At 58.3% G+C, this 230,686-nt stretch carries 170 protein-coding genes, 4 tRNA genes, 2 rRNA genes, 1 other RNA gene and 6 pseudogenes (2 of these 183 running past the window's edge); 111 read left to right on the forward strand and 72 right to left on the reverse strand.

Annotation, left to right across the window (positions count from 1 at the left end; all coding sequences use genetic code 11):
- The 9 genes from J3P79_RS03620 to J3P79_RS03660 form a co-directional block, all read left to right on the forward strand.
- Positions 1-62: transfer RNA gene (locus J3P79_RS03620), tRNA-Ala, on the forward strand; it begins 14 nt to the left of the window's first position.
- A 251-nt stretch (positions 63-313) separates the two neighbouring features.
- Positions 314-3,205 (forward strand): 23S ribosomal RNA (locus tag J3P79_RS03625).
- 156 nt (positions 3,206-3,361) lie between these two features.
- A 5S ribosomal RNA gene (gene rrf, locus J3P79_RS03630) occupies positions 3,362-3,477 on the forward strand.
- Positions 3,478-3,632: 155 nt separating this feature from the next.
- A complete protein-coding gene (gene recC / locus J3P79_RS03635; RefSeq protein ID WP_434608236.1) occupies positions 3,633-7,085 on the forward strand; it encodes an exodeoxyribonuclease V subunit gamma in 3,453 nt (1,150 codons plus the stop codon).
- On the forward strand, positions 7,082-10,771 hold the full coding sequence (gene recB, locus J3P79_RS03640) for an exodeoxyribonuclease V subunit beta (RefSeq protein ID WP_434608239.1): 3,690 nt from the start codon (positions 7,082-7,084) through the stop codon (positions 10,769-10,771). The genes recC and recB overlap by 4 nt, the downstream gene beginning before the upstream one ends.
- On the forward strand, positions 10,768-12,855 hold the full coding sequence (gene recD / locus J3P79_RS03645; RefSeq protein ID WP_434608241.1) for an exodeoxyribonuclease V subunit alpha: 2,088 nt from the start codon (positions 10,768-10,770) through the stop codon (positions 12,853-12,855). The genes recB and recD overlap by 4 nt, the downstream gene beginning before the upstream one ends.
- A gap of 147 nt (positions 12,856-13,002) precedes the next feature.
- Positions 13,003-13,578: a YfiR family protein gene (locus J3P79_RS03650; protein ID WP_434608242.1), complete on the forward strand. Its 576-nt coding sequence runs from the start codon at positions 13,003-13,005 to the stop codon at positions 13,576-13,578.
- Positions 13,575-14,843 (forward strand): diguanylate cyclase domain-containing protein, encoded by a 1,269-nt coding sequence (locus tag J3P79_RS03655; protein ID WP_434608245.1) that lies wholly within the window; start codon positions 13,575-13,577, stop codon positions 14,841-14,843. Before J3P79_RS03650 ends, J3P79_RS03655 begins: the two co-directional genes overlap by 4 nt.
- A 4-nt stretch (positions 14,844-14,847) precedes the next feature.
- Positions 14,848-15,351: an OmpA family protein gene (locus J3P79_RS03660; RefSeq protein WP_434608247.1), complete on the forward strand. Its 504-nt coding sequence runs from the start codon at positions 14,848-14,850 to the stop codon at positions 15,349-15,351.
- Here the strand turns inward: J3P79_RS03660 and J3P79_RS03665 are convergent.
- A complete protein-coding gene (locus J3P79_RS03665; RefSeq protein WP_045155065.1) occupies positions 15,348-16,295 on the reverse strand; it encodes a LysR family transcriptional regulator in 948 nt (315 codons plus the stop codon). The genes J3P79_RS03660 and J3P79_RS03665 overlap by 4 nt on opposite strands.
- A gap of 140 nt (positions 16,296-16,435) precedes the next feature.
- On the opposite strand from J3P79_RS03665, the gene J3P79_RS03670 reads away from it, so the two are divergent.
- Both J3P79_RS03670 and mmsB read left to right on the forward strand, forming a co-directional pair.
- On the forward strand, positions 16,436-17,962 hold the full coding sequence (locus tag J3P79_RS03670) for a CoA-acylating methylmalonate-semialdehyde dehydrogenase (protein ID WP_434608249.1): 1,527 nt from the start codon (positions 16,436-16,438) through the stop codon (positions 17,960-17,962).
- Between the two features lie 10 nt (positions 17,963-17,972).
- Positions 17,973-18,857: a 3-hydroxyisobutyrate dehydrogenase gene (gene mmsB / locus J3P79_RS03675; protein WP_434608250.1), complete on the forward strand. Its 885-nt coding sequence runs from the start codon at positions 17,973-17,975 to the stop codon at positions 18,855-18,857.
- Positions 18,858-18,993: 136 nt separating this feature from the next.
- Here mmsB and J3P79_RS03680 read toward each other — a convergent pair whose 3' ends face one another.
- Together J3P79_RS03680 and J3P79_RS03685 are read right to left on the reverse strand one after the other, a co-directional pair.
- Positions 18,994-19,338: a cupin domain-containing protein gene (locus tag J3P79_RS03680; protein WP_039592382.1), complete on the reverse strand. Its 345-nt coding sequence runs from the start codon at positions 19,336-19,338 to the stop codon at positions 18,994-18,996.
- 97 nt (positions 19,339-19,435) lie between these two features.
- Complete coding sequence (locus tag J3P79_RS03685) at positions 19,436-20,317, reverse strand: LysR family transcriptional regulator (protein ID WP_434608253.1); 882 nt, start codon at positions 20,315-20,317, stop codon at positions 19,436-19,438.
- Between the two features lie 208 nt (positions 20,318-20,525).
- On the opposite strand from J3P79_RS03685, the gene J3P79_RS03690 reads away from it, so the two are divergent.
- On the forward strand, positions 20,526-21,290 hold the full coding sequence (locus J3P79_RS03690; protein ID WP_434608254.1) for a sulfite exporter TauE/SafE family protein: 765 nt from the start codon (positions 20,526-20,528) through the stop codon (positions 21,288-21,290).
- Here J3P79_RS03690 and J3P79_RS03695 read toward each other — a convergent pair.
- Positions 21,280-21,594 carry a putative quinol monooxygenase gene (locus J3P79_RS03695; RefSeq protein ID WP_434608256.1) on the reverse strand — a complete coding sequence of 105 codons (315 nt, stop codon included), beginning with the start codon at positions 21,592-21,594 and terminating at the stop codon, positions 21,280-21,282. The two genes, J3P79_RS03690 and J3P79_RS03695, sit on opposite strands and share 11 nt — an antisense overlap.
- 198 nt (positions 21,595-21,792) lie before the next feature.
- Between J3P79_RS03695 and J3P79_RS03700 the strand changes: the two genes are divergently transcribed.
- On the forward strand, positions 21,793-22,383 hold the full coding sequence (locus tag J3P79_RS03700; RefSeq protein WP_039592378.1) for an NAD(P)H-dependent oxidoreductase: 591 nt from the start codon (positions 21,793-21,795) through the stop codon (positions 22,381-22,383).
- 42 nt (positions 22,384-22,425) lie between these two features.
- A complete protein-coding gene (locus tag J3P79_RS03705; RefSeq protein ID WP_434608258.1) occupies positions 22,426-23,343 on the forward strand; it encodes a LysR substrate-binding domain-containing protein in 918 nt (305 codons plus the stop codon).
- 89 nt (positions 23,344-23,432) lie between these two features.
- Here J3P79_RS03705 and J3P79_RS03710 read toward each other — a convergent pair whose 3' ends face one another.
- Entirely contained in the window at positions 23,433-24,878 is a 1,446-nt protein-coding gene (locus J3P79_RS03710; RefSeq protein WP_434608260.1) for a SulP family inorganic anion transporter, read from the reverse strand.
- Between the two features lie 351 nt (positions 24,879-25,229).
- Between J3P79_RS03710 and J3P79_RS03715 the strand changes: the two genes are divergently transcribed.
- From J3P79_RS03715 to J3P79_RS03740, 6 genes are all read left to right on the forward strand, one after another.
- The gene (locus tag J3P79_RS03715) at positions 25,230-26,579 is read left to right on the forward strand and encodes a gluconate:H+ symporter (RefSeq protein WP_045155072.1); all 1,350 of its coding nucleotides are present in this window, start codon (positions 25,230-25,232) and stop codon (positions 26,577-26,579) included.
- 21 nt (positions 26,580-26,600) lie between these two features.
- On the forward strand, positions 26,601-27,461 hold the full coding sequence (locus J3P79_RS03720) for a MurR/RpiR family transcriptional regulator (protein ID WP_434608263.1): 861 nt from the start codon (positions 26,601-26,603) through the stop codon (positions 27,459-27,461).
- Between the two features lies 1 nt (position 27,462).
- Positions 27,463-28,917, forward strand: a complete 1,455-nt coding sequence (locus J3P79_RS03725) for an N-acyl-D-amino-acid deacylase family protein (protein WP_434608265.1) — start codon at positions 27,463-27,465, stop codon at positions 28,915-28,917.
- 143 nt (positions 28,918-29,060) lie between these two features.
- Positions 29,061-29,429 carry a glyoxalase superfamily protein gene (locus J3P79_RS03730; RefSeq protein ID WP_434608267.1) on the forward strand — a complete coding sequence of 123 codons (369 nt, stop codon included), beginning with the start codon at positions 29,061-29,063 and terminating at the stop codon, positions 29,427-29,429.
- Positions 29,430-29,500: 71 nt separating this feature from the next.
- The gene (locus tag J3P79_RS03735; protein ID WP_039592371.1) at positions 29,501-29,746 is read left to right on the forward strand and encodes a FitA-like ribbon-helix-helix domain-containing protein; all 246 of its coding nucleotides are present in this window, start codon (positions 29,501-29,503) and stop codon (positions 29,744-29,746) included.
- Complete coding sequence (locus tag J3P79_RS03740; RefSeq protein WP_434608270.1) at positions 29,743-30,162, forward strand: type II toxin-antitoxin system VapC family toxin; 420 nt, start codon at positions 29,743-29,745, stop codon at positions 30,160-30,162. Before J3P79_RS03735 ends, J3P79_RS03740 begins: the two co-directional genes overlap by 4 nt.
- 53 nt (positions 30,163-30,215) lie before the next feature.
- Here J3P79_RS03740 and J3P79_RS03745 read toward each other — a convergent pair whose 3' ends face one another.
- Both J3P79_RS03745 and J3P79_RS03750 read right to left on the reverse strand, forming a co-directional pair.
- Positions 30,216-31,079 (reverse strand): methyl-accepting chemotaxis protein, encoded by an 864-nt coding sequence (locus J3P79_RS03745; protein WP_434611338.1) that lies wholly within the window; start codon positions 31,077-31,079, stop codon positions 30,216-30,218.
- A 42-nt stretch (positions 31,080-31,121) separates the two neighbouring features.
- Positions 31,122-32,135, reverse strand: a pseudogene (locus tag J3P79_RS03750) (methyl-accepting chemotaxis protein); the annotation flags it as partial.
- Between the two features lie 453 nt (positions 32,136-32,588).
- Between J3P79_RS03750 and J3P79_RS03755 the strand changes: the two are divergent.
- From J3P79_RS03755 to J3P79_RS03765, 3 genes are read left to right on the forward strand one after another with little or no spacing between them, the layout of a single operon-like run.
- Positions 32,589-34,295, forward strand: a complete 1,707-nt coding sequence (locus tag J3P79_RS03755) for a ShlB/FhaC/HecB family hemolysin secretion/activation protein (protein WP_434608271.1) — start codon at positions 32,589-32,591, stop codon at positions 34,293-34,295.
- Between the two features lie 24 nt (positions 34,296-34,319).
- Complete coding sequence (locus J3P79_RS03760) at positions 34,320-43,484, forward strand: hemagglutinin repeat-containing protein (RefSeq protein ID WP_434608274.1); 9,165 nt, start codon at positions 34,320-34,322, stop codon at positions 43,482-43,484.
- Positions 43,474-43,935, forward strand: coding sequence for an Imm6 family immunity protein (locus tag J3P79_RS03765; protein ID WP_434608277.1), 462 nt, complete (start codon positions 43,474-43,476; stop codon positions 43,933-43,935). The genes J3P79_RS03760 and J3P79_RS03765 overlap by 11 nt, the downstream gene beginning before the upstream one ends.
- A 632-nt stretch (positions 43,936-44,567) precedes the next feature.
- Here J3P79_RS03765 and J3P79_RS03770 read toward each other — a convergent pair.
- Both J3P79_RS03770 and J3P79_RS03775 read right to left on the reverse strand, forming a co-directional pair.
- A complete protein-coding gene (locus tag J3P79_RS03770; RefSeq protein ID WP_434608279.1) occupies positions 44,568-45,929 on the reverse strand; it encodes a Fic family protein in 1,362 nt (453 codons plus the stop codon).
- Positions 45,930-46,112: 183 nt separating this feature from the next.
- Positions 46,113-46,385 (reverse strand): hypothetical protein, encoded by a 273-nt coding sequence (locus J3P79_RS03775; RefSeq protein ID WP_064107062.1) that lies wholly within the window; start codon positions 46,383-46,385, stop codon positions 46,113-46,115.
- Between the two features lie 480 nt (positions 46,386-46,865).
- Here J3P79_RS03775 and J3P79_RS03780 point away from each other — a divergent pair, with 480 nt between their 5' ends.
- Together J3P79_RS03780 and J3P79_RS03785 are read left to right on the forward strand one after the other, a co-directional pair.
- The gene (locus J3P79_RS03780) at positions 46,866-47,699 is read left to right on the forward strand and encodes an oxidoreductase (protein ID WP_434608281.1); all 834 of its coding nucleotides are present in this window, start codon (positions 46,866-46,868) and stop codon (positions 47,697-47,699) included.
- 22 nt (positions 47,700-47,721) lie between these two features.
- Positions 47,722-48,651: an AraC family transcriptional regulator N-terminal domain-containing protein gene (locus J3P79_RS03785; RefSeq protein WP_434608284.1), complete on the forward strand. Its 930-nt coding sequence runs from the start codon at positions 47,722-47,724 to the stop codon at positions 48,649-48,651.
- A gap of 31 nt (positions 48,652-48,682) precedes the next feature.
- Here J3P79_RS03785 and J3P79_RS03790 read toward each other — a convergent pair whose 3' ends face one another.
- The gene (locus J3P79_RS03790; protein ID WP_434608287.1) at positions 48,683-49,429 is read right to left on the reverse strand and encodes an NADPH-dependent F420 reductase; all 747 of its coding nucleotides are present in this window, start codon (positions 49,427-49,429) and stop codon (positions 48,683-48,685) included.
- 102 nt (positions 49,430-49,531) lie between these two features.
- On the opposite strand from J3P79_RS03790, the gene J3P79_RS03795 reads away from it, so the two are divergent.
- Positions 49,532-49,885 (forward strand): winged helix-turn-helix transcriptional regulator, encoded by a 354-nt coding sequence (locus tag J3P79_RS03795; RefSeq protein ID WP_249876225.1) that lies wholly within the window; start codon positions 49,532-49,534, stop codon positions 49,883-49,885.
- Between the two features lie 43 nt (positions 49,886-49,928).
- Here the strand turns inward: J3P79_RS03795 and J3P79_RS03800 are convergent, their stop codons facing one another.
- Positions 49,929-50,807, reverse strand: a complete 879-nt coding sequence (locus J3P79_RS03800) for a LysR family transcriptional regulator (protein WP_434608290.1) — start codon at positions 50,805-50,807, stop codon at positions 49,929-49,931.
- 99 nt (positions 50,808-50,906) lie between these two features.
- Between J3P79_RS03800 and J3P79_RS03805 the strand changes: the two genes are divergently transcribed.
- A complete protein-coding gene (locus J3P79_RS03805; RefSeq protein WP_434608292.1) occupies positions 50,907-52,076 on the forward strand; it encodes a mandelate racemase/muconate lactonizing enzyme family protein in 1,170 nt (389 codons plus the stop codon).
- A 100-nt stretch (positions 52,077-52,176) separates the two neighbouring features.
- Positions 52,177-53,484 carry a C4-dicarboxylate transporter DctA gene (dctA, locus tag J3P79_RS03810; protein ID WP_434608294.1) on the forward strand — a complete coding sequence of 436 codons (1,308 nt, stop codon included), beginning with the start codon at positions 52,177-52,179 and terminating at the stop codon, positions 53,482-53,484.
- 1,176 nt (positions 53,485-54,660) lie between these two features.
- On the opposite strand, the gene J3P79_RS03815 is transcribed toward dctA, so the two are convergent.
- Positions 54,661-56,226 carry a DUF6119 family protein gene (locus J3P79_RS03815; RefSeq protein ID WP_434608296.1) on the reverse strand — a complete coding sequence of 522 codons (1,566 nt, stop codon included), beginning with the start codon at positions 56,224-56,226 and terminating at the stop codon, positions 54,661-54,663.
- 315 nt (positions 56,227-56,541) lie between these two features.
- Here J3P79_RS03815 and J3P79_RS03820 point away from each other — a divergent pair.
- Positions 56,542-57,938: pseudogene (locus J3P79_RS03820) on the forward strand (IS3 family transposase); the annotation flags it as partial.
- Between the two features lie 277 nt (positions 57,939-58,215).
- Here J3P79_RS03820 and J3P79_RS03825 read toward each other — a convergent pair.
- Positions 58,216-59,163, reverse strand: a complete 948-nt coding sequence (locus tag J3P79_RS03825) for an aromatic alcohol reductase (RefSeq protein ID WP_003173940.1) — start codon at positions 59,161-59,163, stop codon at positions 58,216-58,218.
- 96 nt (positions 59,164-59,259) lie between these two features.
- On the opposite strand from J3P79_RS03825, the gene J3P79_RS03830 reads away from it, so the two are divergent.
- Positions 59,260-59,718 (forward strand): winged helix-turn-helix transcriptional regulator, encoded by a 459-nt coding sequence (locus J3P79_RS03830; protein WP_003429427.1) that lies wholly within the window; start codon positions 59,260-59,262, stop codon positions 59,716-59,718.
- Positions 59,719-59,735: 17 nt separating this feature from the next.
- On the opposite strand, the gene tnpC is transcribed toward J3P79_RS03830, so the two are convergent.
- From tnpC to tnpA, 3 genes are all read right to left on the reverse strand, one after another.
- Positions 59,736-61,265, reverse strand: a complete 1,530-nt coding sequence (tnpC, locus tag J3P79_RS03835; protein ID WP_042944682.1) for an IS66 family transposase — start codon at positions 61,263-61,265, stop codon at positions 59,736-59,738.
- 81 nt (positions 61,266-61,346) lie between these two features.
- Positions 61,347-61,682 (reverse strand): IS66 family insertion sequence element accessory protein TnpB, encoded by a 336-nt coding sequence (gene tnpB / locus J3P79_RS03840; protein ID WP_003177794.1) that lies wholly within the window; start codon positions 61,680-61,682, stop codon positions 61,347-61,349.
- Positions 61,679-62,011 (reverse strand): IS66-like element accessory protein TnpA, encoded by a 333-nt coding sequence (gene tnpA, locus J3P79_RS03845; protein ID WP_003173944.1) that lies wholly within the window; start codon positions 62,009-62,011, stop codon positions 61,679-61,681. The genes tnpB and tnpA overlap by 4 nt, the downstream gene beginning before the upstream one ends.
- Positions 62,012-62,110: 99 nt before the next feature.
- On the opposite strand from tnpA, the pseudogene J3P79_RS03850 reads away from it, so the two are divergent.
- Together J3P79_RS03850 and J3P79_RS03855 are read left to right on the forward strand one after the other, a co-directional pair.
- A pseudogene (locus J3P79_RS03850) lies at positions 62,111-62,320 on the forward strand (IS3 family transposase); the annotation flags it as partial.
- 24 nt (positions 62,321-62,344) lie between these two features.
- Positions 62,345-62,743, forward strand: coding sequence for a hypothetical protein (locus J3P79_RS03855; protein ID WP_434608298.1), 399 nt, complete (start codon positions 62,345-62,347; stop codon positions 62,741-62,743).
- 130 nt (positions 62,744-62,873) lie between these two features.
- On the opposite strand, the gene J3P79_RS03860 is transcribed toward J3P79_RS03855, so the two are convergent.
- The 10 genes and pseudogenes from J3P79_RS03860 to J3P79_RS03905 form a co-directional block, all read right to left on the reverse strand.
- Entirely contained in the window at positions 62,874-64,349 is a 1,476-nt protein-coding gene (locus J3P79_RS03860; protein ID WP_434608300.1) for an N-6 DNA methylase, read from the reverse strand.
- Positions 64,350-64,530: 181 nt separating this feature from the next.
- Entirely contained in the window at positions 64,531-66,120 is a 1,590-nt protein-coding gene (locus J3P79_RS03865; protein ID WP_434608303.1) for a restriction endonuclease subunit S, read from the reverse strand.
- On the reverse strand, positions 66,120-68,960 hold the full coding sequence (locus tag J3P79_RS03870) for a DEAD/DEAH box helicase family protein (protein ID WP_434608306.1): 2,841 nt from the start codon (positions 68,958-68,960) through the stop codon (positions 66,120-66,122). Before J3P79_RS03870 ends, J3P79_RS03865 begins: the two co-directional genes overlap by 1 nt.
- Positions 68,961-69,490: 530 nt before the next feature.
- A pseudogene (locus J3P79_RS03875) lies at positions 69,491-70,723 on the reverse strand (integrase domain-containing protein).
- Between the two features lie 353 nt (positions 70,724-71,076).
- Positions 71,077-73,416, reverse strand: coding sequence for a restriction endonuclease subunit S (locus tag J3P79_RS03880; protein ID WP_434608309.1), 2,340 nt, complete (start codon positions 73,414-73,416; stop codon positions 71,077-71,079).
- On the reverse strand, positions 73,413-74,882 hold the full coding sequence (locus tag J3P79_RS03885; RefSeq protein ID WP_434608311.1) for an N-6 DNA methylase: 1,470 nt from the start codon (positions 74,880-74,882) through the stop codon (positions 73,413-73,415). The genes J3P79_RS03880 and J3P79_RS03885 overlap by 4 nt, the downstream gene beginning before the upstream one ends.
- 88 nt (positions 74,883-74,970) lie before the next feature.
- Positions 74,971-77,337: an EcoAI/FtnUII family type I restriction enzme subunit R gene (gene hsdR, locus J3P79_RS03890; protein ID WP_434608313.1), complete on the reverse strand. Its 2,367-nt coding sequence runs from the start codon at positions 77,335-77,337 to the stop codon at positions 74,971-74,973.
- A 489-nt stretch (positions 77,338-77,826) separates the two neighbouring features.
- The gene (locus J3P79_RS03895; RefSeq protein ID WP_434608315.1) at positions 77,827-78,705 is read right to left on the reverse strand and encodes a hypothetical protein; all 879 of its coding nucleotides are present in this window, start codon (positions 78,703-78,705) and stop codon (positions 77,827-77,829) included.
- A 380-nt stretch (positions 78,706-79,085) separates the two neighbouring features.
- Positions 79,086-79,919: an ATP F0F1 synthase synthase gene (locus J3P79_RS03900; RefSeq protein WP_434608316.1), complete on the reverse strand. Its 834-nt coding sequence runs from the start codon at positions 79,917-79,919 to the stop codon at positions 79,086-79,088.
- 4 nt (positions 79,920-79,923) lie between these two features.
- Positions 79,924-80,490, reverse strand: a complete 567-nt coding sequence (locus J3P79_RS03905; protein WP_434608318.1) for a hypothetical protein — start codon at positions 80,488-80,490, stop codon at positions 79,924-79,926.
- Positions 80,491-81,705: 1,215 nt separating this feature from the next.
- Between J3P79_RS03905 and J3P79_RS03910 the strand changes: the two genes are divergently transcribed.
- Genes J3P79_RS03910 through J3P79_RS03925 form a run of 4 tightly spaced genes read left to right on the forward strand, consistent with a single transcriptional unit; the run spans position 81,706 to position 84,682 of the window.
- Positions 81,706-83,112 carry a YfjI family protein gene (locus J3P79_RS03910; RefSeq protein ID WP_434608320.1) on the forward strand — a complete coding sequence of 469 codons (1,407 nt, stop codon included), beginning with the start codon at positions 81,706-81,708 and terminating at the stop codon, positions 83,110-83,112.
- Complete coding sequence (locus J3P79_RS03915; RefSeq protein ID WP_434608322.1) at positions 83,099-83,452, forward strand: hypothetical protein; 354 nt, start codon at positions 83,099-83,101, stop codon at positions 83,450-83,452. The genes J3P79_RS03910 and J3P79_RS03915 overlap by 14 nt, the downstream gene beginning before the upstream one ends.
- Entirely contained in the window at positions 83,436-84,416 is a 981-nt protein-coding gene (locus tag J3P79_RS03920; RefSeq protein WP_434608324.1) for an integrase domain-containing protein, read from the forward strand. The genes J3P79_RS03915 and J3P79_RS03920 overlap by 17 nt, the downstream gene beginning before the upstream one ends.
- Positions 84,413-84,682 (forward strand): hypothetical protein, encoded by a 270-nt coding sequence (locus J3P79_RS03925; protein WP_434608325.1) that lies wholly within the window; start codon positions 84,413-84,415, stop codon positions 84,680-84,682. Before J3P79_RS03920 ends, J3P79_RS03925 begins: the two co-directional genes overlap by 4 nt.
- 578 nt (positions 84,683-85,260) lie before the next feature.
- On the opposite strand, the gene J3P79_RS03930 is transcribed toward J3P79_RS03925, so the two are convergent.
- From J3P79_RS03930 to J3P79_RS03975, 10 genes and pseudogenes are all read right to left on the reverse strand, one after another.
- Positions 85,261-88,335 carry an SIR2 family NAD-dependent protein deacylase gene (locus tag J3P79_RS03930; protein ID WP_434608327.1) on the reverse strand — a complete coding sequence of 1,025 codons (3,075 nt, stop codon included), beginning with the start codon at positions 88,333-88,335 and terminating at the stop codon, positions 85,261-85,263.
- A gap of 29 nt (positions 88,336-88,364) precedes the next feature.
- A pseudogene (locus J3P79_RS03935) lies at positions 88,365-88,868 on the reverse strand (nuclease-related domain-containing protein); the annotation flags it as partial.
- A gap of 913 nt (positions 88,869-89,781) precedes the next feature.
- Positions 89,782-91,038: an integrase domain-containing protein gene (locus tag J3P79_RS03940; protein WP_434608329.1), complete on the reverse strand. Its 1,257-nt coding sequence runs from the start codon at positions 91,036-91,038 to the stop codon at positions 89,782-89,784.
- Between the two features lie 187 nt (positions 91,039-91,225).
- Positions 91,226-91,619, reverse strand: a transfer-messenger RNA (tmRNA) gene (ssrA, locus tag J3P79_RS03945).
- 96 nt (positions 91,620-91,715) lie between these two features.
- Complete coding sequence (locus J3P79_RS03950; protein ID WP_039592339.1) at positions 91,716-92,003, reverse strand: hypothetical protein; 288 nt, start codon at positions 92,001-92,003, stop codon at positions 91,716-91,718.
- Between the two features lie 130 nt (positions 92,004-92,133).
- Positions 92,134-94,968 carry an FAD-binding and (Fe-S)-binding domain-containing protein gene (locus tag J3P79_RS03955; protein WP_434608330.1) on the reverse strand — a complete coding sequence of 945 codons (2,835 nt, stop codon included), beginning with the start codon at positions 94,966-94,968 and terminating at the stop codon, positions 92,134-92,136.
- Entirely contained in the window at positions 94,965-95,636 is a 672-nt protein-coding gene (locus J3P79_RS03960) for a LutC/YkgG family protein (RefSeq protein ID WP_434608332.1), read from the reverse strand. The genes J3P79_RS03955 and J3P79_RS03960 overlap by 4 nt, the downstream gene beginning before the upstream one ends.
- On the reverse strand, positions 95,636-97,090 hold the full coding sequence (locus J3P79_RS03965; protein ID WP_434608334.1) for a LutB/LldF family L-lactate oxidation iron-sulfur protein: 1,455 nt from the start codon (positions 97,088-97,090) through the stop codon (positions 95,636-95,638). Before J3P79_RS03965 ends, J3P79_RS03960 begins: the two co-directional genes overlap by 1 nt.
- Complete coding sequence (locus J3P79_RS03970; RefSeq protein WP_434608336.1) at positions 97,087-97,911, reverse strand: (Fe-S)-binding protein; 825 nt, start codon at positions 97,909-97,911, stop codon at positions 97,087-97,089. The genes J3P79_RS03965 and J3P79_RS03970 overlap by 4 nt, the downstream gene beginning before the upstream one ends.
- 142 nt (positions 97,912-98,053) lie before the next feature.
- Positions 98,054-99,748: a lactate permease LctP family transporter gene (locus J3P79_RS03975; RefSeq protein ID WP_434608339.1), complete on the reverse strand. Its 1,695-nt coding sequence runs from the start codon at positions 99,746-99,748 to the stop codon at positions 98,054-98,056.
- Positions 99,749-100,011: 263 nt separating this feature from the next.
- Here J3P79_RS03975 and J3P79_RS03980 point away from each other — a divergent pair, with 263 nt between their 5' ends.
- Positions 100,012-100,779, forward strand: a complete 768-nt coding sequence (locus tag J3P79_RS03980) for an FCD domain-containing protein (protein WP_039592333.1) — start codon at positions 100,012-100,014, stop codon at positions 100,777-100,779.
- A 113-nt stretch (positions 100,780-100,892) separates the two neighbouring features.
- Here the strand turns inward: J3P79_RS03980 and smpB are convergent, their stop codons facing one another.
- The gene (gene smpB / locus J3P79_RS03985; protein ID WP_030139770.1) at positions 100,893-101,375 is read right to left on the reverse strand and encodes an SsrA-binding protein SmpB; all 483 of its coding nucleotides are present in this window, start codon (positions 101,373-101,375) and stop codon (positions 100,893-100,895) included.
- Positions 101,376-101,493: 118 nt separating this feature from the next.
- Here smpB and J3P79_RS03990 point away from each other — a divergent pair, with 118 nt between their 5' ends.
- The 3 genes from J3P79_RS03990 to J3P79_RS04000 are packed head-to-tail and all read left to right on the forward strand — an operon-like array spanning position 101,494 to position 103,644.
- The gene (locus J3P79_RS03990; protein WP_434611340.1) at positions 101,494-102,897 is read left to right on the forward strand and encodes a sodium-dependent transporter; all 1,404 of its coding nucleotides are present in this window, start codon (positions 101,494-101,496) and stop codon (positions 102,895-102,897) included.
- A 7-nt stretch (positions 102,898-102,904) separates the two neighbouring features.
- Positions 102,905-103,348, forward strand: coding sequence for a type II toxin-antitoxin system RatA family toxin (locus J3P79_RS03995; protein WP_434608341.1), 444 nt, complete (start codon positions 102,905-102,907; stop codon positions 103,346-103,348).
- Positions 103,345-103,644: an RnfH family protein gene (locus tag J3P79_RS04000; RefSeq protein WP_434608343.1), complete on the forward strand. Its 300-nt coding sequence runs from the start codon at positions 103,345-103,347 to the stop codon at positions 103,642-103,644. Before J3P79_RS03995 ends, J3P79_RS04000 begins: the two co-directional genes overlap by 4 nt.
- Positions 103,645-103,707: 63 nt before the next feature.
- On the opposite strand, the gene bamE is transcribed toward J3P79_RS04000, so the two are convergent.
- Positions 103,708-104,235 (reverse strand): outer membrane protein assembly factor BamE domain-containing protein, encoded by a 528-nt coding sequence (gene bamE / locus J3P79_RS04005; protein ID WP_434608345.1) that lies wholly within the window; start codon positions 104,233-104,235, stop codon positions 103,708-103,710.
- A gap of 97 nt (positions 104,236-104,332) precedes the next feature.
- Between bamE and fur the strand changes: the two genes are divergently transcribed.
- Entirely contained in the window at positions 104,333-104,737 is a 405-nt protein-coding gene (gene fur / locus J3P79_RS04010; RefSeq protein ID WP_024779961.1) for a ferric iron uptake transcriptional regulator, read from the forward strand.
- A 75-nt stretch (positions 104,738-104,812) separates the two neighbouring features.
- On the opposite strand, the gene recN is transcribed toward fur, so the two are convergent.
- Complete coding sequence (gene recN, locus J3P79_RS04015; protein ID WP_434608347.1) at positions 104,813-106,486, reverse strand: DNA repair protein RecN; 1,674 nt, start codon at positions 106,484-106,486, stop codon at positions 104,813-104,815.
- A gap of 241 nt (positions 106,487-106,727) precedes the next feature.
- On the opposite strand from recN, the gene grpE reads away from it, so the two are divergent.
- From grpE to J3P79_RS04055, 8 genes are all read left to right on the forward strand, one after another.
- Positions 106,728-107,294 carry a nucleotide exchange factor GrpE gene (gene grpE, locus J3P79_RS04020; RefSeq protein ID WP_039592327.1) on the forward strand — a complete coding sequence of 189 codons (567 nt, stop codon included), beginning with the start codon at positions 106,728-106,730 and terminating at the stop codon, positions 107,292-107,294.
- 102 nt (positions 107,295-107,396) lie between these two features.
- Entirely contained in the window at positions 107,397-109,313 is a 1,917-nt protein-coding gene (gene dnaK, locus J3P79_RS04025; RefSeq protein ID WP_434608350.1) for a molecular chaperone DnaK, read from the forward strand.
- Between the two features lie 289 nt (positions 109,314-109,602).
- Entirely contained in the window at positions 109,603-110,727 is a 1,125-nt protein-coding gene (gene dnaJ, locus J3P79_RS04030; protein WP_039592325.1) for a molecular chaperone DnaJ, read from the forward strand.
- Between the two features lie 9 nt (positions 110,728-110,736).
- Complete coding sequence (dapB, locus tag J3P79_RS04035) at positions 110,737-111,543, forward strand: 4-hydroxy-tetrahydrodipicolinate reductase (RefSeq protein ID WP_434608352.1); 807 nt, start codon at positions 110,737-110,739, stop codon at positions 111,541-111,543.
- Between the two features lie 255 nt (positions 111,544-111,798).
- Positions 111,799-112,935 carry a glutamine-hydrolyzing carbamoyl-phosphate synthase small subunit gene (carA, locus tag J3P79_RS04040; RefSeq protein ID WP_434608354.1) on the forward strand — a complete coding sequence of 379 codons (1,137 nt, stop codon included), beginning with the start codon at positions 111,799-111,801 and terminating at the stop codon, positions 112,933-112,935.
- Positions 112,936-113,040: 105 nt separating this feature from the next.
- Positions 113,041-116,262: a carbamoyl-phosphate synthase large subunit gene (gene carB / locus J3P79_RS04045; protein ID WP_434608356.1), complete on the forward strand. Its 3,222-nt coding sequence runs from the start codon at positions 113,041-113,043 to the stop codon at positions 116,260-116,262.
- A gap of 2 nt (positions 116,263-116,264) precedes the next feature.
- Positions 116,265-116,741 (forward strand): transcription elongation factor GreA, encoded by a 477-nt coding sequence (greA, locus tag J3P79_RS04050; protein WP_030139783.1) that lies wholly within the window; start codon positions 116,265-116,267, stop codon positions 116,739-116,741.
- A 28-nt stretch (positions 116,742-116,769) separates the two neighbouring features.
- The gene (locus tag J3P79_RS04055) at positions 116,770-117,174 is read left to right on the forward strand and encodes an MFS transporter (protein ID WP_434608358.1); all 405 of its coding nucleotides are present in this window, start codon (positions 116,770-116,772) and stop codon (positions 117,172-117,174) included.
- A 9-nt stretch (positions 117,175-117,183) separates the two neighbouring features.
- On the opposite strand, the gene J3P79_RS04060 is transcribed toward J3P79_RS04055, so the two are convergent.
- Positions 117,184-117,492: a YhbY family RNA-binding protein gene (locus J3P79_RS04060; RefSeq protein WP_434608360.1), complete on the reverse strand. Its 309-nt coding sequence runs from the start codon at positions 117,490-117,492 to the stop codon at positions 117,184-117,186.
- Between the two features lie 108 nt (positions 117,493-117,600).
- Here J3P79_RS04060 and rlmE point away from each other — a divergent pair, with 108 nt between their 5' ends.
- The 16 genes from rlmE (at position 117,601) to J3P79_RS04140 (ending at position 133,136) form a co-directional block, all read left to right on the forward strand.
- The gene (gene rlmE / locus J3P79_RS04065) at positions 117,601-118,251 is read left to right on the forward strand and encodes a 23S rRNA (uridine(2552)-2'-O)-methyltransferase RlmE (protein WP_039592319.1); all 651 of its coding nucleotides are present in this window, start codon (positions 117,601-117,603) and stop codon (positions 118,249-118,251) included.
- A gap of 192 nt (positions 118,252-118,443) precedes the next feature.
- Positions 118,444-120,354 (forward strand): ATP-dependent zinc metalloprotease FtsH, encoded by a 1,911-nt coding sequence (gene ftsH, locus J3P79_RS04070; protein WP_434608361.1) that lies wholly within the window; start codon positions 118,444-118,446, stop codon positions 120,352-120,354.
- 8 nt (positions 120,355-120,362) lie between these two features.
- The gene (folP, locus tag J3P79_RS04075; RefSeq protein WP_434608362.1) at positions 120,363-121,214 is read left to right on the forward strand and encodes a dihydropteroate synthase; all 852 of its coding nucleotides are present in this window, start codon (positions 120,363-120,365) and stop codon (positions 121,212-121,214) included.
- Positions 121,215-121,230: 16 nt separating this feature from the next.
- Positions 121,231-122,568 (forward strand): phosphoglucosamine mutase, encoded by a 1,338-nt coding sequence (gene glmM / locus J3P79_RS04080; protein WP_434608364.1) that lies wholly within the window; start codon positions 121,231-121,233, stop codon positions 122,566-122,568.
- Between the two features lie 66 nt (positions 122,569-122,634).
- A complete protein-coding gene (tpiA, locus tag J3P79_RS04085; protein ID WP_434608365.1) occupies positions 122,635-123,390 on the forward strand; it encodes a triose-phosphate isomerase in 756 nt (251 codons plus the stop codon).
- A 4-nt stretch (positions 123,391-123,394) separates the two neighbouring features.
- Positions 123,395-123,778 carry a preprotein translocase subunit SecG gene (secG, locus tag J3P79_RS04090; protein ID WP_030139789.1) on the forward strand — a complete coding sequence of 128 codons (384 nt, stop codon included), beginning with the start codon at positions 123,395-123,397 and terminating at the stop codon, positions 123,776-123,778.
- 22 nt (positions 123,779-123,800) lie between these two features.
- A tRNA-Leu gene (locus J3P79_RS04095) sits at positions 123,801-123,886 on the forward strand.
- Positions 123,887-123,983: 97 nt separating this feature from the next.
- Positions 123,984-124,060, forward strand: a tRNA-Met gene (locus J3P79_RS04100).
- Between the two features lie 136 nt (positions 124,061-124,196).
- Complete coding sequence (gene rimP / locus J3P79_RS04105) at positions 124,197-124,655, forward strand: ribosome maturation factor RimP (RefSeq protein WP_033864484.1); 459 nt, start codon at positions 124,197-124,199, stop codon at positions 124,653-124,655.
- 59 nt (positions 124,656-124,714) lie between these two features.
- Complete coding sequence (gene nusA, locus J3P79_RS04110; protein WP_003177868.1) at positions 124,715-126,196, forward strand: transcription termination factor NusA; 1,482 nt, start codon at positions 124,715-124,717, stop codon at positions 126,194-126,196.
- Positions 126,197-126,223: 27 nt separating this feature from the next.
- The gene (gene infB, locus J3P79_RS04115; RefSeq protein ID WP_434608367.1) at positions 126,224-128,743 is read left to right on the forward strand and encodes a translation initiation factor IF-2; all 2,520 of its coding nucleotides are present in this window, start codon (positions 126,224-126,226) and stop codon (positions 128,741-128,743) included.
- Positions 128,744-128,903: 160 nt separating this feature from the next.
- The gene (rbfA, locus tag J3P79_RS04120; RefSeq protein ID WP_039592313.1) at positions 128,904-129,305 is read left to right on the forward strand and encodes a 30S ribosome-binding factor RbfA; all 402 of its coding nucleotides are present in this window, start codon (positions 128,904-128,906) and stop codon (positions 129,303-129,305) included.
- Between the two features lie 3 nt (positions 129,306-129,308).
- A complete protein-coding gene (gene truB / locus J3P79_RS04125; protein WP_030139793.1) occupies positions 129,309-130,226 on the forward strand; it encodes a tRNA pseudouridine(55) synthase TruB in 918 nt (305 codons plus the stop codon).
- A 142-nt stretch (positions 130,227-130,368) separates the two neighbouring features.
- On the forward strand, positions 130,369-130,638 hold the full coding sequence (gene rpsO, locus J3P79_RS04130) for a 30S ribosomal protein S15 (RefSeq protein WP_003197723.1): 270 nt from the start codon (positions 130,369-130,371) through the stop codon (positions 130,636-130,638).
- A gap of 194 nt (positions 130,639-130,832) precedes the next feature.
- On the forward strand, positions 130,833-132,938 hold the full coding sequence (gene pnp / locus J3P79_RS04135; protein WP_207963326.1) for a polyribonucleotide nucleotidyltransferase: 2,106 nt from the start codon (positions 130,833-130,835) through the stop codon (positions 132,936-132,938).
- 125 nt (positions 132,939-133,063) lie between these two features.
- Positions 133,064-133,136: transfer RNA gene (locus J3P79_RS04140), tRNA-Thr, on the forward strand.
- Between the two features lie 22 nt (positions 133,137-133,158).
- Here J3P79_RS04140 and J3P79_RS04145 read toward each other — a convergent pair.
- The gene (locus J3P79_RS04145) at positions 133,159-133,500 is read right to left on the reverse strand and encodes a type II toxin-antitoxin system HicB family antitoxin (RefSeq protein WP_053118365.1); all 342 of its coding nucleotides are present in this window, start codon (positions 133,498-133,500) and stop codon (positions 133,159-133,161) included.
- Positions 133,497-133,748, reverse strand: a complete 252-nt coding sequence (locus J3P79_RS04150; RefSeq protein ID WP_434608371.1) for a type II toxin-antitoxin system HicA family toxin — start codon at positions 133,746-133,748, stop codon at positions 133,497-133,499. The genes J3P79_RS04145 and J3P79_RS04150 overlap by 4 nt, the downstream gene beginning before the upstream one ends.
- Before the next feature lie 360 nt (positions 133,749-134,108).
- On the opposite strand from J3P79_RS04150, the gene J3P79_RS04155 reads away from it, so the two are divergent.
- Complete coding sequence (locus J3P79_RS04155) at positions 134,109-134,414, forward strand: DUF6388 family protein (RefSeq protein WP_434608374.1); 306 nt, start codon at positions 134,109-134,111, stop codon at positions 134,412-134,414.
- Between the two features lie 38 nt (positions 134,415-134,452).
- On the opposite strand, the gene nadC is transcribed toward J3P79_RS04155, so the two are convergent.
- Positions 134,453-135,301 carry a carboxylating nicotinate-nucleotide diphosphorylase gene (gene nadC, locus J3P79_RS04160; RefSeq protein ID WP_434608376.1) on the reverse strand — a complete coding sequence of 283 codons (849 nt, stop codon included), beginning with the start codon at positions 135,299-135,301 and terminating at the stop codon, positions 134,453-134,455.
- A 233-nt stretch (positions 135,302-135,534) separates the two neighbouring features.
- On the opposite strand from nadC, the gene J3P79_RS04165 reads away from it, so the two are divergent.
- The 4 genes from J3P79_RS04165 (at position 135,535) to J3P79_RS04180 (ending at position 141,434) form a co-directional block, all read left to right on the forward strand.
- Entirely contained in the window at positions 135,535-137,745 is a 2,211-nt protein-coding gene (locus J3P79_RS04165; protein ID WP_434608378.1) for a DUF1631 domain-containing protein, read from the forward strand.
- 64 nt (positions 137,746-137,809) lie between these two features.
- Positions 137,810-138,370: a 1,6-anhydro-N-acetylmuramyl-L-alanine amidase AmpD gene (gene ampD / locus J3P79_RS04170; protein WP_434608380.1), complete on the forward strand. Its 561-nt coding sequence runs from the start codon at positions 137,810-137,812 to the stop codon at positions 138,368-138,370.
- Positions 138,367-139,203 carry a regulatory signaling modulator protein AmpE gene (gene ampE / locus J3P79_RS04175; protein WP_434608382.1) on the forward strand — a complete coding sequence of 279 codons (837 nt, stop codon included), beginning with the start codon at positions 138,367-138,369 and terminating at the stop codon, positions 139,201-139,203. The genes ampD and ampE overlap by 4 nt, the downstream gene beginning before the upstream one ends.
- A 1,526-nt stretch (positions 139,204-140,729) precedes the next feature.
- A complete protein-coding gene (locus J3P79_RS04180) occupies positions 140,730-141,434 on the forward strand; it encodes a methyl-accepting chemotaxis protein (protein ID WP_434611342.1) in 705 nt (234 codons plus the stop codon).
- Between the two features lie 24 nt (positions 141,435-141,458).
- On the opposite strand, the gene J3P79_RS04185 is transcribed toward J3P79_RS04180, so the two are convergent.
- Together J3P79_RS04185 and cra are read right to left on the reverse strand one after the other, a co-directional pair.
- Positions 141,459-142,235 (reverse strand): TatD family hydrolase, encoded by a 777-nt coding sequence (locus tag J3P79_RS04185; RefSeq protein WP_434608384.1) that lies wholly within the window; start codon positions 142,233-142,235, stop codon positions 141,459-141,461.
- A 15-nt stretch (positions 142,236-142,250) separates the two neighbouring features.
- A complete protein-coding gene (gene cra / locus J3P79_RS04190) occupies positions 142,251-143,246 on the reverse strand; it encodes a catabolite repressor/activator (RefSeq protein ID WP_434608386.1) in 996 nt (331 codons plus the stop codon).
- A 289-nt stretch (positions 143,247-143,535) separates the two neighbouring features.
- Between cra and ptsP the strand changes: the two genes are divergently transcribed.
- The 4 genes from ptsP to J3P79_RS04210 all read left to right on the forward strand — a co-directional run bounded on the left by ptsP (position 143,536) and on the right by J3P79_RS04210 (position 150,765).
- Positions 143,536-146,400, forward strand: a complete 2,865-nt coding sequence (ptsP, locus tag J3P79_RS04195) for a phosphoenolpyruvate--protein phosphotransferase (protein WP_434608388.1) — start codon at positions 143,536-143,538, stop codon at positions 146,398-146,400.
- Positions 146,400-147,341 carry a 1-phosphofructokinase gene (gene pfkB / locus J3P79_RS04200; protein ID WP_434608389.1) on the forward strand — a complete coding sequence of 314 codons (942 nt, stop codon included), beginning with the start codon at positions 146,400-146,402 and terminating at the stop codon, positions 147,339-147,341. Before ptsP ends, pfkB begins: the two co-directional genes overlap by 1 nt.
- Positions 147,342-147,354: 13 nt before the next feature.
- On the forward strand, positions 147,355-149,100 hold the full coding sequence (locus J3P79_RS04205; RefSeq protein WP_434608391.1) for a PTS fructose-like transporter subunit IIB: 1,746 nt from the start codon (positions 147,355-147,357) through the stop codon (positions 149,098-149,100).
- Between the two features lie 123 nt (positions 149,101-149,223).
- On the forward strand, positions 149,224-150,765 hold the full coding sequence (locus tag J3P79_RS04210; protein WP_434608393.1) for an alkaline phosphatase D family protein: 1,542 nt from the start codon (positions 149,224-149,226) through the stop codon (positions 150,763-150,765).
- Positions 150,766-150,910: 145 nt separating this feature from the next.
- On the opposite strand, the gene J3P79_RS04215 is transcribed toward J3P79_RS04210, so the two are convergent.
- From J3P79_RS04215 to J3P79_RS04245, 7 genes are all read right to left on the reverse strand, one after another.
- The gene (locus J3P79_RS04215; protein WP_434611344.1) at positions 150,911-153,436 is read right to left on the reverse strand and encodes a PepSY domain-containing protein; all 2,526 of its coding nucleotides are present in this window, start codon (positions 153,434-153,436) and stop codon (positions 150,911-150,913) included.
- 203 nt (positions 153,437-153,639) lie between these two features.
- Complete coding sequence (locus J3P79_RS04220) at positions 153,640-155,919, reverse strand: alpha-xenorhabdolysin family binary toxin subunit A (protein WP_434608394.1); 2,280 nt, start codon at positions 155,917-155,919, stop codon at positions 153,640-153,642.
- A gap of 227 nt (positions 155,920-156,146) precedes the next feature.
- Positions 156,147-157,310 carry a type III PLP-dependent enzyme gene (locus tag J3P79_RS04225; RefSeq protein ID WP_434608396.1) on the reverse strand — a complete coding sequence of 388 codons (1,164 nt, stop codon included), beginning with the start codon at positions 157,308-157,310 and terminating at the stop codon, positions 156,147-156,149.
- A 509-nt stretch (positions 157,311-157,819) separates the two neighbouring features.
- Positions 157,820-158,977, reverse strand: a complete 1,158-nt coding sequence (locus J3P79_RS04230; protein ID WP_434608398.1) for an osmoprotectant ABC transporter ATP-binding protein OsmV — start codon at positions 158,975-158,977, stop codon at positions 157,820-157,822.
- Entirely contained in the window at positions 158,974-159,627 is a 654-nt protein-coding gene (locus J3P79_RS04235) for an ABC transporter permease (protein ID WP_434608400.1), read from the reverse strand. Before J3P79_RS04235 ends, J3P79_RS04230 begins: the two co-directional genes overlap by 4 nt.
- A gap of 15 nt (positions 159,628-159,642) precedes the next feature.
- The gene (locus tag J3P79_RS04240; protein WP_434608401.1) at positions 159,643-160,545 is read right to left on the reverse strand and encodes a glycine betaine ABC transporter substrate-binding protein; all 903 of its coding nucleotides are present in this window, start codon (positions 160,543-160,545) and stop codon (positions 159,643-159,645) included.
- A 25-nt stretch (positions 160,546-160,570) separates the two neighbouring features.
- Entirely contained in the window at positions 160,571-161,260 is a 690-nt protein-coding gene (locus tag J3P79_RS04245) for an ABC transporter permease (RefSeq protein ID WP_434611347.1), read from the reverse strand.
- 439 nt (positions 161,261-161,699) lie between these two features.
- Here J3P79_RS04245 and J3P79_RS04250 point away from each other — a divergent pair, with 439 nt between their 5' ends.
- Together J3P79_RS04250 and J3P79_RS04255 are read left to right on the forward strand one after the other, a co-directional pair.
- Positions 161,700-162,623, forward strand: coding sequence for a hypothetical protein (locus J3P79_RS04250; protein ID WP_434608403.1), 924 nt, complete (start codon positions 161,700-161,702; stop codon positions 162,621-162,623).
- Positions 162,624-162,751: 128 nt separating this feature from the next.
- Positions 162,752-164,335, forward strand: a complete 1,584-nt coding sequence (locus J3P79_RS04255; RefSeq protein WP_434608404.1) for a peptide chain release factor 3 — start codon at positions 162,752-162,754, stop codon at positions 164,333-164,335.
- A gap of 247 nt (positions 164,336-164,582) precedes the next feature.
- On the opposite strand, the gene J3P79_RS04260 is transcribed toward J3P79_RS04255, so the two are convergent.
- Positions 164,583-164,942 carry a DUF6124 family protein gene (locus J3P79_RS04260; protein ID WP_434608406.1) on the reverse strand — a complete coding sequence of 120 codons (360 nt, stop codon included), beginning with the start codon at positions 164,940-164,942 and terminating at the stop codon, positions 164,583-164,585.
- Positions 164,943-165,621: 679 nt separating this feature from the next.
- On the opposite strand from J3P79_RS04260, the gene J3P79_RS04265 reads away from it, so the two are divergent.
- Positions 165,622-165,873, forward strand: a complete 252-nt coding sequence (locus J3P79_RS04265; protein WP_434608408.1) for a hypothetical protein — start codon at positions 165,622-165,624, stop codon at positions 165,871-165,873.
- Between the two features lie 179 nt (positions 165,874-166,052).
- Here the strand turns inward: J3P79_RS04265 and J3P79_RS04270 are convergent, their stop codons facing one another.
- The 9 genes from J3P79_RS04270 to J3P79_RS04310 form a co-directional block, all read right to left on the reverse strand.
- On the reverse strand, positions 166,053-167,033 hold the full coding sequence (locus tag J3P79_RS04270) for a peptide ABC transporter ATP-binding protein (protein ID WP_039592281.1): 981 nt from the start codon (positions 167,031-167,033) through the stop codon (positions 166,053-166,055).
- Complete coding sequence (locus J3P79_RS04275) at positions 167,033-168,001, reverse strand: ABC transporter ATP-binding protein (protein ID WP_434608410.1); 969 nt, start codon at positions 167,999-168,001, stop codon at positions 167,033-167,035. Before J3P79_RS04275 ends, J3P79_RS04270 begins: the two co-directional genes overlap by 1 nt.
- A 10-nt stretch (positions 168,002-168,011) precedes the next feature.
- Positions 168,012-168,923 (reverse strand): ABC transporter permease subunit, encoded by a 912-nt coding sequence (locus J3P79_RS04280; RefSeq protein ID WP_434608412.1) that lies wholly within the window; start codon positions 168,921-168,923, stop codon positions 168,012-168,014.
- A 10-nt stretch (positions 168,924-168,933) separates the two neighbouring features.
- Complete coding sequence (locus tag J3P79_RS04285; RefSeq protein ID WP_434608414.1) at positions 168,934-169,944, reverse strand: ABC transporter permease subunit; 1,011 nt, start codon at positions 169,942-169,944, stop codon at positions 168,934-168,936.
- Positions 169,945-170,020: 76 nt separating this feature from the next.
- Entirely contained in the window at positions 170,021-171,616 is a 1,596-nt protein-coding gene (locus tag J3P79_RS04290; RefSeq protein ID WP_434608415.1) for an ABC transporter substrate-binding protein, read from the reverse strand.
- Positions 171,617-171,691: 75 nt separating this feature from the next.
- Positions 171,692-173,113, reverse strand: a complete 1,422-nt coding sequence (locus J3P79_RS04295; protein ID WP_434608417.1) for an OprD family porin — start codon at positions 173,111-173,113, stop codon at positions 171,692-171,694.
- A 170-nt stretch (positions 173,114-173,283) separates the two neighbouring features.
- Complete coding sequence (locus J3P79_RS04300; protein ID WP_434608419.1) at positions 173,284-174,885, reverse strand: ABC transporter substrate-binding protein; 1,602 nt, start codon at positions 174,883-174,885, stop codon at positions 173,284-173,286.
- A 293-nt stretch (positions 174,886-175,178) separates the two neighbouring features.
- Positions 175,179-176,804, reverse strand: coding sequence for an ABC transporter substrate-binding protein (locus J3P79_RS04305; protein ID WP_434608421.1), 1,626 nt, complete (start codon positions 176,802-176,804; stop codon positions 175,179-175,181).
- Between the two features lie 255 nt (positions 176,805-177,059).
- Positions 177,060-178,661: an ABC transporter substrate-binding protein gene (locus J3P79_RS04310; protein WP_434608423.1), complete on the reverse strand. Its 1,602-nt coding sequence runs from the start codon at positions 178,659-178,661 to the stop codon at positions 177,060-177,062.
- 296 nt (positions 178,662-178,957) lie between these two features.
- On the opposite strand from J3P79_RS04310, the gene J3P79_RS04315 reads away from it, so the two are divergent.
- The 17 genes from J3P79_RS04315 to J3P79_RS04395 all read left to right on the forward strand — a co-directional run bounded on the left by J3P79_RS04315 (position 178,958) and on the right by J3P79_RS04395 (position 200,421).
- Entirely contained in the window at positions 178,958-191,614 is a 12,657-nt protein-coding gene (locus J3P79_RS04315) for a hemagglutinin repeat-containing protein (RefSeq protein ID WP_434608425.1), read from the forward strand.
- Positions 191,615-191,617: 3 nt separating this feature from the next.
- Positions 191,618-191,935: a hypothetical protein gene (locus J3P79_RS04320; RefSeq protein ID WP_434608427.1), complete on the forward strand. Its 318-nt coding sequence runs from the start codon at positions 191,618-191,620 to the stop codon at positions 191,933-191,935.
- Positions 191,936-192,184: 249 nt separating this feature from the next.
- Entirely contained in the window at positions 192,185-192,430 is a 246-nt protein-coding gene (locus J3P79_RS04325) for a hypothetical protein (protein ID WP_434608429.1), read from the forward strand.
- A gap of 329 nt (positions 192,431-192,759) precedes the next feature.
- Positions 192,760-192,960: an EndoU domain-containing protein gene (locus tag J3P79_RS04330; RefSeq protein WP_434608431.1), complete on the forward strand. Its 201-nt coding sequence runs from the start codon at positions 192,760-192,762 to the stop codon at positions 192,958-192,960.
- Entirely contained in the window at positions 192,950-193,363 is a 414-nt protein-coding gene (locus tag J3P79_RS04335; RefSeq protein ID WP_434608433.1) for a hypothetical protein, read from the forward strand. The genes J3P79_RS04330 and J3P79_RS04335 overlap by 11 nt, the downstream gene beginning before the upstream one ends.
- Positions 193,364-193,379: 16 nt before the next feature.
- A complete protein-coding gene (locus J3P79_RS04340; protein ID WP_434608435.1) occupies positions 193,380-193,796 on the forward strand; it encodes a hypothetical protein in 417 nt (138 codons plus the stop codon).
- Between the two features lie 252 nt (positions 193,797-194,048).
- Positions 194,049-194,507 (forward strand): hypothetical protein, encoded by a 459-nt coding sequence (locus tag J3P79_RS04345; protein WP_434608436.1) that lies wholly within the window; start codon positions 194,049-194,051, stop codon positions 194,505-194,507.
- Between the two features lie 190 nt (positions 194,508-194,697).
- Entirely contained in the window at positions 194,698-195,174 is a 477-nt protein-coding gene (locus J3P79_RS04350; protein ID WP_039592272.1) for a hypothetical protein, read from the forward strand.
- 85 nt (positions 195,175-195,259) lie between these two features.
- A complete protein-coding gene (locus tag J3P79_RS04355; protein ID WP_082112108.1) occupies positions 195,260-195,718 on the forward strand; it encodes a hypothetical protein in 459 nt (152 codons plus the stop codon).
- A gap of 239 nt (positions 195,719-195,957) precedes the next feature.
- A complete protein-coding gene (locus J3P79_RS04360) occupies positions 195,958-196,512 on the forward strand; it encodes a hypothetical protein (RefSeq protein ID WP_039592271.1) in 555 nt (184 codons plus the stop codon).
- Between the two features lie 245 nt (positions 196,513-196,757).
- Positions 196,758-197,327, forward strand: coding sequence for a DUF6990 domain-containing protein (locus tag J3P79_RS04365; protein WP_434608438.1), 570 nt, complete (start codon positions 196,758-196,760; stop codon positions 197,325-197,327).
- 176 nt (positions 197,328-197,503) lie between these two features.
- Positions 197,504-198,052, forward strand: a complete 549-nt coding sequence (locus J3P79_RS04370) for a hypothetical protein (RefSeq protein ID WP_434608440.1) — start codon at positions 197,504-197,506, stop codon at positions 198,050-198,052.
- A gap of 63 nt (positions 198,053-198,115) precedes the next feature.
- Positions 198,116-198,247 carry a hypothetical protein gene (locus J3P79_RS04375; protein WP_434611349.1) on the forward strand — a complete coding sequence of 44 codons (132 nt, stop codon included), beginning with the start codon at positions 198,116-198,118 and terminating at the stop codon, positions 198,245-198,247.
- 11 nt (positions 198,248-198,258) lie between these two features.
- Positions 198,259-198,639 carry a hypothetical protein gene (locus J3P79_RS04380; RefSeq protein WP_152668450.1) on the forward strand — a complete coding sequence of 127 codons (381 nt, stop codon included), beginning with the start codon at positions 198,259-198,261 and terminating at the stop codon, positions 198,637-198,639.
- A gap of 222 nt (positions 198,640-198,861) precedes the next feature.
- A complete protein-coding gene (locus J3P79_RS04385; RefSeq protein ID WP_434608442.1) occupies positions 198,862-199,416 on the forward strand; it encodes a hypothetical protein in 555 nt (184 codons plus the stop codon).
- 243 nt (positions 199,417-199,659) lie between these two features.
- The gene (locus tag J3P79_RS04390) at positions 199,660-200,043 is read left to right on the forward strand and encodes a DUF6124 family protein (protein WP_434608444.1); all 384 of its coding nucleotides are present in this window, start codon (positions 199,660-199,662) and stop codon (positions 200,041-200,043) included.
- Between the two features lie 132 nt (positions 200,044-200,175).
- Entirely contained in the window at positions 200,176-200,421 is a 246-nt protein-coding gene (locus tag J3P79_RS04395) for a hypothetical protein (protein ID WP_024618924.1), read from the forward strand.
- 91 nt (positions 200,422-200,512) lie between these two features.
- Here J3P79_RS04395 and J3P79_RS04400 read toward each other — a convergent pair whose 3' ends face one another.
- Entirely contained in the window at positions 200,513-201,229 is a 717-nt protein-coding gene (locus tag J3P79_RS04400) for an SIMPL domain-containing protein (protein WP_434608446.1), read from the reverse strand.
- Positions 201,230-201,471: 242 nt separating this feature from the next.
- Between J3P79_RS04400 and J3P79_RS04405 the strand changes: the two are divergent.
- From J3P79_RS04405 to J3P79_RS04420, 4 genes and pseudogenes are all read left to right on the forward strand, one after another.
- Positions 201,472-202,735 (forward strand): annotated as a pseudogene (locus J3P79_RS04405) (ATP-binding protein).
- Complete coding sequence (locus tag J3P79_RS04410) at positions 202,728-203,288, forward strand: response regulator transcription factor (RefSeq protein ID WP_003177957.1); 561 nt, start codon at positions 202,728-202,730, stop codon at positions 203,286-203,288. The pseudogene J3P79_RS04405 and the gene J3P79_RS04410 overlap by 8 nt, the downstream one beginning before the upstream one ends.
- Positions 203,289-203,386: 98 nt before the next feature.
- Positions 203,387-205,114: an ABC transporter ATP-binding protein/permease gene (locus J3P79_RS04415; protein ID WP_434608448.1), complete on the forward strand. Its 1,728-nt coding sequence runs from the start codon at positions 203,387-203,389 to the stop codon at positions 205,112-205,114.
- Positions 205,115-205,189: 75 nt separating this feature from the next.
- On the forward strand, positions 205,190-205,936 hold the full coding sequence (locus tag J3P79_RS04420) for a FadR/GntR family transcriptional regulator (RefSeq protein ID WP_030139831.1): 747 nt from the start codon (positions 205,190-205,192) through the stop codon (positions 205,934-205,936).
- A gap of 273 nt (positions 205,937-206,209) precedes the next feature.
- Here the strand turns inward: J3P79_RS04420 and J3P79_RS04425 are convergent, their stop codons facing one another.
- The 3 genes from J3P79_RS04425 to J3P79_RS04435 all read right to left on the reverse strand — a co-directional run bounded on the left by J3P79_RS04425 (position 206,210) and on the right by J3P79_RS04435 (position 207,732).
- The gene (locus J3P79_RS04425) at positions 206,210-206,488 is read right to left on the reverse strand and encodes a hypothetical protein (protein WP_434608450.1); all 279 of its coding nucleotides are present in this window, start codon (positions 206,486-206,488) and stop codon (positions 206,210-206,212) included.
- Between the two features lie 240 nt (positions 206,489-206,728).
- Positions 206,729-207,037, reverse strand: a complete 309-nt coding sequence (locus J3P79_RS04430) for a hypothetical protein (protein WP_434608452.1) — start codon at positions 207,035-207,037, stop codon at positions 206,729-206,731.
- Between the two features lie 338 nt (positions 207,038-207,375).
- Positions 207,376-207,732, reverse strand: a complete 357-nt coding sequence (locus tag J3P79_RS04435) for a hypothetical protein (protein WP_434608454.1) — start codon at positions 207,730-207,732, stop codon at positions 207,376-207,378.
- A 340-nt stretch (positions 207,733-208,072) separates the two neighbouring features.
- On the opposite strand from J3P79_RS04435, the gene kdgD reads away from it, so the two are divergent.
- From kdgD to J3P79_RS04460, 5 genes are all read left to right on the forward strand, one after another.
- Entirely contained in the window at positions 208,073-208,984 is a 912-nt protein-coding gene (gene kdgD, locus J3P79_RS04440) for a 5-dehydro-4-deoxyglucarate dehydratase (RefSeq protein WP_186710799.1), read from the forward strand.
- A gap of 128 nt (positions 208,985-209,112) precedes the next feature.
- Positions 209,113-210,558, forward strand: a complete 1,446-nt coding sequence (locus J3P79_RS04445) for an aldehyde dehydrogenase family protein (RefSeq protein WP_434608456.1) — start codon at positions 209,113-209,115, stop codon at positions 210,556-210,558.
- A gap of 85 nt (positions 210,559-210,643) precedes the next feature.
- Positions 210,644-212,008, forward strand: coding sequence for an MFS transporter (locus tag J3P79_RS04450; RefSeq protein WP_434608458.1), 1,365 nt, complete (start codon positions 210,644-210,646; stop codon positions 212,006-212,008).
- A gap of 12 nt (positions 212,009-212,020) precedes the next feature.
- The gene (gene garD, locus J3P79_RS04455) at positions 212,021-213,574 is read left to right on the forward strand and encodes a galactarate dehydratase (protein ID WP_434608460.1); all 1,554 of its coding nucleotides are present in this window, start codon (positions 212,021-212,023) and stop codon (positions 213,572-213,574) included.
- Between the two features lie 259 nt (positions 213,575-213,833).
- Entirely contained in the window at positions 213,834-214,775 is a 942-nt protein-coding gene (locus tag J3P79_RS04460; protein WP_434608462.1) for an AEC family transporter, read from the forward strand.
- 108 nt (positions 214,776-214,883) lie between these two features.
- Here J3P79_RS04460 and J3P79_RS04465 read toward each other — a convergent pair whose 3' ends face one another.
- The 6 genes from J3P79_RS04465 to gatC form a co-directional block, all read right to left on the reverse strand.
- Positions 214,884-215,264: a carboxymuconolactone decarboxylase family protein gene (locus J3P79_RS04465; protein WP_076383558.1), complete on the reverse strand. Its 381-nt coding sequence runs from the start codon at positions 215,262-215,264 to the stop codon at positions 214,884-214,886.
- Positions 215,261-216,322 (reverse strand): calcium/sodium antiporter, encoded by a 1,062-nt coding sequence (locus J3P79_RS04470; RefSeq protein WP_434611351.1) that lies wholly within the window; start codon positions 216,320-216,322, stop codon positions 215,261-215,263. The genes J3P79_RS04465 and J3P79_RS04470 overlap by 4 nt, the downstream gene beginning before the upstream one ends.
- Before the next feature lie 49 nt (positions 216,323-216,371).
- Positions 216,372-216,749: a septal ring lytic transglycosylase RlpA family protein gene (locus J3P79_RS04475; RefSeq protein WP_039592255.1), complete on the reverse strand. Its 378-nt coding sequence runs from the start codon at positions 216,747-216,749 to the stop codon at positions 216,372-216,374.
- A gap of 106 nt (positions 216,750-216,855) precedes the next feature.
- The gene (gene gatB / locus J3P79_RS04480) at positions 216,856-218,301 is read right to left on the reverse strand and encodes an Asp-tRNA(Asn)/Glu-tRNA(Gln) amidotransferase subunit GatB (protein WP_181287587.1); all 1,446 of its coding nucleotides are present in this window, start codon (positions 218,299-218,301) and stop codon (positions 216,856-216,858) included.
- 10 nt (positions 218,302-218,311) lie between these two features.
- The gene (gene gatA, locus J3P79_RS04485) at positions 218,312-219,763 is read right to left on the reverse strand and encodes an Asp-tRNA(Asn)/Glu-tRNA(Gln) amidotransferase subunit GatA (protein ID WP_434608466.1); all 1,452 of its coding nucleotides are present in this window, start codon (positions 219,761-219,763) and stop codon (positions 218,312-218,314) included.
- A gap of 16 nt (positions 219,764-219,779) precedes the next feature.
- The gene (gene gatC / locus J3P79_RS04490) at positions 219,780-220,067 is read right to left on the reverse strand and encodes an Asp-tRNA(Asn)/Glu-tRNA(Gln) amidotransferase subunit GatC (RefSeq protein WP_434608468.1); all 288 of its coding nucleotides are present in this window, start codon (positions 220,065-220,067) and stop codon (positions 219,780-219,782) included.
- A gap of 214 nt (positions 220,068-220,281) precedes the next feature.
- Here gatC and mreB point away from each other — a divergent pair, with 214 nt between their 5' ends.
- The 8 genes from mreB to tldD all read left to right on the forward strand — a co-directional run.
- Positions 220,282-221,319 carry a rod shape-determining protein MreB gene (gene mreB, locus J3P79_RS04495; RefSeq protein ID WP_002555108.1) on the forward strand — a complete coding sequence of 346 codons (1,038 nt, stop codon included), beginning with the start codon at positions 220,282-220,284 and terminating at the stop codon, positions 221,317-221,319.
- Between the two features lie 189 nt (positions 221,320-221,508).
- Positions 221,509-222,603, forward strand: a complete 1,095-nt coding sequence (gene mreC / locus J3P79_RS04500) for a rod shape-determining protein MreC (RefSeq protein ID WP_434611353.1) — start codon at positions 221,509-221,511, stop codon at positions 222,601-222,603.
- Positions 222,600-223,088, forward strand: coding sequence for a rod shape-determining protein MreD (gene mreD / locus J3P79_RS04505; protein ID WP_030139842.1), 489 nt, complete (start codon positions 222,600-222,602; stop codon positions 223,086-223,088). The genes mreC and mreD overlap by 4 nt, the downstream gene beginning before the upstream one ends.
- A gap of 43 nt (positions 223,089-223,131) precedes the next feature.
- The gene (locus J3P79_RS04510; protein ID WP_434608470.1) at positions 223,132-223,728 is read left to right on the forward strand and encodes a Maf family protein; all 597 of its coding nucleotides are present in this window, start codon (positions 223,132-223,134) and stop codon (positions 223,726-223,728) included.
- Between the two features lie 56 nt (positions 223,729-223,784).
- Positions 223,785-225,242: a ribonuclease G gene (gene rng, locus J3P79_RS04515; RefSeq protein WP_039592249.1), complete on the forward strand. Its 1,458-nt coding sequence runs from the start codon at positions 223,785-223,787 to the stop codon at positions 225,240-225,242.
- 60 nt (positions 225,243-225,302) lie between these two features.
- Positions 225,303-229,106 (forward strand): YhdP family protein, encoded by a 3,804-nt coding sequence (locus tag J3P79_RS04520; protein ID WP_434608472.1) that lies wholly within the window; start codon positions 225,303-225,305, stop codon positions 229,104-229,106.
- 137 nt (positions 229,107-229,243) lie between these two features.
- Positions 229,244-230,107 (forward strand): carbon-nitrogen hydrolase family protein, encoded by an 864-nt coding sequence (locus J3P79_RS04525; protein WP_434608474.1) that lies wholly within the window; start codon positions 229,244-229,246, stop codon positions 230,105-230,107.
- Positions 230,108-230,112: 5 nt separating this feature from the next.
- Positions 230,113-230,686: the 5' portion of a metalloprotease TldD gene (gene tldD / locus J3P79_RS04530; RefSeq protein WP_003197828.1), read on the forward strand. 869 nt of this gene lie beyond the right edge of the window; 574 of the gene's 1,443 nt are visible here — the first part of the coding sequence; the start codon lies at positions 230,113-230,115; its stop codon lies off the right edge, out of view.

A 230,686-nucleotide genomic window follows, 5' to 3' on the forward strand; every position in this document is an offset into this window, starting at 1 on the left:
GCTGGGAGAGCGCCTGCCTTGCACGCAGGAGGTCAGCGGTTCGATCCCGCTTGGCTCCACCATTACAGATTGGTTCCAACGTTTAAAGCTTAGAAATGAGCATTCCACCAACAGGGTGATGAATGTTGATTTCTAGTCTTTTGATTAGATCGTTCTTTAAAAATTTGGGTATGTGATAGAAAGATAGACTGAACGTTACTTTCACTGGTAACGGATCAGGCTAAGGTAAAATTTGTGATTGGCTCTTTGGAGTCAAATCGAATTTTCGGCGAATGTCGTCTTCACAGTATAACCAGATTGCTTGGGGTTATATGGTCAAGTGAAGAAGCGCATACGGTGGATGCCTTGGCAGTCAGAGGCGATGAAAGACGTGGTAGCCTGCGAAAAGCTTCGGGGAGTCGGCAAACAGACTTTGATCCGGAGATGTCTGAATGGGGGAACCCAGCCATCATAAGATGGTTATCTTGTACTGAATACATAGGTGCAAGAGGCGAACCAGGGGAACTGAAACATCTAAGTACCCTGAGGAAAAGAAATCAACCGAGATTCCCTTAGTAGTGGCGAGCGAACGGGGACTAGCCCTTAAGCTTCTTTGATTTTAGCGGAACGCTCTGGAAAGTGCGGCCATAGTGGGTGATAGCCCTGTACGCGAAAGGATCTTAGAAGTGAAATCGAGTAGGACGGAGCACGAGAAACTTTGTCTGAATATGGGGGGACCATCCTCCAAGGCTAAATACTACTGACTGACCGATAGTGAACTAGTACCGTGAGGGAAAGGCGAAAAGAACCCCGGAGAGGGGAGTGAAATAGATCCTGAAACCGTATGCGTACAAGCAGTGGGAGCCCACTTTGTTGGGTGACTGCGTACCTTTTGTATAATGGGTCAGCGACTTATTTTCAGTGGCGAGCTTAACCGAATAGGGGAGGCGTAGCGAAAGCGAGTCTTAATAGGGCGTCTAGTCGCTGGGAATAGACCCGAAACCGGGCGATCTATCCATGGGCAGGTTGAAGGTTAGGTAACACTGACTGGAGGACCGAACCGACTACCGTTGAAAAGTTAGCGGATGACCTGTGGATCGGAGTGAAAGGCTAATCAAGCTCGGAGATAGCTGGTTCTCCTCGAAAGCTATTTAGGTAGCGCCTCATGTATCACTGTAGGGGGTAGAGCACTGTTTCGGCTAGGGGGTCATCCCGACTTACCAAACCGATGCAAACTCCGAATACCTACAAGTGCCGAGCATGGGAGACACACGGCGGGTGCTAACGTCCGTCGTGAAAAGGGAAACAACCCAGACCGTCAGCTAAGGTCCCAAAGTTATGGTTAAGTGGGAAACGATGTGGGAAGGCTTAGACAGCTAGGAGGTTGGCTTAGAAGCAGCCACCCTTTAAAGAAAGCGTAATAGCTCACTAGTCGAGTCGGCCTGCGCGGAAGATGTAACGGGGCTCAAACCATACACCGAAGCTACGGGTATCACGTAAGTGATGCGGTAGAGGAGCGTTCTGTAAGCCTGTGAAGGTGAGTTGAGAAGCTTGCTGGAGGTATCAGAAGTGCGAATGCTGACATGAGTAACGACAATGGGTGTGAAAAACACCCACGCCGAAAGACCAAGGTTTCCTGCGCAACGTTAATCGACGCAGGGTTAGTCGGTCCCTAAGGCGAGGCTGAAAAGCGTAGTCGATGGAAAACAGGTTAATATTCCTGTACTTCTGGTTATTGCGATGGAGGGACGGAGAAGGCTAGGCCAGCTTGGCGTTGGTTGTCCAAGTTTAAGGTGGTAGGCTGGAATCTTAGGTAAATCCGGGATTTCAAGGCCGAGAGCTGATGACGAGTTACCCTTTGGGTGACGAAGTGGTTGATGCCATGCTTCCAAGAAAAGCTTCTAAGCTTCAGGTAACCAGGAACCGTACCCCAAACCGACACAGGTGGTTGGGTAGAGAATACCAAGGCGCTTGAGAGAACTCGGGTGAAGGAACTAGGCAAAATGGCACCGTAACTTCGGGAGAAGGTGCGCCGGTGAGGGTGAAGCACTTGCTGCGTAAGCCCACGCCGGTCGAAGATACCAGGCCGCTGCGACTGTTTATTAAAAACACAGCACTCTGCAAACACGAAAGTGGACGTATAGGGTGTGACGCCTGCCCGGTGCCGGAAGGTTAATTGATGGGGTTAGCTAACGCGAAGCTCTTGATCGAAGCCCCGGTAAACGGCGGCCGTAACTATAACGGTCCTAAGGTAGCGAAATTCCTTGTCGGGTAAGTTCCGACCTGCACGAATGGCGTAACGATGGCGGCGCTGTCTCCACCCGAGACTCAGTGAAATTGAAATCGCTGTGAAGATGCAGTGTATCCGCGGCTAGACGGAAAGACCCCGTGAACCTTTACTATAGCTTTGCACTGGACTTTGAATTTGCTTGTGTAGGATAGGTGGGAGGCTTTGAAGCGTGGACGCCAGTCTGCGTGGAGCCATCCTTGAAATACCACCCTGGCAACTTTGAGGTTCTAACTCAGGTCCGTTATCCGGATCGAGGACAGTGTATGGTGGGTAGTTTGACTGGGGCGGTCTCCTCCTAAAGAGTAACGGAGGAGTACGAAGGTGCGCTCAGACCGGTCGGAAATCGGTCGTAGAGTATAAAGGCAAAAGCGCGCTTGACTGCGAGACAGACACGTCGAGCAGGTACGAAAGTAGGTCTTAGTGATCCGGTGGTTCTGTATGGAAGGGCCATCGCTCAACGGATAAAAGGTACTCCGGGGATAACAGGCTGATACCGCCCAAGAGTTCATATCGACGGCGGTGTTTGGCACCTCGATGTCGGCTCATCACATCCTGGGGCTGAAGCCGGTCCCAAGGGTATGGCTGTTCGCCATTTAAAGTGGTACGCGAGCTGGGTTTAGAACGTCGTGAGACAGTTCGGTCCCTATCTGCCGTGGACGTTTGAGATTTGAGAGGGGCTGCTCCTAGTACGAGAGGACCGGAGTGGACGAACCTCTGGTGTTCCGGTTGTCACGCCAGTGGCATTGCCGGGTAGCTATGTTCGGAAAAGATAACCGCTGAAAGCATCTAAGCGGGAAACTTGCCTCAAGATGAGATCTCACTGGAGCCTTGAGCTCCCTGAAGGGCCGTCGAAGACTACGACGTTGATAGGCAGGGTGTGTAAGCGCTGTGAGGCGTTGAGCTAACCTGTACTAATTGCCCGTGAGGCTTGACCATATAACACCCAAGCAATCTGTAGACTCGAAAGAGGCCAGATTGCGGTGTGTGAAGACGAAATGAACCGAAAGTTCGAGGCTCACAAAACACCGAAAGCTGTCACATACCCAATTTGCTGAAGCGAGGCCGTCAGGCCACGACTCAGTACCCGAATTTCTTGACGACCATAGAGCATTGGAACCACCTGATCCCATCCCGAACTCAGCAGTGAAACGATGCATCGCCGATGGTAGTGTGGGGTTTCCCCATGTGAGAGTAGGTCATCGTCAAGATTAAATTCCGAAACCCCTATCTGCTGATGCAGGTAGGGGTTTTGTTTTGCCCGCAGGAAAGTTCTTACGACACGTGCGGGCAGCTCCTGGCTGTCACAGCCCCCCGACAGTGCTAAGGTTCCGCCCTAGCTTTTGCATTTTTCAAGGATGCCTTTATGCCGGACGCGACGTCCCTTAGCCCTGCGTTCATGGTGGTTCACGGGAATCGCCTTGATGAGCTGCGCAGCCTGGTTATCAGTCTGATGCGACGTTATCCGCTAAGCCCTCTTGAAAATGAGATCGCCCTCGTTCAAAGCAACGGAATCGCCCAGTGGCTGAAGCTGGCATTGGCTGAAGACCCAGAAGACGACGACAGTGGCGGCTGCGGTATCGCGGCGGCCATCGAGGTGCAGTTGCCGGGCAGTTTCATGTGGCAGCTCTATCGAATGGTACTCGGGCGTAATGAGATCCCGGCCAAGTCCTTGCTGGATAAGGCCCCCCTCACCTGGAGGCTGATGCGTCTGCTGCCTCAGCTGATTGAGCAACCTCATTTCGAACCCCTGCGACGTTTCCTCACTCACGACGCTGATCTACGCAAGCGATACCAATTGTCTGAGCGTCTGGCTGATCTTTTCGACCAGTACCAGGTGTACCGAGCTGATTGGCTTGAAGATTGGGCGCAGGGACGCCATCAGACAAGGAGCGTGCGTGGCGAAACAAAGCCGCTTGCGGCGGCAAATTGTTGGCAAGCGGAGCTGTGGCGAGCCCTGCTTCTGGATGTGGGGGAGGCAGGCATGGCTCAAAGCCGTGCAGGCGTCCATCAGCGCTACCTCGAGCGCATCAATAACCTTGAGGTCGCTCCAAAAGGCCTACCGGCACGCGTAATAGTCTTTGGTATTTCTTCATTGCCAGCCCAAGCCCTTGAGGCCCTGGCCGGGCTTTCACGGTTCAGCCAGGTTTTGCTGTGTGTCCATAATCCCTGTCGTTACCATTGGGCGGACATCGTCGCCGACAAGGACCTGCTTCGTCATCAGTACAAACGACAGGCACGCAAAAGCAGCATGCCAAACGTCCTTGATTCGCAAGCCTTGCACCAACATGCTCATCCGCTATTGGCCGCTTGGGGAAAGCAAGGGCGCGACTACATCAACCTTCTCGACAGCTACGATGATCCAACCACCTATCGCTCGGTATTTCGCGAGGGACGGATCGACCTCTTCAGCGAAGGCAATCCCACGACCCTTCTCAGCCAATTGCAGGACGACATCCTGGAGTTACGCCCCCTGGATGAAACCCGAAAACAGTGGCCAGCCGTCGATCCCGAACAAGATCAGTCGATCCGTTTTCATGTTGCCCACAGCGCCCAGCGTGAAGTTGAGATCCTGCATGACCAGCTGCTTGCCCACTTCAGCAAGGATTTCAACCTGCGTCCCCGGGATATCATCGTCATGGTCCCGGATATCGACAGCTATGCGCCGCATATTCGCGCCGTGTTCGGCCAGCTCGACAGGGCTGACCCACGTTTCATTCCATTCACGCTGACAGACCAGGGCCAGCGAGGTCGAGACCCTCTACTGATTGCCGTCGAGCATTTGCTCAAGCTCCCGGACAGTCGCTTTCCGGTCAGCGAGATCCTCGATCTGCTGGATGTGCCCGCATTGCGCGAGCGGTTTGGTATTGATGAGGCTGACTTGCCGACCCTGCACCGCTGGATCGAAGGCGCGGGCATTCGGTGGGGGATGAGTGCCGTACATCGCGCCGGCTTGGGGTTGCCCGCGGAGCTTGAACAGAACAGCTGGCGTTTCGGTCTGCGGCGCATGTTGCTGGGGTATGCGGTGGGCAATTCAGACGCCTACGAAGGTATCGAGCCCTATGACGAAATCGGCGGCCTCGATGCGGCTTTGATCGGTCCGCTGGTCGCTTTGCTGGACGCGCTGGAAGTTGCTCACCAAGAGCTCAGCCAGCCAGCGTCACCCAGGATTTGGGGCGCGCGTTTGCATGACTTGATGCAATTATTCTTCCTGGCGAGCAACGAGCACGACGATTATCTGCTGGCCCAACTCGAGGATCTGCGTGAAACATGGCTGGAAACCTGCGATTCGGTCCGGCTGGATGACGAACTGCCTTTGACGGTAGTCAGAGAAGCCTGGCTGGCCGGGTTGGACCAGGGCAAATTATCCCAACGCTTCCTCGCCGGAGCGGTCAATTTCTGTACGCTGATGCCGATGCGGGCGATCCCCTTCAAGCTGGTTTGTTTGCTGGGTATGAACGACGGCGATTACCCGCGAGCTCAACCACCGTTGGATTTCGATCTCATGGGTAGCGATTATCGGCCGGGCGATCGCTCCCGGCGCGAGGATGATCGCTATCTACTATTGGAAGCGCTGCTTTCTGCTCGGGAGAAGCTCTACATCAGTTGGGTGGGTCGCAGCATTCGTGACAACAGCGATCGGCCTGCATCGGTCTTGATCGGCCAATTGCGCGATCACCTCGCCAACGGTTGGCGGCTGGCAAACGGTGATGAGGATCTACTTGGGGCATTGACCCAAGAGCATCCGTTGCAACCATTTAGCGCTCGCTATTTTTATCAAGGTGATGGGCTGTTCAGCTATGCCAGTGAATGGCGAGCGCTTCACCAGCCCCCTGAGAACGGTGCAATGCCTGCAATGTTGGAGCCCTATATCCAGGAAGAGCCCTTGGGGATCGGTCAGTTGCAGGATTTTTTGCGCAACCCCGTACGTCATTTCTTCAGTCAGCGACTCCAGGTGTTCTTCGAAGCGTTCGAAGCCCCCCTGGCCGATGACGAACCTTTCGTTCTCGATGCGCTGCAGCGCTACAGCCTGAGCGACAGCCTGCTCGAAGCTGCCCTTGTTCGCCTTGACCAACCAGACCTGGCATTGGCGGCGCACGCCAAAAGGTTGCAAAACAGTGGCCTGTTACCTATGGCGGGGTTCGGTGAAAGCCTGCAACGCGAGCTGATCGAGCCATTGCCTGACCTGCTCCAGCGTTACCAGCAACTCCTGGCTTCATGGCCCACTCCACTGACCAGTGCCATACCCGTCAGTCTGCGGTTGCACGATGTCAGTGTAGAGGGATGGCTCAGCGGGCTGCACCAGCGAGCCGATGGCTCGTTTCTCGCAATCACCTCGATCCCAAACAGCATCGGTTCTACCAAGACCCGCAAATGGCATCGACTGATACGGCCCTGGGTCAATCATCTCGTAGCTTGTGCCAGCGGGCTTTCGATGACTACCGCACTGGTCGCCAGCGATGACAGCTTGTTGCTTGCCCCGTTCGAAGAGGCGGTGGCGCGACAGATGCTGGGCGATTTGCTGCAAGCCTGGCAAACCGGCATGCGCCAGCCTTTGCCTATTGCGGTGAAGACCGCGTTCGCCTGGCTCGCCCAAAGCGACCCGGAAAAAGCCCTGGCGGCGGCTCGCAAAGCCTATGAAGGCGATGGGCTGACATTTGAGGGCGAGCGCCGGGAAAGCCCCGCCCTGGCTCGGCAATACGCCGATTTCAATGCGCTGATGGCTGACGAAACGTTTCCCGACTGGTGTGATGCGCTTTACCGGCCGCTGCTCGACGCGCCTTGGCGCTCATTGGTCAGTGAGGACGCGCATCCATGAGTCGACAGATTCCCTTGGCCCTGGCATTCCCGCTTCGTGGCAGCCAATTGATCGAGGCCAGCGCCGGCACCGGGAAGACCTTTACCATTTCTGCGTTGTATTTGCGTCTGGTGTTAGGGCATGGCGATCCGCAGACCCGGTTTGACCGCGAGTTGCTCCCTCCGCAGATTCTGGTGGTGACCTTTACCGATGCCGCCACCAAGGAGCTTCGCGAGCGTATCCGCACGCGCCTTGCGGAAGCGGCGCGTTTTTTCCGTAACGAAATTCCCGCCCCGGACTCGTTGATCGCCTCGCTGCGTGATGAGTTTAGCCAGGAGCAGTGGGCTGCCTGCGCGAGCCGGCTCGATATAGCCGCGCAATGGATGGACGAAGCGGCCGTTTCGACTATCCATAGCTGGTGCCAGCGAATGCTTCGCGAGCATGCCTTCGACAGCGGCAGCCTGTTTACCCAGACCTTGGAAACCGACCACAGCGAATTGCTCGGGGAAGTGTTGCGGGATTACTGGCGCCTGTTCTGCTACTCGATGCAAGGCGAAGCATTGAACTGGGTGCGAACCCACTGGGGCGGCCCTGCCGCTCTGTTGCCCCGGGTAAGGGGTTTGTTTTCCAGCTCTCGAGGTGAGGCGCAGGGGATTGAGCCGGCCGAACTGATTGCCGCGTCCTTGCAGGAACGTAGCGCCGCATTGCTCGACCTCAAGGCCCCTTGGCGACAATGGGCCGTGGAGTTGCTGGAGATCTGCCAGCAAGGCGTTGCCAATAAAAGCGTTGACGGACGCAAGATGCAGGCTCGCTATTTCGAGCCCTGGTTTCAGAAAATCACTGCTTGGGTGGAAGACGAAAGTCTTGAGCTGCTGGACATTGGCACCGGCTTCACACGGCTGACGCCCGAGGGCATGGCCGAGGCATGGAAAGGCGAGGTGCCCAGCCATCCGGGGCTGGATGCAATGTCGGCGCTCAAGGCCAGCCTGGACGCCTTGCCCACCCCGGACGCCGCAGTATTGCAACATGCCGCGCAATGGGTCGGGACACGCTTCGAAGCGGAGAAGCGTCGCCGGGCGGAAATGGGCTTCGACGATATGCTGCTGCGCCTGGACGCGGCTTTGCAGGCCGAAGGCGGGGAGCGGCTGGCGAGCCTGATTCGCGAGCAATTTCCGGTGGCGTTGATCGATGAATTCCAGGACACCGATCCGGTCCAGTACCGGATCTTCGAAAGCATCTATCGTATTGAAGAAAACAACCCGGCTACCGGGCTATTCCTGATCGGTGATCCGAAGCAGGCCATTTATGCGTTTCGCGGTGCGGACATCTATACCTACCTGCGCGCCAGGGAAGCCACCGCTGGCCGATTGCATACGCTGGGGACAAACTTCCGTTCCAGCCATGCCATGGTCGGCGCGGTGAATCAGGTCTTCCAGCATGCCGAGGCGCGTCAGCAAGGGCGGGGAGCGTTCCTGTTCCGCGAGGCAACAGGTGACAACCCGGTGCCGTTCCTGCCTGTGGAGTCCCAAGGTCGCAAGGAGTCATTGCAGGTAGCGGGGCAGCCCTTGGCGGCCCTGAATATCTGGCACTTGGCTTCCGACCAACCCGTCTCCGGTGCGGTGTATCGGCAGCAGATGGCGGGAGCCTGCGCCAGTGAAATCACAGCGCTGCTTAACGGCGGCCAATCGGGGCGCGATGGTTTTTTCCAAGATGGAAAACTGCTTCGTGGAATTCTGCCTGCCGACATCGCCATCCTCGTACGCGATGGCAAGGAAGCGCAGGCCGTGCGAGGCGAATTGTCCGCACGAGGCGTGCGCAGCGTCTACCTTTCCGACAAGGACTCGGTGTTCGCTTCACAGGAAGCGCGTGACTTGCTGACTTGGCTCAAGGCGTGCGCCGAGCCGGATGTCGAGCGACTGCTGCGGACAGCCTTGGCAAGCATCACGTTGAATCTGCCGCTTACGGAACTCGAGCGCCTGAACCAGGATGAACTGGCTTGGGAAAGTCGCGTCATGCAGTTCCGTGGCTATCGGATGGTCTGGCGCACGCAAGGCGTGCTGCCAATGCTGAGGCGCTTGTTGCACGATTTCAAATTGCCCCAGGCCTTGATGACCCGTGATGATGGCGAGCGGGTACTGACCAACCTGCTGCACCTTTGTGAGTTGTTGCAGCAGGCCGCAGTCGAGCTGGATGGCGAGCAAGCCATGATTCGTTATCTGTCCGAGCATCTGGCCTTGACCGGGCAGGCGGGAGAAGAGCAGATCCTGCGCCTCGAAAGCGATGAGCAATTGGTCAAGGTGGTAACGATTCATAAATCCAAGGGATTGGAATACCCCTTGGTGTTCCTGCCATTCATATGCTCGACGAAACCGGTGGATGGCAGTCGATTGCCGCTGCATTACCACGATGAGCGCGGCCAGGCGCAGGTCAGTCTCTTGCCTACCCCGGAACTGGTTGCCAAGGCCGATGACGAGCGCCTGGCCGAGGATCTGCGTCTTTTGTATGTGGCGCTCACCCGGGCCCAGCACACCTGCTGGCTGGGAGTTGCCGACCTCAAGCGCGGCAGTAACAACCGCTCGATCCTGCATTTGTCTGCCCTGGGCTACCTGCTGGGTGGTGGTGCGGCGCTGAACGAGTCGGTGGAACTGAGGCGCTGGTTGGAAGACCTGCAGCAAGGCAGCCAGGCGGTGAACTGCCAGGATATGCCGCCGGCCAACGACGAGCGCTATCGACCCGCACGCAACGACGCGGTCCTTCTGCAACCCTTGCTTGCGCTGCGCAAAGCCAGCGAGAACTGGTGGATTGCGTCCTATAGCGCCTTGCGTTTTGGCGAAAGCCTCAACGCCGGCGGCGACACCTCGCCGGAAGACCCTCAGGCCCAGAAATTGTTCGATGATGAGCGACTCGATCCGGACGCTCCACGGGAAACCGTGGCTGCCGGCGGTGACATCCACCGCTTTCCCCGCGGCCCTCACCCTGGCACCTTCCTGCACGGCCTCCTGGAGTGGGCCGCCGGCGAAGGGTTTCCAACAGAGCCAGCCATCATCGAGGATGCCGTTGCCCGACGCTGCAACCGTCGGGGTTGGAACGGCTGGATCAATACGCTGGGCGACTGGTTGCTGCACCTGACCCAGACGCCTTTGCAGATTGGTGATGGCCAGCCGCCGGTGGTGCTGGGACACTTGACCCGGTTCCAAGTGGAAATGGAATTCTGGTTCGCCAGTCACAAGGTCGATGTGCTCAAGCTTGATGACCTGGTTTGCCGCTTCACCCATGACGGTGCGGATCGTGTCACTGCGGAACCCGTATTGCTCAATGGTATGTTCAAAGGGTTTATCGACCTGGCCTTCGAGCACGACGGCCGGTATTACGTGGCCGACTACAAATCCAATTGGCTGGGAATGGACGACGCTGCCTATACCAGGCCGGCCATGGAGCAATCGATCCTGGACAACCGCTATGACTTGCAATACGTGCTGTACCTGTTGGCCTTGCATCGCCAGCTCAAGGCGCGTTTGCCCGATTATGACTACGACCGGCATGTCGGCGGCGCGTTGTATATATTCCTTCGCGGCACGCGCGCAGCCAGCCAGGGTGTCTACTTCAGCAAGCCTGCACGCGCCTTGATAGAGCAACTGGATCGCCTGTTCCAAGGCGCGCCAGAACCCAAGGCAGAACCTGCTTGGGTGCAGGGGGAATTGTTATGAGTCGTTCTTTTGCCGATCTGCTTCCCAAGCCATCCGAAGACGAGAGCCTGAGGGGCCTGGCGCCCTTGAGCGAAGTGGATGACCTCTTGCTGCTGTTGACCCGCTGGGTGGAGCGCGGTTGGTTGCGGGCCCTGGACAAGGCGTTCGTCTTGTTCCTCCATGAGTTGTGCCCGGATGACGACCCGCTGGTATTGCTTGCCGCCGCACTCACAAGCCATCAGTTGGGCCATGGGCATGTCTGTCTGGATCTGTTCGAAACGCTCAAGGAACCGGATTTCGCATTGTCGTTGCCGCCGGAGGGCGACCTGCAGGCGGGCGTGATGTTGCTGCCATCGCAAATATTGCAGACGCTGGACGGTGCCGGCTGGTGCAAGGTACTGGCTTGCAGCCCGCTGGTGGCTCTGGCCGGTGACGATAGTGAGCAGGTGCGGCAACGACCGATGGTACTCGCTGGTAAACGTCTCTATCTGCGTCGTTACTGGGGTTACGAGCGGCGAATCGATGGCGCGCTGCGTCAACGACTGGCCGATCACGGCGCGGTCCCCGATGACCTTGGAGCGCGCTTGTCCGGTTTGTTCGGGCCGGCCCGCGGGACAGGTCCGATCGACTGGCAGAAACTGGCGTGCGCGCTGGCGACTCGGAGCGCGTTCAGTATCGTCACGGGCGGCCCGGGTACGGGCAAGACCACCACGGTCGTGCGTCTGCTCGCCTTGCTGCAGGCACCCGCGGTCGAAGCAGGGAAACCGCTGCGCATTCGCCTGGCCGCGCCCACCGGTAAGGCGGCGGCGCGCCTGACCGAGTCCATCAGCCAACAGGTTCGCACGCTGGATGTCACCGATGCCGTGCGTGAACGCATTCCCTGCGAAGTCACCACGGTCCATCGCCTGCTGGGCAGTCGTCCCGGCACTCGCCATTTTCGTCACCACGCAGGCAACCGACTGCCACTGGATGTGCTGGTCGTCGATGAAGCATCGATGATCGATCTGGAGATGATGGCCAATCTGCTGGATGCGCTGCCGCCTCACGCGCGTTTGGTATTGCTGGGGGACAAAGACCAGTTGGCTTCGGTAGAAGCCGGCGCGGTACTCGGCGATTTGTGCCGGGATGCCGAAGAGGCCTGGTATAGCCCGCAGACCCGGGCCTGGCTGGAATCCGTCAGCGGCGAGGACCTGATGGCTAGCGATCTGAAACAGGATCTGGACGGCACCCATCCCTTGGCCCAGCAAGTGGTCATGCTCAGGCATTCCCGGCGTTTCGGCGAGGGCAGCGGTATAGGCCAGTTGGCTCGCAGGGTCAACGGGCAACAGCCGGAGCAGGCCCGTGAGTTGTTGCGGGAGGGCAAATATTCCGATTTGTCCGCGTTGGCCTTGAAAGGTGAACACGATGCTGCGTTTGAACGTTTGCTGCTGGACGGCCAGGCGTCAGGGCCGCAGGGATACCGGCATTACCTGAGTGTCTTGCGGCAACGACGCCCGACGGCGTCCCGTCCGCTGGAGGACGACTGCTGGGCTGATTGGGCCCGTGAGGTCTTGTCGGCGTTCGACGAGTTCCAATTGCTCTGCACGGTACGCAAAGGCCCGTGGGGTGTCGAAGGATTGAACCAGCGGATCACTGCGGCGCTGCTCAAGGCGCGCCTGATCGACAATGACCAGCTCTGGTATGAAGGGCGTCCGGTATTGATGACGCGCAACGATTACGGACTGGGATTGATGAATGGCGATATCGGTATTGCCCTCAAGTTGCCTGAGCGTGACGGACCCGATGCGGGAAAACAGGTGCTGCGTGTCGCCTTCCCTCGTAACGACGGCCGAGGTGGCGTGCGTTTTGTGCTCCCCAGTCGATTGAATGATGTGGAAACCGTGTTCGCCATGACCGTGCACAAATCCCAAGGCTCGGAATTTACCCACACGGCATTGATTCTTCCGGACGCACTGAACCCGGTGCTGACCAAGGAGCTGGTGTACACCGCCATCACCCGGGCCAAGCAATGGTTCAGCCTGATCGAGCCTCGCGCTGGAATATTCGAAGAGGCAGTGCGACGCAAGGTCAAGCGCTTGAGCGGGCTGATGTTGGAGTGGGAATAAAGTGATGGAATGACTGGTTTTTTGCGCTTCAGTGTGTCGGTTGCGCTAATGCCTGTTTTTTGTCGGAGCTCTCTGTAGGACACTGTCTCGCTGGCTTTTTGACACTGTGCTATCGTTCCGGCTCTTATCTACAGCTAGAGATCATGCATGGCGCCGATGGTACGGGAGACGATGGGCCGCAAGGATTGCAGGCATTATGTGCTTGCCGTTCTTTTGTGGCTGCTGTCGCCGGGGGTCGTTGCCCAGGACCCGCCGACCGCTACCCGAGCCGACCAGCGAGCCGAGGCCGTTACGCAAGTCGTACTGGGCATTCTCAGCTACGCCCGTTGGCCGGTTGAGCCAACGCAATTGCAACTGTGCATCGTCGGCCCGACCCAATACACCGATAACCTGGTCAAAGGCACCACCCAGGCCACCGGTCGACCCGTGACCGTGCAGCGCGTGCTGGCTGATTATCCGAGCATCGCCACTGACTGCAACGCTGTCTATATCGGCAACCTGAGCAGTGATGAACGTTCCCGTCTATTCGCCTCGCTGATCGGCAAACCGGTGTTGAGCATCAGCGAGGGCGGTGACCAGTGCACCGTTGGCAGCCTGTTCTGCCTGCGGGTCGGTGACGAGCAAGTGTCGTTCGAGGTCAATCTCGATTCGGTGGCCCGCAGCGGCGTGCGTATTCATCCGAGTGTCCTTCAATTATCGCGCCGCAGGCCAACTGCCCCATGAGTTCGTCAAAACCACGAATTCGTCCCACGTTGGGGTCGGTCATTGGTCGCGGTCATCTGATCGTCGCGCTGGTGGCGATCACTATGGCCAGTGTCTCCCTGACTTTGCTGGGCGTGCTTGCCCTGCGTGTCTATGCCGATCACAACCTGCATCTTATCGCTCGCTCGATCAACTACACCGTGGAAGCCGCCGTGGTGTTCGATGATGCAGCCGCCGCCACTGAAGCGCTGGCCTTGATTGCCACGACCGAAGAAGTCGCCGATGCGCAGGTGTTCAACGCACATGGCCGCTTGTTGGCGCATTGGCGGCGGCCGGAAACCGGACTCCTGTCGGAGTTGGAGATGCACATCGCCAAGGCGTTCCTGGAAAAGCCCATCAGCCTCCCCATCGTCCATCAAGGGCGCGATATCGGCAGGATCCTTTTGGCCGGGCATGGCGGCAGTCTGTTGCGTTTTCTGCTCAGCGGCTTGGCCGGGATCATTGTGTGCACCGCAGTCAGCGCCTGGGTCGCGCTGTATCTGGCGCGACGTCAGCTACGGGCGATCACCGGACCGTTGCGCAGCTTGGCTGAAGTCGCCCACGCCGCGCGCTGCGAGCGAGCACTGGACCGACGGGTGCCGCCGGCCGACATCGCGGAGTTGGACAATCTGGGCAACGACTTCAATGGCTTGCTCGCTGAGCTGGAGTCCTGGCAGACCCACCTGCAAAGCGAAAACGAAACCTTGGCTCACCAGGCCAGCCACGACAGCCTGACCGGATTGCCTAACCGAGCATTTTTCGAAGGCCGATTGATCCGCGCCTTGCGCAACGCCAGCAAGCTCGACGAGCAAGTGGCCGTCCTGTATCTGGACAGTGATCGCTTCAAAGGCATCAATGACAACTTCGGCCACGCGGCCGGCGACGCGGTGCTGACGGCCGTTGCAACCCGGGTCAGGGCGCAGTTGCGAGAGGATGACCTTGTGGCACGCCTGGGCGGCGACGAATTCGCCGTGCTGCTGACGCCGTTGCACAAAACCGAGGATGCGCAGCGTATCGCTGAAAAGATCATCGCCAGCATGGAAATGCCGATCCAACTGCCGGGTAATGCCTCGGTCCTGACTTCCCTCAGTATCGGTATCGCCGTTTACCCCGAGCACGGCGCAACACCGGGTGCGCTGCTCAGTGCCGCCGATGCGGCGATGTACCAGGCCAAACGCCTCGCCCGAGGCGGCCAACACACGGCGGGGGCGGAGCACCCGGTCGCGGATCTTCAAACCAGGAGCTGAATGCATGTTTTCGAATGCTCGTTTTCCCGTGCTGCGGTTCGCAGCATTTTTACTGGTCGCCGTTTTTACCCTGGCAGCGTGCCAGACCACTCCCCAAAAAGGCCTGACCCCAGCGCAAATCGCCGTGCTCAAGGAGCAGGGCTTCAAATTGACGGACGATGGCTGGGCCTTTGGTCTTTCCGGCAAAGTGCTGTTTGGCAGCGATGTGGAAAGCCTCAATCCGGCCAGCACTGAAATTGTCGAGCGGATTGGCAAGGCCTTGCTGGGCGCCGGTATCGAACGAGTGCGCGTCGATGGTCACACCGACGCATCAGGCTCCCAAGCCTATAACGAACAGCTGTCGATACGTCGGGCCAACAGCGTCGGCAAAGTATTGATTGGCGTGGGCATGCGTGGAGAAAACGTCCAACTACGTGGTTTTGGCAGCAGCCAACCCGTCGCGTCCAACGACACCGCCAGCGGCCGCACCGAAAACCGCCGTGTCGCCATCGTAGTCATCGCCGACTAGTCGGCGAACACCATCTCCCGGCTGTTGCCCATCAGCAATGGCCGGTTCTGCTCAGTGACATCCCTGATGTAATCCCACAGCAACGTAATCCGCTTGAGCTTGCGCAGGTCCTCCCGGCAGTACATCCAGAATTGGCGAGTGACCGTGATTTCCGCTGGCAGCACCGGCAACAGGCGCGGGTCTTGGGCCGCCAGGAAGCACGGCAGGATAGCCAGTGACCGACCTTGCTGTGCCGCGACAAACTGCGCAATAACGCTGGTGCTGCGCAGAAGAGCATGCGCGCCGGGCAGGACGTTGGCGAGGTACAGCAGCTCGGAACTGAACGCCAAATCGTCTACATAGCTGATGAACGAATGCTTGGCCAAGTCCGCCGGGCGGTGGATGGGCGGGTGATTGTCCAGGTATTGCTGGGTTGCGTAGAGCTGCAGCCGATAGTCGCACAGCTTGCAGCATACGTATGGGCCATGTTCAGGGCGTTCGAGGGCGATAACGATGTCGGCTTCGCGCTTGGAGAGGCTGATGAAGTGCGGCAGCGGCAGGATGTCCACCGAAATGGCTGGGTAGGCATCGACGAAGTGGCTCAATTGCGGCGTGATGAAAAAGCTGCCGAAGCCTTCCGTGCATCCCATGCGCACATGGCCCGACAGCGCAACGCCGGAGCCTGAAACCTGTTCGCAAGCCATGTGCAGCGTGCTTTCGATCGATTCGGCGTAGCCCAGCAATCGCTGGCCTTCGGAAGTCAGGACAAACCCGTTGGTCCGGGATTTTTCGAACAGCAGCGTGCCCAGCGAAGCTTCCAGCGAGCTGATGCGTCGCGACACCGTCGTGTAGTCGACGGCCAGGCGCTTGGCGGCCGTGCTGGCCTTGCGGGTACGGGCCACTTCGAGAAAAAACTTGAGGTCGTCCCAATTCAGCGACCCTAGGGAGGTGATGTTTTTTTGCATGATGGACCGGATTTTATGTGCGTTCTTATTAGAAGTTTGCACATCTATACTCCAAAAACCGTCTTATCACCAAGCGTGTGCATACGCCTTGGTCTTTGCTGAACCAGCGCTCTCTTATAAGAACAATCCCGGAGGCCAGCATGAACGTTTCCCTTACGCCCAGCGACACCGCCCTGCAAACCGTCAGACTGTTGATCGATGGTGAGTGGGTTGAATCCCAATCCAGCGAATGGCACGACATCGTCAACCCGGCCACCCAAGAAGTGCTGGCGAAGGTCCCGTTTGCCACGGCTTCGGAAGTCGATGCCGCCATCTCCGCCGCCCAGCGGGCTTTCCAGACCTGGAAGCTGACGCCCATCGGTGCGCGCATGCGCATCATGCTCAAGCTCCAGGCCTTGATTCGCGAGCATTCCAAGCGCATTGCCGCGGTGCTCAGCGCCGAACAGGGCAAGACCATTGCGGACGCCGAGGGCGATATTTTCCGTGGCCTGGAAGTGGTCGAGCACGCCTGTTCCATCGGCACCCTGCAGATGGGTGAGTTCGCCGAAAACGTCGCCGGTGGCGTTGACACCTACACGCTGCGCCAACCGATCGGGGTGTGCGCGGGCATCACGCCGTTCAACTTCCCGGCGATGATTCCGCTGTGGATGTTCCCGATGGCCATCGCCTGCGGCAACACCTTTGTGCTCAAGCCATCGGAGCAGGATCCGTTGTCGACCATGCTCCTGGTGGAACTGGCCATCGAGGCCGGCGTCCCGGCAGGTGTGCTCAACGTGGTGCACGGCGGCAAGGACGTGGTGGATGCGCTCTGCACCCACAAGGACATCAAGGCCGTTTCCTTTGTCGGTTCGACCGCGGTCGGCACCCATGTCTATGACCTGGCGGGTCGCCATGGCAAGCGCGTGCAATCGATGATGGGCGCCAAGAACCACGCGGTGGTGTTGCCTGATGCCAATCGTGAGCAGACCCTCAACGCCCTGGTCGGTGCCGGTTTCGGCGCGGCGGGCCAGCGTTGCATGGCCACCTCAGTGGTGGTGATGGTGGGTGCGGCAAAACAGTGGTTGCCAGAGCTCAAGGCCTTGGCACAAAAACTCAAGGTCAATGCCGGCAGCGAGCCGGGCACCGACGTCGGTCCGGTGATTTCCAAGCGGGCCAAGGCGCGCATTCTCGAGTTGATCGAGAGCGGCGTGCAGCAAGGGGCGAAGCTGGAACTCGATGGCCGTGGCATCAGCGTGCCGGGCTTCGAGCAAGGCAACTTCGTCGGCCCGACCCTGTTTTCCGGCGTGACCACCGACATGCGCATCTATACCGAAGAAATCTTCGGCCCGGTGCTGGTGGTGCTGGAAGTGGACACGCTGGACCAGGCCATCGCGTTGGTCAATGCCAACCCGTTCGGCAACGGCACCGGCCTGTTCACCCAGAGCGGTGCGGCGGCGCGCAAATTCCAGAGCGAAATCGATGTCGGCCAGGTGGGCATCAATATCCCGATCCCGGTGCCGGTGCCGTTCTTCAGCTTTACCGGTTCCCGCGGTTCGAAACTCGGCGACCTCGGCCCCTACGGCAAACAAGTGGTGCAGTTCTACACTCAAACCAAGACCGTGACCGCACGCTGGTTCGATGACGACAGCGTCAATGACGGTGTGAACACCACCATCAATTTGCGTTGAGGATCCGGACATGAACATCGCATTTATCGGCCTGGGCAACATGGGCGCGCCGATGGCGCGCAACCTGCTCAAGGCTGGCCATTCGCTGAACCTGTTCGACCTGAACCAGACGGTGCTGGCCGAACTGGCGGCGCTGGGCGGTACCATCAGTGCCTCGCCGCGCGATGCGGCCCAGGGCGCTGCATTGGTGATCACCATGCTGCCGGCCGCTGCCCATGTGCGCAGTGTCTGGCTGGGTGAAGACGGCGTGCTGGCCGGCATCGCCGCCGGCACACCGGCGGTGGATTGCAGCACCATCGATCCCCAGACCGCCCGCGACGTGGCGGCTGCCGCGGCGAAACAAGGGGTGGCGATGGCCGATGCGCCGGTCTCGGGCGGCACCGGCGGTGCCGCGGCGGGCACGTTGACTTTCATGGTCGGCGCTACGCAGGAGTTGTTTTCCACGTTGCAACCGGTGCTGGCGCAGATGGGTCGCAACATTGTGCACTGTGGCGAAGTCGGCACCGGGCAGATCGCCAAGATCTGCAACAACCTGCTGCTGGGGATTTCCATGGTGGGTGTCAGCGAAGCCATGGCCCTGGGCGATGCCTTGGGAATCGACACCCAGGTGCTGGCCGGCATCATCAACAGTTCGACGGGCCGTTGCTGGAGCTCGGACACCTACAACCCATGGCCGGGCGTGATCGAAACGGCCCCGGCGTCTCGCGGTTATACCGGCGGTTTCGGCGCGGACCTGATGCTCAAGGACCTGGGCCTGGCCACTGAAGCCGCGCGCCAGGTCCGTCAGCCGGTGATATTGGGGGCGGTGGCGCAGCAGTTGTATCAGGCGATGAGCCAGCGAGGCGAGGGCGGCCAGGATTTCTCGGCGATTGTGAACAGCTATCGCAAGCCGTAGTAAACCCTGCGGTGTTCTGAAGCTTTTGTGGCGAGGGGATTTAGCGAAACGTCGCACCGCCCCTCGCCACAGGGTTATGCATTCCAGAAGTTGTTTTCCGAGAGACCACGTCGGGTGGTTTCTCGGCTTTTTTGCCTCAGGCAAAGACGAAATATTTGCGCACGGTCTCGACCACTTCCCAAGTACCTTTCATGCCCGGCTCGACGACGAAGATGTCACCGGCGCGCAGATGGATCGGCTCCATGCCGTCCGGCGTAATCACGCAGTAGCCTTCCTGGAAATGGCAGTACTCCCACTTCACATAATCCACACGCCATTTGCCCGGCGTGCAGATCCAGGTGCCCATGATCTTGCTGCCGTCTTCGCTGGTGTACGCGTTGAGGTTGACGGTGTGCGGGTCGCCTTCGAGTTTTTCCCATTTGCAGGCGTCGAGTACGGGCAGCGGGTGGGTGTCGCGCAGGACGGTGATGGGTGCGGTCATGTGAGCTCCGAAAGGGGCAGAAAAGAACAGGCACCCTAACGCGCGGCATGAGCGGGTAGATGTCTGTGGTCGACACCGGGCTATCCAGAAGCGCGCATCACTCGGCCAGATGCCGGGCCAGCGTCTTGGCGTAGGCAGGCAAGCCTTCGAAGTTGCGGGCGCAGAGCAGCAATGCCCGGTTGGCCCAGGCCTCTTGCAGCGGGACACAGTGATATGACGGCTCGAATGGGCGCCGGTCGATGGCAGCCCTGGGCACGATGGCAATGCCGGCACCGTGCGCGACCATGCGGATCACCCCGTCGAAACCGTCGGCGCGAATGCGGATTTGCATGCGCGAGCCGATGTGCAGCGCCTGTTCTTCCAGATGGATCGCCAAGGCGCTGGAGGCGTTCAGCCCGACATAGTCGTGGCTGAGGGTCTCGCTGAAACGCACGGCACGGCCGTCAGCCAGTGGGTGTCCGGTCGGTAGGAGCAATACCAGCGGGTCGTCGCGAAAAGACCAGGCCTGAAGGCCATCGGTGTCCACCGCGTCGGAAACGATCCCCAGGTCCGCGGTGCCCTGGCGCAGCGCATGGGTGATCCGTGAACTGGGCAATTCCTGCAGGTCAATGTCGAGGTTGGGATGGGCCTTGAGAAAATCGGCGAGCCGTTCGGGCAGGTACTCGGTCATGGCGCTGGTGTTGCACAGTAGCCGCACCCGGCCTTTGGTGCCTTGGGCGTATTCGGCCAGGTCCTGCTGGAGGCGTTCGGCATGTTGCAACAGGATCCGCGCATGTTCGGCCAGGGCTTTTCCGGCCGGTGTCGGGGTTACGCCGCGCCGTCCGCGTTCAAGCAGGTCGATGCCCAGGGAGGCTTCCATGGCCCGGATCCGTGCACTGGCCGCAGCCAGGGACAAGTGGCTGCGAGTGGCGCCGGCGGTGATGTTGCCGGTGTCGAGGATGTGCAGGTAGAGACGCAGGTCGGTGAGGTCGAAGTGCATGAGGCCGGTCTCAAATTCTGCGGTGTTGGGTGTGCCGTCTTCGCGAGCCTGCTCGCTCCCACAATTTGAAATGCAACTCCCTGTGGGAGCTAGCTTGCTCGCGAAGGCGTCAGTAGTGTCGATAAAATTTTCAGCCTCTTGCCAGAGAAGAGGCACCCTCAGTGTATGACACATTTCCAAACCAAGGCATGGGTCGCACGATAGTCCCATGAATACACTCCTCGCTTTCTATCAAAACCTCGGCCCGGCCCTTTCCCTGCTGGTTATTGGCACCTTCCTGCTGGCCGGCACGATCAAGGGTGTGATCGGCCTCGGCCTGCCGACAGTCGCCATGGGCTTGCTCGGGCTGGCTATGGCCCCGGCACAGGCAGCGGCGCTATTGATCATTCCGGCAACCCTGACGAACCTCTGGCAATTGGCGTCTGGTGGACATCTGACAAGGCTTATCCGGCGCCTCTGGCCGTTGCTGCTGGCGATTTTCATAGGCACCGGTCTCGGCACACTGTGGGTCGGCATGATCGGTGGGGCCTGGGCGATACGAGGGCTCGGCGCTGCGCTGGTGGTCTATGCGTCGAGCGGATTGTGGTTGCCAACGTTGAAGGTCAGTGCCAGGCATGAAGGCTGGCTCGCCCCGGCCTGTGGACTGCTCACCGGTTTGATCACCTCGGCCACTGGAGTGTTCGTGATTCCAGCGGTGCCGTACCTACAGGCCTTGGGCTTGAACAAGGATGAGCTGGTGCAAGCCTTGGGCCTGTCCTTCACCGTTTCCACATTGGCCTTGGCGGTCGGGCTGTCGTGGCGAGGCGCCTTGGGCGGCGGGGAGCTGAGCGCTTCGCTGCTGGCGTTGGTGCCGGCGCTGTTGGGGATGTGGCTGGGGCAATGGCTGCGCCAGCGGATCAGCGCCGTGTTGTTCAAGCGGGTATTTTTCATTGGCCTCGGCGTGCTCGGCGGCCATCTGCTGGTCAGCGGCTAGCCGAGGATGGGCTGAGCATGTCGACACGGCGAATATCGAAGTCGTGCTCCAGGTAATCCATGCGCTGTTCGAAGAATTGCTTCATGTGCGGCAGGTTCGAGTGCATGTCCAGATCAGCCTGGGACGCCCAGATCTCATAGAAGATAAACAACGTCGGGTCCTGCTGGTCCCGCAGCATGTGGTATTCGATGCAACCGGGCTCGGCGCGACTGGGTTCGACGTAAGCCCGGAACAACGCTTCGAAGGCTTCGGCTTTTTCCGGGCGGGTCTTGGCGTGCAGGATGAAACCGTGCAATTCGCTCATCAGGTTAGGCTCCTGGCTTAAACGGTTGGCGAATTCTACGGCAACAATAAGTGGCCTATTCGTGCGTTTTGGTCAAAACAGTTTTGTCGTTGCGGTGCTTATTCCTCGCGAAGCGCATCGGTACTCTGCCGCCATCATTTTTAATCTTCCATTTGGCGTCGGCCCAGCGGCCACGCCTTGGAACCGATGAGGCTCCCGATGAAAAAAGTCCTGCTACTCAATGGCGGCAAACAATTCGCCCATTCCGACGGTCGCTATAACGCCACCCTTCACGATACCGCGCTAAGCGTCCTGGACCGTGGCGGCCTGGATGTGAAAACCACCTTCATCGACGGTGGTTACGACATCAAGGAAGAGGTCGCCAAATTTCTCTGGGCCGACGTGATCATTTACCAGATGCCCGGCTGGTGGATGGGGGCCCCGTGGACCGTGAAGAAATACATCGACGAAGTGTTCACCGAAGGCCACGGCAGCCTCTATGCCAGCGATGGCCGCACGCGTTCCGATGCTTCGCAGAAGTACGGCAGCGGTGGCCTGGTGCAGGGCAAGCAGTACATGTTGTCGCTGACCTGGAACGCCCCGCAGCAAGCCTTCGACGACCCGAGCGACTTCTTCGAAGCCAAGGGTGTGGACGCCGTGTACTTCCCGTTCCACAAGGCCAATCAGTTTCTTGGCATGACTGGCCTGCCGACCTTCCTGTGCGTAGACGTGATGAAGCGCCCGAACATTGAGGAAGATGTGGCGCGGTATGAGCGGCATTTGATCGAGGTGTTCGGCCTTTCGCGGTAATCCGGCTACTATCGGGACTTGCCTGAAAGCGAGAGGACACTTGTGAAAGCCAGATCCGACGAGTTGCAGATTTTCGTCTGCGTGATCGAATGCGGATCCATCTCCGCCGCCGCCGAGCAAGTCGGGCAGACGCCCTCGGCGGTCAGTCGCACGTTGTCGCGGCTGGAGGCCAAGCTCGACACCACGTTGATCAATCGCACCACGCGGCGCATGGACTTGACCGAAGAGGGCAAATATTTCTTCGAACAGGCCAAGGGCATTCTCGACCAGATGGATGAACTGGAAGAGCGTCTGTCGTCTCGCCAGAAAAATCCCGCCGGGCGCCTGCGAATCAACGCCGCATCACCGTTCATGCTCCACGCAATCGTTCCCCACATCGACGAGTTCCGCACGCTCTATCCGGATATCCAGCTGGAGCTCAACAGCAATGACTTGATCATTGATTTGCTCGAGCAGAGCACGGATGTCGCCATCCGCATCGGCACCCTCACTGATTCGACACTGCATGCTCGCTCGCTGGGGTGCAGTCCGTTGCACATCCTGGCGAGCCCGGCTTACCTGAAGCAGCGTGGCATGCCCAAGAGCGTCGCCGAGCTGGCCGAGCATTCGTTGTTGGGCTTTGCCCAGAACGACGGGCTCAACCAGTGGCCACTGCGTCACATCCACGGTGATCGCTGGGTGATCCAGCCGGCCATCAGCGCGTCCAGTGGCGAAACGGTGCGTCACCTGGCCTTGCAAGGGCAGGGCATTGCCTGCCTGTCGGATTTCATGACCCGGGACGACATCCAAACCGGCCGGCTGAAGGTGCTGCTGGCCGATGCCAACAGCGGCTATCGCCAGCCAATCAACGCGGTGTACTACCGCAATTCGCAACTGGCCCTGCGGATCCAGTGTTTCCTGGACTTTATCCAGGGCAAGCTCGCCGAATACGCCTCGCGGGAGTTCAAGGCTGACTCGTGACTCCAAGGCAAGAGTGATTGAGGCGGCCCGTGAGTTGCTGGGTTGCCCTGCAACCTGGAATCCCCCACAGGTTTTGTGTCGGCGTCTTGTCAGTCGTGGTGCACGCCCGCGCGCTTGAGCATCCGCTTGCAGCGCTCCGACAGGTGGAACACGCGCAGATGCTTGCCGGCCTTGCTGTAGCGATCGCGCAGGGTCATCAACGCGGCGATGGCAGAGTAGTCGACGAAGCTCAAGTGGCGACAATCGACCGTCACCAGGGCCGGGTCGTTGGCCGGGTCGAACTGATTGAGGAACTGGGTCGTCGAGGCGAAGAACAACGTGCCGTGCAGGTGATAAAGCTTGCTGCCGTCCGCCTCCATGTGCGCGTCGGCGTACAGCTCCCGGGCTTGTTGCCAGGCAAAGTTGAGCGCCGCGATGATGATTCCGCAAAGCACGGCGACGGCCAGGTCGGTGAATACCGTGATGACGGTCACCGCGATGATCACCAGCACATCGTTCGCCGGAACTTTGTTGACCACCCGCAACGACGCCCAGGCGAAAGTCTGTTGCGACACCACGAACATCACGCCCACCAGCGCCGCCAGGGGAATGCGCTCGATCAGCGGCGACAGAAACAGCACGAACAGCAACACCATTACCCCGGCCACCACGCCCGATAACCGCCCGCGCCCGCCCGAGCTGAGGTTGATCATCGTCTGGCCGATCATCGCGCAACCGCCCATGCCGCCCAACAGGCCGGAGGCCATGTTGGCAGCACCCAGCGCCACGCACTCACGGTCCGGATAACCACGGCTTTCGGTGATTTCATCGGTCAGGTTCAGGGTCAGCAGGGTTTCCAGCAAACCGACCATCGCCATGATGACCGCATAGGGCGCGACGATTTGCAGGGTTTCGAGGTTCCAGGGAATGTCTGGCCAGGCAAAGGTCGGCAAGCCGCCCGCGATGTGGGCCATGTCGCCCAGCGTCCGGGTCGGCAGGCCGAGCAGATAGACCGCCAGGCCAACGCCGAGGATCGCCACAAGGGCCGGCGGCACGCTGCGGGTCAGGCGCGGCAGCAGGTAGACGACGGCCATGGTCAGCGCCACCAGCCCGGCCATCAAGTAGAGCGGGGTGCCGCTGAGCCAGACGCCGTCGTTCTTGAAATGCTCCAGTTGCGCCAGCGCAATCACAATGGCCAAGCCATTGACGAAGCCGAGCATCACCGGGTGCGGCACCATGCGCACCAGCTTGCCCAGCCGTAACAGCCCGAACGCCATCATGATCAGCCCGCCCAGCAGCACGGTCGCCAACAGATACTGCACACCGTGCTGCACCACCAGCGCGACGATCACCACGGCCATCGACCCCGCCGCGCCTGACACCATCCTGGGCCGACCGCCGAACAAAGCGGTCAGCGTGCAAATGATGAACGCACCGTACAACCCCATCAGTGGGTTGAGGTGTGCCACCAGGGCGAAGGCAATGCATTCGGGGAGCAAGGCGAAAGAGGTGGTGAGGCCGGCGAGGGCGTCGGCGCGAAGACGTGCTGGTTTCATGATTTACCTGACTGGGCGCCGGTGGGAGCGTCGGCTGCCGGGGAATGGTGCGAAAAACAGGTGCGGATGGTACGGAATTGAGTGCGGGGCGGCCAGCCATTGGTCGATTGCGTTGATGAAATGGCGCTGCTGCGCCCGAAGCGTCGGACCGCCGCAGCGCCAGCAAGCTTCCTCGCCACCGGAGCGATGAAAGTCTTGCGCCGAATTTTCATTAGCGCCCTGTCACGATGTCCGTCAGCGACAAGTTTTACCTGTGCGCGAAAATTACTTTCAGTGGGTTTGAAGATTTCTAGTCGAAATGATTTATGAGTTTCACAACACATCGACGTGACCCCATTCGAGGAGTAACGCATGGCACCTGCTTTCGGATATTGGCTATTGGTCTACGCGGCAATCGCCATCATTGCGCTGATCGTCCTGATCGCGCGCTACCGGCTCAATCCGTTCATCGTGATTACCCTGGTCTCCATTGGCCTGGCGCTGCTGGCCGGGATGCCGCCCTCGGGCGTGGTGGGGGCGTACGAGGCGGGTGTCGGCAAGACGTTGGGGCACATCGCGCTGGTGGTGGCCTTGGGCACGATGCTGGGCAAGATGATGGCCGAATCCGGCGGGGCCGAGCGCATGGCGCAGACGCTGATCGAACGCTTCGGCGAGCGCAACGCCCATTGGGCAATGGTCTGCATCGCATTCCTGGTCGGCTTGCCGCTGTTCTTCGAAGTCGGTTTTGTGCTGCTGGTGCCCATCGCGTTCACCATCGCCCGGCGTGTGGGCGTGTCGATCCTGATGGTGGGACTGCCGATGGTCGCCGGGCTTTCGGTGGTCCATGCGCTGGTGCCGCCGCACCCGGCGGCGATGCTCGCGGTGCAGGCGTTCCAGGCCTCGGTGGGGCAGACGTTGCTGTATGCGATCCTGATTGGCATTCCCACCGCGATTATTGCAGGCCCCTTGTACGCCAAGTTCATCGTGCCGCGCATTCAGCTGCCTGCTGAAAACCCGCTGGAGCGGCAATTTCTCGATCGCGAACCACGGGCAAACCTACCGGGTTTCGGCGTGACCCTGGGGACCATCCTGCTGCCGGTGATCTTGATGCTGATCGGCGGCTGGGCCAATCTGATCTCGACGCCGGGCAGCGGTTTTAATCAATTCTTGCTGTTCATCGGCAACTCGGTGATCGCCTTGTTGTTGGCAACCATCCTCAGTTTCTGGACCCTCGGCCTGGCCCAGGGCTTCAACCGGGAATCGATCCTCAAGTTCACCAACGAATGCCTGGCACCGACCGCCAGCATCACCTTGCTGGTGGGCGCTGGCGGCGGTTTGAACCGGATCCTGGTGGACGCCGGGGTCACGCAACAGATCGTCGGCCTGGCGCAGGAATTCCAGCTGTCGCCGCTGGTCATGGGCTGGTTGTTCGCCGCACTCATGCGCGTCGCCACGGGATCGGCCACGGTGGCGATGACCACGGCCTCGGGCATCGTCGCGCCTGTGGCGATCGGCCTGGGTTATCCCCATCCCGAGTTGCTGGTCCTGGCGACCGGGGCCGGGTCGGTTATCTTTTCCCACGTCAACGACGGCGGCTTCTGGCTGATCAAGGAATACTTCAATATGACCGTCACGCAAACGTTCAAGACCTGGACGGTGCTCGAGACGTTGATATCCCTGGTCGCGTTTGCCCTGACCCTCGGGCTTGCGCGCGTGCTTTGACCGCCACTGCAAGGAGCCGTCATGGACATCCTCTACCAGATCCGCTCCCGCCAGGATTCCTTCAGCGCCGGTGAAGGAAGAATCGCCCGGCTGATGCTCGACGACGTAGGCTTTGCCGCCTCTGCCAGCCTGGAAGAGTTGGCCCAGCGCGCGGAAGTCAGCAGCGCCACCCTGTCGCGCTTCGCCCGTACTGTCGGTTGCCGTGACCTGCGGGACCTGCGGCTGCAACTGGCCCAGGCAAGCGGTGTTGGCAGCCGTTTCCTCGACCCGACCGGCGCGCCGGAACAGTCGGCGTTCTACGGACAGATCGTCGGCGATATCGAGACGACGTTGCGCCAGCATCTGTCGGGCTTCGAAGAGTCGCGATTCGGCGATGCCGTGCGGATGATTGGCAAGGCGCGGATGATCCATGCGTTCGGCCTTGGTGGCTGGTCGGCGCTGTGCGGCGAGGAACTGCAGGTGCGGCTGGTGCGTTTTGGCTACCCGATTGCCGCCTGCCGCGACCCGGTGATGATGCGCATCACCGCCACCTCGCTGAGCGACCAGCACCTGGTTGTCGCCTGTTCCCTGACCGGGATCACGCTGGAGTTGTTGAGTGCAGTTGAGCTGGCCCGCAGCTACGGCGCGGCGATCCTGGCCATCACCCGCGCCGACTCGCCACTGGCCCGACTGGCCGACTGCGTGCTGCCCTTGCAAAGCGCCGAAACTTCTTTCATCTACAAACCCACGGCGGCGCGCTACGGCATGCTGCTGGCCATCGACGTGCTCGCCACCGAACTGGCGCTGGCCCATCCCGAAGACAATCAAGAGCGTCTGCGGCGGGTCAAACTCGCCCTCGACGATTACCGCGGCGGCGACGATCACTTGCCGCTGGGAGACTGACATGCTGTACGACACGCTTATCCGCAATGCGCTGGTCATCGATGGCCGCGACACACCCGGCTACCGCGCCGACATAGCGATCCACGGCGGTCGCATCGAACGCATCGGCGAGTTGCACGGTGCCGGGGCGGTCACAGAAATCGATGCCGCCGGCCGCGTGCTTGCTCCAGGGTTTATCGATGTGCACACCCACGACGACACGGTGGTCATTCGCCAACCGCAGATGCTGCCCAAGCTCAGCCAGGGCGTGACCACGGTCATCGTCGGCAACTGCGGCATCAGCGCTGCACCAGTGAGCTTACGGGGCGATCCGCCGGACCCGATGAATTTGCTTGGCCCATCCGAGGCGTTCGCCTACCCGCGTTTCGCCGATTATCGCCGGGCGGTAGAAACAGCGACGCCGGCGGTCAATGTGGCCGCGTTGGTCGGGCACACGGCGTTGCGCAGCAATCACATGGACGATTTGTTGCGCACGGCCTCGGTGGGAGAAATCGCCGCCATGCGTCGGCAACTGCGCGAAAGCCTGGAGGACGGTGCGCTGGGCCTGTCGACCGGCCTGGCCTACGCCAACGCTTTTTCTGCGTCCACCGACGAGGTCATGCAACTGACCGAAGAGTTGGTAGCGTTCGGCGCGGTCTACACCACCCATTTGCGCAGTGAATTCGAGCCGGTGCTCGAAGCGATGGACGAGGCATTCCAGATTGGTCGACATGCCCAAAGCCCGGTGATCATTTCCCACCTCAAATGTGCGGGTGCCGGTAACTGGGGGCGTAGCCCGCAGGTGCTGGCGGCGTTGGAAAACGCGGCCAAAACCCATCCGGTCGGCTGTGACTGCTATCCCTACGCGGCCAGCTCCTCGACCCTGGACCTCAAGCAAGTGACCGATGCCCATCGCATCACCATTACTTGGTCGACACCGCATCCGCACATGGGCGGTCGAGACCTGACGGACATCGCCGCTGAATGGGACGTGTCGCTTCAGGAAGCGGCCCGTCGCCTACAGCCGGCAGGCGCGGTGTACTACGGCATGGATGAAAGCGACGTAAGACGAATCCTCGCGCACCCACTGTCCATGATCGGCTCCGACGGCCTACCCGAGGACCCGTTTCCCCATCCGCGTTTGTGGGGCGCTTTCCCACGGGTGCTGGGACATTTCAGTCGAGACGTTGGGCTTTTTCCTGTGCACACCGCCGTGCACAAAATGACCGGTCTTTCCGCGGGGCGTTTTGGCCTGAAGGACCGGGGTGAAATCCGTGAAGGACACTGGGCGGACCTGGTCTTGTTCAATCCACAAACCGTTTGCGACGTGGCCGATTTCAACGAACCTCAACGGGCTGCAAGAGGAATTGACGGTGTGTGGGTCAACGGTGTCCTGAGCTATTGCGACGGTCAGGCGAACGGACATCGGGCAGGATGCTTCCTGGCGCGCGACGGCGATCTGCGTCGGGGGTTTTAGTCCATTCAATGACGTGTAAGCGATTGATAGTGTGTTAATTGGCGTCACAATAATGGCATTGCGACACTAAAGAAGCCGGATTTAAAGCCGAAGCAGTGAGTTCAACCCATCTAAACTGGGTCTTTTCAGCCAGGGAGCAACCCATGAGCTTCGGTAAAACCACCCCGATCCTGCGGATCTTCGATGAGACCAAGGCGTTGGCGTTCTATGTCGACTTCCTGGGCTTTACCGTCGACTGGCAACACCGCTTCGGTGATGACTTTCCGCTGTACCTGCAAGTCTCCCGTGGTGACTGCGTGCTGCACCTGTCCGAGCACCATGGCGATTGCACGCCGGGCTCGGCGCTGCGAATCGAGACAGATGAATTGGAAGCCTTCCAACAGCAATTGATCGCCAAGCAATACCGTTACGCCCATCCACAGATCCAGGCCATGCCGTGGGGAAGCCAGGACATGACCGTGATGGATCCGTTCGGGAATCGGTTGGTGTTTACCAATGCGATTAGTGTGTAACGGCGGCTGGACAATTCGACGACTCGTCGACTAATCTTGCGATCAATGATTTCATTGATTGCGGTGGCGCTATGGCTAGTATCACGATTCGAAATCTAGATGATCAAATAAAAGAGCAACTGCGTATCGCTGCGGCTCACAATGGCCATTCAATGGAGGAAGAGGCTCGTCTTATCCTGGGGCGCGCACTGGCCACGGTTAATTCTGCGGGAGGATTGGGAAGTCGTATTCGAAACAGGTTCCGGGCCCTGGGGGGCGTTGAGCTTGACCTACCGTCCCGTGACGAAAAAGCAAAGGCGGTGGATTTCTCTGAATGATAATCCTCGATACCAATGTGATTTCCGAATTCATGCGCGTTGAGCCGGATACAAAAGTTCTGACTTGGGTCGATGCGCAGCCTGCGATGGATCTGGTCATCTGCGCTATCTCGGTAGCGGAAATTCTTCATGGTATCGCCAGGCTGCCCTTCGGCAAGCGAAAGCAGAAGCTCGAATCCCATGCGATGGCAATTTTTGAAGAGGATTTTGCCGGCAGGATTTTATCTTTTGATGCCCATGCGGCTGTTGAGTACGCAACGCTTGTTGCGTCGTGTGAGGCCAAGGGTAAGGCGGCGGGTATGGCCGATGCGCAAATAGCGGCTATTTGCCGGACTCACGGCGCTCCGATTGCCACGCGCAATACAAGAGACTTCGAGTTTCCTGGAATTGAAGTGATCAATCCCTGGAACGCTTGAGCTGCATCGCTATGCAAAACGCCCGTTTCCATTGGAAGCGGGCGTTTCCGTAATCAAACCCTGAAATGGCTGACCATCTGCTGCAGCTGACCACCCAAGCGCGCCAGTTCAACACTGGACGCAGCGGTCTCTTCGCTGGCGGCGGCGGTCTGTTCGGACACATCGCGCACATTGATGATGCTGCGGCTGATCTCTTCCGCCACGGCGCTCTGTTGCTCGGCGGCGGCAGCAATCTGCTGGTTCATCGACTGGATGTTCGACACCGTGCGGGTGATGTTCTCCAATGAAACGCCGGCCTTGCGGGTCAGGGCCACGCTGCTGTCGGTGAGATTGCGGCTGTTGTTCATCACTGCAGCCACTTGCTGGGTGCCGTTCTGCAACCCGGCCACCAGGCCTTCGATTTCTTCGGTGGATTTCTGCGTACGCTGGGCCAGGCCACGGACTTCGTCGGCGACGACCGCAAAGCCGCGTCCGGCTTCACCGGCGCGGGCCGCTTCGATGGCGGCGTTGAGCGCCAGCAGGTTGGTCTGTTCGGCCACGGCCTTGATCACGTCCATCACCGCGCCGATCTTGTCGCTTTCCTGTTGCAACACAGTCATCGCATCGGTGGAGCGCACCACTTCGCTGGCCAGGCGCTCGATCTGGGCGATGGCTTCGCTGACCACCTGATCGCCATCACGGGCTTCGCCGTCGGCGGCGGCCGCGGCTTGGGAGGCCTCTTCGGCGTTGCGGGCAACTTCCTGGACCGTGGCGGTCATCTCATGCATGGCGGTCGCGACCTGGTCGGTCTCGACTTTCTGGCTGTTGACCCCGGCACTGGTCTGCTCGGTCACGGCGGACAATTCTTCGGCGGCGCTGGCGATCTGGGTCACGCCATCGCGGATCCCGCTGATCAGGTCGCGCAAGGTCACGCCCATGCGAGCGATGCCCTGCTGCAGGACACCGAGCTCATCGCGACGGGTGACGATGACGTTCTGCGAAAGGTCGCCACCGGCGATGCGTTCGACCACCGCCAGGGTTTCACGCAATGGGCGAGTGATCTGGCGAGTGATGACCACGGCGGCAATGATGCCCACCAACAAAGCCAGCAATGTGCTGACCAATTGCAGCGTGCGGGCCTGGGCGCTTTCAGCGTCGCGACGGTCGAGTTGGATCTGGTACAGCTGCTCGCTCAGGGAAACGATGGTCGCGCCTTGGTCGGTCATTTCCTTGCGGGCCTGTACGACGTCAGCCGTGGCCAATTTGAAGGCCTGCACGGCGCTGCGGTATTGGACCAGGGTCGACTCCAGCTGGCGCAGCTCACCTTGACGGGTGCTGGCGAAATGTTCATCGAGCGGCTTCAGCGAGGCGATGGCGGCATCCAGTTGAGCGAAGGCCTTGCGTTCGGTATCGGCGTTGGGGATGGCGGTATAGCCGCGCACTTCATAGCGGGCCAGCATGAACGCCTGCTTGGCCTGGGTGATGGCCTGGAACTGGGCGAAGCGCTCGTCACTGATTGCCAATTGCTTTACATCGGAATCGATGGCTTCGATCAGCTTGTAGGCTGCCTCGGCGTTCGTGCCCATGACGTCACGCGCGGCGTTGCCAGTGCGGTAGGCGCTGCGCATTTTGTTCAGCGACACCTGGTAGGCACCGATGACCGCGCTCTGCTCCTTGAGCAGCTTGACGTTTGCCGGGCTCTTGAAGCTGCTGAGCAGGGCATTTTGTTGTGCGATGAAACCATCGAGGGTGGTCTGCACATTTTGTGCGACGGTCTCGTCACCGTTGGCCAGCATGTATTGCAGGCGAACGACGCGCAGCTTGGTCAGGCCGGCGTTGAGCTGAGTGATGTCGCTCATCCAATTACTGCGGTCGATCAAACCGCCCAGGCTGGTCCAACTGGTGAGGGCCAGGAGACAAGTCAGTACCAGCACCAGGCCGAAGCCCAGGCCCAGTTTCATATTGACGCTAATGTTGCCAAACCAGCTATTCATCAAATTCCTCCAGGAACGTTGCACTGCTTATCGTCGGTTGGCTGGAAGATTGTTGTTGTTAAGAGCCAGCAAAAACGTTTAACGGAGCTGTATCGGCGGCGGGCCCTGAATCTGAAAATTTTTTTATCGGGACGAAAAATGACAGGCAAAAAAAAGCCCGCGGGAGAGCGGGCTAAAACCTTAGTTTCTTGAATGAGCGAGGGGACTGTATCGGATTGCATGAAGGCGTGGGGTGAAGAAAAGTTCATGCGGTTCAGCTTGTTGCTCTTCTCGAAAAGTATTCATCAACAAGGTGATTTCGGGCGCGTCCTGTGAGGCACGTCTCTTTTTTGAGTCAAAAAGTGTCCGATTTCTGAACCGAAAGCGATCTGCAAGGTCTGGTGTGCGCGCAGAAGGCTGTCCGATTTGGCCTGCGCCGCAATTTTGCTGTCGTTTTGTATCGAGGGATCGAAGATGTCCGTGTATGCCTTAGGGACAAGGCTTGTCGTCGCGTCGCTGTATTTTCTAGCGATGAACATTGCCGTTGCCGCGCCGACCCCCGGCGACACGGATCTGATCCGCGAGCGCCAGGACCGTCTGCTCGAAGAGCAGCGCCGACGCCTCGAACAGCTCAAAGAGTTACCGGGCAAACCCGCCACACCCCAAGCCCCCGTCGCGCCGACCGACAACCGTTGCTTCCCGATCAAGACCATCGAACTCAAGGGCGCCGATGCCCTGTCAGAGCGCGAGCGCCAACGCTTGCTCGCCCCTTACATCAATCAATGCCTGGGCGTGCCGCAGCTTAACGAACTACTCAAGACCATCACCGATGCGTACCTGGAAAAGGGCCTGGTCACGAGCCGTGCCTATTTGCCCCAACAGGACTTGTCCAGTGGGCATCTGCAGGTGCTGGTGGTCGAAGGACGGCTTGAAGGACTGAAGGGCGTCGAGGGCAGTGGCTTGTCCGAGCGCGAACTGGCCATGAGTTTTCCCGGCAAGCCCGGCGAATTGCTCAACTTGCGGGACATCGAGCAAATGGTTGATCAACTGAACCGTTTGCCGTCCAACAGCGCCCGGATGGAGCTGACGCCGGGGCAGAACATCGGCGGCAGTGAAGTGCTGGTCAACAATACCCCGCAAAAACCTTGGCGCGTCGGCCTGTCACGGCATAACGATGGGCAAAAGAGTACGGGCGAGCAGCAATGGGCTACCGCCTTCGATTGGGACAGTCCCTTGGGCCTGGCCGATCAACTGGCCCTGCGCGGTGGCCACGATGCCATCAGCGATCATCAGAAGACTTCCCGCAATGCCATGCTCTATTACAACCTGCCCTTTGGCTGGTGGAACCTGAGCTACACCTACAGCGAAAGCGAGTATCGCGCGCTGGGCCAGGCCAACAATTTCAACTTCAAGCAGACTGGCGACAGCCAGAACCATCAGTTGCGCCTGGAGCGGGTGGTCCACCGTGACGCGGTGAGCAAGACCTCGCTCAGCACGGGCCTTTCCTACCTGCGTACCAACAACTTCATCGAAGACAGCAAACTCTCCGAAAGCAGCAACCGCATCAGCGAGGCCCAGTTCGGCATCAACCATGGGCGGCGGATCGGCAATGCCTTCGTCAACCTCGACCTGGGCCTGCAAAACGGTATCGGCGCCCTGGATTCCCAGGGCGACCACGGCCCTGGGCCTGGCGTGCCGGATGCGCGTTACCGCAAATACACGGCCACCCTCAGCTACCTGCAGTCCTTCGAGTTGGGCGGCGAATCTTTCAGTTTCAGCAGCCTGATGACCGGCCAGCGCAGCGAGGACGCGTTGTTCAGCCCGCAGCGCATGAGCTTGGGCGGGTTGTCCTCGATTCGCGGCTACAAGGACCAGACGCTGTCCGGCGACAGTGGCGGTTACTGGCGCAACGACCTGCGCTGGAGCCGTCCGGTGACGCTGCAATGGCTGCGCCCGGTGTTCGCCGAGTACGGCACCAGCCTCGGTTACGACCAGGGCGTCATTCGGGGCGATCGCTACAACGGCGACCAGCATGGGCGCATGTCGAGCAATTCGCTGGAGCTGTTCGCCCGCGGTGAGCACCTGAGCGCCAGCGTCACCTTCGCCCACTCCCTGGAACGTCCGGACGCCCTGACCGAGCGCGAAGCGCCGATCTATTTCCGCGTGGATGTATCCATCTAATCCTGTTTGCAACGAGACCCGATCATGGACGAACGCCAATGCGCCTTCCTGGCCCGCCAGCCCTCTGCTGCCCTGAAAAACCGCGAGCGGTTCCTAGGCATGCCCAAGCGTGGCCTGGCGTTCCTGTTGGCCAACGTCATGTTCTGGCAACCGCTGTGGGCTCAGGCCGACGGTATCGTGGTCAGCGCGCCGGGCACCAGTCTCGGTCAGGCGGGCAACGGTGTGCCCGTGGTCAACATTGCCAAGCCCAACGGCAGCGGGCTGTCGCATAACCAGTTCAAGGACTACAACGTCGGCAGCAACGGCGTGATCCTCAACAACGCCACCAACCCCGCCCAGGCCACGCAACTGGGCGGGATCATCCTCGGTAATCCGAACCTCAAGGGCTCGGCCGCCAAGACCATCCTCAACGAGGTCAACGGCGGCAACCCCAGCCAGCTGCGTGGCTACACCGAAGTGGCGGGGCAATCGGCACACGTCATCGTCGCCAACCCTCATGGCATCACGTGCAACGGATGCGGTTTTATCAATACGCCGAGGGCGACGCTGACGACGGGCAAGCCGATCATCGAGAACGGCCAGTTGAACCGCTACCAAGTGGATCAGGGCAGCGTGGCCATTGAAGGCGCGGGCCTTAACGCCAGCAACGTCGACCGTTTTGAGATCATTACCCGCAGCGCCAAGATCAACGCCGAGATCCAGGCCAAGAACCTGACCATTGTTGCCGGGCGCAACGACGTCAACGCCGACACCCTCGACGCCACCGCCCGCGCCGATGACGGCAGCGCCAGGCCGGAACTGGCGATCGACTCCTCGGCGCTGGGTGGCATGTATGCAGGCGCTATCAAACTGGTGGGCACCGAAGCGGGTGTCGGGGTGAAGCTGGACGGCAAGATGGTCGCCAGCGGCGGTGATATCCAGCTCGATGCCAATGGGCATTTGAGCCTGGCCGAGACGGCGGCTGCCGGAGCGGTCGATATCCAGGCCAAAAGCCTCGAAGCCCGGGAGCACGTGTACGCCGGAAGCCGACTCGAAGTTAAGACCCAAGGTGACCTGAGCAGCCAGAAAAACCTGGTGGCGCGCGACAGCATTCATCTGGACAGCGGCGGCACGCTGACCAACAACGGCATTGTCGAGGCCGGGGTCAATGCCGATAACAGCCGCAACACCACGGGTGATGTCACCCTCACCGCCAAGCAGTTGAACAACGCTGGCAAAACCGTCATCGCCAGTCGCGACCTGAATGTCACGACCACCGCTGCGCTGAATAACCAGGGCGGCACGCTCAGTGGGCAGGGCAAGACCACCGTCACCGGCAACGTTGTGGATAACCGCAATAAAGGCCGGATCCTGGGTAACACCGAACTGCACCTGAGCGCCGATCAAGTCCTCAACAGCCAGGGCGGCCTGATCAATAGCCAGGGCCTGCTGACGGCCAACCTGGGCCATCTGGAAAACAATGCCGGTGAACTGTCGAGCCTGAACAGCGCGACCCTGGTCCTCGGCAGCCTGGACAACCTGACCGGCCTGGTCATGGCCGGCAACAACCTCGACATCACCAACACGGGGGCGATCAACAACCAGGGCGGCGAGCTTTCCAGCCAAGGCGTCATGAGCGTGCGCACCGGCAGTCTGGACAACAGCAACAAAGGCACCGTGGCCACCAATGGCAAGTTGCTGGTCACCGCCACCGGCGCGGTCAACAACGCCGAAAAAGGCCTGATCGCCAGCCGTACTGCCGAGGTCGAGTTCGATGCTGCCAGTCTGAATAACGCCAAGGGCACGCTGCAAGGCGAGGGCCTGGTCACCGTGGATGTATCCGGCGACATCGATAACCAGGGTGGCAGCATCATCGCCAAGGACGCCAAGCTAAGTGTCTTCGCCACCAACCTGGACAACCGTGGCGGCGTGCTGTCCAGCGTCAAGGCGGCGCTGGAGGCGCGGGCCACCGGTGTGCTGAAAAACGGCTACGACGTGAACCGCCAGGGCGGCACGATCCAGGCTCAAGGACTCAACATCCGAGCCTTGGCTGGGCTGTTCAACGACGGCGGACGCATCGCTGCGCAAGCCGGCGATGTCGTGGTCACCAACGCGACGGCGGATATCAACAATCGCAACGGCGGGATATACGCCACGGGCAAGGTCTGGGTCACTGGCCGGGGCCTGGACAACAGCGGCGGCGGGCAGGTCAGCGCCAGTCGCATCGACTTTGACCTTTCGGGTGCGCTGAACAACAACGCGGGCATCATCGAAAGCCGGGACAGCCTGGATATTCTGGCCGCCAGCTTGAGTAACCTGAAAGGCCAACTGCGCACCCTGGGCCAGAACAGCACCACGGTGTTCAACATCGGTGGCCTGTTCGATAACAACGACGGCACCCTCGAAACCGCCAGTAATGATGTGGGCTTCAACACCGGCAGCGTCCAGAACGTGGGTGGCAAGCTGTTGCACACCGGCCTGGGACTGTTTGGTATCAGCCAGGCCAACCTGGGCCAGGCCGGCGGTCAGCTGGTGACCTATGGCAACCTGACGGTGACGGCTGATCGCTGGACCAACACCACCGCGATCCAGGCCGGGCACCTGGTCATCGACGTCGACCAGTTGACCCAGACCGCTACGGGCCAGTTGCTCAGCACTGATGGCATGGAGGGCCGTGGCAACAATTGGCGTGTAGACGGCCTGATCGGCAGCGATGGGGCAATTGACCTGCAACTGACCGGCGCCTATACAGGCAACGGTCGCTTGAGCAGTCTCGGCACCTTGGGGCTCAAGGCCGCGCTGATCGATCTGGAGCAAGGCGGCAGCATCGCTGGCGGTGGCAACACAACCGTCGTGGTCGATGGCGTCCTCAACAGCTACGGTCGCCTGACCTCGGCGGCGGACCTGAATGTCACAGCCGCCACGCTCAACAACTACGGCACGCTGGGCAGTGCCGGCGCGCTCGGCGTATCCACCGGCGACTTGCTCAACGAACACGGATTGATCTTCAGCGGCGGCAATACCAGCCTGCGCGTGAACAGCCTGACCAACCGCTATGCCGATATCTATAGCATCGGTGATCTGAACATCGATCGCGACGGCCTCGGCACCCGTGCCAGCCGCATCCTCAACAGCTCCGGCACGCTGCAGAGCGACGGCAACATGCGCTTGGCGGCCAGCACTATCGAGAACGTGCGCGAGATCTTGACCACCCACGACGCAGGCATCTACACCGCCTCGATCAGGGAAGTGGCCTGCATCGAAGGGTACAACGCCGGGGATTGCAGCGGCGGCAAGGAAAACCACGTCTGGCAGATCATCCAGCGCGACAAGTTCGAAGTCACCGCGGCCAGCGCGGCTTCCAGTATCACCACCGGCGGCAACCTGGATATCCAGGGCGACACCCTGACCAATCGGAGCAGCAGCATCGGCGCCGGCGGCGCATTGACCGCCAACCTCGTCAGCCTGGACAACATCGGCATCGAGACCGGCGAGATTGAAACCTCGCGCACCTTCAGGTCCGAACGCACGCGTAATCCAGGACACTGGCGCTCTGCCGCAGATGACTTCACCAATAAATACTGGATTACAAGCCCAGATTACGATCCCAATAAGCTGACCGGCCTTGAAGCTGCGATGAGCACTTTCATCGGCATGACCGAACACGAGTTGACCCAGTTTGGCACTCAAACAGCCACCACTGATAACCAGACCTATGCTGCGATCATCCAGGCCGGCGGAGCCGTGGATGTCCGTATCCAGGGCGAAGCCGACAGCCGTGTCGTGCGCGGCGGTTACAATTATGTTGGTGCCGGACCGCGTACCGACACGGACGCTGACAATGTTTTCTCGACCCGCATCAACATCAATCGGCAACTCCCGCCGAGCCTGACCCAGCAACAGGTCGATCCACTGGCCCTGCCGGGCTTCGACTTGCCCACCGGGCAAAACGGCCTGTTCCGCATGAGCGGCGACGGCGCCACCACGCCAACCCAAAGCACGGGGCTGACGCAAGTGCGTGGCCTGCCGGACCGCTCATTCCAGGCCAACCCGCAGAAATACCTGATCGAGACCAACCCGGCGCTGACCGACATGCGCCGCTTCATGAGCTCCGATTACCTGCTGACAAACCTGGGCTACGACCCGGACACCGCCGCCAAGCGCCTGGGCGACGGCTTCTACGAACAACGCCTGATTCAACAGGCGGTGATCGCCCGCACCGGCCAACGCTTCCTCGACGGCCAGAACTCCGACGACGGCATGTTCAAGTACCTGATGAACAATGCCATCGCCAGCAAGGACAGTCTCAACCTGTCCCTGGGCGTGAGCCTGACCGCCGAACAGGTTGCGGCCCTGACCCATGACATCGTCTGGATGGAAAACCGGACGGTGAATAATCAACAGGTGCTGGTGCCGGTGCTTTACCTGGCCCAGGCGAACCATCGTCTGGCGCCGAATGGTGCGCTGATTCAGGGTTCAGACGTCAGCCTGATTGCGGGTAAAAACCTGAACAATGCGGGCACCTTGCGTGCGTCCAGCAACCTGAGGGCGACGGCGGGCGACAGCTTGGTCAACAGTGGGTTGATGGAAGCGGGTGGTCGGCTGGATGCGTTGGCGAGTAATAATCTGACTAACCGGGCGGGTGGGGTTATTGCTGGGCGGGATGTCAGTGTTGTTGCCGTGGCTGGTGATTTGACCAATGAGCGAACCATTACCCGGCATGCCAGCAGCACTGGCTACAAGACTGAGCAACGCGAATTTGCTGACAACGCGGCGCGGATTGAGGCGAGTCATGACCTGAGCGCGGGCGCTGGGCGGGATATCGCCAATGTTGGTGGTGTGCTCAAGAGTGGTAACGACACTACATTGCGCGCAGCCCGAAATATGAACATCACCGCCGCCGAGCAGGTGGACAGCCATACGCAGGGCAGCAAACATCGAGACCAGACCATTACCCAGAATGGTTCTAGCGTTACGGTTGGGCGGGATCTTCAGGCCGCTGCGGGCGGTGACCTCAACGTGATAGCCAGCCAGGTCGAAGCCAAGCGGAACTTGGCCATTGTCGCTACCAAGAACTTGACCTTGGGGCCCGCGGCGAATGAACAGCATTCGTATGGCCAGAGCAAGAAGGTCAAGAGCATCGAGGATCATGTCCAGCAGGTGTCCACCACGCTCAAGGCGGGCGGGGATGCGACGCTGAGCGCGGGGCAGGATCTCACGCTGGTAGCGAGTACGGTCAACGCGGGGAATGAGGCGTACCTGGTGGCGGGTAACAACCTCGCCCTGAAGGCTGCTGCGGATCAGGACTACAGCTTCTACAGCAAGACCAAGAAGTCTTCCTCCGGGAAGAAATTCCGGCTGGATGAAACGGATAGCACCACCCAGGTGGGCAGCCTGGTCAGTTCCGGTGGCGACAGTACGCTGGTGGCGGGTGAAAACCTGCTGTTGGCAGGTAGCGCCGTGACTTCCGAGAAAGGCGCGACGAAATTGGTCGCAAGCAAGGACGTACAGATTCTTGCCGTGACCGACTCCGACAGCGCCCGACATGAGCGTAAGGAAAGCAAAAGCAGTTGGGGCGGGTTCAAGTCGAGCAAAGTCCAGGACAAGGTCGATGAGAAGCGCACGACTGCCGTGGGCAGCATGGTCTCAGGCGAGACGGTCACCGTCGCGGGCGGCCAAGATGTGAAAGTGACGGGCTCGTCCCTGGTCAGTACCGGTGATCTGGCAGTCCAGGCCGGGCGCGACCTGAACATCGATGCGGCGAAAAATACCTTCTCGCGCACTGATATGCACAAGGAAAAGAATCGCGACCTGACAGGTGTATTGACTGGTAACAAGCTGGGCCTGGATGACATGACGGGCAATCAGCATCTGTTTATCAACAGTCAGAAGCACAACGGCACGGCTACAGAAACCACGCTTACCGGCAGCACGATCGGCTCCAGTGCCGGCAATGTAACGCTTACGGCTGGGCGTGAGTTGAGTGTGGTGGCTAGTGATTTGGTCAGTACCAAGGATATGGCGCTTACCGGTTCCAACGTAACCATTACCGCAGGTGATGAAACCGCGCGGCAAACCACAGAGGACAGCTCTAAAAGCTTGGCAGTGGGTAGGGTCATCGGTGGTGCGATCGTCGACACCGCAAGGACTATTCGCGACGCGTCCAAAGCTGCGAAGAATGCCGATGACCCTCGACTCAAGGCAGTAAAAATCGCCCAGGCTGCGCTTGCGTTTTACAACCTGGGTGGCCAAGCCTCGGATGCCAACGGGCAGAGCTCCGGGTTCAAAAACAAGCAAGGCGGCACCCCCAGCAATGGCTCACTGATCAAGATCGGTACCGAGCTGGCCAATACGCGCAGCAAAAGCAGCAGCGAGTACAACAGCCTGACGGCGAAGCAAAGCACCCTTAATGCCGGTCAAGAGCTATCGATTGTTGCCACGGGGGACGCGGCGGGAACCCTGGGTGATATCCAGATAACCGGCAGCAGCCTGAAGGCTGAAAACACCTTGTTGCTGGCTAAAAATGATCTGCTGCTGAAAAGTGCACAGGACACCGTTGATCGCAAAAACGACGGGTCGAGCAACAAAACGGCCATTGGTGCCAGCTTCAACATTGGGGAGCAAAACGGCTTCACCCTCGATCTGGGGGCCCAAGGTGCGAAAAACATGGGTAACGGCAAGTCCGTCACTCAGGTCAATACCACGTTGGAAACTGGATCGCTGTTGTTGCAAAGCGGTCGCGACACAACCCTCGAAGGCGCCCAGGTCCGGGCGGACACCATCAAAGCGTCGATTGGCGGCAACCTGAATATTGTTTCTCGTCAGGACACCGAATCGTCGAAAAGCAAGCAAAGCAGTGGGGGGATCGGAGCGAGCATCTGCGTTCCGCCGTTCTGCTACGGCTCCATGGTCGCGGGTTCGGCGAATATTGCCGCCGCCAACATGAACAGTGACTACAAGGCCGTGACCGAGCAGAGCGGATTGTTCGCTGGTGCCGGTGGCTACGACATCCATGTGGGTAAAACCACGACCCTGCAGGGCGCTGTGATTGCCAGCGAAGCGTCCGCGGATAAAAACCGCCTCAGCACGGATCGCTTGCTCGTCAGCGATATCAAGAACATCAGCAATATCGAGAGCCAATCGGCGGGAATTTCCATCTCGGGCAGCAATGTTGGCGGCTCCTCGTTCGGCGGCAGCATCCCAGTAGCCCTTAAGGACAAAGATCACAGCTACACCCGCAGTGCTGTCAGCGAAGGCACGATCGTTGTTCGTAACCCCGAGGGCGCGACTGACCTGGTGGGGCTGAACCGCGATACCGTCAACGCCAATCAGAAGCTGGACAAGCCTGATGAAGAGGCCATGCAGGAGCGTATCGACCTGATTCAAAGCTCGGCGCAACTGGCCAGCGGTGTTATCAGCACGGTCGCTAAGGCTAAGGCGGATGAGGCCAAGAGGCTTGGGCAGGAGGCAAAGGCACAATCAGACGCGGGGATGTCTGGCGCCGCCGATACAGCACGTGCAGCTGATGCGGCTTATGCAGAAGCCAAGCGCTGGCAGTTTGGCGGCGATAAAAAAATGATGGCCGATATCGCCTCTGGATTAATCGCCGCAGGCCTTGGTGGCGCTCCGGCCGGTACAACGGTAGGCATCGTTGCCAATACGGCTTCTAGCGATATCTTCAAGAGAATTGGTGATTACGCGGAGGCGCAAGCCAAAAACCCGAAATCCGACGCTGCGACTAGATCGGCTTGGGCAGAAGGTGGGGCTGCACGGGTGACGCTACATGCGCTGGCAGGTGCGGCGATTGGGTTATCTAGTGGCAGCGTGCAGAGCGGTGCGTTGGGGGCGGGAGCGTCGGCTGCATTAATGCCGGCAATTGGGGACGCGTTGCGAAGCAGCGGGATGTCGGAGATTGATCAGGAAACTATCGGTTCTTTGATTGCGACTGGGATAGGGGCTGGCGCCGGCTCAGGGAAAGGAGTGAGCGGTTCTTCGGTTGCCGCTGGGACTAGTTACGGCGTGGAAGTTTTTAACCGACAATTACACTTGACCCAAGAAGTCCCGATTCTGAAGAGGAAAGCGGAAGAGTTGGAGAAAACCCGCGGTAAGCCGAAATCGGATGCGCTGTGGGAAGACTTGCTACGTATGGCTGCTGGATCGAATGTCGATGCAGTCGAGAAAGCCCGTTTGGATGGGCTGCAAGAAAAGTGGGGTAACGACCCAACGCGCGATTGGCTCGATAGGGATCTGGCAATCGCAAAAGATGTTATTCAAGAGTTGGCAGACCAAAAAATTCCATTAACGTGGAAAGATGGCACGCCTATTATTGCCAATGGTTCTGTTGTTTATGCCTTTGGCTCGACCAAGGAGCAGTTTGAAGACACCAGCTTGTTTAATGGTACTGGGTCAGGCCTTTATGGCGAGTTGCGCTTGTCAGACAAGTGGAGTCAGTATGGCCGTGAGCAAGCAGATAATCACGCAACAGAAATTATTAATATCTCTACCAACGACGTCGCTTCGAAAGATGCAATGTCGAGATTGTTAGTTTTAGCAAGAAAATCTGCGGAGCCAGATACAACTGTTGACGATGTCCTTTTGTCCTTGACGGGGGTGCGTGCTGGTAAAGCTATCTCAGAGATAGCTGCGAAATTACTGGCAAAAAGGCAGGCGGCGAAGGACACCGGAAAGTTTTTTGAAATTGCTACTGTTGATGATCTGGCTATAGTGAGAACCAAATATAATTTACCAGAGGGAGATACGATTGGGGTCGCTAGAACAGATATTCCCGGTTTTGAGTCGGAGGTTATTGAAGGCCTCTCACCTGTACTCCGTCGAAACGCCGGTTTACCAAGTCTTGATGACTTGTATGGTAAAGAAAGGTTGATCAAGTCTCCATATAACAACCCTCTCTTCACCCGGCATGCGGAAGAAGACTTGTTTAACAATGTGGCTAATAAAATAGAAAGGCAAGGTCTAACATCTGCTCAGTTAAATGGTCGAGTTGTGGACGTAAAAATTTCTAATGCGAGTGGTATTTGCAATAAATGTAGCGCCGGGTTGGTAGGTAATACTGATTTGAATGGCGTTGTCAAACAGTTCAGCGAGCGCTATCCTACTTTGCTTTTGAGGGTGACCGCAGAAGGTGGGTCAGCAATGCCAAATCGTCTAACTGTATTGGTTAAGGGGGGGCGAGTAGTCAATGGACAATAAAGAGGCTATCGATCTTATTGGTGGAATGATGTGGACCAAGAAGGCCGCAGTTTTTCTTCTGGTACTTGATCATGTTTTAAGTAATTTGGAGTCGGCGGTTGTAACGCATAGTAAATGTAAAGAGGCAGTTGAGCTGTGCTGGGTGTGGCTGTCTGATCACAGTGTCAGTGCTGATAGATTGGCGTATTTTCTGGACTCAGATGAAATGCAAAATGGCCCCTTGGCAGAGCATAATTTCAAATCCGAAAGTTTAGAACAAGATAGTTTGATCCTAATAATGTTGGTTGTCGGTTTTTTTGCCCATCAAGCTTATAAGGTTTCAGGGCAGCAGAAAAAAATGTCCGCTTCAGTATGCGAAGCGGACGAGGGCGCGGCAGAGTATATTGTTGATTATATTGATAAGGTGGGTTTAATTAATATATTGAGCGTTTATTTGTCCGCCAATGGTTAGAGAACGGGTATGGCGACAGGCTAGGCTTTTGATCTGTGCGGTAATGTTTTTTCGATAGGATGTGGTTTGCAGCTGTTTGTCCGTAGCATGAGAGCTACTGATTAATAGGTTTCGTTTGTGGGGAGGTGGAGGAGTACTTTGAAATGTAGAAGGGACTAGTTTGTTTTTGCCAAGTGTCTAGTCCTGAAATAGGTTTACACCTGTTTCAGGACTAGACACACACCGATGGTGGCGTTCAACGCGACGACGCAGAGGGCAAATATCACCTCAGTGATCTCCCATCAGTGACCATGGCGCGACTTCCATGACATGAACTCTGATGGCCGTAACCCATAGCGCGCGAGCACCCCTTCGTGCAGGCGACGGAGTTCTTCGACGATCAGTGCTTGCACTTCCGGCTGTTCTCTTTCTGAAACATATTCCGCTACCGAACGTTGAATACATGACAATGGGTCAAGTTCTGGGTGAGTGATGATTTCCCGAATAGAGGAAAAGGGGACGGATTTATTTAAAGGGCGGAAATCGACGCCCATATGGGGTGGTAAATAAATCTGTCCCCTTTCTTCGGTCCCCTTTCTTCGTAATGGGGACGGGGAAAGACCACGTTATCTGTCCACTTTTTTACTCATCTATCAGTGGCCATGGCGCGACTTCCAGGACATGAACTCCGATGGTCGTAACCCATAGCGTGCGAGGACCCCTTCGTGCAGTCGACGGAGTTCTTCGACGATCAGTGCTTGCACCTCCGGCTGCTCTCTTACCGAAACATATTCCGCTACCGAACGTTGAATACATGACAATGGGTCAAGTTCTGGGTGAGTGATGATTTCCCGAATGGTCTTCTTGATGAAGTCTCGCCATGCCAGGCGTAAAGGGTCCGGCTCCGCAAGGTCTTGCTTGATTGCCAGATATTCCTGTGTTGAGCGTTCGTAGGCCCAGATATACAGGTCGCGAAGCAGCTCTACACGGGTCATTTCGTACACACCCAATGTGGCTCGGCTGTACGCCTGCTCCGGTACATCCAGAAAAGTCAGCGGACAAAGGTTGGCCCGGAACAAAGGGAGATTCGCTGCCAGTCGGGAGGTGCGTTTATTGATGTCGGCAAAGGGCTGCAAGTAGGGCAGGTGCACCATCATGAAGAAAGACTGCTCGAACGGATCAGCGATCTGATTGGCTTTGCCAAGCAGGACGTCCAGTGCATCTTCAATTTGCTGTGGCGTTGAGAGCGGGCGATAGGTACTTTTCCCGATGTCGACGGCGTGCTGGCGAATTCGGCCTTCGTCTGCTGGGTTGGGCAGCAGGTTTTCGGCCAAGGCGCTATGCAGGTTCATCAATGTGTAACGGTTGAACTCGGCACTCTCGATGTTCTCGACCAAAAGCTCGATAGCTGTCTTATGGTTCAAGATCATCTGCGTTTCTATAGCTGCCTTGCCCTGTGCTGCCTTACCTTGCTCGATGAGTTGTCGCGTGTCGAGCCGTGAGTAGGTGTTTCCTTCCAGATGGCTTGATGCCCATGACAGATCAATCAACAAGCGATTCAGGACCGCCCGGCTGTAAGTGCCTGCTGGCTCCGTCGCATCTGCGGTTTTGCCCATTCTGTGCAATTGGCGCCGTAACGACTCAGGTAAGTACCATGTCTCGTTAGGACGATAGGCGTCCAGAAAGTCACGTTGGTAGCCCACAGGCTTGCGCGCTTCTGTGGGCTGGTTGATATAGGCGAGTATGTCCCGGCTGTCTGCAGATAATGGAATGAAGGCAGGGAAGGCATCGGTGTCAGTATTCAGGGCGTGGGTTTCGGCCTGGTGTTCTATTGCGAAATAACGTCGTGCCCTGCCTTCTCCCTGTGCAGTGATTTGGCTGCTTTCGACCAGGTTTGCAAGGATGCGCTGCGCCGTTCGCCGGGCGATTTCCGGGTGCTTGGTCAAAAGCTCTGAGAGGCTCGCCCCGCTCCTGGATGCCAGGATACTGTTCAGTATGTCGGTGGTCGAAGGCATGGTTATGCTGGCGCTGTTAGAGAAGATTTGGCGCGATTATGGCGCAGTTCTCGGAATCGCGCCATTTTGGATTGAAAATGTGGCGCAGTTCTTGACGAACTGCGCCACAGCTCATCGGAGTAGATAGATGTAGTTGCTGCCGACAGTGGGGGCTACGTTATGGCCATAGTCGCCCGTCTCCACTTACTCCGCCGCCTGCGCCCGCAATCGCCTGCCAATCACATCCATCACATCACACCCGTCGCGCAACGCGATGGTCAGCATTTTGCAAAAGTCGGAAAGCACCAGCGTGTCGGAACTGATCTCTGAGCGGAACGCAATATTTTCCAGCAGTTGGGTCACGGTGCGGATGCGGTAGTCAGCGGTTTCGAAGAGGACATCAAGCGGGGCTTCGGTGTCGATCAGCAGGGTGGCGGGGGTGCAGTCGATGCCGGTGATGGGCATGTATCGATTCATGGGTAGGACCTCATTCAATTGAAAGGAGCTACCTCGTTGTCGAGTCGCCAAACCCGAGTCGCCTTTAGGGCGACGACGAACTATAGGCCGTCCCGCTCAAGTGCCACAAGACAGCGCTTTCTGAGCTTCAAGTAGGAGCTTTGACTTTTAAACTGCTGACTTTCCTACATCGCTTTGCGGCTATAAACGGGGTCGAGCCATTCCATTCGGCCTATTGTCATGACCAGGGAGCAGACCGTGGCGAGGGAGCTTGCTCCCGCTCGGTTGCGCAGCGACCGCAAAATCGAGGGGCCGCTGCGCGCCCCAGCGGGAGCAAGCTCCCTCGCCACGAAAGCGATGCGGCTCTATCCAGCCGTTGCAAATGATCGGCCCGGCATATGACACGCTGATAGGAATAGGCAATGCCCGAAGGCGAACCGGCATAGGTGGGCCATTTTTCGATCGTTACCATGACCTCCTGTTTATCCAGTGGAGTTCACCATGCACGACAGAAAAACCCTATTCATCACCGGCGTGAGCAGCGGCTTGGGCAACACCCTGGCGCAAGAAGCGCTCGCGGCAGGCCACCGCGTCATCGGCACGGTACGCAGTGAGGCGGCGTTACAGGCCTTCGAAGCGCTCTCCACGGAGCGTGCCCATGGCGTGATCCTGGACGTCACCGAGTTCGACCGAATCGATAGCGCAGTGGCGCAGATAGAAGCCACTTACGGCCCTGTCGATGTCCTGGTCAACAATGCCGGTTACGGCCATGAAGGCATCTTCGAAGAATCGCCGCTGGAGGAGATGCGTCGCCAGTTCGATGTCAACGTGTTCGGCGCGGTCGCGGTGACCAAGGCCTTCGTGCCGTATTTCCGCCAGCGCCGTGCGGGGCATATCCTCAATATCACATCCATGGGTGGCACCATTACGATGCCGGGCATTTCCTATTACTGCGCGAGCAAGTTTGCCCTCGAAGGCCTTTCCGATACGCTGAGCAAGGAGCTGCTACCGTTCAATATCTTTGTGACGGCGGTGGCACCGGGCTCGTTCCGCACCGATTGGGCGGGGCGTTCGATGCAGCGCACGGCGCGGAGTATTGGCGACTACGACGCCAGTTTCGATCCGATACGTAAAGCGCGGGTGGAGAAAAGCGGCAAGCAACTGGGCGATCCTCGCAAAGCGGCGCAGGCGATATTGCAGATCATTGCCAGCCCGACGCCGCCTGCGCATTTGCTGTTGGGCAGCGATGCGCTGAATCTGGTGCGCGACAAACTCAGTCGGGCCGCCAGCGAGATTGATCAATGGGAAGCGCTGACCCGTTCGACCGATGGTTGAGCGGCCAGCAAAGGGGGCGACAATGACTGAGGCCGCTGCGCGCATGGTGCAGTTGATGGAGCAGCTTGCACCAGTCGAGGGCTACAACCTCAGCGCACTGGACGAGATTCGTTTCCTTCGTTCGAACCGGCCACTGACGCGCACGCCGGTTCTATACGAGCCCGGTATCGTGATCCTGTGCCAGGGGCGCAAGCGCGGCTATCTGGGCGATGAAGTCTATGTGTACGACGCCCAGCATTACCTGGTGGTATCCGTTCCGGTTCCGTTCACCATGGAGACCGACGCCAGCGCCGAGGAGCCCATGCTGGCGATCTACATGCGCCTCGATTTACAACTGGCCAGCGAGTTGATGTTGCAAGTCGACGAGACCCTCGGCTCCAGCGATGCCCAACCCAAAGGCATGTACTCCTCACCCATGGACGATCTGCTGCGCAGCTCGACGCTGCGTTTCCTGGAGGCAATGAGTCATCCGGGCGACGCGCAAATCCTCGGACCGTCGCTGATACGGGAAATCTACTACCGCATCCTGACCGGCGAGCAGGGCGGTTCGATGCGCGCCGCCCTCGCTCGCCAGGGGCACTTCGGCAAGATCAGCCGGGCGATCCGCAAGATCCACGGCAGCTACCACGAGCATCTGGACGTCGAAACACTCGCTCACGAAGCGGGCATGAGCGTGCCCAACTTTCACCTGCACTTTCGCGGTGTGACGAACTCTTCGCCCATGCAGTATTTGAAATCGACACGCCTGCACCAGGCGCGCTTATTGATGTTGCGCAACACGATGAGCGCCTCGACGGCGGCGTTCAATGTTGGCTATGAAAGCGCTTCGCAATTCAGCCGTGAGTTCAAGCGAATGTTCGGCAGGGCGCCGCAGGCCGAGATTGAATGGATGAAGGCGACGTATGCGTTGCCTGCGCCAGTTGGTCCGTCTGTTTATGTTTCGTCGCATTAGAACGGGGTGAAATCGCTCCGGTTAACCAGCGTCAATCCAGTGCGTTGAGGGAGCGGTTCATGGCGACAATATCGGCATGGCTTGGGTTGGGCCCGAGCCGCCCGAAGTGTTTAGGAAACTCGTCTCGTTTCGCAGCGGCTTGCCCTTTGGAGGCGGTCAAAAGCGCCTTGCGCAGAGTCTCGGCGTCGTAGTCGCAGCAATAGCCTGGCGTACACGGTTGCTGTCTCCAGGACTCTCCCAGGGAACCTCCGTCCACCGGATCGAAGCCTGCTTGGTTGACCAGGGACATCACCGTTTCCTTGGCCTTGGGATCGTCGCCGGCCACTGCCGCTGCCAAGCGACCTGGAGTGCCTTGGCCACTGCCCAACTCGGCCAAGGTATAGGCCAGGATATTGTTGAAAGCCTTGATGACGGGGCGCCCAATCTGCTTTGAAACCCAAACGCTTTCCGTCATCCCTTGATCAATTTCAGCAATGTTGGGATCACGTAGGCCAGGGTAGTAATTACTCGTGTCCACCACCGGGACGCTGCCTGGTACACCGGTAAACAGATCAGCAGGTAATGCGCGCAACGCCGGTAGCGGTATGGATAGCACGATCACATCAGCGCCCTCGACTGCGCCGCGAATGTCCACCGGTTCGGCTCCAATTTCTTCGGCGAATGCGCGAACGCCGTTGATGCCACGAGAGTTTGCAACACGTATGTCGTGGCCCGCTGCCTTGAATTTGCGAGCGAGGGTGCCCCCGATGTTACCGGTTCCGATGATGCCGATTTTCATGTCTGAGTCTCCTGGATCATTTGTCTTGCACCGATTCTAGGAGGCTGGTGTGATAACGGTAAGTACCTACCAAAAGGTGTGTAACTCACCATCGAGGAAGAAATGGAACGGGAATGGGATTGCGGCGATCCGCAAAATCGTCGGAAATGGGCCGAGGCAACGACCGAAACGCTTCGCGTGCTGGAAGGGAAGTGGAAGATCATTATCTTGTGCCAGCTTTTCGCGGCGAAGGGCGCGCTGCGTTTCTCGGATCTGGAGAAGCTGATAGAAGGGATCAACCAGAAGATGCTGATCCAACAGCTAAAACAGTTGGAAAAGGACGGCATTGTGCAGCGGACGGTGTATCCGCAAGTGCCACCGAAGGTGGAATACAGGCTCACGCCCATGGGCCATGCACTCGGGCCGTCGATCCAGGCGTTGATCGAATGGGCAGAGATGAGGCGCGATCACACCTGAGATGACTGTCGAGGCGCAATGGCCCGACGCGGGCGAAGCAACTTCAGCAATCCCTCAACTTCGCCCAAAACTCCTCCGCCGATGGGCTAATGGCACCCGTTGGCCGAGTGAGGTGAATGTCCAAGGGAATATCCCAACTTTCATCAAGGGCTCGTACCAGGCGACCGTCGGCGACCTCTTGCTCGGTCAGGCTGCTTGGCAGCCAGGCCACACCTTTGTTTTCCAGCGCCATGGACATGAGCACCGCTGCGAGGTGACTGCTGAACAGCGGCTTGAGGTGCAGGAACTCTTCCTTGCCCTGGAGTCGATGAGCGACGATGCGCCCCAACCCGGACTCTTGGGTATACGCCAGGTACGGCAGCGATGCGGGCGCATTGCCAAAGTTCGCAGAAGCGCTCGCCAGTGGGACGAGTACATCCTCGCCGACTTTTTTGCCTGTGAACTGATCAGGGGCCAACAGCGGTGGGACATCCGGATGACGATGGCAAAGCAGGAATTGCACCTGGCCCTGGATCAGCATCTGCTCACAGGCCGCCATGCTATCGGAATGCAATCTCACCGCCTCGATGGGGGCACCGTTTTCCGTGCTTCTCAGCCACTTCGGAAAAAACGTGAATGACAGCGAATGGGTGGCCGCGAATTGTAGCGTCTTGATCGCCATGCCAGCCACTTCCTGGGCTTCGCTGCGCATGCGGTACAAGCGCCTCGCCGTCTCCTGGGCACTGGGCAAAATCTGCTTTCCCGCCTCGGTCAGCGTGGCACCTTGTGGCGTGCGAACGAACAGTTCCACACCCATCCAGTTTTCCAGTGCACGAACTCTGCGGCTGAACGCCGGTTGAGTCACGTGGCGCGCTTCAGCGGCGCGAACAAAGCTGCCGTACTCCGCCAACGCTGAAAAATCTTCTAGCCAAACGAGTTCCAAGGGCAATGCCTCCTGTGCATGGGGCGCGGCATTATTAGCATTGGGCGGGTGCCATCGCAAAGCATAACGTGGGGCCATCAACAACAAGAGGAACCCGCCATGCGCATCATCGACATCCGTGAAAAAACCGTTTCCATTGCCTCGCCAATTGCCAATGCCTACATCGACTTTTCCAAGATGACCTGCTCGGTCGTCGCTGTCGTCACGGATGTGATTCGCGAGGGTAAACCGGTCATCGGCTACGGTTTCAACTCCAACGGACGTTATGGCCAAGGCGCTTTGATGCGTGACCGTTTCCTGGCGCGTATCACCGAAGCCGACCCTGAGTCGCTGATCGATAAAGAAAACAATAACCTTGATCCGTTCGCCATCTGGAAAGCCCTGATGACCAACGAAAAACCCGGAGGTCATGGCGAACGCTCGGTTGCCGTGGGCACCATCGACATGGCCGTCTGGGACGCCGTCGCCAAGATCGAAGGCAAGCCGTTGTATCGCCTGTTGGCTGACCGTTACCGCAGCGGCGTGGCCGACGACAAAGTCTGGGTCTACGCCGCCGGTGGTTACTACTACCCAGGCAAGGACGACGCCAAGCTTCAGGATGAAATGCGCAGCTACCTGGATCGCGGCTACGACGTGGTCAAGATGAAGATCGGCGCGGCGCCTCTGGCTGATGATCTTCGGCGAATCGAATCGGTGATCAAGGTGGTCGGTGATGGGCGTCGCCTGGCTGTGGATGCCAACGGGCGCTTTGACCAAGACACGGCCATTGCCTATGCCGAGGCTTTGAAACCCTACAACCTGTTCTGGTACGAAGAAGCAGGCGACCCCCTCGACTATGCCTTGCAGGCTGAATTGGCCAAACACTATGAGCTGCCGATGGCCACCGGCGAAAACCTGTTTTCCCATCAAGACGCCCGCAACCTGCTGCGCCATGGCGGCATGCGTCCCGATCGTGACTACGTCCAGTTCGACTGCGCGCTGTCCTATGGCCTGGTCGAGTACATGCGCACCCTGAAAGTGATGGAAGACATGGGCTGGTCTTCGCGTCGCGTCGTTCCCCACGGAGGCCATCAGATGTCCCTGAATATCGCCGCGGGCCTGCATCTGGGCGGTAACGAATCCTATCCCGATGTGTTCCAGCCGTTCGGCGGGTTTGCCGACGGGATTCGCGTGGAAAACGGCTATGTGGGCCTGCCGGACATTCCGGGTGTCGGCTTCGAAGCCAAGTCCGCCTTGTACGCCGTCATGCGTGAATTGGGCGAGGGTTGATAGCCCGAACTCGGCCTCTTCGCCTGAGGCCGCCGTTATCAGGCGTCACCCACTGACGCCACACCACACGCCCATCACAACAATAAAATGAGGTGCTCCCGTGGAAATCTCCAAGTCCCGCTGGTATAGCCAGCTGTATGTGCAGGTCCTGATCGGCATCGTGGTCGGCGCCGCAATTGGTCACTTCGAGCCGCAGTTCGGCGCCAAGCTCCAGCCTTTTGCAGATGGTTTTATCAGGCTGATCAAAATGCTGTTGGCCCCGATTATTTTTGGCACCGTGGTGGTCGGTATTGCCAAGATGGGCAACATCAAAGAGGTTGGAAGAATTGGCGTAAAATCGCTGATCTATTTCGAGATTCTTTCAACCATCGCGCTGGTTATCGGCCTTGTCGTGGTTAACATCGCCAAGCCCGGCGTGGGGATGAACATCCATGTCGAGACACTCGATGGCAGTGCTATCGCCAAGTACAGCCAGGCCGCCTCTGCCCAGGGCGGCACCGTTGATTTCTTCATGAACATCATCCCGCCAACCTTTGTCGGTGCGTTTTCCAATGGCGTCATGCTGCAAGTCATCCTGCTTTCTGTCTTGATGGGGGTGGCCCTGGTTCAAATGGGTGAGACCAGCAAGCCGCTGATCAACACCATCGATCTGTTTCTGCAAGGGCTGTTCAAGATCGTTGCCATGGTCATGCGGCTGGCTCCGATTGGCGCTGGCGCGGGAATGGCGTTCACGATCGGCAAGTATGGCATCGGTACGCTGCTGTCCCTCGGCCAACTGCTGGTAGCGCTCTACGTCACCACCCTGGTCTTCATCGTGATCGTGCTGGGCACGGTGGCCCGATGGTCAGGCATGCCCCTGCTCCAGTTTCTCCGTTACTTCAAGGACGAGATTCTGATCACGCTCGGAACGTGCTCGACCGAGGCCGTGCTGCCGCGAATGATGGTCAAGCTTGAAAAGCTGGGCTGCAAGAAATCGGTGGTGGGGATGGTGCTGCCGACGGGCTACACCTTCAATGCGGATGGCACCTGCATCTACCTGACCATGGCCGCGATCTTCATCGCCCAGGCAACCAACACACCGCTGACGTTTATGGACCAGATGATCCTGTTGGGCGTTTTCCTGCTCACGTCGAAAGGTTCGGCTGGCGTGGCAGGGGCCGGATTCATCACCCTTGCGGCAACGCTCACCACCATCCACTCCATTCCGCTGGTAGGCCTTGTCCTGCTCCTGGGCATCGACCGATTCCTCAACGAAGCGCGAGCCGTGACGAATTTGATCGGGAACGGTATCGGCACGATCGCCATTGCCAAGTGGGACAACTCTTTCGATGTGGAAGCGTGTGAGCGTGAAATCGCGGCCATGAAAAATGAAAAGGTGGCGCGTAGGGGGTTGGCTGCGCTGAAGTGATTGGTATTGCTTGCTTGATGGTGCTGGGAGCTTGGTTTGACTGAATTCCAGGCACAAAAAAAGACGTTTGAGGACGTCTTTTTTTGTTGGGTTGGTGGGCCGGGGGGATTGAAAATATATGCATAACTTATTGTTTTTGATGAATTTAGTTAAAATTTTATTATTAGATGCCCCCATAAGTGCCCCCGTGCACGTATTTCCGATGAGCGGCTATTTGAGGAGTTGAACTGGCGTCCTGAATTCTCGTTTTGCGACTGGGCGAGGCCAATCAACCACAGGGGAGCATTCAATAGATTCGTTCGTGTACAGCATAACCTCGGTTGCCTGGCCAGGAGGGTTTGATGTCCAGCTCAGACCGGGTGCTGGGTACATGTCAGGTCACGCGGTTGGGTTTTTTCCGCGGTAGCGCACCATGGGCTCATCTAGGACGATTTGAGCTGAGGTGCGGTATGAGACACTCGATGGTTACCTGCCACAAATGTGGCAACGCGATGGTTCCGAGGGCGTCATATAGCCGTGGTTTCTGGGGGTATTCGCCTTCGTCCAATCATTGCCCCTTTTGCCTGAGTGAGAACTGGCACGGCGGAAACCCAGGGTTAGGGGCTCGGCTGTTCGCTTTGGTTGGCCTGGCTCTTGGTGTTCTGGCCTGCGTGTTGGTGGGAGCTCTTCTGTTCAAGGTGCAGTGGTGGCTTGGTGTCGAAGGACAGTGGCCTCTATTGACGCTGGGCACATGTGCGGTGTCGGTTAGCGCGGGATACCAATTTTACAACTGGTTTATTGATTGCTGACCGTGATTATTGCTGTGGAAGGCAGCAATCGGCCCAGAGTGTGTAAAAACGCTTCGCCAAAATTGCAGTGTGGGCATCCGCGTTAAATCTTAAATTTATCGGCACGTTAGCAGATGTGGATTTCGCGTAGAAACGCGATTTTCAGTCCGGTTTTGAGCATCAGACGTGCTCAAAAACGTCTTTACGCTGCCTCGGCCAAAAAAGCGGACGACCAGCCGGGAAGCGGCCCCATTCCCGAAGAGGCCCCTCACAGGCGCACGCGTTCGGCCAATAGGTGCCAGTCGCTGGTATCTGGGAAACTATGGACGATTCAGGCATCGGGCAACGGGCTGACCCAAGTCTTCCCTAGAGGTACAATTGAGCTGGGAGTAGTTTTGGGACTGGTTCGCTATTGTCGCGCAGCAGTGTTTTGTTGGGGCGTGCGCCTGTAACTAATGTTTACTATGGGAATTCTTCCGCGTAGAAGTGTGAACTTTCTCCAGTTGGCCAGCTTAGTGAGGAATATAAGAGAATTCAGATCAGACAGGCGTTCAATGTCTGTTTGGCGTTCGATAAATAACCATAAGCATACCTGCTTTACATAAAAGTCTGTTCCATTTGCTTGAGCAATGAATGAGCTTCGTTCAAGAACACTAAGAGACGCCATCGCCTGGTCAATTGCATAGTTCAGTTTTTGCGGTTCTCCAATTTTTACGATGAAGATCGTCTCATCCTTAAAAAGATCGGCAACTTCTACCGTAGCACCTTCTGGCGAGCTCAAATCACGATCGCCGTCACAGTACCCAAAGTTTTCGGCCAGTGTTACGTTGACAAAGCGCTCGGCATATCTAACTCTGCCGGTCTGCTGTCCTTTCCAAATCTCAAAAGCCTCATAATTAAATAGAGGCATTTCAATCGAGAATCTAGTGTCAATCCGATTGACTTCTTGACGAATTGTATTCAGGTAAGTTAAATCATATCGATGCCACCTACCACCCTCGAGATAGTAGCCTTCTTCATCCTTGTAATCCAAGATGTCCTTGAGTGTTGTTATCTGCCTCTCGCCATCATCACCCAAAATAGCAACTGTTGCATTGAATAGCGCTTCATAATCTCCATCGAAATCTTCACGTGCAATGGTGCGAAGCGTCGTCAACTCAAGTTCGTCATTCAAGACAAATCGTTGTTTGGGTGTCCTAAGCACATAGTCGCGCTCTTCAGGAAACATCAGAGCGACACCTGATAGCTGCGTTGGACTGATGTCGGCCATATACAGATCGTTTTCAATCGCTTCTATCAACTTTTGATCTTGTTGAAGAATTACGTCTTGTTGATGGATCATAATTCGTCGAGGAATCTGTTTTACAATATCACCTTCAAGCACTCTGACGAGTCTCTGGCATATGAGATGACAGTTTTCTACTCCGAATTTTCGGTGCCTAAGATGAACTGAATGTCCGCAACTGATGTTCCGTCCCCACATTGTGATGTCAGCTGGAATACCTCGAATGTAATCGACAGCTTCACCAGCTTCATACGCCAGATCTGAAATGATTTTATATGTGTCGATGCTTCTTAATCGGCTTCCGGCAAACTCTTGCGAACTTTTTATTTTGAACGAGCTCAGCAGTCGACTGGCTATATCTATACCGAAGTCGAGATCGGAAAATTTCGAGATATAAAAGTGCGCTGATCCATAACTTAATACAAATGCTTGATCATCAAAGGTAACTATTACGGCGGCGGCGTAATGAGGGGTGCTCTTTTCTTCGATTTGAAAATTTTTTGCTAGGTCGGCGGTCCACTTTATTGGAGTGGGGTAGGCACTCTGTGTAAAGAAGAGCCTCAGATTAAAACGTTTCTCTTCGTGCTCACGTTCTATTTCTTGTACGAACGTAAGGTTATTAGCTGTTAATGACTCGACCAAATTATCCAGTTGGGCAGTGTATATTTTAAATATATTGAGGGCCGCCATACCAATCCCCTGGTTGTGAAACCACTTACCCGATAGTGCTGTCAGAACCAGGTATGAGGTGCCATCCTGTAGGTGCAGAAAAAAGCCTGCGAATCTGATGCTAGCACAAAGCTACCCTTGGGCGACTGCTCGTTGGGTAAGCGTGGAGGCCGAGGGTGGAATCGAACCGGCATAGGTGGATTTGAAATCTACGAACACCCCCATCGCCTGATGTCAGCTTCGGGGCGGATGTTGCCTCCCGCCCCCCGGTCAGGATAGTTGTCGCCTCTCCGAAATTTCCTGAAAACACTAATCGGGGGCGGAAAGAGACTGCTCGTGCCGTACTATTCACCGGAACGCAAAGCCGCATTGCTCAAGATGCTGCTTCCCCCGCTCAACCTATCGATGGCCGAGGTTTCCCGGCGCGAAGGGGTCAGCGAAATGTCTTTGTCCAACTGGCGAAAACAGGTCAGTTTTGAAGGAAACGCAGTGCCCGAAAACACCCCATCGGCCCAAAACTGGACAGCCGAAACCAAGTTTGCCGTCGTTCTTGAAGCCAGCGGTTTATCCGAGATCGAACTGGGTGAGTACTGCCGTCGAAAAGGCCTTTACCCCGAGCAGATCAAGGCGTGGCGACAAGCTTTCATCAGTGGTCAAAAGTCGGAAAAGGCTCAGTCCAAAGACGACCGCGAGCAAGCCCGCAAGGACAAGAAACGCATCGAGCAACTTGAGCGCGAACTACGCCGTAAAGATAAGGCGCTGGCTGAAACTGCCGCGTTGCTGGTGCTGCGAAAAAAGCTCAACGATTACTGGGGGATCGACAACGAGGACAGTTGACGGCTTTGCCGGAACGGCAATTGCTCGTGACCTGGTTGCATGAAGCGCAACTGGCCGGAGCCCGGAAGATCAGAGCCTGTCAGGAAGTCGGCCTCTCGCTCAGAACCTTGCAGCGCTGGACTGAAACCGAGGCTGTTCAGGCAGATGCCCGAACCACCACGGTACGACCCAGGCCACGCAATGCGTTGAGCGAGAGCGAACAACAAGCGATCCTGACGCTGTGCAACTGCCCGGCCTACGCCCATTTACCGCCGAGTCAGATTGTGCCGAGGCTGGCCGACCAGCAGCGCTATCTGGCATCGGAGGCCACGTTTTATCGGGTGCTGCGTGCAGCGGGTCAACAACAGCATCGAGGTCGCAGCCAGCGACCCCGACGACACGCGGCACCGACAACTCACGCCGCCAAAGGACCGAACCAGGTGTGGTCATGGGACATCACATACCTGCCTTCGCCGGTTCGAGGAAAGTATTACTACTTGTACCTGATCGAGGATATCTACAGCCGCAAGGCCGTGGGCTGGGAGGTCTACGAAGAAGAAAGCGGCGAGAAGGCGGCTGCTTTGCTGCAACGCAGCGTGATCGGCGAACAATGTTTGCGCGAGTCGCTGGTGCTGCATTCGGACAATGGCGCGCCGATGAAATCGTTGACGCTGTTGAGCAAGATGCATGACTTGGGCATCACACCGTCGCGTGGCCGACCGCGTGTGAGCAACGATAATCCGTACTCGGAGTCGTTGTTCAGAACGTTGAAATATTGCCCGCAATGGCCGACGGATGGCTTTGCCAGCCTGGAGGCCGCACGGGCTTGGGTCAGGGATTTTATGCGCTGGTATAACCACGAACACCGGCATAGCCGGGTAAGCGTCCGGCAGACACACCTTGACCACACCATTCTCCCCCGTGCTCCTCAAAACCACGCTCATTTGCAAGGCTTTAGTAAGCGCTTGGTTAAGTCACCGTGGTTCGGAATTCGCGCTTAGAAAACTCAATAGATAGTGAAGTGGGACGCCTCAGACCTCGGCAGATGGTGCGGATAAGATAAAGATTCGGTCGTCTTGGATTACCAGACCCATTCTCCGCGCCTTAGCTTCGGTTATCAGCGCCCATTATCAGACTGAGGAGCTTTTTAGCAGGTCAACTCCGAGCGCGAGAACGTTCGTTCAGCTACTGCCCTTATGCTGATGAGGTTGCCAGATTTGCACGGGCCCACTCCTCAGCGGTCGTGACTTGAGTCGACTGCTGCGCGTTGAAAGTGCCTGCTTTAGGCCAGGCCACGCCTCTGCCCTGGGCGAACACAGCGCGGTACTTCTTGATGTGATGCGTTGGGTCTCTCTCCAATTCTTGGAGCAAGTACGGAACAGTCCACACGTTACGTTTGAACGGGCGACCCAGTACACGTTCGAGGAGGCTCGCAACCTCTCCGTACGTCACTGTATCTCCCGAGAGGTACACAATCTGATCGCGGAAGCGAGGTTCGAAGAAAACAATTTCCGCTGTCAACGCACCAATGTCTTCTGGAGTCGTGAGCGTCACGCTGGTCTCAAGACTGCCTAGCGCGTTCACGGTATCGTTTTCGAAGTCAACCACCTCGAATACTGGCTCGAATAGAAAGCTGGTGAACATACCCGTCGAGATGATTACCCATTCAGTTTTATCCTGGGCGCGAAGCAATTCGCGTACATCAAGCTGAGCATCGAACAGATCTTGAGGACTGCCCCGACCGATTACCTCGAAGTCGACACCAAACTGCCAAGGAAAGTAGCGCTTCACACCGGACTTGAGAGCTGCTGTAGCCAGCTTCATCGGGGTTTCCCGGCCTGCAACCATGCCTGCGCAGCCTATTACGGTATCGAACCGTGCGAACACTTCAGCCAACTGATCGATTGAATTATTCACGAGATCTGCGGCCACCATCTGGATGCCAAGATCTCGAAGCTCATCGATTTCGACCTTTTTCTCGGGCACCTGAGTGTTGATGGTCGAATCCCTGAGCAGGACGCTGATTGTGGAGCCGGGCGCGCGCTTTGCTACTCGCGCAAGATTGCGCAGAACCGGCAGCCCAAGCTCACCGGCGCCTAGAACGAGAATGGATTGGGGGGAAAGCTGGGTCACTTCGGTCATGATTTCTCCTGAGACCTGTTGCCTGTAAGATGAACAAATGCTTGCACGATTAGGCAACGTTCGTAAGAAGGCACACCTGTGATACCAGAGAATGAAATGACCGATCAGGAGGCTCTCAGCCAGGCAGAAACAATTTGCCGAACGCTTAGAGAAGACGATGATGGCGTCAGACGAGAAGTGCTTGCTCACGCAGGTAGCCGCTGGTCGTTAGGTATTCTGCATGCCCTGGGGGTTTACGGCACGATGCGCCATGCCGAAATAAAAAGGCAGATGACTGGGGTGACTCAGCGGATGTTAACCAAGACGCTACGCTCCATGGAGCGGGATGGGCTAGTGGTTCGGCGGGAGTTCGGTGAGATTCCGCCACGTGTCGAGTATGAGCTGACGCCGCTGGGTATGGGACTGTTGATCCGCATGTCACCTATCTGGACTTGGGTTGTCGAGAACGTTGAGGATTTCCGCAAGGCGCGGCGTATTTTCGACAGTCAGGATGACAAAAAACCCGCATGGCAAATACCTCCATCGACACCATTAGATTCAGACGCGTCGGACTGAATGTAGCTCATAGCGTGTTAGGAGCCCTGTGCCCATTGATGCGGTAGTAATTGGTCAATTGCACTGGCCCTCTGTGTCGGCAACCGCGTCAGTACATCCTTGAGATACGCGAACGGATCATGCCCATTCATGCGTGCCGATTGAATCAAGCTCATAATTGCCGCCGCTCGTTTACCGCTGCGCAGTGATCCGGCGAAGAGCCAATTCGAACGGCCAAGGGCCCAAGGCCGGATCGTATTTTCGACCCGATTGTTGTCGATGGGCACAGCACCATCATTGAGGTAGCGCGTCAGCGCTACCCAGCGTTTCAGGCTGTAATCCAGAGCCTTGGCTGTGGCCGAGCCCTCGGGCACAAGTTCGCGCTGAGCCAGCATCCACTCATGCAACTTCTCCGCGATAGGAATCGCCATTTCTTGACGTAATCGCCAGCGATCTTCATCGCTCATCTCTTTGGCCTTTCGTTCAACCTCGTATAGGCCGCCGATTGAGTGCAGCGCCTGTTCGGCCAGTTGGCTTTTGTTCGCCACATGCAGGTCGAAGAACTTGCGGCGAGCATGGGCCATGCAGCCGATTTCGGTGATGCCCCCTTCGAAGCCGGCCTTGTAGCCTGCGAAGCCATCGCAGACCAGCTTGCCGTTCCAAGTGCCCAGGAAGTTGCGCGCATGTTCGCCAGCACGGCTCGGGCTGAAGTCGTAGACTACCGCCTTCAGTGCCGAGAATGGTGTCGTGCAGTAGGCCCAGACATACGCTCGGTGCGTTTTCTTTTCACCCGGTGCCAGCATCTGCACGGGTGTTTCATCGGCATGGACGACTCGCTGGGCCAGCACTGCCTCGCGCAGTGCTTCCACGAGCGGTTGCAGTTGTACGCCGGTTTGACCCACCCACTGCGCCAGTGTCGAACGGGCGATGGGCAGCCCGGCGCGGCCGAAGATTTTCTCTTGGCGATACAGCGGCAGATGGTCGGCGAACTTGGCCACCATGATGTGGGCCAGCAGGCCTGCGGTCGGGACGCCTTTGTCGATGACGTGCGCCGGTACCGGCGCCTGGATTAGCGTTTCACACTGCTCGCAGGCCCACTTTCCACGGATGTGACGCTCGACGGTGAATACGCCGGGCGTGTAGTCGAGCTTTTCGCTGGCGTCTTCGCCGATGCGCTTGAGGGCGCAGCCGCACTGGCAGTGGCTGTTGTCCGGTTCGTGATGGATCAGTGTGCGAGGAAACTGCGGTGGCAGCGGTGCGCGCTTGGGTTGCTGGCGCACTTTGGCTTCGACAGGTGCCGGTTGCAGCGCCTCAAGTTCGGCTTCGATAGCGGCGATATCCGTATCGATCAAGTCGTCGAGCAGGCTGGCTTGATCCGGGCTCAACTGCTCGCTGCGCTTGGCAAACTTGAAGCGTTTGAGCAGCGCGATCTCGTGGGCCAGTTTCTCGTTGACCGACTTGTGATGAGTGATTTGCTTGTCCATTGTCTCGACGCGCTGGATCAACTGCGCCGCCAGGGCACGCAGTTGTTCAGGGTTTAATTGATCGAGATTTGGATGCAAAGTCATGCCGCCGATTTTGCCAGAGAGGGCTGATGGCGACGATAGACTGATGGGCCAATTGCGCTGGCAAGCACGCCATGGCAGATGTTAAAGCATCGAGATGATTCCGCCTGCACCGACGCGCTGCCAAGGTAAACCGAGCACCAGGGCCTGAAGTTGCTCGGCATCCAACTCAACTTCGGAGCCGTGTCGCACACCCGGCCAGAAGAAGCGTCCTTGATTCAAACGCCGGGCGGCAAGCCAAATCCCCACGCCGTCATGCACCAGCACTTTCATTCGATTGGCGCGGCGGTTGGCGAACAGATAGGCACAGTGCGGCTTCGCCGCACCGAACACCGCCACGACTCGTGCGAGCGCGGTTTCAGTGCCGGCGCGCATGTCCATGGGCTCGGTGGCGAGCCAGATGGAATCGACGCGGATCATCGCAGCAGGTCTCGTAGGAAAGCAGAACACGCCGCTGCATTTTCTGCTGGCCAACTCACCACGACTACACCTTTTGGATGCGGCACTTCGATTCGGATCGTGGCAGGAAGGGCCTGATGCATCGGCACCGGCGGCGAAGTCTTGACCGGGATGAAGGCAGTTTGCAGTGCCAGGTTTTTCTGCGCATGCACCCGAATCCATTTATGGACGAGGTTTGCATTGAGGTTGTGGGTCAAGGCGACATTGGCAATTGAAGTGTCAGGATGGGCGCACTCAGTAATGACCTGGGCCTTGAAGGACTTGGAATAGGAACGGCGTTCTTGTGGCATTGGCGTCCGCTTAAAAAGGCTAAAAATGGTGTCCACTTAAATTTAGGTGGACACCATCGCCTTAACCGATGGCATCAGGAAGATGTGTTGCTCGGACGGTTACATAGCCGGATCCGTTTCGTGACCCCGGCCGAACGGCACCAAGGGCAGGATCGACAAATCCTGGCTCGGCGTCACGAAGTGTACGAGCAGGCGAGGGAGAAAAATCCGGAACGCTGGCCAGGCCGGACACGCAACTGGGAGCCAATAGGCAGGGTGCTGCTGAACCCGGATCGGGAGCAGCAGCCAGTCGAGAAAATAGCAGCATAGTTAGACGGTGACGCGACAACTACCTTGAAAAACGCCGCAGCGCTTCTCAGAACACTTGGCATCGTAGACCTGGTTTTTGTTTTGGAACTTGCCAGCAGTGACAGCGAAGAAAACCATCCCTTGCACCTTCATGGAATCGCCCGCATCTCGGCATGCATCGCTACACAAGCCATCCGAGAGCTACTTGCACCGGAACCAGATGTGGGCTCGTCACCTCCGACAAGAGGTTATCGCCAGCGCTGGAGCAATAAGGCCATTGCGGTGACCGAGATTCAGACGCCGGGGGCCTGGGTCTCCTATAGCGCTAAAGAGTTCGACTTCACCGCCCACAGTTTACAAGCCAGTCCGAGTTACTCCAGCCGATCAGCGACCACGACAGGTAGAGAGCTCTATGAAGCGATGCGAGCTTGGCTGCGTTCCTAAAGCTGCCCATCTTGCCGTAGGCGCTCTCAAGTTCAGGACCGCCCGCTACTACTGCAATCCTGCGCCCTCCGTGAGGCTTTACCGATCGACCCGGACGTTGTCATATTTTTCTCTCAAATGGCCGGAGTTATTAGCCGAGCCCTTTAAGGATTTCACGGAAACTGCCCAAGCCAGCCTCAATATTCTCGATAATCTCATCGGCTAGATCATCTGGCTCCGGCAGGTTTTCCAGATCAAATAGCGACTTGTCCTTTAGCCAGAAGATATCCAGACTCGTCTTGTCGCGGGCGAATATTTGTTCAAGGCTGAATTTGCGCCAGCGGCCTTCGGGGTTGGCCGTCTCGTGCCAGGTTTCGGTGCGCTCATTGCGGTTTTGCGGGTTGTAGCAAGTGATGAAATCTTGCATGTCCTCGAAGCGCAGCGGTTTTTTCTTCAGGGTATGGTGAATGTTAGTGCGGTAGTCGTAGAACCATACCTCTTTCGTTTGCGCGTTCTTGCTGGCCGAGCGGTTGTCGAAGAACAACACGTTGGCCTTCACGCCCTGAGCATAAAAGATACCGGTCGGTAGGCGCAGTACAGTGTGTAACTCGGTAGTTTCCAGCAGCTTTTGGCGCACTACTTCACCCGCTCCACCTTCGAACAGCACGTTATCCGGCAGTACAACTGCAGCACGGCCGGTGGTCTTGAGCATGCTGTGGATGTGCTGAAGAAAATTCAGCTGTTTGTTTGAGGTGGTTGCCCAGAAGTCTTGGCGGTTGTAGGTTAGCTCGTCCTTTTCCTGTTCGCCCTCGGCATTAGTAAAGCTCATCGAACTCTTCCGGCCGAAGGGTGGGTTGGCCAGAACATAGTCTACGCGCAGGCCCCCGTCGGCGATCAGAGCATCGTTCGGCGAGATAGAGCTGTTGCCGTCTATCTCGCCGATGTTGTGCAGCAGCATGTTCATCAGGCAAAGGCGGCGGGTGCTGGCGACGATCTCATTCCCGTAGAAGGTTTCGTTCTTGAGAAAAACCTTCTGGTCCTTAGTTAGGGCTGGATTTCCAGCTAGGAAGTCATAGGCAGCTAAGAAGAAGCCGCCGGTGCCGCAGGCAGGGTCAGCGATGGTCTTGCTTGGTTCCGGGCGCACGCAGTCAACCATGGTGCGTATGAGCGCCCGTGGTGTGAAGTACTGACCGGCGCCTGATTTGGTGTCTTCGGCGTTTTTTTCTAACAGGCCTTCATAGATATCGCCTTTAACATCCGCACCCAGAGTGACCCAGCGCGTCTCGTCGATCATGCTGATCAGGCGGCTGAGTTTAGCTGGGTCCTGGATCTTATTCTGCGCCTTGGTGAAGATCTGCCCCAGCATGCCGGTCGTGCCACCCAGTACTCGCAGAAGAGTAACGTAATGCACCTCCAGCTCGGCGCCGCGCTTGCTTTTCAGGCTTTCCCAATCATAGCCCGCGGGAATGCCGATAGCCCGGACGAACGGGGGGCGAGCGTATTCATCGACCATTTTGAGGAAGATCAGATAGGTCAGCTGCTCCAAATAGTCTCCGTAACTGACCCCGTCGTCGCGTAGGGTGGTACAGAAGCTCCAAACCTTGGAGACAATTGCATGAGTGCTCATGGATGATTCATTCCTGGGAGTCAGATGTGCCTGCCCGTGGCCGTCAGGCATTATGCTAGCTGTCGGCTGGCGGGACTTTCGGCAGTGGGGTATTAGATTAGTGCAGTGAGCCGGACCTTGACTTGGGCGGTGACTCTTCTCTGGTAACTGTTCTTCATCGGCATCGCCGTGTGCAACATGCTCATGCCGAGGCCTTGGCTTTGGCCTTGGCTTTGGCTTTGATACTGCGGGTCTTGGCCGGTTTGATCGCGCCTTCGGAACGGATACGCTCCAGAAGTACGCTGGCTGGCTCGTCCTCGTGATTCTGACCCACCAGCTCACCGGAAAAAGCTTTTCTCAGAATCGACTGGCGCAGAGTTATGGCCTGTTGCAGAGAGTCGGTGATGGTTTTTTCGAACTGTTCCAACACTGAAAGCTTTTCTTCGAGAAACTGAACCAGCACTCTTTGCTCTGAGAGAGAGAAAAAGGGCATCTTCATTGCCGAAACCCGCTCCTTGTTCAAAGCCTTCTGGTTGTTTCCAGATCCAAGCTTTCTGGTCATTTCGTACTGAAAACAGAGATATAAGTACATTAACTCTGGTATGCAGCCTGCCTCAGAAACTCTAATGGCTGCGGTGTTCTGATTGTGGGCTGCTGGCACGTCCAAAATTGCAGCCTGCCCACGGGTTTTTCCCTCTCCGATCATAGCCAGCATCACAGTACCGCTTGGGTGTATTTCAGTAGAAGCGTTGAGATAGCCCAGCTCAGTAATTTTCTCATTCGTGCCTTTTATTCGACAAAAAGACACTTCACCACTGCTAACCCAAGGAATTTCCCCGCCCCAGTAGTTCAAGTTTCCCCGGCTTGGCGTGGAGCCTACATACACACCAAAAGCCTCTCCAATCTGTACCCACTTCCAGCTTTCCGGAAGGTTAGGTAACTCCGATAGTTCTGCAGCAGTCAATGGGGGTAGGATTTTCGGCGCCCTGGGTTTGGCCGGCTCTCTATCAGGCGTGTAAGATTTTTCTCTGGATTTCTGCGCCTCTGTCCACTCCAGCAATTGCTCCTGATAGCGCATTTCACGCTGTTGCTGGATACGTGCTAACAGAATTCCGGCGGATTCAAGCTTGCCGGAATTTTGCGCTCGCCAGTCGCTTGTCAGCTTGCCTTCGAAGGCTTGTTTGAGCAGCGCCTGACGGTAAATCTTGAGTTGTTGCTGGGCGGTGCACAGACACTCAACTCCCTTGTCCAACTCTGATAGCAATTCTTCAATTTTCGCGACAATTCGTTTTTGTTCAGCAAGTGGTGCGAGAGGAAAAGCAAGATCAGTCAGTTGTTTCTTAGTGATCCCTGAAATCGTGGTTCCACGCCCCTGGAATTTCAGGATTTGCAGTTCAGAACTCAGAAAGTGCAGCGCATACTCAGGAACTACCAAGTCAGGGCTCTGGATCAGCCCTTGAACATCCTGGCTGAAGCAAGTTGGTGTTTCTGTGATAGCGATTTTTCCGAGGCCCACACGAGTAACGACCAGCAGCGTCCTACGTGGAACACTATTGGTCGTGCTGTTCTCTATACCCTTGCCAGTCACGTGCTTACGAGGCCTGATGTCACGCACACCGAAGATATCTGCGCTCGTGACCCATGGGACACCGTCCCCCCAGTATTCAGGCCTTTCAGTTGAAGGCGTGCCCCCGCCAACGACTTTGTAAACCTCGCCCAAGAGTGCAATGGCCCAGTTGGTTGGCAAACCACTACCGCCTTCTGCTTGGATGCATCCTTCTGCCTTACTCATTACGCTACCAACGCCTCATTGATTTCATCTAGCATCGCCGTGTAGGCGTCACCGAACTGGTCGTAGAATCCGCCCAGCCCACCGTGAGCGTCGAAGGGGGCGAAGTTTAGCGCTTCGCTGTCAATATGTATCGAACTGGCGATATGGCCGCGGATCATTTGCAACCACTGCATCTGCTGTTCGGTGAATTTTTCACCAGCGCCTGAGTGGCGCTTGAAGATCCAGTCCTTGAAGTTACGGCTTACTGTGTCTTCAAATGGCATCAGGATATCGTCTAGCCCACATACGCGGCGGATCAGCGCTACCAGCGCAGTGAGTTCGTTGAGCGGAGAGTGGCTCTGGTAGTTGTCCAGCCGGGCGTATGCCTTCCAGACATTGAGTGGCGCTAGATATGGGCGGTCTGCCTTTATGGCTTCAAGTACCGCATGCAGCTGTTCGAACGTAACTTCGCGGCGTCGTTGCGGCTGGCCGAAGTAGATGTTCAGTGCTTCCAGCTCCTCCGCGTGCTCCTTGAGGTATGTGACGAAGTCCTGTTTCAGATCTTGTGCCTGCTCCGTGTTCTGCTGCTGCCAGCCGGCAAAAGTGACTTGATCCAGGGTGTCGTGGTCGACCTTTTGCTCCCGGTCGCGACGGATCTGCTCGAGTAGTTCGATCAGTTCTCCATTGAGGGTGCTGGCAGCCTGCTTGACTAGCTCGGCCTGGGCCTGATCGCGCAGGGCATCGCCTGGATCGGTGCCTGTCGGCTGACCAGCGAGCTCAAGTGCTCGTGCTTCCACCTGATCGCCGTCTATAGCGTCGAATAGGCGGCTAACCAAGGTGCTCAGCGGTACGCCGCCACTGGCCGCCTCAACCTTCTTGTGCTCGGCCGGTTCGAGCTGCTTGGCCAGCCGTGCCAGCCTTCCGGCTAGCGAGCTGACGCTGTCGCTGTCGCTGGCCCCCAGCATTACGCCCATGGCCAGATCTTTGAGCAACACGGAAGGCTTGCTGATCAGCGGTTGGCTGGCTGTCTTCAGTGACTTCGTGACGCCTATTGCATCGACTATGACGTAGTGGGTCTTGGCAGTTTTGGCTGCGGAAGAAACTTTTTGTAGGTCGTCCTTATCCAGGGTTCGAGTGCCGCGCCCCTTCATCTGCTCGAAGTAGTTGCGACTTTTGACGTCGCGCATGAAGAGCAGACACTCCAGTGATTTTACATCTGTACCGGTGGCGATCATATCGACGGTAACGGCGATGCGCGGATAGTAAGCGTTGCGAAAAAGGGCCAGCACCGATTTGGGATCTTCACCTTTTTCAATGACGTTACCATCTGCGTCCTTCCGATCCTGGGAGACGCGGTAGGTGACCTTTTTGCAGAAAGCGTTACCTTCGTCGAATTCCTCGCGCACGCACTGGATGATGTCGTCGGCATGGCTGTCGGTCATGGCGAAAATCAGAGTCTTGGGCACCTGGAAATGATCGTCCTGGTCCATACGGTCGGGGAAGATGTCCGGCAGCTTATCGCGAAATGTCCGGATCACAGTGCGGATCTGGTCCGTATTTACGATGTCGCGGTTGAGCTGCTTAGCCGTATAGGTTTCATCATCATCTTGCTCTTCCCAGCGTTTACGTCGGGTCATTCGCTCCCGGTGCTCAACAAGCTGCTCAGTCTTGAACTGTCCACCGCTCTGGGTCACTTCGGTTTCAATCAGGTAGACCTCATTGCCGACGTTGACGCCGTCCGCCACAGCCTTTTCATGGCTGTAGTCGCTCACCACGTTCTTTTTGAAAAATCCGTACGTGCGGTTGTCCGGGGTGGCGGTCAAACCGATTAGGCTGGCGTCGAAGTAGTCGAGCACCTGCTGCCAGAGGTTGTAAATGGAGCGATGGCATTCGTCGATGAAGATGAAGTCAAAGAATTCCGGCGGAATTTTTTCGTTGTACACCACCGGAAGCGGTGTTTTTGGCTTGGTCAACTGCTCGGCCGGGTTGAGCTCTTCCGCCGTCTCGTCTAGCTCTTCGCCCTTGAGCGAGGCGTACATACGCTGAATAGTGCTGATACATACTAGGCTGTCGCTGGCGATATGGGGCGATTTAAGCCGCTGGACCGGGTACAGCTCGGTGAACTTGCGGCTGTCATCGATCGGTAGATAACTCATCATTTCCTGTTCGGCCTGTTCGCCCAGGTTCTTGGTGTCGACCAGAAACAGGATGCGCTTGGCGCCGGCGTATTTCAGCAGCCGGTATATGGCGGTGATGGCGGTGTAGGTCTTGCCGGCACCGGTGGCCATCTGGATCAGGGCGCGTGGTTTACCGGCCTTGAACGAGGCTTCCAGTTTGCGGATCGCAATTTCCTGGCACTCGCGCAGGCGCAGCTCGCTGGCAGGCAGCTGCTGCGGATTGAGCGGAGGTATGGTCTGCAAGCGGGAGCGCAAGGTAGATGGCTGGGTCAGCCAGTCGCGAAGGGTTTCCGGGGTTTGGAAGTTGAATACCTCACGGGAACGCGGCTTAGGATCGCGAGCATCGGTGAACCGGGTGATGACGCCAGTGCTTTCATAGAGAAAACGCAGGTTCTCATTGGATTTGACCCATTTTAGCTGGGAATTGGCATACCCCTGGGTTTGGTCCTCCACAGCAGTAATGCTGTGGCCGATCTCTTCGCGCTTGGCTTCAATGACTCCGACTGGTTTGCCATCGACGAACAGCACATAGTCAGCGGGACCGACGCTTGTTTGATATTCGCGCACGGCGACACCAAGGCCGGCGCTAAAGTTGATTTTTTTTTGCACTACCCAGCCTGCGGCAGTGAGTTGGGCGTCGATGCGGTCGCGAGCGAGCTGCTCCGGAGTCTGGTTTAGAGTCATCAAGCTACCTTGCCATTGCAGTTCGTATGGGTGGCAAGATGGTACTACTTTTTTGAGGGTGTTTTCGCTCTCAGAACCTGAGCTTGCAGAGAAGCGGGATTCCCTCTACCGCTGAATCAAGCAGATTTCCCTTAGTCGGTCATAGCGCGCGCGAGCAGAATATCCTGAGTTTGAGCGTGATCTGCGTGTGGCGTGCCAGGTACAGTTACGGTAGATGTCACAGTTGCCCGTCATGGCTCACAGATTTCCAATCTCTGATCTGAGGGATCATAGTTTGGATATGGACTGATGTGTGGGCTGGAGTCTGGCATAGCTTAAAAACTAATATTTTTCAAAGCCTTGAGGCATTAAAAAGCCGGCTTTTGGCCAGTTTTTAGTGAAGCGAAAGGTGGCGATTAGCTTCGTGAATGAGTCAGAATCCAGACTGAGCGCCGTGACTGTGGAGCATCCGCTTTGCATGAGCGAGACACTTGTCTATGCGACGCTCGCTGGTCAAGATTACTACCGGCACGTTAAGCCATATCTAGCGCTCAATTCCCCGCACCAATGATTGCTGACATCGAAAGACTACCGGTAGCTGCTTCCTGGATGTGTTCGCTCCACCACTGCATCATTGGGCGCCTGCGCTCTATATAGTCAGCCCGGTTATAGGCGCTACGCACCTCGTCCTTATCGACATGAGCGAGTGCAACCTCGATCAACTCAGGGTCCCAGCCATGCTCGTTCAGTATTGTGCTCGCCATTGAACGCATACCGTGGCTGACCAGGCGCCCCGCAAATCCCATCCGCTTAAGCGCCATGTTGGCGGTCTGGCTGTTGCAATGGGTGCGCGGATTTCGATCTGCGGGGAACACATATTCACGGTGTCCACTAAGGGGCTTGATAGTTTCCAGAAGCTCGAGCGCTTGCTGCGTGAGCGGGATTATATGTGTGCGACGCTTTTTCATCCGCTCCGGTGGGATCGTCCATATCTGCTTTTCGAGGTCGATGTCTGCCCACCGAGCGGTAGCGGCCTCTGCTGCACGGGTCATGGTGTGGAGCTGCCACTCGATCAAGCAGCGTGTGGTCCTTTTGATGCTGGCATTGGCGACAGCTAGCATCAGTTCTTTCAGCTCATCCGGCGCCAGCGACGCCATGTTTTGCTTCTTCGGTTTTTTAAAGACAGAGCGGATGCCGCTGAGCGGATTTGAAAAAATAAGTCCGGCATTCACCCCGTAAGTCATGATCTCGTTGAGACGTTGGCTAAGCCGCTTAACCGTCTCTAGGCTGCCCTTTGCCACGAGAGGTCTCAGCAATTTAATCACCTCTGGCGCAGTGATTGCTGAAATCGGCGTCAGCGCCAGGTCGGGAAAGACGTGGAGCGTTAAAGAGCGCCAGATGTCTTCAGCGTACGCGGTGGTCACTGAGTCTTTCTTGAGATCAAACCAGGCGGTGGCCACGTTTTTAAATGTGTGCTCCGTGGTCGCCTTTAACGTCTGCCGATCCGTGTCACGCTTTTCCTTAGGGTCGAGACCCTGGGCAACCAGCTCCCTGGCACCAACGGTGCGTTTACGTGCTTGAGCTAGGCCTACCTCGGGGAAGGTACCCAAACCCATGTTGATACGTTTCTTGGTCACTGGGTGGATGTAATTGAAGTCCAAAGCTTCGAACCATTCGCTCTAACTCATCTGAAGGCCGTCACCATCAGTGAGGATGTAGTCCTTCTCCTTTGGCTTGGCGGCCTTGACTTTGACGTCCGAAAGGCGCGCCGCTTGAGCTCTCATGGTGTTGTATTCCAAGCTGTTTATGTATTCCAAAACTTAGCAGGTGAGCGCATGGAATATCACTTGGAATACACGAGCCAGCAGATGTTCCTGGACGCTCAGAGATGGCTGTGGAGCCTAACTCTCTGTATTTACTGAATTTCAGGCACAAAAAAAGACGTCCGTGGACGTCTTTAGATGATGAAGTGGTGGAGCCGGGGTAAGTTGAATTGGTTTTTTAGATATTTGATTTAATTGACTAATGTGAGTGTGTAAAATTTTGTGGAATACCAATTGGAATACCGCGAGAAATTGGATTCAGCAATATGCTTCGGATCTATATCTTTCAGAGGGCGACCAAAAGGAGCATCTGTTTATTCAAAACCGGACAAGCTGAGCATACCGCCCCTGGTGCGCTTGCCAAAGCCGGTAGGCATCAGGATTTTGTGCTTCTTCATTTCTGCGAGTATTGCCAACCATTCCGTTTTGCCGAAGCGCAGCTTGGTGTCGTTCCAGCTATGCATGACTTCGTCCACGATGGCTTCATCGGTAACCGGGCGGCCCTCCAGGATGAAATCGTTCCAGGCTGCGTACAGTGTTACGGTCATTTCGCAACGATCAGTATCCCAGCCTCGCATCAGCTCGATAACCTGATCAATAGAGGCGCGTTCTGCGGCTAACCAGGAGTTCTCATATGCATGCTGATGTTGCCCGGCCTGGGGTAACGGGCGGTAGGCATGGCCGACAGTCTCGCGTTCGATGCGCTCATACCATTTACGATTTTGCAGTTCACCTTCGACCTGATTCATCAATTGGCGATCGTGGGGGCCTGCGGCGTCGCGCAGGTAGTCACCTTGAATGGTGGCAAGCCTAGCCACGTGTTCGGCCAGGTAAATCACTTTCTGCAGCTTGCGTTGGCCAAAGGTGCGTTGGCTATGCAAACGATGAGTGATTTCTGCTGCGAGCAAGGTACGGTCTGTTTGCCGATCTCTGGCAATGGGGGCCTGCAGGGCGTCTTCGGCAAGGGCACGTTCGACCAGAGTGCTAGTCAACTGTTCGTTCAGTTGACGGCTCTGGTTTAGGCGGGTTTTGAGTTGGTCGCAGAGGGCCATGAGTTGATCGACTTTGGCGACAATGCGGTCTTGTTCGGCAAGTGGGGGAAGCGGTACCGGATACTTCGCCAATTTTTCGCCCGAGAAATGTTTAATCGTAGCCCCGGTGAAGAATTGATTCAGATATTCAGAGTTAGCAGCTGCCTTCAAGCAAAACTGAAGGAAAAAAGGCGAAATACCCAGCCAGGGGCGGGCACGGTGCAGTGCTTTCTGGATGAACATATCCTCAACATCGCCCTGCCAGACAGCACACCGTCCAGGTTCTCCTCCTTCGCAAATTACTAAGTCGCCGGGGGTAACGCGATATTCATCAAGCTCATGCTCTTCAAATCGCATGCTTTTGAGATCGTCGATCTCAAAGTTGAACCACTGAACGTTGGTATTACGAAGATATGGTCGCAGTTCGCCTTTGTTCTTGGCTTTATCAAGCATCTTTCCAAGACGGGTATTTGAGATCGAGTCGAAGCGCACCCATTTCCAGCTTGAGGGCAAAGCATATGGTTTTTCTTCTTCGTCGACCTCTGGCAATGATTTCTGCTTTTTGAGCTTACCTTCCCTCACCAACCTTGATTTTTCCTCGGCGATGCGCTTGAGCAGTTCACTGGCCGTTTCATCGTTGGGATCTTGCGGCACCAATTTGCCCATAACGGCAAGTTGCAGCAGGGTCTGTTTGAGGGCGTCGATGCTAAGTTCAGAGCTGAACAGAATGTGAAAGTGTTCGGCCAAGCGCGTCCAACTGGTGGCGAAATCGGTGGCGTCGCTGGCTTGTGTCAGGCTGCCCAGCAGCGCTTGCACCAGTTGGATGTGGGTGTGTTCGGCGTCGCCCTGCTGTGCTTCTAGGCGGTCGCACAGGGTCATCAGCTCATCGACTTTGGCGACGATACGGTGTTGTTCTGCTAGGGGTGGTAAAGGCACCAAAATTTCCGAGACATCGCCCAGGCGGAAACTGTTTTTTATTCCTCGCTGAGGTGCTTCGTACTGTTTGTAGGCCAGCGGAGATCGCAGCGCTTCAGGTAGAAAACGGCTACGGATTGAACAGGCAAAGCGAATGAGGCACACATGCTGATTTATGTACGCTTCACCAAACTTTTCTGGAATCAATCCCAGCAGCCCAACCTCACCAGTGATTGATAGCAGTAAGTCGCCGGGCTCCAACTTGGTTCTTCTTCCCTCACCACCCTCTGGAGGTGAGACGCGCTGAATATTGTTGAGGCGTAGCTCATAGCTACGACGCGAAAGGTTGCCCATTCGGATAAAAATTGCACCCTCATTAGAATAATGTTGGGCCCAGTCGCGCGAACCACTCGTAATTAACTCGGAAAGATCTCCTAACCGAGCCCATTGCCAGCTCTTTGGTAAATCGAACGGTACGTCATCCCCAGTAGCATGCCCCAGAGGCTTCTTTTTAATCTTCCCCTCTGTCGCTAGCTGCGTCCTTTCCTCTGCAATGCGCTTAAGCAATTCACCGGCTGGTTCATCATTCGGGTCCTGTGGCACCAACTTGCCGCGCACCGCCAGCTCCAGAATCAGCTCACGCAGCTTTTGGACGCCGTTCGGCGCGCCGGCCAGCAGCGGCAGATTGCCGGTGAGCAACGCCGTCATACCTGGCGCTCCAAGGCTTCGGCCAGCACGTCTTTAAGCTGGTCGCGCAGATCGCTGATTTCATCTTGCAGGGCGGAGTAGTTTCGCAGCAGCTCGTCCGGATCATGGCTGATCTGCTCGCCGATATGCGGGTTTTTGCAGTCCAGGTTCCAGTTGCGTGCCTGCAGCTCTTCGATGCTGACCTTCCAGGCAAATTCGTTCTCGACCCGTGTGACAAAGCCATTAGCTTCGCTTCCCCACCAGGCTTCTTCCACGGCAAATTCTTCGATGCGCATGGGGCGGGTTTTAGAGTAGTTCTTTACGCCTGCCGGGTACTGGTGTTCATAGAACCACACTTGCTTGGTCGGGGTACCCTTGGTAAAGAACAGCAGGTTGGTCTTGATGCCGGTGTAGGGGTTGAACACGCCGTTGGGTAGGCGAACGATGGTGTGCAGGTTGCACTCAGTCAGCAGCTTTTCCTTTATGCGGTTCTTGATGCCTTCGCCGAACAGAAAGCCATCGGGCAGCACCACGGCGGCACGGCCGCCATCTTTGAGTAGCTGCATGATCAAAACCAGAAACAAGTCGGCGGTCTCTCGGGTACGGAAGGTGGCGGGGAAGTTGGTTTCGATGCCGTCTTCTTCCATGCCGCCGAACGGTGGGTTGGCGACGATGCAGTGCACGCGCTCGCTCGGGCCCCAACTGATCAGTGGCTTGCTCAGGGTGTTGTCGTGGCGGATCTGGCTGGGCACCTCGATGCCGTGCAGGATCATATTGGTAGTGGCCAACAGGTGTGGCAGCGGCTTTTTCTCCACGCCGAAGATACTGGCCTGTAGAGTGCGTTCGTCTTCGGCGGTTTTTACATAGCGGCTGCGTTTGTGTTCGATGGCGCAGGTTAGGAAACCACCAGTGCCGCAGGCCGGGTCCATGACCTTCTCGTCTAGCTTAGGGTCGGCCATGCGCACCATAAATTCAGTGACTGGGCGCGGGGTGTAGAACTCGCCGGCATTACCGGCGTTCTGCAGGTCTCGCAGCAGTTGTTCATAGAGATTGCCGAACTCGTGGCGCTCCTGGGCCTTGTTGAAGTCCACGCCTTCCTGAATCTTGTTGATCACCTGGCGCAGCAACTGCCCGGACTTCATGTAGTTGTACGCGTCTTCAAACACGCTGCGCACCACAAAGGCCGAGGGCGTGTTGCTGTACTCGTGCAGGTTCTGCAGTTGGGGGAACAGGTTGTGGTCGATAAAGTCCTTCAGCGCATCGCCGGTCATGCCTTCCGGATCGGCGGCCCAGGTACGCCAGCGGCAACTGTCGGGAATGGGCGATCGGTAGTTGTCGTCCATCAGTTCCCATTCCATCTCCCGGTCATCGAAGATTTTCAGGAACAGCAGCCAAACCAACTGGCCGATACGCTGGGCGTCACCGTCTACGCCAACGTCTTTGCGCATGATGTCCTGGATGGACTTGATGGTGGAGCTAATGGACATGAAGTTCTCTCAACGCGTACCGCAAGGGGGGCGAAATTCTACCGGATAGTGTGGACGACTGCCTTGGCATGTCGTCGGTGCGTAGCCCTTAGCTTGCGTAAAGTTCGTCTTCCAGCTCGTGGATAGCTTTGTTGTAGCCAGCCTTGCCACCAAAAGCCTTGACCAGCTCGATGGGCGCACCGAACTGACTGAAAGGGTCGAGCTGCAGGATTTTGATGTCCTCGATATGCTCGATGCCGGTATCGGCATATTTATCCAGCAATGCCTCCAACACCTGGCGGGCTGCGCCGGAATACTTGGCGAAATAGTTGCGCTTTTTCACCTGCTCGGCTCGCTCGCGACGTGATAGGGCAGGTTGATCGAAGGCGACGTGGCAGATCAGGTCGAACGGATCGAGGGGCTTGCCCTGTTTCTTTTCCACTTCCTCCGCTAAGGCTTCCCACATCACGCCCTGGACGGCCATCTCCTCAATGATGACTTTCTTTTGTTCGGCATCACTCCAACGTCGGAGGAAGTCGTCAAGCGAGGCGAACTGCTTTTGCACACAGGTGCGGGTGTAGTCGTGCAGCGATTCGGTAATCAGTCGACCATCCGGGCCGTAATACTGCACACGCTCGGCGATGACATAAATCGGAACGTTGTCGATGACGTACTTGATGCGTTTTTTGCCCTCATCTTCGCCGGTAAAATCCAGGTCATCACCCTCGTTATCGTTGTCTGCGTTTATGCCATCTTCATCGGCAAGCGGGTCATCCGGCGGTACGGGGGAGTCATCGCCTTCTGGCGCGTAGATCACCACTGGGTCTCCATCGAAGGCCGGGTCGGCAAACAGCTCGGTGGCCTTTTTGAAGTCCATGATGGTGAACCAGTACTTGCCATAGTCCTCGTTGATGCGAGTGCCGCGACCGATGATTTGCTTGAACTCGGTCATCGATTTGATGTGCTGGTCGAGCACAATTAGCTTGCAGGTCTGAGCATCGACGCCGGTGGTCATCAGCTTGCTGGTGGTGGCAATGACTGGGTAGCGCGCCTCCGGGTTGATGAAGTTATCCAGCTCGGCTTTGCCTTCCTGGTCATCGCCGGTGATACGCATGACGTATTTGCGATTCTCGGCCACGCGCTCAGGGTTGAGGTTGACTAGGGCCTGGCGCATGCGCTCGGCGTGGCTGATGTCGTCGCAGAAGACGATGGTTTTTTGAAACGGATCGGTGGCCTTGAGGAGTTCGGTAACCTTCTGCGCCACCAGTTGGGTCCGCGCCTCTATAACCAGGGTGCGGTCCATGTCCTTGAGGTTGTAGATGCGGTCTTCGATCAGCTCGCCATTCTTATCGAGCATGCCTTTGGGTGGCCGCCAGCCTTGCAGGTCTTTATCGAAGTCGATACGCACCACTTTGTAGGGGGCGAGAAAGCCGTCTTCGATGCCTTGCTTCAAGGTGTAGCTGTAAATCGGTTCACCGAAGTAAGTGATGCTGGATACTTCTTTGGTTTCCTTCGGTGTGGCGGTGAGGCCGACATGGGTAGCGCTGGAAAAGTAGTCGAGGATTTCACGCCAGGCGGAATCCTCGGAGGCGCTGCCACGGTGGCATTCGTCGATCACGATCAGGTCGAAGAAGTCGCGGGAGAACTGCTTGTAGATGTTCACCTCTTCATCGGTGCCGGTGACGGCCTGATAGAGCGACAGGTAGATCTCGTAGGAGGTATCGATCTGACGTTTGGCGATCTTGGTCATCGCCTGGCCGAAAGGCTTGAAGTCGTTGTTCTTGGTCTGGTCGACCAGGATGTTGCGGTCAGCTAGGAACAGGATTCGTTTCTTCTGTTTCGATTTCCACAGCCGCCAGATAATTTGGAAGGCGGTGTAGGTCTTACCGGTACCCGTGGCCATCACTAGTAAGATACGGTCTTGGCCACGCGCTACAGCTTCGACGGTGCGGTTGATGGCATTCATCTGGTAATAGCGCGGCATGCGCCCGGAGCCGTCGTCGTAGTAGGGCGCTTCGATCTTGTGCTGGACGGTATTATCCAGCCGCTTCCACTGGCAGTAGCGCTGCCAGAGTTCGGTGGGGCTGGGGAATTGATCGAGGGTGAGTTCGGTTTCTACTTGGCTGCCTGTGCCACTGCGGTCATGAAACAGGAAACCATCGCCATTGCTGGAAAATACGAACGGTACGTCCAGCGCCTCTGCATAGCCCAGGGCTTGCTGCATGCCGGAGCCGACGGAGTGCCTGTTGTCCTTCGCCTCGATTACAGCGATAGGCAGGTTGGTCTGGTGGTAGAGGATGAAGTCTGCACGGCGTGCTTCGCCACGGCTGTGAAGTTTGCCCCGGACGATAATGCGGCCTTTGGTAAAGCTGACTTCCTCCCGCACCTGCTTGTGCATGTCCCATCCAGCTTGCTGAACGGATGGGGCGATGTACTTGCTGCAGATGTCCCGCTCGGAAAGTGATTTCTTGTCCATGGCTGGCTATGTCCCTATGGCGTGCCGTGGACTTTACCAGATCGGGCTGGAGGCATGCTGCCAGTATTGGCACGCTGGGCTGACACGCCGCGTAGTACGCCCGGAAAGAGTACGTTTCTAATCTTTAGGTGCGTCGGTTTGCTCCGTCCGCGTAATTGCCGCGCGCAGAAACGGTGCCTTTCAGGTATATGGGAATTGACGTGGACGATGCTCTTGAGATGGCAGAGCAGACCGAGTTTTGGCTTGGATAAGCGACGGTTGAGGCCAGATCGTCGCTATCCGCCCCATACCGGCGTCTATTTAACAGGCGGTGAAGGTAGGCACTCAGGAGTCGGCCACAAGTCTGGCTCAGCGTGTGGCCTGTCTTATGAGCTAGCACCGGTATACCGCCCATCACTAAACATTGGGGTTTGAACGAATGCGCTGGGAGCTAGTGTTTCAGCCAGAAGCAAACATCTTCAATAGGGATATTGTTAAGGAAAAGAGGGACTACCTCGAATTTTTTGCGCTTAGCATATGCACATATTGGAAACCCGCTTGCTCCCAATCTCGCCAGTCTGGTGTCGTGTTAGGGCGCCAGGGAACATCGATTATTTCAACTAGCTCTTTTGTATCTTGTTCGTAAAATCCTGCCTGAACGCCTTCAGGAAGTTCTACGGCTAGCGGATAGGTATTTTTGTACGCGCTATGATCAAGCTTCCATCCAGGTTCTATTTGTTCCAAAATTTCGGTCAGCCGATTTTTCTGAACTTCGGCAATTTTCTCGATGAGTTCATTAAATGTGCAGATAAGAGGTTCGCCCTCTGAAAAGTCGGAGAATCGTGCACTAGGCCGGTTCCCCACACTCTTGTCCAGCTCGCGGCCAGTCCGGATATAGAAATTTAATGCTCCCAAATCGAGCACATCACCTCTCAGTTTTGCTTCACTCTCAAGCACTGCCAAAATATAAATCTGTGCCGGAAAGCCATAAGTCCAGCAGTTTGCATCTTTCAGAGGGTTCCAATAAGTTGTCTTACTTATGCTCCATGTTTTGGGCGCTCTAGTGGTTTTAAATTCACACGTTGTGCCCCAAGTTAGCTGAAGGTCAAACACGTCACCGTGAGGTTGGCTCTCATAGTGCTCGCGAATGCTTTGTTCGAGATCACCTTTGCGCGGATGCCAGGTGGTTAAGGTTCGCACCGTTTTGCCAACGATTTGATCAATGTTTTCAATGAAGTGTTGAACTAGGATGTACTCGATCAATACACCACGCAGCATAGGCACAGACATGTTCGAAAAAGCCCAACCCCAAAAGCCGGAAGCTTTGTAGGGGGTTGAGAGATCACCGAGTGAAAATTTAGTTGCCTCACTGATTAGAGGGTTTTTCAAAAGAAGTTCCTTAGATATGGTTTGTTGTGTAGGTAAAAGATTGTTGTAGGAAAAATTCCATGCGGCGCCATGTGAGAACTCTGTAGTAATTTTTGTGCTAAGTTCTCTGAAGGTTTACAAGTTGCACTTGTCGAGGCCAGAAGCAGTATCATTATTAACTTGTTGTGGAAGATTTTTTACTACTGTTGGCACTATATTTGGAGTGTCTCACTGACTACCGAGGGAGTCAGTGAGACACTACCCAGAAGCAGAAAGGCCGTGAATCACCAGCGCCGTGCGCAGGCCTAGACTCTGAAACTAACGCGAACAACTTACTCAAGCAACCAGAGTTCGCATGGATATGTCCAACTCCACGCACCATTCGAGATTGCGGTAAGATATTATCCCAATGCCTGGACAGAGTTTGCCAAACGTTTTTCCTGTCCAAATTGGGTGGTGTAAAACCGCTGCTCTATCCCATAGATGAGCATTTTTAGGTCGTTGTCCGTAGAAATGTCAAACATTCCAGAGTCTTTGTTAAATTTTAAGTTCTCGCCACAATAGCCATCAATATAGGAGAGCATACCTTCTTTGTCCTGTTCGGGTAACGCTGCCAACGTAGCCATAGCCAATGCAATTCGTTTTCGGTTTGGCTTTGACACTTTATCGGCATCAAATTCATTGCTGAGCGTAATAAATGGCTCGTCGAGGAATTGCTTAACCTCTTCTTGGGTTGCCTCTTTATAAAGCTCATCGATGCCCGGAAAAATACTGGAAATTGTCGCCAGATTTTTGAAAATTAGCACGTCAAGTTCGGAGAAATATACCGCATCCGGTTGAGTATTGATCACCAACCTCAGTCGATCATCTTCAACCTCTGCCACCTCACCGAAGACGAAGGTCTTTCGGCGCAGAAACAGAGAAGGCGTGACTTTCTGAAAGTAGAAATCATCGCTCTGAAGCGCACAGATATGAGAGATTTCCGGAAATTTACCCTTAGGTAGGTCGTCGTAGTCTTTTGCATCGAAATCCGATTTGAGAATTTCAGAGCAGTAGGCTTGCTCAGAAAATTTTTCAACCTTAAACCAACACTCCTCATCCAAATTATGATCAGGGTTGTAAGGAATGCACGCGGCGGGATCAATCTCCAATTTCGGGAATAGCGTGTAATCGGAAATTAACTTAAAGATTGGCTTTTTGCGCAGTTTTTTTACTTTTACTAATACATGATCCATATGTTCATTCTCGTTCAATAAATGTGTAATTATTTATTCTGAAGGCTTTGGCAATGGCGATATCACTGGGGACCTTGTATCTCTCGCGACTGATGAGGAATATGGAGGCCTTGGATGTTGTGGTTATATTGTAGAATTCATACCCATACAGCAAGAATAAGGGGTTGAAATACAATGCCTGTGACCTGAACGTGAAAATGAAGAGGACCCCATATACAAAGAATAGTGTCTCCCAGTTGCTCACGCTAAGCGCCACGAAGAAATACCCCAAGTAGCTGGGTAAAAAGCTATTGTTCGCGTGCTCGATACTTTCCACCTGCCCTTGTTTGAAGTCGTCCTTTCCTAAAAAAGAACTGAGGCGAAGACTCACTCCAGTGAGAAGGATCGGAACCAAAAGGTATAAGGCATAAGATACGGCATTAGGTGTTTTGTCTAACCAAGGAAGGCCAGGAAAGAAATGTGCCAGCGTAAGACCTTTTTGAACGAGATAAATGATGACCAGAAGCGACGTAGCATTAAAGGTCAGCAATATCCTGAATATAAAGTTGAGATCAAATCGTAACCTGTCCATAGGTTCCTTAGCGTAAAGATTAGGCATCGAAATTTTAGGTACTATAGATCGGAACGATAGCGAATTGCCATATTTTTGTCTGGCGTATGCTTGTTTCGTCAGGTTGATCTCGAGTTGGGCGAGATAGCCTTGTTGGGATTCGTGAAGCCGTCAAATCCGTTTGAAACTTTGCTTTTCCCGCTAAACCCTCCGATTCAGCGATCTTTGATCGCGCCGATCGGAGAGTTCACTCGCTTTTTCTCGAAGCCACCTTGTTCCGCCGTCTCATTTGGATATCTGATTGGCGCCACGCCTTCTTTTACCCTTCAGTAATTACCACGTTCTCTATCGGGCGCAGCGCCGTTTCAGTGTCAAAGCGGATCTTATCGTGGAGGCATGAATGTAGGTGTGGCGACAGCGGCGACGCCGGCGACAACACACGTAGAACGTGACCTGGAACGTGGCGACAAAAGTGGCGACAGTCGCCACTTTCTGAGCGCATTAGCCGTGACGCTTGACCGCCTTTTCGAGTGGGTATAAAAATTGGCGCACGGATCGCTGTCGTTGACAGCACCTGCCCAGGTAGCCAGAACCTTTAAGGCTACGCCACTTGCGTGGTGGTTCTCCCACAGTGCGATTAGCGTCCGGCGGCTCGCACGATCACTCCCCAAGAGTGATGGATGCCTACTCCACTTATCTGTCCACTGCGACAGACGATGGACCTTCCTCGCTGCACTGCAGCAACCTCACCTCTCGGCACACTTCGCTGCGCCAGATCGCGCCCGTCTCTTTCTCCTGGAAAGAGACGGGCGCTCGTACCACTGCTGCAAGCCACGTCATACAAGGCATTGCCGCAACTCTCCGCGTGACAATCGGCCTGACAAATCCGATTCGTCGCCATCCGCAACGACACAGGCACCGGTGCCGCAGCCTATTGAAAGGCTGCACCTGAATGGCAGTCAGGCATGCCCCAGGTTTCGATGTTGTTGCCTTCTCCCGCTCAGGATCTCTAGGTGCCGAACTCGTCAGTCGGCACAGCCTCCATCCGCCCGCATTTTCGGATGCGTCTAAGGAGGCCAGATTCATGGGGTCATGCCCCTGCTCCCGGTCGTAAGGAGCCGTTCGTTCCGCGTCAGTGAACACCTCACAGGCCGCAGGGGCCTTGATCCCTGATAACACTCAACAGCCGTGGCGGGACTACGTGAGGACAACCAGCAATGAACGAGGAGAGGGCCCATGCAGCAGTTAGATCCGAAGCTTGAATTACCGCAACCCCCTCGACCGCTGATTGAGTCGAATCCCGTGGCCCAGCCTTATCCGGTGCAGGCACTGGGTGGGATTCTTGGGCCTGCGGTTGAGCGTATGGCCGAGGTCATCGGCGTGCCTCAGGCGCTGGCCGCGCAATCGGTGTTGGCTGCCTCGGCGCTGGCCACACAAGGCCATGCGGGTTTACAGCTCGACGGGAGAAATTACCCTCTGTCGCTGTACCTGATTACCGTGGCTGCGTCAGGGGATCGTAAAACGGCAGCAGATCGATGTGCCTTGCTGCCCGCACGGCAATGGGAGCGTGAACAGTGGCAAAGCTATCGTGAACAACTTGCTCGATACCGTGCCGTACAAAAACAGGCTCAGCGTAGTAATCCTAACGATCCTGACTCCGCAAACCGCGCTCTCGTAGAAGAGGAGCCCTCGGCCCCTAGGTTGATCACCACGGACCCGACTATCGAGGCGCTGATCAAGGGGCTCTGTCATGACTTACCGAGCATGGGCCTGTTCTGTGACGAAGGGGGGCAGTTCCTCGGCAGCAGCACCATGAACCGGGACAACCGTTTGAAAGCAGTCACAACCTTGTCGTCACTCTGGGACGGGAGCGCGCTTGATCGAGCGCGCTCCATGGCCGGTGAAAGCCTACGGGCTTATGACCGGCGTTTGAGTCTGCACTTGATGCTGCAACCGTACTTGGCGACGCAGTTGCTCAGTGACCCATTGCTGCAGGGACAAGGCATCCTCGGTCGCTGCCTGATGACCTGGCCCGCCAGCCTGGCCGGACAACGGAGCTATCAATCTGTCGACTTGTCCCAAGATGCTGCGCTGAAGCGCTATCACCACCGAATTTCGGCCCTGTTTCATCAGCCGTGGTCGCTGTCCCCTGACGGCGCTCTATTGCTTTCAACGCTGACCATCAGTGCGTTGGCTCGCCGTCGCTGGATTGATCTACATGACGCCATCGAGGCCCAGTTGGGTGAGTTTGGGGAACTGGCCAATGTGCGGCCCAGTGGATCAAAGGCAGCCGACAACCTCTTGCGCGTCGCCGGTATTTTGGCCGTGGTGGAGGAGAGCAGTGTCGTGGAGGTCGATCATATTCAACGGGCCTCGACCTTGGTCGGCTACTACCTCACCGAGATTCAGCGCCTGACCGAACAGGAGCCGGTGTGCCGGGTAAAGGAAGAGGCTGATCGGTTGCTGCGCTGGCTACAGGTCAAGAAGTGGAAGCGTTTTAGTGTTCGAGAGCTGAATCGCAACGGCCCCCGCTTTGCCCGTAAGAGCAGCCGTCATGCCACCAAGCTCTTAGTCGAGTTGATTGATCATCAGTGGCTGATCACTGATGGCCAGACCTTCGAGGTGCGCCATGTTCAATCTTGATGAAGCACTGCGCAATCATCTGGCTCAGCGCCAAAAAGAGCCCAAAGCGCGATTTGTCGCCGCGACTGTCGCCACTTTGTCGCCATGCTCAAAACCAGACCGGACAAGGGTTGTCGCCGCTGTCGCCGCTGTCGCCACCCTCAACAAAACCAGCGCCACGACGACAGCCATCATTCGATATTTGAAAGAGGAGGGCGCGGTTCTCTATGTCATCGACAACAGGCTGTGTTTCCGCCCAACTGATTGGGCCCAGTTCGCCATTGTGAGTGCGCACTGGCGAGCCCTTTTGCACGAGCTCGCTACAGTCGATCAGGAGCAGAAAAATGGCTCGGGTCGGTAAGCGAGCTGGGCGCAATTTCGGCTTCGGTCGCCAGCTTAGCTATGCTGGACCGCAAGCGCTGAAAGATCTGTTTGGCGATGGCCATTTCGGTACCGTCAAAGCCCATAGCGATCGCTGGCAGGCATTCGTACGTTGGTGTCGATCAGAGGAAGGGCCGAAGATCAATGATGCCCGACAGATCAATCGCGACATCCTCATGCGCTACGCCACCCACATACGAGAGCAGGTTGATCAGGGCAACGTCGGCATCGCCACCGCGCAGAACCGTTTGTCCAGCGTCAACCGCACGTTGGCCGCGCTGCGCGGTGATCAGTACGTCAAAATTCCCAGTCCGAGCCAGGCGCTGGGCTTGCAGCGCTCAGGCGTGCGTATTGAATCACCGCAAGGCCAAGACCGTGTGCAGGTCGAGCAGATCGCACAGGCGCTGTCAGAGCAAGGCCAGCAAAGAGTAAGCGCAATTGTGCACCTGGCCCGAGAGACCGGCATGCGCCTGCGTGAAGCGATCCTGGCGGATCTGCTCCGACTGCAACGTGAGGCTCGGCAGCTGGGCAAGATCAACATCCAGGACGGTACCAAAGGCGGTCGGTCGGGCGCATCGGCACCACGTTGGATCGCAGTCACGGATCAAGTTCTCGATGCCCTCGACAGGGCGAGTGAGTCCTCACCCAAGGGCAGTCGGAACCTGTTAGCACCTGATGAGAGCTACAAAGACTTCATACAGGCAGTGGTGCGACCTGCGCGGGATATTCTGCATGAGCAGGGATTGAAAGGCTTTCATGAACTGCGGGCGGCGTACGCCTGTGAGCGATATGAGCAACTGACGGGCTTCTCTGCACCCGTCAATGGCGGTCGTGGCCATCGAGACGATCGAACACGTGATCAGAGTGCTCGTCAGCAGATCAGTCACGAGTTGGGACATAACCGCATCGATGTGGTGCGTGCCTACATCGGGGGGCGGCGATGAAGACCGAGTTCGACATGGCGTTGTTTCTGAGTCCAGTGCTCAAAGGCGCGCATGCCACACGGCAGCGGCATATCAGGCAGGCAGAAAGGATGCAAGAGGCGATTCAAGAGCGCTGGGGTTGCGCGACTCCCTGGTCCTGGAAGGAAAAGCACGTGAAATGGTTTTTGAAACACTCTCAGCGCTGCTCTGCCCGCGCGACCGTGTACTACTTTGAGTTAACAGCAGGGTTGATCCGCCGCAGAAAATCGCAAGTCGTGGTTGGCTGATAGATCATTTAATCGCGCGTTGCATGGAAACACTGCAAGCCCGGTTAAACCATCCGAAGTCTAGCGTAGGTACAGTGAGCTAAAAGTAACGTGGTTACTGGTGTTAAGCGAAATTTGGTGAAATAGATAGAAACAGGTCTCTGTACCCCCAGTGTACTGCTCTCCGCATAGCAGACATCAAGGTCATATCCACATCACGCTGTTGACTGAGTACCATCGATCTGGGGCGCGTTAGGAAAATCAGCGGTCCCTTTTCCCTCGCGGCCAATAGCATTCTTCAATCGGCTGTTTTCCAGATCGAGACATTGCAGCCGATTGGTGTCCGGCACGGTGATGCCGTCGAATTTGGCGCGCCAAGTGTCGAAGCCCTCCGGAAATCTCGATTATGAGAAATGGGAGAGCCTTAGCAAAAAGTGGCTGAAAGCACTCGTGTCGTGATGCCTCGTTCTTAGGTTGGTATGGGAATCTGAAATCTGGCAATAGACTGCAATCGAGACAGTTAATCCACAAGGCACTTCGTAAAAAGAAGTGCCTATTGCAGTAATCTTAGCGAATAAAAGCAGGCTCAGTGCTTATATTTAAATTAGTAGTGTTCTTGCACGCCCGTGATAATAAGACAGCGCAGGATCTCGCTCAGAGCCAGCGAGCGAACTAGAATGCTCAAGCTTTCGAAGACTTTGTATTGCAGCGAGTTCAGTGGCTGGATTGTCTCGGAGTCGCCAGAATAGTGAGCTGTACTTGAACAACTGAAGCAAATTCAATATATCATTGTTCTGGCCAAAAACAGTCCATAGAAGGCGATGGCACTTATCATGCAAATTTGTCAGGTTGTCATTATGTAGATGATGGTAGATCCCGATTAGCTCTGAAATCATTTTCGGCTCTAGACGCTTATTCACCTTAAGCAAGGTGTCGGCCAACTCAATCAACGCTCTAGCGCGGCTGTAAACTGCCTGATTAATGTTGCAGTGCTCAACAATCCGCTCCAGCTCTTCAATCTTGTGGGTGTCGTTGGCTAAAGGTTGAACTCTATCTAACGCTATATTTGTATATGGGGCGCTCGCTTTTGCTTTCTTAGCCTTATTCTCAAGCTTAAGTAGCTCCTGAGCTAATCCCGGCGCTTGCTTGTTTATAAGAAGCACATGTGCAGCCTGCACAGAGTCGCCTTTACGATTAAGTTTTTGAACCTTTTCAGCATGAGCTATCGCTTGGCCATGATCTTTTCTCTTCGAGTAAATCAAAGCAATCGATAGATTTATTGATGCGCAAGTTTTCGAATCTGTCAGGTGCTCCAAACACTCAAGTAAGATGTCTAACGCCTCATCTGAAGCCCCCTCCGCATCGGACATTCTCAATGCCTTTCCATATAGAAAACTAAGGTGCCAATACTCACTGCTCTGCGTGTTTGGATGAAACCAAGGCCTCAATGATCCAAATAGATCTTGAACTGCTTTATAGTAGGATTTCTTTGTTATCATCGCGCAAAACTGCGACGCCAAGCCCATTACAACAGACCGCTTTCTGTCGTCACCGGCAGTTTGGGCAAACAGCTCTACAATAAACGATTTTGCATTATTAATTTCTGAAGATTGCTCGCCAATATCATTGGCTTTAAAGGCGGCGTGAAATTTTGGATCATTGGTTTCCCAGTTTTCACCAAAGTAAAGCTTGTGGGCCAAGCTTTTGATTTTAGCTAATTCCCTGCCTTTTACCTCCTGCTGAATCCATTGCCGAACTGCGCGAGTAACAACTAGGCGTTTCTTCGACGCTCGACTTCCAGTTTGGCCAAATCTATCCTGCTCCTCTATATAAATAAATCCTTCCTTTTGCAAGATAACAACATGATCAATTGTGAATTTCTTAGTCCTGTTCACGCGCTTGATGTTATCGAGATACTCTCCATACGGGAAGGCCGACAGATGTTTTAATAGTGAGTATGCATATTCTTTTTGAATGTCTTTTGAATTGGCTAGGGAGGTTATAGATACGCCAAATCTGCCGGTCAAATTAATATGGGAAGCTCCTCGTTCGGCAATTATTTCATCTAAAGATGCCACTGCGAGCTTTTCAAGCGCCAGTGCAATAATATCTGGAACTCCATTGGAGTATTCAAAAAGTTGATGAAGGTCCTCTCGGCCTAACCCTCCTTGATATAAAGGATGGCCTTCAATATATGTTCTCGTGTCAGCTGCACCCAAAGCCAAAAGCTCCACGGCCTCGGTTTTTATTGGTGGTGACTGGCGACTCACCAGCAATACTCTTAGGTCCTGACAAAATGATGTTAATATTTCAGACAGTCTTTGAAGATCTAAATACAGACCTTCCTTATTCTGTGTCGCGTCAAAGGGGATATCTTTGAGTATAAGGTATGACGCGCCAGCTATGGATAATGCGTTGCAAAATGATTCGAATGATTCCCCAAATATATCTTCTACTTGTCTGCCAAACGCTTCTATATTTGTGTAATTGCTGACGTTTATCTCGTATATATTGCTGATGTTTTCCGATTCTTGTGAAACTAGCGACCAAATAAATTCGTCTTCCCGCATACCCCAATCAGCAGCTATCCACAACGGGCGATGACTTTCAATAATTTGGCTTGCTTGGTAAAACTGGGCATGTCTTATACCATTAGCTTGTGGTGCCGGTGCGAGTGCAATCCGTATGGCGTCGAGATTTACACGTTTTACCCCTTGCTCCATTAAGCGCATGGGTGGCTTGCCCAGCACATCAGAGTCTATAGACGCTGATGTTGCTGTGACTTCACCAAATAGTTCTTCTAGAAAACTTGGAAGGTATGCTCGGTCTTCACCATATTCTAGCGCCTGAACGAGTCCATACCATTCCTTCTTTCGTTCAGCAATTTCACCACTGGATACGAGAGCAAAGTTAGGTACTCGTCCTGACTTAAACTCGGTATTAAGCCAATTTAAAATATTCTGAAAGTTTGGGTCATCGAATGTCCCGCCGCAGCCTACAAAAAGCAAGGTTTGAAGGACCATAAGATTTTGCTGAAAGAAGTCTCTTGGCTTACTACCTAAAATCTTCTCGTAGTCGGCATCACTCAACACGCAGGATTCGGCTTTTTCCCAGTATCCGTGCAGATGTAAAATTGCTTTTTTTTCGCCTTTTATCCACGCCACTACGTTATCAGTATCTGAAATGGAGATCGATGGTAGGCCAGTGGCCTGTTCTAAAAGAGAATCGTAATTGAGCGTGCAGAACCGCACACCAGAGTCAGATATATTTTTTATTATGTTTTTAAGCTTTTCATCTTTGATTAGTACGTCATGGAAAGCATTGTGGAACCAGCGAGTGTAGTTGACATGCCCAGGCCCTGACAATTTTTTTGATAAGAATCCAGCAACTGAGAGGGTTTCGTCTACGCTGCAAACTCCATCTAACATTGTAAGCCACTTCTTTTGGGCGGCGTTATCCATTAGCCCATTTTCCGTCGCGTAGCTATAACCATGCCTGATGAGACCAAGCCAGGACAATTGCGGATACAAGTTTTTCGTCAAGGCAAGGCTTAAGCCTGTACCGATGACGATGATAGTTTCCTTACTTGGTTTGACTTTTGAAATTGCTTCAGAAACCTCAGCGCGTAACATATCCATTTCCTTATAAAGCTTGCCTGGGAGCTTGGTAGCCATGAAAAATTTGCGGGAAAAGCAGATAAATTTATTTTCTGTGCAAAGCCGCCGCGCTTGATGGCATTGGCCGGCACCTCGGTTTTTTAAGGTACTGCCGCCGACTAAGGTGATGATCGAGTGCAGGCGGGCCGGATTATGGCCAAGGGTGGTCTCCAGCGCCTTGAGGTGCTTGTAGATCTGTAGGAGTGGGTTCCTGACTTGAATGTGTGCTTGTAGAGCTTATGCGTCCACTCGGGCTGCATCTCGCGGCCGAAGATCCAGCAGCTTATGTAGTTTGTTTCCAGCCTGAAGGTGCCATTGGACGAGAGGAATACGTGGCCGATCTGTGTGGTGCCGTCCGGTTTGTTTAGCGTGACATTGTGCAGGTGGCGGTAGGTACGCTTGTCCTGCCGCCAATGGGATAGCAGATGCATCAGGAGTACGCCAATATGGCCTTTGGCCCAAGGTGACTTGGGTAGGCCGATCAGCGGGATCAGAGGGATAAAGAACCCCAAGGTGTCCAGGACCTGCGTGATGATGGGGGTGAAATCCATTTCCTGACCTTCAACAATCCTGAGATGTTCCGGATAGTACCGAAAGTAAGCGTAAATGACCGGAAGTATTGCAGTTTAGGTTGTCTTGCTACCTTTGTTCACTCAGTGCGCAATGAACCTGATAGAACCGAAAGCAGGCCTGGTTCGAAAGACTGCTTGGATTATGGGCGCGGGCAGTAAATGCCTGTGTTCGCGGTGTCAGCCTTACATTTGGCTCGTAGAGCCTGGGGTTTCAAAGGGATCACCCTTTTGGCACCGGATGTGTATACATCCATGGCGTGCCTGTATTTTTTATTGGGTTGCTGCTTTTTCTGGCTTACATGTATTCGTCAGGCGTTTACAGGGCATTCGTCAGGAGTCGAGCGGGCAGTCATGCCTTTGTCAGGCATTTGTGGGGACACCGCCAAGTGTTTTTCAGTTTTGGTTGAAGTTGGGAGTGTAAGAAGACGATTGATACGCGACGTTGGTAAAGGGGAGGGATTCCGGCTATTTCTGGTGACGTGCGGTTCGAAGAGAGCGTGCGGCGCTCATGGGCTATCAGGGTCATTGGCCAATTAATATTATTAGCTACCGAGCTCTTAGGGTTGGCTGCTAATTATCGTCAGTGCGACAAGTAATCCTAGCTATCCACGCTGTCGATATCATCTGACTGGGCCGGTGTATCTAAAGCCAGGGTTAGTATTCAGAACGTTTGGACGATAGAGCGTGAGTCCCTGAGTATGGGAATGCGGAGCCTTCCCATACTCAGGGGCTTTGACTAAGAAGCGCAGGCGTGCGGGAGATTTTGCGATAGTCGTGAAGTCTTCCGCCATGCTGCACCACACGGTTACACGGTTACACGGTTACACGGTTACACGGTTACACGGTTACACGGTTACACGGTTTTTCTCCGGTGCCACCAGCCCCAGGATGCTCAGCGTATCGGTACGACGTTGAGGTCTCTGGTGTGATTGATCGCGGCTGCCGACAGGCTGCCGGTTGCCGCCTTCTGGATATGTTCACTCCACCAAGCCATCATCGGACGCCGGCGTTCGATGTAATCAGCCCGGTTGTAGGCGCTTCGAACCTCGTCTTTATCGACATGCGCCAGCGCGATTTCGATCAGTTCCGGATCCCACCCATGCTCGTTCAGGATGGTGCTGGCCATAGAGCGCATGCCATGGCTGACCAAGCGGTCCTGAAAGCCCATGCGCTTCAACGCCATGTTGGCGGTCTGGCTATTGGCGTGAGTACGTGGGTTTCGGTCTGCCGGGAAGACATACTCTCGATGACCGCTATGGGACTTGAGTATTTCCAGCAATGCCATGGCTTGATCGCTCAGCGGGATGCTGTGTGGGCGGCGCTTTTTCATCCGCTCCGGAGGGATGGTCCAGACACGCCTTTCAAAATCGATGTCTGCCCAGCTAGTGGTCGCCGCCTCTGCAGGGCGAGTCATGGTATGCAACTGCCATTCGATCAGGCAGCGGGTCGTGCGTTTGATACTGGCGTTTGCGATTTCCAGCATGAGCTCGGGTAGCTCTTCGGGCGGGAGCGCGGCCATGTTTTCTTTCCTGGGTTTCTTAAAAACCGCCCGTATGCCACTGAGCGGGTTGGCGAAAATCAGGCCGGAGTTCACGCCGTAGGTCATGATCTCGTTAAGCCGCTGACTAAGGCGTTTGACCGTCTCTAGGCTGCCTTTCGCTTCGATTGGACGAAGCAGCTCGATCACCATCGGCGCGGTGATTTTCACGAGTGGCGTCGTCTTCAAGTCGGGGAACACATGCAGCGTGAGCGACCGCCAAATGTCCTCGGCATAGGCCGGCGTGACCGAGTCCTTCTTAAGCTCGAACCAGGCAGTGGCTACGTTCTCGAAGGTATGTTCCGTATCTGCGCGCTTTGCCTCTTTTAGCGTATCGCGTTGCACTTTCGGATCGATGCCTTGGGCGAGCAGCTCGCGGGCTTGCACTGCCATCTTTCGGGCGTTCGCCAGCGAAAGCTCTGGGTAGGTACCCAAGCCCATGTTAATTCGGTTCTTCGTCACCGGTTCACGGTAATTGAAATTCCACAGCAGAGAGCCGTTGCTGCGTACACGGAGTTGCAAACCGTCCCCGTCGGTGAGGACGTAATCCTTGGACGCGGGTTTGACTCCCTTAAGCTGTCGATCGGAAAGGCGGAGGGTTTGAGCAGGCATGAGATTTCCCTCAAACACTGATTTGGTATTCCAAAGATTAGCACCTGATGGGCTGGAATACCGTTTGGAATACCAGAAATTCTGGAACTCCCAAAAGCTACTGAGACCCCAATAGCCGCTAAAGCCCTGTATTTACTGGATTTTAGGCACAAAAAAAGACGTCCATGGACGTCTTTAGATGATGAAGTGGTGGAGCCGGGGGGATTTGAACCCCCGTCCGCCAGTACTCCGCTGTCGGTACTACATGCGTAGCCGTGTCTATTAAGTTAACCCTCAGCGACCCGACGGGCAGGGTGCTTTGGGCGAGTTGTGTAAGTTTTAGCCGCTTCGTCCACAACGTACTGCACGGCGATTCCGTTCTATATGACAATCACTTTGGGTTTACGGACATCCCCTGGTGATTGCTGGACCCGAAGGTACCAGAAGGGAAGGGCTAAGGCTGCTTACGCAGCGAGAGCGTATTCCCCGTAGGTTTCGTCATTGGCAACTATAGGAAGTTGCAACAGTGGATTTACGAGTTCTGTTACCAACTCGGCATGCACCTAAAGTTTCGCAACCGGCGTCGAATCCTAAACGGCCCCGAACCTGGCGCTCGGTAAATCTTGAGGAGCGGCAGGCATGCGCAGTGTACGCCAATCCGCGTCTGAGGCCAACCCGAAGGTTGGCCTCAGGCAATGCTACTGATCGCCTTTCGCGTTGTTCTGCAGCTTCTGGATGGCCTGGTTAGTCAGGGAGATGCAATTTTCGGTGCCTTCTTTGGTGCCTTTGGCGTGTTCAGCCTTGGCTTGTCCGACCGTGGCATCGATGTCGGTCTTCAGACCTTCACTCATTTGCTCGGTGCTGACTTTGGCGTCGCTGATCTTTTGTAAATTGATTTTGCAAAGGTCATCTTGGCTTCCTGCAAACACCGGAGAGGCCAACATCGCAGCGGAAATGAACAAGCCAGCAAGTGCGGTGCGCTTCATGTGTATCTCCTTTAACGTCTGGTCTCGGTGCTGGCTGTAGGGGCACAGACAGGGCCGAGCATAAGGGAGGACCCAGCGGCGCCGGGTCTATTCAAGTTGACTACAGCGAAGCGCAGGAATTCGATTTATCTTACAGCTCCATGGCGACTCCCTCGCTGATGGGTTTGGGACGGGTGACGCGGTCCACCAGATACACCAGCCCGTGGTAGTCGATTTCTCCATGACGCGTCAGGCCGATCTCACACGTGCGGCTGGTGGAAACACCTTCTGCGCAATATTGAACCGCGTCCTTGAGGGTTCGCAGCGAATGAGCGTTGAGTTCTGGCGTGGTGAATCCTTTGTCACCGGCGAAACCGCAGCAATGGATGCCTTCCGGGATGACCACGGTCTTGCTGCATTTACGTGCCAGATCAATCAACGCCTGGCTTTCGCCGAGGTGTTGCGTGCTGCACGTGACGTGCACCGCAATGGGCGCCTCCTGGGGTGTGAAGTCGAGGCGATCCATCAGGTGCGTGCGAATGAAACGCACGGGGTCGTAGAGATCCAGGCGCGCTTCGCCCAAGTCCTGGACGAGGCGCAGCGTGCAAGGGCTGGTATCGCAGTAGATCGGGTCGAGCCCGCCGCGACTGGCCTGCACCAAGGCGCCGATCAGTTCCTGGCGCTTGTGCTCGGCTTGTTCGGCGTAACCTTTGGACGCGAAGGGCTGGCCGCAGCAAAGGCTGTCCATGTTGTCTGGAAACACGACCTGATAACCGGCTTTTTCCAGCAGGCCTCGGGTCTTGTCATGCAGCGACATCTGTTCTGCGTCCCCTGCCGCCGGGCCCATGACCCGCGATACACAGGCCGCCAGATAAACCACCCTGGGTCGTTCATCCAAAACCGCCGGGCTCAACCGAATGGCCCTTTCGGCCTGTGGCATGGCGTTGGTCCACTGCGGAACCTGTCCTTTGGACAGCCGTGTAAGACCTTCCGACAAACGTGCCAGCCGCGGCGCCCCCAAGAGCATCCGGGCACCATTGGCCACATGCAACGTAAAGCGCGCCCCTTGCAATGCAGTAGCGAAATTACTCGCAAGCCAGTCGGCGGTTTTCTTACGTGTCGCGTTACGTCCGCGCAGTTTTTTCACCAGCTCGCCGGTATTGATGCCTACAGGGCAGCGTTGGGCGCACAGCCCGGTGGCGGCGCAGGTGTCGATCCCTTGGTATTGATACGCCGTTTCCAATTCCGAAGTGTCGATGCCGGCGCGCTTTTTCGCTTGGATGTCCCGCCAGATCACGATGCGCTGGCGCGGGCTCAAGGTCAGGTCCTTGGACGGGCAGACCGGCTCGCAGAAACCGCATTCGATGCACTTATCGACAATTTCATCGGCGGCCGGCAAGGGCTTGAGGTGCTTGAGGTGTATCTGCGGGTCCTCGCTGAGCACCACATCCGGGTTGAGAATGCCGTTGGGGTCGAGCAGGCGTTTGAGTTGCCACATCAGTTGATAGGCATCACTGCCCCATTCCAGCTCGACGAACGGCGCCATGTTGCGTCCGGTGCCGTGTTCGGCTTTCAGTGAGCCGCCAAACTCCACCGCCACCAGTTGCGCCACGTCATCCATGAACGCTTGGTAGCGTGCGATTTCTTCGGCGCTGTTGAAGCCTTGTGTGAAGACGAAGTGAAGATTGCCTTCCAGCGCATGTCCGAAAAGGATCGCTTCGTCGTAGTGATGCTTGTCGAAGAGCGCGATCAGGCGATTCACGCCGATAGCCAGTTGTTCGACCGGGAACGTCACGTCTTCGATGATGACCGTGGTTCCGGTCTTGCGAACCGCGCCCACGGCGGGAAAGGTGTCCTTGCGGATAGCCCAGAGGCGGGCGTTTTCCCGTGGGTCTTCGGTGAAGTCGACCTGTTTCTCCACCGGGAAAACGGCCAGCGAGGTCATGATCCGGGCGAGCTGTTCCTGCAGCAGCGATGACGAAGCCGCGCGGGATTCAATCAGCAGGGCGCAGGCATTATTCGACAAGTGCTGTACGAAATCCGGCATGCCTGGTTTGTCCTGTACCGAGCGCAGGCTGCGGCGGTCCAGCAGCTCGACGGCGGAGACCGGCTGGCTTTTCAGCACGGTGACGGCGTTGCAGCAGGTTTCCACGTCTGGGAATACGATCAGCGCCGTGGCCTTGTTCGGATGATCGATGACGGTGTTATAGGTCACCGCGCTGATGAAGCCGAGGGTGCCTTCGGAGCCCACCAGCAAATGGCTCAAGATATCCACAGGCTCGTCGAAGTCCACCAAGGCGTTGAGCGACAACCCAGTGGTATTTTTCAGGCGATATTTGTGGCGGATTCGGGCGGCCAATTCGGTATTGGCGCGTGTCTCGCGGCCGAGGGTCGCCAGCCGTTCCAGCAGTTCAACGTGGCTCGCCCGAAATGCCGCCACGCTGGCAGCGTCTTCGGTGTCCAGGCGCGTGCCGTCAGCCAGGACCAGACGAATGCCGGCCAGGGTGTGATAGGTGTTCTGCGCCGTACCGCAGCACATGCCGCTGGCGTTGTTGGCGACGATACCGCCTATCTTGCAGGCGTTGATCGAGGCCGGATCCGGGCCGATCTTACGCCCGAAGGGGGCGAGCCAGGCGTTGGCCTGCGCGCCGATCACGCCGGGTTGCAAACGAATTTGCGTGCCTTGCCCACGAATCTCGCGACCGTTCCAGTTGTCTCCCAGCACAATCAGTACCGAGTCGCTGATGGCCTGGCCGGAAAGGCTGGTGCCGGCGGCGCGGAACGTAACCGGCACTTGATCGCGCTGGGCCAGTTGCAGCAGCGCGATAACTTCCTCTTCGGTTTCCACGCGCACCACCAGTTGTGGGATCAACCGGTAGAAGCTGGCGTCGGTGCCGAAGGCCAGGGTGGACAACGGATCGTCAAAGCGTCGTTTTTGCGGGATCAGTTGGTGTACGTCCCGCAGGAAAGCGGCAGGAAGAGTCATTGGTCCTCCAGAATCAAAACCACCAGATCCTTCGGACCATGGGCGCCGTAGGCCAGGACTTGTTCGATGTCGGCTGTTTTCGACGGGCCGGACACCAGCAAGGCATTGGTCGGCATGCCTTGGGCCCATTTGAATTCCTGTTGCACTTCATAGAAGTTGTCGCGGATCTCGCTGGCCTTGAGCAGCGCGAAATGCACCGGTGGGACGAGACTCATCAGGCGCGGTTCTTCCGGCGTCGGCCAGAGAATCAGGCTACCGGTCGCGGCGATGGCGCCGAGGGTGCCGGTCAGGCTGGCAGGGGTGTCGTTGAACAGCTCGGCTTTCCATTCTTCCACCGGCCGGTCGTAGGCCTTGAGGGTCGGCAGGTCAGGATTATTCGCCCAGAACTGTATGATTTTTTTCCCGTGTGCGGTTGTCGGGGCGATCAGCAGGCTCGGCAGTTGACGGTCCCGCAGTAGCTGCGCCAACAATGCCGGCCAGGCTTCGCCGGAGGTCAGGTGGATCTCGGTGTGCACCGCTTCCATCAGCTTTCGCAACTGCGGGATGCGCTCTTCAGGCGGATAGCGGTAAGTCTGCGTCACCAGTTCGACGTCATAGGTGTCGGCAACCGGCGTAGTGCCTGTGAGACTTTTACGTAGCTTGGCGAGGATATTTTCCTTGGCGCTCATCAGCGGTCTCCCTGCGGGTTCAGGTGGTTGCGGGCGAGGTCATGCAGTGAGCGGGCGGCGGGTTTCGGGGCGCTGTGGTTTTGCGTCCACGGGCCGACATTTTGCGGTGCCAGGGCGCGCAGGCGCGTGGCAAGGAAAGCAAACAATCGGTACAGCCGTGGCGAGCTGTTGAGCCGGGCCCAGGCATTCCAGATGAACCGCTCCTTGGCCGAATACTTACTGCCCTGGCCGCGCATGACCGGGTTGGGGCTGTCTGGCGCCTTGACGTTTTCCTCCCGCAGCCGCCGCAGCAGTGCCGGGATCGGAATCTTCACCGGACACACCTCGCCGCAAGCGCCGCACAGCGAAGAGGCGCTCGGGTGATCTGGCACTTTCGCCAGGCCGACCATATGCGGTGTGATGATTTTTCCGATAGGCCCCGGGTAAACCTCACCGTAGGCATGGCCGCCAATTCGGGTATAGACCGGGCAATGATTCATACAGGCGCCGCAGCGGATGCAGTTCAGCGTCTGACGCAGTTCGCTGTCGGCAAATGCCTGGCTGCGGCCGTTATCCAGCAGGACCAGATGGACTTCCTGGGGACCGTCCAATTCGTCAGCCTTGCGCGGCCCGGAGATCATGTTGACGTAAGTGGTGATGGGTTGGCCGAGGGCCGAACGGGTCAGCAGCGAGAGCAGCGGAACGACGTCCCGTAGATTCTCCACGACTTTTTCGATACCGGTGACGGCAATGTGCACCGGTGGCACGGTGGTGGACATCCGCCCGTTGCCTTCGTTTTCCACCAGCAGCAAGGTGCCGGTTTCGGCTACGGCAAAGTTGACGCCCGAAACGCCTATGTCGGCTTCGAAGAATTTCTGCCGCAAGACCTTGCGACCGATCTGAATGAGTTGGTCAACGTCCTTGGTGTACTCCACGCCAAGTTTGTCGTGGAACAAGGACGCGACCTGACCGGCATTCTTGTGGATCGCCGGCATAATGATGTGTGAAGGCTTCTCGTGGTCGAGTTGGACGATGTATTCCCCCATGTCGGACTCGAGACATTCAATGTCCCGGGCCTCGAGGAAATGGTTCATCTCCATCTCTTCGCTGACCATCGATTTGCCCTTGATCACTTGCCGCGCCTCGTGAGCGCGGATGATCGAAAGGACGATGCCGTTGGCTTCGTCCACCGTTTCCGCCCAGTGCACTTTCACACCGTTGCGGGTCAGGTTGGTTTCAAGTTGCTCGAGCAGGTCGGGCAGCTTGGATAACGCGCGGGCACGGACAGCGTTGCCGAGCACTCGCAGATGTTCTCTTTCGTGGGCATCGCTGAAAGACGTTGCCCGTTTTGTCATCAGTGAATCCATCGCAGTGCGAAAGTTATTTCGCAGTTGCGTGTCGTCCAGTGCCTTGTGGGCGCGGGCGCGAAAATCTTCCTGCACTTCAACGGTCGGAATCAGCGTCGGTGTGCTCATGCGGCACCTCCGGTTCGCTGCCAGAGGAAACTCGCCAGATGCTGGCCGCGTAACGCTTCCCGCTGCTTTTCCAATGCGCCGTTGATGTTCATCAAGCAACCGCAGTCGGCGCTGACAACCTGATGCGCGCCGGATTCCTTCAACGCTCGGGTCTTGTCGGCCACCATCGCGCCGGAAATATCCGGCATGCGTACGCTAAACGTCCCACCAAAACCACAGCATTCACTCTCATGGCTGTGTTCGACCCGCTCCACGTTGCGCAGCTGTGCCAACAATGCACGGCCATGCAGGTGGGTATTCATTTCCCGTCGTGCCGAGCAAGACGTATGCAGCGCGACCTTCACCGGCGTGCCACTGTCGTTCAATTGCACCTTGCAGACAAACAGTAGGAACTCGGCCAACTCGTAGGTCCTGGCGGCCAGGGCTTGGACCTGTTTGAGCGTCTGCGGCTCGTCCTTGAACAGGTCGGCATAATGCTCGCGCAGCATGCCGGCACAGGAGCCCGACGGCACGACCACCGGGTAATCCCCGGCAAACAATGCCAACTGCGCCCGCGCTACCGTCCGCGCCTGTTCGGTGTAGCCCGAGGTATATGCCGGTTGCCCGCAGCACGTTTGTCCTTGTGGGTACTCCACTTGGATCCCTTCGCGCTCTAGCAGACGAATCGCATCCATACCCGCTTCGGGGTAGAACAGGTCGACCACGCAGGTTCCGAACAGATACACCCGGCTTGGTTTCTCGCTCGGATATTGTCGCGGTTCGGGTAATGGCGGGGCGACACGGGTCGCGTTCGGCACGGCGTTGTAAAAAAGCTCGCTCATCAGGCGTGTCTCCGGGTGGTCCCGGTTATCCGTCTGCTGAGGCTGCTGAATATAGAGAGGAAATCTTTCAGCAGCCTTGCAGACCCGGTTGTGAATAGCGGACGCGGTTCGGCGTCGGTTTTTTCAGTATTTCGAGTAGTGCTTAGTGAACCAGCATGCCGGTGAACCAGTAGGCCTGGGCCAGTGTGATCAGACCGACGATCGTTGCAAAGAATAGGCTGTGTTTCAGTGTGAAACGGAACAGATCGGATTCTTTACCCACCAGGCCGGTCGCCGCACAAGCAACGGCGATCGATTGTGGCGAGATCATCTTGCCGGTCACGCCGCCGCTGGTATTGGCCGCTACCAGCAAGGTGTCGTTGACACCGATCTGGTGCGCGGTGGTCGCTTGCAGCGAACCGAACAGCGCGTTGGACGAGGTATCGGAACCTGTCAGGAACACGCCCAGCCAACCGAGGAATGGCGAGAAGAACGGGAACGCTGCGCCAGTTCCGGCCAACACCAGGGCCATGGTGGAAGACATGCCCGAGAAGTTGGTGACGAAGGCGAACGCCAGCACCATGCCGATGGAGAGGATCGGCCAACGCAACTCGAAAAGCGTCTCTTTAAAAGTGGTAAGACCAGTTTTTAGATTGATCTTCAGCACCAGCATCGAGATCAGCGCTGAGAAAAAAATCGCTGTGCCGGTCGCCGAAATCGGATCGAGCTTGAATACCGCCGGGATGGCGGTCGGGTTCACCACGATTGGCGCGGACTTGATCACCAGTTGGTCCAGGTGCGGGATCGCGAAGTTGAACACCCAGCCGTACATCGAACCACCCGCGGCGAACATCGCCTTGAATGGCTTCAGCGTCCAGATTGTCACCAGTACGGTAAGGATCAAGAATGGCGACCAGGCCTTGATGATTTCTCCCAGGCTGTAGGGCGACGCCACGGTGCTGCGAGGCTGGCCGAAACCGCCGGCACTGGCGGTGATGGCTGCGCTGGAGGTTGCACCGGCAATCTGGGCGCCGGCGGTACGCTTGGGCTGCCAGACTTTCAGGAACAGCGTCAGGGAGACCAGGCTGGCCAGGGCCGAGGTGATGTCCGGCAGTTCCGGGCCAATGAAATTCGACGTGAAGTATTGGGTGATGGCGAAACTCAAGCCCGCCACCAGGGCGGCTGGCCAGGTTTCTCGCACACCGCGCAGGCCATCCATCATGAACACCAGCCAGAACGGCACGAACAGTGACAGCAGTGGCAACTGTCGACCGGTCATGGCCCCGATCTTGAACGCATCGATGCCGGTGACTTGGCCGGCCACGATAATCGGGATGCCCAGCGCGCCGAATGCCACGGGGGCGGTGTTGGCGATCAGGCACAGGCCGGCGGCATAGAGGGGGTTGAAGCCCAGGCCCACCAGCAAGGCGGCGGTAATCGCGACGGGCGCGCCGAAGCCGGCGGCACCTTCCAGGAAGGCACCGAAGCAGAAGCCGATCAGCAGCACTTGCAGGCGTTGGTCATCGGTAATCGACAGCACCGAGCTGCGAATCACCTCGAACTGGCCGCTCTTGACGGTCAGTTTGTAGAGGAATACCGCGGCAACGATGATCCAGGCGATAGGCCACAGCCCATACGCAAAGCCATAACCCGCCGCTGCGAGTGCCATGTCCGCCGGCATCTGGAACGCGAAGATCGCAACCGCGATCGCCAGTGCCAAGGTGATGCTGCCGGCCACGTGCCCCTTGAGGCGGAACACCGCCAGGGCAAGGAAGAAGAAAACGATGGGAATAACGGCCGCGAGTGCGGACAAGCCTAGGCTGCCGAGCGGACTGTAAAGCTGTTGCCAGGTTTGCATAGTGGGTGAGCCCCTAATTGTTGTTGGTCAGGCACTGGTCAGCGGTTTTGGATAATTGGTAATACCAATTTACAAGCGCTGTCGGCTAGGGTAAAAGCCTTGGTTGCCGTGTGTCAATTTGCCGCCCAGAAACTTTCGTCGAATAAACGGTGCAGATCGCATCTGATCTGGTCGGGATGGGTGGTTTTGGTGGGTGTGGATAAGGTCCGAATGGGCCAGAATAGAGAGCCCGGCGAGCCGTCGGGATCGTGGAGAATGGAGTTATGGGGTTTGATCAGATTCGTCAGCGCCGTTTGTCTGACGATATTGTCGAGCGGCTTGAGGGCATGATCCTTGAGGGCACGTTGAAATCCGGCGAGCGATTGCCGGCCGAACGGACCCTGGCCGAACAGTTCGGCGTGTCACGTCCTTCGTTGCGCGAAGCGATCCAGAAGCTGACGGCCAAAGGCTTGTTGATCAGTCGCCAGGGCGGCGGCAACTATGTGGTGGAGTCGCTGGGCTCGACCTTCAGTGATCCGTTGCTGCAGCTCCTGGAAAGCAATCCCGAGGCGCAGCGCGACTTATTGGAGTTCCGTCACACCCTGGAAGCGTCCTGTGCCTATTACGCAGCAATGCGGGCCACGGAAGTGGATCGCGAGCGGCTGACGGCGGCCTTCGATGAATTGCAGGATTGTTACGCGCGTCACGACGAGGTGAGCCGGGCGGAGGAGGGTGCGGCGGATGCCCGCTTTCACCTGGCGATCGCCGAGGCCAGCCACAACGCTGTCTTGCTCCACACGATTCGCGGACTGTTCGACCTGCTCAAGCGCAATGTGGTGACCAACATTGGCGGCATGTACAAGCAACGCAGCGAGACACGCGACATGCTGATCAGTCAGCATCGCGAGCTGTACCAAGCCATCATGGACGGGCACGCCGAGCTGGCGCGGGAAGTCTCCAGCCGACATATCTTGTACGTGCAGGAAGTCCTGGAGGAGGTGCGTCAGGAAGTGCAGCGGGTGGCGCGGGCGGAGCGGCGCAAGGGCATCTGAATATGTCCGCGAAACCTGTGGGAGCTTGCTCGCGATGGCGGTCTGTCTGACACATCCAACAGCTGATGTGACGTCGCTATCGCGAGCAAGCTCGCTCCCACGAAGATCGAGGCTTAGTCTTCCTTGCCCTTGTTGCGCACCGCACGCTGCAGCTCGCGACCGGCATCGCGTTCGCGTTCGGTGTCGCGCTTGTCGTATTCCTTCTTGCCCTTGCCCAGCGCGATCTCGCACTTGATCAAGTGCTTGCTCCAGTACAGCGACGTACAGACGCAGGCATAACCTTTCTGCTGCACGGAGGCGAAGAGCTTTTCCAGCTCACGCTTGTTGAGCAGCAGCTTGCGCGAGCGCACAGGGTCGGCGATGACGTGGGTGCTGGCGGTGGTCAGCGGCGTGATATGACTGCCCAGCAGCCATGCTTCGCCGTCCTTGAGCAAGACATAACTGTCGACCAGTTGCGCCTTGCCGGCACGCAAGCTCTTTACTTCCCAGCCGGCCAGGACCATGCCAGCCTCGAACCGTTGTTCGATGAAGTAATCGTGTCGCGCCTTTTTGTTTTGCGCGATGGTCCCTGTGGGGTGTTTCTTCTGTTTAGCCATAGGGGCGGCATTATAGGCAGTTGCGTGCGTGTCGGCTACGGTGAAGCTGTGTGCTTGAGCAGGTTGCATGAATCCCGGACAATGCGGCCTCTTTTTCGAACGCTTGGGCGTGATCACGATGTCGACAGACAAGGTTTCTGTCCACGGCAGTTGGGCTAGCCGCTGGGTCTTCATATTCGCCGCGACCGGTTCGGCCGTCGGGCTGGGTAGCATCTGGAAGTTTCCGTACATGGTCGGCGTCTATGGCGGCGGTGCCTTCGTACTGATGTTCCTGGCGTGCATCGCGCTTATCGGTGCGCCGGTCATGTTGGCAGAGACGCTGATCGGTCGTCGCGCCCGGCAAAGTCCGGCCAATGCCTTGAAGGTGCTGGCTGTGGAGGCGGGGCATTCGGCGAAGTGGTCCTGGGGCGCATTCGCCGGGATGATCACGGCGCTGTTGATCCTGTCGTTCTACAGCGTGGTAGGTGGCTGGTCGCTGGACTACATCATCGACATGGGGCGCGGGGATTTCCAGAACGCGACGCCCGATCAGGTCGGTGCCTATTTCGGCAATGTGATTGCCGATCCCTGGAGGCTGACGCTTTGGCACACGCTGTTCATGGTGCTATCCGCGGTAGTGATCGCCCGCGGTGTCGTCGCGGGGCTTGAGCGCAGCCTGCGAATCATGATGCCGTTGCTGTTCGTGATGATCCTGGTGCTGCTGGGCTACAGCATGACCACCGGGCACTTCATGGAGGGCGTGCATTTCATGTTCGATTTCCAGCCGGAAAAAGTCATGGACGGACTACTGCCGGCCATGGGACATGCCTTTTTCTCCCTGAGCGTGGGGGTCGGTTCGATCATGATCTACGGCGCCTACATGCCCAAGAGCGCGTCTCTCACCAAGACCGTCGTCGGCGTTGCGCTGTTGGATACCTTTGTGTCGCTGCTGGCTGGGGTGGCATTGTTTCCGATTGTGTTCGCTGCCGGCCTGAACCCCAGCGAGGGGCCGGGGTTGATGTTTGTCAGCCTGCCATTTGCTTTCGGCAGCATGGCGTTCGGCCAAGTGATGGGCGTGGTGTTTTTTGTCCTGGTGGCCATCGCCGCCTGGAGCTCGGCCATTTCCCTGCTGGAGCCGATGGTGGCTTATCTGGTCGAGCGAACCCGCCTCAGCCGTGCCTGGGTGACTTTCTGGCTGGCCTTCACTTGTTGGTTCGTGGGATTGGGGACGGTTTTTTCCTTCAATATATGGAAGCAGGCGAAGTTTTTCGTGAACGAAGGCGGTCTGTTCCACCTCTACCAGTGGGGAGCGACTGGAGGGTTGGATTTCTTCGGGGTGATTGATTTCTTCACATCGCGAATCATGTTGCCTTTGGGCGGTTTGTGTTTCGTGGTGTTTGCAGGGTGGGTCATGGGGCGTGAAGCCGTGCGTGATGAGTTGTCGCTGCGCAGCCCTGTATTGTTCGCCTTGAGTCTGTTCTTGATGCGCTATGTAGCGCCCATTGGCATTCTTGTAGTGTTTGCCGCCCAGCTGTGGAAGTGACGCTTACATGACGACACATATTCAACGCTCGGCCCTGCTGCCCTATCCGGCCCAGGCGCTGTACGACTTGGTCAACGACGTGGCGAGTTACCCGGAGTTCCTGCCCTGGTGCTCATCCGCCGAGGTGCTCGAAAGTTCCGAAACCCATATGCGCGCCAGCCTCAGCGTCGCCAAGGGCGGATTGAGCCAGCACTTTGTCACTCGCAACACCTTGGTGCCGGGTGAGTCCATCGAGATGAACCTTGAGGAAGGGCCTTTCAGTCAGCTCCATGGCGTCTGGGTGTTCAAGGCACTGGGTGATAAAGCCTGCAAGATCAGCCTGGACCTCTCGTTCGACTACGCCGGGCCGCTGGTGCGAGCGACATTGGGTCCCCTGTTCAATCAGGCGGCCAATACCTTGGTCGACGCTTTTTGCCAGCGGGCCAAGCAAAATGCCGAGCTCAAGCGTTGATTGAGATAGAAGTGGTGTATGCCGGCGTCGATCGCCAGGTATTGCGTCGAATCGCGGTAGAGGAAGGGGTATCTGTTCGTGCTGCGGTGATGGCGTCGGGTATCGCTGCCGAGTTTCCGGAGCTGGATCTGACGACGAGTCCTGTCGGGATTTTTGGTCGGCTGGTGGCGGATCCGGACCGGCAGTTGGTACAGCCGGACGATCGCCTTGAGATTTACCGGCCGTTGTTGGCTGATCCCAAGGAAATTCGTCGCCTGCGGGCGGCGAAAGCAGCTCAGGCGCGTCAAGCGGAGTAAGGTTCTGGCTTGGAATTCAGGCAATAAAAAACCCGGCATGCCGGGTTTTTTTTGTGTCGCGATTTATTGCGGCGAGGTATCCAGAGGTTCTGGCGTCGGGACAGGTACGGTCTCGACGTTGTCGACGTCCTTCTGGATCTGATCCAACAGCGAACCTGGCTTGACGGGTTTTTCCGGTTTTGGCTGTTCGGTGTTCTGGCTCGGGTCGGTGACCGTGGTGCCGCTATCCTTGCCCATGATGGCTTCGTCACGGCTCACACCTGGCATGAAATCGCCCGACAGGCTGACGAGTTGGTCATTGGCATTGAAAATAACGCTGATGCGTTCTTGCTGCCGCTCGCCGCCACCTGGCTGCAAGCTGTACAGGTAATCCCAGCGATCGGCATGGAACGTGTCGGTCAACAGGGGGTTGCCCATGATAAACCGTACTTGCCGGCGGGTCATTCCCGGGCGTAACTGGTCTATCATGTCCTGCGTGACGACATTGCCCTGCTGGATGTCGATTTTGTAAACCCCGGGGAATGAACAACCGGCGAGTGCGAGCAGTCCCACGAAGGTGAAACTGGTTAGCAAGAGCTTGGTGTTTTGCATCGGTGGGCGACTTCCACTATCTTGGCTGGGACAACGTAAACACCGATCATACCCGCATTAAGAGAAGCTGCGAAGCAGCATCGCGAGAAAGCTGACCATGGTTGAAAATAGCGAACTACGCAAAGCCGGCCTCAAAGTGACCCTGCCACGGGTCAAGATTCTACAAATGCTCGATTCTGCAGAGCAACGCCACATGAGTGCCGAAGACGTCTATAAGGCGCTCATGGAAGCTGGCGAGGATGTCGGTCTGGCCACGGTCTACCGTGTCTTGACTCAATTCGAAGCTGCCGGGCTGGTGGCTCGCCATAATTTTGATGGCGGTCATGCGGTATTCGAATTGGCTGACGGGGAGCACCATGATCATATGGTGGATGTAGAGACCCGTGAAGTTATCGAATTCATCAGCCCTGAAATCGAGAAGCTGCAGAAGGCGATTGCCGAGGAGTATGGTTTCGAGCTGATCGATCACCATCTCGTCCTGCACGTACGCAAGCGTAAATAAGCTCGTGGTGTGGGTTTAAGCCCTCAAAACGAAAGAAGGCGACCCTCGGGTCGCCTTCTTGCTTTACTGCATTGTTCAGATTTTTGCCGCCACCACCATTTTTTTAGCGTGAGCCAAGGATTCCTTGGTCAGGTCTATTCCGCCCAACATCCGAGCGACCTCTTCCACCCGCTCATTTTTGTTGAGCTTGGACACGGCAGTGCGGGTAGCGTCTTCACCGCGCACCTTGTGAACGAATAGATGCTGGTGACCCTGGGCTGCGACCTGGGGCAGGTGAGTGACCGTCAGGACCTGTCCGCGCTCACCCAGTCGGCGCAGCAGTTGGCCGACAATTTCTGCTGTAGGGCCGCCAATGCCGACGTCCACTTCGTCGAATACCAGCGTCGGCACTCGCGATGTCTGCGCCGTGATGACCTGGATGGCCAGGCTGATGCGCGACAGCTCGCCGCCGGACGCCACTTTTGCCAGCGCCTTGAGCGGTTGCCCGGGGTTGGCGCTGACCAGCAGTTCCACTTGTTCCAACCCGTTAGGCTGAAGCTCGTCACCACCGTTGGGGTGCAGTTCGATGGTGAATCGGCCGCCTGGCATGCCCAGGCGCTGGATCTCCTGTTCCACCGCGCTCGCCAGGCCGGTTGCGGCTTGCTTGCGCAGTTCGCTGAGTTCCTTGGCCTTTTCCTGATAATGGCGTGCATAGGATGCCAGTTCATCCCCGAGCCGCTCGATGGATTCATCATTGGCATTCAGGGTTTCAAGTTCTTCCAGCAGGCGTTGCTGAAGTTCGACGACATCGGTTGGCTGGACGCGATGCTTGCGGGCCAGTGTATAGATAGTGTCCAGGCGCTCTTCCAGATATTGCAGGCGTGCCGGGTCTGCATCGAAATGGTCGAGGAAGCGGTTCAGCTCCCCTACGGCTTCTTCGACCTGGATCTGCGCACTGGTCAGCAAGTTACTCGCTTCGCCCAGTGCTCCTACGGAATGGCTGACGCTGGAAAGTCGGTTAAGGCTCGCGGTCAGCGCGCTGAGCACGTTTCCGGAATCGCTTTCGCTGCATTGCTCGACTACTTGTCGGCATACGCCCAGGAGTGCCTCGGCATTGGTCAGGTTCTTATGTTCCTGCTCCAGTTCCTGCAGTTCGTTTTCACCCAGGGCCAGGTTCTCCAGCTCTTCGAGTTGATAACTCAATAACTGGTGACGCGCCCGTTGTTCATCGCCTGAGTTGGAAAGTCGATCCAGCTCCTGCCGGGTCTGCCGCCAGCGTTGGGCCGCCAGTTGAACCTGGCGGGCAAGGTCGGTAGCTCCAGCGTACTCGTCGAGCAGGCGACGATGGGTATCGGTCTTGAGCAGGGATTGGTGTTCATGCTGGCTGTGGATATCGATCAGCAGCTCGCCGAGGGCCTTGAGGTCGCCGAGGGGGCAAGGGGTGCCGTTGATATAGCCACGGGAGCGGCCTTCGGCGGTGATGACCCGGCGCAGGATGCACAGGCCGTCGGTATCCAGGTCGCGCTCGGCCAGCCATGTGCTGGCTTCCGGTATGTCGATCAGGTCGAACGTCGCGAGAATGTCGGCCTTGTCCGCTCCGGGGCGTACCACGCCGCTGTCGGCGCGGTCTCCCAGCGTCAGGCCCAGAGCGTCGAGCATGATTGACTTGCCCGCGCCGGTTTCCCCGGTAATCACGCTCATGCCCCGATCGAGTTCGAGGTCGAGGTGTTCGACGATGGCGTAGTTGTGTACGGACAGGTGCACCAGCATAAGGCCGCTCCCAGGCGTTAGGTCTGGTTATTTATACAGTGTTTTGTTTCAGCCTGACAATGCCTGCGCTTAGCTCGTTTTGCTTGGTTCGACAAAATTCTTAGCGCTGCAGGGCATGATCATGCTGCTGTCTTTTGTAGGGTTAATTCGTCAGGTCGCCCTTGAAGCTGGAAAACCTGGCCCCATATACCGGGGCAGAAGCGCGAGTCGAGCTCGCGGACGAAATTGAAAGGAGAAAACTATGGCTGACGAACAGACGCAGGATACGCAAAATCTAGACGCCAATCAGGCTCCCCAGGATTCGGGCGAAGACCTGGCGGCACGTGTACAAGTGCTCGAGGAGCAACTGGCCGGTGCGCAGGATCAGGCGTTGCGTGTAGCCGCCGACCTGCAGAACGTCCGCCGTCGCGCCGAGCAAGATGTGGAAAAGGCCCACAAATTCGCCCTGGAGCGTTTTGCCGGTGACCTGCTGCCGATCATCGATAGCCTGGAGCGCGGGCTGGAGTTGTCCAATCCTGATGACGAAAACATCCGTCCGATGCGTGAAGGCATCGAGCTGACCCTGAAAATGTTCCAGGACACCCTCAAGCGTTATCAGCTTGAAGCAATTGATCCACACGGCGAGCCGTTCAATGCCGAACACCATCAGGCGATGGCGATGCAGGAAAGTGCGGACGTCGAGCCAAACAGTGTGTTGAAGGTTTTCCAGAAGGGCTACCTGCTCAACGGTCGCTTGCTGCGCCCGGCCATGGTTGTGGTCAGCAAGGCGCCAGCGCCGGTTTCGCCTTCTATTGATGAGCAGGCTTGAAATCGGGCGCAACGGCCCCCATTAAGAAGTCAAGCGTTTAAGTGCTACCGCAGTTAGCCACCACTGCTGCGGCAACAAAATCCAAGTTCCGGGAGAGTTAACATGGGCAAGATTATCGGTATCGACCTGGGGACCACCAACTCGTGCGTCTCCGTGCTGGAAAACGGCAAGGCCAAGGTTATTGAAAACGCTGAAGGCGCGCGCACCACGCCGTCGATCATCGCTTACGCCAACGATGGCGAAATTCTGGTTGGCCAATCGGCCAAGCGTCAGGCTGTGACCAATCCGCATAACACCCTGTACGCGGTGAAGCGTCTGATCGGTCGCAAGTTCGACGAAGAGGTCGTTCAGAAAGACATCAAGATGGTGCCTTACAAAATCGCCAAGGCTGACAATGGCGACGCATGGGTTGAAGTGAACGGCCAAAAGATGGCGCCGCCACAGATCTCTGCGGAAATCCTCAAGAAGATGAAGAAGACCGCCGAAGATTACCTCGGCGAAGCGGTGACTGAGGCTGTTATCACCGTTCCGGCCTACTTCAACGATAGCCAGCGCCAGGCGACCAAAGACGCCGGCCGCATCGCAGGCCTGGATGTAAAACGCATCATCAACGAACCTACCGCGGCTGCTCTGGCCTACGGCATGGACAAGGCCAAGGGCGATCACACCGTGATCGTTTATGACCTGGGTGGCGGTACCTTCGACGTTTCCGTGATCGAAATCGCGGAAGTCGACGGCGAGCATCAGTTCGAAGTGCTGGCAACCAACGGTGACACATTCCTTGGTGGTGAAGACTTCGACATCCGTCTGATCGACTACCTCGTCGATGAGTTCAAGAAAGAAAGCGGCATGAACCTCAAGGGTGACCCGCTGGCCATGCAGCGCCTGAAAGAAGCCGCTGAAAAAGCCAAGATCGAACTGTCTTCGAGCCAGTCGACCGACGTGAACCTGCCGTACATCACCGCAGACGCCACCGGTCCTAAGCACCTGAACGTGAAAATCTCCCGCGCCAAGCTTGAAGCGCTGGTGGAAGACCTGGTTCAGCGCACCATCGAGCCTTGCCGCATCGCGATGAAAGACGCCGGTATCGACGTTGGCTCTATCAACGACGTCATCCTGGTCGGCGGTCAGACCCGTATGCCGCTGGTGCAGAAGCTGGTAACCGATTTCTTCGGTAAGGAAGCTCGCAAGGATGTGAACCCTGACGAAGCCGTTGCCATGGGTGCTGCCATCCAGGGCGCCGTTCTGGCCGGTGACGTTAAAGACGTTCTGCTGCTCGACGTCAGCCCGCTGACCCTGGGTATCGAAACCATGGGTGGCGTGATGACCGCGCTGATCGAGAAAAACACCACGATTCCTACCAAGAAATCCCAGGTGTTCTCGACCGCTGACGACAACCAGAGCGCCGTGACCATCCACGTGCTGCAAGGCGAGCGCAAGCAAGCTACCCAGAACAAGTCCTTGGGCAAGTTCGACCTGGCCGAGATTCCACCAGCGCCACGTGGCGTGCCACAAATCGAAGTGACCTTCGACATTGACGCCAACGGCATCCTGCACGTCGGCGCCAAAGACAAGGCCACCGGCAAGACCCAGTCGATCGTGATCAAGGCCAACTCTGGCCTGTCCGAGGAAGAGATCCAGCAGATGGTTCGCGATGCTGAAGTCAACGCCGAGGAAGACCGCAAGTTCGAGGAGCTGGCAAGCGCCCGCAACCAGGGTGATGCGCTGGTGCACTCGACTCGCAAGATGATTGCCGATGCTGGCGAGAAAGTGACTGCGGAAGAGAAAACCGCTATCGAAGCGGCCGTGGTTGCTCTGGAAGCTGCCGTCAAAGGCGACGACAAGGCGGCCATCGAAGCGAAGATCGAAGAGCTGTCGAAAGTCTCCGCGCCAGTGGCTCAGAAGATGTATGCCGAGCAGGCCCAGCCCGCTGAAGGCGCTGCGCAGCAGGGCGAATCGGCCGAAAAAACCGATGACGTTGTCGACGCTGAGTTCGAAGAAGTGAAAGACAACAAGTAATCGCTTGTTGGTCGGCCGGTTGACTGCGTTTGTGCGGTGGCTGGTAGGATGTCGCCGCGCGGGAGCTTGCTCCCGCGTTGGCGTGTCTGGAGGCAGCGAATTTTTACAGCATGCGACAAAGCTCGGGTGCTGACGGTGTGTTCGGGAATGCTCCTGCTTTCCGGGCGATATGCGCCGAGACCAGGATCGTTGAATTGACGTGAGTTGGGTCCGGGCCTGATTGGGGCCCAACGAGTTTGGCGAGGCTCAGGAGAGGTTGGCCGAACGTCCTATAAGAGTGCAAAGACTAATGGCAAAACGTGATTTTTACGAAGTATTGGGTGTTGAGCGGGGGGCCAGCGAGGCAGAGCTGAAGAAGGCCTATCGTCGCCTAGCGATGAAGCACCACCCGGACCGTAACCCCGGCGACAAGGCTTCGGAAGAGATGTTCAAGGAGGCCAACGAGGCCTATGAAGTCCTGTCCGATTCCAGCAAGCGCGCGGCTTACGACCAGTACGGCCATGCCGGCGTCGACCCAAGCATGGGTGGCGGCGGTGCCGGTTTCGGCGGACAGAACTTCTCCGATATTTTCGGTGATGTGTTCAGCGATTTCTTTGGCGGCGGCCGCGGCGGTGCCCGTGGGGGCGCCCAGCGTGGCAGTGACCTGCGCTATACGCTGGAGTTGAACCTGGAAGAAGCGGTGCGCGGTACCACCGTCAATATCCGCGTGCCCACGTTGGTCAATTGCAAGCCGTGCGATGGCTCGGGTGCCAAGAAGGGCTCCTCGCCCGTGACCTGCCCGACTTGCGGCGGCATTGGCCAGGTCCGCATGCAGCAGGGCTTCTTCTCGGTCCAGCAGACCTGCCCGCGCTGTCACGGCCAAGGCAAGATCATTTCCGATCCGTGCGATTCCTGCCACGGTGAAGGGCGTGTCGAAGAGTACAAGACGCTGTCGGTCAAGGTGCCGGCTGGTGTCGACACCGGCGACCGCATTCGCTTGTCCGGCGAAGGTGAAGCGGGTGCCCAGGGTGGCCCGACCGGCGACCTGTATGTGGTAATCAACGTGCGCGAGCACGCGATTTTCCAGCGCGACGGCAAGCACCTGTTCTGCGAAGTGCCGATCAGCTTCGTCGATGCAGCCTTGGGCGGCGAGCTGGAAATTCCGACCCTCGACGGTCGCGTAAAGCTGAAGATCCCCGAGGGTACGCAGACCGGCAAGCAGTTCCGAATTCGCGGCAAGGGCGTGGCGCCGGTGCGTGGTGGTGGCGCGGGCGACCTGATGTGCCGCGTGGCGGTGGAAACCCCGGTCAACCTGGGGCGGCGTCAGCGTGAACTGTTGGAAGAGTTCCGCAACTCCCTGGCTGATGACAACAGTCACTCCCCGAAGACTACTGGTTGGTTCGAAGGCGTGAAGCGCTTCTTCGGCGACCTGTAAGGAGTTCGCATGCGACGTATAGCTGTGATGGGCGCTGCGGGGCGCATGGGCAAGGCGCTGGTCGAGGCGGTGCAGCAGCGCTCGCCGCTTTCGGGCCTGACGGCTGCCATCGTGCGACCCGACAGTACGTTGGTCGGTGCCGATGCTGGCGAGCTGGCCTCGCTGGGGCGTATCGGTGTGCCGATGTCTGGCGGCTTGGAAAAGGTGCTTGACGAGTTTGATGTCCTGATCGACTTCACCTTGCCGGACGTGATGCTGAAAAACCTCGCGATTTGCCGCAAGCACGGCAAGGCCATGGTCATCGGCACGACGGGGCTTGACGCTGCGCAAAAGCAGTTGCTGGCCGACGCGGGCAAAGACATCCCGATCGTATTCGCGGCGAATTTCAGTGTCGGGGTGAATCTGTCGCTGAAGTTGCTGGACTTGACCGCTCGGGTGTTGGGTGACGACGCGGATATCGAGATCATCGAGGCGCATCACCGGCACAAGATCGATGCGCCTTCGGGAACGGCCTTGCGCATGGGTGAAGTGATTGCCGATGCGCTGGGTCGTGATCTGCAGGAAGTGGCCGTGTACGGGCGCCAGGGGCACACCGGTGCCCGGGAGCGCGACACCATCGGTTTCGCGACCGTGCGTGGTGGTGACGTGGTGGGTGACCACACCGTGCTTTTCGCCACCGAAGGCGAGCGCCTGGAGATCACCCACAAGGCGTCCAGCCGGATGACCTTTGCCAAGGGCGCCGTACGTGCCGCGCTGTGGCTGGATGGCCGCGAGCCTGGTTTGTACGACATGCAGGACGTTCTCGACCTGCGTTGATGTCCCTGAAGACGGGGTTCAGGTTATACTGGGCCCCGTTTTACACCGCTTCGCGACGGCCTGTCGCATTCCCCTGCCTTTAAGGCTCATTAGCGGTGGACCAAAAAACCCTTTTTCTGTAAGCTACAGCTTTAGTGTGTCCACTAAAAGCGCGCAGAATAATTCAGTGAACAAGCGGGGTGACGTGTCCATACGTCACTCCGCTTTTTTACAACCTGCGATCGCCCTTTCAGGCTTTATTTACGGGAGGTCTTCTTGACTAAGCCAGCCATACTCGCCCTTGCTGATGGCAGCATTTTTCGCGGCGAAGCCATTGGAGCCGACGGTCAGACCGTTGGTGAGGTGGTGTTTAACACCGCAATGACCGGCTATCAGGAAATTCTTACCGATCCTTCCTACGCCCAACAAATCGTTACCTTGACCTACCCGCACATCGGCAACACCGGCACCACGCCGGAAGACGCCGAGTCTGACCGTGTCTGGTCCGCCGGCCTGGTCATCCGTGACTTGCCGCTGGTAGCGAGCAACTGGCGTAACACGATGTCCCTCTCCGATTACCTGAAAGCCAACAACGTCGTGGCGATCGCCGGTATCGACACTCGCCGCCTGACCCGCATCCTTCGGGAAAAAGGCGCGCAGAACGGCTGCATCATGGCCGGTGACAATATTTCCGAAGAAGCCGCTATCGCTGCTGCCCAGGGTTTCCCTGGCCTCAAGGGCATGGACCTGGCTAAAGTCGTCAGCACCAAGAAGCAGTACGAGTGGCGCTCCACGGTCTGGGACCTGAAGACCGACCGTCACGCGACGATCGAGGCTTGCGAGCTGCCGTACCACGTGGTCGCCTACGACTACGGCGTCAAGCTGAACATCCTGCGCATGCTGGTCGAGCGCGGTTGCCGCGTCACTGTTGTGCCGGCCCAAACCCCGGCCGCCGACGTCCTGGCACTCAAGCCCGACGGCGTGTTCCTGTCCAACGGCCCTGGTGATCCGGAGCCTTGCGACTATGCGATCCAGGCGATCAAGGATGTGCTGGAAACCGAGATCCCGGTCTTCGGTATCTGCCTCGGCCACCAGTTGCTGGCCCTGGCTTCGGGTGCCAAGACCTTGAAAATGGGCCACGGCCATCATGGTGCCAACCACCCGGTCCAGGACCTGGACACCGGCGTGGTGATGATCACCAGCCAGAACCACGGTTTCGCTGTGGATGAAGCGACCTTGCCGGCCAACGTCCGTGCGATCCACAAATCGCTGTTCGACGGCACGCTGCAAGGTATCGAGCGTACCGACAAGAGCGCGTTCAGCTTCCAGGGCCACCCTGAAGCGAGCCCGGGCCCGAACGATGTGGCGCCGCTGTTCGATCGCTTCATCAACGAGATGGCCAAGCGACGCTGACCGCGTGAAGCCCGAGGGCGGCCCCGAGCGCGGCGGCCCCCGCGGGCGCTTCAAAGATTGTTCGACGGCCTAGCCGACTGACCTGCGGATTTGAGTGACAAACCCATGCCAAAACGTACAGACATAAAAAGCATCCTGATTCTCGGCGCTGGCCCGATCGTGATCGGCCAGGCCTGCGAGTTCGACTACTCCGGCGCCCAGGCCTGCAAAGCCCTGCGCGAAGAGGGCTATCGCGTCATCCTGGTGAACTCCAACCCGGCCACCATCATGACCGACCCGGCCATGGCCGATGCCACCTACATCGAGCCGATCAAGTGGCAGACCGTTGCCAAGATCATCGAGAAGGAGCGCCCGGACGCGCTGCTGCCGACCATGGGCGGCCAGACCGCGCTGAACTGCGCACTGGACCTGGAGCGCGAAGGCGTCCTGGAGAAGTTCGGTGTGGAAATGATCGGCGCCAACGCCGACACCATCGACAAGGCCGAAGACCGCTCGCGTTTCGACAAGGCAATGAAATCCATCGGCCTGGACTGCCCACGCTCGGGCATCGCCCACAGCATGGAAGAGGCCAACGCCGTCCTGGAGCGCCTTGGCTTCCCGTGCATCATCCGTCCGTCCTTCACCATGGGCGGCACCGGTGGTGGTATCGCCTACAACCGTGAAGAATTCGAAGAAATCTGCGCCCGTGGTCTCGACTTGTCGCCGACCAAGGAACTGCTGATCGACGAATCCCTGATCGGCTGGAAAGAATATGAGATGGAAGTTGTCCGCGACAAAAAGGACAACTGCATCATCGTCTGCTCCATCGAGAACTTCGACCCGATGGGCGTGCACACCGGCGACTCGATCACCGTCGCACCGGCACAGACCCTGACCGACAAGGAATACCAGATCCTGCGTAACGCCTCCCTGGCGGTACTGCGCGAGATCGGCGTGGAAACCGGCGGCTCCAACGTCCAGTTCGGCATCTGCCCGAACACCGGTCGCATGGTGGTCATCGAGATGAACCCGCGGGTATCCCGTTCGTCGGCCCTGGCGTCGAAAGCCACCGGTTTCCCGATCGCCAAGGTCGCCGCCAAGCTGGCCGTGGGCTACACCCTGGACGAGCTGTCGAACGACATCACCGGCGGCAAGACCCCGGCGTCCTTCGAACCGTCCATCGACTACGTCGTGACCAAGCTGCCACGCTTCGCCTTCGAGAAGTTCGCCAAGGCCGACGCCCGCCTGACCACACAGATGAAGTCGGTCGGTGAAGTCATGGCCATCGGCCGGACCTTCCAGGAGTCCCTGCAGAAAGCCCTTCGCGGTCTGGAAGTGGGTGTTTGCGGTCTCGATCCAAAGCTGGACCTGAGCAACCCGGAAAGCATGAGCGAGCTCAAGCGCGAGCTGACCGTGCCGGGTGCCGAGCGTATCTGGTACGTGGCCGATGCGTTCCGCGCCGGCATGACCGTCGAGCAGATCTTCGGCATGAACATGATCGACCCTTGGTTCCTGGTGCAGATCGAAGATCTGATCAAGGAAGAAGAGAAGGTCAAGACCCTGGGCATGTCCACCATCGACCGCGACACGATGTTCCGCCTCAAGCGCAAGGGCTTCTCCGACATGCGCCTGGCCAAGCTGCTGGGTGTGACCGAAAAGAGCCTGCGCGCCCATCGCCACAAGCTGGAAGTGTTTCCGGTCTACAAGCGCGTCGACACCTGCGCGGCCGAGTTCGCCACCGACACCGCTTACCTGTACTCCACATACGAAGAAGAGTGCGAAGCTGCGCCTTCGACCCGCGACAAGATCATGATCCTGGGTGGCGGTCCTAACCGGATCGGCCAGGGTATCGAGTTCGACTACTGCTGCGTACACGCGGCACTGGCCCTGCGCGACGACGGTTACGAGACCATCATGGTCAACTGCAACCCGGAAACCGTGTCCACCGACTACGACACCTCCGATCGCCTGTACTTCGAGCCAGTGACCCTGGAAGACGTGCTGGAAATCGTCCGCGTCGAGAAACCAAAAGGCGTGATCGTCCAGTACGGCGGCCAGACCCCGCTGAAACTGGCCCGCGCCCTTGAAGCCGCCGGCGTGCCGATCATCGGCACCAGCCCGGATGCGATTGACCGCGCCGAAGACCGTGAGCGTTTCCAGCAGATGGTCGAGCGCCTGAACCTGCGCCAGCCGCCAAACGCCACCGTGCGCAGCGAGGACGAAGCGATTCGTGCCGCCGCCAAGATCGGTTACCCGCTGGTGGTGCGTCCGTCCTACGTACTGGGCGGTCGTGCGATGGAAATCGTTTACCAGGAAGACGAGCTCAAGCGCTACCTGCGCGAAGCGGTCCAAGTATCCAACGACAGCCCGGTGCTGCTGGACCACTTCCTCAACTGCGCCATCGAAATGGACGTGGATGCGGTCAGCGACGGCAAGGACGTGGTGATTGGCGCGATCATGCAACACATCGAACAAGCGGGCGTTCACTCCGGTGACTCCGCTTGCTCGCTGCCGCCTTACTCGCTGCCGGCGCACATCCAGGACGAGATGCGCGAGCAGGTCAAGAAAATGGCCCTGGAGCTGGGCGTTGTCGGCCTGATGAACGTGCAGTTGGCCCTGCAGGGCGAAGACATCTACGTCATTGAAGTCAACCCGCGCGCTTCTCGGACCGTACCGTTCGTTTCCAAGTGCATCGGTGTTTCCCTGGCGATGATCGCGGCCCGCGTAATGGCTGGCAAAACCCTGCAAGAGCTTGGCTTCACCAAGGAAATCATTCCGAACTTCTACAGCGTCAAGGAAGCGGTGTTCCCGTTCGCCAAGTTCCCAGGTGTCGACCCGATCCTCGGCCCGGAAATGAAATCCACCGGCGAAGTGATGGGTGTGGGCGATACCTTCGGTGAAGCCTTCGCCAAGGCCCAGATGGGCGCCAGTGAAGTGTTGCCGACGGGCGGCACGGCGTTCATCAGCGTGCGTGATGACGACAAGCCACTGGTTGCAGGTGTGGCTCGTGATCTGATCAACTTGGGCTTTGAAGTGGTCGCAACTGCCGGTACTGCCAAGCTGATCGAAGCAGCAGGCCTGAAAGTTCGCCGCGTGAACAAGGTGACCGAGGGCCGTCCGCACGTGGTCGACATGATCAAGAATGACGAAGTCACGCTGATCATCAACACCACCGAAGGTCGCCAGTCGATCGCCGATTCCTATTCCATTCGTCGCAACGCGCTGCAGCACAAGATCTACTGCACCACGACCATTGCGGCAGGCGAAGCGATCTGCGAAGCACTCAAGTTCGGTCCCGAGAAGACCGTGCGTCGCTTGCAGGATCTACATGCAGGATTGAAGGCATGAGCATAACCAAGTACCCGATGACTGTTCAGGGCGCGAAGGCCCTGGAAGAAGAGCACGCTTTCCTGACCAAGGTCGAGCGCCCGCGCTTGAGCCAGGCTATTGGTGAAGCGCGAGAGCTGGGCGACCTGAAGGAAAACGCCGAATACCACGCTGCCCGAGAGGAGCAGGGCATGGTCGAGGCGCGTGTCCGTGATATCGAAGGTCGCATGCAGAATGCAGTGATCATCGACGTCACGACGATCCCGCACACTGGCAAAGTGATTTTCGGCACCACTGTGGAAATCGCCAACGTCGAGACGGATGAAAGCGTTACTTACCAGATCGTTGGCGAGGACGAGGCAGACATCAAGCTCGGCAAGATTTCAGTGGGTTCACCTATCGCTCGTGCCTTGATCGCCAAGGAAGAGGGTGATGTGGTTGCCGTGAAGACGCCTGGCGGTGTCATCGAGTATGAGATTGTCGAAGTCCGTCATATCTGAGCGAAGGCGCCCGCTGCGCGCGGGTGCCATGATCTGGCAACTCTCCCAGATGTTGTGGGTGGGCGGCGTCTGGTTGCTGCACGTCGGTCTACTGCCGGTGCTGGGGCAAATCGGCCTGGCGCCGCTGCTCATCGATGAAATCGCAAGCATGCTGACGGCGCTGCTGGTCGGATTTTCCGCCGCATGCGTCATGTTCCAGGTTTTGGTGCTGGTCCAGGTCGAAGGTGTTGCTAGTCTTTGGCGCGACATCCGTGGGCAATTGCTGCTCATGGCGTCGTATGCGTGCGCAATGTTCCTGGCGGTGCGTCTCGGCTGGCCAGAAGCAATTCAATGGCAGGTATTCAGTTACCTGGTGTTGGGCTTTTCCGGATTGATACTGGTGTTGCAGCCGGTGCCCGGCTGGAGTGGCAGGGTGCGCGAAGCGCACCCTTGACCCTTGGCATCACTTGAAACGGTGCACATTCGACAGTTGCTTGTTGACGCTGAAGTTCTTGCGATAAATCAGCGCCATCTTGCCGATGACCTGTACCAGGTCTGCCTTTCCGACTTTGCATAGCTCGGCGATGGCAGCCAGGCGGGCTTCGCGGTCCAGGATGTTGAGCTTGATCTTGATCAGCTCATGGTCACCCAGGGCGCGCTCGAGTTCGGCGAGTACACCTTCAGTCAAACCGTTGTCAGCCACAGTCAAAACCGGTTTCAGATGGTGGCCAATGGATTTGTATTGTTTCTTCTGCTCTTGAGTGAGCGGCATAATCTGACCCCTGCGTCTGATCTTGTAAAAAGCGGCGGCCAGTTTACCCGAGCAAGTCCGGGACCGCCCAGTTAATCACGACGCGATTTATTTTTTTAGAGGTGGCCCGTGGCCCGTTCCAAGACAAGCCAGAACTGGCTCAAAGAACATTTCAACGATCCCTACGTCAAAATGGCGCAGAAAGACGGCTATCGCTCGCGCGCCAGCTATAAATTGCTGGAAATCCAGGAGAAGGATCGCCTGATCCGCCCTGGCATGACCGTGATCGACCTCGGTGCAGCGCCGGGAGGCTGGTCGCAAGTGACCAGTCGTCTGATTGGAGGTCAGGGGCGGTTGATCGCTTCCGACATCCTGGAAATGGATGGCATCCCCGACGTCACCTTCATCCAGGGCGATTTCACGGAGGACGCGGTGTTGGCGAAAATCCTCGAAGCCGTCGGAAATACCGAAGTTGACCTTGTGATTTCCGATATGGCCCCCAATATGAGTGGATTGGCGGCTGTCGACATGCCTCGTGCGATGTTCCTCAGCGAGCTGGCCCTGGATCTTGCGGGGCGGGTTCTGCGTCCGGGTGGTGATTTTCTGATCAAGGTCTTCCAAGGCGAAGGCTTCGACGAATACCACAAGGGCATCCGCAAACTGTTCGACAAAGTGCAGATGCGCAAGCCATTGTCGTCCCGTGACCGTTCTCGCGAGCAGTACCTGTTGGCGCGTGGGTTCCGCGGGATTGAAGGCGCTGCCAGCGATGAGCGTCTTTAATGAGGGGCGATAGTTTTTTTTGTCTCGCCTTGCAGAAGCCGCGTAACGAAAATTACGCGAGCCAAAGTTTCACAAAGGGTTACAGACGGCGCCTGCCAAGTCGCAGGTAATGTAGTAAGTTAGGCCGGTGAATATCATGCGAAGCGCGCGCCAGTAGCGGAGCTTGCTTCAGAGGGTAGTTAATTGAACGATATGGCAAAGAATCTGATCCTGTGGTTGATCATCGCAGCAGTCCTTGTGACCGTGATGAACAACTTCTCCAGCCCTAACGAGCCGCAGACCCTCAACTATTCCGACTTCCTCCAGCAGGTCAAGGAAGGCAAGGTCGAGCGCGTAGCCGTTGACGGCTATGTGATTACCGGCAAGCGCACCGATGGCGACAATTTCAAGACCATTCGTCCGGCTATCCAGGACAATGGCCTGATCGGCGACCTGGTTGACAATCGTGTCGTGATCGAAGGCAAGCAGCCTGAGCAGCAAAGCATCTGGACGCAGCTCCTGGTCGCAAGCTTCCCTATCCTCGTGATCATTGCGGTGTTCATGTTCTTCATGCGCCAGATGCAGGGCGGAGCCGGAGGCAAGGGCGGGCCGATGAGTTTCGGCAAGAGCAAGGCCCGGCTGTTGTCTGAAGATCAGGTCAAGACCACCCTTGCCGACGTCGCGGGTTGCGACGAGGCCAAGGAGGAAGTGGGTGAGCTGGTCGAATTCCTGCGCGATCCGGGCAAATTCCAGCGCCTGGGTGGCCGCATTCCACGTGGCGTGCTGATGGTCGGCCCACCGGGGACTGGTAAAACGTTGCTGGCCAAGGCGATTGCCGGCGAAGCGAAAGTACCGTTCTTCACGATTTCCGGCTCCGATTTTGTCGAGATGTTCGTCGGCGTGGGCGCGAGTCGCGTACGTGACATGTTCGAACAAGCCAAGAAGCACGCTCCTTGCATCATTTTCATCGACGAGATCGACGCTGTCGGTCGTCACCGTGGTGCTGGCATGGGTGGTGGTCACGACGAACGTGAACAGACTCTCAACCAGTTGCTGGTCGAGATGGACGGTTTTGAAATGAACGACGGCATCATCGTGATTGCCGCTACCAACCGTCCTGATGTGCTCGACCCTGCGCTGTTGCGTCCAGGTCGTTTCGACCGCCAGGTCGTGGTGGGGCTGCCGGACATTCGCGGTCGCGAACAGATCCTGAAGGTCCACATGCGCAAGGTGCCGATGGGTGACGATGTTGCTCCAGCGGTCATCGCCCGCGGTACGCCGGGCTTCTCCGGCGCAGACTTGGCAAACCTCGTAAACGAAGCGTCGTTGTTTGCGGCCCGTTCCGGCAAGCGCGTCGTGGAAATGAAAGAGTTCGAATTGGCCAAGGACAAGATCATGATGGGCGCCGAGCGCAAATCGATGGTCATGTCGGAAAAGGAAAAGCAGAACACGGCTTACCATGAGGCGGGTCACGCCATTGTCGGTCGCGTAGTGCCTGAGCATGATCCGGTGTACAAGGTGTCGATCATCCCGCGCGGTCGCGCGCTGGGCGTTACGATGTTCCTTCCGGAAGAAGACCGCTACAGCCTTTCCAAGCGTGCATTGATCAGTCAGATATGTTCGCTGTATGGCGGTCGTATCGCCGAGGAAATGACGTTGGGCTTCGATGGTGTAACGACCGGTGCGTCGAACGACATCATGCGTGCCAGCCAGATTGCCCGGAACATGGTGACCAAGTGGGGCTTGTCCGAGAAGCTCGGGCCGTTGATGTACGCAGAGGAAGAGGGCGAAGTGTTCCTTGGACGCGGTGGTGGTGGGCAGCATGCGAGCTTCTCGGGCGAGACTGCCAAGCTTATCGACACTGAGGTTCGCAGCATCATCGACCACTGCTACGGAACGGCCAAGCAGATCCTCACGGATAATCGCGATAAGCTGGATGCGATGGCTGATGCCTTGATGAAGTATGAAACCATCGATGCCGAGCAGATCGACGACATCATGGCCGGCCGCACGCCTCGCGAACCTCGTGATTGGACGGGTGGCACGGGTACCTCGGGTACGCCTCCGGCGGTGCAGGGCGAGCGTCCGGAAACACCTATCGGCGGTCCGGCGGCCGACGTTTAAGGCTTGAAATGACTTCTGTCCAGTCCTCGACCCGGTTGCCTTGCGGCAACCGGGTTCTTGATTTGGCCCATGTGCATGTCATGGGCATCCTTAACGTCACTCCAGACTCCTTTTCCGATGGTGGGCGCTTCAGTCAGCTCGACGCTGCGTTGCGGCATGCGGAGGTCATGGTCTCGGCGGGCGCGACGCTGATCGATGTGGGTGGCGAGTCCACCCGTCCCGGTGCGCGGGCGGTTTCGCCGACTGAAGAGCTGGAGCGAGTGGCGCCGATTGTCGAGCGCATCCATCGCGAGCTTGATGTCGTTATCTCGGTCGACACGTCCACGCCGGCAGTCATGCGTGAGGCGGCGCGCCTGGGGGCGGGGCTGATCAATGATGTTCGCGCCTTGCGCCGCGATGGCGCTCTGGATGCGGCCGCTGCCACGGGCCTGCCGGTTTGCCTGATGCACATGCTTGGCGAGCCAGGAACCATGCAGGACGACCCGAACTATCACGACGTGACCAGGGAGGTGGGCGAATTCCTGGCGGAGCGCATGGGCCTTTGTGCTGCTGCGGGCATTCCTGCCGAGCGCATCATCCTTGATCCCGGATTCGGTTTTGCGAAGACGCTGGCGCACAATCTGAGCCTGTTCAAACATATGGAAGCCTTGCATGCACTGGGGCGGCCTCTATTGGTCGGCGTCTCGCGAAAGAGCATGATCGGCAATGCCTTGAATCGTCCGGTTGGAGAGCGCCTATATGGTGGTCTCGCCCTGGCCGCCCTGGCCATTACAAAAGGCGCGCGCATATTGCGGGTGCATGATGTAGTCGAAACAATGGATATCGTGCGGATGATCGCGGCCGTGGATTCAGCCGAATAAGAATGAAGGAGCACTTATGAGTAAAAAATACTTTGGCACCGACGGTATCCGTGGTCGGGTCGGCGAATACCCCATTACCCCTGATTTCATGCTCAAGCTTGGCTGGGCTGCTGGCATGGCGTTCCGCAAAATGGGTGCCTGCAAGGTGCTGGTCGGCAAGGACACGCGGATATCCGGCTACATGTTCGAATCGGCCCTTGAAGCCGGCCTGACGTCGGCGGGAGCCGATGTCATGCTGCTCGGGCCGATGCCTACGCCTGCCATCGCCTACCTGACGCGTACGTTCCAGGCACAGGCTGGCATCGTGATCAGCGCGTCGCATAACCCGCATGACGATAACGGCATCAAGTTCTTCTCCGGCAAGGGCACCAAGCTGCCGGACGACATCGAATTGATGATCGAAGAGCTGTTGGATGCGCCGATGACGGTGGTTGAGTCGAGCAAGATCGGCAAGGTGTCCCGGATCAACGATGCATCGGGTCGTTACATTGAGTTCTGCAAGGGCAGTGTTCCAGCCGGTACGAGTTTTTCGGGGTTGAAGATCGTGGTCGATTGCGCCCATGGCGCAACCTACAAAGTCGCACCGAGCGTATTTCGTGAGCTGGGCGCCGAGGTGGTGGTGCTTTCCGCCCAGCCTAACGGGCTGAACATCAACCATAACTGTGGCTCTACCCATACCGAGGCGTTGCAGGCGGCTGTATTGGCTGAGCAAGCTGATCTGGGGATCGCTTTCGATGGTGATGGCGATCGAGTGCTGATGGTCGACCACACCGGTACGGTTGTCGACGGTGATGAGCTGCTGTTCATCATCGCCCGCGATTTGCGCGGTCGCGGCAAGCTCAAAGGCGGCGTCGTCGGGACATTGATGAGCAATCTCGGGCTTGAGCTGGCCCTGGCGGACCTGGACATACCCTTTGTGCGGGCCAATGTGGGTGACCGTTATGTCATCTCGGAGCTGCTGGAACGCGATTGGGTGATTGGTGGCGAAAATTCGGGGCATATTGTCTGTTTCGACCACACCACCACTGGCGATGCGATCATTGCCGCCTTGCAAGTGTTGATGGCGCTCAAGGCACGTAACGAGGGGCTTGCCCAGGCGCGCCAGGCGTTGCGCAAGTGCCCGCAGGTTCTGATCAACGTACGTTTCGGTGGGGGTGTGAATCCGCTCGAGCACGCGACGGTCAAGCAGGCCAGTGAACGCGTCACCCAGGCGATGGCCGGGCGTGGGAGGGTATTGTTGCGCAAGTCAGGGACAGAGCCTTTGGTGCGTGTGATGGTCGAAGGCGAGGATGAAGCGCAGGTCCGTGGTTATGCTGAAGAGCTGGCAAAACTGGTTACTGAAGTTTCTGCCTGAATTCGGCTTGCCAGCCATGAATCGGTTGGGTAACATCTGCGCCCACTTTGACCGACGAGGTACAGCATGCGTCGCCCTATGGTAGCTGGTAACTGGAAGATGCACGGTACCCGCGCCAGCGTCGCTGAGCTGATCAAGGGCCTTCGTAATCTGGCCTTGCCAAGCGGTGTTGATGTAGCGGTATTCCCGCCCTGCTTGTATATCAACCAGGTGGTTGATGGCTTGAAGGGTAAGTCGATTTCGGTCGGCGCGCAGAACTCTGCGGTGGAATCCATGCAAGGTGCGTTGACCGGTGAAATCGCACCGAGTCAGTTGGTGGATGCAGGGTCTTCCCTGGTCCTGGTCGGACATTCCGAGCGTCGCCAGATCATGGGCGAGCAGGACAAGATGCTGATCCGCAAATTTGCTGCGGCTCAAGCTTGTGGTCTGATTCCGGTGCTGTGCGTTGGGGAGACCCTTGAGCAGCGTGAAGCCGGCAAGACGCTTGAAGTTGTCGGGCGTCAGCTGGGCAGCATCATTGAAGACTTGGGTGTCGGTGCTTTTGCAAAGGCGGTCATTGCCTACGAGCCGGTCTGGGCCATTGGCACCGGACTGACGGCTTCGCCGCAACAGGCGCAGGATGTGCACGCCGCCATCCGCGCGCAGTTGGCGGCAGAGAATTCTGAAGTGGCACGAGGTGTGCGGCTTCTATACGGCGGCAGCGTGAAGGCGGCCAATGCGGCCGAACTGTTCGGCATGCCGGATATCGATGGGGGGCTCATTGGTGGAGCTTCCCTGAATGCAGATGAGTTCGGTGCGATTTGTCGCGCCGCGGGAAACTGAAAAAATGCTGGAAACAGTCGTAGTCGTTTTTCATCTGCTGGGCGCGCTGGGTGTAGTCGCTCTCGTATTGCTGCAGCAGGGTAAAGGTGCGGATGCTGGTGCGTCTTTCGGTGCAGGTGCTTCAAATACTGTATTCGGAAGCCAAGGTTCCTCTACCTTTCTTAGTAAGTTTACTGCTATACTCGCCGCCGGTTTCTTCATAACCAGCTTAGGGTTAGGTTACTTTGCTAAAGAGAAGGCTCAAGAGCTGACTCAGGTAGGTTTGCCAAATCCAGCGGTGTTGGAAGCGCCAAAGCAACAACCGGCTTCTGATGATGTCCCGGTGCTTCAAGAGCAAAAGTCGGCCAACTCGGCGACTGACGTACCTCCAGCTCAAGAGCAGAAGTAAGAAGGTTTCAAGCGCTGTATTTGCCGAGGTGGTGGAATTGGTAGACACGCAACCTTGAGGTGGTTGTGCCCATAGGGTGTAGGGGTTCGAGTCCCCTTCTCGGTACCAATTATCAGGAGAGCCCGCTTTTGCGGGCTTTCTTGTAGGTGGAAGCGTTACATTGACCCTATTAGGGATCGGTCGTATACTTCCGCCCCAGCTTTGTCGCGGGATGGAGCAGCCTGGTAGCTCGTCGGGCTCATAACCCGAAGGTCGTCGGTTCAAATCCGGCTCCCGCAACCAGTTTCAGGGCCCCTTCCAAGGGGCTTTTTGTTAGCTGGACACTTTACAACGCCGCTGTTCAACGGCGTTTCAAGGATGGGCGTTTCGCCCATTTTTTATTTTGCACAGCATGCACTACATGCACGAGGGGGTTCAGGTGTCGAGCAAGCTAGAAGAGTTGCAGGCCTTGTTGGCCCCGGTGGTCGTGGCCCTAGGCTATGAATGCTGGGGTATTGAGTTTTCGGCTCAAGGTCGCCACTCAATGTTGCGCGTTTATATTGATAAGGAAGGCGGTGTGCTGGTGGACGATTGCGCCATTGTCAGCCGTCAGATCAGTGGTGTATTGGATGTTGAAGATCCAATCGCCTCCGAATACACCCTTGAAGTTTCCTCGCCTGGCATGGAGCGCCCTCTGTTCACTCTTGAGCAGTTTGCTTCGTTTGCCGGTGAACAAGTGAAGATCAGGCTGCGCTCGCCTTTCGAAGGTCGACGCAACTTCCAAGGCCTTCTACGCGGTGTAGAAGAGCAGGATGTCGTGGTTCAAGTAGACGAACACGAATTCCTGTTGCCGATCGATATGATCGACAAGGCCAACATTATTCCCAGTTTTGACTGATACGTGCCAGATACTGCGGATCCCGCGGATCCAATGGCTTGCGAAAGGCGAGGCGTACGATGAGCAAAGAAGTACTGCTGGTTGTTGAGTCGGTATCCAATGAAAAGGGCGTACCGGCTAACGTTATTTTTGAAGCGCTGGAGCTGGCCCTGGCCACTGCTACCAAGAAGCGGTTCGAAGATGAAGTTGATTTGCGTGTGGAAATCAATCGCCACACGGGTGCCTACGAGACGTTCCGTCGCTGGACGGTAGTCGAGGAAGCGGACCTGGACGACCCGGCTATCGAAACCTGGCCGAGCAAGGTTGCGGAAACGCATCCGGGCGCCAAGGTCGGTGACGTCGTCGAAGAAAAAATCGAGTCCATTGAATTCGGTCGCATCGCTGCACAGACTGCCAAGCAGGTTATTGTGCAGAAAGTTCGCGAAGCCGAGCGCGCGCAAGTCGTCGACGCTTATCGCGAGCGCCTGGGGGAAATCATCTCCGGCACCGTGAAAAAAGTGACCCGCGACAACGTGATCGTCGACCTGGGCAACAACGCCGAAGCGTTGCTGGCCCGTGAAGACATCATTTCTCGCGAAACTTTCCGGGTTGGCGTGCGTTTGCGTGCGCTGCTCAAGGAAATCCGCACCGAGAACCGCGGCCCACAGTTGATCCTGTCGCGTACCGCGCCGGAAATGCTGATCGAGTTGTTCCGCATCGAAGTGCCGGAAATTGCTGAAGGCCTGATCGAAGTCATGGCCGCGTCCCGTGATCCGGGTTCGCGTGCCAAGATCGCGGTCCGCTCCAAGGACAAGCGTATCGACCCGCAAGGTGCCTGCATCGGCATGCGTGGTTCGCGTGTCCAGGCCGTATCCGGCGAGTTGGGCGGCGAGCGCGTGGACATCGTCCTGTGGGACGACAACCCGGCTCAGTTCGTGATCAATGCCATGTCGCCTGCTGAAGTGGCGGCAATTATCGTCGACGAAGATGCCCATGCCATGGACATCGCCGTTGGCGCAGACAATCTGGCTCAGGCCATCGGTCGCGGTGGTCAGAACGTGCGTCTGGCCAGCCAATTGACTGGCTGGACCCTGAACGTGATGACCGAATCGGACATCCAGGCTAAGCAGCAAGCTGAAACCGGCGACATCCTGCGCAACTTCATCGAAGAGCTTGAAGTCGATGAAGAGCTGGCGCAGGTGCTGGTGGACGAAGGCTTTACCAGCCTGGAAGAGATTGCCTACGTACCGGTGGAGGAAATGCTCAACATCGACGGCTTTGACGAGGAAATCGTCAACGAGCTTCGCGCTCGGGCCAAGGATCGTTTGTTGACCAAAGCCATCGCTACTGAGGAAAAGCTGGCAGACGCCCATCCGGCCGAAGACCTGCTCTCGCTTGAGGGCATGGACAAGGATTTGGCGATGGAACTGGCGGTGCGCGGCGTAATTACCCGCGAAGACCTGGCCGAGCAGTCTATTGACGATCTGCTCGACATCGACGGCATTGACGATGATCGTGCCGGCAAGTTGATCATGGCCGCCCGAGCCCACTGGTTCGAGTAATTAGGCGCGGCCTGAGGAGAGAAGTGCATGACGCAAGTCACGGTGAAACAACTGGCCGATGAGGTCAAAACACCGGTAGAGCGCCTGTTGCAGCAGATGCGTGAGGCAGGTCTGCCGCACACCGCCGCCGAGGAACATGTGACCGACAGTGAGAAGCAGTCCCTGCTGACTCACCTGAAGAGCAGTCACAAGGCGAAAGTGGAAGAACCGCGCAAGATCACTCTGCAGCGTAAAACCACCAGCACCCTGCGTGTTGCCGGTAGCAAAAGCATCAGCGTTGAAGTACGCAAGAAGAAAGTCTTCGTACAGCGCAGCCCGGAAGAAATCGAAGCCGAGCGCAAGCGCGAGCTGGAAGAACGTCGCGCAGTAGAAAATGCTGCTCGCCAGAAGGCTGAAGAAGAAGCCAAGCGTCGTGCTGAAGAAGAAGCGCGTCGCCAGCCTGCTGCTGCGCAACCCGCTCCGGCCGAATCTGTCGAGGCTGTTGCCTCGGTTGCCGAACCTGTGCGCGAAGCCGCTCCAGTCGTAGCGCCGGCGCCGGCTCCGGCCGATACCCGCAAGCGCGACGAACAGCGTCGTCCGGACAAGCCACGTGCCGACGACAACCGTCGTGGTAGTGGCGATGGCGAGCGCAAGAACGCTCCTCATCGCGCTTCGGTCAAGGAAAAGGCGCCGGCACCACGTGTTGCGCCTCGTACTACCGACGAAGAAAGCGATGGCTTCCGTCGCGGCGGTCGCGGCAAGGCCAAGCTGAAGAAACGCAACGCCCACGGTTTCCAGAGCCCAACCGGCCCTGTCGTGCGCGAAGTGAAGATCGGCGAGACCATCACTGTGGGCGACCTGGCCCAGCAGATGTCGGTCAAGGCTGCTGAAATCATCAAGTTCATGTTCAAGCTGGGCACCCCGGCCACCATCAACCAGGTACTGGACCAGGAAACTGCCCAGCTGGTCGCCGAAGAGCTGGGCCACAAAGTGACCCTGGTCAGCGACACCGCCCTGGAAGATTCCCTGGCCGAGTCGCTGAAGTTCGAAGGTGAAGCGGTTGCCCGTGCGCCTGTCGTAACCGTCATGGGTCACGTTGACCACGGTAAGACCTCGCTGCTCGACTATATCCGTCGTGCGAAGGTTGCTGCTGGCGAAGCTGGCGGTATTACCCAGCACATCGGCGCCTACCACGTTGAAACCGACCGCGGCATGGTGACGTTCCTTGACACCCCGGGTCACGCCGCGTTTACCGCGATGCGTGCCCGTGGTGCCAAAGCGACCGACATCGTGATCCTGGTGGTTGCGGCGGACGACGGCGTCATGCCGCAAACCATCGAAGCCGTTCAGCATGCCCAGGCAGCTGGCGTGCCGCTGGTGGTTGCAGTGAACAAGATCGACAAGCCGGGCGCTGATCTCGATCGCATCCGCAGCGAACTCTCGGTTCACGGCGTGACCTCCGAAGAATGGGGTGGCGACACGCCATTCGTTCCGGTTTCCGCGAAGATGGGTACTGGCGTCGACGAACTGCTCGAAGCCGTCCTGTTGCAGGCCGAGGTTCTGGAACTGACCGCTACGCCTTCGGCGCCTGGCCGTGGTGTGGTTGTTGAATCTCGCCTCGACAAGGGCCGCGGCCCGGTGGCGACCGTGCTGGTTCAAGACGGTACCCTGCGCCAGGGCGACATGGTGCTGGTTGGTTCGAACTATGGCCGCGTGCGCGCCATGCTCGACGAGAACGGCAAGCCAATCAAGGAAGCCGGTCCGGCTATCCCGGTCGAGATCCTCGGCCTGGACGGCACCCCGGATGCTGGCGACGAGATGAGCGTTGTGGCTGACGAGAAGAAGGCCCGTGAAGTGGCTCTGTTCCGTCAAGGCAAGTTCCGCGAAGTCAAGCTGGCCCGTGCTCACGCCGGCAAGCTGGAAAACATCTTCGAAAACATGGGCCAGGAAGAGAAGAAGACGCTCAACATCGTCCTCAAATCCGACGTCCGTGGTTCGTTGGAAGCGTTGAACGGCGCCTTGAATGGCCTGGGTAACGACGAAGTGCAAGTGCGTGTGGTCGGTGGCGGCGTCGGTGGTATCACCGAGTCCGATGCCAACCTGGCACTGGCTTCCAACGCTGTACTGTTCGGCTTCAACGTGCGTGCCGATGCAGGCGCTCGCAAGATCGTCGAGCAGGAAGGCCTGGACATGCGTTACTACAACGTGATCTACGACATCATCGAAGACGTCAAGAAAGCGTTGACCGGTATGTTGGGCAGCGACGTGCGGGAGAACATCCTGGGCGTGGCCGAAGTTCGCGACGTGTTCCGTTCGCCGAAATTTGGTGCCATCGCCGGTTGCATGGTGATCGAAGGTGTCGTTCACCGTAACCGTCCGATCCGTGTACTGCGTGAAGACATCGTTATTTTCGAAGGCGAGCTGGAATCCCTGCGTCGCTTCAAGGATGACGCTTCCGAAGTACGTGCCGGCATGGAATGCGGTATTGGCGTCAAGAGCTACAACGACGTCAAGGTCGGCGACAAGATCGAAGTCTTCGAGAAGGTCCAGGTTGCTCGCAGCCTCTGACTCGCGCACTTCAAGAGCCGCACCGGGCAGCCGCATGAACATGCGCTGCCCGGCTGGCGGACTCTAAACGCAACGCCCGGTCTGGCTTTTCGCCAGGCCGGGCGTTTGCCGCTTTCAGACCTCGCGGGTTTCACCGTGGGGCAGTAACAGGTAACAAGACATGGCAAAAGAATACAGCCGTACCCAACGAATCGGCGATCAGATGCAGCGCGAGCTGGCCCAACTGATCCGTCGCGAAGTCAAAGACCCGCGCGTTGGCCTGGTCACCATTACCGCCGTGGAAGTCAGCCGTGACGTCGGTCATGCAAAGATTTTCATCACCGTGATGGGGCAGGACAGCGCCGAAGAAATCGCCCAGAGCATCAAGGTGCTCAACTCGGCTGCCGGTTTCCTGCGTATGCAGTTGGCCCGGGAGATGAAGCTGCGCAGCGTTCCACAGTTGCACTTCCATTACGACGAAAGCGTCGTGCGTGGCGCGCACCTGTCGGCGCTGATCGAGCGCGCCGTGGCTGAAGACAGCCAACACCCGGCGGCCCCTGAACCCGAAGACACCAAGGAGTAGTCGGTGGCTCAGGTCAAACGTATCCGTCGTAACGTCAGCGGCATCATCCTGCTCGACAAGCCGCTGGGGTTCACGTCCAACGCAGCCTTGCAGAAAGTTCGCTGGCTGCTCAATGCCGAGAAGGCCGGCCACACCGGCAGCCTCGATCCGCTGGCCACTGGCGTTCTGCCGCTGTGCTTTGGCGAGGCGACCAAGTTCTCCCAGTACTTGCTCGATTCCGACAAAGGCTATGAAACCCTGGCGCAGTTGGGCAAGACCACCACCACGGCGGACGCCGAAGGTGAGGTTTTGCTGGAACGCCCGGTGACCGTTGGTCAGGCGGATGTCGAAGCGGTGCTGCCGAAATTTCGCGGGCAAATCAGTCAGATACCGCCGATGTACTCCGCTTTGAAGCGCGATGGACAGCCGTTGTACAAACTGGCCCGTGCAGGCGAAGTAGTGGAGCGTGAACCGCGTTCTGTTACTATTGCGCGCTTGGAATTGCTGGCCTTTGACGGTAATACTGCGCGGCTGGCTGTGGATTGCAGCAAGGGCACCTATATCCGGACCCTGGTGGAGGATATAGGCGAGCAGCTCGGTTGCGGTGCGTACGTGGCAGAATTGCGACGGACCCAGGCCGGACCTTTCACCTTGGCCCAGACGGTCACGCTGGAAGAACTCGAAGCCGTGCATGCCGAAGGCGGGAACGAAGCGGTCGACCGTTTCCTGATGCCATCGGACAGTGGCTTGCTTGACTGGCCGCTGCTGCAGTTCTCTGAACACAGTGCGTTCTACTGGCTCAACGGCCAGCCCGTACGTGCCCCGGATGCGCCGAAGTTCGGCATGGTCCGGGTACAGGATCACAACGGTCGTTTCATCGGCATTGGTGAAGTGAGCGAAGACGGGCGCATTGCGCCGCGTCGACTGATTCGGTCGGAATGACCGGAACCAGCCTGCGTAACAACAGGTTGGCGAGTGTGGCTGTTAACAGGCACGGTCACTACTCATTTATAGATACAGGGATTTGTCCCTGGCCTGTTGAAGCTGTTCCTCGGAACAGTTTCCTGACTAAAAGGATTGCCTCATGGCTCTCGACGTTCAAGAAAAAGCTCAAATCGTAGCTGACTACCAGCAAGCTGTTGGTGACACCGGTTCGCCAGAAGTGCAAGTTGCACTGCTGACCCACAACATCAACAAACTGCAAGGTCACTTCAAGGCCAACGGTAAAGATCACCACTCCCGTCGTGGTCTGATCCGCATGGTAAACCAGCGTCGTAAGCTGCTGGACTACCTGAAAGGCAAGGACGTGAGCCGTTACAGCGCTCTGATCGCTCGCCTGGGTCTGCGTCGCTAATCAGCGATTGCGCTAGAGGTTGGTGGTCTGTCGTGCGTCAGTGGGTTTCCCGCTGGCTCATGGCAGGCTCCCAGCCTCAAGTTTTATCTGGATACACGTTTTACCCTGGACAGACGTCGGGCCGATACCCGCCATTGCCCAAGAATTTCGCAAGAAGACAAGTTCCCCAAGAGCCACAAAGAAGGTAGGACACCGTGAACCCGGTAATCAAAAAATTCCAGTTCGGTCAGTCGACCGTTACCCTCGAGACTGGCCGTATCGCCCGTCAGGCCTCCGGCGCAGTGCTGGTCACCGTTGACGACGACGTCAGCGTATTGGTGACCGTTGTCGGTGCCAAGCAAGCCGATCCAGGCAAGGGTTTCTTCCCGCTGTCTGTTCACTACCAGGAAAAGACTTACGCTGCCGGTAAGATCCCTGGCGGTTTCTTCAAGCGCGAAGGCCGTCCTTCCGAGAAAGAAACCCTGACCTCCCGACTGATCGACCGTCCGATCCGTCCGCTTTTCCCAGAAGGTTTCATGAACGAAGTGCAGGTTGTCTGCACCGTCGTGTCCACCAGCAAGAAGACCGATCCGGACATCGCTGCGATGATCGGTACCTCGGCTGCCCTGGCCATTTCCGGCATTCCTTTCGACGGCCCGATCGGCGCTGCCCGCGTCGCGTTCCATGAAAGCACCGGCTACCTGCTGAACCCGACCTACGAGCAACTGAAGGCCTCCAGCCTGGACATGGTCGTGGCCGGTACTTCCGAAGCCGTGCTGATGGTTGAATCCGAAGCCAAAGAGCTGACCGAAGACCAGATGCTGGGCGCCGTGCTGTTCGCCCACGACGAGTTCCAGGTCGTGATCAACGCTGTCAAGGAACTGGCCGCCGAAGCCGCCAAGCCAACCTGGACCTGGGCACCACAGCCAGAAGCCACCGAGCTGCTGGGCGCAATCCGTGCCGAGTTCGGCGACGCGATCTCCCAGGCCTACACCATCACCATCAAGGCCGACCGTTATGCGCGCCTGGGCGAGCTGAAAGACCAGGTCGTCGCCAAGTTCTCCGGCGAAGAAGGCCAGCCATCGTCCAGCGACGTGAAGGCGGCTTTCGGTGAAATCGAATACCGCACCGTCCGCGAAAACATCGTCAACGGCAAGCCACGTATCGACGGTCGCGACACCCGTACCGTACGTCCGCTGAACATCGAAGTCGGCGTTCTGCCGAAGACCCACGGTTCGGCACTGTTCACCCGTGGCGAGACCCAGGCCCTGGTCGTTGCAACACTGGGCACCGCCCGTGACGCGCAACTGCTCGATACCCTGGAAGGCGAAAAGAAAGACCCGTTCATGCTGCACTACAACTTCCCTCCGTTCTCGGTGGGCGAGTGTGGTCGCATGGGTGGTGCTGGTCGCCGCGAAATCGGTCACGGCCGTCTGGCCCGTCGTTCGGTCCAGGCCATGCTGCCTGCCGCTGACGTGTTCCCGTACACCATTCGCGTGGTATCGGAAATCACCGAGTCCAACGGTTCGAGCTCGATGGCTTCGGTCTGCGGCGCTTCCCTGGCCCTGATGGACGCTGGTGTGCCGATGAAGGCACCGGTGGCCGGTATAGCCATGGGTCTGGTTAAAGAAGGCGAGAAGTTCGCCGTCCTGACCGACATCCTGGGTGACGAAGACCACCTGGGCGACATGGACTTCAAAGTGGCCGGTACCGCCAAGGGCGTTACTGCACTGCAGATGGACATCAAGATCAAGGGTATCACCGAAGAGATCATGGAAATCGCCCTGGGCCAGGCCCTGGAAGCGCGCCTGAATATCCTCGGCCAGATGAACCAGATCATCGGTCAGTCCCGTACCGAGCTGTCGGAAAACGCTCCGACCATGATCGCGATGAAAATCGACACCGACAAAATCCGTGATGTCATCGGTAAAGGCGGCGCGACCATCCGTGCGATCTGCGAAGAAACCAAGGCTTCGATCGACATCGAAGACGACGGCTCGATCAAGATCTTCGGCGAAACCAAGGAAGCGGCAGAAGCAGCACGCCAGCGCGTCCTGGGCATCACCGCGGAAGCCGAGATCGGCAAGATCTACGTCGGCAAGGTCGAGCGCATCGTCGACTTCGGCGCGTTCGTCAACATCCTGCCGGGCAAGGACGGTCTGGTTCACATCTCCATGCTGAGCGATGCTCGCGTCGAGAAAGTGACCGACATCCTCAAAGAAGGCCAGGAAGTGGAAGTGCTGGTACTGGACGTGGATAACCGCGGCCGTATCAAGCTGTCCATCAAGGACGTCGCAGCAGCCAAGGCATCGGGCGTTTAATCGCCCCCTCGCTTAGCCGCTGAACAAGCAAACGCCCCGACTGGTTCGGGGCGTTTTGCTGTGTGGCGAAAATCCCTGCCAGGCAGGTTGCCTGGCTACAGGGGACGGTGCTAGTTTTAGCCACCGCCCGTGTAGCTCAGTCGGTAGAGCAGCGCACTCGTAACGCGAAGGTCGCAGGTTCGATTCCTGTCTCGGGCAAAAAGCTTTTTCGCCAGCGATTTTATGCGTGGTGCTGTAGGTATTCGTTCAGTGCTTGGCGCGTCAGATCATTCAGGGATACATTCTGGCGGGTTGCCGCCAGAGCGGCTGCTAGATGCAGATCGTGACCGATACGGACATTGAACGATCCTTTGCACGGGATTTCTGGCTTCTGCCCTAGTTGCTGACAGGTTTGTAGATAGTCATCTACCGCCTCGCGAAAAGCTGTTTCCAATTCAGCTACCGTCTGTCCCTCATAACTCACCAGCGCCCTAATGAATAAAAGCTTTCCAAACAGGCATTTGTCCTCGGTGCTTGCTTCAATTGAGCCGACATAGCCTTTGTATTGCAGCTGGGAGTTCATGGAATCAGGCCTCCTGTTTTCAATTGCTCAATAATCTGGCGTCTTACATACGCTTCGAGCTCATTTCCTGGATGCGGCTTGTGCAGGTTGATCATTGCCCTCGGGTCTCCATTGTCGAATTTGACCCTACTGCCCGATCCTTCTAGTGGGGAGTAGCCAAGCCGACATAACAGAGTGACAAGCTCCGACCATGTGAATGCGCTTTGCCCGTTGAGTAGCTTTGCGAGAAGCCTTTCATTCTTTGACATGAATGCCTTTTCTTGCAACTGAATATAGTTGCACGTCCTTGGACGGTCAATGTGAAGGCCTCTGTTCGTCGAAACCTGAATGATGAAGGTGGGAATTTATAAAGGGTGAATTCCGCGCATGGAACTGAGAAACTGTAACCGAGCACATACCGCGCTCCTCCTCCATTTGATTCCAGTTGTTGCACTGGCTTGCGTCTCTGCTAGGATTCCCCTGTCCCATAAAAGCAAACGCCTTAGTTTTCAGATGATCCCCGAATGGTTCTGAAGGCCAGATAAACCGGGCTTCACGCGGTTTTTTTGCGTCAGAGAGATCCTTGATGATCCAGATCCATCTTCCATTCCCAGATCAGCGAGAACGCCATGACTGTTAAAGAACTGAGTCAAGAAGCCAGACACAAAGAAGCCCTGGAAAAGTACTTGAAAGAAACGCCGCAGCTGCGGGATGAGATCAAGGACCTGTCCGCCGATGATCAGAAAGACCAGATCCAATGGGCGTTCGAGGACGAGGCCGAAGCCCAGGGGCTGCAGCCTTGGGAGCTGACGCTCAAATACACCAGCACGCCTGAAGAGTTCGAGACGCAGCGCCTTGCCTTGCACAAGGAGGCTGCCGAGGTGTTGGGTGTGGAATGGGATGAATACTGCGAGATGAACAATCTGGTGGTCTGAATAAAACGCCAGCCTTTCGAGGCTGGCGTTTTTTCTTGTCAGAGGCTCAAACGCATCGACAGATCCACCGCCTTCACATCCTTGGTCATCGCACCGATAGAGATGTAGTCGACTCCGGTCTCGGCAATCGGCCGCAACGTGTTTTCGTTGATACCGCCGCTGGCTTCCAGCTTCGCCTTGCCACCGTTCAGGCGCACCGCTTCGCGCATGTCGTCCAGGCTCAGTTCGTCGAGCATGATGATGTCGGCGCCGGCCGCCAGTGCTTCTTTCAATTCCGCCAGGCTTTCCACTTCGACTTCCACCGGTTTGCCCGGTGCGATCTGGTGGGCGGCGCTGATGGCCTGGGCAATCCCGCCGCAAGCGGCAATGTGGTTTTCCTTGATCAGGAAGGCGTCGTACAGGCCGATGCGGTGGTTATGACAACCGCCACAGGTCACGGCGTACTTTTGCGCCAGGCGTAGCCCCGGCAGGGTTTTGCGAGTGTCCAGCAGCTTGACCTGGGTATCGGCGACGAAGTCGGCCAGGTAGCGAGCCCGGGTGGCGACGCCTGACAGCATCTGCAGGAAATTGAGCGCGCTACGTTCGCCTGTCAGCAGTGAGCGGGCCGGGCCTTCGAGGTGGAACAACGCCTGGTCGGGACTCACCCGATCGCCGTCGTGTACTTGCCAATGCACCGCGACACGCGGGTCCAACTGCCGGAACACTGTATCGACCCAGGCCGTGCCGCTGATGATTGCGGCTTCACGGGTAATGATGGTGGCCTTGGCCAGGCGTTCGGCGGGGATCAGTTGCGCGGTGATGTCGCCGCTACCGATGTCTTCCAACAGCGCGCGGCGCACGTTGGCTTCGATTTCGGCGGTCAGGTCGGCGAGACGTAGATTCGGCATAACGGGCTCCACAAACAAAGTGGCCGGATTATATCCGCTTGGGTCTTGTTGGCTTGCATTTGGTCGCATGCTCGCAACATTTACCCGAAATGCCGGTCTTTTATTGCGATCTCTTTGAGCCGGTTCACAGAGTCCTCTGGTGCGCCGAGCTCTTTTTACCCGATAATCCGCCTTTCGATTGACGTCATGAGTTTGACGTTGCGAACCGAAGAATGCCGTTTCAGGAGGCCAGGATGCACAACGACGGGAATGTAGTGCCTTTGCATAAAGTGCCTACCGACCAGGCGAATCGTTCGCCGCTCGCCCGCCTGCCTGTGATTCTGCTCCAGGTCCGCGACAAGGCCGCGCAGCAATTGCGCGTTGGTTTGCAGGGCCTGTTCGATAACGCCGATGACACGTTGTTCGAAATGGCCGACCGGGCGCGCAACGACATCGAGCAGAATCTGTACTTCGAAGCGATGCGCGACTTGCGGTTGAAGCGAAAGAGTATCGAGCGTGAGTTCCTCGAGCAGTTTTTCGAGGCCTTTGTCAGCCTTGCCCAATATGACCTGACCCAGGCAACCCTGGCGCCCGTGCTGGGCACCCTGCCGAGCCAGCCGAACCATGACGAGCTTGAACGCCGCCTGGCGGTGGAGACCATGGTCGCCCGGGTGCTCAGCCGCGACGGTGTATCGCTCGATCAACTGACGGCGCGGCTCGGCGTATTGCTGGACCGGCCCTTGACCAACCAGCAGAACCCGTTGAGTCCGGCACTGTTGTGTGAGCATTTTCTCCAGGCCGGGCGCAACCTGGGCGTGGGGATCAAGGTCAAGCTGATCCTGCTCAAGCTTTTCGAGCGCTACGTGCTCAGTGAATGCGACCAGTTCTATGCGGAGGCCAATCAGTTGCTGGCCGCGACGGGCGTCTTGCCGGACCTCAAGGTCTCACCGTCGCGACGGGCGTCGGATCGTGTCGAGGAAGTTACCCGACCCAACGTCGATGGCGTCGTCAGGCCTAGGGTCGATGACGTAGACGACAGCGTCCAGGAGGTCTTCGCCGCATTGCAGAAGTTGCTGGTCCAGGTGCGTGGCAGCGTTGCGCCGACCCTGGAACCCAGCGCGCCAGCCCAGCCGATCTCGACACGGGACCTGCTGCGACTGTTATCTCATCTACAGCAGTACGTACCGTCGCCCACCGTGCAGGATGACTTCGACCTGCGCAGTCAACTCGAACAGTTGCTGACCCGTGTCAGTGTCAAGAGCGGCAGGTCCCGGGTCGTCGATGGCGCTGATGAAGACGTGATCAACCTGATCGCGATGATGTTCGAATTCATTCTCGACGACCATAACTTGCCGGACTCGCTCAAGGCCTTGATCGGTCGACTGCAGATTCCCATGCTCAAGGTCGCGGTACAGGACAAGAGTTTTTTCAGCCGCGGCAATCATCCGGCCCGCCGGTTGCTCAACGAAATTGCAGCGGCAGCGATGGGTTGGGGCGATTGCGACGATCATCAGCGCGACAGCCTTTACCTGCGCATCGAGCAAGTCGTGCAGCGCTTGTTGAATGACTTTGTCGACGATCCGGCGATCTTTTCCGAAGTGTTGGCCGACTTCCTGGCGTTCACCAGCGACGAGCGCCGTCGCAGCGAACTGCTGGAACAACGCATTCGCGACGCTGAAGAAGGCCGCGCCAAGGCCGAACTGGCCCGGCAGCGAGTGGAAGGGGCGCTGAACCAGGTCATGCTGGGCAAGGTCTTGCCCCAGGCGGTGGTGGATTTTGTGCAGCAGGCCTGGAGCCAGGTGTTGTTGCTGACCGGTTTCAAGCATGGCGAGCAATCCGCCGAATGGCAGGCCGACGTGTTGACCCTCGAACAGTTGGTCTGGAGTGTCCAGCACCACGAGGAATCCGATGCGGGGCTGCGCTTGCTGGCGATGGTGCCGGAGCTGCTCAAGGCATTGCGCGAGGGCTTGAGCCGTTCGGCATTCGATCCGTTTGCCACCAGCGAATTCTTCAGCGAGCTGGAAGTGCTCCATGTCCAGGCGCTCCAACGGCTGGGCCAGGCAACCGAGCAGGCGCAGCCGGCGGATTCTCCGGTGCTGGTCGAGGTGGCGGAGCCCATCGTCCTGCGAACTACGCCGAAAATGCCGACGGACGAACCGACCGTGCGCTTGCCTGCCGATGACGTCGGCCTGCTCCAGGTCGATCAACTGCGCCTGGGAAGTTGGGTCGAATTCCAGGAGGACGAAGACAACAATCTTCGTTGCAAGCTCGCGGCAATCATCCAGGCCACCGGCAAGTTTGTCTTCGTCAACCGCACCGGTCTCAAGGTCCTGGAGCACAGCCGCACCAGCCTGGCGTTGGAGTTCCGCCGAGGCGCGGCGCGATTGCTGGACGACACCCTGCTGTTCGACCGGGCGCTGGAGTCCGTGCTGGGCAACCTGCGCCAGCTCAATCGCGGCAAGTGATCGCGCAGCCAGGGCCGATCGCGGCATACTGACGGTCTTCACCGTCGTCATCGAAGGAACCTGTATGCAGCTGGACTCCGCGAGCGGTTGGTGCGATGGCGTGCGTCATTGCCCATCGCCCAATTTCAATGCGCGCCCCGAGGGTGAAATCTCCCTGCTGGTCATCCACAACATCAGCTTGCCGCCAGCACAGTTCGCCACGGGCAAAGTGCAGGAATTTTTCCAGAATCGCCTGGATGTCACGGAACATCCCTACTTTGCCGGTATTGCAGACCTGCGCGTCTCTGCGCATTTCCTGATCGAACGTGACGGCGCGGTGACCCAGTTTGTCTCTTGTCTTGATCGCGCGTGGCACGCGGGCGTTTCGTGCTTCGAAGGACGGGAAACGTGTAACGATTTTTCCGTAGGCATCGAGCTCGAAGGCACCGATGATCTGCCATTCACCGACGCGCAGTATGCTGCCCTGGTGGACCTGACCCGGCAGTTGCAAGAGGCGTTCGCGGCGATCACGGTGCAGCGCATTTGCGGGCACAGCGACATCGCGCCGGGACGCAAGACCGATCCGGGACCGGCATTCGACTGGGCGCGCTATCGTGCGGCCCTGACAGAAGGGGAAAAACAATGAGTTTTCTGGTGTTGCTGCTGGCGGTCTGGATCGAGAAGTTCTCGGCCTTGCGCCAGCGGATCCAGCGTGATGGCGGCTGGCTGGGCGAGCTGAACAAGCTCGAGGCGAGTCCGCGCTGGGTCAATCGCCCCTGGCTGGTGCTTGTGGTGATGGTCCTGCTGCCAGTGTCGCTCTTGGCGTTGCTGCTTTGGGTACTGGAGCCGGTGGCCTATGGTTTGCTGGCATTGCCGATACATCTGATTGTGGTGATCTACAGCCTGGGGCGTGGCGATCTGTTGGCTGATCTCGGGCCGTTTCGCGACGCATGGCGACGTGAAGACCTGCAAGCAGCCACCCACGTGGCCAAGCGTGACTTGAACATCGATGCCGACAATGGCGAACAATTGCTGGGACGGGTCCAGGGGCATCTGCTGTGGCAGGCGTACCAGAGCTTCTTCGCTGTTATCTTCTGGTACTTCCTGCTGGGCCCGGTCGCAGCGCTGAGCTATCGATTGCTGGCGCTGGCCGCCGAACACAGCCTGAACCCCGGCGTGGCCGAGCGGGCCGCGCAGTTGCGCCACGCCTTCGACTGGGTGCCAGTGCGATTGCTGGCGGCGAGCTTCGCCCTGGTGGGCAATTTCGTCGCGGTCAGCCGGGTCATGCTCCATGAACTGCTGAACTGGAATATCAGCGCCGCCGACCTCATCGACAAGGTCGGGCTGGTCGCTGGCGAGATCCCAACCCCCGTCGTCGGGCCGGAAGGCATCAACACCCTGGATCGACTCTGGGAATTGCTGTTGCGCGCGGCAGTGCTCTGGTATGCCGGGTTTGCGTTGTGGACAGTGTTGGCCTGACACCCCACACCTGGCGCTGGTCTGCTTCGCAGGCCAGCGCAAGCAAGCTCCCTCGCCAGGGATGGCGTGCCCTCGTTAACCTTAAGTTACAAATCTCTCCGCCGATTTAGGCTATACAGGGACAGCGTCACGAATAGTGGCTTTGTGCTGTCTCCGTGCACGTGCGCATAACAATAAGAACACTACCGGGAGACCTCCTTGTGAAGAGTTTGCTCTGGCCCGCCGTCGCCCTGATGAATCGCCTGAGCTTCGGCATGAAGTTCAGCCTGATCAGCGTCCTGTTCCTGCTGCCGATGCTGGTGACCAATTTCTTTCTGGTGCGTGATTCCTATCGGGAGTTCCAAGGCACGCAAGTCGAGCTGCAAAGCCTGGACCTGCTGGGCAGCAGCCTGGCGCTGCGGCGCGACCTGGAGACGCTGAACAACCTGGTGCAGATCAATGCCAGCCTGGGTCAGTCCGGCAAGGCCGGCGACGTGGAAGCGAAGATCACCGCGCTCGAGCAAAAGGTGCTCGCACGCTTGCAAGGCATGACGGCCATGGCCATCGAGCCCGAGCACGTCAGCACCTTCGATGCCAAGCGCGACGAGATGATCGCCGCTTTCAAGGCCCAACAGGCCGAAAGCTCCCTGCAAAGCAAAAGTGCCTTGATTGGCAGTCTGCTCAACAACGCACAGATATTCGGCCAGATCATCGCCAGCCAGGCGGGCCTGAGTCGTGACAACCAGGGTGACATCCGCCAGCTCAGCGAGTTGATCATCGGTGTAACGCCCAAGGTCACCCAAATCCTCGGCGAAGGCCGTGCGTTGGGTGCTTCGTCGCTGGGGCTGGGCTTTCTCAATTCAGCGTCGAGTACCCGGTTCGATGAGTTGTTGGTGCAGATCGAAAAACTGCAGGGCGAATATGACCTGAAACTGCAGGACGCCCTGGGGTCGAGCTCGGCGGCTGGACAAGCGCTCGCCGATCAGGCCGCAGGCAGCAAGGGCACGCTCAAGCAGGCCGCGCAATTGATCGAAGATCAAGTGGTGATGGCCGACACGCTTGATGCTCCCTGGCCGGCATTTTTCGAACAGGTCAGCGGCCTGATGGAGCAGACCTACCGGCTCAATGAAGCGACCCTGGAATTTCTCGGTGTGCAATTGCAGCAGCGCCTGGAGCAGAACCGTAGCCACATGGTGTTGCAAGCCGTGGCGCTGGCAGCGGTGTTCTTGCTGATCTTTTATCTGTACGCCGGTTTCTACGCCTCGACGCGCACCACGCTCAAGCATCTGGGCGCGATGATGGACAAGGTTGCGGCGGGGGACATGACAGTCAATTTCGTGGCCCGCAGCAAGGACGAATTGGGCGAGTTGGGCGAGGTGTTCAATGGCACCGTGGCGAAGATCCATGACTTGATCGAACAGGTCGGGCACACCGTCGCCGAGGTCGAGCGGCAGGCCGGGCAGGTAGAAACGGTATCGGCCCAGAGCAATCAGGCCGTCGCCGGTCAACGCAGCCAGATCGAATTGGTCGCCACGGCGATGAACCAAATGTCCGCCACAGCCCAGGAAGTGGCCCGCAGCGCGGCGGCGGCGGTCAGCAGCGCCCACAGTGTGAACGACGAAACCCTGAGCGGGCGGGGATTGGTGGAGTCCCAGCAGGGCAGCATTGCGCGGCTCGCCAATGAAATCGACCAGTCGGTGCAAGTGATCAATCAACTGGCGACCGACAGCCAGGCGATCAGCCGCGTGCTGGAGGTGATCAAGAGCATTGCCGAACAAACCAACCTGCTGGCCCTCAACGCTGCCATCGAAGCCGCCCGGGCCGGCGAGCAAGGGCGCGGGTTCGCGGTGGTGGCCGACGAGGTGCGAACCCTGGCCAAGCGGACGCAGCAGTCGACCGAAGAAATCGAAGCCATGATCAGTCGTCTGCATGGCGGGGTCGGTGCCGCCGTCAAGGCAATGGGCACCAGCCATGAGATGGCCAGCGGCACGGTCGGACAGTCGGAGAAGGTGCAGCAAGCCCTGGAAAACATTCTTGGCGCAGTCGGTATGATCGTCGACCAGAATCAGCAGATCGCCGCTGCGGTGGAGCAGCAGACCGCCGTTGCCCATGACATCGACCAGAACATCGTCGAGATCAACCGCGCCGGCGAGCGCACCGCCGAAGGCGCCCATCAGACTGAAGATGCCAGCCGAGAACTGTCCGCCCAAGTGATGCAGCTCAAGCAGTTGATCAATGCGTTCCGGGTGTGATTCCTAGGCCTGCGAAGGTGGTTGTCACCAGTTGAACAGTTGGCGGGCGTTTGCCGTGCTGGCCTCGGCCAGTCGCTCGGGCGTCACCGCCATGATTCCCGCCAGCGCTTCGCAGATCGCCGGCAAATGGGCCGGGCTGTTGCGTTCGCCAGGAAACATCGCCGGAGCCATGTCTGGTGAGTCGGTCTCCAGCACCACCGCATCCAACGGCAGTTTCGGCAGCACCCGGTGCATGCGCAGGGCCTGGGGCCATGTGGCCGCGCCGCCAAGACCGAGCTTGAAACCGAGCTTGATGTACTCGCGGGCCTCTTCGAAGCTTCCCGCGAAGGCGTGGATGATGCCGGCCCGCGCCGGGCAGATGCGTTTTAGCGTCGCGATCACGGCAGCATGGCTGCGGCGTACATGGATCAGCGCCGGCAGTTCGAACTCCCGGGCCAATTCCAGCTGCGCCTCGAACAGCGTTTGCTGGCGGTCGCGATCCAGGGTCTCGACGTAATAATCCAGGCCGATTTCCCCCACCGCGCACAACTGCCGATGCCCGGCGAGGCGGTCCAGCCATTCACGCAACTGCGCGAGATCATTGTCGTGATGCTGATCGAGATACACCGGATGCAGGCCCAGCGCGGCGTACAGGTGAGGGTCGCTTTGCACCAGATCCCAGACGCGCTGCCAATTATCCCGATACACGCCCAGCACCACCACTTCCCGGACGCCCAAGGCGCGGCTTTTGGCCAGCAGCGCCGAGCGGTCCGCGTCGAAATCCGGGAAGTCCAGGTGAGTGTGGGTGTCGATCAACTGCATATCCGGACCCGAACCTCAGCCTTGGTGAATGCGCTGCTTGAACGTCCGCGCAATCGCCTGGACGCCGGGTTGATAGACATCGCTTTCGATGGCCGTCAGCGCAAGTTCCAACGCTTTGTCGGCGATCAGTTGGTGTTGCTGGGACATGGCGTTGACCGGCAGCGGCAGGAAATCCAGGAGTTGCGTGTCGCCAAACGTGCCCAGGCGCAGTGGACGCGCCTTGAGCGGAAAATCATGCAGGGCATCGAACACCCCTTGCAGCAGCACGTATGAGGTGGTGATCAGCGCGTCGGGCAAATGGCCCAGGCGCGCGAGCATTTCGTCCATCAACTGGCGGCCGCATTCACGGCTGAACGACTCGCCATGTTCGATCAGGACCTGGCCTTCGAAGCCTTCCAGCGCTTCGCGGAAACCCGCGGTCCGCTCTTGGCTGATGCTCAGTTCGGGGCGGGCGCTGATCAGGGCTATCTGCCGAGGGTTCGTCTCCAGGAGGCTGCGGGTCAGTTGCAGGCTGGCCTGGCGGTCATCGCTGATCACCGAGCAGAAATGCGCCGGCTCCATCACCCGGTCGATGGCGATGATCGGGATGCCCTTGGCCTGCAACTGACGATAGCTGTCATCGTCGGCGGGCAGGCAACTGGCGACGATCAGCGCATCGCAGCGCCGGGCACGGAACAGTTGCAGCAGTTGGCGCTCGCTGTCGGGCGCGTCATCGGAACTGGCGATCAGCAACTGATAACCCCGGGCCCGGGCACCTTGTTCCAACAGCTTGGCGATACGCGCGTAGCTGGGGTTCTCCAGGTCGGGCAGGATGAACCCGAGCGTGCGGGTATGCCGGCTGCGCAGTCCGGCAGCCTGGGGGTTGGGCGTGAAGCCATGCTCCTCGACCACCGCGCGCACCCGTTCGACGGTCGCGTTGCTGATGCGTTGCTGTTCGGCTTTGCCGTTGATGACGTAGCTGGCGGTGGTCACGGACACACCGGCGAGCTGGGCGATATCACTGAGTTTCAACCCGGTTTTCCTTGTTTTTTCGAGTGTGCCCCGACAATGAAGACTCATCCTACCCGATTCGGATCGATGGTCACCCTCCGGACGCTTTCGACAAGTTGCACTTCAAGGATGAGAGATTATCGAGTAACGTGCCAATCTTTCTAGATTAAACGTTTCAGCAAGCGTATTTTCAAGGCTCTCAGGTTTTTGGTCGGTGCTGCCGCAATCCCACCGGAAGCCGTTTTGCAACGCTAAGCTGATTCATTCAAAACAATACCTGGCGCCAACCGGACGCCAAAAAGGAGAAAGCATGCTCGAGCTCACTCTAGAGCAGATATCCATGGCCCAGGTGGCTGTGGATAAAGACGCCGCGCTGCAACTGCTCGCTGACAAACTGGTGGCGGATGGCCTGGTAGCCGAGGGCTATCTTGCCGGGTTGCAGGCCCGCGAGGCCCAGGGCTCGACCTTTCTTGGCCAAGGTATTGCCATTCCCCACGGCACCCCGCAGACCCGCGACCTGGTTTACTCCACCGGCGTGCGCTTGCTGCAATTCCCCGAAGGCGTGGATTGGGGCGATGGCCAGATCGTTTACCTGGCGATCGGCATCGCTGCCAAATCCGACGAGCACCTGCGCCTGCTGCAGCTGCTGACCCGAGCCCTCGGCGAGACCGACCTGGGCCAGGCCCTGCGCCGCGCCGGTTCCGCCGAGGCCTTGTTGAAATTGTTGCAGGGCGCACCGCAGGAACTGGCGCTGGATGCACAGATGATCGGCCTCGGCGTGTCGGCGGACGATTTCGAAGAGCTGGTGTGGCGCGGCGCTCGGTTGCTGCGCCAGGCCGATTGCGTGAGCAACGGTTTTGCCGGCGTGCTGCAGCAGGTCGATGCGTTGCCCCTCGGCGACGGACTCTGGTGGCTGCACAGCGAACAGACCGTCAAGCGCCCGGGCCTGGCCTTCGTCACGCCGGACAAACCCATTCGTTACCTCGGCCAACCCTTGAGCGGATTGTTCTGCCTGGCGAGCCTCGGGGAAGCTCACCAAGCCTTGTTGGAAAGACTCTGCGCATTGCTGATCGAAGGTCGCGGCCATGAACTGGGTCGCGCCACCAGCAGCCGCAAGGTCCTGGAAGTGCTGGGCGGCGAGTTGCCTGCCGATTGGCCCAGTGCGCGTATCGGCCTGGCCAACGCCCATGGTTTGCATGCGCGTCCGGCGAAAATCCTCGCACAACTGGCCAAGAGCTTCGAAGGCGAGATCCGCGTGCGGATCGTAGACGGCCAGGACAGCGCCGTGTCGGTGAAGAGCCTTAGCAAGCTGCTGAGCCTGGGCGCCCGTCGCGGTCAGGTCCTGGAGTTCATTGCCGAACCGGGTATTGCCGCCGATGCGTTGCCGGCGTTGCTGGCGGCCGTCGAAGAAGGCCTTGGCGAAGAAGTCGAACCGCTGCCGCCACCGAGCGCGCCACGGGAAACCACCATTGCCGAAGTAGCCACCGTGCTGCTGGCGCCCGAATCCGGCAGCCTGATCCAGGCCGTCGCCGCCGCGCCGGGCATCGCCATCGGCCCGGCACATATTCAAGTGCAGCAAGATATCGATTATCCACTGCGTGGCGAGTCCCCGGCGATCGAGCGCGAGCGCTTGCAAAAAGCCCTGAGCCAAGTGCGTCGGGATATCGAGGGTCTGATCGAGCGGGCGAAGGCCAAGGCCATCCGCGAAATCTTTATCACCCACCAGGAAATGCTCGACGACCCGGAACTGACCGACGAAGTCGACACCCGCTTGAAGCTGGGCGAGAGCGCGCAAGCAGCGTGGATGGGCGTGATCGAAGCCGCCGCGAAAGAACAGGAAGCCCTGCAGGATGCCTTGCTCGCCGAGCGCGCCGCTGATTTGCGGGACGTCGGCCGCCGAGTGCTTGCGCAACTGTGCGGCATCGAAACCCCGGCTGAACCGGATCAACCGTACATTCTGGTGATGGACGAAGTCGGCCCGTCCGACGTGGCGCGCCTGGACCCGGCCCGCGTCGCGGGGATTCTTACCGCACGCGGCGGCGCCACCGCCCACAGCGCCATCGTCGCCCGCGCCTTGGGCATTCCTGCCTTGGTGGGCGCAGGCGCTGCGGTGTTGCTGTTGGCGCCGGGCACGTCATTGCTGCTGGACGGCCAACGCGGTCGCCTGCATGTCGACCCGGACGCCGCGACCCTGCAACGGGCCGCCGAAGAGCGCGACACCCGCGAGCAGCGCCTCAAGGTCGCCGCCGAGCAACGGCACCAACCAGCGCTGACCCGCGACGGTCACGCCGTGGAAGTGTTCGCCAACATCGGCGAAAGTGCCGGCGTCACCAGCGCAGTGGAGCAGGGCGCCGAAGGCATTGGTCTGCTGCGCACCGAGCTGATCTTCATGGCCCACACCGAGGCCCCGGACGAAGCAACCCAGGAAGCCGAATACCGCAAGGTGCTCGATGGCCTGGCCGGTCGGCCGCTGGTGGTGCGCACTCTCGACGTGGGCGGTGACAAACCACTGCCTTACTGGCCGATCGCCAAAGAAGAAAACCCTTTCCTCGGCGTGCGCGGTATCCGCCTGACCTTGCAGCGTCCGCAGGTCATGGAAGCACAGCTGCGCGCCCTGTTGCGCTCCGCCGACAACCGTCCGCTGCGGATCATGTTCCCCATGGTCGGCAGCGTCGACGAGTGGCGCCAGGCCCGGGACATGACCGAACGGCTGCGTCGGGAGATCCCTGTGGCGGACTTGCAGTTGGGCATCATGATCGAAGTGCCGTCCGCCGCGCTGCTGGCCCCGGTGCTCGCCAAGGAAGTCGACTTCTTCAGCGTCGGCACCAACGACCTGACGCAATACACCCTGGCGATCGACCGTGGCCACCCGACTCTGTCGGCCCAGGCCGATGGCTTGCACCCGGCGGTGTTGCAGTTGATCGACATCACCGTGCGCGCCGCCCATGCCCATGGCAAATGGGTCGGCGTGTGCGGCGAGCTGGCGGCCGATCCGCTGGCGGTGCCGGTGCTGGTGGGCCTGGGCGTCGACGAGCTGAGTGTCTCGGCCCGCAGCATTGCCGAGGTCAAGGCGCGGGTCCGCGAATTGAGCCTGGCGCAAGCACAAACCCTGGCCCAAGAGGCATTGGCCGTGGGCAGCGCCGATGACGTGCGCGCATTAGTGGAGGCGCTGTAATGGCGAAGATTCTTACCCTGACCCTCAACCCGGCGCTCGACCTCACGGTGGAGTTGGCGCGCCTGGAACCGGGCCAGGTCAACCGCAGCGACGCGATGCACGCCCACGCCGCCGGCAAGGGTGTGAACGTAGCCCAGGTGTTGGCCGACCTCGGTCACACGCTGACGGTCAGTGGTTTTCTCGGCGAGGACAACGCCCAGGTGTTCGAGACATTGTTCGCCCAGCGTGGCTTTGTCGATGCCTTCATCCGTGTTCCTGGCGAAACCCGCAGCAACATCAAACTGGCCGAGCAGGACGGACGTATCACCGACCTCAACGGCCCCGGCCCGATGGTCGATGAAGCCGCGCAGCAGGCGTTGCTGGCGCGCCTCGAGCAAATTGCTCCTGGCCATGACGCAGTGGTCGTCGCCGGTAGCTTGCCCCGAGGCGTCAGTCCGCAATGGTTGCAGGCGCTGATTACCCGGCTGAAAAAGCTCGGCTTGAACGTCGCCCTCGACACCAGCGGCGAGGCCTTGCGTGTCGCCCTGGCGGCGGGACCATGGCTGATCAAGCCCAACACCGAAGAATTGGCCGATGCCCTGGGTTGCGATGTGGTCACTGAGTTGGCCCAAGCCCAAGCGGCTCGGCAGCTGCATACCCAAGGCGTGGAACATGTAGTGATTTCCCATGGGGCCGACGGTGTGAACTGGTTCAGCGTTGGTTCAGCGCTGCATGCCTCGCCGCCCAAGGTCACGGTTGCCAGCACCGTCGGCGCTGGCGATTCGCTGCTGGCCGGCATGCTGCACGGGTTGCTCGGAGCCCACGCGCCGGAGCAAACCCTGCGCACCGCGACGGCCATCGCTGCCATGGCAGTCACCCAGATCGGTTTTGGTATCCACGACACCGCGTTGCTGGCGTCGTTTGAACAGGGCGTGCGCGTGCGCCCCCTGACAGAACAATAAGAGGGTTCGCAAGATGAAATTAGCCATTGTGACGGCCTGCCCGAACGGCATGGTCACCAGTGTGTTGTGCGCCCGCCTGCTGGATGCAGCGGCCCAGCGCCAAGGTTGGAGCACCAGTGTCGAAGTCCATGACGCGGCTCACCCGGAGCGTCAGCTGTCGGCGGCGACACTGGAAGCGGCCGAATGGGTATTGCTGGTTGCCAGCGGCCCGGTGGATCTGTCGCGATTCGTCGGCAAGCGGGTGTTCCGCAGCACCCCGGCCCTGGCCTTGCAAGACGTTGACGCGGTACTGCGCCGTGGCGCCGAGGAGGCCGAGGTACTGGGCGAAGCCGATGTGCTCGCCGAAGAGCCAGCGCCATCGACCGAGCGCGCCCCGCGCCTGGTTGCCATCACCGCGTGCCCGACCGGTGTCGCCCACACCTTCATGGCCGCCGAAGCCCTGCAACAGGCGGCGGCGCGCCTGGGCTACGACCTGAAGATCGAAACCCAGGGCTCGGTGGGCGCGCGCAATCCCTTGAGTCCCGAGGCGATTGCCGAGGCCGATGTGGTTTTGCTGGCGACCGACATCGAAGTCGCCACCGAGCGTTTTGCCGGCAAGAAGATCTATCGCTGCGGCACCGGCATTGCCTTGAAGCAGGCCGAAGCCACGCTGAAAAGAGCCTTGGCTGAAGGTGTGCAGGAAAGCGCGGCGAGCGGCGCCACTTCGGGGCCGACGAAAACGGAAAAAAGCGGCGTCTACAAGCACTTGCTGACGGGTGTTTCGTTCATGCTGCCGATGGTGGTGGCGGGTGGACTGATGATCGCCTTGTCGTTCGTCTTCGGCATCGAGGCGTTCAAGGAGCCCGGCACCCTCGCAGCGGCGCTGATGCAGATTGGCGGCGACACCGCGTTCAAACTGATGGTGCCGCTGCTGGCGGGCTATATCGCCTATTCCATTGCCGACCGACCCGGCCTGGCCCCTGGCATGATCGGCGGGATGCTGGCCAGCACCCTGGGCGCCGGTTTCATCGGCGGGATCATCGCCGGTTTCCTGGCCGGTTACGCGGCCAAGGCGATCAATCGCTACGCGCGTTTGCCCCAGAGCCTGGAAGCGCTCAAGCCGATCCTGATCATTCCATTGCTGGCGAGCCTGTTCACCGGCCTGGTGATGATCTACATCGTTGGCAAGCCGGTGGCGGGAATGCTTGAGGGCCTGACGCACTTCCTCGACAGCATGGGCACCACCAACGCGCTGCTGCTGGGCGTGCTGCTGGGGGCGATGATGTGCGTCGACCTCGGTGGGCCGATCAACAAGGCCGCCTACGCATTTTCCGTGGGACTGCTCGCTTCGCAAAGTTATGCACCCATGGCCGCGACCATGGCCGCAGGCATGGTGCCGCCGATTGGCCTGGGCATCGCCACGTTCATTGCCCGCCGCAAATTCGCCAAGACCGAGCGCGAGGCCGGTAAAGCTGCGCTGGTGCTAGGGCTGTGCTTCATCTCCGAAGGCGCGATTCCGTTCGCCGCCAAGGACCCGCTGCGGGTGATCCCGGCCAGCATCGCCGGCGGCGCGCTGACCGGTGCGCTGTCGATGTACTTCGGCTGCAAACTCATGGCACCTCACGGCGGCCTCTTCGTGATGCTGATCCCCAACGCCATCAATCACGCGCTGCTGTACCTGTTGGCGATCGTGGCGGGTAGCCTGGTGACGGGCGTGGCCTATGCGCTGCTCAAGCGGCCGGAAGCTGTGGAAATCGCGTTGGAGCCGGCCAAGGCCTGAGCCCACTCCAGTTCCCTTGTGGGATCGAGCTTGCTCCCACAGGGGTTTGGGCTGGTCATAAATCCCTGTCACACCCACTTCACACAGCCATGCTTAAGTTTTCCCATTTCAAGGGAGAACACCATGAGCGAATTCGACCTGGGCCGTCGCCGTGTGATGCAAGTCGTCGGCGCTGGTTTATTGCTGCCCGGGCTGGCCCCGGCGGTGATCGCTTCGGTCAAGGACCGGCCCGTGCTGACCGAAGGCGTGCAGTCGGGCGACTTGCAGGGCGACCGGGCAATGATCTGGAGTCGCAGCGACCGTCCGGCGCGGATGGTGGTGGAGTGGGATACCCGCAGCCAGTTCAGCAATCCCCGGCGCTTTGTCTCGGCGCTGGCTGACAGCCGCAGCGATTTCACCGCCCGGGTCGAACTCACTGGTTTGCCCCGCGACCAGGCGATTTTCTACCGTGTGCATTTCGAAGACGCCCAGAGCGGGGTAGCCAGCGAACCTTGGCTTGGCCACCTGCGCAGCGTGCCGCAGTTCAAGCGCAACATCCGTTTTGTCTGGAGCGGCGATACCGTCGGCCAGGGCTTCGGCATCAATCCGGACATCGGTGGCATGCGCATCTACGAAGCCATGCGCCTGCGCCTGCCGGATTTCTTTATCCACAGCGGCGATACCATCTACGCCGACGGCCCGGTGCCGGCGCAGATTACGACCGAGGGTGGCCGTATCTGGCGCAACCTCACCACCGAAGCCAAGAGCAAGGTCGCCGAGACCCTGGACGAGTATCGGGGCAACTATCGCTATAACCTGATGGATGAAAACGTGCGTCGCTTCAACGCCGAAGTGCCGCAGATCTGGCAATGGGATGACCACGAGGTCGTCAACAACTGGTCGCCGGGCAAGCAATTGGACGAGCGCTACCAGACCAAGGATATCCACAGTTTGGTCGGCCGTGCGCGGCAGGCCTGGCTGGAATACGCGCCGATGCGCCTGCAAAAGGCCGACGGTGGCGGACGCATCTACCGCAAGCTCGGCTACGGGCCGATGCTGGATGTGTTCGTGCTGGACATGCGCAGCTACCGCGAAGCCAATGACGCCAACCTCGGCGCGGCGAAACCGTTTCTCGGGCGCGAGCAATTGAATTGGCTCAAGCGCGAATTGAAGCAGTCCCGGGCGCAGTGGAAAGTCATCGCCGCCGACATGCCCATCGGCCTGGGTGTGCCGGACGGCGAGGTCAGTCCCGGCGTACCGCGCTGGGAAGCGGTTGCCAACGGTGACCCGGGCGAGGCCCAGGGGCGAGAAGTGGAGATCGCCGAACTGCTCGGTTACCTGCGCAAGCATCAGGTGCGCAACTACGTCTGGCTGACCGCCGATGTGCACTATTGCGCCGCCCATCACTATCATCCCGAACACGCTGCGTTCCAGGATTTCGAACCGTTCTGGGAGTTCGTCGCCGGGCCGCTGAACGCCGGCAGCTTCGGCCCCAATGCCCTGGACAAGACCTTCGGCCCCGAAGTGGTGTTCCAGAAAGCCCCACCGGCCCAGAACACCTCGCCGTTTGCCGGCTATCAGTTCTTTGGCGAAGTGAACATCGACGGGCAGAGCGGGGAGATGAGCGTGGTGCTGCGGGACCTGGAGGGCGTGGCGGTGTTCGAGAAGAAGCTGCAGCCGGTTTGATTTTGAAGCTCACCCCATCCAATGTGGGAACGAGCTTGCTCGTGATGGGGGTGTGTCAGGCAAGGAAGTGTTGACTGACCATCCGCTTTCGCGAGCAAGCTCGCTCCCACAGGGGGATTCGATTGAATTCTGGATAAGCGTTCCGTCAGTACACATCCCGCCGATACCGCCCCTGCTCGATCAACTTCTCCACTTCCTCGCGGCCCAGCACCAGGTTGAGCACATGATCGACCCCTGACGCCATTCCTTGCAGGCTCCCGCAGACATAGATCACCGCGCCGTCGGCCAGCCATTGCTTGAGATGTGCCGCCGATTCCAGCAGGCGATCCTGGACGTAGATTTTCTTTTCCTGGTCCCGGGAGAAGGCCAGGTCCAGGCGCTCCAGGTCGCCGGAGGTGACCCATTCCTGCAGCTCATCGCGACAGTGGAAGTCGTGCTCGCGGTTGCGCTCGCCGAACAGCAGCCAGTTGCGCTGCATGCCTTGGGCGACGCGGGCCTTGAGCAAGCTGCGCAGGCCGGCCAGGCCGGTGCCGTTGCCCAGCAGGATCATCGGCACGCCTTGCGGCGGCAAATGGAAGCTGCTGTTGCGCCGAACCCGCAGACTGATAGGGCTGCCCAGCGGCGCATGGTCGGTCAGCCAGCCGGAGCCGATGCCGAGGCTGCCATCGGCGTGACGTTCCTGGCGCACGATCAGCTCCAGCACGCCATCGGCGGGAATCGATGCGATGGAGTATTCGCGCATCCCCAGCGGTGCCAGTGCTTGCACCAGAGCCTGGGCGTGCAGGCCGACCAGGTGGGCGCGGTTTTGCGGCAACTGGCGTGTCGCCAGGGCTTGTTCGATTGTCTGCTGCAAGCCATCGACGTGTACCCGGGCAATACCGGCGATGCCCAGTCCATCGAGGAAATGTTCAATGGCCCACGGGTCGTTACGCGGCAGGATTTCCACCAGGTCGCCGGCCAGCCAACTGCTCGGCCCCGGAGCGGTGAGGCCCAGCAGATACACGCCAGATCCACTGCTGTCGGGGTTGAGCAGGGTGCGTTGGCTCAATGTCCAGTGCTCGAAGCTCGGCGCCTGCCAGGCGTCCGCAGGGGCCTGGCCGGTGAGCTCGGCCAGTTGTTGTTGCCAATGGCGCAAGGCGTAAGGATCGCCGCTGTCCACTTCCACCGGCGCGAACAGCGTCTTGCCGCCATGCTCCGCCAGCCAGGCATGCAGGCGACGGGCGAAGCCGCAGAAGTTCTCGTACTGGCGGTCGCCCAGGCCCAGCACCGAATACTGCAAGCGTTCCAGGCTCAGAGGCTGGCCCAGCACTTTTCGCTCGAAACCACGGACGCTGTCGGGGCCTTCGCCATCGCCAAACGTACTGACCACGAACAAGGCGCGGGTCGAGCTGTTCAGATCCTGCTCGCTGACACCGGCCAGTGGCCGGACTTTCACCGGCAATCCGGCGGCCTGGAGTTGGCCGGCGGTCTGCCAGGCCAGTTGCTCGGCGAAACCGCTCTGGCTGGCGAAGCCGATCAGCCACGCCGGGGCATCACCAGGGTTGTCGGCCAGCGCCTGGCGCGCCTGACGGACCTGGCGTTTCTTGCGTCGACGGTCGAGATACAGCAGCCACCCGGTGATAAAAAACAGCGGCATGGCCAGCGCGGCAACGGTCACCAGGATCCGACCGATCAGACCGAAATAACTGCCGACATGCAACGCGTAGATGCTGGTCAGCAGTTGCGCCTTGAGGCTTTTATCGCTGTAGCGGCTGTGACGGCTGATGACACCGGTGGCTGGATCGAGGATGAGTTGGTTCAGCGCCCGGTCATGGGGGGAGTTTTTCAGGAGGTAGTACACCGTTGCCGGTTGTCCCGCTACCGGCGGCATGCGCACGTTATAGGCCGACAGGTCAGGACCTGCGGCGCTGTAGATGCTGCTCCACATGGCGCGATAGTCGGCAATCGGCGCCGGGCCGCCGGGTACGGGGGCGCGGTTGCGTACGCGCTCATCCTTGGGGGAATCGGAAAGCAGGCGAGTCACGCCGTTGTTGTACCACTCGTAGGACCAGGTCAGCCCGGTCAGGGCGGCCAATAGATAGAAGACCAGGCACCAAGTACCGGCGACGGAGTGCAGGTCCCAATTGAAACTACGGCCTTTTTTCGCCCAGTCGAGGGTCAGCCAGGCGCGCCAGTTTCTCCATTGGCGCGGCCAGCGCAGGTAAAGCCCGGACAGGCAGAAAAACACCAAGATCAGCGTGCACGCGCCGGTGATCTGCCGGCCGACGTCGTCCAGGGTCAGGACGCGGTGCAGACGCAGCATCAAACCGAAGAAGTCCTGGCCCACCACATCGCCCATGAATTGCGCGTTGTAGGGGTTGAAATAGCGCATCGGCCCGCGCTTCTCCCCGGGCGGGGCGGTGAAAATCACTCGCGCGGCATTGCCGCTGTCGGTCTCGACCCAGAGCATGTTGACGGTCTTGCCGGACGCGGCTTCGATCTGTTCCACCAGTTCGGCAGGCGGCAGGACGCCGGCCGGTTGCTTTTCAACCGTCAGCACCTGCGGGTTCAACGCCCGCAGGATCTCGTCCTGGAACGACACCATCGCACCGGTAATGCCCATCAACGCCAGGACCAGCCCGGCAGTGATGCCGAAAAACCAGTGCAACTGGAACAGGGTTTTCTTCAACACGTCGCTCGCCTTGTTCATTCAAGTTGTTCGTTACGGCGTGCATTATGCCGTGTGTTATCGAGAAGCATTCATAAACACACCAAAAAGCCCCGATCATTTGCATGAGCGGGGCTTTCCAAAACCTTCAAAGTGGATGGCTGTTCAAGCCCATCGTTGGTGGCGAGGAGATTTATCCGTGGATCGCGTTTTCCCCCGTTGTTTCTTTAATTGCGCCATTCCCTGAGAAGGGTATTCAAATGCCTGGTAAGAATGCCTGCCTGACTTAGAAATGTCTGGGCAACTGTTTCCAACGTCGCGGAGGCGCCATGGTTGTTAATGTTCAGGAACTGACTGATGGCACCGGCCAAGCGGCTCATTTCGTCGTGATAGGTATCCCTTGTCGCTCGTACTGATTGTGCCTCGAGCAGCAATTGGTGGCGATCTCTTAGCATCTGGAGTTCGTTCTGCTTGTGCGCCGACGTCTGGCGACGCCGGTCCAGCTCAACTTGAATTTGGCGCCTGGCTTCGATCAGGTTGCCATACTTGATGGCGTCCGAGACGAGGCCCAGCAGTCTACCGGCGACGTCCATACCCGCTTGGATGAGCTTGAGTTGTGTAGGGGATGGATTCATTACGGCAAGGTTGCTGGCGGTGAGGAGCAATTCCTTGATCAGCGAAAAACTGTCGGTCGACTCGATCAGCTTGATGCTCTCGTTCAATACCCCTTCATCGGTAAGCAGGCGTTCAATTGCCGCTTTTTCAGCGGCAGCCGGCAGCTCGCTCTGGCGGATTGTCTCCTCCAATGCCTGGATGCGGTATTGGTTGTCGCTGAGAGTGACAGCCCTCAAGTTCGCCAAGCTATCGTCGAATGCAATTGCATATTTGTCGGTTTCAGACAGGGCATTGTTGATGAGTTGCTTGATTTCCTGGCTTAAGCTTTCGATGGCTTGCTGCTGTTCGGCGGTGGGATTTTCCCGGATCCTTTCAATAGTGTCGATCAACGAAACTATCTCAACAGTTTGCAACGAGACGGGAATCCGGGTGATGGCGCGTTTCGCCTCGTCGTAGGCGTTGCTGGTTTCCTTGCGCAGAGCGTTGAACTCCTCGACGAGGACCGGGATATGAAGATTGTTCAGAATGCTGATTTTGTAATTGAGTTCATCCCGGCAAGCGTGGATTATTTTCACATCGGGTAGGACGTAATCGGTTGCCAGTTCAACGGAATCAATACCAGTCATCGTGTATTTCTCGGGTGTCGGGGACGGGAGCGCTGTCTCGGAAAAATGCATTTGCGTCAGCGCGGATCTCGCAGTTGGCGAAAATAAAGTTTCTTCGACGGCGTTGCTGAAGGCATTCAGTAAGTCGCGCGCTTGTTCTTGAATATTCTTCCAGTGGCTCATCATGGAGCTGAGCCGCGCGGAGAACGCGACCAGATACATTGCATTGGTTACGCCATCGAGTTTCCTGGAGGATGCGTCGACATAGGCTTGGATGAGTTCCCAGAGGTTTTCGAGATTCGAAGAGCTACCCACGGCATTCTCGACTCGAATTCTCAGATCATGGATATCACTTTCGAACGCGTTTAGATGCGCCAGGAGCTGATGGTTAGTCTCAATGCTTTTTACAATCATCCGCCGTTCGGATACCAGTAGTTCTAGTTCTTGGCGGGCCTCCTTGGCTTTTTGGCCGTAGATCGTCGCGGTGATAGTGAAACCAACCGCCCCTCCGAACAAACCCCACCATTTGTTCTTGGAGTAGCTCTCGATCTCCGCCTGCCGTTCTCTGATTCGCTGGCCAAGAATATCGAGTCGCTCGTTGTGTTGCTTTATTTCCTCACTCGCATTCTGGCTGTTGATCAGCGTCAGCTTCAGGTCCAGTGCGGGCTTGATCGAGTGGCCGATGCCATTTTTGAACTGGGTAATTTGAGCTTTCGTGGCGGAGGTTTTCGTGCTGTGGTGTTGGATCAAGCCTTTTAACTCTTTGACCAACTCCAGCAAGACAGGGGTTCTCCTTAACTCTTCGGAACTCAGGCGTATCTCCGGGAGGTTTTCGATCTCTTCGGGTGTCAGGTCGCCGATTTTCCCAATGCCGGATACATAACTGGGCAGGTTTTCAAGATATCCGATGATGGCCTCGCTGACGTTGGTCAGCTCATCAGCGAATACATGCAGGCCCGAACCGACTGCCTTCATGCCGGTTTCAATGGCTGGCCAGGTTTCGGCGTGACTTTTTATTGTTTCGTAGAGAACCTGCATGTCTTCAGAGCGCAGGCCATTGATTTTAAGCTGGTCATATTTATAGATCTGCTCTATTTGCGCTGTATCGGTAGGTAAGGCCAATCCACGCACAACGTAATTTTTTATATTTCGAATATCACTAGTCGTAACCAGCAGTCCTTTTTCTCGCTGAACACCGGGAAGAGTCCCTGAGGCGGCGTTGATAAAATTCATTGTTAATGCGTTGAGCTCACCAGCGGTGATGGGAAAGTCGTCAATAGTTAGCATATAAGTCCTTTTGTTCGCGTGACGGCGTCATGCCGATAGACGAAAAGTAGCGATTATTTGTTCGGGTGTTAAGCGCTAACTGTTTGCGATGTGTAACTTCTGACTGGAAGTTGGTGATGGCGAAATATTACGCCGACGTTTCCATGTGTGCCGATGTTGCAAGGGGAACTTTTCATCACGCAAAAAAAAAGGCCCGTACTATCACGGGCCTGTCTTATTGATAAGACTTATACGTAATACGACTTCAACGGCGGAAAGCCATTGAACTCCACCGCGCTATAACTGGTGGTGTACGCACCGGTCGACAGCCAGTACAGGCGATCACCGATAGCCAGGTTCAGCGGCAAACCGTACTTGTAGTTCTCATACATGATGTCGGCGCTGTCGCAGGTCGGGCCGGCGATGACGACTTCTTCCATTTCGCCTTTCTTTTCGGTCCAGATCGGGAACTTGATGGCTTCGTCCATGGTTTCGATCAGGCCGGAGAACTTGCCTACGTCCGTGTACACCCAACGCTCGACGGCGGTACGTGACTTGCGCGCCACCAGCACCACTTCGCTGACCAGGATACCGGCGTTGGCGATCAACGAACGGCCCGGTTCCAGGATGATTTCCGGCAGGTCGTCGCCGAAGTCTTCCTTCAGGAAACGGATGATTTCCTCGGCGTAGGTTTCCAGGCTGTTGGTGCGGGTGATGTAGTTGGCCGGGAAGCCGCCACCCATGTTGATCAGCTTCAAGACGATGCCGTCTTCTTCCTTCAGACGCTCGAAGATCACCTTGACCTTGGCGATGGCCGCGTCCCAGACGCTGATGTCGCGCTGTTGCGAGCCAACGTGGAACGAGATGCCGTACGGCACCAAGCCCAGGTCGCGGGCCAGGATCAGCAGGTCCATCGCCATGTCGGTCTGGCAGCCGAACTTGCGCGACAACGGCCAGTCAGCAGTGGTCGAGCCTTCGGTGAGGATCCGCACATACACCTTCGAACCCGGCGCGGCCTTGGCGATGTTGCGCAAGTCGGCCTCGGAGTCGGTGGCGTACAGGCGCACGCCCTTGTCATAGAAGTAGCGGATATCGCGGGATTTCTTGATGGTGTTGCCGTAGCTGATCTGCTCTGGGCCGACGCCGCGGCTCATGACCTTGTCCAACTCGTAGATCGAGGCGATGTCGAAGTTCGAGCCTTTTTCCTTGAGCAGGTCGATGATTTCCACCGCCGGGTTGGCCTTGACGGCGTAGTAGACTTTGGCGAATTCGAACCCGGCGCGCAGGTCGTCATAGGCCTGGGCGATCATCGCGGTGTCGATCACCACGAACGGGGTTTCCTGCTTGTCGGCGAACGCTTTCATTCTCTGAAAAGTTTCGCGCGCGAAATAATCTTCGACCTGGATCGACATACGTTGGGACTCCTACTGGCAAACATCAGGATCAATGGGTTTGAGGGTAGCCACCCTCGCGAACGTCCTCCGTATCCCCACTTTGGTTCGCCTACTTCCCAAGGCATGTCGCCGAAAGCAAAAAGGCCACGGGATGCGTGATTCCCTTGGCCTTGCTGTCTCGTCGTCAGTACTTGAGCCGGATGGATCGTTTCCAGCATGGACGTTCGGCGCGAACTTTAGGGCGTGAGGGGCCTGAGATCAACTAAAAATGTCGCGTTTCTGCACGTCTCCGTCGTGGGGCCCGCGACAGCTCATGATGTAACCGACCTGCGTGACAGGTTGATGTTCCCTTTGATCGGGTTTCGAGCCTGCTGAATGTCGCGCTTGCTCTTGTGGCGAGGGAGCTTGCTCCCGCTGGGTGGCGAAGCCGCCCTAAAAAGCGATGAGCGCTTCGCACTCAAGCGGGAGCAAGCTCCCTCGCCACAAAAGCAGCCACAAAAGCCAGCAAAAAAGGCTGCGGTGCCCGATCAGGCCAACGCAGTCTCGGCCGGCGAGACAATGCTGGTCTTGCCCCCGCGCGACCGTCCGGAGCTCAGGTACTCGGCAATCGATTCCTGGGTCACTTCGCCAAGGAACACCCGCTCGGCATCCAACACCGGCAGCCACGAGCGATTGAACTCGTACATGCGCGACAACAGGATCCGCAGGTGTTCGTCATAGGCGGCGGTGGCGTTGAATTCCCGCAGGTACTGGCCGCAGGTTCCGGCCTGGCGGTACAGGTCACGACGACGCACATAGCCAAGGGCCTTGTTCTCGGCACAGGTAACCACCACGTAGCGCCGGTCATGTTCGTCCATCAATTCCAGCGCCTCGTTTACCGGCGTCTCGGGGCTGACCGAGGGGGCGTTGTCCGCCGCGTCTTCGGCCTTGACCAGCAACAGCCGTTTGAGCGTGCTGTCCTGGCCGACGAAATTGCTGACGAACTCGTCGGCCGGATGCGCCAGCAGCGTGTCCGGGTGATCGCACTGGATCAATTTGCCGGCGCGGAAGATCGCGATCTTGTCCCCCAGCTTGATGGCCTCGTCGATGTCGTGGCTGACCATGATCACGGTCTTGTTCAGCGTCCGTTGCATCTCGAAGAACTCGTTCTGGATCATCTCGCGGTTGATCGGGTCGACCGCACCAAACGGTTCGTCCATCAGCAACAGCGGTGCGTCGGCCGCCAGGGCGCGGATCACGCCGATCCGTTGCTGCTGGCCGCCGGACAATTCACGTGGGTAACGGTGCAGGTATTGCTTGGGTTCGAGCTTGATCATGCTCATCAATTCGCGGGCGCGGTCGTGGCACTTCTGCTTGTCCCAGCCGAGCAGGCGCGGGACGACGGTGATGTTTTCTTCGATGGTCATATTCGGGAACAGGCCGATCTGCTGGATCACGTAGCCGATGTTGCGGCGCAGGGTGACTTCGTCGAGGCCGGTAGTGTCTTCGCCGTTGATCAAGACCTTGCCCGAGGTGGGCGGGATCAGCCGGTTGATCATCTTCAGCGTGGTGCTTTTGCCACAGCCCGACGGCCCGAGGAACACGCAGATCTCGCCTTCGTTGACGGTCAGGTTCACCGAGTCCACGGCTTTGACATCCTTGCCGTTGCTCTTGAAGGTTTTGCTGAGGTTTTGAAGTTCGATCATTTCAGTAATCCTTTGGGGGTCAGCGTACGTTGCAGCCGTTGCAGAAGCAGGTCGGCGAAGATGGCCAGGAGGCTGACCAGTACGGCGCCGACGATCAGCATCGACATGTCGCTGCGGCTGATGGAAGCGAGGATGAGCACGCCCAGGCCACCGGCGCCGATGGTGGCGGCGATGGTCATGACGCCGATGTTCATGACTACGGCGGTGCGCACGCCGGCCAGGATCACCGGCACGGCAATGGGCAGTTCGACCATGCGCAGGCGCTGGCCGAAGGTCATGCCGATGCCACGGGCGGCTTCACGGATGCCCGGTTCGACGCCGGTCAGGGCCAGGTAGGTGTTGCGCATGATCGGCAACAGGGAATAGAGAAACACGGCGGTGATCGCCGGCATCGGCCCCAGGCCCTGGCCGAATGTGGAATAGACCGGCAGCAGGAGGCCGAACAAGGCGATTGATGGAATGGTCAGCAGTACCGTGGCGCTGGCCTGCAATGGGCCGGCGAGCGTCGGAAAGCGGGTCATGAAAATGCCCAGCGGTACGCCGACCAGGATCGCCAGGGTCACGGCGATGCCCACCAGGGTGATGTGCTGCCAGGTCAGGTGCAGCACCAGCGGCCAGTCCAGATGGGAAAAGGCGTCAAGAAAATCCATGGCTTTTCCTCCAGGTCATTGGGTTGAGAGCAGCGAATGCTGGCGCAGGAAATCGGCGGCAACGGCCGAAGGGCTTTCGTGGTTGACGTCCACGCGGGCGTTGAGCTGGCGCATGGTTTCATCGTCAAACAATTCGGCCAGGGGTTTGAGCTGCGCGGCCAATTGCGGATTTGCATCCAGAGTCGTCTGGCGCACCACGGGCGCGGCGGTGTAGTCCGGGAAGTACTGCTTGTCGTCTTCCAGCAGTTTGAGTTTGAACGCGCTCAAGCGCCCGTCGGTGGTGTACACCAGACCGGCGAATACCTGGCTGTTGCGCAGGGCGGTGTAGACCAGGCCCGCGTCCATTTGCCGGATGTTCTCGCGGGTCAGGTTCATGCCGTACAGCTTGACCATTCCGTCCAGCCCGTCGGAGCGGTTGGCGAACTCGGTGTCCAGGGCCACCAGGTGATTTTCGTCGGCCTCGGCCTGCAACACCGTGTTCAACTGGCTGATGGTGTTGATCTGTGGATATTGCTGCGCGATTTTTTCCGGCAAGGCCAGGGCGTAGGTGTTACTGAATTTCGACGGCGTCAGCCAGGTCAGGCCTTTTTTTGCGTCGATTTCTTTCACCCGGGCGTAGGACTGGGCGCTGTCGAGTTTCTCCGTGATGTGGTTGTAAGACACCAGCGAGACGCCGGTGTATTCCCAGAGCAGGTCCAGTTGTCCACTCTCCTGGGCGCTACGGGCCAGGTTGCTGCCAAGTCCGCCGGTGATCTGGGCATCGTAGCCTTTGCCACGCAGGTATTGCGCAGTGATTTCTGCCAGCAGCGTCTGTTCGGTGAATACTCGGGCACCGAGGCGAATCAGCGGTTTTTCAGCGGCCTGGGCGAATCCTGCGAACAGCAGGACGCAGCCCAGTATCAAGCTCAACTTCTTCATAACGATTCCTTTATTGCAGCCGGGTCTATGCCGCTCGCAGACCGCGTTCCAGCCAGAGGCGGCTCGCCAGTGTCACCAGGCCGTCGAGCAGCAACGCCAGCAGGGCGGTGCACACCGAGCCGAGCAGCAGTTGCGGCTGATTGTTCAAGGCGATGCCGGGGAAGATCAGGCTGCCAAGGCTGTTGGCGCCGATCAGGAACGCCAGTGGGGCGGTGCCTACGTTGATCGCCAGGGCCACGCGCACGCCGCCGACGATGATGGGCACGGCGTTGGGCAATTCGACTTTCCACAGCACTTGGCGCGGGGTCATGCCGATGCCGACGGCGGCTTCCTTGAGGGAACCCTGGACATTTTTCAGGCCTTCGTAGGTGTTGCGTACGATGGGCAACAGCGAGGCGAGGAACAGGGCGAAGATGGCCGGCCCGCTGCCGATGCCCAGGATGCCCAAGGCGATGGCCAGCACGGCCAGGGGCGGCACGGTATTGCCGATGTTGAACACTTGCATGAAGCGTTCGGCACGCCCGACCATGCCGGGGCGGCTGAGGATGATGCCGGCGGGGATGCCGACAATCAGGGCCGCCAACATGGAGGCCAGGACAAGCATCAGGTGCGCTTGCAGGTAGAACAGTAGATCGTCGCGGTAGCGTTGGATCATATCGATGCCGATCCAGTGGACCAACAGGGCAAGAAGGGCGACGACGATTGCACCCCTCATAAGCCCTTTGCCATAGCGGATAGCCACAGGCGGACTCCTTTGTTTTTCAGTCGGCGCACGCTTGCCCGGGCGGCAAACCATCACGGGTTGCCGGGAAAACGTTCGCGAGAAGCAGCTCTTTCGATGCCGTTGAGGCGAGCCATGAGCGCCGCCTCGTCAGGCTAGCTCGATGATTTTTCGGACCATGACGGGCGGCTGTAGCAAGGGCAGTGGACGCCTGCACAGTTCAAAAGGTTCCCAAGTCCCAGTGAGCACTGTCCACCGTTTGATTGAATGGAAAACTCGATTGTTTATTTCAAATAAGTATCAAGCACTGTGAAAGTTGACAGGTGTTCGAAGGGAATCGCTCTTGTAGCTTGGATAAAACGGCTAAGCGAAAAAGAGACTGAAAGAACTTGGCTGATCTGGAATCTTGCCTGTTCATGAAAGGGAGACAGAAATGAAAAGACAGCTTTGTATTGTGCTGTTTTTATTGCTGACAGCCGGCTGTGCAACCCATGAACCGCAAACGAGTGCTATTCAAGAGCCGTCAGCCCAGACGGTCGACTCTCGTGGATCTGGCGTCCAAGGTGCAGGCACAGGCCCTGAAATAGCAGCCTATCTCACTGAAGCCTACAACAACGTCTTGACCATGTGCCGCAACAACCCTTCCGCTCCGTCATTTTTATGCACGGGCGTCACATTGCGGGCAACACAACACTCCACTCAGTTTCATTTTTGGAATCCCAACCCCTCATCGACGGGCGTTTCCTTTTCCTGGCTGCGCAAAGATGCAAAGTTCGGCAAACTTGTGTTTGGCTACAACAATGGGTTTATTCTTTATCCGGATTTTTTTAAACCGGCAGGAAAGATTTCACTGGCGGTGTTGTGTTTCTTTCCAGTAGACGGTGCCACTGACCATCGACCTGCCGAAGGTTGTGGTCAATATCCAGATCGTCCCAGCAGCCGACCTTGCCAATCCCAAGGTATTACCACCGCAGCGCAGTATGTTGACCATTTCAACAAGAACCCAGGTATGTATGGCGCATTGTGTGGCTTCGATATTCGTGACGAGTTGAACGAACAAGGCGCCCGTGCGTTCACTGAAGCCGTCAAGGCTCAAGGGCAACTTCCAACCTCTGCATTTACGACGCAGAATGAATTCCGCATGAGAAAATGGGCGCAAAATCTTGGTCAGACTCTTCCGATCGAGGCAGTTTTCTACATCAATGATACGGGTAAGGCTGGCGCTCAATATGATCAACGGGACTTCAAGACGAACACCGGCATCTGGATCCCCATGATCAAGATTACGCTTCCCCAAACGGCCGCCAACGACGCGAGATTTGAATTTATTCCCGCTGACCAGGCTATTTCACAATGAGACCTCAGCTGCAGGGCGGCGCTGCCGATGGGCGTGAGTCGTCAGGCTGCGCTTGCCAGGTGGTCCATAAGGAGGGTTCTGGGCTATAATCGCCGCCCTTTTTTGAATCACCTGCCAGGCGATTTCCCATGACCAAACAGGCCGCCGAAGTCGCGAAACGCCGCACTTTCGCCATTATTTCCCACCCCGATGCCGGTAAGACCACCATCACCGAAAAGCTCTTGCTGATGGGCAAGGCGATTGCGGTGGCCGGCACGGTGAAATCTCGCAAGTCCGACCGCCATGCCACCTCCGACTGGATGGAAATGGAAAAACAACGGGGTATTTCCATTACCACGTCGGTCATGCAGTTCCCGTATCGCGATCACATGATCAACCTGCTCGACACCCCGGGCCACGAAGACTTCTCCGAAGACACCTACCGCACCCTGACTGCGGTGGACTCGGCCTTGATGGTCCTCGACGGCGGTAAAGGCGTCGAGCCACGGACCATCGCGCTGATGGACGTCTGCCGTCTGCGGGACACGCCGATCGTCAGCTTCATCAACAAACTCGACCGCGACATCCGCGACCCGATCGAACTGCTCGACGAGATCGAAGCGGTCCTGAAGATCAAGGCCGCGCCGATCACCTGGCCGATCGGTTGCTATCGCGACTTCAAGGGCGTGTATCACCTGGCCGACGACTACATCATCGTCTACACCCCTGGCCACGGTCATGAACGCACCGAAACCAAGATCATCGAGAAGCTCGACTCCGACGAAGCCCGTGCGCACCTGGGCGACGAGTACGATCGTTTCGTCGAGCAACTGGAACTGGTGCAAGGCGCCTGCCACGAGTTCAACCAGCAGGAATTCATCGACGGCCAACTGACCCCGGTGTTCTTCGGGACCGCCCTGGGCAACTTCGGCGTCGACCATGTGCTCGACGCCGTGGTCGACTGGGCCCCGCGCCCGCTGCCTCGTGTCGCCAACGAGCGCACCGTGGAGCCGGTGGAAGAGAAGTTCACAGGCTTCGTGTTCAAGATCCAGGCGAACATGGACCCCAAGCACCGCGACCGCATCGCCTTCATGCGCATTTGTTCCGGCAAATACGAAAAAGGCATGAAGATGCGCCACGTGCGCACCGGCAAGGACGTGCGCATCGGCGACGCCTTGACCTTCTTCTCCTCGGAACGCGAGCAACTGGAAGAAGCCTTCGCCGGTGACATCATCGGCCTGCACAACCACGGCACCATCCAGATCGGCGACACCTTCACCGAAGGCGAAGCCCTGGGCTTCACCGGGATCCCGCACTTCGCCCCGGAACTGTTCCGCCGCGTGCGCCTGAAGGACCCGCTCAAGTCCAAGCAACTGCGCCAAGGGTTGCAGCAATTGGCCGAAGAGGGCGCCACCCAGGTGTTCTTCCCGGAGCGCAGCAACGACATCATCCTCGGTGCCGTCGGTGTGCTGCAGTTCGACGTCGTCGCCAGTCGCCTGAAAGAGGAATACAAGGTCGAGTGCTCGTACGAGCCGATCACCGTGTACTCCGCCCGTTGGGTCGAATGCGGCGACAAGAAGAAGCTCGAGGAATTCTCCAACAAGGCCGTGGAAAACCTTGCGCTGGATGGCGGTGGGCATTTGACCTACCTGGCGCCGACCCGGGTGAACCTGGCGCTGATGGAAGAGCGCTGGCCGGATGTGAAATTCCGTGCGACGCGGGAGCATCATTAAGCAGTAAGTGTGACCCATTGTGGGAGCGAGCCTGCTCGCGATAGCGCTGGACCAGTCAGCATTTATGTTGAATGTGCCGCCGTCTTCGCGAGCAAGCTCGCTCCCACATTGGTTTTGTGTCAGATCCTCAATCTCCCGGTCAGCCACAATTTCCTGTGGGAGCGAGCTCGCTCGCGAAAGCGGTGGGTCGGCTTGCATGAAAGCGGGCTGGCGCACGGCTCGTCAGCCCTCTCTTTAGGGCCAGTCGCTAACGCGGATCGACGATATCCAACGCCCGATTCGCTAGCAGCTCACTCATCTCAATCACCTGAAGAATACCCATCGCAACCTGTCGGCGAGAGCCTTCAAGGTCGAATGCCAGGTCGCTGATCATGGCGTTGGCAGAGGCGAGGTTTTCGCTGAGGTTGGCGAGCAGGCTTTCGCTATCGACCCCTTCCACCACAGTGAAGAGCTGGCGCGTTGGCGGTTCTTTCTTGGCCTTGGCCTGTTCCGGCTTCAAGTAATAATCGAGCGCCCGCTCAGTGGCTTCGTGGAATTTTTCCGGGTCTAGGCTGGAATAGGCAGAGGTGGGGTCTGATTCGGGTGGGTTCGGTGTGGCTTTGAACATGGTGATGCTCCTATGGGAATAGAAGCCGCCAAGACCTGTCGCTAAACAGAATGGTGGCGACCGTACGCAGGTTAGCGAACCGGACATAGGCACCCGGTAGACCCGAAGGTCTCCCACATACAGCCGCCATAACGTAATTGCGGTGGAATCCCGCAATAAAGCATGGCTGCTTACGTGCCTATGGTTCAGGTCGCTAAACCCGACCGCTGATTTTCAGCGACCCGGTAACCATAAAGTCCCGCCCCAAGGCGCACAAGCGGGCGGATTCTGGCTTAGTTGTAGGCAAAGGCGCAAGGCAACGTAGCTTCGGGACGAGCGTTCCGTGTTACCGGGTATTTGTCTGTAAGGCTCAATGCTCGGCACTTCAAAAAGGGTTTTGGTTTGGCACTGCTTTGTGACCACCCCCATTCAAACTCTGGGAGCGAGCCTGCTCGCGAAAGCGGTAGGTCGGCTTGCCTGGATGTTGGATGTGCCGGCCTCTTCGCGAGCAGGCTCGCTCCCACAAGGGAAGTTTTCGGTGTTAGCAGGTTTCGAGATAACGCTTATTCGAAACCAATCTGTAGAACGGCGGCATTTCTAGCTGTTCCAAGACGTCCTATTTGATGAACTGGTCTATTCATAATTAGCTTCTCTTAGGCGCCGTCGGGCTCTGCTTTATCCGGAAAGAAGGAATTGGGCTATGAATAAGCTGCTGCGCATGATGTTTTTGCTGAAGGTATTGGTGATGCTGTCCCTCGGTTCAACGCTTGCCTGGGCTGAGTGCGATGAGCACGAAAAGCACGCATCGAGTGGCTCGGTGGCGCAGGGTGAGTTGATGCTTGCCGCGACCGATGCGGATGCGGGCGATCCGGACGATGGCGAGGATGACGATGGTTCGCCGGTTGATCCGCCGGATGGTGATGAGGATGAAGAGGGCGATAGCCAGACGTAGGGCTATAGCCTAAAGAAAACCCCTCCAGCCCCAACTGATATTCAGTCGGGGCTGGCGGGGTTTTTTATGCAGGGTGCGTTACCCAGGACGAAGATTCATCCCCGTGGCGAGGGAGCAAGCTCCCTCGCCACAAAGGCTCTCCTGCCTTAAGTGCTTTGCTGCCTTTTAGCCTTTTAGCCTTACGCCGCGCCGTCGAGGAACCGCTCAGCGTAGTGACACGCTACCAACCGGTTATCGAGCGGTCGCAGGGCCGGTTCCTCGGTCTTGCATCGCTCGGTCGCGTACGGGCAGCGCTTGTGGAAGGCGCAGCCGGACGGTGGGTTGAGCGGGTTGGGCAGTTCGCCGACGATCTTGATCTTCGGCTTGTTCGGGTCCGGGTGGATGGTTGGGGTCGCCGACAGCAGCGCCTGGGTGTACGGGTGCAGCGGGCGGCTGTAGATGTTCTCGTTGGGGCCCATTTCCACTGGGCGGCCGAGGTACATCACCATCACGTCGTCGGCTACGTGCTGCACCACCGCCAGGTTGTGGGAAATGAACACGTAGGCGGTGTTGAACTCTTGCTGCAGGTCCATGAACAGGTTCAGCACCTGGGCCTGGATCGACACGTCCAGCGCCGACGTCGGTTCATCCGCCACCAGCACTTTGGGTTGAAGCATCATCGCGCGGGCCAGGGCGATGCGCTGGCGCTGGCCGCCGGAGAACATGTGCGGGTAGCGCTGGTAATGCTCGGGACGCAGGCCCACCTGCTTCATCATCGCCTGGACTTTCTCGCGACGTTCGGTGGCCGACAGGTTGGTGTTGATCAGCAATGGCTCGGCCAACTGATCACCGATTTTCTGCCGCGGGTTGAGGGACGCGTAAGGGCTCTGGAACACCATCTGCACGTCTTTGCGCAGCTGCTTGCGTTCGGCCTTGTTGGCGCCGGCCACTTCCTGGCCAGCGATTTTCAAGGAGCCGGCGGACGGCTCTTCGATCAGCGTCAGGGCCCGGGCGAGTGTGGATTTGCCGCAACCGGATTCACCCACCACGGCCAGGGTCTTGCCGGCTTCCAGTTCGAACGACACACCATTGAGGGCGCGCACGGTCGCATGGCCCTTGAACATGCCACGGGACACTTCGTAATGACGGGTCAGGTCACGGGCGGTAAGTACGACGGCCATCACGCCACCTCCTGGTTCAACGGGTAGAAGCAGCGGGCGAGGCTGTTGGATTTCGGGTCAAGGGCCGGGCGTTGTTGACGGCAGTTGTCCTGCACGTACGGGCAGCGCGGCGACAGCAGGCAGCCCTGCGGACGGTCGTAGCGACCGGGGACGATGCCGGGCAAGGTCGCCAGGCGCTCGGCGCCCATGCTGTGTTCCGGAATCGCCGCCAGCAGCGCTTCACTGTAGGGGTGGGCCGGAATGTCGAACAGTTCGGGCACCTTGCCGACTTCCACGGCCTGGCCGGCGTACATCACGCACACCCGCTGGGCGGTTTCGGCGACGACAGCGAGGTCGTGGGTGATCAGCACCAGGCCCATGTTCTGCTCTTTTTGCAGGGCCAGCAGCAGGTCCATGATCTGCGCCTGGATGGTCACGTCGAGGGCGGTGGTCGGTTCGTCGGCGATCAGCAGTTTTGGTTCGCCGGCAATCGCCATCGCAATCGCCACGCGCTGGCTCATGCCGCCGGACAGTTGATGCGGATAGGCGTCCATGCGGCTGGCGGCGCCGGGGATCTCGACTTTCTCCAGCAGTTCGATGGCGCGCTTGCGGGCGGCTTTGCCGGACATTTTCAGGTGCAGGCGCAGCACTTCTTCAATCTGGAAACCCACAGTGTAGCTGGGGTTGAGCGCGGTCATCGGGTCTTGGAAGACCATCGCCAGGTCCTTGCCGACGATCTGCCGGCGCTGGCGGTTGCTCAGCTTGAGCATGTTCTTGCCGTCGAAGTTCAGCGCGTCGGCGGTGACGATGCCGGGGTGCTCGATCAGGCCCATCAGCGCCATCATGGTCACGGATTTACCCGAGCCCGATTCGCCGACGATCGCCAGGACTTCGCCTTTGTCCACGCTCAGGTCCAGGCCGTCGACCACCGGCACGGCGGTGGCGTCGCCGAAGCGGACGTTGAGATTCTTGATTTCTAGCAGTGACATGGGAATCTCCTCAGGCGGCATTCTTGAGTTTCGGGTCCAGCGCATCGCGCAGCCCGTCGCCCATCAGGTTGATTGCCAGCACGCTGAGCAAAATGGTCAAGCCAGGCAGGCTCACGACCCACCAGGCGCGTTCGATGTAGTCGCGGGCCGAAGCCAGCATGGTGCCCCACTCCGGGGTGGGTGGCTGGACGCCGAGGCCGAGGAAGCCCAGGGCGGCGGCGTCGAGAATCGCCGAAGAGAAGCTCAAGGTCGCCTGGACAATCAGCGGAGCCATGCAGTTAGGCAGCACGGTGATGAACATCAGGCGCGGCAGACCGGCACCGGCCAGGCGGGCGGCGGTCACGTAGTCGCGGTTCAGTTCGCCCATCACGGCGGCACGGGTCAGGCGCACATAGGACGGCAGCGAGACGATGGCGATGGCGATCACGGTGTTGATCAGGCCTGGGCCGAGGATGGCGACGATCGCCACGGCCAGCAGCAAGGACGGCAGGGCGAGCATGATGTCCATCAGGCGCATGATGGTCGGGCCGAGGATGCGCGGGAAGAACCCGGCGAACAGGCCCAGCAGGATGCCCGGGATCAGCGACATCACCACCGACGACAAGCCGATCAGAAGCGACAGGCGCGAACCCTGGATCAGCCGCGAGAGCAGGTCGCGGCCCAGTTCATCGGTGCCCAGCAGGAATTGCATCTGCCCACCTTCGAGCCACACCGGCGGCGTCAGCAGGAAGTCGCGGTATTGCTCGCTCGGGTCATGAGGCGCGACCCACGGGGCGAAGAGCGCGCAGAACACGATCAGGATCATGAAGAGCAGCCCGGCGACGGCGCCCTTGTTGCGGGAAAACGCTTGCCAGAATTCTTTGTACGGGGATGGGTAAAGCAGGCTTTGATCGACTGCTACCGCGGTAGTTGGAGTACTCATGGTCTTGATCTCAGCGCTGGTGACGGATACGTGGGTTGGCAAAGCCGTAGAGCACGTCCACGACGAAGTTGACCAGAATCACCAGGCAGGCGATTAACAGGATGCCGTTCTGCACCACGGGATAATCCCGGGCGCCGATGGCTTCGATCAGCCACTTGCCGATGCCCGGCCAGGAGAAGATCGTTTCGGTCAGGACCGCACCGGCCAGCAGCGTGCCGACTTGCAGGCCGACCACGGTCAGCACCGGAATCAACGCGTTGCGCAGGCCATGCACGAACACCACGCGCGACGGCGACAGGCCCTTGGCCTTGGCGGTTCGGATGTAATCTTCGCGCAGTACTTCGAGCATCGAAGAGCGGGTCATGCGGGCGATCACCGCCAAGGGAATGGTGCCCAGCACGATGGCCGGCAGGATCAGGTGGTGCAGGGCATCGAGGAACGCGCCCGGCTCGTCGGCCAGCAGCGTGTCGATCAGCATAAAGCCGGTTTTCGGCTCGATGTCGTAGAGCAGGTCGATCCGTCCCGACACCGGCGTCCAGCCCAGGGACACCGAGAAGAACATGATCAGGATCAGGCCCCACCAGAAGATCGGCATCGAATACCCCGCGAGGGAGACACCCATTACCCCATGGTCGAACAGGGATCCTCGCTTGAGTGCCGCGATCACCCCGGCCAGCAGGCCCAGGATCCCGGCGAACAACAGGGCGGCCATGGACAGTTCCAGGGTCGCGGGGAACAGGGAGCTGAACTCGGTCCATACGCTTTCACGGGTGCGCAGCGATTCGCCGAGGTCGCCCTGGGCCAGTTTGCCGATGTAGTCCAGGTACTGGGCATACAGCGGTTTGTTGAGGCCAAGGCGTTCCATTGCCTGTGCGTGCATTTCGGGATCGACCCGACGTTCGCCCATCATCACTTCCACGGGGTCGCCGGGGATCATGCGAATCAACGCGAAGGTCAGCAAGGTGATGCCGAAGAACGTGGGGATCAATAATCCCAGTCGGCGGGCAATAAAACTAAACATCTTCAGGTGTACCTCATCAGCCGGTTAGGCGTGCCCTTCGATGCTTGGGGTCAAGCGTCGAAGGGCGTTTTCTTATCTACTTCACCTGGGTGGTGGCGAAGTTGTTGGTGGTGAGCGGGCTAATCACGTAGCCCTCTACGTTCTTGCGCATTGCCGTGAACATCCGGGTGTGGGCCATGCTGATCCATGGCTGGTCCTGGTTGAAAATCACCTGGGCCTGCTCATAGAGCCTGGCGCGGTCCTCGGGGTTCACTGTGGCGCGTGCCTGGTCGAGCAGCGCCTGGAATTTCTCATTGCACCAGCGCGCGTAGTTTTCGCCGTTCTTGGCGGCTTCGCAACTGAGCATAGGCGTCAGGAAATTATCCGGATCGCCGTTGTCGCCCGCCCATCCGGCGGACACCATGTCGTGCTCGCCGTTTTTCGCGCGCTTGAGCATTTCGCCCCATTCCATCACGCGGATGTCGACTTTGATCCCGACTTTCGCCAGGTCGGCCTGCATCATCTGCGCGCCGAGCATCGGGTTGGGGTTGGTCGGGCCGCCGCCGTTGCGGGTGAACAGGGTGAACACGGTGCCTTCCGGCACGCCGGCTTCCTTGAGCAACTGGCGCGCCTTATCGAGGTCGCGGGCCGGGTTCTTCAGGTCGTGGTTGAAGCCCAGCAGGGTCGGCGGGTACGGGTTGACCGCCACGGTGGCGTTGCCCTTGCCGAACAGTGCGTTGACGTAGGCTTCCTTGTCGAAGGCCAGGTCGATGGCTTTGCGCACCCGCACGTCGCTCATGTATTTGTGGCTGGTGTTCAGGGCGGTGTAGGAAACGGTCATCGCGTCCAGCTCGGTGACCTTCAGGTTCGGGTCTTTCTTGATGCTGGGGATGTCATCGGGTTTTGGATACAGCGCGATCTGGCACTCGTTGGTCTTGAGCTTCTGCATGCGCACGTTGTTGTCGGTGGCGATGGCCAGTACCAGCGCATCGGCCGGCGGCTTGCCACGGAAGTAGTCCGGGTTGGCCTTGAAGCGCACCTGGGCGTCCTTGTTGTAGCGCTGGAACACGAACGGGCCGGTGCCGATCGGCTTGCTGTTGAGGTCGCCGGTCTTGTTGGCCTTGAGCAACTGGTCGGCGTATTCGGCCGGGTAGATCGAAGAGAAGGCCATGGCAATGTCGGCCAGGAATGGCGCTTCGCGGCGGGTCAGGGTGAACTTGACCGTGTGCTCGTCGACTTTCTCGACGCTTTTGAGCAGTTCCTTGAAGCCCATGCTTTCAAAGTACGGGAAGCCCACGCTCGACAGTTTGTGCCACGGGTGATTCGGGTCCAGCTGACGCTGGAAACTCCAGACCACATCGTCGGCGTTCATGTCGCGGGTCGGCTTGAAGTAATCGGTGGTGTGGAACTTGACGCCTTTGCGCAAATGGAAGGTGTAGGTCAGGCCGTCGTCACTGATGTCCCAGGATTCGGCCAGGGCCGGAATCACTTCGGTGGTGCCGGGCTTGAAGTCGGCCAGGCGGTTGAAAACGGTTTCCGCCGCGGCATCGGCGGTGACTGCAGTCGTGTACTGGACAATGTCGAAGCCTTCCGGGCTGGCTTCTGTGCAAACCACGAGGGGCTTGGCCGTGGCGCCAACGGCGACACTCAGTAGCGCAGCGGCGATGGCGGCGCGTAGGGGGTTCATGTTCATCGTCAATCCTCTGCAATCGGTTGAACGGCAAAAAACCGAACGGTCGACCTTGTGGGTCGACCGTCGGTGGAAAGGTTAGAGAATGTTGAACGGAATGGTGGTGACCAGGCGGAATTCGTTGATGTTGCCATCAGCCTGGTTTTCGCTGGCGCGGTGAGTGGTGTAGGTGGCGCGAATCGCGGTGGCCTTGAGCGGGCCGCTCTGCACGGCATAGGAAGCGCCGACACCGTATTCGTAGTGAGTTTCGCCATCCATCAGGCTCAAATTGCCGCGCTGGCTGCTTGGATCGGTGTAGGCCGTGCCACGGTAATGCGTGCCGTCGATGCCCCAGCCACGCGCCTGGTAGATGTTGAACTTCAGGCCTGGCACGCCGTACTCGGCCATGTTCAGGCCGTAGGCGATCTGGAACGATTTCTCGTTCGGGCTGTTGAAGTCCGACAGCAAGGAGTTGGCCAGGTAGATGCCGTTGGTTTCGTGCAAGTAGTCGAAGTACTCGTCGCCGTTCACTTCCTGATAGGAGAAGGTCAGGCTGTGAGCCTGGTGAGCAAGGCCCAGGGACAGGGAGTAGGTATCGTTGTCGATATCCCCCATCAGCTTTTTGCCTTCGTCGACGGTTTTGTAGTAGTTCAGGCTGGTGGTCAGGCTGAGTACCTGGCTATCACCCAGTTCGTGGGTGGCGCCGAAGTAATACTGGTTCCAGAAATCTTCTACCTTGGCGCCATACAGGCTGGTTTTCAGGCTCTTGAACGGCTGGTAATTCACGCCGGCGGTGTAGACCTTGTCGGTTTCCACGCCAGTGGCGGAATACTCGGAGCGGAATTTCGACAGGCTCTGCTCGGTCCGCGGCGAAACGCGATCGAAACCGGCCAGGTCGAACGACAGGTTGTTGAATTCTTCACTGTGCAGGCTGATCCCCTCGAAGCTCGAAGGCAGTGCACGGTTACCGATAACGTCGATGATTGGCGTACTGAAGTTCTGGCGACCCGCAGTCAGCGTCGTGTTCGATGCGCGGAATTTGACGTTGGCCAGGCCCAGCTTGCTCCACTGATCCACGGCATCGCCGTTGGAGTCTGCCAGGGTACGGTTGGAGCCACCGGCAATGTGCTTGCGGTCCTGGTCCAGAACGACGGCGTTGTAGGCGGCCACTTCGGTGCTGACGCCGACGGTGCCTTGGGTGAAGCCCGACGTGTAGTTGACGATGGTGCCTTGGACCCAGTTGATACGACGGGAAATGGGGGTGGCCGGTACGGAAGGGTCATTCTTCACGCTGTTTGGCTTGTAGCTGAAGCGGTCATTGCGGCGTTTCAACTCGTTGGAGTACCAGTTACGAGTCGTGCCCCCCAGGCTCTGGCCGTCGATGAAGCCTTTTGCTTCGCTTTGGGCGCTGCTGTCGGCCAGCGCGGTAGGAACGAATTCCTGACTGACAGATTCTGCGTAAGCCGTGGCCGTAACGCTGCTGATGGCCAAGGCCAGTATTGCGGTGCTGCTCAGTTTCATTGGTAACGCTCCTTTTTCTTTCTTTTTTATGCCGATCTTTTTGGTGAATCGGCTATCGGGTTTCAACTCATTCGCAGGTTGCAAACGTTTGCTTGGCGCCAAATCGGCGAATTACGGCAAGACGTCGGCGTGGGGCTTCCAAAGGAAGCCCGCGCTGCGTGGCTAGACGGTTATGGGTTCAGGCTGACGCCCGAGAAGACGTTGCGACCGAAGGGGCTGACTTTGAACCCTTCGACTTTGGCACTCAGCGGCTGGTTGACCGTCGAGTGGGCAACAGGGGTGATCGGCACTTGCTGCTTGAGCAATTGCTGGGCCTGTTTGTAGAGCACGGTGCGCTGGTCGCGGTCGGTAACGACCTTGGCCTGCTTGATCAGCTTGTCGTAATCCTGGTCACACCACATGGAGTAGTTGTTGCCGCCGATGGCGTCACAGCTGTAGAGCGTGCCCAGCCAGTTGTCCGGGTCCCCGTTGTCTCCGGTCCAACCGATCAGGCTGATGTCGTGCTCGCCGTTCTTGGTGCGCTTGATGTACTCGCCCCATTCGTAGCTGACGATCTTCACCTTCAGGCCGATCTTCGCCCAATCCGCCTGGAGCATCTCGGCCATCAACTTGGCGTTGGGGTTGTACGGACGTTGCACGGGCATGGCCCAGAGGGTGATTTCGGTGCCTTCCTTGACCCCGGCGGCCTTGAGCAACTCCTTGGCTTTTTCCGGGTTGTAAGGCGTGTCCTTGATGGTCTCATCGTAGGACCATTGGGTCGGTGGCATGGCGTTCTGCGCCAGTTGCCCCGCGCCCTGGTACACGGCGTTGAGAATGCCTTGCTTGTTCACCGCCATGTCCAGCGCACGGCGCACTTCGACCTGGTCGAACGGCTTGTGGCGGGTGTTATAAGCGATGTAGCCGAGGTTGAAGCCCGGCTTCTCGATCAGCTGCAGCTTGGGATCGTTCTTCAAGGCCGGCACGTCGGCCGGACGCGGATGCAGGGTGACCTGGCATTCGTTGGCCTTGAGCTTCTGCACCCGCACCGACGCGTCGGTGTTGATGGAGAAAATCAGGTTCTTCAGCTTCACCCGTTCCGGCGCCCAGTACTTATCGTTGGCGACGTAGCGGATGTTGGAGTCTTTCTGGTAGCTCTTGAACTCGAACGGCCCGGTGCCGATCGGCTTCTGGTTGATGTCGCTCGGCTTGCCGCTCTTGAGCAACTGATCCGCATACTCGGCTGAAAGGATCGAGGCGAAGCTCATGGCGATGTTCTGGATGAACGCGGCGTCGACGCTGTTGAGGGTCATGACCACGGTCAGCGGCCCGGTCGCTTCAACCTTGGCGATGTTCTTGTTCAGGCTCATGCCGTTGAAGTACGGGAACTCGGTGGGGTAGGCCTTGCGAAACGGATGCTGTGGGTCAAGCATGCGGTTGAAGGTGAAGAGCACGTCGTCGGCGTTGAAGTCCCGGGTCGGCGTGAAGTAATCAGTTGTATGAAACTTCACCCCTTCGCGTAGGTGGAAAGTGTATTTCAAGCCGTCTTCGGAAATGTCCCACCTCGTTGCCAGGCCTGGGACGACATTGGTCGCGCCTTTTTCAAACTCGGCCAGGCGGTTATACAGCGGCTCGGCGGCGTCGTTGTCGGTGGCGGTGGTGTATTGCGCCGTGTCGAAACCGGCGGGGCTGCCCTCGGAACAGAACACCAGACTGCCACCGGCGGCCTGGGCTGCGGATGTGGCGGCCAGCAGGCCGGTGCCCAGCAATGCGGATAAAACCAAGGTATGGCGCATGACGCTCCCTCTTGTAGTGTTGTGCAATGCGCCCCGATCCCTTCCAGGATTCGATGGCTGCATTGAGTCCAAACCATGCGTATGGCAGACCGAGAACTCATGCAAATACTGTCAGCCCTGACGGTAGGGACCGTCGGTCTGGCAGTAAATGCGCTGAGTCCTAAAGACTTGTAGGAAAAGGCAACGCGCCTTTACCTTCTGCCGTGTGAGATATCGGGGTCCTGCGTAGGAAGATTCCGATACATCAGCCCAAAAAAATCGGCGACGTTAGGAAACGCCGCCGATTCTGGAGCTTATTTGCTGACGCTGACGCCGTAGAAGGAGTTCAAGCCAAAGGGGCTGATCTTGAAGTCCTGCACGTTGGCGCGCATGGGTTGGTACACCGTCGAGTGAGCGATAGGTGTCATCGGCACAGCATCCTTGAGGACGTGTTGCGCCTGTTTGTAGAGTTCGGTGCGCTTGGCCTGGTCGGTAGTACGCTTGGCGTCTTTCACGAGGCCGTCGAATTTCTTGTCGCACCATTTCGAGAAGTTGTTGCCGGCCAGCGAGTCGCAGCCGAACAGCACGTTGAGCCAGTTGTCCGGGTCACCGTTGTCACCGCTCCAGCCAATGATCATGGCTTGGTTCTCGCCACCTTTGGAACGCTTGATGTACTCGCCCCACTCGTAGCTGACGATGTTGACGTTCAGGCCGATTTTCTTCCAATCGGACTGCAGCATCTCGGCCATCAACTTGGCGTTCGGGTTGTATGGACGCTGCACCGGCATCGCCCACAGGGTGATGTTGGTGCCTTCCTTGACGCCGGCTTCCTTGAGCAGCTCTTTGGCTTTCTCGGGGTCGTACTTGGCGTCCTTGATGGTGGTGTCGTAGGACCATTGGGTTGGCGGCATGGCGTTGACGGCCAGCTGGCCGGCGCCCTGGTAGACCGAGTCGATGATCTGCGGCTTGTTGACCGCCATGTCCAGTGCCTGGCGGACTTTCAGGTCAGCCAGCACGTTCGGCTCGTTGCTGCCCTTGATCTTGTCCATGACGTTGTAGGCGATGTAGCCCAGGTTGAAACCCGCCTGGTCAGGCATCTTCAGCGCTTTGTCTTCCTTCAGCGCCTTGAGGTCGGCCGGGCGAGGGAAGAGGGTGACTTGGCACTCGTTTTTCTTCAGCTTCTGGATACGCACCGACGGGTCGGTGGTGATGGCGAAGATCAGGTTGTCGATCTTCACGTCCTCAGGCTTCCAGTAATCCTTGTTGCCGGTGTAGCGGATGTTGGAATCTTTCTGGTAGCTCTTGAACACGAACGGGCCAGTGCCGACCGGCTTCTGGTTGATGTCCGGGGCCTTGCCGTCCTTGAGCAACTGGGCGGCGTACTCGGCGGACTGGATCGAGGCGAAGCTCATGGCCATGTTCTGGATGAACGCGGCGTCGACATCTTTCAAGGTGAACTTGACGGTGTGGTCGTCGACTTTATCGATCTTGGTGATGTTGGTGTCCATCCCCATGTCGGTGAAGTACGGGAATTCTGTTGGGTAGGCCTTACGGAACGGGTCGTCCTTGTTGATCATGCGGTTGAACGTGAACAGCACGTCGTCGGCATTGAACTCACGAGTCGGCTTGAAATACGGGGTGGTGTGGAACTTGACGCCTTCACGCAGGTGGAAGGTATACGTGAGGCCGTCTTCGGAAATGTCCCACTTTGTGGCCAGGCCAGGAATCACGGCGGTGCCGCCGCGCTCAAACTGGGTCAGGCGGTTGAACATGGTTTCTGCAGAGGCGTCGAAGTCGGTTCCGGTGGTGTACTGACCAGGGTCGAAACCGGCCGGGCTGCCTTCGGAGCAGAACACCAGGTTAGTCGCGGCGGAAGCGAAAGGAGCGCTGGCTAACAAGCCTGCGCCGACTAAAAACGGAATGACCGCGTGTTTAAGCATGTTGGCCTCATGATTTGTTGTCATTTTTGGATTTGAGGGCGACCTCGTGAGTCGTCCTGCGGATACTTATGCAGGCCCCATACCCAATGCAAGATCCAGAGCGGTTTCAAGCTTGAAACAGTGGAACGAACGTACCTTAATGTCGCATCTTTATAACTTTTGACGCATTTGACCGTTTGCGCCGGTTTTTTTGGGGCAAACGGCGCCCGTTGGCGGTGCGGCGCAGGGCTGCGACGCACCGCCATGGGGCGGGTTTTACTTGTTCAAACCCACGCCATAGAAGGGTGTAAGGCCAAATGGGCTGAGTTTGAAATCCACCACTTCCTTGCGTATCGGCTGGAACACCGTTGAGTTGGCAATGGGCGTGATGGGCACTTGTTGCTTGAGGATTTTCTGCGCCTGCCGGTACAGATCGATCCGTTTCTTGCGGTCGGTCGCGACCTTGGCCTGCTGGATCAACCGGTCGTAGGCCGGGTCGCACCACTTGGCGTAGTTGCTGCCCTTGACCGCCGCGCAGCTATAAAGCACGCCGAGCCAGTTGTCCGGGTCACCGTTGTCGCCGGTCCAGCCATAGATCATCGCGTCATGCTCACCGTTCTTGGCGCGCTTGATGTATTCGCCCCATTCGTAGCTGACGATGTTGGCCTTGATGCCGATCCTGGCCCAATCCTGCTGGATCATTTGCGCCGACATTCGTGCGTTGGGGTTGGAGGCGCGCTGCACCGTCATCGCCCATAAATCAATGGTAGTACCGGGCGCAACCCCGGCTTCTTTCAGGAGCAACTTGGCCTTGGTCACGTCATGGGGCGCGTCCTGGATCGCCGGGTCGAACGACCATTGCGCCGGCGGCAAGGCGTTCTGCGCCAGTTGCCCCGCGCCCTGGTACACCGCTTTGATGATCGCCGGTTTGTCGATGGCCATGTCCAGCGCCTGACGGACCTTGAGCTGGTCCAGCGGCGGGTGCGTCACGTTGTAGGCCAGGAAACCGAGATTGAAACCGGGCTGCCTGAGCACCCGCAGGTTCGGGTCTTGCTCCATTACCTCGATATCGGCCGGGCGCGGATAACCGCTGACCTGGCATTCGCCGCGCTTGAGCTTCTGCAGGCGCACGGCGGCGTCCGGAGTGATGGAAAAAATCAGGTTGTCGAGCTTCACGTCCTCCGGTTTCCAGTACGCGGTGTTGGCGGTGTAGCGGATCTGCGAATCCTTCTGGTAACGCTTGAACACGAACGGCCCGGTTCCGACGGGTTTCTGATTCAGGTCGCCGGCCCTGCCTTCCTTCAACAACTGAGCCGCGTACTCAGCGGATTGCACCGAGGCAAAACTCATCGCCAGGTTCTGCACAAAAGCCGCATCGACGTTATTCAGGTTGAAACGCACGGTGCGGTCATCAACCTTCTCGACAGTCTTGATCGTGGTGTTCAGCCCCATGTCAGTGAAGTACGGGGATTCGGTGGGGTAGGCCTGGCGGAACGGGTGCTGTGGGTCCAGCAGGCGTTGGAAAGTGAACAGCACATCATCGGCGTTGAAGTCGCGGCTCGGGGTGAAGAACTCGGTTGTATGAAATTTCACACCCTCGCGTAGGTGGAAGGTGTAGGCCAGGCCATCGGCGGAGACGTCCCAACGGGTCGCCAAACCGGGCTCGACCTCGGTGCCACCGCGCTTGAACTGGGTGAGGCGGTTGAAGACGGTTTCGGCCGAGGCATCGAAGTCGGTGCCGCTGGTGTATTGGCTGGGATCGAACCCGGCGGGGCTGGCTTCGGAGCAGTAGACCAGGGTAGTGGCGGCTTGGGCCAATGGCGCTGCGCTGATCAACGCGAACGCGAGTAAGAGGGGCTTTAAAGTGGTTCTGTCCATGAAATCCCTTGGGGCGTGACGAAGGTTTTTCCGAAGACTAGCGGTTGGGACTGGGATGTAGGAAATATCCAAAAGTAAGGGGCACCCCTGGGTTTGGGCATACCGAATTTCTCGGCAATATTTAATTGACGCCGGAATAATGGCTATCTAGTATCGCGCCACTATTTTGATATTGCTTTGTGGGCAGAGGATGACGAACGTCTTCCTTGCCTTGTGAACGAGGTCGTGTCTGGCTTTTCGGCCACCGGCCTGCACGGATGACCTCCTTTTAAATTGCGCTGCAACGAGACCCGATCATGGACGACCGCCAATACGCCTTCCTGGCCCGCCAACCTTCTGCTGCCCTGAAAAACCGCGAGCGGTTCCTCGGCATGCCCAAGCGCGGCCTGGCGTTTTTGCTGGCCAACGTCATGTTCTGGCAACCCATGTGGGCCCAGGCCGAGGGCATCGTGGTCAGCGCGCCCGGCACCGGCCTCGACCGGGCGGGCAATGGCGTGCCCATCGTCAACATCGCCAAGCCCAATGCCAACGGTCTGTCCCACAACCAGTTCAAGGACTACAACGTCGACAGCAACGGCGTGATCCTCAACAACGCCACGTCCCGTACGCAGTCCACGCAACTGGGCGGGATCATCCTCGGCAACCCGAACCTCCAAGGCGCCGCCGCGCAAACCATCCTCAACGAAGTCAACGGCGGCAACCCCAGCCAACTGCGCGGCTACACCGAAGTGGCGGGGCAATCGGCCCATGTCATCGTCGCCAACCCGTATGGCATCAGCTGCAACGGCTGCGGCTTCATCAACAGCCCGAAAGTGACCTTGAGCACCGGCAAACCGGTGGTGGAAAACGGTCGGTTGGATCGCTACCAGGTCGACCAGGGCAGCGTCGCCATCGAAGGCGCGGGCCTCAATGCGAACAACGTTGATCACTTCGAAATCATCACCCGCAGCGCCAAGATCAACGCCGAGATCCAGGCGAAGAACCTGACGATCGTGGCCGGGCGCAACGACGTCAATGCAGAGACTTTGAGCGCCACCGCTCGCGCCGATGACGGCAGCACCAAGCCGGAACTGGCGATCGACTCTTCGGCGTTGGGTGGGATGTATGCCGGGGCGATCAAGTTGGTCGGCACCGAGGCCGGCGTCGGGGTGAAACTGGACGGCAAGTTGATTGCCAGTGGTGGTGATATTCAGCTCGATGCCAATGGGCGTTTGAGTATGGTTGATACCTCGGCCAGCGGGGCGGTTAATGTCAGGGCTGCGAGTCTTGATGTGCAGGGACCGGTTTATGCCGGCACGACCCTGAACGCCCAGACCCAGGGCAACCTGACTAACCAACAAACCCTCGCGGCGCGGGATAGCATCACGTTGAATGCCGGTGGGCAGTTGAGCAACAACGGCATTATCGAAGCCGGGGTGAACGCGGATAACACGCGTAACGCTGCGGGCGATGTGAGCCTTACGGCGCAAAACCTGAACAACAACGGCAAGAGCGTGATCGCCAGCCGCAATCTGACGGCCAATGTTACGCAGACGCTGAACAACCAGGGCGGGACCCTCAGCGCCGGGCAGGCCGCCACGGTAAAAGCCGGGACGCTGGATAACCAGAACAAGGGCCGCGTGCTGAGCAACGGCGCGCTGGACGTCACCGCTGACAAGCTGCTCAACACGCAGGGCGTGGTCAGCAGCAACGGTAGCCTGACGGTTGATGTTAGGCAGTTGGATAACCACGACGGCGAAGTCTCCAGCGCCGCCACCACTCAAGTCACCGGCACCATGCTGGACAATAGCGACGGCCTGCTCACTGGCGACGTGGCGCTGAACATCGGGTTGATCGGTGCCCCGAACAACCGGAACGGGGTGTTGGGTTCCGGCAAGAGCTTGACCGTCACCGCCGCCAGTCTCGACAACACCCTCCAGGGTAGCCTGGTCAGCGATGGCAGCCTGACCACGCGTATCAGCGGTCTGTTCGACAACCGGCAAGGCAGCCTCGGCGCCAAGGGCTCGACGGATGTCCAAGCGGGCAGCCTGGACAATCGCGGCGGCAGGGTCCAATCCGTCAAAGACCTGCAACTGACAGTCGCCAGGCTCGATAACCGCGAGCAAGGCTTGCTCAGCAGCCAGGCGGGGCTGCGTGTCGATGGCTCGCAATTGGATAATCGCGGCGGCCTGCTCAGTGCCGCCGGCCCTGTGCATTTGCAGGTAACTGACATCGACAACAGCGGCGGACGAATCTCCAGCAAAACCGACCTCACCGCGAACGTCTCGCACCTGAACAACCAGGGCGGCGAACTGGTCGCCCAAGGCCTGCTCACCGTCAGCGGCCAGGACCTGAATAACCGCGGCGGATTGGTTGGCGCGACCAACGCACTGAAACTCGACATCGACGCGCTGGACAATCGAGGCGGCGAAATCTCCAGTACCGCCGATATCAACATCGCCGGCCAACGCCTGGACAACAGCGACAACGGCAAGGTCCTCGCCGGCACTGATCTGGGCCTGAAAGTCGCGGCCATCATCAACCAGACCAAAGGCCTGCTATTCAGTACCGGCGTCACCACCGTCGAGGGCAAAAGCCTGGACAACAGCGGCGCCAATCTGGTCGCCCGCCAGGGTTTGGATATTCGCCTGGACAATGCGTTGATCAACGTCGGCGGCGCCATCACCACCGATGCCGGCCTGACCGTCAGCAGCCACAGCCTGGATAACCACGGCGACGGCCTGCTCAGCGCCAAAGGCGCCACCCACGTGACCACTGGCACGTTCGACAACACTGCCGGTGGCTACCTGGTCAGTGGTGACACCCTTGATCTCACCGCCACCCAGGTCAACAACGGCGCCGCCAGCCGCATCGCCAGTGACAAGGCGCTGACTGCAAGGGTCACCGGCCTGGATCAGCAGGGCGGTGAACTGTTCAGCAAGACAGCCTTGACCCTGGACCTTAACAACGGCCAGTTGAACAACCTCAAGGGCGTGATCAACGCACCGGTCCTGGTGCTGAAGAACCTAAAGGACGTGGACAACCGTGGCGGCGAGATGTCCAGTGCCCAGGCCTTCACGCTGGCGGCCCGCAACCTCGACAACCGCGACGGCAAGCTGATCAGCAACCAGGCGCTGACCCTGCGGATCGACCAGGCGCTCAACATTATCAAAGGGCTGGTTTCCGCCCAGTCCATCGACACCCACAGCGCCAGCCTGGACAACACCAATGGCTTGGTCAGCAGCCGTGGCGCGCTGGTCATGACCGTGGACGGTCAACTGACCAATCGGGACGCCGCGATCATTGCTGACGGTGACCTGCACATCGAGGCCACCCACCTCGACAACAGCGCCGGCCAGATCGCCGGCAAAGCCAACGTCACGGCCGCTATCGACAGTGTGAACAACCAGGGCGGGCAGATGATCGCCCTCGGCGGATTGACGCTGACCGGCGCCTCGCTGGACAACCGCGCCGCAGGGCTGGTCGGGGCGACCGACACGCTGACGCTAAACGTCGGTTCGATCGACAACCGTGGCGGCGAACTGTCCGGCCACGGCGATGTTGCTTTAACAGGCGACGCGCTGGACAACAGCGACGGCGGCCTAGTCATCGCCAACGGCGCGTTGGCCCTGACGGTGCAGGAAGTGCTCAACCGCACCAAGGGCCTGCTGTCCGGCAAGACCGGACTGACCTTGACCGGCGAGACGCTGGATAACAGCGGCGGCTCGCTGCTGACCCAAAAGGACCTCACCGCGCACCTCGACGGCGACCTGAACAACATCAAGGGCGCCTTGAGCGCCGAAGGGGCGCTCGGCGTTACCGCCGCCAGCCTCACCAATACCCTGGGCAGCGTTTCCAGTGCTGGGGCACTGACGCTCACGCTTGATAACGCCTTGCTCAACCAGGGCGGCGGCATCGTCACCGATGCCGGTCTCACCCTCAAAAGCGCAAGCCTGGACAACCGCAACCAAGGCAGCATCAGCGCCAAGCAGGCGGTGCTCCTCGAGACCGGGGCGCTCGACAACAGCCAGGCCGGACGCCTGAGCAGCGGCGCCAACCTTGACCTCACCACCCAACAATTGACCAACCAGGACGGTGGCCGCATCGCCAGCAGCGGCGCGCTGATCGCCAGCGTCACCGGCCTTGACCAGCAGGGCGGCCAGCTCTTTAGCAACACGTCGCTGAGCCTTGACCTGAACCAAGGGCAACTGAACAACCAGAACGGCTTGATCAGCGCCCCCTTGCTGATGCTGAAAAACCTCAAGGGCGTCAACAACGCCGGCGGCGAAATCTCCAGCGCCCAGGCATTCACCCTGGCCGCGCAAAACCTGAACAACGACAACGGCAAGTTGTTGAGCAACCAGGCCCTGACCCTGCGCATCGATAACGCGCTGACCAACCTCAAGGGCCTGATCGCCGCCGCCGCGTTGGACGTCGAGGCCGCCAGCCTGGACAACAGCGCCGGCACCCTGACCAGTCGCGCCAACCTCGACCTGAAACTGGCCGGCCCGCTGATCAACCAGAATCAAGGCTTGATCAACGCCACTGATGCCTTGACCGTCAGCACCCGCAATTTGAACAACCACCAGGGTTCGTTGCTGGGCAGCACCATTGCGATCGACTTCGGTGCCGCTACCGGGGATCTGAACAACAGCGCCGGCCTGATCACCACCGCCGGCGTACTCAGCCTCCAGCACCTGCGGGACCTGGACAACCAGGGCGGCGAAATTTCCAGCAGCCAGAACCTCGACCTGACGGCTCGCAATCTCAATAACAGCGCCGGCAAACTCATCAGCAACGGTTTGCTGACCGTGAAGGCCCGCGACGTCATCAACCAGGGCGGCCTGATGTCCGGTTTCAAAGGCCTCGACCTGAGCGCCACGAGCCTGGACAACCGCAACGCCGGCACGCTGTCGAGCCGCGACGAAGACGTCAGCGTGACCTTGAGCGGCGCGCTGCTCAACAGTGCTGACGGTGCGTTGGCCGGCAAGAAAAAACTCACCGTCACCGCGGCCAGCGTCGACAACCGCGGCGGGATTCTGTCCAGCGGTGCCGACCAGACCTTGACCGTCACCGGCGGTTTGCTGAACAACGCCCAAGGCGGCTTGATCGGCAGCGCCGCGACCCTGGTCATGAACGCCATGACCCTGGGCAACGCCGGCGGCACCGTCAACGCGCAACAAGCGCTGACCTTCACCGGAACCACCCTGGACAACACCGGCGGCACACTGATCGGCAACGCCGCCGTGACCCTGGACCTGCTCGGCGCCCTGACCAACACCAACGGCAAACTTGCCAGCACCGGGCCGCTGCGGGTCGAGCGCGCCACGCAGCTCGACAACCAGGGCGGCCAGATCGCCAGCCAAAGCCTGCTGACCTTGCTCATCGGCGGCCTGGACAACCGCAATCGTGGCACCGTCGCGGCCAATGACGCACTCGTTCTGACCGCCTCCGGTGCGGTGCAGAACAGCGCCGACGGCCTGATCTACAGTCAAAACGGTGCCGTGCAAATCGACGCCAACAGCCTCGCCAACGGCAAGGGCACCGTACAAAGCCAGGGCAACCTGACCCTGGTCGTCGACCAAGACATCGACAACCAGAGCGGCCGCATCCAGGCCAAGGCCGGCGACCTGACCATTGAAGCGCGCAACCTCGACAACCGCGGCGGCGTGCTCGCCAGCTTGCAAGGACTGCTGAAGACCGACCTGAGCGGCGTGCTGAAAAACGGCTACGACCTGAACAACAACCGCCAGGGCGGCATCACCCAGGCCCAGCGCCTGAACCTGATCGCATTGGGCGGCTTGGACAATTACGGCGGACGCATCTCGGCGCAAACCGGCGATGCCGTCATCACCACCGGCAACCTCGACAACCGCAACGGCGGCCTCTACGCCAAAGGCAAAGTCAACGTTACCGCCAACAATTTAGATAACAGCGGCGACAACGGCGGCCAGATCGCCGGCAGCCAGATCGACCTGAACCTCACCGGCGCCATGAACAACCGCCTGGGCGTCATCGAAAGCGACAGCACGCTGATGATCAAGGCCGCGAGCCTGGATAACCAGACGGGGCAGATCCGTGCGTTGGGTACGGGCGGCAAGACCCATTTCCAGATTGGTGGGTTGTTCGATAACCGCAGTGGTGTGTTGGAAAGTGCCAACACCGACCTGACTCTTGGCGCGACCAGTTTCCTCAATACCGGCGGCAGCTTGCTGCACGTTGGCACTGGCACGTTTGATATCTCCACCGCTAACGTCACCGGAGCCGGTGGTACGGTGGTGACGCGTGGCGGTCTGACTATCAGCACCGACACATGGACCAACAGCGGGGTCATCCAGGCAGGACGCCTTAGCGTCAATGTCAACCATTTCACCCAGACTGCTGGCGGCCAGTTACTGGCTTCCGACAGCTTCATTGGCGGCGGCGTCAATTGGTTTAATGAAGGTCTGGTCGCCAGTAATGGCAGCCTGAAAATCGACCTGGGTGGTGCCTATTGGGGGGGCGGTCGTCTCAACAGCCTGGGGACGCTTGGCCTCAGCGCGGCACAAGTGAGCCTCAACAGCGTCAGCTCCAGCATAACGGGAGGCGGCGATACCACCATTGGCGTTAATGGTCAGCTCGACAATGCCGGTCGCTTGACCTCGGCGGCGCGCCTGACGATTGGCGCCACGGGGATCAACAACTTTGGGACGTTGGGTGGTGGTCAAGCTTTGACCGTGACGACCGGTGCGCTGGCGAACCACCAGGGGCTGATTTTCAGCGGCAGCGACATGGGCCTGCGGGTCGATACGCTGAACAACCTCGACGCCAACATCTACAGCCTGGGCAATCTCACCGTTGACCGTAATGGCTTGGGCGCCTTGGCCAGCAGCATCGTCAACAGTTCCAGCTCGATCCAGAGCGACGGCAGCATGAGCCTGGCCGCCAGCACGATCCAGAACATCCGCACCCTGCTGACCATGGGCAGCAGCGGCATCTACACCGCGAAAATCACCGAACTCCCCTGCATCGAGGGTTACAACGCGGGTGACTGCAGCGGCAAGCAGAACCACGTTTGGGAATTGCTGCAACGCGAAAAAACCGAAGTGACCGCAGCCACTGCGGCTTCCAGCATCACGGCGGGTGGCAACCTCAACCTGAGCGGCGGCGACCTGCTGAACCAGAGCAGCACCATTGCCAGCGGCGGCAACCTGACGGCCTCATTGGTCAATTTGACCAACACCGGCGTCGAAACCGGCGAGACGGAAACGACGCGGGTGTTACGTTCCCAGCGAACCCGAAATGCGGGTGCCTGGTACACTGCCGCCAGTAACTTCACCAACAAATACTGGTTCGAAAGCGCCGGTTATGACGTCAACAACCTGAGCAGTCTGGAAGCAGGTATCGCCAACTTCATCGGCATGACCGAAATGGAGTACACGAACCTGGGCACCACCAAAAAACTCGCCGGCGGTGACCAAAGCTACGCAGCCGTGATCCAGGCCGGCGGCGCCGTAAATATCAACGCGCAGAACAACATCAATAACAGTGTCGTGCGACCCGGCTACACATACATCGGCAGTGGTCCACGTACCAACACGGGCGCTTCCGGCACCGCATATTCCACCCGCATCACGCTCAATCAACAACTGCCGCCCAACCTGGCGCAACAGCAAGTCAATCCGGTAGCCTTGCCTGGTTTCAGCCTGCCCACCGGCCAGAACGGCCTGTTCCGCCTGAGCGGGCAGAGCGGCGCTGTGCCGGCGGTCAGCGGCCCGCAAAGCTGGGCGCTGGGTAACGCGAGCCTGACCCAGGCCCAGCGCCAACAAGGCCTGCCTGCCGTCCAGGCCAGAGACCTTCAACCGGGTAACGCCCCGCAAGCTACCGCCAGCAATCTTGACCTGAGCATCGCAGCACGCCAGGCAACCAATATTGGCGACCAGGCCAGCACATTCGACACCAGCACCGGCGGCGCCCCCGTGGCCGGCGCCATGCCTGGCCGCACCACCGCGTTTACGGTCAACCGCGTCCAGGGCCTGCCCGCTTCCACTGTGGCGGCCAATCCGCACAAATACCTGATCGAAACCAACCCGGTACTCACCGACCTCAAGCAATTCATGAGCTCGGACTACCTGCTGTCAAACCTCGGCTACGACCCCGACCAGAGCGCCAAGCGCCTGGGCGACGGGTTGTATGAGCAGACCCTGATCCAGCAAGCCGTGGTCGCCCGCACCGGCCAGCGCTTCATCGACGGCCAGACCTCCAACGAGGACATGTTCAAGTACCTGATGAACAACGCCATCGCCAGCAAGCAGGCGCTCAACCTGGCCCTGGGCGTCAGCCTCACCTCCGAGCAAGTCGCGGCCCTGACCCACGACATCGTCTGGATGGAAAACGTCGAGGTCAACGGTGAGCAAGTCCTGGTGCCGGTGCTGTACCTGGCCAATGCCAACAACCGCCTGGCGGCCAACGGAGCATTGATCCAGGGCAGCGACGTCACCCTGATCGCTGGCAAGGACCTGGACAATGCCGGTACCCTGCGCGCGAGCAACAACCTGTCCGCGACCGCCACCAACGACTTGGTCAACAGCGGCCTGGTGGAAGCCGGCAACCGCCTCGACCTGCTGGCCGGCAACAACCTCGTCAACAAGGCCGGCGGCATCATTGCCGGACGCGACGTCACGCTCACCGCCACCCGTGGCGACGTGATCAACGAACGCACCATCACCACCCATGAAAGCGACAGCGGCTACCGTCGCGAACGCACCGATTTCATCGACAGCGCCTCACGTATCGAAGCCGCGAATAACCTGACCATCAGCGCCGGGCGTGACATCAACAACGTCGGCGGCGTGCTCAAAAGCGGAGCCGACACCACCCTCAACGCCACCCGCGACGTCAACCTTGTCTCCGCTGAGCGCATCACCAGCGGCAATCGTGGCACGCATCGAAACGAAACCATCACCCAGTACGGCTCCAGCCTCGACATAGGCCGCGACCTGACCGCCAACGCCGGCCGCGACCTCACCGCTGTAGCCAGCCAGATCGACGCCAAGCGCGACATCACCATGAGCGCCATCGGCGACCTGACCTTGGCGTCTGCGGCGGATGAGCAGCATTCGTATGGCAAGAGCAAGAAGGTCACGGCTCAGGAAGACCATGTGAGCCAAGTCTCCACCAGCGTGACGGCGGGTGGGAATGTGACGCTGAGTGCCGGGAAAGATCTGGGGTTGATCGCCAGTCGGGTGAGTGCTGGGGATGAAGCGTATCTGGTCGCCGGCGCGAACCTGGTGCTGCAATCGGCTGAGGATTCGGACTACAGCTTCTACAGCAAGACCAAGAAGTCTTCTTCCGGGAAGAAGTTTCGGTTGGATGAGACCAGTAGTGTCACCAACGTAGCCAGTTCGGTTACCTCCGGAGGCAACAACGTCCTGACCGCCGGCAACGACCTGCTGATCAAGGGCAGCAACGTGATTTCCGAAAAAGGCAGCGTCGGCCTGGGGGCCGGCAATGATGTGGAAATTGTTGCGGTTACCGACTCCGAGAGCGCTCGCCACGAGCGCAGCAAAAGCAAAAGCAGTTGGGGCGGTTTGAAGTCGAGCAAGGTCCAGGACAAGTTGGCCGAAACTCAGACAACCGCCGTCGGTAGCCTGATCTCGGGCGACACCATCGCCGTCAGCGCCAAACGCGATGCCACCGTGACCGGTTCTGCACTCGTCAGTACCAATGACCTAGCGGTACGTGCCGGGCGCGACCTGACCATCGACGCGGCAGAAAACACCTTCTCCCGTATCCAAATGCACAAGGAGAAAAATCGCGACCTGACCGGCGTATTAACTGCCAACAACCTGGGCCTCGACGACATTACCGGCAACCAACACCTGTCGATCAGCAACCAGAAACACAACGGCACCGCGTCACAGACCACCCTGACCGGCAGCACTATCGGATCCAGCAAAGGCAACGTCAGCCTCGTTGCCGGTGGCGACCTCAACGTCATCGCCAGCGACCTGGTCAGCACCAAGGACATGAGCCTGCGCGGCTCGAACGTCACCATCGCTGCGGGCATGGAAACGGCGAAGCAAAGCACCGCCGATAAATCCAGCAGCTTGGCCGTGGGGCGTGTCGTCGGTGGTGCGATCATCGACACGGTCAGGACTATTCGCTCGTCGGTCGAAGCCGCGAAGAATGCGGATGATCCTCGGCTCAAAGCCGTGAAGCTGGCCCAGGCGGCACTGGCCGCCTACAACCTCGGCGGGATGGCCTCGGATGCAAATGCCCAAAAAACCGGCTTCGCCGACAAACAGGGCGGCACCGCCAGCAATGGTTCGTTGATCAAAATCGGTACCGAACTCGCCAATACCCATAGCAAAAGTACCAGCGACTACGCCAGCCAAACCGCCAAGCAGAGCACCCTCAACGCAGGCACCACTTTATCCATCATTGCCAATGGCAACGCGGCGGAAAAGGATGGTGATTTGCATGTCATCGGCAGCAGCATCAAAGCGGCCAACACATCGCTGCTCGCCAGCAACGACATCATCCTGGAAAGCGCACAGAACACGGCTGATTGGTCCAATCGCAACAGCAACAACAAGACCGCTATCGGCGCCAGCTTCAATATCGGCCAGCAAAACGGCTTCACCCTGGACCTCGGCGCCCAGCTTGCCAAAGGCATGGGCAACGGCAGTTCTGTCACGCAGGTCAACACGACGGTCGATACCGGTTCGTTGTTATTGCGCAGCGGCGGCGACACCACGCTGTCGGGCGCTCAGGTTCGTGCTGATGAAATCAACGCGCTGATCGACGGCAACCTCAACATCATTTCCCGCCAGGACACCCAGGACCAGAAAAGCAAGCAAAGCAGCGGCGGTTTCGGTGCGAGCATCTGCATTCCACCGTTCTGCTACGGCACACCTGTAGCCGCCTCGGCCAACCTGGCCGCTGGCAACATGAACAGCGAATACAAAGGCGTCACGGACCAGAGCGGCCTGTTCGCGGGAGCGGGTGGCTACACCGTTGACGTGGGCAAGACCACCACGCTTGAAGGCGGTGTGATTGCCAGCGATGCCTCGGCGGACAAGAACCTGTTGATCACTGACCGGCTCATCGCTCGCGATATCAAGAATGTCAGTGAAATCGAGGCTCAATCGGCAGGTATCAGCATTTCCGGAAGCTACGGTGGCGCAGGTGCCTCCGCCTCGGTGGGGGGCTTGTACGGTATTGCTTTAAGCGAGTCCGATAAGAGCCATACACGTAGTGCGGTGAGTGAAGGCACGATCATTGTCCGCAATCCGGAGGGTGCACAGGACACGGTTGGCCTGAATCGCGATACGAAGAATGCCAACGAGCTTTTGGACAAGCCTGACGAAGAGGCGATGAACGAGCGCATTGAGCTGGTGAAGAGCTCGGTGGAGTTGGCGAAGGGGATTAGCAATGCCATCGCTGCTGAAAAAATCAAGGAAGCGCAAGACAAGAACAGCGATGCCTACAAGGTTGCGCAGCAGAAGCTGAATGACGGCGGTGTGGCTAATCCAACCCCTGAGCAGATCAGCCAACAGGTTCAGCGCGATTACGGCACAGGTAGTAGTTTCCAGAAGGCCAGCCAAGCGGTCGCGGGAATCGTCCAAGGCATCCTGACCGGAGACATCACAGCACTGGCGGGAGGCGCGGCTGCGCCTTATCTGGCTCAAGCCGTTAAGCAGATGACCGAAGGTGATGATGCAGCGAATCTGATGGCACATGCCGTGTTGGGTGCGGTCCTGGCAAAAGCACAAGGAGGCTCGGCGCTGGCCGGGGCTGCGGGTGCCACCGTTGGTGAGCTGATAGCGAGTCAGCTTTACCCGGGCAAATCCAGAGACGAGCTGACCGAATCGGAAAAACAAACGATCGCGGCGCTGTCGACGTTGGCTGGCGGGTTTACCGGCGCGCTTGCTGGAGGGGATGCGTTTAACGCTGCGGTTGGAGCGGGTACAGCGAAAAATGCAATCGAGAATAATCATCTGAGTGACATAGGAAGGATGTCGCTTCAGGTTTTGCAGCGGGAATACGAGGCGTCGTGTAAAGGCTCGACAACAGCTGATTGCCAAAAACTATCTAGCGAGATCGCGGATCTTCTGGCCAAAAATCATAGCGTTCTAAAGAACGAGGTGCTTGCGGAAGATAACGATTTCACCCGCGCTACGGTCCACACAACTTCGCCTGGGGATGTGATTTCCTGCGCTACGTCACCAAACGGCTTTTGCGTGGCTACCGACAAGACGATCACCACGGATCAAGGTGAGGAGTGGGTTCTACAGCCTGCCTCATTTGAACAGGCGGTTGATGGAAAAACGAGAAAGCAGTTAGATGATGCTGCCGTTACCGCTCGGCTTCAGGGGGTCTCCAATGAACTGTTCACGGCTGGTTGTGGTGGGGCAGGTCTGGCTGGTATAGCCTGCCAAGGCTATATGGCCACAGGTGGCGAAAATCCTATCACGGGGGAAGTGGCCAGTAACACCGAGCGGGTCATGTGGGGTATCCAGGGGCTGTTGAATGCATGGGGGTTGGGTGGTTCGTTATATAGCGCGTCTTCAAAAGGGCTTGTACCTAGCGGTTTCGCCGATGCGAAAGAATTTTCAACTTTTGGCGGTAGCGTCAGGGATGGTTTGTTGAAAGCAGGTTATAGCAATGTCGATCCCATACTTCAGGGGAGCGCTATAACTGGCAAAAGCTATCGAACCGGTCAACCATTTGATGTCGGACGAGCTAGCGATTTTGATATCGCACTCGCCAGTCCAGAGCTATTAGACAAAGCAAGCTCTCTAGGAATTGGGCTTAGGAGCGGCGCGACGCGTACCGGTCCCCTTAGTGCAAGGGATCTGAAAGTGCTTGGCTTGGAAGACTTGGCGAGTCAGTTAAGTAAGCAGGCGGGTCGCGATGTTAATTTCATGATTTACGGCTCAACGACCTCGGCGATAAGCCGAGCGCCAAGCATTATCTTGCCGAGGAACTAATACATGGTTGCATATGATCTGTATGGTATTAAAGATATGTCTCTTATAGAGGCGAAATTAAATGTGGAAAAATGCTTGGGTTTTTCATTTGTAGAGAAGGAAAGTGCTTACCAAGGGGGGGGGTATTATCGATTTGACGGTGAAGAGGGCGAGGGATTTGTTCTCAAAGAGAATGTTGATCCTTTTGATGGTGAAGCCGTGGAGCAGCTATTTTCGGAATATCCAATTTTGCTTTATGTCGATAAAACCATCCGTTCTGATAATATTGGCAGCCTTTTGGATATGAAATTTTCCCTGCTAAGACATGAGTCATTTGATTGAGTGGTGTTTTTTGTGGAAAAACGGGGAGGAAAAACGGGGGCAGACCCTGAGGGATCCCCACAAGTCTACTCCAGGCTCTGCAGAAAAGGGGACAGATTTATTTTCTGAGCCTGTGATGATGCGGAGCGATCCGGACCTGGTTGATCCCGTGGGAGGCAAAAGCCGATCGGGAAATAAATCTGTCCCCTTTTCTAGTCCTTTTCTAGAATGATGGTTTTTTCAGAAGACTTTTTACGTAATGAGCCAGTAATGTATAAAGAGCTATTTTCTTTAGAGTGTAGGGGTTATATGCTTGATTTGCTTAGAAAGCTAATCGCTGAGTTAAGGGTGGTGAAGTTTGAAGAATTAATAGAGGTTTTGGAGGTTTTGGAGGTTTTGGAGGTGTTGGAGTTTGTGCAAGGTGTATGCGCTGCGGCATTATGGAAATTTAATTGTGAGTTGCCTTCTGAGGTAGAGTGCTTCGTTAGGGAGTTTGATCGATTGGATGCCGTTTGAGAGAAGGAACGATTATATTTGTCAGCGCAGATAGAAGTAAAAAAGGGAAAATAAGGAGGCGCCCATTAATCGGTCTCAAATCAAGGCTAGAGATTTTTAATGCCATTTGAAAAAAAAGGACACCCATTAGCCGGTCTCAAGTCGAGGCTAAAAGCCAACTCGCCCTGCAGCTTTTAACTGCTGGGTTCTCTCTTATCCCAACCTGCCTGGTTGAACCCGTCGTACCCGTTTTCTCATATAAACAGAACCGGGGACAGACCACGTTATCTGTGCGTTTCTCTGATATAGAAAACGTGGTCTGTTCCCGGCTTTTCGGAAGTTCGTATACAATGTTCCCTGCAGCGTGGGACGAGGCGCGGCTAAAATCCGAAGTTGATGCCGCTTGGAACAGTCCGACAAAAACAGTTGTTGGTACACAGTGGAGTTCAAGAACACCTTCTGGAGTAAAGGTTAAAGGGTACACCTATCCAAGGGTGACGGTTTATCAGAGTATGAGCCTTAATGTATTTGGGAGATGCAATGGAACTTAAGTTTTATTATGTTGATGATGGCGTTCACCCGGTTGCTGGGCAGGTTTACAACGCTGTGGCTGAGGTGTCTCCTGGCCAGGAGGATGCGCAACGCTATGAGCTTTATGTTTGCAGTGTATTAAGTGCAATCGCTCAGGTTCCAAGTAACTGTGTTCGACTGCTGGAGGCTGTCACATCAATTGAGGAGGGTGTTCAAGTATCAGTCATTGAAGGTGGAAATGATGTCCTACTGAATATGGATGCTTCAGGTGTGCAAGTTGATATCTTGGTCAACGACGACTGGATCGGCCAGCCTGAGGGCAGGTTTGCCTTGCAGGAATGGCGTAAGATTTTAGAGAAGTGGAAGTGTTTTTTAGAGCTGCCCAAAGGTTCTGATGAGGCCGTTATAGTGAAGTTGCCGTAGGCGGAGGGTGAGCAGAATGAGTTTCGAGTTGGTGGGTTTTGGTGATATTGGATCAATGCACACCGGCGTGCACCGTGACCAATCGAGAGCGGTATTGGGAGAGGAGTTCGAGGAGTTTTATAAAATTCCAGACTCTACAGTTCCGACTGACGCCTACGATGATCTAGGAGTGCATGTTTATTTTGATGAGGGTTTCACCATCATCGGCTTGGAATTCTTGAAATGGAGCGACCTCAGCTGGCGCGGACAGCGTTTATCCGGTGCGGATGTACTTGAAGTTCAGCAGCATTTGGTTGCGCAAGGCGAGGTCCTGAACTTTAACAGTACAGGATTTGATGTGGACGGATTGGGTCTTAGGGTTTATGCGCCTGATATCGGTGAGGAGGACGCTGTGATAGAGACGGTTTATGTCAGCTTTGTGAAAAATAAATAAGCTTGCTAAAAGTGCCGGCAGAAAAGGGGACAGATTTATTTTCTAAGCCTGTCATGACGGGGAGTGATCAGAGAAAAAAGGGGCAGATTTATTTTCTGAAAGGGAAATGGGACGGATTTATTTTCCTCTGGTGACTAGCGGAGTGCTCCGTATCTGATTTTTGATTTGCAGCGGGTGAAAATAAATCTGTCCCCTTTTTTCCGAAAACGGGGTCTGTCCCTGAGGGACGCTGAGGGGTGAGAGGGTTTTTAAATGGCCAAGAAAGTAAAGTTGGGCGACATTTTGCAGGTGTTGACCGCGCAAGGCGTCGCCTATGCGCAAGTTACCCACAAGCATCCGGAGTTCGACTTTCTAATTCGTGTCTTTCCAGGTTTTTATAATGAAAAGCCAAAAGATTTTTCAGCGGTGGTTGAGAGGGAACCCCAGTTTTCTGCATTTTTTGTTGTTCAAAGTGCGGTAAATCAAGGCCTCCTGTCCGTTGTTGAAAATGTCCCGGTTCCCGAAAGCTTACAAGTATTTCCTATATTCCGCTCTAGGAATGGCAGTCCGGGTGGCTCCCTTTGGTTGTGGGATGGTAAAGACTCATCTCGACTCGAAAGGGAATTTAGGCCTGATGAGCTAAAGTATCCGACGGAAGGAATTATCAGCGCGCCATTGCTTGTTGAACGTATTGAAAAAAATTACAGAGCTGAGACTCATGAAGTTTGGTGAGTTGGAGAGAACCGGGTACAGACCACGTTATCTGTGCGTTTCTCAGATAGAAAACGTCGTCTGTCCCTGAGGGACAAGGTTCTCTGATTTTGGAGGTTCCGCCGCAAGTGAAAGGCGTTCCGAAATCGGTCCTCGATGCGGCAACAAAAGTTGGCGTGGTAATCAGAGATTCTAATGGGAAAATTTACTGATGAAAGCTGAAGTTTATTTTTGCAAGTCTTGGTTTAGGATAAAGAAAATCGCTCTCGAGCCCTATGACGAGGCTGCCGCGCGTATCAATCATGAATCGGGGGTGCCGTATACAGCTCTTATCGGTTCTGCAACGAAACCTAGCTGTTTTTTAGAATTTTTAACTGATAAAGGTATGGTGGGCGTTGGGTTCTTGGATCAGAATTTACGTGAATACATGAGCTATCAGTTTCACCGGGTGGAGGATGATAAGTTATTTCTCTCCATGGTGACGCATCGGGAATTTTTTGATGGTGGCGATAAAGTCAAAGAGGGTGTGACGTATTTTTTTGATCGGAGTGGGGAACTAGTTATTAGGCGGCAGGCCTTTAATCCGCACGCGGTTGAGAAGGCGGTTTCTAGTTTTGATCCGGTCAATAATTATGAGGTGTTTCCGAAATTTGGGGAATATTCGGAGCTAATTAAAATTGAGCGTTAGGAGAGAACCGGGGACAGACCACGTTATCCGTGCGTTTCTCAGATAGAAAACGTGGCCCATCGCCGAGGGATGTGAGGGTTTTTAAATGGCCAAGAAAGTAAAGTTTGGTGATGTATTGCAAGTATTAACCTCACAAGGCGTCGCCTATGCGCAAGTTACCCACAAGCACCCGGAGTTCGGTTTTTTAATTCGTGTCTTCCCCGGTTTCTATAATGAACAACCAAAAGATTTCTCAACGGTGGTTGAGGGCGAACCACAGTTCTCGGCATTTTTTGTTGTTCAAAGTGCGGTCAATCAAGGTCTGCTATCCGTCGTGGCAAACGTTCCGGTTCCCGAAGCTTTACAAATCTTCCCTACGTTCCGCTCCAGGAATGGAGGGCCGGGGGGCGCCGTTTGGCTGTGGAATGGAAGCGAATCAGTTCGGCTGGAAAGAGAGGTGAGCGTGGAAGAACTGAAACTACCCACAAGAGGAATTATCAGTGCGCCATTGCTTGTTGAACGTATTGAAAAGAATTACAGAGCTGAGACTCATGAGGTTTGGTGAGTTGTAGAAATTAAACTTGATCGGACGTGTCCCAGCGTTTGTGTTTGCGGAATGTCTATGAGAGCGATAATCGCTGATCTTCGAATTCTGGGAAGAGGTAGCAGATTTGAATGTGCTATTTAGTGCCGATAAGTTTATGTCCCTGCAAAATGAAGCAAGTTGGCTTTGGTCTTTCAAGAGGAAGACCTGCCGCAAGAAAAATTCCATTATTTTGTGTTTCGGTTCTTAAGGGTTGTTCAATGCGCTATTTCGCCACGTCTCTTTTACTGTCCATGACATTGCTTCTGTCCGCCTGCAACACAACCCCTTACGACAAAGCCACCATCTATTACGATCGTGCTCAGTTTCCTGCGCAACTTGCCAAGGACTACCCAGGGCTGACTGGCCCTATCCTGCAACACGGCCGTTGCTCTCTGATCGTCTCAACCCCCGGTTCGAACACCGGCACTTACTATTTCTGCACCTATGCATTGACCGCCAGTAATCTCTACGTTCAGGGGTGGGATGCGAAGGCATTGAAATACGTCGAGATCGCTCATGTGGATATATCGGCGCTTAAAAACATTGCCCTGCATACGATTTTTCGGACCAGTCAGCTCCAAATGACGGAAGAACGGCGTCAGTTAGCGTTGAGCGCGTCGATAGATGAGGGTGGCTATATCGACTCGTCAGCTACCAAGGAGCTGTTTGAGGCAATCAAACGCAAGGGAATACCCGTTGTGAAAAGCGAAGGCATGATCAGCCCGCCGGCAGGACCCTCTCCGATGATCATTCCAGTCGTTATTACGAAATGACGAACGGAATGCGGGCTGATTGACCGCTTGCTTAGGCTCGCCTACGGTGAATCTGGATAATAAATCTGTCCCCCTTTTTTGAGTATACGTCAGTCAGAAATTTTCCCTCAAATAAAAGATGGGACTTCAATTCCAAGAGGGAAAGTTGCCGTAAGTTTCGGCCTGACACCAGGCGTACAACTAAAGGATCAAGGTTATCCTAACGGTATCCCTATTGAGGTAATTAATTTTCCTGGTGCTAAGTGATGAAAGAAAAAGATGTGGTTTCAATTTTGACGGAGCAGGGCTGGGCTTGTAGTAAGGATGAAGTCGGGGATTATTTTTGCGTGACAGATGTTGATAGGGTTAAAGTTCAGATAATCCCATCTGTGAGGAAGCGCTCGGACCATTTTCGGGTGTCACTTATGCCATCGGTTTCGACCAGAGAATTCTCGGAAACTGTTGCTTTTGTGCGGGGAGAGGGGGACGGATATTCGCCAGTAATAGTTAGTAATGAGCCTCCAGAGAAGTTGCCTAAATTTTCTAGTGATGATGTTCTCAGGATGTCTGAGAAAGCCATGTCTTGGGCACGCTCTCAAAATATTGAGTCCGGCCTGATGGTTTATAGAAATCTGCCGACTGACAGTAAAGGCGCGATGCCCCTTCGGTACTTGGCTGCATTGGCAATAGCTGGTGACGTTGAACGATTGGACGGTTACAAGAAGAGCTTTGAGATGGGAGATAGGCTTGGTTTTGTACCTTACATTACTGATGGCATGATTGATCGAGCAGTCTTGAAAGCCACACAGAACCGGGGACAGACCACGTTTTTGTGATGTGCTTTGACTGGCTGAAATAGAGCAGAACCGGCGAAAAAAGGAGACAGATTTATTTTCTAAGCCTGTCATGACGGGGAGTGATCAAGCCCTGATTGATTGTGTAGGGGCAAAAGCTGATCGGAAAATAAATCTGTCCTCTTTCTTGTTATGTTTCCTGCTGCTTGGGATAAGGGATGAGAAATAAATCCGTCCCCTTTGTATGTTTTAACTGTACGACGACGCTCTGCACGCAATACAAGGACACCCTGACAGAGCGTGCACTAAACGACCTGACGAACCTAGCGAAGGTCACTGACCAGTGGGAAAACGCAACGAGCTTGGCTGCACTGGTCATACCCGGCTCCGGCGGTGCGCGTGGTGCTGGCGAAGGCGGGCTTTCGCCTAGAGTTCAGGCTGCTCTGGATAAATTTACGGAAGCCAAGGCGGTACGTACGGGAGCTTCTACGGGCAAGAACAGCAACCCTTCCAGCGCGGTCACTGACTCAGAGGCCGCAGTAAGTGGCTTGCCTAAGATTGGTTCGTTGAAAGGTGAAGCAGAAATACCGCCACCGAACGCTCCACCAGATATGGTGCGTTCCATTCAACGACAGAACGAGGCTGCGAAAGAGTTTGCAAAAGCAGGATATGACGTTGAACAATTGCCGAACCAAGGGAAAAAAGGCGAATCGCGTCCAGATCTTCGGATAAATGGAGAACTGGCCGATGTGTATTCCCCGACCTAAACGAGCCCTATTTCAGTATTGAAAACGGTAGGCTACAAGGTGCAGAAGCAAGCTGACAATATCGTGATAAACCTCGCTGACTCGCCCCTAAGTATCGAGGCGATAGAGAGTGCATTGAAATTAAGTCCTATTAAAAATCTGAAGCGCTTGTTTCTGATGAAGGGTGATAACAAGCGTGTTATCGAGATTGACTAATGACAATAACAATGTTTATGGAAGTAGAGGTTGGCGTGTCATTGGAAATAATTAAGGGGGCCGTGGCAGAAATCGCTAACGATATTGAAATGGAGGAGAGGTCCTTTGAGGGGTATTTTTCTGCATCGAACGGTTTCTTTTATTTTGAGGAGGTTGAGCCTCCGAGTGCCGTCGCAGCGGAAGGATGGAACGTTGAGTGGCAGGTGGGTGTATTGGGTGCATTTCATTGTCCTATGCAGCAGCTGGAGCAAAACTGGAGCGAAATCAAGCATCTGATGGAAGAGGTTTCCAAATGCTCTTCGTCGCGCTTCGTCCTTTCTTTTCAGTTTGATCGTGTATATGCGTTTAATGAGGGGGATGGTGTTGTGTACAAAAACAATATGGTGATCTAAGAAAAAATGGGGGGTAGAAAACCACAGAAAAGGGTACTGATCTGAATGGCACTTATTTAACCCTCTCCCAGTGTCGATTTTCCGTGATCTCAGCCCAGGATGATCGACGTGTTTGTTGTCTGCTAAGGCATTAGCTGTACGATTCAGTGGTGTAAAAATTCAAAAAACTGGAATAGCGCGTCAAGCACCGATGAGCCACCTAATCATGCGCACGGAGTGTTTATGAACAAGTTCCCCCTGATGCTCTTAACCCTGATCCTGACCTTACCCGGCTGCAAATCCAACGTCAGAGATTCCTCCCCCACCGTGCTCAACAACGGTATCCAGTTCCAGCAAAACAAAGTGACCGTCGATGCGCAGCACGCCAAGGTCATCATGAAAGCGTCCGGGGCTACTTATCCAGTGGAGTTTTCCATCAGGCGCGCGGCGGATCCTGATCAGCGTATGGATGTGCAAGGAACCGTGGTGGATACCGGTCGGGGCAAGGTGTTCGGCTGGATTGCCAAGGTCAACGAAACGGTGCACAGCGCAACCTTGAAGCATTTCCCGCAGTTGGAAGTGCAGGCTGACGTCGATCAACCGTTCGAGGTTTCCGGTTACGCCAGTGGTGGCAGCATCGGTAATGGTTACCGCTGTGGTCCGGTCCGAAGCACTTTTACGCCGGAGCGGGGCAAGGTTTATCTGGTGGAATTTCAGTTTGTGGGCAGCCGTTGCGAGCAGCATGTGTTTGATGTCACGCGGCCGCAGGAGCGTGTTCCGGTTGCGAGCTTGCCTTAGCTTGGAGCGAGTGGGGTGGGTGGTCCGTTAGCTGGCACGTTTCCTTCAGAAGAGTAGGACCGTTCGGGCTTGCTTAACGAAATATCCGACATGTTTTTAGGGTTGTCGGTCGGAAGTGCTGTCTCTAACCTTTTGCCTGTCGCTGCGAAACAGCGACCGGGAGTGGGAACCCGAAAATAGTAGGTCGTAAGCCTCACGACCGTAACGGCGAGTGATGGCTCCAACTTCATCAGGAGCATGCACATGAACGAAGGAAAGACTGAACCGAACTTCAACAGAACAACCCCCCTAGCAGAATTCGACGCCATCGAAGATCTGCTAAAGGACCGAGCCGCCGCCGAACGGGCCCTCGATCATTACCTCAATCCGAAGCCTTCAAAGCCCAGTACCGATCCACGTATCGACAGCCTGTTCTCCGTCACCGCCAAGGCAGACACCGATACGCTGCTGACCAGCACTTCCGAAACCCTGGCCTCGATCAAGACCATGGCCGAGGACCTGGCGTTTGAAGTGGAGGGCACGCGGCGCAGCGTGGCGCTGGGGATTCATCAGTTGGTGGAGTTGTGCCAGTTGCTGGTGGACAAGGCGTTGGATCAGCTTGAAGCGCCGGCCAGCCAAATACCTTGAGAATGTCTGTATAGGCATACACCTGACAGATCTGACAGTAGCGACGCTGTGCGCCCGGAGGTAGGTTGAATCCGGCGCGCTCCACTTCTGTGGCGATGCCGTCATTACTTATTCATTGGAAGAGGTGTAATCATGGCCGCTAAAGAAATTCGCATATCTATCGAAGACCTGGATCGTGATAGTAGCCCAGAGGTCCTATTCGAGTTCTACAGCGGGAAAGAGCTGGATTTTTCCACCTCTGTGTCCTCCTCTCTGAAGAACGGCCGCTACGACAAGGTGGACGTTAAAGGGGATGCTGACGGAGATGGCGATTTTGATGCGCAGGATGATGAGTTGTTCATCCAGCTCGCTAAAGCAGCCGTTGCTTTGCTGAAATAAGAATGTAAAGGCCGTGCCGCCAGGCTAAAGGCCCCTTCCGAAACAGGCGGGTCAAATGCCATCAGTGCGATTGACCCGCTGCCTTGAATGATTACTGCATCAACACCTCAACAACCCCATCTGCGGTCATCGTCACTTTGCTGGTGCCCGCTTCCACCTCAGGCGTCACCGACTCAGCATCCATGGACGCCGCTTTCATCATCATCTGCGGGCGCATGTACGGTTGTGGGTAGCCGTTGGTATTGAAGTTCAGGTTGACGATCTTGTAGCCCTTGCCGCCCAACGCTTCGGTGGCCAGTTGGGCGCGGGCTTTGAAGGCGTTGACGGCATCCTTGAGCAGGGCGTCTTCGCTGGTCTGGCGGGTGGCGGTGGCGATGGCGAAGTCCATGCCGGCCATTTTCATGTCGGTGAGCAGTTCACCGGTGAGTTTGGACAGGGCAGCGAAGTCGGCGCTTTCCAGGCGCAGTTCGGCGCGTTCGCGCCAGCCGGTGATTTTCTGGCCCTTGTTGTCGTAGATCGGATAGCTGTTGCGGCTGCCTTGGCGCAGGTTGATGTCCTTGACTTGCTTGGCCTGGCCGATGGCTTTGTTCAGGGTGGTGCTGATGGCTGCCGCGAGCCTGGCCGGGTCGGTGTTCTGTTCCTCGGTGTAGAGGGTGACGATCATCAGGTCGCGGGCCACTTCCTGGCTGGCTTCGGCGCGCAGGGAGATCTGGTTGTAATGAAGCTCGTCGGCGGCCAGGGCCGGCAGGCTGGCGACGGTGCCGAGGCTGAGGGCGAGCAGGGCGGCGGGGCGACTGAACGTGTGCATGAAAGCTCCTTGGGATGATGCGCAGGGGTAGGTTCCAGGCCTGCGTGAACGATAAGACTCTAGCGTTTATGGTCCGGTTCGCACAGTTACAACTTCTATACAGATTGCAGCAAAGTGGCTCCCTCGCCACAGGGGGTATAGGTAGCTTCAGGGCTGTGGCGCTTTGCCGCATATCTGCCTCTGCCCACCGTGCCTTGGTTATACTCCGTGCGATCCGCCTGGAGCGCTCATCAGGAGAGCTCATGCTCGCCCCTTTGCAAATGACTTCCGCTTCGCGCCAGAACCTCTGGCGCCTGACGTTTATCCGCATTCTGGTCCTCGCGGCCCAGGCCGGCTCCGTGGGGCTCGCCTATTGGTTCGATCTGCTGCCGCTGCCCTGGCTGCAACTGGCGATCACCCTGGCGTGCTCCAGCGTGCTGTGTGCGTTGACGGCGATTCGCCTGCGCACGTCCTGGCCGGTGACCGAGCTTGAATACGCCGTGCAACTGGCCTGCGACCTGTTTATCCACAGTGCGCTGCTGTATTTCTCCGGCGGCTCGACCAACCCCTTCGTCTCCTATTATCTGGTGCCGCTGACCATCGCCGCCGTGACGCTGCCATGGCGTTTTTTCGCTGATCCTGTCCGGCATCGCCCTGGCGCTGTACACCTTGTTGCTGGCGCGGTTCTATCCGCTGGAAACCTTCCCCATCGCCCGGGAGAATCTGCAGATCTACGGCATGTGGCTGAGCTTCGCCCTGGCTGCGGCGGTCATCACGTTTTTTGCCGCGCGCATGGCCGAGGAGCTGCGCCGCCAGGAAGAACTGCGGGCCATTCGCCGCGAAGAAGGCCTGCGGGACGAGCAGTTGCTGGCCGTGGCAACCCAGGCCGCCGGCGCCGCCCACGAGTTGGGCACGCCGCTGGCGACCATGAGCGTGTTGCTCAAGGAAATGCGCCAGGATCATAAAGACCCGGCGTTGCAGGAAGACCTCAGCGTGTTGCAGGATCAGGTCAAGCTCTGCAAGGAGACCCTGCAATACCTGGTGCGCGCCGCCGAGGCCAACCGTCGGCTGGACATCGACATGCAAGCGGTCACGTTCTGGCTCGACGATGCCTTGAACCGCTGGCACCTGATGCGCCCCGAAGCCAGTTACCGCTTCCAGTGCCTGGGCAAGGGCACGGTGCCACGCATGGCGCCGCCGCCGGACTTGACCCAGGCGCTGCTGAACCTGTTGAACAACGCCGCAGACGCCTGCCCCGAGGGCTTGGAAGTGGTGTTGGACTGGGACGCCTATGAATTGACGATCTGCATCCGCGACCACGGCGCCGGTGTGCCGCTGGCGATTGCCGAGCAGATCGGCAAACCGTTTTTCACCACCAAGGGCAAAGGTTTCGGCCTGGGCCTGTTTTTGAGCAAGGCCAGCGTGACACGCGCCGGCGGCTCGGTGAAACTCTACCCCCATGAGGAAGGCGGCACGCTCACCGAGCTGCGCCTGCCCCATGCCGACCGAGGAGACGAATATGAGTGACGAGATCCAAGTCGACGGCGAAGAACTGCCGCACCTGTTGCTGGTGGATGACGACGCCACCTTCACCCGCGTCATGGCCCGCGCCATGTCCCGTCGCGGTTTTCGCGTCAGCACCGCAGGTTCCGCCGAAGAGGGCCTGACCATCGCCCAGGCCGACCTGCCGGACTACGCCGCCCTCGACCTGAAGATGGACGGCGATTCGGGCCTGGTGTTGTTGCCCAAGCTGCTGGAGCTGGACCCGGAAATGCGCGTGGTGATCCTCACCGGTTATTCGAGCATCGCCACCGCGGTCGAAGCCATCAAGCGCGGCGCCTGTAACTATTTGTGCAAACCGGCGGACGCGGACGATGTGCTGGCGGCGCTGCTGTCCGAACATGCCGACCTCGACACCCTGGTGCCGGAAAACCCCATGTCGGTGGACCGTTTGCAGTGGGAACACATCCAGCGCGTGCTGACCGAGCACGAAGGCAACATCTCCGCCACGGCCCGCGCCCTGGGCATGCACCGGCGGACCTTGCAGCGCAAATTGCAGAAGCGTCCGGTACGTCGCTGAACCTGGGCTGAACAGATGTTGTCCACCCCCGCGACACATCGGGCCGTTGCTCTATATGATCGGCCCGAGTCTGTTCTTTTCTTTATAGAGCCTTAACCATGAATCAGAACGCTGAATATTCCGCGGTCAATGACGCGGTGCGCGGCCAGTTTTTCCGCCGTGTCTGGCAGATGACCACGCCATACTGGCGCAGTGAGGAGAAGGGCAAGGCCTGGATGCTGTTGATCGCCGTGATCGCGCTGTCGTTGTTCAGCGTGGCGATTTCGGTATGGTTCAACAATTGGAACAAGGATTTCTACAATGCCCTGCAAGAGAAGGACAGCGCGGCATTCTGGCGGTTGATCCTGTACTTCTGCGGTATCGCTGCGGTGGCGATCCTCGGCGCGGTGTACCGTTTGTACCTCACGCAGATGCTCACCATCCGCTGGCGGGCCTGGCTCACCGAGCAGCACTTCGCCCGCTGGCTCGATGACAAGAATTACTACCGACTGGAGCAGGGCGGCTATACCGACAACCCCGACCAGCGGATATCCGAAGACCTCAACAGTTTCACCTCCAACACGCTGGAACTGGGTCTGGGCCTGCTGCGCACCGTGGTCAGCCTGGTATCGTTCTCGGTTATCTTGTGGGGCATTTCGGGCAGCATTGAAGTGTTCGGCTACACCATCCCGGGCTACATGTTCTGGTGCGCTCTGATTTATGCGGCGGTGGGCAGTTGGTTGACGCACCTGATCGGCCGTCGCCTGATCGGTCTGAACAACAACCAGCAGCGCTTCGAAGCCGACCTGCGTTTCTCCATGGTGCGGGTGCGCGAGAACGCCGAGAGCATCGCCTTGTACGGCGGCGAGCCCAACGAGAATCGTCGCTTGAGCGGGCGCTTCGGCCTGGTCTGGCATAACTTCTGGGACATCATGCGGGTGTCCAAGCGCCTGACGTTCTTCACCTCCGGCTACGGCCAGATCGCGATCATCTTCCCGTTCATCGTCGCTGCGCCGCGTTATTTTACCGGCAAGATCCAACTGGGCGAACTCATGCAAATCAGTTCGGCGTTCGGTAACGTGCAGGAAAATTTCAGTTGGTTCATCACCGCCTATGCCGACCTCGCCGCATGGCGCGCCACCTGTGATCGCTTGTTGAGTTTCCGCCAGGCGATGAGTGACAACGAAAACCTCGTGCCGGCGATCGATGTGCAGAACCAGGGTAACGAGCTGAAAGTACGTAATCTCGGGCTGGACTTGGGCGACGGTCGTCATTTGCTGACCCATGCAGAGCTGGATGTCGAACCCGGCGAGCGGGTGATGCTCAGCGGTCGTTCCGGCAGCGGCAAGTCCACCTTGCTCCGGGCGATGGGGCACTTATGGCCCGCCGGGCATGGCAGCATTCTGCTGCCGTCGGCACGTTATCTATTCCTGCCGCAAAAGCCTTACTTGCCGATCGGCAGCCTGCGCGAAGTGCTGAGTTATCCACAGGCCGGCGATGTTTATCCCAACGAACGTTATGCACAGGTGCTGGAAACCTGCCGCCTGCCGCACCTGGTTGCGCGGCTGGACGAGAGCAACCACTGGCAGCGCATGCTCTCGCCCGGCGAGCAGCAACGCCTGGCCTTCGCCCGCGCATTGCTTTACGCGCCGTTATGGTTGTACATGGACGAAGCCACGTCGGCGATGGACGAAGAAGACGAGGCGACGCTGTACCAGGCCTTGATTGACCAACTGCCGGGCCTGAGCATTGTCAGCGTCGGCCACCGAAGCAGCTTGAAACGTTTCCATCCGCGACATGTGCGTATCGAAAATGGCCAACTGGTGGAACAGGCTGTCGTCGCCTGATGCGCACACGGTGATCGTACAACCACGTTGCGCTATGATGCACACTTCGCTGCTTGCCAAATATAGAGACACACCATGGAAAACCCGATCAACGTCCCACGCCTTCCCCGCAAGCGCCGCAGCCTGGCGCAGGAGCTGGTGACGGTGCTGACCGAGCAGATTCGCGACGGACTGCTCAAGCGTGGCGATAAATTGCCCACCGAGTCGGCGATCATGGAGGCCCATGGCGTCAGCCGCACGGTGGTGCGCGAGGCGATTTCCCGGTTGCAGGCCGCAGGCCAGGTGGAAACCCGCCACGGCATCGGCACCTTCGTGCTGGACACGCCCAGCCCGAGCGGTTTTCGCATCGACCCGGCGACGGTGGTCACGTTGCGCGATGTACTGGCGATCCTCGAATTGCGCATCAGCCTGGAAGTGGAATCCGCCGGGCTGGCGGCGCAGCGCCGCAGCGATGAACAATTGGCGGCCATGCGCGCGGCCCTCGATGCCTTGAACGAAAGCGCGGCCCACGCCAGCGATGCGGTGGCCTCGGACTTCGCCTTCCACCTGGAAATCGCCTTGTCCACCGGCAACCGCTATTTCACCGACATCATGACCCACCTGGGCACCAGCATCATCCCGCGCACCCGGTTGAACTCGGCACGCCTGGCCCATGACGACCATCAGCACTACATGGATCGCCTGAGCCGCGAACACGAGGAAATCTACGAGGCCATTGCCCGCCAGGATTCGGATGCGGCCCGGGCGGCCATGCGCTTGCATTTGACTAACAGTCGCGAGCGGCTGCGCCAGGCCCATGAAGAGGCTCAGGCGCAGGGCTGAAAGTCGCTCACTGCTCGGGTAGCAAGAATGCTTTTGTGGCGAGGGAGCTTGCTCCCGCTGGGCTGCGGCCCCCAGGTTGGTGACGGTTGCTGCGCAACCGAGCGGGAGCAAGCTCCCTCGCAACAGAGAAATTCCTCTTACCACAAGAGAGTGGTGTCCGGCTTCCGGGCGGCTGTTTGACAAGTAGCAGGCGCGCAGCCCTACGCCTTACTCGTAATCCGCAGCATTTGCGGATCGGATTTATCGTTTTCCCAGTCGCTCCCGTAACTAACCTCAACCATTTTTTTCGTTGAACGCGTTCAAGTCGACATTGGTTAGCGTCAATGTCACACCCTTGAGTGGTGCAGTCTCTTCGCCTTCAGCCGGGGAAGCAAAAGTGCCTACCCGAGTAGGGGGTTCCGAGCCGACGCCCAGAGTCAGTTGGGCGTTCGAGTTCTGTGCGAAATCTGCATCCGGAATCTTCACGGTCAACGTCTCTACCCGTGACAAGTTGATCTGGACTTCCCCGGTGGTTGGAAAACCCTTGAGCGTGGGCTTCGCATACGTCGTCATGATGTCACTCCCTATGAGGCGGCCCTGTGCGTCGCGTCCGGGCGACTCACTTAAAGGATTGTGGAAGGGGCTACGGCGCGCACAGCACAGCCATGCTTGGGTTATGCTCCCTCGCCGTAACGGCGCCTAGTGACAGAGTTGACAGTGGCGACGAGCGGTCTGGTGCCGCAGTGACGAACCGCCCTCCGGATGCTGAACGGGAGAGCCATCACCAGCGTTTGGGTACAGGAGTAAGGAGCCTCATATCTTGAGGTCGAGAGTGCTTTCCCCGACGGCAAAATTTCCCGATGGCCGGGTAACGGTCACTCGAGTGTTGATCTGGGCGTTTGGGGCATTCTTTCTCAGCCAGTCATTCGGCACATCGAATGTCATCGGTTGTCCTGACTGCGTCACGTTTATCGTGCCTTCCCATCTCTCTCCCGTAGAGGTGACGACTTCAAGTTTCACGACATCGTTTATGGAGACATTGAGGTATGACGGCACTTCGATTTGAGTCGAGTCGCTGAGGCTGCGAGCGTTTTCATTAATCACCGGGAGGCTTAAAGGCATGACCAAGTTCCTTTCAACAATGGATCAGAGGCAACGTTTCACCTGAGAGCTCCAAGGCAGAGGCTTTCCGTCGCCTTTATTCAACTTCTTTCGTACGGAACATTTCTGCTGCGTCTTGCCGTTTTGAAGCACTCGCAGATCTTATGCCCCCGCTCGCTGGACGACGACTACTGTCAGAGTCGAAAGCCACAAAGGTGGCAGTGATCCCCTGGACGCTGAAGGAAAATGCCACCCACCACATCCTGCCCATACGCAGGGGAATCGGATCGCTAAAATTGCGGCGCTTTTTTCGTCTCCGGAGGCGTAAGGGCATGAGCTTTCCAACGGTAAACCAGCGGCTACAATTTCACATGGAGTTCCAGAATAGGAGATTCAATGTAATTACCGTCCGCCCTCTCTACTCTGTAAAAGAGCGTGAGCGCGGGGTTTTCACTGGGGCTCCAGTTCTCCGCTAAGACGGTTTTCGGGACAAGAAAGGTAATAGGCATCCCGATAGTCCCGTTTGTGATTACCGTTTCGTTCTCGAATGATCCCCCGTAGACGGTCTTGACAGTCAATCTGACCCTGTCGCCTATTTCCATGAAGGTATAAGGCTTGATAACCGCAGTGGCGTCATGCTCGAGTTGAGACAAGTAGACGGTTTGTCCCACCGCCTCCTTCAGTTCCGGTGCGGCAAAGTTTTCTCTCGTTTCCATCATTCAGCTCCTTCAGTTGGAGGTATTTGGTGTGCTGCCATTCCACTTATGCCTTGGCCGTTGAACGAGGCCAACTGTCAGAGTTGACAGTCGCGACAAACGGCTAATCTTGCTCAGGGCCGGGGTCCATTCAAGATTTACCCGCCACGCATCCGCCCACAAAAAAGCGCGCGAAAGGCGCGATCTGCTGGGCTTCGCGCACACCTCCTACACCTGTCACACCCACCGAAAGACGAAATACAGTTGACGTTCACATTTTAAGTTGTACGATGACCTACAACTTCTCATGAAGCTGAACCGTTTCCTACAACACAACATTTGCGTCCAGGGTGTTCGAATAATGAATCCACAAGAACTGAAGTCCATCCTCTCGTCTGGCCTGCTGTCGTTCCCGGTCACCGATTTCACTGCCAATGGCGATTTCAATCGCGACAGCTACATCAAGCGTCTCGAGTGGCTGGCCCCGTATGGCGCCTCTGCATTGTTCGCAGCGGGCGGCACCGGTGAATTCTTCTCCCTGGCCGCCAGTGAGTACTCGCAAGTCATCAAGACTGCCGTCGATACCTGCGCCACCAGCGTGCCAATCCTCGCCGGCGTGGGCGGTGCCACCCGCCAGGCCATCGAATACGCTCAAGAAGCCGAGCGCTTGGGCGCCAAGGGCCTGTTGCTGCTGCCGCACTACCTGACCGAAGCCAGCCAGGACGGCGTTGCCGCCCACGTTGAAGCCGTGTGCAAATCGGTGAAGATCGGCGTGGTGGTGTACAACCGCAACGTCTGCCGCCTGAACGCCACTCAGCTGGAGCAACTGGCCGAGCGCTGCCCGAACCTGATCGGCTACAAGGACGGCCTGGGCGATATCGAACTGATGGTGTCGATCCGTCGTCGCCTCGGCGATCGTTTCAGCTACCTGGGCGGCTTGCCGACCGCTGAAGTCTACGCTGCGGCCTACAAGGCCCTGGGCGTGCCGGTCTACTCCTCGGCGGTGTTCAACTTCATCCCGAAAACCGCGATGGACTTCTACCACGCCATTGCCCGTGACGATCACGACACCGTCGGCAAGATCATCGACGACTTCTTCCTGCCGTACCTGGACATCCGCAACCGCAAGGCCGGTTACGCAGTGAGCATCGTCAAGGCCGGCGCGAAGATCGTTGGCTACGACGCGGGCCCTGTGCGCACACCGCTGACCGACCTGCTGCCAGAAGAGTACGAAGCCCTGGCCGCGCTGATCGACAAGCAAGGCAAGCAGTAACAGACCCGACAAGGCCGCTGAGCAATCAGCGGCTTTTTGCGTAAGGCTTGATCGTTTCCACGCACGCGTGGAGATGCAGCCAGGGACGCACGGCGTTCCTAGACAGCTTTTGTAAGAGGAGAAGCTCCGTGGCAGATGCAAAGCGTTTCGATAACTACATCAACGGTCAGTGGGTGGCCGGTGCCGACTATTGCACCAACATCAACCCGTCTGACTTGTCCGATGTCATCGGTGAATACGCCAAGGCTGACGCAGCGCAAGTCAACGCCGCCATCGAAGCCGCCCGCGCCGCGTTCCCGGCCTGGTCGACCTCGGGCATCCAGGCCCGTCACGATGCGCTGGACAAAGTCGGCAGCGAGATTCTCGCCCGCCGTGAAGAGCTCGGCCAACTGCTGGCCCGGGAAGAGGGCAAGACCCTGCCCGAAGCCATCGGCGAAGTGACTCGCGCTGGCAACATTTTCAAGTTTTTCGCCGGTGAATGCCTGCGCATGTCCGGCGACTACGTGCCGTCGGTGCGCCCGGGCGTCAACGTCGAAGTGACCCGCGAAGCCCTCGGCGTGGTCGGCCTGATCACCCCGTGGAACTTCCCGATCGCCATTCCCGCGTGGAAAATCGCCCCGGCCCTGGCCTACGGCAACTGCGTGGTGATCAAGCCCGCCGAGCTGGTGCCGGGCTGCGCCTGGGCCCTGGCCGAGATCATTTCCCGCGCCGGTTTCCCGGCCGGTGCGTTCAACCTGGTGATGGGCAGCGGCCGTGTGGTCGGTGACATCCTGGTCAACAGCCCGAAAGTCGACGGCATCAGCTTCACCGGTTCCGTGGGCGTGGGCCGGCAGATCGCCGTCAACTGCGTGTCGCGCCAGGCCAAGGTGCAGTTGGAAATGGGCGGCAAGAACCCGCAGATCATCCTCGACGACGCGGACCTCAAGCAGGCCGTCGAACTGGCGGTGCAGAGCGCGTTCTACTCCACCGGTCAGCGTTGCACGGCGTCGAGCCGCCTGATCGTCACCGCCGGCATCCACGACAAGTTCGTCGCGGCGATGGCCGAGCGCATGCAATCGATCAAGGTCGGTCATGCGTTGAAGGCCGGCACCGACATCGGCCCGGTCGTTTCCGAGGCCCAGCTCAACCAGGACTTGAAGTACATCGACATCGGCCAGAGCGAAGGTGCGCGGCTGGTCAGCGGTGGTGGCGTGGTGACTTGCGACACTGAAGGTTACTTCCTGGCACCGACGCTGTTCGCCGACAGCGAAGCTTCGATGCGCATCAGCCGCGAAGAGATCTTCGGCCCGGTGGCCAACGTTGTGCGCGTGGCCGACTACGAGGCGGCATTGGCGATGGCCAACGATACCGAGTTCGGTCTCTCGGCCGGTATTGCTACCACCTCGCTCAAGTACGCCAACCACTTCAAGCGTCATTCCCAGGCGGGCATGGTAATGGTCAACCTGCCAACCGCCGGCGTGGATTACCACGTGCCGTTCGGCGGGCGCAAAGGGTCGTCCTACGGTTCGCGTGAGCAAGGTCGCTATGCGCAAGAGTTCTACACCGTGGTGAAGACTTCCTACATCGGTTCGTAATACGCAACACCGGTCGGCGCCGCACTCCGGCGCCGACTGTACAATTTGATTTCACGCATAAAAATAAATAGTGGAAGTAGATTACATGCAAGAGACCAAGCCGACGCACGTCCGCTATTTGATCCTGCTCATGCTGTTTTTGGTGACGACGATCAACTATGCCGACCGTGCGACCATCGCCATCGCTGGTTCCAGCCTGCAGAAAGACCTCGGCATCGACGCCGTCACCCTCGGTTATATCTTCTCCGCCTTCGGCTGGGCCTACGTGGCCGGGCAGATTCCCGGCGGCTGGCTGCTCGACCGTTTCGGGTCGAAGAAAATCTATGCACTGAGCATCTTCACCTGGTCGCTGTTCACCGTGCTGCAGGGCTACGTCGGTGAATTCGGCATGTCCACGGCCGTGGTTGCTCTGTTCATGCTGCGCTTTTTGGTCGGGCTGGCCGAAGCGCCATCGTTCCCGGGCAACGCCCGTATCGTCGCCGCCTGGTTCCCCACCGCTGAACGCGGCACCGCCTCGGCGATCTTCAACTCGGCGCAGTATTTCGCCACCGTATTGTTCGCACCGCTGATGGGCTGGATCGTCTACCGCTTCGGCTGGCAGCACGTGTTCATCGTCATGGGCGTGGTCGGCATCGTGTTCTCGCTGGTCTGGCTGAAGATTATCCACAGCCCGCGCCAGCACCCGATGATCAACGAGGCCGAGTTCAATCACATTGCTTCCAACGGCGCGATGGTCGACATGGACCAGGACAGGGGCAAGGAAAAGAAAGCCGACGGTCCGAAATGGGATTACATCCGCCAATTGCTGACCAACCGCATGATGCTCGGCGTCTACCTGGGCCAATACTGCATCAACGGCATTACCTATTTCTTTCTCACCTGGTTCCCGGTGTACCTGGTGCAGGAACGCGGCATGACCATCCTCAAGGCCGGTTTCATCGCGTCCTTGCCGGCGATCTGCGGCTTCATCGGCGGCGTGCTGGGCGGGGTGATTTCCGACTACCTGCTGCGCAAGGGCCACTCGCTGACCTTTGCCCGCAAGGCGCCGATCATCGCCGGCCTGCTGGTATCCAGCAGTATTGTGGCGTGCAACTACGTCGACATCGAATGGATGGTGGTGGGCTTCATGGCCCTGGCCTTCTTCGGTAAAGGCGTCGGTGCGTTGGGTTGGGCCGTGGTGTCCGATACCTCGCCAAAACAGATCGCCGGCTTGAGCGGCGGCCTGTTCAACACCTTCGGCAACCTGGCGTCAATTACCACGCCAATCGTCATCGGCTACATCATCAGCTCCACGGGCTCGTTCAAATGGGCACTGGTGTTCGTCGGTTGCAACGCGTTGATGGCGGTGTTCAGCTACCTGGTCATCGTGGGCCCGATCAAGCGTGTGGTGCTCAAGGAACCAGCGGCCAAAGAAGCCGATCTTTCCAGCCTGTCTGAAGCCAAATCCTGAGGAATGGCGTCCATGAATCTGATTGAACATGCCGATTCGCCCCGTTACATCCGCCTGCACGAGCGCGACAACGTGGTGATTGTTGTCAACGACCAGGGCGTACCTGCCGGGACCGAATTCCCGGACGGCCTGGTCACCGTCGACTTCGTGCCGCAGAGCCACAAAGTCACCCTGGTGGAGATTCCCGAGGGCGGCGAGGTGATTCGCTACGGCCAGGTCATTGGCTACGCGCTGCAACCGATCCCCCGTGGCAGTTGGGTCAAGGAAGACCAGCTGCGCATGCCCACCGCGCCGCCGCTGGACAGCCTGCCGCTGTCCACCGATGTGCCGGCGGCCGATGCGCCGTTGGAGGGCTACACCTTCGAGGGCTACCGCAACGCCGACGGTACCGTCGGCACCCGCAACATCCTGGGCATCACCACCACGGTGCAGTGCGTCACAGGGGTGCTGGACCATGCGGTCAAGCGCATCAAGGACGAGCTGCTGCCCAAATACCCGAACGTCGATGACGTGGTGGCGCTGACCCACAGCTATGGCTGCGGCGTGGCGATCACCGCCACCGACGCCTACATTCCGATCCGCACGGTGCGCAACCTGGCGCGCAACCCGAACCTGGGGGGCGAGGCGTTGGTCATCAGCCTGGGCTGCGAGAAATTGCAGGCCGGGCAGGTCATGCACGAGGGCGACAGCTCGGTGGACCTCAGCGAGCCGTGGTTGTATCGCTTGCAGGATTCCAGCCACGGCTTCACCGAAATGATCGAGCAGATCATGGAACTGGCCGAGACGCGCCTGAAGAAACTCGACCAGCGCCGCCGCGAAACCGTACCCGCCTCGGAGCTGATCCTGGGCATGCAGTGCGGCGGCAGCGATGCGTTTTCCGGCATCACCGCCAACCCGGCCCTGGGCTATGCCTCGGACTTGTTGCTGCGGGCCGGCGCGACGGTGATGTTTTCCGAAGTCACTGAAGTGCGCGATGCCATCTACCTGCTGACCTCCCGGGCACAAACCCAGGCAGTCGCCCAGGAACTGGTGCGGGAAATGGACTGGTACGACCGTTACCTGGCCAAGGGCGAAGCCGATCGCAGTGCCAACACCACGCCAGGCAACAAGAAGGGTGGGTTGTCGAACATCGTCGAGAAGTCCCTGGGCTCGATCGTCAAATCCGGCAGCAGCGCCATCAACGGCGTGCTTGGCCCGGGCGAGCGTTTCAAGCAAAAGGGCCTGATCTTCTGCGCCACACCGGCCAGTGATTTTGTCTGCGGCACGCTGCAACTGGCGGCGGGGATGAACCTGCACGTTTTCACCACCGGTCGCGGCACGCCTTACGGCTTGGCGATGGCACCGGTGGTGAAGGTCTCGACCCGCACCGAACTGGCCCAGCGCTGGCCTGACTTGATCGACATCGACGCCGGTCGCATCGCCACCGGGCGCGCAACCATCGAAGAGTTGGGTTGGGAGCTGTTCCACTATTACCTGGACGTGGCCAGCGGCAAGAAGCAGACCTGGGCCGAGCGGCACAAGCTGTACAACGACATCACGTTGTTCAACCCGGCGCCGATTACGTGATGACAGTGTGATCGCTGGAGATCCAATGTGGGGGCGAGCTTGCTCGCGATGGGGGCGGTACATTCAGCATTGATGCAAGCTGACCCGACGCTATCGCGAGCAAGCTCGCTCCCACAGGGGATATGTGGTGAGTGTGGATTTGTGGTCGACCCGGTACAAAAGTGGGAGCGAGCTTGCTCGCGAAAGCGCTTCACCAGACGCCAACGTCGTTAGTGGCTATCATTAGCCACCTAACGACACCCTCCTCAAGGTTCCCGGCATGCTGGCAATTTTCCTCGAAACCCTGAACGTCACCGCGCCGGTGTTTGCCATGCTGTTCCTGGGGACGTTGCTCAAGCGTATCTATTGGATCAACGACAACTTCATCCACATCGCCTCGTCGCTGGTGTTCAACGTCACCATGCCGGCGTTGTTGTTCCTCGGCATCTTGCATGCCGACCTGCACGCAGCACTGCAACCCGACCTGCTGATCTATTTCTCGATTGCTACCCTGGTGAGTTTCGCCATGGCGTGGGGGTGGGCGATCTGGCGATGCCCGCGCGAGGACCGTGGTATCTACACCCAGGGCGCGTTTCGCGGCAATAACGGCGTGATCGGCCTGGCACTGGCCGCGAGCATGTATGGTGACTACGGGATTTCCCTGGGGTCGATTCTCGCGGCGTTGGTGATTCTGTTCTACAACACACTGTCGACCATTGTGCTGGCGGTCTACAGCCCGGTGATCAAGTCAGATCCCTGGAGCATCTGTAAAAGCGTGATCAGCAATCCGCTGATCATCAGCGTGATCGCCGCCGCGCCGTTCGCCTATTGGCAGATCGGCCTGCCGAACTGGTTCGAGACCTCGGCCAAGTACCTGTCGCAAATGACCTTGCCCCTGGCGCTGATCTGCATCGGTGGCACGCTGTCGCTGGCGGCCTTGCGCAAGAGCGGCAAGATGGCCCTGAGTTCGAGCCTGGTGAAAATGGTCGGCCTGCCGCTGGTGACCACGCTCGGCGCCTGGCTGTGGGGCTTTCGCGGAGCCGAGCTGGGGATACTGTTCCTGTACTTCGGCAGCCCTACCGCCGCCGCCAGCTATGTCATGGCCCGGGCAGCCGATGGCAACCATGAACTGGCGGCGGCGATCATCGTCATCACCACGTTGATGGCGGCGATTACCACCAACCTGGGGATCTTTGTGTTGCAGTGGGGTGGGTGGATCTAGCCTTGGGTTTGCGCTGTTCTTGAGGTCCAAATCGCGAGCAAGCTCGCTCCCACAGGTGTATCGCAATCATCTGTGGGAGCGAGCTTGCTCGCGATAGCGACCCAACGATCACTCAGATTTCTGGTAACTATCGATCACTTCCTGCGCCGCCCGAAACGCATCGATTGCCGCCGGTACGCCGGCATACACCGCGCAATGCAGCAACGCCTCGCGAATCTCTTCCACCGTGCAGCCATTGTTCAGCGCACCGCGCACATGGCCCTTGAGTTCTTGAGGACACTTGAGCGCGGTAAGGGCGGCCAGGGTGATCAAGCTGCGGGTCTTCAGCGGCAGGCCTTCGCGGCTCCAGACGCTGCCCCAGGCGTGTTCATTGACGAAATCCTGCAACGGCTGGGTGAATTCGGTGGCGTTGCCCAGGGCGCGGTCGACGAACGCGTCGCCCATGACCTGGCGACGCATGTCGAGGCCGGTCTTTGGAGTGTCGGTCATGGCAAATCCCTCTTGTGGTGTTGGCGGCGCCAGGCGCGCACCGAGGTGAACAGCAAGAATGCGAGCAGGGCCGGGAGCACGTAGAACAACATCAATCGTTCAAGCTGGCCGGCCAGCGGCATGCCTGTGGTGAACGACACCACGTGCAGCCCGTAGGCCGTGTACAAGCCCAGCAACAACAGGCCTTCTGCGCGGGTGACGCGGTAGCCGGAATAGAACACCGGCAGGCACAGCACCGCCACGCCGAGCATTACCGGCAGGTCGAAGTCCAGGGCATTGGGCGAGACCGACAGTGGTGTGGGGGCGGCCAGGGCGGTCACGCCGAGCACGCCCAGCAGGTTGAACAGGTTGCTGCCGATCACGTTGCCCACGGCGATGTCCCGCTGGCCCCGCAAGGCGGCGATCAACGACGTGGCAAGCTCCGGTAGCGAGGTGCTGACGGCGACGATGGTCAGGCCAATGATGCGCTCGGACAGCCCCAGGTCCGTCGCCACTTCCACCGCCGCGCCCAATAGCAGGTGCCCGGCGAAAATCAGCATCGCCAGGCCCGACACGATCATCACCAGGCTCTTGGGCCAGGGCATTCGGGCCACGTCGCCCTGCAGCGGGTTCGGACGCGCCGAATGCCGCGACTGACGCAGCAACAAGCCCAGGTACACCGCGAGGGCCATCAGCAACAGGACGCCGTCGAGTCGAGTCAGTTCCTCGTTCCAGGCCAGCACGAACACCAGCAGGCTGGCGCCGATCATCAGCGGGATGTCCAAACGCACCAATTGGCGCGAGACGCGCAGCGGAATGATCAGCGCCGACAGCCCGAGGGTAACGAGGATGTTGAAGATGCTGCTGCCGATCACGCTGCCCACGGCGATGTCGGCGTTCTGCGCCAGCGTCGCTTGCAGGCTGACGGCCATCTGCGGCGCGCTGCTGCCGAACGCGACGACGGTCAGGCCGATGATCAAGGGACGGACCTGCAAGCGTGCCGCCAGGCCGACGGCGGCGCGTACCAGCAGTTCGGCGCCTGCGATCAGCAACAGCAGGGCACCGAACAGTTCGATCAGGCTGAGCAGCGGTAAAGCGTTGATCAGGGAAATGGCCGGGCTCCGTCTATCAATCGTCGAGGGCTTGCACACGCACCCGTGCGGTGCCGCTGCGCAACATGCCCAGTTGCTCGGCGGCTTCACGGGACACGTCGATCAAACGGCCACGAGTATACGGGCCGCGGTCGTTGATGCGGACCACGACGCTGTCGTTGTTTTTCAAGTTGGTGACTTTCACCCGGGTGCCAAATGGCAACTGGCGATGCGCGGCCGTCAGGCCATGCTGGTCGAAACGCTCGCCGCTGGCGGTGCGCTTGCCATGGTGTCTTGCGCCGTAATAGGAGGCGACGCCAGTCTGGTCGTAGCCGTGTGGATCGACCGTCCCGCTCTGGCTGGCGCAACCGGCCAGCAGGGACAGCAGGGCGCAGGCGCCGAGGAGACGCTTCATCAAGGAATTTCCCACATTTGTGTGGTTGTGAAACTTATTGTGGCGAGGGAGCTTGCTCCCTCGCCACGGGGGATCGAGCCAGACCGCAAGACTGGCTCCATGGCCATCAGCCTTCGAGCTTGCTTTTCAGCAATTCGTTGACCTGTTGCGGGTTGGCCTTGCCTTTCGAGGCTTTCATGGCCTGGCCGACGAAGAAACCGAACATCTTGCCGCGCTTGGCTTCGTCTGCCGCACGGTACTGTTCGACCTGCTCGGCATTGGCCGCGAGCATTTCATCGAGCACGGCGCTGATCGCACCGGTGTCGGTGACCTGCTTCAAGCCGCGCTTCTCGATGATCTCGTCGGCACTGCCTTCGCCATTGGCCATGGCTTCGAACACCATCTTGGCGATCTTGCCGGAGATGGTGTTGTCTTTGATCCGCAGCAGCATGCCGCCCAGTTGCTCGGCAGAGACCGGCGACTCGTCGATTTCCAGCCCCTGCTTGTTCAACAGGCTGCCCAACTCGACCATCACCCAGTTGGCCGCCAGCTTGGCGTCGCCACCGATGCTCACGACTTTTTCGAAATAATCGGCCTGTTCACGGCTGGTGGCCAGGACGTTGGCGTCATAGCTCGACAGCCCGAACTGCGCCTGGAAGCGCTCGCGTTTCTGCGGCGGCAGTTCCGGCAGGGTGGCGCGTACTTCATCAAGGAACGAGTTCTCGATGACCACCGGCAGCAGGTCCGGGTCGGGGAAGTAACGGTAGTCGTTGGCTTCTTCCTTGCTGCGCATCGGACGGGTCTCGTCCTTGTTCGGGTCGTACAGGCGGGTCTGCTGGATGACCTTGCCGCCGTCCTCGATCAGTTCGATCTGGCGCTGGATCTCGCTGTTGATCGCCTTCTCGATGAAGCGGAACGAGTTGACGTTCTTGATCTCGCAACGGGTGCCGAACTCGGCCTGGCCTTTCGGACGGATCGACACGTTGCAGTCGCAGCGCAGCGAGCCTTCGGCCATGTTGCCGTCGCAGATGCCCAGGTAGCGCACCAGAGCGTGGATCGCCTTGACATAGGCCACGGCTTCCTTGGCGCTGCGCATGTCCGGCTCGGAGACGATCTCCAGCAGCGGCGTGCCGGCACGGTTCAGGTCGATGCCGGTGGCACCGTTGAATTCTTCGTGCAGGCTCTTGCCGGCGTCTTCTTCCAGGTGCGCGCGGGTGATGCCGACGCGCTTGACCGTGCCATCTTCCAAGGCGATGTCCAGGTGGCCCTTGCCGACGATCGGCAGCTCCATCTGGCTGATCTGATAGCCCTTGGGCAGGTCCGGGTAGAAGTAGTTCTTGCGGGCGAACACGTTGTGCTGGCCGATCTCGGCATCGATCGCCAGGCCGAACATCACCGCCATGCGCACCGCTTCGGCGTTGAGCACCGGCAGCACGCCGGGCATGCCCAGGTCAACGAGGCTGGCCTGGGTGTTGGGCTCGGAACCGAAAGTGGTCGAGCTACCGGAAAAGATTTTCGACCGGGTGGTGAGCTGGGTATGAATCTCCAGCCCGATCACGACTTCCCATTGCATGTGTTTCTCCTCAGAAGCCGGTTGGGGTGCGGGTGTGCCAATCAGTGTTCAGCTGGTACTGATGAGCGACATTGAGCAGGCGGCCTTCCTGGAAATACGGCGCGAGCAGCTGCACGCCCACCGGCAGGCCATCGACGAAACCGGCCGGCATGGACAGGCCCGGCAAGCCGGCGAGGTTGGCGGTGATGGTGTAGACGTCTTCCAGGTACTCGGCGACCGGGTCGCTGTTCTTGGCGCCGAGTTTCCAGGCCGGGTTCGGCGTGGTCGGGCCGAGGATGATGTCGACTTCGTTGAAGGCGGCCATGAAGTCGTTCTTCACCAGGCGGCGGATTTTCTGCGCCTTGAGGTAATAGGCATCGTAGTAACCGGCGGACAGCGCGTAAGCGCCGACCATGATCCGGCGTTGCACTTCGGCGCCGAAGCCTTCGCCACGGGAGCGCTTGTACAGGTCGACCAGGTTTTCCGGGTTCTCGCAGCGATAGCCGAAGCGCACGCCGTCGAAACGCGACAGGTTCGAGGAGGCTTCCGCCGGAGCGATCACGTAGTACGCCGGGATCGCGTGCTGCATGTTCGGCAGGCTGATTTCCTTGATGACCGCGCCGAGCTTCTCCAGCTCCTTGACGCTGCTGTGGATCAGCTCGGCGATGCGAGGGTCGAGGCCGGCGCTGAAGTACTCCTTTGGCACGCCGATGCGCAGGCCTTGCAGCGAGCCGTTGAGACTGGCGCTGTAGTCCGGCACGGGCTCATCGATGCTGGTGGAATCGTTCGGGTCGAAACCGGCCATGCCTTGCAGCAGGATCGCGCAGTCTTCGGCGGTGCGGGCCAGGGGGCCGCCCTGGTCGAGGCTGGAGGCGTAGGCGATCATGCCCCAGCGCGAGACGCGACCGTAGGTCGGTTTCAGGCCCGTGAGGTTGGTGAACGCTGCCGGCTGGCGGATCGAACCACCGGTGTCGGTGGCGGTGGCGGCCGGCAACAGGCGCGCGGCCACGGCGGCGGCGGAACCGCCGGACGAGCCGCCCGGCACATGTTCAAGGTTCCAGGGGTTTTTCACCGCGCCGTAGTGGCTCGACTCGTTGGCCGAACCCATGGCGAATTCGTCCATATTGGTCTTGCCCAGGGTCACGGTGCCGGCGGCGGCCAGCTTGGCGACCACGGTGGCGTCGTATGGGGCCTTGAAGTTGTCGAGCATCTTCGAGCCGCAACTGGTGCGGATGCCCTGGGTGCAGAACAGGTCCTTGTGGGCAATCGGCGCGCCGAGCAGGGCGCCGCTCTCACCGTTTGCGCGACGGGCATCGGCGGTCTTGGCCTGGCTCAGGGCCAGTTCTTCGGTGAGGCTGATGAAGCTGTTGAGCTGCGGATCGAGCTGGGCGATGCGCGCCAGCAAGGCCTTGGTCAGCTCTTCGGAGGAAAACTTTTTGTCGGCGAGTCCGCGGGCGATCTCGGCCAGTGTCATGTGATGCATGAGAGGCTCTTTCCCTTTAGTCGATGACTTTCGGAACCAGGTACAGGCCGTTTTCGACCGCTGGTGCGATGGACTGGTAGGCCTCGCGGTGATTGGACTCGGTCACGACGTCGGCGCGCAGGCGCTGGCTGGCTTCCAGTGGGTGGGCCAGCGGCTCGGTACCGTCGGTATCGACCGCTTGCATCTCGTCGACCAGCCCCAGAATGCTGTTCAGGGCAGAAGTGATGTGTGGAAGATCGGCTTCATTGAGGCCCAGGCAGGCCAGATGAGCGATTTTTTCCACGTCGGAGCGTTCAAGCGCCATGGGATTCTCCAGTGGAAAACAAAACGGACGCAGTCTGTCCGTGTGTTAGATTGTCGGAACACTACCGCATTTCTACGGCCCTACGGCCGCGATCTCGGTGTTTGGTGCACAGAAAAGCGGCCAATTTAACATATTGGCGCCTTGCCCAAAATCCCTGTCGTTGTTAGAGTTTGCCGCACTTTTTTACCCACGCGTTGCCTAGGGTCCCTTTCCCATGTTCAAGAAACTGCGTGGCATGTTTTCCAGCGATCTATCCATCGACCTGGGCACTGCCAACACCCTTATTTACGTGCGCGAGCGCGGTATCGTCCTGAATGAACCCTCGGTCGTGGCCATCCGCACCCACGGTAACCAGAAAAGTGTCGTGGCTGTCGGTACGGAAGCCAAGCGCATGCTGGGCCGTACGCCGGGCAACATTGCAGCCATTCGCCCAATGAAGGACGGCGTGATCGCCGACTTCAGCGTCTGCGAAAAGATGCTGCAGTACTTCATCAACAAGGTCCACGAAAACAGTTTCCTGCAGCCCAGCCCTCGCGTGCTGATCTGCGTGCCATGCAAGTCCACCCAGGTGGAACGTCGCGCCATCCGTGAATCGGCCCTTGGTGCCGGTGCCCGTGAAGTGTTCCTGATCGAAGAGCCAATGGCCGCTGCCATCGGTGCCGGCCTGCCGGTGGAAGAGGCCCGCGGTTCGATGGTCGTGGACATTGGTGGCGGTACCACCGAAATCGCCTTGATCTCCCTCAACGGTGTGGTCTACGCCGAATCCGTGCGTGTGGGCGGCGACCGTTTCGACGAAGCGATCATCACCTATGTGCGCCGCAACTACGGCAGCCTGATCGGCGAATCCACCGCCGAGCGCATCAAGCAGGAAATCGGCACGGCCTACCCGGGCGGTGAAGTGCGCGAAGTCGATGTCCGCGGTCGCAACCTGGCTGAAGGCGTTCCACGCGCGTTCACGCTCAACTCCAACGAGGTGCTCGAAGCGCTGCAGGAATCGCTGGCGACCATCGTCCAGGCGGTCAAGAGCGCCCTGGAGCAGTCGCCGCCGGAGCTGGCGTCGGACATCGCCGAGCGCGGCCTGGTGCTGACCGGTGGTGGGGCGCTGCTGCGTGATCTCGACAAGCTGCTGGCCCAGGAAACCGGCCTGCCGGTGATCGTTGCCGAAGACCCGTTGACCTGCGTGGCCCGCGGCGGTGGCCGTGCGCTGGAAATGATGGACAAGCACACCATGGACCTGCTCTCCAGCGAATAAGTCTGGCGCAGTGGTCTATGTTGTTCGCTCCCGGGCAGCACTTTGCAGTGCTGCCCGTTGGCGTTTATCTTCTGTCATTCGTATCCAGGCCGGTTTGATGCCGTATGAATAAAGAAAACATTTGCCTGGGAGGAGCGGCCTATTAAACCGCTTTTTGCCAAAGGCCCCTCATTGGGTGTACGCCTGCTGGTGCTGGCCGTGCTGTCGGTTGCGCTGATGGTGGTGGATGCCCGCTTCACACTGCTCAAGCCAGTGCGCAGCCAGATTTCCCTGGTATTGATGGAGTCCTACTGGATCACCGATCTGCCGCAACGGTTGTGGCAGGGTGTGGCCAGCCAGTTTGGCAGCCGGACCGAACTGGTCGCCGAAAACGAAAAACTCAAGACCGAAAACCTGCTGCTGCAGGGGCGCATGCAGAAGCTGGCGGCGCTCACCGAGCAGAACGTGCGGCTGCGCGAGTTGCTCAACTCCTCCGCCTTGGTCAATGAGAAGGTCGAAGTGGCCGAGCTGATCGGCATGGACCCCAACCCGTTCACCCACCGCATCATCATCAACAAGGGCGAACGCGACGGCGTGGTCCTCGGCCAACCGGTGCTCGACGCCCGGGGCCTGATGGGGCAGGTGGTGGAATTGATGCCGTACACGTCCCGTGTGCTGTTGCTGACCGATACCACCCACAGCATTCCAGTGCAGGTCAACCGCAATGGCCTGCGGGCGATTGCCAGCGGCACCGGCAACCCGGAGCGCCTGGAGCTGCGTCACGTGGCCGATACCGCCGACATCAAGGAAGGCGACTTGCTGGTCAGTTCCGGCCTCGGCCAGCGGTTCCCGGCCGGTTATCCGGTGGCGACGGTCAAGGAAGTCATCCATGATTCCGGCCAGCCGTTCGCGATCGTGCGGGCAGTGCCGACGGCTGCTTTGAACCGCAGTCGCTACCTGTTGCTGGTGTTCAGTGACAACCGCACGCCTGAAGAGCGCGCCAACGATGCCGCCGTGGCCCAGGAAGCCCAGGACCGCCAGGGTGGCGAATCGCCCGCTCCGGCCACACCTGCACCTGCACCGGCACCGGCCGCTGTGCCCAAGCCCCAGGCGACAACGCCTGCTGCGGTGACCCCGGCAACAGCGGCTCCGGTCGCACCCGCCACGACTCCAGCCCGCCCAGCCGCCCAGCAGCCCGCGGCCCAGCCTGCCAGGCCTGCCGCCCAACCTGCCAGGCCCGCGACCAAACCGCCGGCCCCGGCGCCCGCCGCTACGCCCGCCACCAGGGGAGCACGAGAAGAATGAGCAGTACTCGATCCGGTAACGGCTGGATGGTTTGGCTGACCTTCGCCATAGGCCTGCTGCTCAGCGTTTCACCGCTGCCGCAGTTCATGGAAATCCTGCGCCCGCTATGGCTGGCCTTGCTGCTGGCCTTCTGGGCGTTGGCCTTGCCGCATAAGGTCGGCATGGTCACGGCCTGGTGCCTGGGCTTGGCCGAAGATGTGCTCTACGGCACGTTGCTGGGCCAGAACGCGCTTATCCTGACGTTGATTACGTTCCTGGTGCTGTCGTTGCAACAGCGCCTGCGGATGTTCCCTATGTGGCAGCAGAGCCTGGTGATCCTGGTGATCTTCGGCCTGGCACAACTGGTGCAGCTGTGGCTCAGCGCGCTGACCGGCAACCGCCAGCCGACCCTGGCGCTGGTATTGCCGGCCTTGGTCAGCGCCTTGCTCTGGCCGTGGATAAGCTTCGGTTTGCGTGGCTTGCGGCTGCGTTTCAAAATCAACTGATTCGGTCAGGCATTGGCCCGTACCTTGGAAGGGAGATGTCTTGATGAAACCGCTTTACCTCGCCTCAGGTTCGCCGCGCCGGCGTGAATTGCTCGCGCAGATTGGCGTGCCGTTTACCGCCGTCAGTGCGGACATCGACGAAACTCCCCTCGATCATGAAACCCCGTCGGCCTATGTCGAACGCCTGGCGCGCGGCAAGGCCGAGGCTGGGCTGCGAGCCCTGGAAGGCGGTGTGGAGGGCTGCGTGCTCGGCGCGGATACCGCCGTCGTGCTGGATGGAAGGATTCTCGGCAAGCCGGTGGACCAGGCCGACGCCTTGTCGATGCTCCTGGGCCTGTCCGGTCGCGACCACGACGTACTGACCGCCGTTACCGTGCTGGACGGCCAGCGCTGTGAGACCCGGATGGTTCGCAGCCGGGTGCGCTTTCGCCTGATCACGGAGCAGGAAGCGCTCGCCTATTGGGCCAGCGGCGAACCGCGGGACAAGGCGGGCAGCTATGGTATCCAAGGGCTGGGCGCGGTGTTTGTCGCCGCGCTCGAAGGCAGTTATTCGGCTGTGGTCGGGCTGCCGCTGTGCGAAACCGCAGAATTGCTCGGCCATTTCGGCATACCCTGTTGGCAAACCTTGAGCGCGCGCTGAGCGCCGTCTGACTAGATGCGGCCATAATCGTGAATATGCCTGAACGAGACCCTGCCATGAGTGAAGAGATTCTGATCAACATCACGCCGATGGAATCGCGCGTGGCGGTGGTTGAAAACGGTGTTCTGCAAGAGGTTCATGTCGAGCGTACGCAAAAGCGTGGCATCGTCGGCAATATCTACAAAGGCAAGGTGGTGCGAGTGCTGCCGGGCATGCAGGCCGCGTTCGTCGACATCGGCCTGGACCGCGCGGCGTTCATCCACGCCTCGGAAATCTCCATGCGCGAAGGGCCTGCGGTGGAGAGCATCAGTGCGTTGGTCCACGAGGGCCAGAGCCTGGTGGTGCAGGTCACCAAGGACCCCATTGGCTCCAAGGGCGCGCGTTTGACCACTCAGCTGTCGATTCCATCGCGCTATCTGGTGTACATGCCGCGCACTGCCCACGTCGGCATATCCCTGAAGATCGAAGACGAAGCCGAGCGCGAGCGCTTGAAGCAAGTGGTCAGCGACTGCGTGGAAAAAGAGGGCATCAAGGAAGCCGGCGGCTTCATCCTGCGCACGGCCGCCGAAGGCGCCGGTGCCGATGAGATCCTCATGGACATCCGCTATCTGCGCAGGCTCTGGGACCAGATCGCCGCACAGATCAAGACCATCGCCACCCCTAGCGTGATTTACGAAGACCTGGGCCTGGCGTTGCGTACCCTGCGTGACCTGGTCAGCCCCAAGATCGAGAAGATCCGCATCGATTCCCGGGAAACTTTCCAGAAAACCACTCAATTCGTCGGCGAGCTGATGCCGGAAATCGCCGATCGCCTGGAGCACTACCCTGGCGAGCGACCGATTTTCGACCTGTACGGCGTTGAAGACGAGATCCAGCGCGCCCTTGAACGCAAGGTGCCGCTCAAGTCCGGCGGTTACCTGGTGGTCGATCCAGCCGAGGCGATGAGCACCATCGACGTTAACACCGGTGCTTTTGTCGGCCATCGCAATCTCGAGGAAACCATCTTCAAGACCAATCTTGAAGCGGCGACTGCCATTGCCCGGCAACTACGCCTGCGCAACCTCGGCGGGATCATCATCATCGATTTCATCGACATGGAAGACGAAGAGCACCAGCGCCAGGTGCTGCGGACCCTGGAGAAACAGCTGGAGCGCGATCACGCCAAGACCAACATCATCGGCATCACCGAACTGGGCCTGGTGCAGATGACTCGCAAGCGCACGCGTGAAAGCCTTGAGCAAGTGCTGTGCGAGCCATGCAGCAGTTGCCAGGGCCGAGGCAAGCTCAAGACCCCGGAAACCGTGTGTTACGAAATCTTCCGGGAAATCCTCCGGGAGGCGCGCGCCTACCAGGCGACCGGCTATAGAGTGTTGGCGAACCAGAAAGTGGTGGACCGGCTCCTCGATGAGGAGTCGGGCAACGTCGCGGAGCTGGAAGCCTTTATCGGTCGCACGATTCGTTTCCAGGTCGAGACCATGTATTCCCAAGAACAATACGACGTGGTGTTGCTCTGAAGTCGCAGGTGCAGTGGCGAGGCCGCGCCATCAATGCCTTTGCCAAGGGGGACTGCTGACATGGAGCGTCTGACACGCCTGTTGGCGACACTGACACGCTGGGGGCTGGGCCTGTGCGCGCTGCTGCTGGTGGTGCTGGCCTTGTACGTCAGTCTTGGCCGGGAGTTGGTCCCGCTGGTTGCCGAGTACCGTAGCGAGGTCGAGGCCCGCGCCGGCGAAACGCTGGGCCTGCCGGTTCACGTCGGCAGCCTTGAGGGTGGTTGGGGCGGTTTGGCGCCGATACTCGCTGCGCGCGACGTAGTGGTCGGCGACGGACCCAATGCCCTGCACCTGGATCAGGTGCGCGCCGTGCCCGCAATGTGGGACAGCCTGGTGGCGCGACAGGTGCGCATCGCCCATCTGGAAATCAGCGGCCTGAAGATCAGTCTGAAGGAAGGCGCCGACGGCAAATGGGCCCTGGAAGGCCTGCCGGTGCGGGACGACCAGCCGCTTGATCCGCAGCAACTGCTGGATCGGATGCAAATGGTCTCGAAGCTGTCGGTCCTCGACAGCCAGGTCACCTTGCAGCCGCTGGATCACCCGCCCCTGAGCCTCACCTACGTCGGCCTGAGTCTGCGCACCGGTGTTTCCCGCCAGCGCCTGGACGCCCGGCTGACCCTGCCTGATGGCCAGCCCGTGGCAATCAATCTGCGTACCCGCATCCGCGCCAACGATTGGAAAAATGGCGAGGCCGATGCCTACCTGAGCCTGCCGCAAAGCGATTGGTCCCAATGGCTGCCGAAACGCCTGACCCGGCAGTGGAATTTTTCCGAGATCAAGGCCGGTGGTGAGTTCTGGCTCAGCTGGGCCGCAGGCACGGTGCAAAGCGCAGCCATGCGGTTGAACGCGCCGCAGCTGCAAGGCGCGTATGCCGACCGCAAGCCGGTGCAGATCCACAACCTGGCCCTCAACGGCTATTTCCAGCGCGGCAGCCAAGGATTCGTCGCGACCTTCGACACCCTGGCGATGAGCCTGGGCGAGACCCGCTGGGAATCGCGCCTGCAACTGCAACAGAACGATGCCACCGACCAGGCCGAGGAACGCTGGCACTTGCAGGCCGATCGCCTCGACCTGACGCCGCTCACGCCGCTGCTCAATGCCCTGGCGCCCTTGCCCGAAGGCGTTGCCACCGCAATCGACCGACTCAAGGTGACCGGTGGCTTGCGCAATGTGTTGCTGGACTACCGGCCACAAAACATGGGCGATCAGAAAATCAGCTTTGCCACCAACCTGGATACGGTGGGTTTCAACGCCTATCGCGGGGCCCCGGCGGCGCGCAATGTCTCGGGCAGCCTCAGCGGCGACCTTGGTGGTGGCGAACTGCGCATGGACAGCAAGGATTTTTCCCTGCACCTGGACCCGATCTTCGCCAAGCCCTGGCAATACCTGCAGGCCAACGCCCGGCTGACCTGGAAGCTGGACAAGCAAGGCTTCACCCTGATCGCGCCTTACTTGAAGGTGCTGGGAGAGGAGGGCCGGATTGCCGGCGATTTCCTGATTCGCCTGCATTTCGACCACAGCCAGGAAGACTACATGGACCTGCGGGTCGGCCTGGTGGATGGTGACGGGCGCTACACCGCCAAGTACTTGCCGGCCGTCCTCAGCCCGGCGCTGGATGAGTGGCTGCGCACCGCGATTGTCAAAGGCGCGGTGGATGAGGGTTTTTTCCAGTACCAAGGTTCGCTGAACAAAGGCGCCGAGGACGCGGCCCGCAGCATCAGCCTGTTTTTCAAGGTGCATGACGCCGAGCTGGCGTTCCAGCCCGGCTGGCCTTCGGTCAGCAAGGTCAGCGGCGATGTGTTTGTCGAGGACAGCGGCGTACGCATCTTCGCCAGCCAGGGGCAACTGCTGAATACCCAGGTGAAGGATGTTTCGGTGAACATTCCCCATGTGCCAACCGGGCAGAGTTCCCATCTGCTGCTGGACGGTGGGTTTGCCGGCGGCCTGGGCGATGGATTGAAGATTCTCCAGACCGCGCCCATCGGCACGGCAGAGACATTCGCCGGCTGGGAAGGCGAGGGCGACCTGCAAGGCAGCGTGAAGCTCGATATCCCGCTGGCGAAGGGCGAGCAACCGAAAATCCTCGTGGACTTCGCCACGGACAAGGCGCGGCTCAAACTCAGCGAACCGGCCCTGGAGTTGACGCAGCTCAAGGGCGACTTCCGCTTCGACAGCAGCAAGGGGCTGAGCGGCAAGAACATCGCCGCCCGGGCATTCGACCGCCCCGTGACCGCGCAGATTTTCGCCGAGGGCCGCGCCGGTGCGCTCAACACGCGTGTCACGGCGTCCGGACGGGTCGAGGTGAAAAAACTCACCGACTGGTTGAGCGTGACCCAGCCGCTGCCTGTCTCCGGCGTGGTTCCGTACCAACTGCAAGTGATCCTCGACGGTGCCGACAGTCAACTGTCGATCAATTCCAATCTCAAAGGCGTCGCGGTGGATTTGCCGGCCCCCTTCGGCATGGCTGCGGATGTTGGGCGCGATACCGTGTTCCGCATGACATTGCAGGGGCCGGAGCGGCGTTACTGGGGCAATTACGGCGACCTGGCCAGCTTCACTTATGCCGCGCCGAGCGGTAAAACGGCCGACGGCCGTGGCGAATTGCGGCTGGGCGGGGGCGAGGCGGTACTGCCTGGCGCCAAGGGGCTGCGCTTGCGCGGCACGTTGCCGGAACTGGACGTGAGCCCCTGGCAGGACCTGGTGAGCAAATATGCCGGCCAGGATCCAGGCGGCAGCGCCCGGCAAGTGCTCAGCAGCGCCGACCTGAAAGTTGGCAAGCTCACGGCCATGGGCACGACGCTGGACCAGGCATCGGTGCAACTGGACCGCAAGCCGGACGCCTGGGCCATGCGGCTCGACAGCCAGCAGGCCAAGGGCACCGTCAACCTGCCGGATGCCAAAGCCGCCCCGATCGGTATCAAGCTGGATTATGTGCGTTTGCCTGCGGTTGACCCGACGGTCCAGGCCGATGAAAACGCCCCGGATCCGCTGGCTTCGGTTGATCCAAGCAAGATACCGGCGATGGATATCGCCATCGACCAGTTGTTCCAAGGGCCAGATCTGATCGGAGCCTGGTCGTTGAAGGTGCGTCCGACCGGTAAGGGCGTCGCGTTGAACGACCTGGACATGGGCCTCAAGGGCATGGTCCTCAATGGCAATGGCGCCTGGGAAGGCGCACCGGGCTCGACCAGCAGCTGGTACAAAGGCCGTATCAAGGGCAAGAACCTGGCTGACGTGCTGAAGGGCTGGGGATTCGCCCCCAGCGTGACCAGCCAGGAGTTTCGCCTGGACGTCGATGGCCGCTGGCCTGGTTCACCCGCCTGGGTGGCCACCAAGCGCTTCTCTGGAAGCCTCGATGCATCGCTCAACAAGGGGCAGTTCGTCGAGGTCGAAGGCAGCGCGCAGGCATTGCGGGTATTTGGCCTGCTGAACTTCAATTCCATCGGCCGACGCCTGCGCCTGGATTTCTCCGACCTGTTCGGCAAGGGGCTGAGCTACGACCGGGTCAAGGGTTTGCTGGTGGCGAGCAATGGCGTCTATGTGACACGCGAACCGATCACCTTGACCGGGCCTTCGAGCAATCTGGAGCTCAACGGCACGCTGGACATGGTCACTGACCGGGTCGACGCCAAGCTGCTGGTGACGTTGCCGGTGACCAATAACCTGCCCATCGCCGCGCTGATCGTTGGCGCCCCGGCGGTGGGTGGGGCATTGTTTTTGATCGACAAACTGATCGGTGACCGCGTCGCGCGTTTTGCCAGCGTAAGATACGACGTCAAGGGGCCGTGGAAAGAGCCGAAGATCACCTTCGACAAGCCGTTCTGACGAGTTGGCGCTAATCCCCTGTGGAAGCGGGCTTGCCCGCGAAAGCGTCGGCACAGTCAATATTGATGTGACAGACATACCGCCTTCGCGAGCAAGCCCGCTCCCACAGGTGAGTGATACGAAAAGGGAGGGAGCACATGCCAGTCGCGGTGATTCAAATGGTCAGCCAAAGCGATGTCCTTGCCAACCTGGCCCGTGCCCGTGTGCTGCTGGAGCAGGCGGCGGCTGGCGGTGCGAGACTGGCGGTGTTGCCGGAAAACTTCGCCGCCATGGGGCGGCGGGACATCGCCGACATCGGTCGCGCCGAGGCCTTTGGTCAGGGACCTATCCTGCCCTGGTTGAAACAGGCCGCTCGCGACCTCAAGTTATGGATTGTCGCCGGCACGTTGCCGTTGCCGCCGGTGGACGAGCCCGAAGCCAGGGCTCATGCCTGTTCGTTGCTGGTGGACGACCAGGGCCGGATCGTCGCGCGTTATGACAAGCTGCACCTGTTTGACGTGGACGTGGCGGACAATCGTGGGCGCTACCGCGAATCCGATGACTATGCTTATGGTCGCAACGTGGTGGTTGCCGATACCCCCGTGGGGCGGGTGGGGTTGACGGTCTGTTACGACCTGCGTTTCCCGGAGCTCTATAGCGAGCTGCGGGCAGCCGGGGCCGAACTGATTACCGCGCCTTCCGCATTTACAGCGGTAACCGGCGCCGCCCATTGGGACGTGTTGATTCGCGCCCGGGCCATCGAGACCCAGTGCTATATGCTGGCGGCTGCCCAGGGTGGGATGCATCCGGGGCCAAGGGAAACCTTCGGTCATGCCGCGATTATCGACCCGTGGGGTCGCGTGCTGGCGCAACAGGATCAAGGCGAGGCCGTGCTGCTGGCCGAGCGCGACAGCAGCGAACAGGCGTCCATCCGGGCGCGCATGCCGGTGGCGAGCCATCGGCGCTTTTTCTCGCAGGGCGCCCGACAGCGACCTGCCCAAAACGACGAATTCAAGGCGTAAAACATATGAGCGGGTTGTTGTCCTCAGTCAGTGAACACCTTCTAGCCCCCGGTGGCGTGACCCTCGAAAGCCTGCAAGGCGTGCTGGGCGACCTGGCCGGCCCGGGCATCGATGCCGCCGACCTGTATTTCCAGGGCCAGATTTCCGAGTCCTGGTCGTTGGAAGACGGCATCGTCAAGGAAGGCAGTTTCAACCTCGACCAAGGCGTGGGCGTGCGTGCCCAATCCGGGGAAAAGACCGGTTTTGCCTACAGCAATGCCATCACCCTCGAAGCCCTCGGCGCGGCGGCCCGTGCCGCTCGTTCGATCTCCCGGGCCGGGCAGAACGGCACGGTCCAGGCGTTCAGCAGCCAGGATGTGGCGCAACTCTATGCCCCGGATAATCCGCTGGAAGTCATGAGCCGCGCCGAGAAAGTCGAACTGCTCAAGCGCATCGACGTCGCCACCCGCGCCCTCGACCCGCGTATCCAGCAGGTGTCGGTCAGCATGGCCGGCGTCTGGGAGCGGATACTGGTGGCCTCCACCGATGGCGGCCTGGCGGCGGACGTACGGCCACTGGTGCGCTTCAACGTCAGCGTGA

The sequence above is a fragment of the Pseudomonas sp. R1-7 genome, assembly GCF_051132105.1.
Classification (GTDB): Bacteria; Pseudomonadota; Gammaproteobacteria; order Pseudomonadales; family Pseudomonadaceae; genus Aquipseudomonas.

Excerpts from the sequence above, each read along its gene's own strand:
- recC (WP_434608236.1), top strand. The coding sequence starts at position 3,633 with ATGCCGGACGCGACGTCCCTTAGCCCTGCGTTCATGGTGGTTCACGGG.
- recB (WP_434608239.1), top strand. The coding sequence starts at position 7,082 with ATGAGTCGACAGATTCCCTTGGCCCTGGCATTCCCGCTTCGTGGCAGC.
- recD (WP_434608241.1), top strand. The coding sequence starts at position 10,768 with ATGAGTCGTTCTTTTGCCGATCTGCTTCCCAAGCCATCCGAAGACGAG.
- J3P79_RS03650 (WP_434608242.1), top strand. The coding sequence starts at position 13,003 with ATGGCGCCGATGGTACGGGAGACGATGGGCCGCAAGGATTGCAGGCAT.
- J3P79_RS03655 (WP_434608245.1), top strand. The coding sequence starts at position 13,575 with ATGAGTTCGTCAAAACCACGAATTCGTCCCACGTTGGGGTCGGTCATT.
- J3P79_RS03660 (WP_434608247.1), top strand. The coding sequence starts at position 14,848 with ATGTTTTCGAATGCTCGTTTTCCCGTGCTGCGGTTCGCAGCATTTTTA.
- J3P79_RS03665 (WP_045155065.1), bottom strand. The coding sequence starts at position 16,295 with ATGCAAAAAAACATCACCTCCCTAGGGTCGCTGAATTGGGACGACCTC.
- J3P79_RS03670 (WP_434608249.1), top strand. The coding sequence starts at position 16,436 with ATGAACGTTTCCCTTACGCCCAGCGACACCGCCCTGCAAACCGTCAGA.
- mmsB (WP_434608250.1), top strand. The coding sequence starts at position 17,973 with ATGAACATCGCATTTATCGGCCTGGGCAACATGGGCGCGCCGATGGCG.
- J3P79_RS03680 (WP_039592382.1), bottom strand. The coding sequence starts at position 19,338 with ATGACCGCACCCATCACCGTCCTGCGCGACACCCACCCGCTGCCCGTA.
- J3P79_RS03685 (WP_434608253.1), bottom strand. The coding sequence starts at position 20,317 with ATGCACTTCGACCTCACCGACCTGCGTCTCTACCTGCACATCCTCGAC.
- J3P79_RS03690 (WP_434608254.1), top strand. The coding sequence starts at position 20,526 with ATGAATACACTCCTCGCTTTCTATCAAAACCTCGGCCCGGCCCTTTCC.
- J3P79_RS03695 (WP_434608256.1), bottom strand. The coding sequence starts at position 21,594 with ATGAGCGAATTGCACGGTTTCATCCTGCACGCCAAGACCCGCCCGGAA.
- J3P79_RS03700 (WP_039592378.1), top strand. The coding sequence starts at position 21,793 with ATGAAAAAAGTCCTGCTACTCAATGGCGGCAAACAATTCGCCCATTCC.
- J3P79_RS03710 (WP_434608260.1), bottom strand. The coding sequence starts at position 24,878 with ATGAAACCAGCACGTCTTCGCGCCGACGCCCTCGCCGGCCTCACCACC.
- J3P79_RS03715 (WP_045155072.1), top strand. The coding sequence starts at position 25,230 with ATGGCACCTGCTTTCGGATATTGGCTATTGGTCTACGCGGCAATCGCC.
- J3P79_RS03720 (WP_434608263.1), top strand. The coding sequence starts at position 26,601 with ATGGACATCCTCTACCAGATCCGCTCCCGCCAGGATTCCTTCAGCGCC.
- J3P79_RS03725 (WP_434608265.1), top strand. The coding sequence starts at position 27,463 with ATGCTGTACGACACGCTTATCCGCAATGCGCTGGTCATCGATGGCCGC.
- J3P79_RS03730 (WP_434608267.1), top strand. The coding sequence starts at position 29,061 with ATGAGCTTCGGTAAAACCACCCCGATCCTGCGGATCTTCGATGAGACC.
- J3P79_RS03735 (WP_039592371.1), top strand. The coding sequence starts at position 29,501 with ATGGCTAGTATCACGATTCGAAATCTAGATGATCAAATAAAAGAGCAA.
- J3P79_RS03740 (WP_434608270.1), top strand. The coding sequence starts at position 29,743 with ATGATAATCCTCGATACCAATGTGATTTCCGAATTCATGCGCGTTGAG.
- J3P79_RS03745 (WP_434611338.1), bottom strand. The coding sequence starts at position 31,079 with ATGGGCGTGACCTTGCGCGACCTGATCAGCGGGATCCGCGATGGCGTG.
- J3P79_RS03755 (WP_434608271.1), top strand. The coding sequence starts at position 32,589 with ATGTCCGTGTATGCCTTAGGGACAAGGCTTGTCGTCGCGTCGCTGTAT.
- J3P79_RS03760 (WP_434608274.1), top strand. The coding sequence starts at position 34,320 with ATGGACGAACGCCAATGCGCCTTCCTGGCCCGCCAGCCCTCTGCTGCC.
- J3P79_RS03765 (WP_434608277.1), top strand. The coding sequence starts at position 43,474 with ATGGACAATAAAGAGGCTATCGATCTTATTGGTGGAATGATGTGGACC.
- J3P79_RS03770 (WP_434608279.1), bottom strand. The coding sequence starts at position 45,929 with ATGCCTTCGACCACCGACATACTGAACAGTATCCTGGCATCCAGGAGC.
- J3P79_RS03775 (WP_064107062.1), bottom strand. The coding sequence starts at position 46,385 with ATGAATCGATACATGCCCATCACCGGCATCGACTGCACCCCCGCCACC.
- J3P79_RS03780 (WP_434608281.1), top strand. The coding sequence starts at position 46,866 with ATGCACGACAGAAAAACCCTATTCATCACCGGCGTGAGCAGCGGCTTG.
- J3P79_RS03785 (WP_434608284.1), top strand. The coding sequence starts at position 47,722 with ATGACTGAGGCCGCTGCGCGCATGGTGCAGTTGATGGAGCAGCTTGCA.
- J3P79_RS03790 (WP_434608287.1), bottom strand. The coding sequence starts at position 49,429 with ATGAAAATCGGCATCATCGGAACCGGTAACATCGGGGGCACCCTCGCT.
- J3P79_RS03795 (WP_249876225.1), top strand. The coding sequence starts at position 49,532 with ATGGAACGGGAATGGGATTGCGGCGATCCGCAAAATCGTCGGAAATGG.
- J3P79_RS03805 (WP_434608292.1), top strand. The coding sequence starts at position 50,907 with ATGCGCATCATCGACATCCGTGAAAAAACCGTTTCCATTGCCTCGCCA.
- J3P79_RS03815 (WP_434608296.1), bottom strand. The coding sequence starts at position 56,226 with ATGGCGGCCCTCAATATATTTAAAATATACACTGCCCAACTGGATAAT.
- J3P79_RS03825 (WP_003173940.1), bottom strand. The coding sequence starts at position 59,163 with ATGACCGAAGTGACCCAGCTTTCCCCCCAATCCATTCTCGTTCTAGGC.
- J3P79_RS03830 (WP_003429427.1), top strand. The coding sequence starts at position 59,260 with ATGACCGATCAGGAGGCTCTCAGCCAGGCAGAAACAATTTGCCGAACG.
- tnpC (WP_042944682.1), bottom strand. The coding sequence starts at position 61,265 with ATGACTTTGCATCCAAATCTCGATCAATTAAACCCTGAACAACTGCGT.
- tnpB (WP_003177794.1), bottom strand. The coding sequence starts at position 61,682 with ATGATCCGCGTCGATTCCATCTGGCTCGCCACCGAGCCCATGGACATG.
- tnpA (WP_003173944.1), bottom strand. The coding sequence starts at position 62,011 with ATGCCACAAGAACGCCGTTCCTATTCCAAGTCCTTCAAGGCCCAGGTC.
- J3P79_RS03860 (WP_434608300.1), bottom strand. The coding sequence starts at position 64,349 with ATGAGCACTCATGCAATTGTCTCCAAGGTTTGGAGCTTCTGTACCACC.
- J3P79_RS03865 (WP_434608303.1), bottom strand. The coding sequence starts at position 66,120 with ATGAGTAAGGCAGAAGGATGCATCCAAGCAGAAGGCGGTAGTGGTTTG.
- J3P79_RS03870 (WP_434608306.1), bottom strand. The coding sequence starts at position 68,960 with ATGACTCTAAACCAGACTCCGGAGCAGCTCGCTCGCGACCGCATCGAC.
- J3P79_RS03880 (WP_434608309.1), bottom strand. The coding sequence starts at position 73,416 with ATGACGGCGTTGCTCACCGGCAATCTGCCGCTGCTGGCCGGCGCGCCG.
- J3P79_RS03885 (WP_434608311.1), bottom strand. The coding sequence starts at position 74,882 with ATGTCCATTAGCTCCACCATCAAGTCCATCCAGGACATCATGCGCAAA.
- hsdR (WP_434608313.1), bottom strand. The coding sequence starts at position 77,337 with ATGGACAAGAAATCACTTTCCGAGCGGGACATCTGCAGCAAGTACATC.
- J3P79_RS03900 (WP_434608316.1), bottom strand. The coding sequence starts at position 79,919 with ATGGATCATGTATTAGTAAAAGTAAAAAAACTGCGCAAAAAGCCAATC.
- J3P79_RS03905 (WP_434608318.1), bottom strand. The coding sequence starts at position 80,490 with ATGGACAGGTTACGATTTGATCTCAACTTTATATTCAGGATATTGCTG.
- J3P79_RS03910 (WP_434608320.1), top strand. The coding sequence starts at position 81,706 with ATGCAGCAGTTAGATCCGAAGCTTGAATTACCGCAACCCCCTCGACCG.
- J3P79_RS03915 (WP_434608322.1), top strand. The coding sequence starts at position 83,099 with ATGTTCAATCTTGATGAAGCACTGCGCAATCATCTGGCTCAGCGCCAA.
- J3P79_RS03920 (WP_434608324.1), top strand. The coding sequence starts at position 83,436 with ATGGCTCGGGTCGGTAAGCGAGCTGGGCGCAATTTCGGCTTCGGTCGC.
- J3P79_RS03925 (WP_434608325.1), top strand. The coding sequence starts at position 84,413 with ATGAAGACCGAGTTCGACATGGCGTTGTTTCTGAGTCCAGTGCTCAAA.
- J3P79_RS03930 (WP_434608327.1), bottom strand. The coding sequence starts at position 88,335 with ATGGCTACCAAGCTCCCAGGCAAGCTTTATAAGGAAATGGATATGTTA.
- J3P79_RS03940 (WP_434608329.1), bottom strand. The coding sequence starts at position 91,038 with ATGCCTGCTCAAACCCTCCGCCTTTCCGATCGACAGCTTAAGGGAGTC.
- J3P79_RS03950 (WP_039592339.1), bottom strand. The coding sequence starts at position 92,003 with ATGAAGCGCACCGCACTTGCTGGCTTGTTCATTTCCGCTGCGATGTTG.
- J3P79_RS03955 (WP_434608330.1), bottom strand. The coding sequence starts at position 94,968 with ATGACTCTTCCTGCCGCTTTCCTGCGGGACGTACACCAACTGATCCCG.
- J3P79_RS03960 (WP_434608332.1), bottom strand. The coding sequence starts at position 95,636 with ATGAGCGCCAAGGAAAATATCCTCGCCAAGCTACGTAAAAGTCTCACA.
- J3P79_RS03965 (WP_434608334.1), bottom strand. The coding sequence starts at position 97,090 with ATGAGCACACCGACGCTGATTCCGACCGTTGAAGTGCAGGAAGATTTT.
- J3P79_RS03970 (WP_434608336.1), bottom strand. The coding sequence starts at position 97,911 with ATGAGCGAGCTTTTTTACAACGCCGTGCCGAACGCGACCCGTGTCGCC.
- J3P79_RS03975 (WP_434608339.1), bottom strand. The coding sequence starts at position 99,748 with ATGCAAACCTGGCAACAGCTTTACAGTCCGCTCGGCAGCCTAGGCTTG.
- J3P79_RS03980 (WP_039592333.1), top strand. The coding sequence starts at position 100,012 with ATGGGGTTTGATCAGATTCGTCAGCGCCGTTTGTCTGACGATATTGTC.
- smpB (WP_030139770.1), bottom strand. The coding sequence starts at position 101,375 with ATGGCTAAACAGAAGAAACACCCCACAGGGACCATCGCGCAAAACAAA.
- J3P79_RS03990 (WP_434611340.1), top strand. The coding sequence starts at position 101,494 with ATGTCGACAGACAAGGTTTCTGTCCACGGCAGTTGGGCTAGCCGCTGG.
- J3P79_RS03995 (WP_434608341.1), top strand. The coding sequence starts at position 102,905 with ATGACGACACATATTCAACGCTCGGCCCTGCTGCCCTATCCGGCCCAG.
- bamE (WP_434608345.1), bottom strand. The coding sequence starts at position 104,235 with ATGCAAAACACCAAGCTCTTGCTAACCAGTTTCACCTTCGTGGGACTG.
- fur (WP_024779961.1), top strand. The coding sequence starts at position 104,333 with ATGGTTGAAAATAGCGAACTACGCAAAGCCGGCCTCAAAGTGACCCTG.
- recN (WP_434608347.1), bottom strand. The coding sequence starts at position 106,486 with ATGCTGGTGCACCTGTCCGTACACAACTACGCCATCGTCGAACACCTC.
- grpE (WP_039592327.1), top strand. The coding sequence starts at position 106,728 with ATGGCTGACGAACAGACGCAGGATACGCAAAATCTAGACGCCAATCAG.
- dnaK (WP_434608350.1), top strand. The coding sequence starts at position 107,397 with ATGGGCAAGATTATCGGTATCGACCTGGGGACCACCAACTCGTGCGTC.
- dnaJ (WP_039592325.1), top strand. The coding sequence starts at position 109,603 with ATGGCAAAACGTGATTTTTACGAAGTATTGGGTGTTGAGCGGGGGGCC.
- dapB (WP_434608352.1), top strand. The coding sequence starts at position 110,737 with ATGCGACGTATAGCTGTGATGGGCGCTGCGGGGCGCATGGGCAAGGCG.
- carB (WP_434608356.1), top strand. The coding sequence starts at position 113,041 with ATGCCAAAACGTACAGACATAAAAAGCATCCTGATTCTCGGCGCTGGC.
- J3P79_RS04055 (WP_434608358.1), top strand. The coding sequence starts at position 116,770 with ATGATCTGGCAACTCTCCCAGATGTTGTGGGTGGGCGGCGTCTGGTTG.
- J3P79_RS04060 (WP_434608360.1), bottom strand. The coding sequence starts at position 117,492 with ATGCCGCTCACTCAAGAGCAGAAGAAACAATACAAATCCATTGGCCAC.
- ftsH (WP_434608361.1), top strand. The coding sequence starts at position 118,444 with ATGGCAAAGAATCTGATCCTGTGGTTGATCATCGCAGCAGTCCTTGTG.
- folP (WP_434608362.1), top strand. The coding sequence starts at position 120,363 with ATGACTTCTGTCCAGTCCTCGACCCGGTTGCCTTGCGGCAACCGGGTT.
- glmM (WP_434608364.1), top strand. The coding sequence starts at position 121,231 with ATGAGTAAAAAATACTTTGGCACCGACGGTATCCGTGGTCGGGTCGGC.
- tpiA (WP_434608365.1), top strand. The coding sequence starts at position 122,635 with ATGCGTCGCCCTATGGTAGCTGGTAACTGGAAGATGCACGGTACCCGC.
- secG (WP_030139789.1), top strand. The coding sequence starts at position 123,395 with ATGCTGGAAACAGTCGTAGTCGTTTTTCATCTGCTGGGCGCGCTGGGT.
- nusA (WP_003177868.1), top strand. The coding sequence starts at position 124,715 with ATGAGCAAAGAAGTACTGCTGGTTGTTGAGTCGGTATCCAATGAAAAG.
- infB (WP_434608367.1), top strand. The coding sequence starts at position 126,224 with ATGACGCAAGTCACGGTGAAACAACTGGCCGATGAGGTCAAAACACCG.
- rbfA (WP_039592313.1), top strand. The coding sequence starts at position 128,904 with ATGGCAAAAGAATACAGCCGTACCCAACGAATCGGCGATCAGATGCAG.
- rpsO (WP_003197723.1), top strand. The coding sequence starts at position 130,369 with ATGGCTCTCGACGTTCAAGAAAAAGCTCAAATCGTAGCTGACTACCAG.
- J3P79_RS04145 (WP_053118365.1), bottom strand. The coding sequence starts at position 133,500 with ATGAACTCCCAGCTGCAATACAAAGGCTATGTCGGCTCAATTGAAGCA.
- J3P79_RS04150 (WP_434608371.1), bottom strand. The coding sequence starts at position 133,748 with ATGTCAAAGAATGAAAGGCTTCTCGCAAAGCTACTCAACGGGCAAAGC.
- J3P79_RS04155 (WP_434608374.1), top strand. The coding sequence starts at position 134,109 with ATGACTGTTAAAGAACTGAGTCAAGAAGCCAGACACAAAGAAGCCCTG.
- nadC (WP_434608376.1), bottom strand. The coding sequence starts at position 135,301 with ATGCCGAATCTACGTCTCGCCGACCTGACCGCCGAAATCGAAGCCAAC.
- J3P79_RS04165 (WP_434608378.1), top strand. The coding sequence starts at position 135,535 with ATGCACAACGACGGGAATGTAGTGCCTTTGCATAAAGTGCCTACCGAC.
- ampD (WP_434608380.1), top strand. The coding sequence starts at position 137,810 with ATGCAGCTGGACTCCGCGAGCGGTTGGTGCGATGGCGTGCGTCATTGC.
- ampE (WP_434608382.1), top strand. The coding sequence starts at position 138,367 with ATGAGTTTTCTGGTGTTGCTGCTGGCGGTCTGGATCGAGAAGTTCTCG.
- J3P79_RS04180 (WP_434611342.1), top strand. The coding sequence starts at position 140,730 with ATGTCCGCCACAGCCCAGGAAGTGGCCCGCAGCGCGGCGGCGGCGGTC.
- J3P79_RS04185 (WP_434608384.1), bottom strand. The coding sequence starts at position 142,235 with ATGCAGTTGATCGACACCCACACTCACCTGGACTTCCCGGATTTCGAC.
- ptsP (WP_434608388.1), top strand. The coding sequence starts at position 143,536 with ATGCTCGAGCTCACTCTAGAGCAGATATCCATGGCCCAGGTGGCTGTG.
- pfkB (WP_434608389.1), top strand. The coding sequence starts at position 146,400 with ATGGCGAAGATTCTTACCCTGACCCTCAACCCGGCGCTCGACCTCACG.
- J3P79_RS04205 (WP_434608391.1), top strand. The coding sequence starts at position 147,355 with ATGAAATTAGCCATTGTGACGGCCTGCCCGAACGGCATGGTCACCAGT.
- J3P79_RS04210 (WP_434608393.1), top strand. The coding sequence starts at position 149,224 with ATGAGCGAATTCGACCTGGGCCGTCGCCGTGTGATGCAAGTCGTCGGC.
- J3P79_RS04220 (WP_434608394.1), bottom strand. The coding sequence starts at position 155,919 with ATGCTAACTATTGACGACTTTCCCATCACCGCTGGTGAGCTCAACGCA.
- J3P79_RS04225 (WP_434608396.1), bottom strand. The coding sequence starts at position 157,310 with ATGTCGATCCAGGTCGAAGATTATTTCGCGCGCGAAACTTTTCAGAGA.
- J3P79_RS04230 (WP_434608398.1), bottom strand. The coding sequence starts at position 158,977 with ATGATCGAACTTCAAAACCTCAGCAAAACCTTCAAGAGCAACGGCAAG.
- J3P79_RS04235 (WP_434608400.1), bottom strand. The coding sequence starts at position 159,627 with ATGGATTTTCTTGACGCCTTTTCCCATCTGGACTGGCCGCTGGTGCTG.
- J3P79_RS04240 (WP_434608401.1), bottom strand. The coding sequence starts at position 160,545 with ATGAAGAAGTTGAGCTTGATACTGGGCTGCGTCCTGCTGTTCGCAGGA.
- J3P79_RS04245 (WP_434611347.1), bottom strand. The coding sequence starts at position 161,260 with ATGAGGGGTGCAATCGTCGTCGCCCTTCTTGCCCTGTTGGTCCACTGG.
- J3P79_RS04250 (WP_434608403.1), top strand. The coding sequence starts at position 161,700 with ATGAAAAGACAGCTTTGTATTGTGCTGTTTTTATTGCTGACAGCCGGC.
- J3P79_RS04255 (WP_434608404.1), top strand. The coding sequence starts at position 162,752 with ATGACCAAACAGGCCGCCGAAGTCGCGAAACGCCGCACTTTCGCCATT.
- J3P79_RS04260 (WP_434608406.1), bottom strand. The coding sequence starts at position 164,942 with ATGTTCAAAGCCACACCGAACCCACCCGAATCAGACCCCACCTCTGCC.
- J3P79_RS04265 (WP_434608408.1), top strand. The coding sequence starts at position 165,622 with ATGAATAAGCTGCTGCGCATGATGTTTTTGCTGAAGGTATTGGTGATG.
- J3P79_RS04270 (WP_039592281.1), bottom strand. The coding sequence starts at position 167,033 with ATGGCCGTCGTACTTACCGCCCGTGACCTGACCCGTCATTACGAAGTG.
- J3P79_RS04275 (WP_434608410.1), bottom strand. The coding sequence starts at position 168,001 with ATGTCACTGCTAGAAATCAAGAATCTCAACGTCCGCTTCGGCGACGCC.
- J3P79_RS04280 (WP_434608412.1), bottom strand. The coding sequence starts at position 168,923 with ATGAGTACTCCAACTACCGCGGTAGCAGTCGATCAAAGCCTGCTTTAC.
- J3P79_RS04285 (WP_434608414.1), bottom strand. The coding sequence starts at position 169,944 with ATGTTTAGTTTTATTGCCCGCCGACTGGGATTATTGATCCCCACGTTC.
- J3P79_RS04290 (WP_434608415.1), bottom strand. The coding sequence starts at position 171,616 with ATGAACATGAACCCCCTACGCGCCGCCATCGCCGCTGCGCTACTGAGT.
- J3P79_RS04295 (WP_434608417.1), bottom strand. The coding sequence starts at position 173,113 with ATGAAACTGAGCAGCACCGCAATACTGGCCTTGGCCATCAGCAGCGTT.
- J3P79_RS04300 (WP_434608419.1), bottom strand. The coding sequence starts at position 174,885 with ATGCGCCATACCTTGGTTTTATCCGCATTGCTGGGCACCGGCCTGCTG.
- J3P79_RS04305 (WP_434608421.1), bottom strand. The coding sequence starts at position 176,804 with ATGCTTAAACACGCGGTCATTCCGTTTTTAGTCGGCGCAGGCTTGTTA.
- J3P79_RS04310 (WP_434608423.1), bottom strand. The coding sequence starts at position 178,661 with ATGGACAGAACCACTTTAAAGCCCCTCTTACTCGCGTTCGCGTTGATC.
- J3P79_RS04315 (WP_434608425.1), top strand. The coding sequence starts at position 178,958 with ATGGACGACCGCCAATACGCCTTCCTGGCCCGCCAACCTTCTGCTGCC.
- J3P79_RS04320 (WP_434608427.1), top strand. The coding sequence starts at position 191,618 with ATGGTTGCATATGATCTGTATGGTATTAAAGATATGTCTCTTATAGAG.
- J3P79_RS04325 (WP_434608429.1), top strand. The coding sequence starts at position 192,185 with ATGTATAAAGAGCTATTTTCTTTAGAGTGTAGGGGTTATATGCTTGAT.
- J3P79_RS04330 (WP_434608431.1), top strand. The coding sequence starts at position 192,760 with ATGTTCCCTGCAGCGTGGGACGAGGCGCGGCTAAAATCCGAAGTTGAT.
- J3P79_RS04335 (WP_434608433.1), top strand. The coding sequence starts at position 192,950 with ATGGAACTTAAGTTTTATTATGTTGATGATGGCGTTCACCCGGTTGCT.
- J3P79_RS04340 (WP_434608435.1), top strand. The coding sequence starts at position 193,380 with ATGAGTTTCGAGTTGGTGGGTTTTGGTGATATTGGATCAATGCACACC.
- J3P79_RS04345 (WP_434608436.1), top strand. The coding sequence starts at position 194,049 with ATGGCCAAGAAAGTAAAGTTGGGCGACATTTTGCAGGTGTTGACCGCG.
- J3P79_RS04350 (WP_039592272.1), top strand. The coding sequence starts at position 194,698 with ATGAAAGCTGAAGTTTATTTTTGCAAGTCTTGGTTTAGGATAAAGAAA.
- J3P79_RS04355 (WP_082112108.1), top strand. The coding sequence starts at position 195,260 with ATGGCCAAGAAAGTAAAGTTTGGTGATGTATTGCAAGTATTAACCTCA.
- J3P79_RS04360 (WP_039592271.1), top strand. The coding sequence starts at position 195,958 with ATGCGCTATTTCGCCACGTCTCTTTTACTGTCCATGACATTGCTTCTG.
- J3P79_RS04365 (WP_434608438.1), top strand. The coding sequence starts at position 196,758 with ATGAAAGAAAAAGATGTGGTTTCAATTTTGACGGAGCAGGGCTGGGCT.
- J3P79_RS04370 (WP_434608440.1), top strand. The coding sequence starts at position 197,504 with ATGAGAAATAAATCCGTCCCCTTTGTATGTTTTAACTGTACGACGACG.
- J3P79_RS04380 (WP_152668450.1), top strand. The coding sequence starts at position 198,259 with ATGTTTATGGAAGTAGAGGTTGGCGTGTCATTGGAAATAATTAAGGGG.
- J3P79_RS04385 (WP_434608442.1), top strand. The coding sequence starts at position 198,862 with ATGAACAAGTTCCCCCTGATGCTCTTAACCCTGATCCTGACCTTACCC.
- J3P79_RS04390 (WP_434608444.1), top strand. The coding sequence starts at position 199,660 with ATGAACGAAGGAAAGACTGAACCGAACTTCAACAGAACAACCCCCCTA.
- J3P79_RS04395 (WP_024618924.1), top strand. The coding sequence starts at position 200,176 with ATGGCCGCTAAAGAAATTCGCATATCTATCGAAGACCTGGATCGTGAT.
- J3P79_RS04400 (WP_434608446.1), bottom strand. The coding sequence starts at position 201,229 with ATGCACACGTTCAGTCGCCCCGCCGCCCTGCTCGCCCTCAGCCTCGGC.
- J3P79_RS04410 (WP_003177957.1), top strand. The coding sequence starts at position 202,728 with ATGAGTGACGAGATCCAAGTCGACGGCGAAGAACTGCCGCACCTGTTG.
- J3P79_RS04415 (WP_434608448.1), top strand. The coding sequence starts at position 203,387 with ATGAATCAGAACGCTGAATATTCCGCGGTCAATGACGCGGTGCGCGGC.
- J3P79_RS04420 (WP_030139831.1), top strand. The coding sequence starts at position 205,190 with ATGGAAAACCCGATCAACGTCCCACGCCTTCCCCGCAAGCGCCGCAGC.
- J3P79_RS04425 (WP_434608450.1), bottom strand. The coding sequence starts at position 206,488 with ATGACGACGTATGCGAAGCCCACGCTCAAGGGTTTTCCAACCACCGGG.
- J3P79_RS04430 (WP_434608452.1), bottom strand. The coding sequence starts at position 207,037 with ATGCCTTTAAGCCTCCCGGTGATTAATGAAAACGCTCGCAGCCTCAGC.
- J3P79_RS04435 (WP_434608454.1), bottom strand. The coding sequence starts at position 207,732 with ATGGAAACGAGAGAAAACTTTGCCGCACCGGAACTGAAGGAGGCGGTG.
- kdgD (WP_186710799.1), top strand. The coding sequence starts at position 208,073 with ATGAATCCACAAGAACTGAAGTCCATCCTCTCGTCTGGCCTGCTGTCG.
- J3P79_RS04450 (WP_434608458.1), top strand. The coding sequence starts at position 210,644 with ATGCAAGAGACCAAGCCGACGCACGTCCGCTATTTGATCCTGCTCATG.
- garD (WP_434608460.1), top strand. The coding sequence starts at position 212,021 with ATGAATCTGATTGAACATGCCGATTCGCCCCGTTACATCCGCCTGCAC.
- J3P79_RS04460 (WP_434608462.1), top strand. The coding sequence starts at position 213,834 with ATGCTGGCAATTTTCCTCGAAACCCTGAACGTCACCGCGCCGGTGTTT.
- J3P79_RS04465 (WP_076383558.1), bottom strand. The coding sequence starts at position 215,264 with ATGACCGACACTCCAAAGACCGGCCTCGACATGCGTCGCCAGGTCATG.
- J3P79_RS04475 (WP_039592255.1), bottom strand. The coding sequence starts at position 216,749 with ATGAAGCGTCTCCTCGGCGCCTGCGCCCTGCTGTCCCTGCTGGCCGGT.
- gatB (WP_181287587.1), bottom strand. The coding sequence starts at position 218,301 with ATGCAATGGGAAGTCGTGATCGGGCTGGAGATTCATACCCAGCTCACC.
- gatA (WP_434608466.1), bottom strand. The coding sequence starts at position 219,763 with ATGCATCACATGACACTGGCCGAGATCGCCCGCGGACTCGCCGACAAA.
- gatC (WP_434608468.1), bottom strand. The coding sequence starts at position 220,067 with ATGGCGCTTGAACGCTCCGACGTGGAAAAAATCGCTCATCTGGCCTGC.
- mreB (WP_002555108.1), top strand. The coding sequence starts at position 220,282 with ATGTTCAAGAAACTGCGTGGCATGTTTTCCAGCGATCTATCCATCGAC.
- mreD (WP_030139842.1), top strand. The coding sequence starts at position 222,600 with ATGAGCAGTACTCGATCCGGTAACGGCTGGATGGTTTGGCTGACCTTC.
- J3P79_RS04510 (WP_434608470.1), top strand. The coding sequence starts at position 223,132 with ATGAAACCGCTTTACCTCGCCTCAGGTTCGCCGCGCCGGCGTGAATTG.
- rng (WP_039592249.1), top strand. The coding sequence starts at position 223,785 with ATGAGTGAAGAGATTCTGATCAACATCACGCCGATGGAATCGCGCGTG.
- J3P79_RS04520 (WP_434608472.1), top strand. The coding sequence starts at position 225,303 with ATGGAGCGTCTGACACGCCTGTTGGCGACACTGACACGCTGGGGGCTG.
- J3P79_RS04525 (WP_434608474.1), top strand. The coding sequence starts at position 229,244 with ATGCCAGTCGCGGTGATTCAAATGGTCAGCCAAAGCGATGTCCTTGCC.